This is a genomic window from Streptomyces sp. NPDC006925 (assembly GCF_042869575.1).
Lineage (GTDB): Bacteria > Actinomycetota > Actinomycetes > Streptomycetales > Streptomycetaceae > Streptomyces.
This window is the reverse complement of sequence record NZ_JBIAGB010000009.1, coordinates 98,326-261,490: the sequence shown is the minus strand read 5'-3', so window position 1 is coordinate 261,490 and position 163,165 is coordinate 98,326. Positions and strand designations below refer to the sequence as shown.

Genomic DNA, 163,165 nt, shown 5'->3' with positions numbered 1-163,165 from the left:
AGCAGCAGCGCCGACCTGCGTAGCTTCGCGCTGCGGCCCGACTCCGGGCTAACCCCGCCCCGAAGGACGGGGCCTGCGCCCTTTACCTCCGGTCAGTCCAGGGGAACGACGGTCACTTCGTCACCGGGGGCGACCCGGGAGGTCTGCTCCGGGATGTCGATCAACGCGTTGGCGTGTGCGAGGGCGGCGATCAGGTGGGAGCCGGGGCCTCCGACCGCGCGAACCGTACCCGCCCCGTCCTGATCGGCGGACGGGGTGAGGTCGCCGCGGAGGAACTGCCGCTTCCCCTCCGGTGAGGTCAGCGCGGTGTCCCCGGCCAGCCGGGCGCGCACGGTGCGGCGCCGGACGGGCTTCTGGCCCATCAGGTGACGCAGCGCCGGGCGGACGAACAACTCGAAGGAGACATAGGCGCTCACCGGGTTGCCGGGCAGGGTGAGGATGGGCGTGCGGTCGGGCCCGATCAGACCGAACCCCTGGGGTTTGCCCGGCTGCATCGCCAGCCTGCGGAACTCCACCGTGTCGCGGGGCGGATCGTCCGCGCCGTCCTCCTCGCCGCCGCGGAAGGCGTCCACCTGGGAGAGCGCCTCCTTGACGACGTCGTAGGCGCCGACGCTCACCCCGCCGCTGGTGACGACGAGGTCGGCCCGGATGAGCTGGTCCTCGATGGTGGCGCGCAGCGTCTCGGCGTCGTCGGCCACCGCACCGACCCGGTAGGGGATGGCTCCGGCCGCGCGTGCGGCGGCGGTCAGCACGAAGCTGTTGGCGTCGTGGATCTGCCCGGGACCCAGCGGTTCTCCCGGCGCGACGAGTTCGCTGCCGGTGGAGAGGACGACCACCCGGGGGCGCGGGCGCACCACCACCGAGCCGCGCCCGACGGCCGCCAGCAGACCCACCTGCGCGGGCCCGAGGACGGTGCCGGCCCTGAGTGCGACAGTGCCCGCCTCGACGTCGCTGCCCTTGGCCCGTACATGCTGACGAGCGGCGACCGGACGGTGCACGCGCACCTGGCCCGAGGCGCCCTCCGGCGCGGCGCTGTGCGCGGCCATGGCGTCCGCGGGGCCGCCGCCTGTGCCGCCGTCGGTCCACTCGACCGGGACGACGGCCTCCGCGCCGGGCGGCAGCGGCGCACCGGTCATGATGCGGGCCGCCTCACCGGAGACGACGACGGGCAGTCCGGAGCTCCCGGCGGCGATGTCGCCGACCACACTGAGCACCGCGGGGAACTCCTCGCTGGCGCCCCGCACATCGGCGGTCCGCACGGCGTAGCCGTCCATGGAGCTGTTGTCGAACGGCGGGAGCGCGGCGGGGACGACGACGTCGTCGACCAGGACGCAGCCCTGCGCGTCGAGCAGGTTCAACTCGATGGGGTCCAGCGGGCGGACGCTGCGGAGGATGTCCTCCAGGTGCTCCTCGACCGACCAGGTCTTGCTCACGACTTACATCTCCTCGGTGACGTAACCACGCAGCCACTCCCGGAACTCCGGGCCCAGGTCCTCACGTTCGCACGCAAGCCTGACAATGGCACGCAGGTAGTCCGCCCTGTCCCCGGTGTCGTAGCGGCGCCCGTCGAAGACGACGCCGTGCACCGGGCCGCCCACGGACTCGTCGCTGGAGAGCGTCTGCAGCGCGTCGGTGAGCTGGATCTCGCCGCCTCTGCCGGGCTCGGTCTTGCCGAGCACCTCGAAGACGGCCGGGTCCAGCACATAGCGGCCGATGATGGCCAGGTTGCTGGGCGCCTCCTGCACCGCGGGCTTCTCCACCAGGTCCGAGACCCGCACCACGTCGCGGTCGGAGGTGGCGGCGGCCGCCGCCGCGCCGTACAGGTGGATGCTGCCGGGATCGACCTCCATGAGTGCCACGACGCTGCCGCCGTGCTCCTCCTGCACCTCGATCATCCGCGCGAGCAGGGGGTCGCGCGGGTCGATCAGGTCGTCGCCGAGGAGGACGGCGAAGGGCTGGTCCCCCACGTGCGGCGCTGCGCACAGGATGGCGTGCCCCAGTCCGCGCGGGTCGCCCTGGCGGACGTAGTGCATGGTGGCCAGGTCGCTGGACTCCTGCACCCGGGCGAGTTTCCCGTCGTCGCCCTTGTCCCGCAGGACCTGCTCCAGTTCGTAATTGCGGTCGAAGTGGTCCTCGAGGGGACGCTTGTTGCGTCCGGTGACCATGAGCACGTCCGAGAGACCGGCCGTGACGGCCTCCTCTACCACATACTGGATCGCGGGCTTGTCGACGACCGGGAGCATCTCCTTGGGTGTGGCCTTTGTCGCAGGCAGGAAGCGCGTGCCCAGGCCGGCGGCGGGGATGACTGCCTTGGTGATCCGGGAGCGGGGAGTAGTCATGTCCCGCACCATAACCGGTCACTTGATGGGAAAGATAAGCGTCCACGGCGTTTATCGCGTTTGTTGGGTTTGTTGCGTTTCACGCGCGGAAGGGAAAGGACGCTCCATGGGCGAGCCGGAGACCGTCGGCGACGGTAGTAAGCACGCGTTGCGCCGCGCTGTCCTGCGGGTGAGGAGAACCTTGACCCCCGGTGACCTGGATGCGGCCGCTCATGCGCTGGCCCGGCACGTACTGGAGCTGCCCGGCCTCTCCACTGCCGCGACCGTCGCCGCGTACGCGTCCGTGGGCAGCGAGCCGGGCACCGGTCCGCTGCTGGAGGCCCTGCACGAACGCGGTGTGCGCGTACTGCTGCCGGTGCTGTGCGAGGACAACGACCTCGAGTGGGCGGTCCACGAGGGACCCGGGACGCTCGTTCCGGCCGGGCATGGACTGCGGGAGCCGTCCGGCCCGCGGCTCGGCCCCGAAGCGGTCGCACAGGCCGACGCGGTCCTGCTGCCGGGGCTGGCCGTGGACCGGGGCGGACTGCGGCTGGGACGGGGCGCGGGCTGCTACGACAGGGTGCTCGCCCGGCTGGCGGCCCGCGGCGCGCAGCCGGTGTGTGCGGTACTGCTGTACGACGGAGAGCTGGTCGACCGTATCGACGGTGAGGAGCACGACCGGCGGGTGGCGACAGCCGTGACCCCGAGCGGCGTGCACCACTTCGAGGCCGCGGAAGGCTGACCGGGTCACGCCGCGGTCAGCGACCGGCCCAGGGAATGGGCTGGCCGGACAGATCGAGGGGAAGCCGCACCCCCAGGGACCACGGCGCAGCGACGGCCCTTCGGACCGGACCTGCCGCGCCGACCGCACGACGGTGGCCCGGCACGCGCGGCGCGTGCCGGGCCACCGTCGTGCGCACGTCAGGGCGTGAGCGCCATCTGGTCCTCGGTCGCCTTGTCGACCGCCTTCTCGTTGTAGGGCCACTTGAGGAACTCGCCCTTGGCCCACTTGTCGGTCTGGTCGGTGTAGTGCGCGTTGTAGGCGTGCCCGGAGGCGCCGGTGAGGTTGATCCACCGCGAGTTGTCCAGGTCGCCCATGTCGACGACCATCCGCATCGACGGCACCCAGATCACGTCGTACCCGCCGGCCGCATTCCATCCGGTGGCGTTGACGGCTGCCTCACCGCCGCCCAGGTCCCAGGGGCCGCGGTTGAGGAGCCACTGCATGAATCCGGGGCCGCTGGTGCCGATCGTCTGGTTCTTGAGCATCAGCCGGTGCAGCCTGCCCCAGCTCCAGGTGTCGATGTCCTTGCCGAGCTTGGAGGTGAGCTCCCAGCGCGCGTCCTTCATGGCGTGCGCCAGCAGATCGTCGCGGTTCTTGTCGCCCTTGCGCACCGAGGTGTCGCGGGTCTTCCACCACTCGCTGTCCGGCTGCTTGAGCAGCTTGCGCACGACCTCGAACCAGCGGTCCCCGCCGTCGGGCTGCGCGGAGTCCGCAGAGCGCTGCCCGCACTCGCGCACCAGCCGCTGGTTGCCGTTCAGGTCGTCGACCGGACCGGAGTCGTCGGAGGGCGCGACGTACAGGCAGTCGCCCTTGACGCGCAGCGCCTTGGGGAGCTTGTCGCCGAAGGCCAGCTTGAGGAGGTTGCGCCAGACGGCGTTGAAGTAGGCCGCAGGCGCCGAGTCGGAGTCCTGGGTGTAATCCCAGCCCTCCAGCAGCTTCTGCGCATTCCGTACGTACTTGTCCCGGACCTCGATCTTCAGCAGGTAGGGCACCAGCAGCTTGGCGATCTCGCTGCTGTTGTCCATCTGCATCGTCTCCATGTCGTCCATGGAGATCTTCCCGCCGTCCTTGATCTTCGACTGGATGAGGTCGTCGATCCGCTGGCTGCGCGCCCCGTAGCCCCAGTCGTCGGTGAGCAGGTAGGGGTACTTCTCGCGGTCCACGACGGCCTGGTTGGCGGTCACGATGTAGCCGCGCTCGGGGTTGTACTCCCACGGCAGGGCGCGCTGGGGAATGTATCCCTTCCAGCGGTAGCGGGGGTCCCAGCCGGGCGCGGGGTAGCGTCCGTCGCCCTTGCCGCGCACCGGGATGCTGCCGGGGGCCTGGTACCCGATGTTGCCCTTGGTGTCGGCGTAGATGAGGTTCTGCGAGGGGACGGCGAACTCGCGGGCTGCCGCGCGGAAGTCGGAGAAGTCGGCCGCTCGGTTGAGCTTGAAGACCGCGTCCATGGTCTTGGAGGGCTCCAGCGCGGTCCACCGGAGGGAGATCGCGTAGCCGTCGCCGCGGTCGGGCGCCGCGTTGCCGACGGGGGACGTGTCGCCGACCTTGCGCAGCTCCTTGTTGCGGTCCGAGACGATCGGGCCGTTGTTCGTCTCGCGCACGGTGATGGTCCGGTCCTTGCCGCCGGCGACCTTGATGGTCTCCTCGCGGGTGCGGTACGGGACCTCCTTGCCGTCGTAGAGGTACTTCCCGTCACGGACCTTCTCCAGGTAGAGGTCGGTCACGTCGGCGCCGAGGTTGGTCATGCCCCAGGAGATGTGCTGGTTGTGGCCGATGACGACACCGGGCATGCCGGAGAAGGTGAAGCCGGAGACGTCGTAGGGGCAGGACTTGTCCACAGAGCGGCAGTGCAGGCCCATCTGGTACCAGACGGAGGGCAGTTGCGGCGCCAGGTGCGGGTCGTTGGCCAGCAGCGGCTTGCCGGTGGTCGTGTACTTGCCGGACACCACCCAGGAGTTGGACCCGATGCCGCTGCCGTTCGGCCCGAGCAGCCCGGGGATCTCGTCCAGCTTGTCGGCCACCGCACCCATCTGCGTAGTGGCGCCCTCAGCCGCCTCACCGGCCCCCTGGGCGCCGCCGGAGCCCCCGGAGGCCCCGGGAGTCCCCGTGCCGCCGCCGGCGCCCGCAGCGGGCTGCTCAGTGCCTCCGGTGCCCGCTCCGGAGCCGGTACCCGTGCCGTCGCCGCTGCCCGAACCGGTCTCGCCGCCCTCGGACTTCGGGTCGAACTTCTTGGTGGCGGGGTCGACCGACCCCTGGCCCACGATCGGCTTGTTCCGGTCGACGGGGTACTCCGGGTACAGGTCCTCGATCTGGTCCTTGTCCAGGCGGCTGGTCATCAGCGCCCGGTCGACCTCGTCCGACATGTTGCCCCGCAGGTCCCAGGCCATCGCCTTGAGCCAGGCGACCGAGTCGACCGGGCTCCAGTCGGCGGGCTGGTAATCCTCGCCCGCCAGGTCCAGCGCCGCGTACTCCACGGAGAGCGCAGCGCCCTTGTGGTCCTTGAGGTAGGCGTTGACCCCGGCGGAGTACGCCTTGAGGTAGTCCCTGGTCTCCTCGGGGAGTTGCTTGTACTCCTTCTCCGCCACCCGGCGCCAGCCCAGGGTGCGCAGGAAGGCGTCCGTCTCCACCTGTCCGTCGCCGAACATCTCCGAGAGTCGCCCGGAGGTCATGTGGCGGCGTACGTCCATCTCCCAGAAGCGGTCCTGCGCCTGCACGTAGCCCTGCGCCAGGAAGAGGTCCTTCGCGTTGTCCGCGTAGATCTGCGGGATGCCGCTGCCGTCCCGCTTGACGCTCACCGGTGCGGCCAGGCCCTTGAGTTTGAGGGAACCGGTGGTCTGCGGGAAGGAGTCGCGGACGGTGCTGATGCCCCAGTAGGTGCCGCCGCCGACGCCGGCCACCAGCAGCAGCACGACGACGATCACGATGAGGCGGGCGCGTCGCGAGGTCTTCTTGGCGGGCATCGCTGTCCTTAGCGGGGCAGGGTGGACCGTTACGGGGGACCGGACGGGCCCGGTCCGTACGGAGCAACCATAGGCCGACCGTCGGCGCGCCCGGACAGCGAGTCACCCTCAGCCGATTCTCACCGGGGCATATTCAAGTAATGGTAAATTGTTAGCTACCCAAACGAACTAGCCGCTGCCGGACAACGGTCCGGAAGCAGCGGCCCCGCCATGGTCGAGGCGTTAAGAACACGTCAGGAAAACGTCAGGAGGCCGTCAGAACCATCACGCGCACCCGCTCGCCCGCTCAAGGAACCCCGCCCCGGCGCCGATTCCCCGCGCCCGGAGCACCCGACTCGTGCACTCAAGGAGAGAGCCCCGGCCAGAGAGGACCCGTGCCCTGACCGTCCACAGCCTCAACCAGCTCCTGCTCTTCAGCGCCCTCGTCCTGCTCATCGCCGTCGTGGCGGTCCGGCTCTCCTCCCGCAGCGGGCTGCCCAGCCTGCTGGTCTACCTCGGCATAGGCATCGCCATAGGGCAGGACGGCATCGGCTTCGGCTTCTCCGACGTCGCGCTGACCCAAACCCTGGGATACGCCGCCCTCGTGGTGATCCTCGCCGAGGGCGGGCTCGGTACGAAGTGGCGCGACATCCGTCCCGCCGTGCCCGCAGCCGCCGTGCTCTCGACGTTCGGCGTGGCCGTCAGCGTGACCGTCACCGCCCTGGCCGCGCACTACCTGGTCGGACTCGACTGGCAGGCGTCTCTCCTGATGGGCGCCGTCGTCTCCTCCACAGACGCCGCCGCGGTCTTCTCCGTACTGCGCAGAGTGCCGTTGCCCAAGCGGCTCACCGGCATCCTGGAAGCCGAGTCCGGATTCAACGACGCCCCCGTCGTGCTGCTGGTCGTCACCTTCTCCTCGCTCGGTTCCGGGCACCACACCTGGTACTTCCTGCTGGGGCAGATCTTTCTGGAGCTCGCCATCGGGCTGGTGGTGGGGCTGGTCGTCGGCAAGCTCGGCGAACTCGGCATGCGCCACGTGGCCCTGCCGGCCTCCGGCCTCTACCCCATCGCCGTGCTGGCCCTGTGCTTCCTGGCGTACGCGGGTGGAGCCATGGCCCACGGATCCGGCTTCCTGGCCGTCTACGTGGCCGCGCTGATCCTGGGCAACGGCAAACTGCCGCACCGGCCTGCCGTGCGGGGTTTCGCCGACGGGGTGGCCTGGATGGCGCAGATCGGCCTCTTCGTCCTGCTCGGGCTGCTGGTGACCCCGCACCAGCTGTGGAAGGACTTCTGGCCCGCCGTGCTGATCGGGCTGGCCCTGACCCTGGTCGCCCGGCCGCTGTCCGTCTTCCTGTGCCTGGACCGCTTCCGCCTGCCCTGGCAGGACAAGGCGCTGCTCACCTGGGCGGGGCTGCGAGGGGCCGTGCCCATCGTGCTGGCGACCATCCCGATGGTCGCCGAGGTCAGGGGCAGCCAGCGGATCTTCAACATCGTCTTCGTGCTGGTGGTCGTCTTCACCGTTCTCCAGGGGCCCACCCTGCCCTGGCTGGCGCGGAAGCTGCGGCTGAACGAGCGGGACGAGGCCGCCGACCTCGACATCGAGTCCGCACCCCTGGAGCGGCTGCGCGGGCATCTGCTGTCCGTGGCCATCCCGCCGTCCTCCCGGATGCACGGCGTCGAGGTCACCGAGCTGCGGCTGCCCCCGGGCGCTGCCGTCACCCTGGTGGTGCGGGACGGCGAGAGCTTCGTCCCCCTGCCCTCCACGGTGCTGCAGCACGGCGACGAGCTCCTGGTCGTCACGACCGACCGGGTCCGGGACGCGGCCGAACGGCGGCTGCTCTCGGTCAGCCGCGGCGGCAAGCTCGCCGGCTGGCTGGGCTCCGGCGGGAGCACAGCAGTGCGCCGGTGACGGCCCGGCCGTCCCCCGGGGCCCGAGCCGCTCGCTGCGGGCCGGGCTCGGGGGAGGTGCGGCGGTGTGGGCGCGCCACCGCGGGCTCGGGCTGCCTGCGGGGCCGCGCTGGCCTGTCGTCGCGGCCCCGCAGGCGGGTGCGGGTCTGTCGTCTCCGTACGCGCGGCTGTGTGCGGCGTCCGCCACGTGGGCGGGGGTGGCCTCAGTCATGTGGTCGTGCGCGGGTGCGGACCGTGCCGGATGACGCGGGCGGGGTGCCTCGCGGGCTGGTCGAGAGCGGCCGCGGGCTGTGCCGCCTGTTACGGAATACCGCCGCCGACCGCTATCCTCAGGACGGTAAAGATTCACCCCGACTCTGCCTGATGCAGAGCTGGCGCGACCGCTCGGCGGCCACGGTCCGGAAGCCACCCTTGCACCGGACCGGGTATCTACCCCGGTCCTGCGCGAGAGGACAGCTCTCGGCGCGTCACCCTGAGCGCGCTACCAGGCGGCAGAAAGGCCCGGCCGTGGAATCCCCGGCCACCGAGACCGACACCGCACGGACCGACGAGAACACCGGGAACCGGCGCTCCGAGCGCTCCTCCGGGCGACCCGGATACGGGCAACTGCTGCGGACCGAGGGAGCCTGGTCCTTTCTGCTGCCGGGCTTCCTGGCCCGCCAGCCCTACGCGATGCTGACCATCAGCATCATCCTCCTCGTCCAGCACACCACCGGATCCTTCGGCCGGGCGGGCGCGGTGTCGGCGACCGCCGGCATCGCCATGGCCCTCCTGGCGCCGCAGAGCGGCAGGCTGGCCGACAGGTTCGGACAGGGCGCCGTCCTGGTCCCGCAGGCGTTCCTGCACGTCCTCACCGTCGGGGCGATGATCGCCGCCGCCCTCCTGGACGCGCCCCTGTGGGCACTGTTCGTGGCGGCCGTGCCAGCGGGTGCGACGGCACCGCAGATCAGCCCGATGGTGCGCGCCCGCTGGGCGGCGCGGCTGCAGGGCTCCCCGCTGATGACGACAGCCGCCGCCTTCGAGTCGGTGACGGACGAGTTCACCTTCGTGGTCGGCCCGGTCCTGGCCACGGCGCTGTGCACCGGCGTGCATCCGGCCGCCGGGCTCGCAGCCGAGGCGGCCATCTCGCTGGTGGGCGGACTGGTCTTCGCCGCGCAGCGCCGTACGCAGCCGGTTCCGTCGGCCGCCGGGCGCCCGGCCGGGCGGGGTGCGGACACCGCGCACGGACACGGCGCGGACGGCCGGCCGTCCGCACTGGCGGCGCCGGGGGCTCGGGTGCTCGTCGCGGCGCTGCTGGGCATCGGCACGGTCTTCGGCGGTATGCAGGTCTCGCTCACCGCGTTCACCGAGGCGATCGGCCGGCCGGGCGCCAACGGTCTGATGTACGGCGTCTTCGCCGCGGGCAACATGCTGGCCGCCGTCGCGGTGGGCGCCGTCCGGTGGAAGCGCGGGCCGCAGACCCGGCTGCTGACCGCCTACCCGGCGCTGGTGGCGGCCGCGGCGCTGGTGGCGCTGGCCGCGCAGCTCGCCCCCTGGGCGGTCGCGCTGGGCGCGCTGGGCACGCTGACCGGACTGTGTGTGGCGCCCTGCATGATCACCTGCTTCACCCTGATCGAGTCGCTCGTCCCGGCGGGTGCCCGCACCGAGGCGTTCACCTGGCTGACCGGGGCGGTCGCGCTGGGCCAGGCGACCGGCTCGACAGTGGCGGGCCAGCTCGCGGACCAAGCGGGGGCCGGAGCCGGGTTCCTCACCCCGCTGGTCGGCACCGGGCTCGCGCTGCTGGTGCTGCTGGCCTTCCGCAAGGCGCTGCACCCCGCCCACGGCGGACTGGTCGCGGCACGTGGGCTGGGTCACCGAACGACAGTCGCGGTGGACTGACGCGCGGGAATGCTGCACTATGGAGCGTTGTTAGCACTCAACAAGTGAGAGTGCCAGGAGGAAGAACGTGCCGACCTATCAGTACCAGTGCACCGAGTGCGGCGAGGGCCTCGAGGTGGTGCAGAAGTTCACGGACGACTCGCTGACCGAGTGCCCCGGCTGCCAGGGCCATCTCAAGAAGGTCTACTCGGCGGTCGGCATCGTCTTCAAGGGCTCCGGCTTCTACCGCAACGACAGCCGCAAGTCCTCGTCGAGCAGCAGCCCGGCCGCCAACAGCTCCTCCTCGGACTCGACCGCGAAGAGCGGCGAGACCAAGGGTTCGTCCTCTTCCTCGGACTCCTCGTCGTCCGGCTCCTCCTCGTCCTCCTCGGAGACGAAGTCCTCCGGGAAGAGCGAGAGCAAGAGCGGCAGCAAGGCGTCCACTTCGGCCTGAGCCGCCGCTTCGGGCCGGCCGCCCCCGCGGCCAGGCCCGCGGACTCGCCGTCCACCCCCGGGGCCCGCGCCGGACGGCACGGGCCTCTCGTGGTTTGCACCCCGCCGACGGGCCCGGCCGGGCCCGCTGTCCGTGGGTCCGGCCCCCTGCCCCGCATCCGGCGTGCGCCCTTAGGGTGACCGCATGAGCGAACAGGCAGAGATCGGCATCATCGGCGGTTCCGGCTTCTATTCCTTCCTCGACGAGGTGACCGAGGTCACCGTCGAGACGCCCTACGGGCCGCCGAGCGATTCACTCTTCCTGGGAGAGACCGGCGGCCGCCGGGTGGCCTTCCTCCCGCGCCACGGCCGCGGCCACCATCTGCCCCCGAACCGGATCAACTACCGCGCCAACCTGTGGGCGCTGCGCTCGGTGGGCGTACGCCAGATCATCGCGCCGTGCGCGGTGGGCGGCCTGCAGCCGGAGTTCGGCCCCGGCACCCTCGTGGTCCCGGACCAACTGGTGGACCGCACCAAGTCCCGGCAGCAGACCTTCTTCGACGGTCAGGAACTCCCCGACGGAAGCGTTCCCCGGGTCGTCCACGTCGCCTTCGCGGACCCCTACTGCGAGGCGGGCCGCCAGGCCGGGTTGCGGGCGGCCCGCGTTCGCGGCTGGCAGGCGGTGGACGGGGGCACGCTGTGCGTGGTCGAGGGTCCGCGCTTCTCCACCCGCGCCGAGTCCCGCTGGCATGCGGCCCAGGGCTGGTCGGTCGTGGGCATGACCGGGCACCCCGAGGCGATCCTGGCCCGCGAGCTGGAGCTGTGCTACTCCTCGCTGGCCCTGGTCACGGACCTGGACGCGGGTGCGGAGGCCGGGGACGGCGTCTCGCACGAGGAGGTGCTGCAGGTCTTCGCCGAGAACATCGGCCGGCTGCGCGAGGTGCTCTTCGAGGCGGTGAGCGAACTGCCCGCCGCCGACGAACGCAAGTGCGAGTGCGGCTCGGCGTTGGGCGGGATGGAGCCCGGCATCACGCTCCCCTGACCGCTTCCGTCCCCCTCCTGGGGGACGTAGTTATCCACAACTGCTCGGTCATCCACAGGTTTTCGGGCCCGTCAGCGGGATTCCGGCCCAGCGTCCAGGGTGGTCACCGAAGGCCGTGAACAGGCGGCTCTTCTCCCTGTGCTGGCTGGTGGTGAGCGTCGTGCCCGGATCCCGGAAGCCCTTCCCGGAGGATCTTCCTCTCCGTACGTGTCTGCGCGCTCCCGTGCCCGACTTCCCACCCGTCCGGGCCGGACGCGGCGCTCGCCTGCCGCGCCCCGGCAGGCCGGTGCGGCGCCGGTTCCTCCCGGCCGCGCTGGCCGTCGGCGCGGCGGCTCTCGCCCTCACCGCGACGGGCAGCAGTCCGCCACCGCAGGACGGGAGCCGTTCCGCGGGCTCCGGCCCGGCAGCGGAACGGCGGAGCACCGAGAGGGCGGCCGCAACCGAGAAGGCGCCGGAAGCGCCCGTCTCGGCCCCCGTCCGGATCGCCGACGCGGCAACAGTCCGGCTGCTGAGCCCCGGTGACCGGATCGATGTGCTCGCGAGCACCTCCAAGAGCGCTTCCGCCCGCGTCGTGGCCACACATGTCCGAGTGGCTCAGGTGCCCGACTACCGGGACACTGTCTCGGGCGACGGAGCCGAGGGGGCGCTGATCGTCGTCGTCGTTCCCCGGCGGACAGCGGCGGCGCTCGCGGGCGCCGCGGCGACATCCCGCTTGGCGGTGACGCTGTGCTGAGCCGTCCGCCGTCCCCACTGCTTCGGAGGCGGCTGGTCCGGTCGTGCATGAACCCATGCGCGCGAGGGCAGGCGAGCAGCCGGTCCCGTCCGCGGGCGCTGACGGTTCCGCGCGTCCTCGGTCTCCCGCTCGCAGTCAGCATCGTCATCTGGTTCTGGAAGAGGAAGTCCGTTGAGCAACGACGCACCCGCACCCGAGAAGAAGGGCGTACTGACCGGCTTCAGGGAGTTCCTGATGCGCGGCAACGTGGTCGAACTGGCCGTCGCCGTGGTCATCGGAGCAGCCTTCAGCAAGATCGTCGAAGCCGTCGTCAACGGCTTCATCAACCCTCTGGTCGGCGCCATCGGGACCAAGGACCTGGACAAGTACCGCTCCTGCCTGAAGGGCCCCTGCGAGGTCAGCCCGACGGGCGAGGTGACCGCGGGCATCCCGCTCCACTGGGGCCCGGTGCTCAGCGCAACGCTGACCTTCCTGATCACGGCGGCGGTCGTCTACTTCCTCATGATCCTGCCGATGAACAGGTTCAACGAGCGCCGGGCGGCCAAGGCCGCCCCGGCGGAGACCGCTCCGGCGGAGACGGCCGGGACCGAGGTCGAGCTGCTCACCGAAATCCGCGACGCCCTGCTCGCCCGGCGCGGGGGCGGGAGCGACTCGGCGGAGAGCCCTGCGTCCGCCGGTACGGCCACCGCTGCGGACAGCCCGGTGGGACCGCAGCGCGACGGGGGCGCCGCCACCCGGAAGTAGCGCCGGAGACCGCGAAGGCAGCGCCGCGGGGCCGTATGGCCGGCGGCAACCCCCGTCGTCCACGGAATGGCCACTGTCCGGGACACGACTGCTGCGCGGAGGGCCACAGCTCGCCGACGGTCCACCGCCCCCGGACGCGCGGCCACCGCCCGGCTGGCGACCACCGTCCGGTGGGCGGCGACTTCCCGGCGGCAGGGCACGGCGCCCTGCGCACAGCGGCGACCCGGCCGCGCTCCTGGGGCGTGGCGGAGCGGGCTCAGAGGTGGTGGGGCGGCTTCTCGTCCAGGAAGCGCGCGAGGTCGCCGCTGGTTCCCGCGGATCCGCCGCCCGCGCCCTCGCCCCAGCCCCGGTCGGTGTCGTCGGCTGAGGGGCGGGTCAGCGGGTCGTCGAAGACCAGCGGGGCCGCCGCTTCACGCGGGGTGCCGGGCCGGTCGGAGGAATGCGGGTCGACGCTCATGGCTCAAGCGTACGGCCGCCGCACGTGGCTGCTGGTATTGATGCCCCATGGAGACTCACGGCGGCCAGGAGCCGCGCCCCGCGCAGGAGCAGCCGACCCGCACCCGGGACGCGCTGACCGACGTCCCCGGCTTGCGCGTGGGCCACGCCCAGCGCGACGGGGACGGCTGGCTCACCGGGACGACCGTGGTGCTGGCTCCGCACGACGGCGCCGTCGCGGGAGTCGACTGCCGCGGCGGGGCCCCGGGGACGCGCGAGACGGACGCGCTGGACCCGCGGAACCTGGTGGAGCGCATCCACGCCGTCGTCCTCAGCGGCGGCAGCGCGTTCGGCCTGGACGCCGCCACGGGCGTGATGAGCTGGCTGGAGGAGCAGGGCCGGGGTGTGCGAGTGGGAGACGACCCTTCGCAGGTGGTGCCGGTGGTCCCGGCGGCGGTCATCTTCGACTTGGGGCGCGGGGGTCGCTGGTCCGCCCGGCCGGATGCGGAGCTGGGCCGCGAGGCGGTGGAAGCGGCCGCGGCGACACCGCGGGGCGCACCGGTGGCGGAGGGCAGTGTCGGTGCCGGGACGGGGGCCGTCGTCGGCGGCCTCAAGGGCGGCACCGGCACGGCGAGCACCCGGCTGGCCTCCGGGGCGGTGGTCGGCGCTCTGGTGGTGCTGAACGCGGCGGGGTCGGCGACGGACCCGGCCACGGGCGTGCTCTACGGCGAGCTGGCCGACGGTCTGCCGCACATCCCGTCCGAGGACGAGCATGCCGAGGCCGAGATACTGCGCTCCGAGGCGAAGGAGGAGACCGACCGACGCGTCGCGGGGACACTACGCCCCGCGCTGAACACCACGCTCGTGGTGCTGGGGACGGACACGGCGCTCACCCGCGCGCAGGCGCAGCGGCTGGCCGGAAGTGCCCACGACGGTCTGGCCAGGGCGGTGCGCCCGGTACACCTCATGCACGACGGCGACACGGTCTTCGCCCTGGCCACGGGGGCACGCGAGCTGGCGACGGGCGAGTTCAACGAGGTGCTGGCGGCGGGCGCCGACGTGGTGGTCCGGGCCGTGGTCAAGGCGGTGCGGGCCGCGGGAGGGGTGGATGGGCCGGGCGGTGTCTTTCCGTCCTACAGCGATCTCTACGGTCCCGCGCTCTCCGGAGCGGACGAGGCCGGTTCCTCCGCGGAGCACGAGGAGCGCGACGCCGGACACTGACGGGGCTCCCGCGGCCCCGGCCCGCCGGGACGCGACGCCGATGCCGATGCCGGCCGGCGGTACCGGCCGGTCCGACCCGCCGGGCGGCGGGCCGGGAACCGGTTCCGCGACGGTACGGGCCGGACCGGCCGTCCAACGAGGCGGACGGGCCGCCGGGCGGGCTCCGCTCAGACGCCTGCCGTTGCCCGCGGCTCCGCGCTCTCCTGCGCCGGGCTGCTCCCTACCTCGGTGGGCTGCTTGCGGGCGCCCTTGAGGAGGAGCGTCGCCCCGGCCGTGACCAGGGTTCCGGCCGCGATGGCGACGAGGTAGAGCAGCGGGGAGCCGATCAGCGGCACGACGAAGATGCCGCCGTGCGGCGCCCGCAGCGTGCTCCCGAAGCCCATGGAGAGCGCCCCGGTGACAGCTCCGCCCGCCATGGAGGCGGGGATCACCCGCAGCGGGTCGGCGGCGGCGAACGGGATCGCCCCCTCGCTGATGAAGGAGGCACCGAGCACCCAGGCGGCCTTGCCGTTCTCCCGCTCGGTCCTGGTGAACAGGCTGCCGCGGACGGTCGTGGCGAGGGCCATGCCCAGAGGCGGCACCATTCCGGCCGCCATGGCGGCGGCCATCACCATCAGGCTGCCGTTGCCGGGGTCGGCGCTGGCGATACCGCCGGTGGCGAAGGTGTAGGCGACCTTGTTCACGGGCCCGCCCAGGTCGAAGCACATCATCAGGCCGATGAGCAGCCCGAGCAGGACGGCGTTGGTGCCGGTCAGGCCGCCGAGCCAGTCGGTCATGGCCTGCTGTGCGGTGGCGATGGGCTTGCCGACCACCACGAACATGAGGGCGCCGACGATCGCCGACGAGAGCAGTGGGATGACGACGACCGGCATGATGCCGCGCAGCACGGCCGGAACGCCGACTCGCTGGACGGCCATCACGAGGGCGCCCGCGAGCAGCCCCGCCACCAGGCCGCCCAGGAAGCCCGCCTCGATCTGGACCGCGACGGCACCGCCCACGAAGCCGGGCACGAGGCCGGGCCGGTCGGCCATGCCGTAGGCGATGTACCCGGCAAGAACGGGGACGAGGAACCCGAAGGCGAGCCCGCCGATCTGGTTGAGCAGGGCGGCCCAGCTGTGGACCTCGGTCCACACGAAGTGGTCGGCGACGGACTTGGCCCCGGCGATCTCGTAGCCGCCGAGCGCGAAGGAGAGGGCGATCAGCAGCCCTCCGGCGGCGACGAACGGGACCATGTAGCTGACGCCGGTCATCAGCCAGGTCCGCAGCCGGGTACCGAATCCGTCGCCCTGTGCGGCCCCTGCGTCCATGGGCGCGGAGGCGGTGGGCCGGGGTGCGTGCTCACCCCGTTCGGCCTTGTCGCGGGCCTCTTGGAGCAGTTCGGCGGGGCGGTTGATGGCGGCCTTGACCCCGACGTCGACGGTGGGCTTGCCCGCGAAGCGTTCCCGCTCCCGTACTTCGACATCGTGCGCGAAGATCACGGCGTCCGCGGCGGCGATCACCCCCGGGTCGACCCGCTGGAATCCGGCCGATCCCTGCGTCTCGACGGTGAGCACGGTGCCGGCCGCGTCCTCCTCCGCCGCCCGCTCCAGCGACTCGGCGGCCATGTAGGTGTGGGCGATGCCGGTGGGGCAGGAGGTGACGGCGACGATCCGGAAGGGCCCGGACGACGCGGCGCCGGATCCGCTGGTCCCGGTCGTTCCGGTCGTCCCGGGCTCCGGCGAGTGCTCCGGCGGCTCGGGGCGCTCCGACTCCGGGCCCATGGGCTCGGTGCCCTGCGGCTCCACCTGCTGCGGCGCCTGTCCGAGCGGCGCCGCCGCGCGATCGGCCTCCGACGGCTCCTGGAGCTGCTCGTCCGCCGCGGGCGTGTCCGGTGCGGAGTCGCCGCGTATCAGCGCCGACGCCTGCTCCGGGTCCGCGACGGAGCGGAGGGCGGCGGTGAACTCCGGGTCGGCCAGCCGACGGGCGAGCGAGGACAGGATGGTCAGATGCTCGCTGTCCGCCCCGTCGGGCGCCGCGATCAGGAAGACGAGGTCGGCAGGGCCGTCCGGAGCGCCGAAGTCGATCGGCTCCTGTGGACGGCCGAAGGCGAGCGTGGGCTCGCTGACGTGGGTGCTGCGGCAGTGGGGGATGCCGATGCCCCCGTCCAGACCCGTCGGCATCTGCGCCTCGCGGGCCTCGACATCGGCGAGGAACCCGTCGAGATCGGTGACGCGGCCCAGCGACACCATCCGCTCCGCGAGCGAGCGGGCGGCATCGGACTTGGTTGCGGCGGTCAGGTCGAGATCGACGAGTTCCGCGGTGATCAACTGGCTCATCGGACGGCTCCGTTGACGTCGGGGAGAAGGGGAAGGTCCAAGGGGACGTCGGTGGTCACGGTGACCGCTTCCGGACGGACGTCGTCCGGTCCGGGCATCTGGCTGCCGGGGAGTTGTACGGCGGCAGCGCCGTGCGCCACGGCCGAGACCAGCGCACGGGCCCGTGCGCCGCCGGCTGTCAGGAAGCCCGCCAGCGAGGCGTCGCCCGCGCCCACATCGCTGCGGACGGTGGTAACGGGAGCGGTCCCGAAGTAGGTCCCCGTGTTGTCCACGAGGAGTTGTCCCGTGGCACCGAGGCTGGCCAGGACCGCTCCCGCGCCCGCCGCCCGCACCTCGTCGGCTGCCTTGACGGCGTCCCCGACGGTGGTGAGGGTGCGGCCGACGACCTCGGCGAGTTCCTCGGTATTGGGCTTGACCACGTCGGGGCGGGCGGAGAGGGCCGCCGCCAGCGCGGGTCCTGAGGTGTCGAGCGCGACCTGGACACCGTTCTCACGGGCCCGGCTGACGACGGCCGCGTACCACTCGTGGGAGAGACCGCGGGGAAGGCTGCCGCTGCACACCAGCCAGCGGGCGCGGCTGCGGGCGGCCTCGGCCGCCAACGTGTCCAGGAGTGCCCGGGACTCGGCGGCACCGATGTCGGGCCCGGCGGCGTTGACCTTGGTCAGTGTGCCGTCCGGTTCGGCCAGGGCGACGTTGACCCGGGTGGAGCCGTCCACCGGCACGCCGGCCACGGCGACGCCGAGTCCGCCGAGGAGCTGGGCGAGGAGGGCGCCCTCGGGACCGCCGAGGGGCAGTACGGCGAGGGTGGGGTGTCCTGCCGCGGCCACCGCTCGGGAGACGTTGACGCCCTTGCCGCCCGGATCGACCCGGTCGGACCCGGCACGCAGCACCGCGCCGCGGCCGAGCCCGGGAATCTCGTAGGTGCGGTCCAGGCTGGGGTTGGGAGTGATGGTGAGGACTGTCATGGGGGTCCAGAGGTTGTTGCGGCGTGCCGGTGCGGAAGGGAGGGCTCAGACCCGTTGGACCCGGGCACCCTGGTCTTCGATGGCCCGTGTCTCGTCGGGGCTCAGGCCGGTGTCGGTGATGAGGAGGTCGACCTGGGAGAGGTCGCCGAAGCGGGCGAAGTACTCCTCCCCCGCTTTGGTGGAGTCGGCCAGGAGCACCACGTGCCGGGCGGCCGCCATCATCGTGCGCTTGACGGCTGCTTCGGCCAGATCGGGGGTGGTGAGGCCGCCGTCGACGGAGAACCCGTTGGTGGCGAGGAAGAGCACATCTGCCTTGATCTCGCCGTAGGTCCGCAGGGCCCACGCGTCGACGGCAGCCCGGGTGCGGTGCCGCACCCTCCCGCCGACGATGTGCAGCTCGATCCCCGCGTGGTCGGCCAGGCGGGCCGCGGTCGGCAGGGCGTGGGTGAGGACGGTCAGCGAGACGTCGGCGGGTATGTCCGAGGCGAGCCGGGCCGTGGTGCTGCCGGCGTCGAGCACCACGCTGCCTTCCCGGGGCAGGTGCGCGAGGGCGGCCTGCGCGATGCGCTCCTTCTCCTCGGTGGCTGCCGACTCCCGGGCGGCCAGGTCGGGCTCGAAGTCGATGCGGCCTGCGGGGATGGCCCCGCCGTGGACGCGTCGTAGGAGTCCGGCACGGTCCAGAGCCTTGAGGTCACGGCGCACGGTCTCGGCGGTGACGTCGAACTCGGCGGCCAGGGACAGCACGTCCACCCGCCCCTGCTCTTCGGCGGTACGGAGGATGGCCTGCTGGCGCTCCGGTGCGTACATGTGGGTTCAGGTCCGTTCCATGCCCGATCGTGTGAGTTCTCCGCGAGACTACGACCGGACAACCAGAAAGTAAACACACTCGGGCATGCTTTCGGGCACTAACGGACTCTGGAGTGGTGGAGGCGGCGGGAGGGCGGGGGGAGAGCAGGGGCAGGGAGGCAGGGCGCCTGGGGCAGACAGCAAAGAGCCCCGGCGCTCGGGGGAGGGCACCGGGGCTCGTCTTTGGGGGCGACGACGGGGGCGGGCCGGAGTATCGGCCTGAGGAGTTATGCCGCCTCGTCGAAGCCCGTGTCATGGGCCATCTTCTTCAGTTCCAGGAGGGCATGCTTCTCGATCTGGCGAATCCGCTCCCGCGTCAGGCCGTGCTGCTTACCGACCTCGGTCAGGGTGCGCTCGCGGCCGTCGACCATGCCGTAGCGGGCCTTGATGATGGAGGCCGTACGGTCATCGAGCCTGCCGATCAGGTCGTCGAGTTCCTCCCGGCGCAGCACGGTCAGCACCGACTGCTCGGGGGAGGCGGCCGAGGTGTCCTCCAGCAGGTCGCCGAACTGAGTCTCGCCCTCGTCATCGACGGACATGTTCAGACTGACGGGGTCGCGCGCCCAGTCCAGCACGTCGGTGACGCGCTCGGGCGTCGAGCTGAGTTCAGCGGCCACCTCCGCCGGCTCCGGGTCGCGGCCGTGTTCGCGGTTGAACTCGCGCTGGACCCGGCGGATGCGCCCCAGCTCCTCCACGAGGTGGACGGGGAGCCGGATGGTGCGGGACTGGTCGGCGATGGAGCGAGTGATGGCCTGGCGGATCCACCATGTCGCATAGGTGGAGAACTTGAAGCCCTTGGTGTAGTCGAACTTCTCCACCGCGCGCACGAGTCCGGCGTTCCCCTCCTGGATCAGGTCCAGCAGAGGCAGGCCACTGCGCGGGTAGCGGCGGGCCACAGCCACCACGAGGCGCAGGTTGGAACGGATGAAGACATCCTTGGCCCGCTCGCCCTCGGCGACGATGGCCTCCAGGTCTTCGCGGCTCGAGGTGGCGCTCGCCGAGTCGCTGGAGACCGGCTTCTCGAGTCCGTCCAGAATGCGCTGGGCGTAGACGCCCGCCTCTATCGCGAGGGACAGATCGACTTCCTTGGCGGCGTCCAGCAGCGGGGTGCGAGCGATCTCGTCGAGATACATGCCGACCAGGTCGCGATCCGCGACTTCGCTGCCAGCGGTGCGAACACTGCTTGCCGTGTCGGAGACACCGGTGGTGTTCTCCTGACGACGGGCGACGGCACGGGTTGCCATGCGTGCTCCCTTGCGAGTGATCTGAAACTTTGGCCTGGTGGCTGACTGTCGGACACTTCACGGGTGCCCGCCTTGCGTAGATGTCAACGGCTGGAATCCGGACTAAATTCCCAACCTGCGCAACATTTTTCGGATCATGCAGTAAACTGCGCCGCTACCCGTGCGGACAGCACAGTGACTGAGCGCACTCAGGCGCTGGTCGGAGCGGTATGGAGCTGCTCCAGGCGGGCTCCCGAATCCGGTCCGCGGCTGCCGGAGGGGCATCGTCATCGACGCCCTTCACCCGTGTAGACGGCTGATGTTCCCTGTTGGTTGCGTGCCCCTGCCCGCTCCCGCCCACGGCACACCTGCGGCATCCGGGCGACGGCTCCGCGAGTCGCCCCGCACGGCAACCGGCAGTACGAGGGGCGCGCTCAGGCGCTCGGCGCCGGCCCGGGCAGCCGCGCCGAGCGGCCCCGGCACGAGCGGCGGGAAACACGAGAGCGGCCCCCGTGTCCCATCGGGGACACGGGGGCCGCGGTAGCCCGGTGACCGGCACCGTGCCGGGCGTGGGGCATCCGTCAGTGCATGGCTGCCAGCACCGGCTCCGGCTCGTCGCCGGGGCGGTCGCTGCCTGCCTCGCCGTCGAGTGTCTTTCCGGGGGCGGGGTTGCCGCCGCCCCGGGCGTTCACGAAGACCGTGACGATCGTGGCGGAGACGAGCAGGATGCCCACGGCCCACCAGATCGCCGAGGTGTAGCCGTGCACCATGGCCTCCAGCTTCAGCATCTGCTGGGCGGGCTTGGTGGTGGCCTCGGCGACGTGCGCGGTGACGTACGAGGTGGTGGCGCTCGCCGCAATGGTGTTCAGCAGCGCCGTACCGATGGCGCCGCCCACCTGCTGCGAGGTGTTGACCATCGCGGAGGCGACACCGGCGTCGCTCGGCCGCACACCGTGCGTGGCCAGCGACATCGCGGGCATGAACGCCGTACCGAGCCCGAGGCCCAGCAGCACCTCTGCCGGGAGGATCAGCGCCGGGTAGGAGCTGTCGACCTCCAGCTGGGTCAGCAGGAGCATGCCCACCGCCGCGGTCAGGAAGCCCGGTGCCATCAGCAGGCGGGCCGGTACGCGGGTCATCAGCCGCGCCCCGATCTGCGTGGAGCCGGTGATCATGCCGGCCACCATCGGCAGGAAGGCCACACCGGTGCGCACCGGGGAGTAGTCCTTGACCACCTGCAGGTAGTACGTCAGGAACAGGAAGAGGCCGAACATGGCGATGACCGCCAGGCCGAGCGACAGGTAGACCCCGCCGCGGTTGCGGTCGGTGACCACACGCAGCGGCAGCAGCGGCGCCCGGAGCCGCGATTCGACCACGGCGAACGCGGCCAGCAGGACGACGGCGGCGATGAACATGCCGATGGTGCCGCCCTCGCTCCAGCCGTCCGTCTCCGCACGGGTGAATCCGTACACCAGGGAGACGAGGCCGAGTGTGGAGAGGACCACACCGGGGATGTCGAGTGCGGACCGGTTGCGGGTCCCGGACGGTTCATGGATGACGCTGATCGCACCGAGCGCGGCGATGGCCGCGAACGGGACGTTGACGTAGAAGGTCCAGCGCCAGTCCAGGTACTCGGTCAGTACACCGCCGAGGATGAGCCCGATCGCGCCGCCGCCACCGGCGATGGCGCCGTAGATACCGAACGCCTTGGCGCGCTCCTTGCCGTCGGTGAACATCACCGCGAGCAGGGACAGCGCAGCCGGTGCCAGCAGTGCGCCGAACGCGCCCTGCAGGGCACGCGCCGACAGCATCATGACCTCGCCGTTCGCGGCACCGCCGAGGGCCGACGCGAGCGCGAAGCCGATGAGTCCGGTCACGAAGGCGCGCTTACGGCCCCACATGTCGGCGATCCGGCCGCCGAAGAGCAGAAGTCCGCCGAAGGCGAGGGCGTAGGCGGTGATGACCCACTGCCGGTTCGCGTCGGATATGCCCAGGTCGACCTGGGCGGAAGGGAGCGCGATGTTCACGATGGTCGCGTCGAGGACGACCATGAGCTGCGCGATGGCGATGAAGGCCAGCGCCTTCCATCGCCGGGGGTCGAGCCCGGCCTGCGCGTCGGCCGGAGATGGCGTTTCTGGCATGGATGTGCCTACCTCACGGTGCGGAGTACGAAAAATGGGACGTCGGGGAGACGCTGCTGAGCTGAGCGCTCAGACCGGCTCTCGTCTGGTGCGGGACATGCGCCGCGGGGAGGTACGAGCCCCCCGTGCTCGTACCTCCCCAGGTGTCGGGAGTACGGGGAGTACTGGAGGTGTGGACTCGGGAGAGGAGGAAAAGTGAGCGGTGCGGCAACCACTCGGCGCTGCGGCTGCGGAGTTCAGTGGTCCTGTCGCAGTTCCTCCAGAGTCGCGGCGTGACCGGGTAGTTGGGACTTGGCGGGAGCGCGCAGCCCGTCGAGGAAGAGCTGCACATGGCGTTCGACGAAGCGTTCGATGCGCTGGCAGCCGACGCCCGGCAGCGGCCGGGAGAGCTGGCTGAGCGCGATCATCACGTCGCCGACGTCGATGTCGGTGCGCACCTCGCCCGCCTGCTGGGCCCGCCGGATGAGCTCCTGGGTCAGTCGTTCGACCCGGGTGCGAGCAGCCAGGGACTGCGGCTCCGTGGGGTCGAAGCGGCCCGAGAGCATGGGGCAGAGCGCACCGATGCGCTCTTCCACCGCGGCGAAGACGAAGCGGCGCAGCGCCTCGAAGGAATCCTCTTCCTCGGCGAGCGCCTTGTCCGCCCGTTCCGCGATCCGCTCGGTCACGGCATGCATGACTCCGTGCACGAGCGAGTCCCGGTCGGGGAAGTGCCGATAGAGGGTCGCATTTCCGACCCCGGCAGTGCGAGCGATTTCATCGAGGGAAGCATCCGCCCCGTGGACGACGAACGCCTCACGGGCCGCGGTGAGGATGCGCTCGCGGTTGCGCGCCGCGTCGGCCCGTCCCTTGGGAGCCGCGCAGCCGACAGTGACGCGCTTGGTGGCATCGGTGGCGCTGCCCATCTGTGACTCCTTCGTTCCGTCGGGGGGCTGGTGCTTCTGGCCTCGGTTGCTGCTGGTCGTGGGATCGCGTGCGGATGTGGTTGTCGGTCGGCGTGTTGCTGCCGACGAGTGTGACGTGCGGGCGTGGTGCTGTGCGTCGTACCAGGGTTGGCATGACAGCAGTGCTTTGGTGGCACTGGAGGTGGTGCTGAGGTCCTCCATCCGGGGACCTGGTCCCCGTTTTGTGGAGACGGCTATGTAAACGGGGACGCGATCCCCGGTTATTTCCCTGACTTCTGTGACTCACCTCACTCGCGCAACAGTCACCACAGCAACCCCACCCAGCCGGGTACTCGGCACCGACCCGACCCCCACTCCCCCGGCCCCGAACCCCGGCAGCTCCGGAGGCCGAAACCCGCACGACGGAACGGACAGCGCACCAGGCGCGAGGAGGCAAAAAACCCACATACGAGATGTGACGGAACCTGGCCCGCCCCCAGAGGCACCCGAGAAGACGCCCCCACGAAAGGACGGAGCGGCATGTCCAAGTCCACCCCGGTCAAGGTCGCGGTCATCTACTACTCCGCAACCGGCACCATCGCCTCCCTCGCCAAGGAGATCGCCGACGCGGCGCAGTCGGCGGGCGCGGAGGTCCGGCTGCGACGCGTCCAGGAGCTCGCGCCGCAGTCCGCCGTCGACTCCAACCCCGCCTGGGCCGCCAACGCACGCGACACCGCGGACATCCCCGAGGCCACCCCGGACGACATCGACTGGGCGGACGCGGCGATCCTCGGCACCCCCACCCGCTACGGGAACGTCACCTCGCAGCTCAAGCAGTACCTCGACACCCTGGGCCCGCTGTGGGCCGAGGGACGGCTGGCCGACAAGGTCTACAGCGGCTTCACCTCGTCCTCGACCCTGCACGGCGGGCAGGAGAGCACACTGCTGGCCCTCTACAACTCAGCTCACCACTTCGGCGGCATCATCGTCCCGCCGGGCTACACCGACCCCTCGAAGTTCGAGGACGGCAACCCCTACGGCACCTCGCACGTCGACGCACAGGGCCAGAAACCGGTCGACGGCACCGCGCTGAAGGCGGCCCGCGTGCAGGCCGAGCGGGTGGTCCGGACCACGCGTGCGCTCAAGGCGGGGCGCGCGGAGGAGTAGGCCGGGCGCCGAGGGCACGACCGAGCCGGACGCCACTGGACTGGACCCAAGAAGTCCCGCGCGGCGTCTGGCCCGGGGCGGCGCCGCGCTGGGACGATGCTGCTGCATCCAGCGGTGACCTCCACATGACCACGTGCTCCACCCACACATGCACAGGTGAGGAGCGTTCCGATGCAACAGCCCACCTCTCGCAGACACCTCCTCGCCGCCGCGGCCGGCGCCGCCGCGCTCGGCGCGACGGCGTCGCCCGCGGCGCGCGCAGTCGGCAGCGGCGAGCTCTCCGGCACCGTGTCCGGCCATCGGCACGGCCGTTCGGCGCACGCCTCCTCAGCCGCCGTCCGCGCTCGTGCGGCGGCTCTGCTGCGCCGGATGAGCCTCGACGAGAAGATCGGCCAACTGTTCGTCGTCGAGGTCTACGGCGCGACCGCGGAGGCGGAACACGACAGGAACCGCGCGCTGTACGGCGTACCGACGCCCGCGGACGTGGTGCGGAAGTACCGCCCCGGGGGTGTCATCTACTTCGACGCGCGCCGCGGCCCCGACAACGTCCAGGAGCCGCGTCAGATCGCACGCCTCTCCAACGGACTCCAGAGCGCCGCCAGGCGGGCCGGTGCACGCGTACGCGTACCGCTGCTCATCTCCATCGACCAGGAGGGCGGCAGCGTCGTCTACCGGATGCTGGAGCCCGCCACCCAGCTCCCCGGCAACATGGCGCTGGCCGCGACCCGCTCCGCCCGCGACGCCTACGACAGCGCCGACATCATCGGCACGGAACTGGCCGCCGTCGGCATCAATCAGAACTACGCACCGGTCGCCGACGTCAACATCAACCCCGCGAACCCCGTGATCGGGGTCCGCTCGTTCGGCTCGGACACCGCACTGTGCGCGGAGTTCGTGGCCACGGCCGTACGCGGCTATCACCAAGGCGGCGTCGCCAGTGCGGCGAAACACTTCCCCGGACACGGCGACACCGATGTCGACAGCCACACCGGACTGCCGGAGATCAAACACACCCGGGGCGAACTGGACCGGATCGACCTGCCGCCGTTCCGCGCCGCCATCCGGCGCGGCGTCGACACGATCATGACAGCCCACATCGTCGTCCCATCCCTGGATCCCTCCAGGACGCCCGCGACGATGTCGCACCGGATCGTGACCGGGCTGCTCCGGGAGGAACTCGGCTTCACCGGCCTGATCGCGACGGACGCCCTGGACATGCGCGGCGCCACCGCGGACTTCCCACCCGACATCGCCCCCGTGCGCGCCCTCCAGGCGGGCTGCGACCAGCTCGTGCTGGCACCGAAGCTGGACACCGCGTTCGGAGCCGTACGAGAGGCCGTGCGCTCCGGCGCGGTCCCCCAGGAGCGACTGGACGACTCGGTGCAGCGGATCCTCGAGCACAAACTGCGGCGCAAGCTGTTCCCCGCACCGTACGTGAGCGAACGGCGCGCGGCCCGCACCGTCGGCAGCAGACGGCACCGCTCCCGGGCCCGGCAGATCACCGAGCGGACGATCACGCTGGTACGGAACGAGAACGGTGCCCTGCCGCTTCCCCGCAACCTGGGCACCGTCCTGGTCACCGGGTGGGGCACCGCGCCCCTCGCCGCCCTCGCCCACGCCCTCGACGCCCAGCGCGGCCGGCGGACGACCACCATCGAGACCGGCACCCGACCGGACACCACGAAGATCGCGGAGGTGACCGAGGCGGCCCGCACGCACGACGCCACGGTCGTCCTCGCCAACGCCGCCGCGGCGGGCAGCGAAGAAGGCGTCGCCCAGGCCCGACTGATCGATTCCCTGACCGCCACGGGCCGCCGGGTGATCGTGGCGGGCGTCCGCCTGCCGTACGACATCCGCCGCTTCCCCGACGTCCCCGCCTACCTGGCCACCTACAGCTACGGCACCCCCTCCATGACCGCCCTCGCCCGCACCCTCTCCGGCGAAGTGGCCCCCCGCGGCACACTCCCCGTCCCCATCCCGGCCCTGGACGACCCGAACCGCGACCTGTACCCCTTCGGCCACGGCCTGCACTACTGACAGCACCACCGCAGACCCGATGACGTTGCCGACGCCACTCCCCCATCCGCTAGGCTGGGCGCGCGGATCTCCCGGATCCGCGCGCCTCCGTAGCTCAGGGGATAGAGCACCGCTCTCCTAAAGCGGGTGTCGCAGGTTCGAATCCTGCCGGGGGCACCAGCGAAAAGGCCCCGGACCGATCATGGTCCGGGGCCTTTGACATCCGCATCGGACCTCCGCGGCGATGTTCGATCACGGTCAGAGTCCGTGTCGGGTCACCACGTGCGGAGAGCCGCCACTGATGCTGGTCTGGTAGTGCCCGAGGATCTCCACGATGCAGGGAGCAACGGGGGACGCGGTTCTCCACGTACACGTCTTGCCGGCCAGACCCGACGATCTCGCCTCGCCGCAGGCCATCGGGACAGCCAGGACGAACGCTGCGCGGGGCGGATCTTGCCGGCGACACCCAGGAGGACCAGCGTCTCGTCCAGCGTTCAGGGGCTCCGCCCCCGGGGGTTGGTGACACGGCGGCGGCTCGACCGGACTGGCGACGTTGCGTGTCATCAACTGCTCGTGGGAGGCGGCACAGAGCGCCGAAAGCAGCACGTTGGGCGGCACCTTGGCAGTGGCCGCCGGGTCTTCCAGCCAAGAGCTCGGTCTCCCGTCGGGTGACACGAGACCGAGCTGCGAGCGCTGCTGTTCCTGTCCAGGAGGAGGTCGGTCCTCGTGGTCGGCGGGGTGTGCTCGGGTGTGAGGTCGGCGACGGCGGCGCGGACCGGCGAAAGTTCCAGGTTGTCGGTGTCAGCGACCCGGGGTGGTGGGGTGCCACGCTTCGGGGCGCACGGCTGGGTGCCGGCGGCTGGTGGGCCCGTGGGTTCAGGTGAGGGCGGTGACCAGCAGGGCGAAGGCGGCGATGATGACGGCGACGCGAGCGTAGTGCCAGCGCTCCCAGCGGTTCAGCTGCTGCTTCCAGTCGGCGGGCCGGTTGTCGGGGGTCCAGGTCCGGTTCCGGTTGTTGATCGGAACGAGCAGCAGGATCGACATGGCCACGCTCAGGGCCAGTAGCGCGCCGGCGGTGACGACGAGGCCGGTGCCGTGGTGGTGCCATCCGGCGGCAGCCCAGATGGCGACGAGGACGAGCGAGCCGATGTACCAGACCGGCATCACGGCACCGAGCATCCGGCCCCCGTGGGCGTGGCCGAGCTGACCGCTGTCCTCCGGGAGGGCGTTGAGAATCCGGTTCATGATGAAGGCGACGGAGAACTCCACCCCCACCATCACACCGACGACCACGGTGGTGACGACCTCGAGTGCGTTGAGCATGATGACCCTCTCGACATCTAGTGTTGCTAGCTGGAGAGTCAACGCTAGACCTTCTGTCGCTCGCTTGTCTAGCGGTGCTAGGCTCGAATCATGTCGGTACAGGAACGCAAGGAACGCGAACGGGCAGAACGCGAGCGCCTCATCGTGGCGACGGCCCGCGAACTCGCCGAGCAGCAGGGCTGGGAGGCGGTCACCACCCGCCGGCTCGCCGAGCGCATCGAGTACAGCCAGCCCGTCCTCTACAGCCACTTCCGCGGCAAACGGGAGATCATCGGCGCCGTCGCCCTGCAGGGCTCCACCGAGATGGCCGCGGCGGTGCGAGCCGCGACCGCCACCGCGGACGGCCCGCGCGCCCGGGTCCGCTCCCTCGCCCGCGCCTATCTCGACTTCGCCGAACGCAACCCGGCGGTCTACGACGCCATCTTCCAGCTCGACGGCGGGCTCGCGTACGCGCAGGAGGACACCCCCGAACCCCTCAAGGACGCCTTCGCCGCGCTGCTGGAGTGCCTCGGCGAGGTCGCCGGTGACGGCATCGCGCCAGGTCTGTTCACCGAGGTGTTCTGGGCGTCCCTGCACGGGGTGGCGACCCTGACGCGGTCCGGACGGCTGCCGCCGGAGGGCCCCGAGTCGAGGGTGGAGCTGCTGGTGGACCGGCTCCCGGTGGACTGACGCAGCGTCCCGACGGGCACCCGGCCGGGCCCCTTGGGGCCCCGCCGCCGTCTGCCTGCGGTCCTCTCGGCGCAGCCGCGGAGCACTGGGCCCCGCGCCCCGGGCGCGTACCCGCCCCGAAGGTGTGGCGCACACCGATCACGACCCGATACGCGCCCGGTTCGCATCGGCTGGTTTGTCGGACGCGAAGCGAAACAGCGCTACGGCCCTGGTGCGGTACGGCCGAGGGTCGTGTCTTCACTCGCGTCGACTCGGCCCGGCCTGCCGCCGGGGAGACGCTGGACTTCAGGCCGTCGAGAGCCGGAACAGCACGAGCAGCGGGGCTCCGCTACGGCAGGGAAAGCGCCACCGGCCCGGAAAAGCCGCGCGCTGGATGCACTTGCGGGCACCGGGCGGGCAGGGTGCAGCGCGTCGGCGGCTCGTTCCCCGAGGCGGAGGTCGATCCGGTTGGCGTTGCGGTGCAGCGGGCGCGGGTCAGGGGGGAGTGAGGGTGTCGAGTTGGGCGGCGAGGTCGGGGTGGGCCGCGGTCAGGTGGGGGCGGGTGGCGGCCAAGGGGGCGATGAGTTCGGTGGGGTCGTTGCAGGCGAGGGCCGCATGGAGTTCGTCGAGCGGGTGGCGGGCTGACGTGGGCAGGTCGGTGAGGGCGGTGATCTGGCCGGCGAGGCGGCGCAGGCCGGCTGCGTTGTGGCGGGCCCACGCGGTGGTGGTGCGCTTGGCGGCACGGGCCTGGCGGGTGGCGGTGATGCGCTGTTCACCGGTGGTGCCGACGGGGCCGGGGCGGCCGCGCAGGTAGCGGCGTTCGGCGGCCTGGCGACTGGTGACACCGAGGGGTTGGGCGAGGTCGGCCCAGCTGGCGCCCGCGTCGCGAGCGGTTTCGATCAGGCCGGTCTCCCATTCGGCGAGCTGTTCGCGCACCTGCCGGAGCAGCAGCAGGGAGGCCAGGGCCTGCTCCGGTTCCGGCCCGGCGCCGGGACTGTCAGGCATCTCGTGCTGGGCGGTGTGCAGGGCGTCGTCTATGGCGTTGAGGGCCGCCGCGGCAGCGAGGAACGACGCCGGACTGTGGGCGTCGGTGCTGGTTGCGGGCGGCTGGTCTGCTGCGGTCACGGGCCTCCCTCGACTGGTCATCGTGTCGTTGACATCCTGCTTGTCAACGCCTGGATGACATGTTACAACAATGGCAGTGAGGCGCATTGGCAGTTACTGCCCGACCCTCTGGAGGTGTTTTCACGATGTTGATGCGCACTGACCCCTTCCGCGAGCTGGACCGGCTGGCGCAGCACCTGGTGGGCCCGGGGACCTGGTCCCGGCCGTCCCCGATGCCGATGGACGCCTACCGCGAGGGCGACGAGTACGTCGTGGCCTTCGATGTGCCCGGTGTCAGCGCGGACGCGATCGACATCGACGTCGAACGCAACATGCTGACCGTCAAGGCCGAGCGCCGGCCCGTGGCGAAGCCCGACGACGTGCAGATGGAACTCGCGGAACGGCCGCTGGGCGTCTTCTCCCGGCAGATCACGCTCGCCGACACCCTCGACACCGAGCGCATCCAGGCCGACTACGACGCGGGCGTGCTCACCCTGCGCATCCCGATCGCCGAGCGCGCCAAGCCCCGCAAGATCTCCGTCGGCGTCGGAAGCGGCCGCAAGGAGATCTCCGGCTGACACCGGCCGGACCGGTGCGGAGGGCGGGGCGGCCTCCCCCAGCACCCCCGCCCTCCGCACCCGGTGAGCAGCCCGGCAAGAAGGGGAACGGCGGTCGATGGCTCTTCGGCCGCCGTTCCTCGGCGCTGTGGGAACACGCGGCGCACAACGGGAAGCGGGCTCGCAGCAACGCTCCGGCCGGCGTCAAGCAGCGGGCCGAGCACCATGGCCGCCCCGCCCACCCAGCGTCCTGGGAAGCCCGTTCCCTCCCGCCGCGCCACAGGCAGCACGTCACGCGGTCGGGCACCGATCGTCGCGGCCGAGGCCCCCATGAACCTCGTCGCTCTCATGCTGCTGACGATGCCCTCACCCGCTCCTGCGGCGCGTCGGGCCCAGAGGTGAACTGCGGGATCAGACCTGGGTACGACCGCCGAGTGGTCTGAGCAGGCCTGCGGTCAATCCGCTGGAGGGCCGGCCGGACCGGGCCTCTGCCCGGGGGCGTTCACGTCGGACCACATGCGGCCGGGGAACACCGCGCACAGCCCTGGGACTTGCCGAGCGCCATCTCCCCGCACCGCGTCAATCGTTCAGGGACGAGGCCGCGCTGCGGGCGGCCAGCACGGCTCCTCGGCGGGTGTAGGACGTGTCCCGGCTCGCCGTCTGCGTCACGGCTGCGGCTGTAGACGAGATGCACACGGAGGTTTCCGGCGCGGAAGGTGATCGTGGTGATGTTGATGCTGAGGTACGTCTCACCACCAAGTGTCTTCTCGTCTTGTTCGTACACCTCGATGATGGCCTCGTCTCCGAATTCGCCGGGCTTTCCGAGTTCGGACATCTTCGACCCGTCGAATCCGGTGCCCAGATCGCGCTGCTTGCGCATAGAGGATTCGGCGCTCTCCGTGGTGGCGAACTTGTGTGCCGTGATCATGAGATGGGAGTCCACGATGCCGGACGGTGCGGACGACTCGGTCGTCCAGCCGCACTCCCGCTCGGTGTCGGTCGTCTTGGAGTCGGCCGGGCGCCGGTAGTCCGATGAGGGTGTCCAGGAACGACTTGTCCGACAGGTTCCCGCAGATGTCCGGGATGGAGGTGAATCTGACCGGAGTCGCCGACGGGCTGGGCGTTCCGAACGCGGAGACGCCGTCGAGACCGTTGTCGTCTCGCGTGACGTAGACGGTGCTGACGACGGTGGCGCACGCGAGCAGCACCGCACCGGCCGTCACGGCTGCCGTCCTCCCCGTGATCCTCGGATTCGGCGGGGACTCCGGGAGTCTCTTCGTCCGCGGCGCTGCTCCGGGGAAGTGCTCCCGGAGCTTCCCGGTCTCCGGTTCGACCGGTCCGGACGTGTCCGCGGCCTCCGCGGTCGGCGGCCGGGTCGTGTCCGGTGGTGTGGCAGCGGGTCCGGCCGTCTCCGGGTTCCGCGGCGCTTCGGTCGGCTCGCCCGTCTCCCGGTACGGGGCATCGGCTGTGCGTGCGCGGCGGGTCGCCCTGTCGCGAGTGCGGTAGACGACGACGGCCAGTACGGCGACCCTGGCAGTGGCCGGCACCGGGTTGCCGAAAGCGATGTACGGCGTGACGCCGGCACGGACGCCTGTCACGACCAACGCCGTGTCGAATAGTGCGACGGAAGTGAGCCCCACGAACGCGTGGCCCGTCCCGCGGATCCAGCGTCCCGTTCGGTCGGTGAGAACCGTGGCCAGCGCCAGGAGGCCCGCCAGAGCGCCTGTGGACGCACCACAGAACTCCAGCCAGCCCCCGAACCCGCCGTAGTCACCGATGATGGAGATCGTGACCGATGCGCCGTAGATGACGAACAGGGCTGCCAGCAGGGCGAAGCGGGCGACGGCGCCCTGCCCCAGCTTGGCGTCGAGTCCCTCACCCGGACCAGTTCCATCACCAGGAACGGGGCATTGCCGTTCTCGGGCCCGCTCTCGCCGAGGTCGTGGACGGTCACGATGTGCGGATGCTGCAGACGGGCGGTGATCCGCGCCTCGCGGAGGAACCGGGCACGCGCCTCGCCACCGCGACTTCCCCCGTCGGCGAGCAAGGAGATCACCTTGACGGCGACCGGCCGGTCCAGCGTCTCGTCCCGCGCCTCCCAGACCTCGCCCATGCCGCCCTCACCAAGCCGCCGCACCAAACGGTAGCGGTCCCCCAGGAGTTGATCCCGCACCACAGCCCTCTCCCCCGTCTCGGGCCGACCTGCCCACCCACCGGTGAGGAGATGCTTCGATCAGCCGCCCGTCTCGGAGCGAGCCCGGCAATGCGATGACACTCACCGGAACATGAGCGGCCGACGACGCTCCGTGCACAGGGGGACGACGCGACCGGTCGGCACGGTTTCAAAGTCCGCTCCGCGAGCAGCAGTTCATGCCGCGCGGTGGGAGGCATACCGGGTAGTGAGAACGGCCGGGGGTGTGCACTGTCAGATTTTCCTCACAGTACGACGACTTCTCGGCCCTCGACGACCGGAAGCGTCGTACCGTCGCTGTATGCCCGCAGACGGACACACAGCCCCGCCCACCCTGCGCCAGCGGCGCAGGGCCGCCGCCACTCGGGAGATCCTGGACGCCGCCGAGTCGCACATCGCGGCAGAAGGCCCCGGAGCCCTGTCCCTGCGGGCGGTCGCCCGGAGCCTCGGCATGACCGTGCAGGCGCTCTACCACTACTTCCCCAGCCGGGACGCCCTCGTGACGGCGCTTGTCACCAAGGCGTACGACGACTTGGCCGACGCCGTGCAGGAGGCCGTCGACGCCACGCCGGACGCGCCCGGAGTGCCGCGCATGGTCGTGGCGGCGGAGGGGTATCGGCAGTGGGCCATCCACCACCCCGAGCGCTTCCAACTCCTCTACGGCACCCCGCTCCGCTACTACACAGCGCCCGCCGACGGTCCGACCACCCAGGCGATGCGCAGGATGAGCGACATCTTCCAGCGCGAGATGTTCGGCGGGTTCACGACAGCGCAACTGGCGCAGGCTGACACCGCCGTCCCACCACCGCTCCAGGAGTTCCTGGAGGGCCTGCCGCTCGGCGGTCCGGACGCGCTGCCGCCTGCTGCGGCCGCTCTCCTCTTCAGCGCCTGGGGGCACATGCACGGCCTCGTCGTCCTGGAGGTGTTCGGACACACCTCCTTCATCGGCGACCACCAGGCCGAGCTCTTCCACATGGCGATGCGGAACCTGCTCGCGGACACCCACCGCCGGATTCCCGGCGTTGCCGGACCGTCCTGACCGGAGCCCCCCCGGTCGCCCGGGCGGCCCCGAGACCCGGTTGTCATGCACCGCCGTCACGCACCGCCGTCACGCACCGGAATCGTCGGCCGACGGTGCGACATCCTCGACCATGGCGAATAACTGATCGGTATACAGATGGATATACAGACGGTCTCAGTGTGCATCCCCGAGCCGGGGCCGCCGGTCTCGTTCTGCGGAGCTCTGCGCCGCACATGAGCACAGAGCGTTGAGCACAGGGAGATGCACAGTGCGAGTCGCTATCCGTCGTACGGTCCTGACCGCTTCCGCGGTCTCCTTCGCGCTTCTGGCCACTGCCTGCGGTGGTGGCGAGGGCAGCGACGAGGACAAGAAGGCGAAGGGCGGGGCGGGGTCCGAGAAGCCGGCGGCGAAGGCGCTGTCCGCCGACAAGCTGGAGAAGCTCGTGGTCACCAAGGACGACCTCAAGGACCACGAGGTGAAGAAGCCGGGCAAGGACGAGGCGTTCGAGCCGGGCTCCGTCTCCGTCGAGAAGGCCGAGTGCAAGCCGGTCGCGCAGGCGCTGTCGGCCCTGCCCGCTCGCGCCCCGAAGGCGACCGCGCAGCGGCTCGTCGTCCACAAGTCCAAGGCCGCCGAGAAGGGCATGCCCTCCACGGAGGAGCTCGGCGAGATGACGGAGAAGCAGGCCGAAGAGGCGACGATCGACTCGCTCGACATCACCAAGACCCTGACCTCCCTGTGGTCCTACGACGCCGACGGGGCCGAGCAGGCGCTCGCCACGCTGCGGAAGGCCGGCAAGAAATGCGCCGGGGGCTTCACGATGACCGCCGACGGGGAGAAGCAGCAGGTCACCAAGGTCAGCGAGGAGAAGATCTCCGCCGGGGAGGACGCCGTCGCCTGGACGATCGGCACCAAGCAGGACGGCTCCGCCGCCGACACCAAGGTCGTGGTCTTCCGGCAGGGCACCACGCTCGCCGGGTTCTCGTCCTTCAACATCGCGTCGGTCAGCCGGGGCGAGGACTACAAGCAGCCGACCGCCCTCATCGACGCGCAGGCGGCGAAGCTCGGCTGATCACGCGGCCGCGCCGGAAGCCTGACTCCGCGGCCGCGCCTGTACCGGGGCCATGGTGCAGGCGTCCGGTCCACCGGGTGCAGAACGTCTCTTCGGGGGTCCGGCGACGCGCCGGTCCGGGAGGTCCTGCCGTGCGCACAGGCGGCAGGACGGCAGGACTCTCCGTTGCCACGACACACTTCAGCCCCTCTCCCATGTCGGCGCGGCCTGCGTGGGCGCGGCCTGCTGGGGCGCGGCGGGGCGGGGCCGGGGGCCCAGGTTCTGGGTGATGGTGGCGTGCAGGGCGGCGTGCAGGGCGGCCGTCGGCGTCAGGGAACCGGCCGGGGTGCAGGGAACGGCCCAGTGCGGCCCGGGCGGATGCAGGCGGCTGCTGGGCGGCACCGTCACCCAACTCGCCTCGCCCAGCACCTGCACGGCGGCGAACTCGCAGAAGGACCACCCCTGCGCGCTCTCCGGCTCGACAAGCCAGTACAGCCTGCTGCCGTAGGGGTCGCGGATGACCGCGCCGGAGGCGGAACCGAGCCGGGTCAACACCCCCTCCCCCAGGTAGGCGGGGACGCGCACCGCGTCCCACCACTCCCCGGCGGGTAACAGCACGGCATCCAGACCCTTCGGCAGTGGCCACCACACGGTCACGGCTTCTCCTGTGCGTCTTCAGCGGCTTCGGCCTCTTCCGCGCCACCACGGCGTGGCGCTGGTCGTCCCCGCGCTGTCGGGCGCATCCACTTCCTCATGCTCTTCGCATGTCTCTATGTGTGGGGACGCGGCCCACTCTGCCGACAGCACCGACCGGAAAGTGTCACCAATGTGTGACACTCCCGTCGCACACCGTGGCCATGAACACATCCGCTTTCCGGTCCGTCACAGGCAGAGCCACGCGGCCATGTTGTCCAGCGAATCGGGGGTACGGCGGCGCTGGGCCACCAGGCCGTTGATGGTCTCGCGCGCTCCGGGGTGGTACCGGGTCTGCTCCGGCGCCAGCTTGCGCGCTGTCACCACGGACTCCAGTGCCGCGTCGCAGTGGCCCGTCTCCATCTCGGCACGCGCGCGGTCCACGTAGAAGTGCGCCCTGCGGGACATCGGCCAGCCGTTCGGCAGCCGGACGTCGCGGGACTTCTCCAGTGCCTTCCCGTAACGCCGCAACTCGACCTGTGCGGACACCTCGTGCACAGCCACGTTCGCCGGTCCGAAACTCAGCCAGTGCACCCGCCCGGCCTCTCCGGTGCGTTCGGCGTAGGAGGCCGCCTCGCGCAGATGGTTCTCCACCGCGTCGCCGTCGTGTGCGCGGGCGGAGATGACACTCGCGCCCAGATGCAACTGGCCGCGTACGACGAGGGTGTCGCGAGCCTCCGAGGCGGCACTGCCCGCACCGCCGGCTCCCGAGAGCACTCTGTGCCCCGCCTCGATCAGCCGCAGGCCGATGGTGTGCTCCCCCTCGCGAAAGTAGGAGAGTGCGCGCATGTACTGGCGCACGGCGGCCAGCAGGGGGTCCGATCCGCGTTCGGCGGCCCAGCCCAGCCGGTCGAGCGCGATGGTGGCCAGGTCGTAGAAGCCGAGCTTGGTGGCGATGTCGTGCGCCGTGCGGTACGCGGACCCGAGCGTCTGCCACCGCGCTGTGCTGCGCTCCCGGTGGGCTGCCGCGGTGGCCTCCGCGATGAAGGGCGGCAGGGCGTGCGCCGCCTTGCTCAGCTGCGTGGCGCGCACCATGCGGCACAGGTCGTCGGCCCGTGCGGCGAGTTCGGCCGACGGCAGGACACCGGTCCGTTCACCCTGTCCGCTCGCGTCGCGCAGTCCGTGCGCGTCGGTGAGGTCGTTCACGTCGCTCACGTCGTGCAGGTCGTACAGGTCGTACAGGTCGAGTGCCTCGCGGATCGGGCGGATGAGGGCGGCGAGGCGGTCCTGCTGGAGCTCGGTGACGTAGGGCTGGCCCGTCAGCACCGTCACGTCGATGCGCAGCACCCGCGCCACCGCCGAGATCAGGTCGGGCGAGGCGTTCTTGCGGCCTTCCTCCACCTGCCGTAACAGGCTGTAGGAGTACGGGAGCCGCGCGGCGAGCCCACGCTGCGTCAGCCCGGCCAGCTTGCGCTGGTGGGCGATACGGACGCCCGCGTGTTCTTCCTGCTGCCCGCGCATCCGCGACTCCGTTCCTCGATGGCCCCGGAACCGTACGCACGGTGAGCGGCAGCGGCGGATTTCAGCCGCGAGCACCACTCGATCGGGTGCAGTCGAGTTGCACGAGCGCGCCACGGTGTGAGATTCACGCTGCGGCGCACGGTCGGCGGCGGGTGCCGCCTGTTGCGGCGGCGGTTGCGGGCTGCGCGGCCGCACTGGTTGCTGGGTTCGTGGTGAAATGCGGCATGGCTTCACGCGTCCTGTACCTGCTCGGCTGCGCGGCGCCACCTGTGCTGCGGATCGCCGAAGTCGTCCGCAGCGCCCAACGGGCGGGCTGGGACGTGTGTCTGGGGCTCACTCCCACCGCGGCGCACTGGCTGGCGGAGCAGCTCCCGGAGCTGGAGCAGCAGACGGGACATCCGGTGCGCTCCCGCTACAAGGTGCCCGGTGGGCCCGACGTCTGGCCGCCCCCGACGGCCGCCGTGGTGGCACCCGCGACCTTCAACACCGTCAACCAATGGGCGCTCGGGCTCACGGAGAAGTTCGTCGTCGGGTTCGCCGCCGAGGCGATCGGCAAAGGCATACCTCTGGTGACGATGCCGTGCGTGAACGCGGCCTATGCCCGACACCCACAGTTCGCCCGGTCCCTGGAGTCCCTGAGCCGTGCGGGAGTTCGGGTGCTGTACGGGGCAGAGGGCTTCACCCCGAACGCGCCCGGCGAAGGCCGCCCGGAGGCGTTCCCCTGGGAGTGCGCACTGAGGGCCGCGGCCGAGGCGACGACGGAAGCCGCATCCGGCCCCCGTGAAGCGGCCCCGAAGGAAACGGAAGAGGCCCCTCCGGTGGAAGGCGACGGAGCGGGCCGCCCCTGACCGCGGGGATCACCGCCCGGAAGCAGCCCGTGCGTACCGACTTCCGCACGGCGGCCCGACCCCCGGGGGCGGGTCGGTTCGACTCCGGGGGGCCGGGGCGGCCCGCCGAACGAGCGGCGCAGGGCGCCGGGGCGCCGGACCGGCGGACCGGCGGGCCTGGCCGCACTGCCGGACCGGCCTGCCGAGGGACCGAGGAGCCGAGGAGCCGAGGAGCCGAGGAGCCGAGGAGCCGAGCCGAGACCGGAGGCCTGACGGCCCGACCCGGTCGGCCGGAGACTCGGCCGGGCAGCCCTGAGCGACCGGAGCGGCACGGCGCCCGGCGACTCCCGCAGGCCAGGGACCGGGGGCACAGCCCTCGCAGCCCGACGGTCCGCACCGCACTCCGCCCGCCGCACCCTCCGGCCCGGGCGGGACCGGGCCGGGCTGCTCCGCCCGGCCCAGGCGGCCGGATGGAGGCAGCGCCCACCACAGTCGCTCCGGCTCGCCCCCTCCGGCCGTGGACTCCCCCACCCCCGTCGGTTACCCGGTGCCCGGTTCCCCGTCCGACCGGCCCGGCTACCCACCCCGGTCCGCGAGCCGGTCGGCGAGCCGGTTCCCCGGCAGCCCGCCTCCCCGCGCCTCTCCTCCCGATCGACCCGGCACACCCCTGTCCCCGGACCCCCGCAGCGTTCCGAAGCGGTACGCGCTACTCTTGGTCGTACGCCTTGGTCAATCGCCCAAGCTGATTGCCCAGGGCGCACGCCCGGGAACCGCGCGGGCGCGCCAGGGGCGCCCGCCGCCATGCGCGATCGGCACGAGCAGAGGCCTCCGCCACGGCGGCGGGCCCCGGCCCGTGCGGGCCGCGCGTCGGCGCAGCGGGCCACGGTCCGTGCACACCCACCGTCGAGGGAGGAGCCCCATGCCACCGCCCCCACCGCCCCCACCCACCGCCGCCGACCGGGGCCGAGAAGTGCGGCAACGTCTCCTGCGGGCCGCCGCCGAACTCATCGCCGAGCGCGGCTGGTCGGCAGTCAGCACCCGCGGCGTCGCCGAGCGTGCCGGGGTCGGACAGGGCCTGGTGCACTACCACTTCGCCTCGCTGGACGCGCTGCTGCAGCAGGCGGCTCTCGGCACTGTCGAAGAGTTCGTCCGGGAGTTCACCGCGCTCATGGAGTCGGCCGTCTCGACCGAGGAGGCGCTGGACAGCGCGCTGGGCTCGCTGGACGGCTTCTCCGGTACGGATCCGATCTCGCTGCTGTTCACCGAGACCTATCTGGCGGCGGCCCGGGACGAGGAGCTGATGCGCGCACTGGCGCGGCTGCTCACCCGCGCCCGCGACGGGCTGGCCGACCGGTTGAGCGACAGCGGGGTGCCGCAGCCGCAGGAGACCGCGGCCCTGCTGCTCGCGGCGGTCGACGGGCTGATGCTGCACCGGCCCGCTTCCCCTGCCCTCACATCAGCTGCCGTCGGCCCGGTTCTGCGACGGCTGCTCACCGAAACAACCCCAGGGAGTGAGACACCATGAAGGCCGTCATCTGCGGCGCGGGAATCGCCGGACTCGCACTCGCCCATCGGCTGGCCGCACACGGCTGGCAGGTGGAGATCGTGGAGCACGCGCGCGGACCGCGCGAGCAGGGATACATGATCGACTTCTTCGGCGTCGGCTACGACGCCGCCGAGGAGATGGGGCTGCTGCCGCGGCTGAAGGAGCTCGGCTACCAGATCAGCGAGGCGGCCTTCGTGGACGAGCGGGGCCGTCGGCGGGCGGGCCTGGACTACGCGCAGTTCTCCGAGGTGGCCGGCGGCAAGCTGCTCAGCATCATGCGGCCCGACCTCGAACTGGCGCTGCGGGAGGACCTGCCCGCCGAGGTGGAGCTGCGGTACGGCCTGAGCGTGTCGGACGTGGTGGACGAGGACGACGGCGTACGGGTCACCCTCGACGACGGCACCGTCCGGGAGGCGGACCTGCTGGTGGGCGCGGACGGTATCCACTCCACGGTGCGCGGCCTGATATTCGGCGAGGCGGGCTCCGACGAGCGGTGCCTGCGCTATCCGGGGTTCCACACTGCTGCCTTCGTCTTCGACGACCCGGAGGTGCGCGACCAGGTCGCCGGGCGCTTCTGCCTGACGGACACGGTAAGCCGCCAGATGGGTTTCTACGCGCTGCGCAACGGCAAGGTCGCCTCCTTCGCCGTGCACCGGGTGGACCCTGCCACGCCGCTTCCGGAGGACACGCGCAGCGCGGTGCGCGAGGTGTACGGCTCGCTGGGCTGGGTGGCCCCGCGGGCGCTGGCCGCGTGCCCGCCCAGTGCGGAGATCTACTACGACCACGTGGCGCAGACGGTGCTGCCCCGGTGGAGCCGCGGCAGGACGGTGCTGGTGGGTGACGCCGCCTACGCGGTGTCGCTGCTGGCGGGCCAGGGCGCGTCACTGGGTGTCGCGGGTGCGCATGTGCTCGCCGCGCAGCTGGCCGCCGCCGACGGGGACGTGCGCGCGGGCCTGGAGCGGTACGAGCGGATGTGGCGCCCGGTGGCCGAGGAGAAGCAGCGGGTGGCACTGCAGGGGGTGCGCTGGTTCCTGCCCGGCAACCCGACCTGGCTGCGGTTGCGCAGGGCCGCGATGCGGCTCTCCGGACTGCCCGGGGTCAACCGCATGATCGCCTCGGCGGTGACGGGCAAGCCGGCAGAGCTGGGAGAGCTGACCCGCTGAACGGCCGGACCGGCACGGGACGACAGGCGGACAGGGGGGACGGGGGGCCCTGGGGGGACAGGGGACCGGCCCCGTCGGCGGGGCGTGCGCTGCGGCGACAGGCCGCCCGCAGGAGCAGCACCCGGGGGCGCGCGGGCGGCGGCTTCGGAGGGCTTCCGGCGAGCCTCGGACGGGCTTCCGGAAACCCCGCGAAGAATCTTTCCCGGCTGCGATGAGTTCCGCCGTCGTACGCCGTCCAACCTGTGTAGCGCCTTCCACCCCGCCGCGGGAGGAGGGACGGATCCGAGGGGCGTCGCCGAGTGACGCCTGAACGCGCGGAGCAGCGCAGAGAAGAGGCACACCATGTCCCGGAAGATCTTCGTCAACCTGCCGGTGAAGGATCTGGACCGCAGCGTCGGGTTCTTCACCGCGTGCGGCTTCTCCTTCAACCCGCAGTTCACGGACGAGAACGCCACCTGCATGGTGGTGAGCGACGACATCTTCGTGATGCTGCTGGTGGAGCCGTTCTTCATGTCCTTCTCGCAGCGGGAGATCCCCGACACCGCACGGACCAGTGAGGTACTGGTGTGCCTGTCGGCCGACAGCCGCGCGGACGTCGACACGCTGGTGGACTCCGCTCTGGCGGCCGGGGCGGCGGCGCACGGTGACCCGATGGAGCAGGGCCCGATGTACGGGCGCTCCTTCACCGACCCGGACGGCCACATCTGGGAGGTCATGTGGATGGACCCCGCCGCCCTCCAGGGCTGACCGGCGGCCGGCGGTACCCGTGCGGCACCTGTCCGCACGGGTTCCGCCCGCACGCCCCGCCGCGGCGCGAAACCTCCGCCGCGGCGCGAAATCCGCCTCGTACACCGCCGCCTCCGCCACCGGGCGCAGCGCCACGCGCGCGAGGCGGCGGTGGCGCGTATCAGCGGAAGTCCTCCACGTGGTCGCGGGCCCACTGCGCGAAGCTGCGTCCGGGAGCGCCGGTGAGCTGCTCGACGCCCGGTGACACGTTCGCGGGTACGTCGACCGAGTGCGCGGCGAATCGGAGCAGGACGTCGGCGAACTCGTCCGGCGTACCGGCGGCGACCATGTCCGCGCGTGCCTCCGCGTGCGGAATCTCCTCGAACCGCAGACTCCGTCCGGTCGCCTCCGCGAGGAGTCGGAGCTGATCCTCCTGGGTCAGCGACTCGGGGCCGGTCAGCACCGGGGTGGGGCCGTCGCCCGCCAACTCCCCGGTGAGCGCGAGAGCGGCGACGGCGGCGATGTCGTCCTCGTGGATGGGCGCCGCGTGTGCACCGGCGTAGGCGGCGCGCAGTACGCCGTCCCGCCGCAGGGACTCCGCCCACCCGAGGGTGTTGGTGGCGAACATGCCGGGCCGCAGGTGGGTCCACGCCATACCGGCGGCCGCCGCGGCCTCCTCCACCTCGGCCTCCATCGTCCGGTGGTGCTCGGCGATGGGGTTGTCCCGCTCCAGCGGCATGGCGGACGGCACGACCGAGGACGAGGACAGGGTCACCACTCGCCGCACCCCGCGTTCGGCCGCCAGCCGCAGCAGTTCGCCGATACCGCGCCAGAATGCCGCGGGGTTCAGGAAGAGGGCGCTGACGCCGTCCAGTGCGGCGCCCAGGTCGTCCGCCGCGACCGGTACGGCGCCGTCGGGCAGCCGGGCGCGGTCCGGGGACCTCGTCAGACCGCGGACCTTGTGTCCTTCGGCGATGAGGCGCTCGACGAGCGGTCGGCCGACATTCCCGGTCGCTCCGGTTACCAGAATCATGTTGTTCCCCCTTGCTTCGACGGCTCGTGCGGCACTGCCGACACCTCGGCGGCCGTACGGCGTTGGCTTCCGATACGGGGCACGCTGCGGCAGCTGCCGCAGCGGAGGGCCCCGCTTCGCATCCTTCAACCAACTGGATGAAGAAGTCAACCGAATAGATGAACCAGTCCGGAGCAGCGGCTACGCTGGACCCCGTGAGCGACGAATCCGCCTCCCCGCCCGGCTCCCGCCGCCCGCGCCGCGCGCCACGCGCCACGGAGCGCCGGCTCGACCCTGAGCGCTCCTGCCGACGGCTGCTGGACGCGGCGATGGACGAGTTCGCCGCCAAGGGGTACGCCGGTGCCCGGGTCCAGGACATCGCCGACCGGGCGGGACTCAACAAGCAGTTGATCGCCTACCACTTCGGCGGCAAGGAAGGGCTGTGGAACGCCCTGAACCAGCGCTGGGCCCGGCGCGAGGAGACGTTCAACCGACCGGATGTACCGCTGGACGAGGTGATGGTGCGCTATCTGCACCAGGCCCTCGACGACCCCCGCGGCCCCCGGCTGTCCGCCTGGACCGGACTGACGGGCGCCGAGCCGGAGGCGGAACGCGAGGACCTGTCGGGCATGGAGCGCCGCAAACAGGCGGGCGAGATCGCGGAGGAGCTCGACCCCGGCGCCGTCCTCCTGCTGCTGATGGGCGCCGTCGCCACCCCCGCGGTGACCCCGCAGACGGTCCGCTCGGTGCTCGGCATGGACCCGGAGTCGCCGGAGTTCCGGGAGTTCTACACCGAACAGCTGCGCCGGATCGTCCGTCGGCTGTCCGAGGGTCCGGGCCCGGACGGACACGGGAACGGGAACGGGAACGAGAACGGAAAGGGGCGCAGGCACGCGGACGGAGGCTGAGCCTGCGGTCCTACGACCAAGGTCCGGGGCGGATCCCGGCATTCCGGCACCGGCACCGGAGTTGTACCGGGCAAGGGGCCTGTCTGGCACCGGACGCCGGGCCCAGGCCTATACCCGACCCAGGAGGAGACACGGGATGCCGGTCCAGCTCAACCACACGATCGTGTACGCCAGCGACAAGCAGCGCTCCGCGGAGTTCCTCGCCGGCCTGCTGGGCTTGGAGGTGCGGCCCCAGTTCGGCCCGTTCCTGCCGGTGGTCACCGCGAACGACGTGGCGCTCGACTTCGCCGACGCGGGGGAGAACCCGATCGCGCCGCAGCACTATGCCTTCCTCGTCTCCGAGGAGGAGTTCGACCTCGTCTTCGGCCGGATCGAGGAGGCCGGACTCACCTACTACGCCGACCCCATGCGCACCCGCCCCGGTCAGATCAACCGCAACGACGGGGGCCGCGGCGTCTACTGGCTCGACCCGGACGGACACGTCCTGGAGATCATCACCCGGCACTACGGCGGCGAATGACCGCCCGGGAAGCCCCATCCGCCGGCCGCCCCCGGCGACTGCCCGCACCCCGGTGGCTCCACCGGCCGCCCGCATCGGGAGGCTACCGCCCGAGGAGCAGCCCGCGGACGAGGAACAGTCCGCGAGCCAGGAGCAGTCCGCGGAGCCGCTCAGGCGCTTCCCGAGCGAGCGCCCGGCAGCGTCCTGAAAGTCCCTGCCGGCCGCGCGGAGCCTCGGGCACCTGGGGGCCTCACCCGCCGGAGTCCCCGCCGCCCTCGTCCTCGGGGCACGGTGTACCGCGCGGCAGCTTGTAGGGGGCCGCGATCCGGTAGACCCCCGGGCGCGGCGCGTCCAGCACCGTCCAGGTGTCCAGGACCGGCTTGTCCTTGCCCTCCGGGGGCGGGCCGCCGAACGTGGGCTCGGCCTTGCGCAGGCAGCCGTTGAGGTTCTCGCCGTCGTGGGAGGGCGGCGCCACCCGGTCGCCGTCCGCGTCGACGAGTCCGAGCCACGGGGAGTAGGGCACTCGCACGAGCACGCGCCCGCTCTCCCGCACACGTACGGTCACGCTCTCCGCGTCGGCGCGCTCCACCGATGCGGAGGCGTCGACCAGCGGCACCGGGTCCTTGACCCGGAAGAGCCGCCAGCTGTCGTCGGACCAGATCTCCTTCAGATACGGCTGGCCCTCCCCCACCAGCTTGGCCTCGGCGACGCCCCCGGCGATGTCGGGCGGGTCGGCGGGGAGGACGACGTAGTGCACGGCCCAGCGGCGCAGCCAGGCGTGGTAGCGCTCGGGGCTGAGGTCCTCTTCGTAGAAGAGCGGGTTGCGCTCCAGGTCGGCCTGCCGGTTCCAGCCGCGGGCCAGGTTGACGTACGGCGCGAGGGCCGAAGCCTCCCGATGGCTGTTGACCGGCACGACCTCGACCCGCGCCCGGTCCGCGTCCGCTTTCCTGAGCTGGGTGAGCAACGGTTCCAGCTCGCGGGACCAGTCGGTGTCGGGCGTGGTGTGCAGTACGTCCCAGGTGGGCTTGCCGATCTGCCAGCCGAACGTCACCAGCAGCGCCAGCGCCATGGCCAGTCCGCGGCGGGACCTCCAGGGCTGCCATCCGTGCCCCACCACGATCGGCACGGCCGCCAGCAGCGCCACGCCGCCGAACAGCAGTCCCAGCCGTTCCACGTTGGAGCCGACCTGCGAGGGGATCGCCCAGGTCAGCACGATGCCCAGGGTGTAGATGGCGCCCCCGACCCGCACCGCCGTCCAGGTCCTGGGGACCAGCAGGACGACCGCGACGGCGCCCAGGACGGGGAAGATCAGCGAAACGAAGGGCATCGGCTGCACACCGGTGAACGGGAAGAGCAGCGCCGAGCAGGCCACCACCGCCGGGGGCGGGAGGGCGACCGCGAACATCGCAGCGGGGCGGCGGGCCAGCAGCAGCGAGGCCGCCACCACCTCCAGGAACAGCCCGGCGACCGGGCTGGCCGCCGTCGCCAGCGCGGCCAGCAACACCGCGAGCGCCGCCCGCGTGTACCGTGCGGGCCGGCTCGCACGCCCGCCGCGCCAGCGGGCCGGCCAGGTCCACACGACCGCCACGGCCCCGAGCCCGAACAGCACACCGAGCGCGAAGGTGACCCGTCCGGAGGCGGCATTGCACGCGAAGGCGAAGGCGCCCCACAGCGAGGGCACCAGCGGCCGGGGCACCGTGCGGGCGAGCAGCAGTGACAGCAGGCCCGCCGACAGCACTCCGGAGATCATCAGCGTGGTGCGGACCCCGATGACGGCCATCAGGTAGGGCGAGATGACGCTGTAGGAGAAGGGGTGCAGCCCGCCGTACCAGGCAAGGTTGTAGGCGGAGCCCGGGTGCTCGCCCGCGAACTCGGCCCAGGCGTCCTGCGCGGCCAGGTCGCCGCCACCGCTGGCGAGGAACCACAGCCAGAGCAGATGGAGGAGCACCGCGACGGCCAGCGTGATGCCGACGACGGGGAGCGGCCGGGTGACGGCTTCGCGGTGGCGCTTCCGGCCCCCGCTCGGCGCCGCGGCCTTCGTGCCGTTCTCGGGGCCGCCGTTCTCGGGGCCGTTCTGGGGGCCGCTCTCGGGAGCCTCCGCTCCGGTGCCCGTTCCCGAACCGGCCCCGGACTGCTCGCCGCCGATCCCGGTTCCGGATTCCTTGCCACCGGTCCCGGCTTCGGGCCCGGAGGACCGATCCGTTCCGGTCCCGGAGGGCTCGCCGGTTCCGGGGCCGGAGGACTCCGTTCCCGCTCCCTCGCCGGAGGTCTCGTCCGTCCCGTCGCCGGAGGTCTCGCCCGTCCCGTCGCCGGAGGTCTCGCCCGTCCCGTCGCCGGAGGTCTCCGGGGCGGTTGCTGACCGGTTCGCAACCGCCGCGCTCCCGGCCGCTTCACCCTTCGGCACCGACTGCTTCCGTTCCGGGCGCTGTCCGGGCACGGGTGTGCGAACGGTGCCCGTGGCGTCGTCCACGCCCGGACTCCCGGCTATCTCACCGGCGCCGGGGTCAGGCTCCGACTCCGGCGTCCGCGGTGGGTGCACAGTGGCCACTGCGCTCTCTCCCAGTCCTCCCCGTACGGATGTGCGGCTCAGATCCGCACGACGTTACCGGACGACACCCCCGCGCTCGCCCCTGCCCCACGCGCTGCGGCGCATACGCCGCGAGTCGCGTGGGGGCTCAGGCGAGCCGTGAGCCGGACATGCCGACCGGAACGGGGGACGCAGTGCGGCGCGGAATGGTTCAGCCGACGCGGGCGAGCTTGTCCCCGAACCCGGGCTCCGTCAGGTCGTCCTGCAGCGCGACGGGCACCTTGACCTGACCCGGACCGTCACCGGCGGTGAGGCTGCCGACCTTGGCGCCCGGACCGGCCTCGTGCGGGATCGTCTTCCCGCTGTCGGTCAGTGCGAGCTTCACCTTGAGGCCCGGCCAGCCCACGGCGGTCACGTCCTTGGTGGCCACCACGGGGGTCCGATTGCCCAACTGGTCGTCCACATAGCCGACGACCTGGCCCTTCTCGACCACCTTCCGCGCGGCGAGCGCGTCCTGACCGGCATCGATCAGCTTCTTGCTGGCGGCGAGCACGGTGTCCAGGATCGAGGGCTGGTACTGGCCCAGCACCGCGCCGATGATCAACTGCTTGGTGCCTCCGATCTCCTTCTCCGCCGCGAACAGCAGGTTGCCGCCCGCCTTGGTGGTCGTGCCCGTCTTGATGCCCACGACACCGTCCATCGGAACCAGCCTGTTCCAGTTGGACTGCTTCTTGCCGTTGGTGTCCTGGTAGGAGGGCTGCCGCACCACCTCCCGGAACAGCGGGCTCTCCATCACCTTCTTGCCCAGCTTGACCTGGTCGGCGGCGGTGCTCACCGTCGAGGCGGTCAGCCCGCTGGGATCGGTGTAGTGGGAGTTGGTCATACCCAGATCCTCGGCGGCGGCGTTCATCTTCTTCACGAACGCCTTCTCCGACCCCGCGTCCCAGCGCGCCAGCAGCCGTGCCACGTTGTTCGCGGAGGCGATCATGATGGCGTCCAGCGCCTCGCGCTGGGTGATCTTGTCGCCGGCCTGGACCTTGACGGTCGACTCGTTCTGCGCGCTCAGCCCCGCCTCGTCCTCGGCCTTCTGGTCGACAGGGATCAACTCGCCCTTCGACCCCTTCTTGACCGGGTGGTCGCGAAGTATGACGTAAGCGGTCATCACCTTCGCGACACTCGCGATCGGCACCGGCTTCTGCTTGCCGTGGCTGCCGAACGAGCCGAGACCGTCCACGTCGATCACCGCCTGCCCCTCGGAGGGCCAGGGCATGTCGGGCTCGGAGCCCTCGAACGTGTACGTGTCGGAAGCCGTCATCGACAGCTCCGGATCCGGCAGCGGGCGCACCGCCTGGACAACGACGAAGATCACCGCGAGGAGCAGCACCAGCGGCGTCCAGATCTTCACCCGGCGGGTGAAGGTGCGCATCGGGGTCTCGGGCGGCGGCGGGCTGTTGGTGAGCTGCGCCAGCAGGTCCAGCGGCTGCTGTCGGCCGCCGCTCCCGGCCGCCTCCGGGCTGCCCGGCATCGGCTGCTGCCGAGTGCGCTCCGGCTCGCTCTCCGCGGGGCTCGGCGCCGGCGCCTGCGTGCCCGACGCGCCCGCGGCGGGCGGCGCGGCCGAGGCCGTCGCCCACGGGTTCGCCGTCGTGGCGGCGGGGGACTCCGGAGGCGACGCCGGTCTGCCGGGCGCCGCCACGGCAGCTCCCGCCTCCGGCGGGGCCGGCTGGGCGGCGGTGCGGGGCTCGTCCGTGGACCGGAGCGGGACGAACTGGCTGGTCCGCTCGGCGTCCGACTCCGCGGCGCCGGTCCGGCCCCGGGCGGAACCGTCCCGCCGGGCCTCCCCGCCGTCCTTGCCGGGCTTGCCGTCCCTGTCGTCCTTGTCGTCCCTGTCGTCCTTGTCGGCCCTGCTGTCCTCGGCGTTCTCGCTGCCCCGTGCGCGAGGGTCGGAGGCGCCCGCGGGGGCAGCCGAACCCTTTCCTCCGGACTGCTCGGGCCGACCCGGCTTTCCCTGCTTCCCGGCACCGGCGGAGCCCTCGCCCGGCTTCGTGTCCGGCGCGCGGAAGATCGCGGTCGGCTGGTCGACGGCCTTCGCACGGCCGCCGTTCTCGGTGCTCCCGTCGGTCCCGTCGGTCCTGACGCCGTCCTCGGCGTCCGCCGCTTCTCCGGCGCCCTTGGAGGCTCCGAAGAACGCCGAGGTCAGCCGCTCGGCGCGGTCGGCGGCCGCGGCGTCGTCGCTCTTGTCAGCGGTGTCGCCCCTGCGCCGGACGACGCCGAACATGGCGGTCGGCGCGTCGCCCTGCGGGGCCGGGGCGGCCGCGTCGGCACCCTTGTCCGCTTCAGCTCCGGAGGCGGTGCCTGTGGAGGCGTCCGCGGCGGTCTCATCCTCCGGCTTCGGCCGGTAGGGCAGATCGGTGGCAGAAGCGCCGTCGGGAGCCTTCCCGGCCCTCCCGACAGCGCCGCGGTCCCCGCCGTCCGAGGTGCCGTCCGGGGCATCGCCCGCTCCGTCCGAGGTGCCGTCAGAGGCGCCGTCCGTCCGTTCCGGAACGCTGTCGCCCGACACCCAGGCGGCCACGGCGGACTTCAGCCGCTCGTCCTTGGCATCGCCCTGCGCCGGATCGCCGTCCCGCGGCGAGCCCTCGCCGTCAGCCGCGCCGCGGGGCGCCCCGTCGCCGGTTCCGCCCGGCTCGGTGGCATCACCCGCCGCGACCCCTTCCGAGCCCGCAGACGCGGACGAGTCCGCGGACTCGTCCGCAGGCTCGGACGACTCGCTCGGCTCGTCCGGTCCTGTCGTGCTGTCCGGCTCCCCGGCGGGGGGCGCGGGGGAGGGAATCACCGAGGGTGCGGCGTCCTGGGTCGTCGTACCCGCGCCGTTCTGCCCTGCGGAGCCCGATGACGGCTTCTTTTCAGCCGTCTCGTCGGGTCGCGCAACCGACCCGCCACTCCCCGTCGTCTCCCCCGACGACCTCTCCCGCTCCGACCTGTCGGGGGATTCGCCCGCCACCGATGCCTCCTGATGCTGCTGCTCGCCGCTCGCCATACCAGTTAACAGTGTCCTGTGCACCGAGGGCGCCACCGGCATGGCAGCACTCCCCCGGAGGGCGGCCTCCGAGGCCTCCCCCTGCAGCAGACGAGAACGACATACCTACTGGTTCCCTCCCATAAGGTCCGCGCACTCTCGACAGACCATTGTGAGAGGGGTCACCCTGTCATTCATCCACGCGGGGAGGCATGGATGGGCAGGAGCCGCAGAACAATTCCCGAGGAGTTGCTGCTGCTCGCCCTGGACCCGGCCACGGGTACCACGGCGCAGCCGCAGTCGCTCGACCTCGGCCTGGCCGGAGCGCAGCTAGTGGAGCTGGCTCTGGCCGGACGGATAGCCCCTGATGGGGATCGTATCGCCGTGGTGCTGCCACGGCCGACCGGAGATCCGACGCTGGACTCGGCGCTGGAACTGCTGCGCAGGCGCGGCAGCCCGGTGCGCGCGGTCCACTGGATCGGCGGGCCCCGGTTGGGGCTGCGCCAAACCTATCTCACACATCTGGAACGGTGTGGCATGGTGCACGCCGTTTCCGGCCAGATGTGCGGAGTGCTGCCGACGACGCGCTACCAGGCGACGGAGACAGCCATCAGCCGGGAGATCAGGGCCCGGCTCGACACCGCGATCCGCACCGGGGTCCCACCGGACCCACGGACAGCGGCGCTCGCCGCGCTGGCCCACGCGGTCGGACTCGGCAAGCACCTCTACCCCGGCAACGAGGGACGGTCCTGCCGATCCCGGCTGCGGGACCTCATCAGGCACGACCCGATGGGCGGCCTCGTCGCGCACGCGGTGATGGACGTCCAGAACGGCGCCGGGGCGCAGCCGCGGCGAGCTCAGGCGAGCGCGGCGAGCGGTCCCCCGCCGGGGCGCCCGGCCGCGCGGGCGACGGCGTCCACCGCGGGTCCGGCCCGGCATCTGCCGGAGCAGTCCCGGCACATGGCGGGCGGCATGGTCCGAGCGGGAGCACGCTGACGTTCGCCGCTGTCCGGACCGTCCCGTGCGGGCCGGAGGCACGGCACCAGCCGGAGGCAGGGCACCCTCCGGAGCACGCAGAGCACCACGAGCACGCACGGCACCGCACAGGAGCGGCGGGCGCCGCGCGCCTGCGGGGCACATCCGACGCCCGCGGCAGGCCGCGGGCCGCCGCGCCGGCCGTCGGTACGCCCTCGGAGCGGTGCGGGTACCAGGACGCATGCGCGGGCTCGCGGTCCGGCCGTCTCACGGCGACGACCGGATCCGCGTCCCCGCGCATGCGTTTTCGTCCCCGCATGCGCCTACCGCTGTACTCGAATCCGCACTCTCTGTTGTCATTTTCCAGCGCGAGCGCACATGTTGGTGGCAATCTGCTGGAGTAGTCGTACTTACACGGAGGTGCGGTCCCGTGGCGTCGAACGTCAACCCCACAGTCCGGCGTCGCCGACTCGGCCAGGAACTGCGCCGTCTGCGCGAGCAGCGGGGCATGACGGCCGAGGAGGTCGCGGACCGGCTGCTGGTCTCCCAGTCGAAGATCAGCAGACTGGAGAACGGCCGCCGCAGCATCAGCCAGCGGGACGTGCGCGATCTGTGCGGCGTCTACGAGGTCGAGGACCGGCGCATAGTCGACTCGCTGATGCAGATGGCCAAGGAGTCGCGCCAGCAGGGCTGGTGGCACGCGTTCGGAGACATCCCCTACAGCGTCTACATCGGGCTGGAGACGGACGCCGCCTCGCTGCGCGTCTACGAGCCCCAGGTGGTACCGGGGCTGCTGCAGACGCGGCCGTACGCGGAGGCGGTGGTCGCCGGTGCCCTGCCGGAGGCCGGTGCGGCGGACATCGAGCGCCGGGTGCAGGTCCGGATGCGCCGCCAGGAGCGCATCCGGGAGGACCGTACCCCGCTGCGGCTGTGGGCGGTGCTGGACGAGTCGGTGCTGCGCCGGGAGGTGGGCGGCAGGCACACGATGGCCGAACAGCTCGAGTACCTCAACGAGATGTCGCAGCAGCCCCATGTGACGCTCCAGGTCATGCCGTTCTCGATGGGCGCGCATCCGGGGGTGAACGGGCAGTACGCCATTCTGGAGTTCCCGGAGGCGTCGGACTCGACCGTCATCTACCTGGAGGGCGTCACCAGTGACCTCTACCTGGAGAAGGCGAACGACGTGCAGAACTACAGCGTCATGTACGAGCACCTGCGGGCGCAGGCGCTGAACCCGGACCAGACGCGCGAGTTCATCGAGGACGTGGCCAAGGAGTACGCGCGGGGCTGAGCACCGGGCGCGAGCCCCGCCCACGCGGGGAGGAACCAGGAGCACCGTTTCGCGGAGTGGACGGCCCGGCGGCTGGAGCTGCCGGGCCGTCCGGCATGTGCCGGGAGGAAGTGCAGGAAAAAGCGGGGAGGCTACACCGCAGCGCACCGCGATGTGAAGAGCTGCTTGGAATATGCCATCCGGTTGAGTGAACGACAACGTCGCGCGCCCGAATCGCCGCGTAATGTCGTTCGCACGTCAGGAACAACCCGGAAGAACCGGAGCAGACATGCCGATTCAGCAAGGAACCACCCATGCCTGGACCAAGTCCAGCTACTCCACCGGCAACGGGGCCTGCGTGGAGGTGAAGTCGCCGTCCGTGCGCACGGTGGCGGTACGGGATTCCAAGGAGCCGCAGGGACCCGCGCTCAGCTTCCTGCCGGAGGCGTGGGACGCGTTCGTGGCCCGCGTCGGCTCCGGGGGCTCCGCGACCGGCCGGGCCTGAGCCGGCAGCAGCAGTCCGTACAGCGCCGGCGGCAGGTCCGCCCCGCGCTGGACCGTGCCGTACCCGTGGCACCGGAGCCCTCTCGACTGGCCCGCCGTCCCGGCCGAGGGGGCTCGGCACCGCCGACGCGGCGCCTGCTCAGCGCAGCCGGTGCGCGGGGTGGCCGCCCCCGGGATGGCCAGGACGAGGGGCGCGACCAACTCCGCGCTCCGACGAGGGACGCGACCAACTCCGCTCTCCCCGGCCCCGCGTTCGCGGCGGCTTCGTCCAGATCCGCGAAACATGCCTCCCAGCGTTCGCGCGGGTCCCCCGGAGAACCGGAGCAGGGCCAGCCGGGCACCGAACCCCGCGGGCTGCAGCACATACGGCACCGGCGCCGGGCACCGGTGGGAGTGGCCGGTGGCCGACGTGGCGGTCGTCCTCGCCCCGGCACGGGCCCGCGGGCTCACCGGGCAGGGTCTGCCGGTGAACGCGGCGAACTCATGCGGTGACCCCGCCCGGTGTCTCAGAGCCGACGACCGGGTCCGCCCGCTCGCCCTGGAAGTGCCGCACGAGCTGGGTGGCGACGGCGTGCGCCGCGCGGGAGGGCCGACGGCGCCGGGGGCGGGCGAGGTGGACGGAGATGTGCGGGAGGGAGGGGCCGGGCACCTCGGCGAGGCGGCCGTCGCGCAGCGCCGCGGCGACGTTGGCGCGCGGCAGGACGGTGAGTCCGAGCCCGGCCGCCACACAGGAGCGTGCGGCTTCGATGCTGCCGAACCGGGTCAGCCGCGGCGGGGTGCCGGCGACCGCCTGGAGGCGCGCGGCCAGTTGGTCGCTGTAGGAGCAGCCCTGCTCGTGCAGGAAGAAGCTCTCCCGTGCCAGCTCCTGCCAGGTCGCGGCCCGTTCGCGGTCGGCCAGCGGATGGTCGGGTGCACAGAGCAGGACCAGGGGCTGTTCGGCGACGCGTTCGGTGGTGACGCCGGTCTGGTCCACCACGTCTTCCAGCAGCAGGGCGCAGTCCAGTCTGCCCGCGCGCAGCGCCGCCACGGCGTCCGCGGTCCCGTGCGGCTCCAGGTGCACTTCCACCTGCGGGTGGCGGCGGCGCAGCGCGACGATCACCGCGGGCAGGTGGGCCGAGCACAGCGTCTCGCCGGCGCCGACCACCACGGTGCCGCTGACCGGCCCGTCCTCGGTGGCGGCCGCCAGCAGCCGGGACTCGGCCTCCAGGACCTCTTCGGCGTGGGCGAGCAGCCGCCGCCCCGCGTCGGTGAGCAGTGCTCCCCGTGCGAGCCGGTCGAAGAGCCGGGTGCCCAGCATCTTCTCCAGGGATCTGATCTGCACCGTGACCGTGGACTGGGCGAGCCGCAGTTCGGCGGCGGCACCGGTGAAGCTCTCGGTTCTGGCGAGTGCGGCGAAGGTTTCCAGCAGCCGGGTGTCCATGCCCGGACCCTAGCAATGCCATCGAGAGATTCGATCGCACTCATGCATAACTATCGTTGGTAATAATGCCGCGCGGGTGCAAAAGTTCAGGCATGACTTCCTCGGCAGCTTCCACGTCCTCCTCCACCTCAGAAACCTCCTCGACCCCCGCAGCCACAGCCGCTACGGATGTTCTCCGCTACTCGGCGTTCACCTCCGACCCCGACGGCGGGAACCCGGCCGGGGTCGTCCTCGACGCCGCGCATCTCGACGCACGGCAGATGCTGGCGATCGCCGCCGAGGTCGGGTACTCCGAGACGGCGTTCGTCACCGCCCGCGACGACGGGCAGCGCCGATTCACGCTGCGCTACTTCAGTCCGCTCGCCGAGGTCGCCTTCTGCGGGCACGCCACCGTCGCCGTCTCGGTGGCCCTCGCCGGGCTGCTCGGCCCCGGTGAGCTGGTCTTCGAGACGCCCGCGGGCGAGATCCGGGTGGCGACCGCGGCCGACGACCGCGGTGCCGTGCGGGCGGCCCTCACCAGCGTCCCCACCAGGTCGCGTCCCGCACGGGACGCCGAGGTGGACGCCACGCTCACGGCGCTGGGCTGGGGCCGGGCCGACCTGGATCCGGCGCTGCCCGCGCACGTGGCCTTCGGCGGCAACGAACACCTGGTGCTGGCCGCCGCCTCCCGGGCCCGGCTGGCCGATCTGGACTACGACTTCGACGCGCTCGCCGACATCATGCGGCAGCACGGCTGGACGACGGTGCACCTGGTCTGGCGGGAGAGCGACGAACGCTTCCACGCCCGGGACCCGTTCCCCGTCGGCGGGGTCGTCGAGGACCCGGCGACCGGCGCCGCGGCGGCCGCCTTCGGAGGCTATCTGCGCGCCCTCGGGCTGCTGCCCGCCTCGGGTGAGGTCGCCGTGCGGCAGGGCGAGGACATGGGGCGGCCGAGCGATCTGACCGTCCGCATCGCACCGGACGACGCACGGGTGCGGGTCAGCGGCCATGCGGTGCCGATCGACGGGTGACTCCGGCCGGACCGTGCGCCCGCCCGTGCACCGGAAGCCGGCCCGCCCGGCCGTCCCCGCGGGGCGGCCCGGGCTGCTCGCGGGGAGGGTGCCGGAGCGCGGCCGCGTCCGGCGGGCTGGGCCGACAGGCGTCCGGCGGACTCCGGCCGACTGGGCTACGCGTGGCCGACCGGGCTACGCGCGGCCGACCGGGTCACGCGCGCGGGTAGCGGGCCAGCCACCCCGGGGACGCGGAGCCGGGCTCGTGCAGCGCGGGGCCCTGCGTCATCTCCATGGCGAAGTCGTCGGCCAGCTCCAGGATCGTCGCGCGGCCTTCGATCTCGGCCACCCAGCCGGGCGGAAGTGACGTTTCTCCATGCATGGCGCCCAGCAGGTTCCCGCAGACGGAACCGGTGGAGTCGCTGTCCCCGCCGTGGTTGACGGCCAGCAGCAGACCGTGCCGGACATCCTCGGCGACCAGCGCGCAGTAGACCCCGATGGACAGCGCCTCCTCGGCCGTCCAGCCCTCCCCCAGCGCCGCCACCCGCTCCGGCGAGGGCATGCCCTGGCGAACGGCGCCCAGTGCGCGCTTGAGCGCGTCGGTCGTCTCCTGATGCCCCGGCCGGGCCGCCAGCTGCACCAGAGCGCGCTGGACGGCGGTGTCCAGGTCCTCGCCCCTCGCGAGGGTGTGGACGATCGCGGCGAAGGCCCCGGCGGCCAGGCAACCGGTGGGGTGCCCGTGCGTCTGCGCGGCGCACTCCACCGCGAGTTGGAAGACCAGCCCCGGCTCCCAGCCCACCAGCAGCCCGAACGGCGCCGAGCGCATGACCGTGCCGCAGCCCTTGGACTGCGGGTTCTTCGGCTGCTCCAGGGTGCCCATGCGAGCGTCCGCCAGCCCACTGAGGCAGGCGTTGCCCGGTGCCCTGCGGGCGTAGAGCCACTCCTCGCGGGCGAGCCAGCCGTCGTCCGCGCGGCGTTCGTCCGGGCCCCAGTCGCGCTGGGTGGCGGCCCAGCGGCGGTAGGCGGCGTGCACGTCGGTCGGCGGGTGCCACGCTCCGGTGTCCCGGCGCACATGGGCGCGGATGAGGCCGTCGACGGTGAACAGCGTCATCTGGGTGTCGTCGGTGACCGCTCCTCTGCGCCCGTACGCGGGCACATAGTCGGTGACGCCCTCCTGGCCGCACTTCCCGCGGATGGCGGCCAGCGAGTCGAACTCGACCCCGGCGCCGAGCGCATCGCCCAGCGCTCCGCCCAGCAGGCAGCCGCGCACCCGGCTGCGGAAGTCCTGCTGCTCGGACCGGCCCCATATGGCCGTCACGCCACCGTCCCCGCCGCCCGCGCCTGTCACGATCCGCTGCCCCTCCTCCGTTCGTGGCCCCCGCACTCTAGTCAAGGAACGGGCCGGACGGAGGAGGGCCGCGGGAGCCGTCCGGTGCGGCCCGGGTTTCCGGGACGGGGACCGGACGGCGCGGCGTCACACCAGCGGCAGCAGCTCCGGCAGCCGCCCGTCCGAGGCGTGTGCGGCCGCGACGCGTTCGGCCGGGACCTCGCCGTAGCCGGTGGTGCGCGGACGCGCCGGGCGGCCCGCTGCGTCCGCGATGGCGACCAGGTCCTTGATGGACCGGTAGGAGCCGTAGGAGGAGCCCGCCATCCGGGAGATGGTCTCCTCCATGAGGGTGCCGCCCAGGTCGTTGGCGCCGGAGCGGAGCATCTCGGCGGCGCCCTCGGTGCCGAGTTTGACCCAGCTCGTCTGGATGTTGGGGATCCACGGGTGCAGCAGCAGCCGGGCCATGGCGGTGACGGAGCGGTTCTCCCGGTCCGTGGGGCCGGGGCGGGCGATACCGGCGAGGTAGACGGGCGCGTTGGTGTGGATGAAGGGCAGCGTCACGAACTCGCTGAATCCGGCCAGCCCCTTCTCCCGCGCGGACTGCTGGGTGCGGGCCAGCAGCCGCAGATGGCCCAGCCAGTGCCGGGGCTGGTCCACGTGCCCGTACATCATCGTGGACGTGGAGCCCAGGCCCACCTCGTGCGCCGTGGTGACGACGTCGAGCCAGGTCGCGGTGGGCAGCTTGCCCTTGGTGAGGATCCAGCGGACCTCGTCGTCCAGGATCTCCGCGGCCGTGCCCGGGATGGAGTCCAGTCCGGCCTCCTTGGCGGCCGTCAGCCACTCGCGGACGGACATACCGGTGCGGGAGGCGCCGTTGACCACCTCCATCGGGGAGAAGGCGTGCACGTGGATGCCCGGGACGCGCTCCTTGACCGCGCGGACGATGTCGAAGTAGGCGGTGCCGGGCAGGTCCGGGTGGATGCCGCCCTGCATGCACACCTCGACCGCGCCCACGTCCCACGCCTGCTGGGCGCGGTCGGCGACCTGCTCCAGCGACAGGGTGAAGGCGTCGGCGTCGGTGCGGCGCTGCGCGAACGCGCAGAAGCGGCAGCCCGTGTAGCAGACGTTGGTGAAGTTGATGTTGCGGGTGACCACGTACGTCACGTCGTCGCCGACCGCGTCGCGGCGCACGTCGTCCGCCGTGCGGCAGAGCGCGTCCAGCGCCGGTCCGTCGGCGTGCAGCAGGGCGAGGGCCTGCTCGTCGGTGAGCCGCGTGGGGTCCTCGGCGGCCTGGCCGAGCGCCTCGCGCACATCCGCGTCGACCCGCTCGGGCACCATCCCGGGCGCCGCGCGCTCGCGCAGCTCCTCCCAGTCGCCGTAGACCTCGTCGAAGTCGTCCCGGCGGTCGCCGGTGCGGCCCTCGGTGTCGATGCTGCGGTGCAGATCGGTGCGGCCCATCGGGGTGAAGCCCTCGTCCGGCTCCTGCCAGGGCAGCCCCTGGGGGCGTACCCCGGCGCGTGCCAGCCCCGTCTCCGGGTCGGCCAGCGCCTGTACGTGCGGCAGCACCCGCGGGTCCAGCCACGGCTCGCCGCGCCGGACGAACTCGGGGTAGACGGCCAGCCGCTCGCGCAGCTCGAACCCGGCCGTGCGGCTGTGCTCCGCCAGCTCGTCGATGTGCGGCCAGGGGCGCTCGGGGTTGACGTGGTCGGGGGTGAGCGGGGAGACGCCGCCCCAGTCGTCGATGCCCGCGTCGATCAGCCGCGCGTACTCGGCGTCCACCAGGTTGGGCGGGGCCTGGAGGCAGCCGGAGGGGCCCAGCAGCAGCCGCGCCACGGCGACGGTGGCGACCAGGTCGTCCAGCTCCGCGTCCGGCATGCCGCGCATCGCGGTGTCCGGCTTGGCGCGGAAGTTCTGGATGATCAGCTCCTGGACACCGTGGTAGGCCCGCTGCACCCGGCGCAGCGCGAACAGCGAATCGGCGCGCTCCTCGTACGTCTCGCCGATGCCGATGAGCAGTCCGCTGGTGAAGGGGACGTTCGAGCGGCCGGCGTCCTCCAGCACCCGCAGGCGCACCGCCGGCTCCTTGTCGGGCGAGCCGAAGTGCGGCGCTCCCGGTTCGCTCCACAGCCGTTCGGCGGTGGTCTCCAGCATCATGCCCATGGAGGGCGCGACGGGCTTGAGCCGCTGGAAGTCGGTCCAGGACAGCACCCCGGGGTTGAGGTGCGGCAGCAGGCCGGTCTCCTCCAGGATGCGGATGGAGACCGCACGGACGTAGGCGAGGGTGTCGTCGTACCCCTCGGCCTCCAGCCAGGCCCGGGCCTCGGGCCAGCGGTCCTCGGGCTTGTCCCCGAGGGTGATCAGCGCTTCCTTGCAGCCCAGTTCGGCGCCGCGGCGGGCGATGTCGAGGACCTCGTCCATCGACATGTACATCCCGTGCCCCTCGCGGCGCAGCTTGCCGGGCACGGTGACGAAGGTGCAGTAGTGGCACTTGTCGCGGCACAGCCTGGTGAGGGGCAGGAAGACGCTCTTGGAGTACGTGATGACACCGGGCCGGCCGGCCGCCGCCAGGCCCGCGTCCCGCACCCGGGCCGCCGACGCGGTGAGGTCGGCGAGGTCGTCGCCCCGCGCCTGGAGGAGCACCGCGGCTTCCGTCCCGTCGAGCGCGACCCCGTCCCGCGCCCGCTTCAGGGCCCGCCGCATCGCGTTGGCCGTCGGCGTCTGTCCGTGTGAGGTCATCCTCCGAGCGTAGCCCGCGGCGCGGACGGCCGGGAGCGGGGTGACCTGCGGACTCCGGCGGTGTTCCGACGCGGGGGCACCGGGGCCACGCCCCGCGCGCCCCGGACCGGACGCCGGCCCGCCGCACCGGTCACAGGTACCGCGCGTGGTCGTCCAGGGTGCGCAGCACCTCTGTCTCGGAGCCGGAGGGCAGGTGCGGCAGCACCTCCTCGGCGCCCGGGTCCCGGTAGTGGCGCAGCTTTCCCGGGGAGGGGAGGACGTAGCCGGGCACGACCGCGGGGCCGCCGGTGCGCCCGGCGGCCCGCCAGCCGTCCCGGAGGGCCGGGACGGCCTCCCCCAGCCCGCTGCCGCCGGGCGGCGCCGGCGGACGTGGTGCTGGCGCCGGGTGCCCGGCCGGCCCGGTGGAGTGCGCTAGCGGGTGCCGACGGTCTCCGTGTCGCGGCCGGAGCGCAGGATCCTGCCGGGGACGGCGCCGGTCACCCGGTCGTCGCGGACGGTCTCGACTCCGTTGACCCAGACTCCGACGACTCCGGTGGCCCGGGAGTCCAGCCGCGGACTGTCGCCGGGCAGGTCGTGCACGAGGGTCGCCTGGCCCGCGTCGATCCGCTCCGGGTCGAAGAGCACCAGGTCGGCATGGCAGCCCTCGCGGACCCGGCCGCGGTCGCGCAGTCCGAACAGCCGGGCCGGTTCGTCGGTGAGCATCCGCACGGCGCGCTCCAGCCCGACCAGCTTCCGGCCGCGCAGGCAGTCGCCCAGAAAGCGTGTGGTGTAGGGCGCTCCGCACATGCGGTCCAGGTGGGCGCCCGCGTCCGAGCCGCCGAGCAGGACGTCCGGGTGCTCCCAGGTCCGCCTGCGCAGCTCCCAGCTCGCCGGGTCGTTGTCGGTGGGCATCGGCCACAGCACCGTGCGCAGGTCGTCCTCGGCGCAGATGTCCACCAGGCAGGCGAAGGGGTCCTGGCCCCGCTCGGCGGCGATGTCGCCCACGACGCGGCCGGTCAGCCCTCCGTTCGCGGAGGCGTAGGTGTCGCCGACGATGTACCGGTCGAAGCGGGCCAGGCGGCGGAAGACGCCCGCTTCCTCGCTGTCCGCGTGGCGCAGCAGCTCCGCGCGGACGCCGGGGTCGCGCAGCCGCGTGAGGCGTTCGGGCAGCGGCAGCCCGAGGATGTCGCCCCAGCCGGGGATCAGGTTGAGCGCGCAGAAGCTGCCCAGTGACATGTTCATCGGGGTGAGGATGGGCATGGTGAGCGCGACGACGCGGCCGCCTTCCCGGCGGGCCTGCTCGGCGGCGGCCAGTTGGCGCGGCACCCGGTCCGGGACGGCGGCGTCGATGGTGAGCACGTTCCAGTTCAGTGGCCGTCCGGCGGCGGCCGACATCCGGGTGAACAGGTCGATCTCCGCGTCGGAGAACTGGTCGAGGCAGCCGGTGACGATGGCCTCGATCTGGGTGCCCTCGTGCTCGCCGACGGCGCGGGAGAGCGCCAGCAGCTCCGCCGGTGCGGCGTGCCGGGAGGCCACCGGGTTGCCGTCGCCGTCGGAGTGGGTGTTGGAGCGCGTGGTGGACAGGCCCCAGGCGCCCGCTTCCATCGCCTCGTGCAGGAGCCGCACCATCCTGTCGGTCTGGTCCGCGTCGGGCTGCCCGCCGACGGCTTCCTGCCCCATGACGTACCGGCGGAGTGCGCAGTGGCCCGCCATGAAACCGGCGTTGACCGCGGTCCGCCCTTCCAGCGCGGTCAGGTAGTCGTCGAAGGAGTGCCAGTCCCAGGGCGCTCCCTCCTCCAGCGCGACCAGTGACATGCCTTCCACCTTGGCCATCATCCGCCGGGTGTAGTCGGCGTCCTGGGGGCGTTCGGGGTGGAGCGGGGCCAGGGTGAAGCCGCAGTTGCCGCCGACGACGGTGGTGACGCCGTGGTTCATGGAGGGCGTGGCGTAGGGGTCCCAGAACAGCTGCGCGTCGTAGTGGGTGTGCGGGTCCACGAATCCGGGCGCGAGCACGAGTCCGGTGGCGTCCTGGCTGCTGCGGGCCTCCTCGCGGAGCGTGCCGGGTTCGGCGACGTGGGCGATCCGGCCGTCCCGGAGGGCGACGTCGGCCCGGTGGGCGGGCGCCCCGGTGCCGTCGACGACGGTGGCGCCCGTGATGAGGTGGTCGAGCATGCTGCGGGGTCCTCCTTCGGTCGTCCTGCGCCGGCACCGCCGCACGTGGCGCCGGGCGGTGCCGGGGCGGCGGGCGGTGCCGGGGCGGCGGGCCGGGGCGGCGGTCGGGGTCAGCCGTTGCGGGCCGCGTCGCGGAAGCGGGTGGTGCGGTGCACCGGGTCGGTGTCGATGTGCGGGATGACGTGCTCGCCGATGAGCTTGATGGTGTTCATGGTGTCCTCGTACGGGATGCCGATGGGGAGCCCGAAGGAGAGCTGGTCGGCTCCCGCCTGCTCCCAGCGCTTGCACTGGCGGAGCACCTCTTCGGGGTTGCCGCAGATCATCAGTTCCTCGGCGATGAGCAGGTCGACGACCTCCTCGGTGTATTCCGGGATCAGTTCGGGCCACTGCGGGATGCCCTGGGGGCGGGGGAAGGTGTCGTGGTAGCGGAAGAGCAGCGACTGGAGGTAGTTGAGCCCGCCCTCGACGGCGATCCGCCTTGCCTTCTCGGTGGTCTCCGCGCAGATCGCGGTGGAGGTGACCATGACGTTGTCGTTGACGAAGTCCCCGACGGGCCGCGCGTCCTCGACCGCGCCCTTGTAGGACTCCAGCACCCACTCCATGTCGGAGACCTTCTGGACGCTGAAGCCCAGCACTCCCAGCCCCTTCTTCGCGGCCATCGCATACGACGGCGGCGACCCGGCCGCGTACCACATCGCGGGGTGTGAACCCCCGTACGGCTTGGGGAGGATCTTGCGTGGGGGCAACGACCAGTGCTTCCCCTGAAACCCCTGGTACTCGTCCTGGAGCCACATCCTGGGGAACTCGGCGATCGTCTCCTCCCAGATCTCCTTGGTGTGGTTCATGTCGGTGACGCCCGGCAGGAACCCCAGGATCTCGTGCGAGCCGGCGCCGCGGCCGGAGCCGAACTCGAAGCGCCCGCCGGAGAGGTGGTCGAGCATGGCGACCCGCTCGGCGACCTTCACCGGGTGGTTGACCTGCGGGAGCGGGTTGAAGATGCCCGAGCCCAGGTGGATGCGGTCGGTGGCGTGCGCGAGGTAGCCGAGGAAGACGTCGTTGGCGGACAGGTGGCTGTACTCCTCCAGGAAGTGGTGCTCGGAGGCCCAGGCGTACTTGAAGCCGGAGGCGTCCGCCTGGATGACGTACTCGGTCTCCTCGACCAGTGCCCGGTGCTCGGCCTGCGGCTCGGCCTGGGCCCGCGCGGCGGGCACGTATCCCTGAACAAAGAGCCCGAACTCCACGGTGTCATCTCCTTGGGCGGTGCTGCGGATTTTCTGACGGAGCGTCAGATCTCACTGGGGCCGACTCTGGCACCGGGCCGCGGGGCCGTCAATACGACGGAGGGCCTGCAGCCGGACAGGGAAGGGGCGCCGCGCACGTGAAGAGAAGGTGAAGAGCCGATCACCGACAGCGGGAGGACTTGCGAAGTCTTCCTGGTGGAATTCTGCGCACTGTCGCATTCACCGGCGCTGACGTTCCACACGCGAAGGAGCAAATTTCCACGTCCTGCGTGTCCCGGGTGTCGGCGCCGCGACGCCCGTTCGCGATTCCGCCCGCCGGCCCCGCCGACGCCGCGAGCACACTCGCGGGGCACCGGCGGACAGACGGGCGCACAGGCAAACAGGCACGGGCACGGGCACCCGCGCACACCGGCACACGGGACCGCGCGGACGGGACCTAGCGCTCGCCCAGGAGCGGGGCGACGTCCTGGGCGAAGAGGGCCAGTTGGTCGAGCAGCTCCTCGGCGGACCGGCTGCGGAAGCGCAGCTGGAGCTGGGTGACGCCCATGGCGAGGTAGGGGCGGAGCGCTTCGGCGACGGCGTCGGGCGCACCGTGGTGGGTGCGGCGGCCCACATCCCAGGCGGGGCGGCCGACGTAGAGGGGCTCGGCGAGGGCGCCGACGGTGAAGGGCTCCCCGGCCAGCCCGGCATCCGAGCGGAGCCGGCGGATGCGGTCGATCTTGGGCGGCAGCGCCTCGCGCGGGTCGCCCTGCGGGAGCCAGCCGTCTCCGCGCAGCGCGGCGCGGCGCACGGCGCGGGGCGAGGAGCCTCCCACCCACAGGGGCGGCCGCGGGCGCTGCACGGGGCGCGGCTGCTGGCCCAGGTCGGCGAAGGCGTAGTGGCTGCCCGCGAAGGAGGGGAACTCCTCCTCGCCCAGAGCCGCCTTCAGCGCGTCGACGGACTCGTCCAGCAGCGCACCGCGCGCGGCGAAGTCGACGCCGAGCGCCGCGAACTCCTCGCGCACATGTCCGGCGCCCACGCCGAGGACGAGCCGCCCGGCGGAGAGGCGGTCGACAGTGGCGTACTGCTTGGCGACGGCGAGGGGGTGACGCAGTCCGACGACGGCGACGTGGCTGAGCAGGGCGACGCGTTCGGTGGCGGCGGCCAGGAAGGCGAGGGTGGCCACCGGGTCGTACCAGACGGTGCTCATGGCGCCGGCCAGCCTGCGGGGCACGGCCACGTGGTCGCAGCAGCCGATGTAGGCGTATCCGTGCCGGTCCGCGGCGCGGGCGACGGCCTCCAGTTCGGCGGGGCCGGCGGCGGCCTCCCAGGGCTCGGCGTAGAGGGTGCTCTGCGACTGGACCGGTAGCTGGATGCCGAAGGCCGTCCGCCCGGGAGGGAAAGTCAGCACCGGACCATCGTGTGACTTGACGGTACGTCAGACAAGGGTCTGCGCTACAGGGTCCAGGAATCCACACGACGGACCAGGTGCCTGAGAATCGCTCAGGGGTGCTAGCCTCAGCGCCGCGTGGCGCGTTTGCGCTCGGTAATCAGGAGTACTGATTCCGCATCTGGCTGCGCGCGCTGCGCCACTGAGGGAACATGGCACGACTGCTGTTCACTGATCAGTTCGCGAGCAGTCCGCGAACTGGCCGGCCCGCACGACAATCCAATCGCTCAAGGACGCCGATGACCGAGATACCGGTGGCGCTGACCGTCATCCTGTCCGTGGGAACGGCGGCGGCCGTGGCACTCGCCCTCCTGCTGGCGCGTTCGGCTCGGGAGGCGAAGCGGCTGCGGCAGCGCTCCGCCACCGCCGAGAAGGATCTGCAGGACGCGCTGCGCCAGCAGGCGGCCCTCGCCGGACGGGCGCAGGCGACCGAGGCGGAGGTCCGGCACCTTGCGACCGCCCGCGTCCCGGACCTGACCGCCGCGCTCGCCCACCCCAACGTCCCCGTACGCGGCCTGCTCGACCAAGGCTTCCAGGGCACCGAGCTGGACCGTTCGCTGACCGGGGTCCTGGAGCAGGTCAGCAACGCGGTCACCAAGGAGCGGCTGCGCGTGGACGGCGCGGCGCAGGCCTCCATGCGGGGTGCGACGACGACCATCCAGGCGCTGCTCTACCAGCTGCAGACGCGGCTGCAGACGATGCAGGAGCGCTACGACGATCCGTTCGTGGCCGAGGACCTGCTGGCCGCCGACTTCCTCAACGAGCAGGCGCTGCGCCGCATCCAGTCCACCGCGATCGTCTGCGGGGCCTGGCCCGGGCTGACCCGGCAGAACTCGCACCTGGGCGACATCGTCGTCGGTGCGATGTCGCGGCTCAGCGGCTACGAGCGCGTCCAGGTCACCAACCAGCTGCGGGACCCGGTGGGCGTGGTGGCGCGGGCCGTGGAGCCCGGCGCCGTGGTCCTCACCGAGCTGCTCGCCAACGCGCTCCACTACTCGCACCCCGAGCTCCCCGTTGCAGTGACGATTCAGCAGGGCAACCGCGGGGCCTCGGTGATCATCGATGATGCCGGTGTCGGCATGCACGCCGAGGAGATGGAACGTGCCCAGCGCATGATGTCGGGCCAGGAGACCACGCTCCTGACCGAGCTGGGCGACCCGCCCAAGACCGGTTTCGCCGCGGTGGGGCAGCTCGCCCGGCAGTACGGCTTCACGGCGTCCGTGGAGCCGTCCCCGTACGGCGGTGTACGCGCCATCATCCACATCCCCGGCGATCCGCTGCTGACGCTGCTCGACGAGGAGGAGCAGCCGATGTCCCCCATGGCCCCGGTGCCGCGCAGCAACGCGAGCGCCGCCCCGCCGGTCCCCTCCGCGCTGCCGGGGCACGCGGTGCCGCAGCGTCCGCCCCAGGGCGAACCCACGGCAGGCACCACCGCCTCGGCGTACGCGCAGCCCGGGCCGGACGCCGCTCAGCAGGCCCCGCCGTCCGACGAGGACCTGCCGCGCCGCAGGCGCCGCCGGCCGGTGCCCGACGCCACCCTGGGGGCCGCGCCGGGTGCCTCGGGCCAGGTGCCGGCCGAGGAAGTGCCGCAGTCGACCGGGCGGCACGCGCAGCCGCCGCAGGCCCCGCAGCAGCCGCAGGCGTCGCCGGAGCAGAGTGCGGAGCGCTGGGCGGCCTTCCAGCGCGGCACCAACTCGGGACGCGCGGCGGTCGACGAGGGCACCGAGGCGGGTGGCGCGAACCCGGCGTCCGCAGCACCGTCCCCCCATCACGGCTTCGCGGTCGCCGACGACCACTACGCCGATCCCCGTTCCGCTGAAGGGAATCCGCAGGAATGACAATCCCCGCACGCAGGGCACTCCGGGACGACACCTCATGGGTGCTGGGCCCGTTGCTGGAGCTGCCGCACGTCATCCACGCGGCCGTCATCTCCGGCGACGGCCTCATCGAGGGACGCTCGCCGCACCTGGAGCGGGACGCCGCGGAGGGTGTGGCCGCGATGCTCTCCGCGCTCCAAGGCGCGGCCCGGACGACGACGGCGGCGTTCGCCGGGTCGTTCGAGGCGCGGCTGCGCCAGACCGTGGTGGAGTCCGACCACGGCTGGGTCTTCGCCATCCCCGCGGGTGAGAACACCACGCTGGCCGTCTTCGCCGGCCCCGACGTGAACATGGGCGTGGTCACTCACCAGATGCAGGTACAGGTCGCGTCGCTGGGTGCGAAGACCATGAGCAGCCCGGCGAGGAACGACACGACCCTATGACTCCGCCGCCCCGTGACGGCAGGCGCCTGGTGCCTGCGTATCTGGCGACGACCGGACGAGCCCGGCCCAGCCGCAACACCCTCGACCGCCTCACCGTGCTGCACGGTGCGGCGGATCCCGCGACGGTCTCCGGGCTCCGCCCGGAGGAGATCCGGCTGCTGGAGCTGCTGCGCGGCGGTGCGCTGTCGCTCGCCGAGGCCTCCGCGCATCTGCGGCTCCCGGTCAGTGTGGTCAAGGTCCTGGTGGCCGACCTGGTGGACGCGGGCCGGCTGATGGCCCGCGCTCCGATTCCCGACGCCGAACTGCCGGAGCGGCAGATTCTGGAGAAAGTTCTCAATGGACTCCGCACTCTCAAGTCCTCCTAGTCCGGAGACCCCGTCGGGCTCCGCGTCGCCGGCAGGCTCCATATACCTGGACGACAAGCCGCAGACGCTGGTGAAGCTGCTGGTCGCGGGGCCGTTCGGGGTGGGAAAGACCACCTTCATCCGCTCACTTTCCGAGACGCAGCCGCTGCACACCGAGGAGGTGATGACCCGCACCGGCGCGCTGGTCGACGACCTGGCCGGGGTGCGGGACAAGACCACCACCACGGTCGCCATCGACTTCGGGCGGCTGACCCTGCCCGGTGATCTGGTGCTGTACATGTTCGGCACTCCGGGGCAGCGCCGGTTCCGCCCGCTGTGGCAGGACATCGCCCGCGGCGCGCTGGGTGCCCTGGTGCTCGCCGACACCCGTCGCCTCGCCGACTCCTTCGAGGTGATGGACATGATCGAGGAGGCGGGGCTGCGGTACGCGGTGGCCGTCAACTCCTTCCCCGACTCCCCGCAGCACCAGGCCGAGACCCTGCGGGACCATCTCGACCTGCACCCGGAGACCCCTCTGGTGGTGTGCGACGCGCGCGACCGGAGCCAGTCGGCGGACGCGCTGATCGCGCTCGTCAGCCACGTCCTGGAAGCCCTCGACCAGCAACAGCAGAGCCAGCCGCAGCCGTCCCAGGAGCCTTCTTGAGCACCGTCCCACCGGGGAACCAGCCCTCCGGCCAGATGCCGCCGCCGCTCTCCCGGCCCAACCACGAGGTCACCCCGCTGTACGGGGAGGAGTTCGCGGCGGATCCGTACGCCGTCTACGACCGGCTGCGCAAGTACGGCGCCCTCGCCCCCGTGGAGATCGCCCCCGGGGTGGGCGCCATGCTGGTGATCGACTACCGGGCCGCGCTCGACCTGCTGCACGACCCGGCCACCTGGTCGAAGGACTCCAGCATCTGGCTGAACAGCGTGCCGGAGGACTCGGCCGTGATGCCGATGCTGCGCGGCCGGCCCAACGCGCTGTTCACCGACGGTGAGACGCATGCCCGCTACCGGAAGGTCATCGCCGACAGCTTCGGGCGGCAGGAACCGCACGAGATGCGGAAGAACGTCCAGGAGGTCGCCGACTCCCTGATCGCGAGCTTCGCCGCGGACGGTCAGGCAGACCTGATCGGCCAGTTCGCCCGGGTGCTGCCGCTGCTCTACTTCAACCGGGCCTTCGGTCTGCCCGACGAGGAGAGCGAGCTGCTGATCCAGGGCATCATGGGGATGTTCGACGGCAAGACGCCCGAGGAGGCGGCGGCCGCCGATGCCGCCTACACCCGCTACGTCACCGAACTGACGCAGCTCAAGCAGCGGGAGCCCGGCCAGGATCTGACGTCCTGGTTCATGCAGCACCCCGCCATGCTGAGTGCCGAGGAGATCGTCCACCAGATCGTGCTGACGCTGGGCGCCAGTTACGAGCCGCTCTCCAACCTGATCGGCAACGCGCTCAGCCGGATGCTGGTCGACGACCGCTACTACGGCAACCTCTCCGGTGGTGCGCTCACGGCTCGCGACGCGCTGCACGACGTGCTGCGCAACGAGCCGCCGATGGCCAACTACTCGGCGCACTACCCGCGCCGGGACGTGTACTTCCACGGGGTGTGGCTGCGGGCGGGCCAGCTCGTGCTGGTCTCCTACGCGGCGGCCTCCACGCAGAGCGGACGGTCCGCGCCGGGCGAGAGCACGGGCGCCGCCGGATCCGGCGGCGGCGCGCACCTGGCCTGGGCCGCGGGCCCGCACGCCTGCCCCGCGCAGCAGCCCGCACTCCTCATCGCCACGACGGCCATCGAGCGGCTCACCGCCTGGCTGTCGGACATCGAGCTGACGGTGCCCTACGACCAGCTGGCCTGGCGGCCGGGCCCGTTCCAGCGCGGACTCGTCTCGCTGCCCGCGCGGTTCAGCCCCGTCAGTCCCGACACCGCAGGAGGAAAGCCGTGGAAGCACAGCAGCAGACAGTCCGGATAGATCCGCTGGGGCGGGACATCCACGGTGAGGCCGCACACATACGCGGGCTGGGATCCGCCGCGCTGGTCGAGCTGCCCGCCGGGGTGCACGCCTGGTACATCAGCGAGTTCGAGGTGCTCAAGCAGCTGCTGCGGGATCCTCGGGTCTCCAAGGACCCCCGTCAGCACTGGCCTCCCTGGCAGCGGGGCGAGTTCCGCGACACCTGGCTGCTGACCTGGCTCGACCGGGAGAACATGCTGTGCTCCTACGGGGAGGACCACAAGCGGCTCCGGAAACTGGTCGCGCCCGCGTTCACCGCACGCCGGACGGCTGCCATGCTGCCCCGGGTGGAGCGGATCACCACCGAGCTGCTGGACGCCATGGAAGTCCGGGCGCGGCGGGACGGGCCGGGCGGCGAGCCGCTGGATCTGCGTTCGGCCTACGCGCATCCGCTGCCGATGAACGTCATCTGCGAGCTGTTCGGGGTTCCCGAGGAGCAGCGGCCCGAGATGAAGCGGCTGATGGACCTGATCATGGACACCACACTGTCGGCCGAGCAGGCCGGGCAGACGGCGGTGGACATGCAGGCCGCCTGCACCGCGCTGAGCGAGGCCAAGCGTGCCGAGCCGGGTGAGGACCTGACCAGCGTGCTGGTCTCGGCGCGGGACGAGGAGGGCAGCGCACTCTCCGAGAAGGAACTGCTGGACACCCTGCTGCTGATGATCGGAGCCGGGCACGAGACCACCGTCAACCTGATCGGCAACGCCGTCCACGCACTGCTCACCCATCCCGAGCAACTCCACCTGGTGCGGGAGGCCAAGGCGTCCTGGGACGATGTGATCGAGGAGACCCTGCGCTGGGCGCCCAGTATCGCCAATCTCCCGCTGCGCTTCGCGGTCGAGGAGATCGAGCTGCCGGACGGGACCACCATCCGGCAGGGTGACGCGATCGTGTCCACCATCGCCTCGGCCAATCGTGACCCCGTCAAGTACGGCGGGACCGCTGCTGAGTTCGACGTCCTGCGGTCCGGCGGCGAGCATCTGGCGTTCGGCCACGGAGTGCACTTCTGCCTGGGTGCGCCGCTGGCTCGGATGGAGGCGCGTATCGCGCTGCCCGCGCTCTTCGACCGCTTCCCGGATCTGGCGTTGGCCGTTCCGCCCGAGGACCTGGCCCAGGTGCCCTCGGCCATCGCGCACGGCTTCGCGACCCTGCCGGTGCGGCCGCTGGGCTGAGCCCCGAGGGTGTCCCGAGCAGTCGGTGGCGGGGAGCGGACGGCCCGACCGGGCCGCAGCCGCCTTCCGCCGCGTCCTCGGCGCCGGCCACGCCTCCCGGGGATCCGGGAGCCGGGCCCCCGGGGGGTCCCTCAGCGGTTCGGCGACGCGGGTCCCGCCGTTCCGCCTCAGGGGCCGGGCCACAGCCCGTCGTCCGTCAGACCGAGCAGGTCGATGGCGTTGCCGCGGACGATGCGCTCGACCACGTCCGCGGGCAGGTGCCCCATCTGCTCCTCGCCGACTTCCCTGGAGTGGGGCCAGGTCGAGTCCGAGTGCGGGTAGTCGGTCTCGTAGAGGATGTTGGGCACCCCGATGGACTCCACGTTCCGCAGTCCGAACGCGTCGTCGAAGAAGCAGCCGTGTACATGCTCGGCGAACAGTTCGGAGGGCGGGCGCAGCACCTTGTCGGCCACGCCTCCCCAGCCCCGGTTCTCCTCCCACACCACGTCGGCCCGTTCCAGGATGTAGGGAATCCAGCCGATCTGCCCCTCGGCGTACATGATCCTGAGGTGCGGGAAGCGGTCGAAGACTCCGCTCATCAGCCAGTCGACCATCGACAGGCAGCAGTTGGCGAAGGTGATCGTGGAGCCGACCGCGGGCGGGGCGTCCTCCGAGGTGGAGGGCATCCGGCTGGAGGAGCCGATGTGCATCGCGACGACGGTGCCGGTCTCCTCGCAGGCGCGCAGGAACGGGTCCCAGGCATCGGTGTGCACGGAGGGCAGGCCCAGGCGCGGCGGGATCTCCGAGAAGCAGACCGCGCGTACGCCGCGGGCGGCGTTGCGCCGTACCTCCGCGGCCGCCAGTTCGGCGTCCCACAGCGGCACCAGGGTGAGCGGGATCAACCGGCCCTGCGCCTGCGGGCCGCACCACTCCTCGACCATCCAGTCGTTGTAGGCCCGCACGCCCAAAAGGCCCAGTTCGCGGTCCTTGGCCTCGGTGAAGGTCTGCCCGCAGAACCGGGGGAAGGTGGGGAAGCACAGGGCCGACTGGACGTGGTTGACGTCCATGTCGGCCAGTCGCGCGCCCACGTCGTAGGAGCCGGGCCGCATCTGCTCGTAGGTGATGGCCTCCAGCCGCACCTCGTCCCGGTCGCAGCCGACGGCGGTGTCCAGCCGGGTGAGCGGGCGGCGCAGGTCCTCGTAGACCCACCAGTCGGCGAGCGGGCCCTCGTCGCCGGGGGCGCCCATGGTGGGCGCGAACTTCCCGCCGACGAAGGTCATCTCCTTCAGCGGTGCGCGGACGATGCGCGGGCCCGCTTCCCGGTGGCGGGAGGGGAGCCGGTCGCGCCACACGTGCGGGGGTTCGACCGTGTGGTCGTCCACCGAGATGATCTTCGGAAAGGTCTCCATACCGCCACGGTAACGCTGATCTGACGGTCCGTCAGCTCCGCGTTGCCGACACCTTCCGCGACGGCCCGTTTCCCCTCCGAATTCGAAGGGTTCGTAGAGAGGCCGGCACTCGGCTGACGGAATTGCCGAGAACAAGGCAGACTGACCCGTGCGGGGAACGGAGGAGTGCGGATTCGCAGGGGGCACACCAATGGGCGCCGGGGACCAGGAACAGGTCGGAACGGAGCGTCAGGGGAACCAGCTTCACTTCACTGTGCTCGGTCCAGTCCGCGCCTGGCGCGGGGACCAGCAGCTGACCATGGGCTCACCCCAGCAGAAGGCGCTGCTGGCGGCGCTGCTGCTGCCCGGAGGCCGCACCTCCACCGCCGAGGAGCTCATCGACGCGATCTGGGGCGAGGACCCGCCCGACCGGGCCAAGGCCGCGCTGCGCACCTACGCCTCGCGCATCCGCAAGGCCCTCGGCTCCGCCGCCGGGATCCTGGTCAGCGAATCAGGCGGCTACGCCGTCCGTACCGGCCCCGAGGCCACCCTGGACGCGGAGACGGCGCACGAACTCGCCGTACGCGCCGAGAAGGCGGCCTCGGCAGGCGACCGCGAGGCGGCCCGCGCGCTGTACGGCTCCGCGCTCGCCCAGTGGGCCGGCGAACCGCTCGCCCACGTCCCGGGCCCCTACGCCGAACACCAGCGCGTCCGGCTGGGCGAGTGGCGGCTCGGCCTGCTGGAGCTGCGGCTCGACCTCGACCTCCAGGTCGGCGGCCACGCCGAGGCCGTCAGCGAACTGACCGCGCTCACCGCCGCGCACCCGCTCCGGGAGCGGCTGCGGGAACTGCTGATGCTCGCCCTCTACCGCAGCGGACGGCAGGCCGAGGCACTGGCCGTCTACGCCGACACCCGCAAACTGCTCGCCGACGAACTCGGCGTCGATCCGCGCACCGAGCTGTCCGAACTCCAGCAGCGCATCCTCGAGGCCGACGACGAGCTGGCCTACCAGTCGGCCGAGGACCCGTCCGCACCCGGCACCGAGGCCACCCGGCCGGCCCAGCTCCCGGCGACCGTTGCCGACTTCACCGGGCGGGCCACCTTCGTGTCCGAACTCGGCGACGAGCTGGCGCAGACCGACGGCACGGTGATGGCGGTCTCCGCCGTCGCGGGCATCGGCGGCGTCGGCAAGACGACCCTCGCCATCCACGTGGCGCACGCCGCCGCCGACCGGTTCCCCGACGGCCAGCTCTACGTCGACCTCCAAGGCGCCGGAGCCGCCCCGGTCGACCCCGAGACCGTGCTCGGCTCGTTCCTGCGCGCGCTCGGGGTCGCCGACTCGGCCATCCCCAGCGGCACCGAGGAGCGCTCCGCGCTCTTCCGCTCGCTGCTGGCCGGGCGCCGGGTGCTGACCCTGCTCGACAACGCCCGGGACGCCGCCCAGGTGCGGCCCCTGCTGCCCGGCGCCTCCGGGTGCGCGGCCCTGGTGACCAGCCGGGCGCGGATGGTCGACCTGGCCGGCGCCCACCTGGTGGACCTGGACGTGATGAACCCCGAGGAGGCCCTCGCCCTCTTCACCCGGATCGTCGGCGCGGAGCGGGTGCTCCCCGAACGCGAGGCCGCCATGGACGTGGTGGCGGCCTGCGGTTTCCTGCCGCTGGCCATCCGGATCGCCGCGGCCCGGCTGTCGGCCCGCCGCACCTGGACCGTCTCCGCGCTCGCCGCCAAGCTCGGCGACGAGCGCCGCCGGCTGGACGAGCTCCAGGTCGGCGACCAGGCCGTGAAGGCCACCTTCGAACTCGGCTACGGCCAGCTCGACCGCGAACAGGCCCGCGCCTTCCGGCTGCTGGGGCTCGCCGAGGGGCCGGACATCTCCCTGGACGCCGCGGCGGCCCTCCTGGACCGCGCCCCGGAGGAGAGCGAGGACCTGCTGGAATCTCTGGTGGACACCTCCCTGCTGGAGTCCGCCGCGCCCGGCCGCTACCGCTTCCACGACCTGGTGCGCCTCTTCGCCCGCGCGTGCGCGGAGCGGGACGAGCAGCCCACCGGCGAGTGCGAGTCGGCGCGGGCCCGGCTGCTGGACTTCTACCTCGCCACGGCGAGACACGTGTTCGCCTGGGACCATCCCCGCGACCGGACCGTCGACCATCTGGGCCCGCCGATGGGCGAAGGGCTGGATTTCCCCGGCCAGGAGAGCGCCCTGGAGTGGCTCTTCACCGAAGGGGAGTGCCTGATGGCGGCGATCGGGCAGGCGGCCTCCCGCGGGGCCCTCCGCCCGGCCGCCGATCTGCTCGTGGCCACCAAGGACCTCGCGGACTCCGGCGTCCACTCGCTCCGCTACGAGCGGGCGGCGGCAGTGGTGCGGGAGGCCGCGGAGCGGGCAGGCGAGGCCCTCCCGGGAGCACGCGCGGGCATCATGCTGACCCACGCCCACGCGCTGGCCGGGCGGTTCCCGCAGGCCGAGGCGGAGGCGGTGCGCGCCCTGGAGCTGGGACGCTCCGCCGACGACCCGCTCTCCTGCTCCTACGCACCGAACGACCTCGGCATCCTCGCCACCTACCTCGGCCGGCACGAGGAGGCGGAGAACCACCTGGAGGCGGCCATCCTGGCCTTCCGCGCCGATGAGAACCGGCCCTCGGAGGCGAGCGCGCTGTGCAACCTCTCGCGGGTCCACACCGCGCTGGCGCGGCACGACAGTGCGGTCGAACTGGCCATGCAGGGCGTGGCCGTCTACGAGGAGATGGACAGCACGCTGCGGATGGCCAACGCGCTCTACACGCTGGGCTCCGCGCTCTCGGCCGCCGGGCGGGGGGAGGAGGGGCTGCGGCACCTCACGGAGGCGCGCGAGATCTTCCACGTCAGCCGCCAGTCGCGGTGGGAGGGCGTCACCCACTTCCGGATCGCCGAGGCGCACCTGCTGTCCGGGGACGCGGCCCGGGCCGCCGAGCACGCCGAGCAGGCCATCGCGCTGCGCGTCATCGGCGGTGAGTGGCGGAAGGCGACGGTCCTCGTCGTCCTGGGCAAGGCGCTGGCCCAGCTGGGCCAGTCCCGGCGCGCACGGGCCTGCCTGGAAGAGGCGCTGGCCATCTTCGAGCCGCTCGGCTCGCCCGAAAGTGCCGAGGTCAGAGACCTGCTGACGCGGGTCGCTGAGCACTGAGAGCCCCCTCGCGGCCTCGATTATCGGGCGTTCATCAATCGTTTATCGCTCTCGGCGATGCTCTTACTCAACGATCCGCCGCGTCGGGGGGCAGGCGGGTCAGGGGGGAAGCCGCTGGCCCCGGTACGGTGAGCGGCCGCAACAGACCCGTCCGGCGGTCCTCGGGGGAGCTGCCGGGCGGGTTTCCACCAGGGACTCAACGCCCTAGATCGAGGAGCTAGCCACCATGGCCACTCACGAGCAGACCGTGGACGAGCAGGAAGAGTCCACAACGGGGACCGAGAACAGCCACGGCACCAGCACGCCCAGCACCGAGAACAACCACGGCACCAGCACGCCGATGGTCGCCCAGAACAACCACGGCACCATCCTTCCTGAGGCGTCGCAGGAGCCCGGGACGTCCGAGGACTCCCGGATATCCGGGGAGTCCGAGGAGTCCGGGGAGCCCGAGCAGGCCCGAGTCGGCGCCCGGTAACGAGACCATCACCGCAGGGGGAAGAAGCGCGGGTCGCCATCGACGGCGTAGAGGGGGAGTCGTCGATGGCAACCCGCGCCTTCACCGCCGGGGTGCGGGCCCGGGCCCGCACCCGGCGGCCACGCCCGCCGACGACCGGCCCGCTCAGGACCGGTGCGGACAGGTCGCCGGTTCTCCGGGCAGAACGCCCGGAGTTGGGTACTGAACAGTCAAGGCACAAGCATTCGATCCCGAACCGATCTGGAGTCACCGTGAGTCGTGTAAGAAGCCTTCTTGCCGCAACGGCGCTCGCCTTCGGCCTCGTCGGTCTGCTGGCGGGGTCCTCCCTCGCCGCCACCGCCGATCAGCCGTCCGTGGGGCACCACCTGACCGCCGGTGCCGCCCACACGGAGAACAACCACTCCACCTGAGCGCCGGGGCCGCTCACGCGGCAGAACGACCACCGCACCTGAGCCGGGTGAGTCCCGGCCCGGGTCCGCGCCGGGGCCGCACCGTCCGCCCCGGCGCGGATCCGTTTCCGGCCCGGGCCCGCGCGCACCCGGCGCAGCGCCTTCAGGGCCGCGCACGCAACCGCGCCTTGACCACCTTCCCCGCAGCATTGCGGGGCAGTTCGGCCACGAACGCGACCTCGCGGGGCACCTTGTAGTTGGCCATCTCCCGGCGGGACCAGGCGATCAGCTCGTCCGCGGTCACCGTCGCATCGCGGCGGCGCACGGCGAAGACCTTGGCCACCTCGCCGAGGCGGCGGTCGGGGACGCCGACCACCGCGGCCTCGGCGATGTCGGGGTGGCGGAGCAGGAGTTGCTCGATCTCGGCCGGGTACGCGTTGAAGCCGCCGACGACGAACATGTCCGTGATCCGGTCGGTGATCCGCAGGTTGCCGTCGGCGTCCAGCACTCCCACGTCACCGGTGTGCAGCCAGCCGTCCGGGGTGCGCACCCGGGCCGTCTCCCGGGGTTCCTCGAAGTAGCCGGACATCACGTGGTAGCCGCGCACCAGCACCTCGCCCGGGGTGCCCGGTGGCTGCCGGGCGCCGGAGCCGGCGACGACCTTCACCTCCGTCCCCGGGATGGCACGGCCGGAGGTCGCGCAGACGACTTCGGCCGGGTCGCCGCGGCGGCACATGGTCACCGTCCCGGACGCCTCGGTCAGCCCGTAGGCGGTGAGCACGGTGCCGACCTTCAGCTCCGTGCGCAGCCGCTCGACCAGCTCCAGCGGGACGACGGCCGCGCCGGTCACCACCAGCCGCAGCGCGGAGAGGTCGTGCCGACGGCGGGCGGGGTGGTCGAGCAGTGCCTGGTGCAGCGTGGGCGGGCCGGGCAGCACGCTGATCCGTTCGGCGGCGATACGGGCCAGCGCGGCCTCCGCGTCGAAGACGGACTGCGGGACCATCGTCGCGCCGCGCAGCAGGCAGGCGATGATCCCGGCCTTGTAGCCGAAGCTGTGGAAGAACGGGTTGACGATCAGATAGCGGTCGCCTGCGGTCAGTCCGGCCAGTTCGCTCCAGCACGCGTAGACGCGCAGGGTCTGCTCGTGGGTGAGGACCACGCCCTTGGGGTGACCGGTGGTTCCCGAGGTGAAGGTGATGTCGGACGGTGCCTCGGGGGCGATCCGCGCCGCGCGTGCGCGCACCGCCTCGGCCGGGACGCCGGCGCCGCCCGCCAGGAAGTCCGCCCAGGTGCGGAAGTTCTCCGGCGCGTCGTCGGCGAGCACCACCACCTCGCGCAGGTGCGGCAGGCCGGGCAGCGGTCCCGTGCCCGGCCCCTGGCCCGCGGCGCGGCGCAGCGCCGCGACGTAGGAGGTGCCCAGGAAGGTGCCGGTGACGAACAGCAGCCGGGCGCGGGTCCGGGTCAGCGCATAGCCGGCCTCCGCGCCCTTGAAACGGGTGTTGAGCGGCACCAGGACGCCGCCCACGGTGACGGCGCCGAGCGCGGCGACGATCCAGTCCGCCGTGTTGGGCGCCCAGACGGCCACCCGGTCGCCCGGTCGCACCCCGGTGGCCAGTGCGGCGGCCGCTGCCCGCTCGACGCGCTCTCCCAGTTCGGCGTAGGTGATCCGGGTGCGGCCGTCGGCAACCGCCTCGCGTGGCCCGTACCGCTCGGCCGCGCTGCGCACCAGTTCGGGGATGGTCCGCGGGATGGTTCCGTCCGCGGGCGAAGGGGCCGTACCGCTCACCGTGCGCCTCCCTGGTCGGTCCGGGCCGGACGTGCCGCTGCCGGTGCCGCTGCCGGACGACGTCGCCGCGGCGGCCGGTCCGCCGAGGTCCGACGACCCCGACACGCCTGACACACCGTCAGATTAGCGGTAGCCTCCCGCACTGTCAGCACCGGAGACGCCAGGGGCCGACCCGTGAGGGCGCCCACGCACGGCCGGGAGGACGCCATGAAGGACGCCACGGCGATCGTCGGCATAGGCCGGACGCCGTTCGCCAAGCAGCTCCCCGAATCCGAGAAGACCCTCGCCTGCCGCGCGATCCTGGCGGCACTGGAGGACGCGGGCATCGCCCCTGCCGAGGTGGACGGCTTCGCCTCGTACACGATGGAGGAGACCGACGAGGTCGAGGTCGCCAAGTCGGTCGGCGCGGGCGACGTGACCTTCTTCGCCAAGGCCGGTTACGGCGGCGGCGGTTCCTGCGCCACCGTCGCCCACCTGGCAGCGGCAGTGGCCACCGGCCAGGCCACGGTGGGCGTGGCCTGGCGTTCCCGCAAGCGCGGCTCCGGCGGCCGCCCTTGGCGGAAGACCACCGCGCAGCTCCCCACCCCCGCGCAGTGGACCCGGCCCTTCGGACTGCTGCGCCCGGCGGACGAGATCGGCATGCTCACCCGGCGCTACATGCACGAGTACGGCGCCACCCGCGACCACCTGTTCAACGTGGCGCTGGCGTGCCGCAACCGGGCCAACCAGAACCCCGCGGCGATGATGTACGAACGGCCGCTGACCCGCGAGATGTACATGACCTCCCGCTGGATCAGCGAGCCGCTGTGCCTGTTCGACAACTGCCTGGAGACCGACGGCGCCCTGGCGTGCGTCGTGGTCTCCGCCGACCGCGCCCGCGACTGCCGCAGCAGACCCGTGTACGTGCACTCCGTCGCGCAGGGCCTGCCGGCGCAGCACCACGGGATGGTCAACTACTGGGCCGAGGACCCCCTGCGCGGCCCGGCCTGGACGGCGGCGCAGCAGCTCTGGAAGCACGCGGATCTGTGTCCACAGGATGTGGACGTCGCGCAGATCTACGACGCCTTCACCGCGCTCGTCCCCCTCTCGCTGGAGGGGTACGGGTTCTGCGGGCGCGGCGAGGGCGCCGCCTTCACCGAGGGCGGCGCCCTGGAGATCGGCGGCCGGCTGCCGCTGAACACCTCCGGCGGCGGCCTCAGCGAAGCGTACGTACACGGCTTCAACCTGATCACCGAGGGCGTCCGCCAACTGCGCGGCACCTCCACCGCCCAGGTACCCGACGCCGCCACCTGCCTGGTCACGGCGGGCGAGGGCGTGCCCACCTCCGCACTGCTGCTGAGGAGTTGATCCCGATGACCGCGCGGACACCGCCGCCCGCCGCCTCCCCGGCGGAGACCGGCCTGCTGCTGCCCGTACCCGACGACGACGGAACCCCGTTCTGGTCCTACGCCGCCGCGGGCGAACTGCGCGTCCAGGCGTGCGCCGACTGCGGTGCCCGGCGCTTCCCGCCCCGCCCGTGCTGCCCGCACTGCCAGTCGTTCGACAGCGACTGGCAGCGGACGAACGGCCGCGGACGCGTCTGGTCCTACGTGGTGGCCCATCCGCCGCTGCTGCCCGGATACGCCGAAGCGGCCCCCTACAACGTCCTGGTGATCGAACTCGCCGACGACCCGGCGATCCGGCTGGTGGGCAACCTGGTCGCCGCGCCGGACGCGCCGCTGGGCTCGGCGCCCGGCGACAGGCTGCGCATCGGCGCGCCGGTACGCGCCGTCTTCCGGGAACTGGGCGACGGCGACCGGCGGATGACACTGCCGCGCTGGGTGCTGGAGCGGCCGTGAGCATCCGCGTCGCACGGCAGGACGGCGTCGCCGTGGTCACACTGGACCGTCCCGAGAGACACAACGCGCTCGACCTGGCCGACGCCCGCGCGCTCACCGGCCTCTGGCGCGACCTGCGCACGGACGGCTCGGTGCGGGCCGCGGTGGTGACCGGATCGGGCGGCCGGGCCTTCTGCACCGGCATCGACCGGGCCGCCGCCGAGGCGGAGGACGCGATCCCGCAGCCGCACGCCCCCTTCGCGATCGAGGACCCGCTGCTGTCGATCGGGCCGAAGAGCTGCGACCTGTGGATCCCGGTCGTCGCCGCCGTGGAGGGCATGGCCTGCGGCGGCGCCTTCTACCTGCTGAGCGAGGTGGAGTTCCTCGTCGCCACCGAGGAGTCCGCCTTCTTCGACCCGCACACCAGCTACGGCATGGTCGGCGCCTACGAGGCGATGGGGATGGCGCAGCGGATGCCGTTCGGCGAGGTCGCGCGGATGGCGCTGATGGGCGCCGCGGAGCGGATCTCCGGACGCCGCGCCTACGAGACCGGGCTCGTCTCCGAGCTCGCACCCGTCGGCGGGGCGCTGGCCGCGGCGCTGGAGTGCGCACGGGTGCTGGCCCGGCACCCGGCCGCGGCCGTGCAGGGCACCGTGCGCGCCGTGTGGGCGGCGAAAGAGGCTGCCCGCAACCAGGCGATGGCCCAGGCTCCGCCCCTGATCGCGCTCGGCAACCTGCCGCCGCGGCAGCAGGCCGCGCTGTTCCGGGAGCGCGGCAGGGGCACCTTCCGCACCCGCTAGCGGGTGCGGTCCCGGCCGGTTGCCGAGGTGGCGTCCGGGAGACGGACCGCTGAGGCGACCGGCGGGCGTGCCCCGGGTCCCGGCGGGTGTGCGCCCCTGGCCCGGCGGGTGTGCGCCCCTGGCCCGGCGGAGCGCGGCTGCCCGTGGCGCGCGGCGCGGCCCGGCAAGGTGCGGGCGGCCGAGACTGCCGGGCGCAGCCCCCGACACCGGCGGCCCGCGCCTTCTACCGTTCCGGCATGCAGAAGCGCGACCACGAGCCCGTCTTCATCCGCAGCCGCTGGGGAACCAACCGGTACGTGTACAACCCGAACAACCCGGTCGGCCTCGCGCTGATCGTCATCACGGTGTTCCTCGTCCTGGGCAGCCTGTTCCTGTTGGGGCACTCCACCCCCTGAGCGGCGTCGCCCCGGGGGCCGGTCTCCTGAACCGGCCGGCCCCGGGGTCGGCCGGTTCAGGAGACCGAGGTGACCTCGCACTCGCGGACCTTGCGCAGCTGGTCGGGGTGGTCCATCGGCACCTGGACCGTCTTGCTGCGGCCGGGGCGCACCACGGCGATGGCCGAACCCGTGTCGACGGTCTTGCTGTTGCCGTCACGGAAGGCCACCTCCACGTCGAAGGTGCCGTTGCTCCCGCCGGAGTTGCGGACCCGCACGGTGGCACCGGGCTCGTCCCGGTTCTTCAGGTTCTTCCCCGCGGCCGCGGCGCACTCGGTGACGGTGCCCGAGCCCCTGGCCCGGGAGCTGCTGGAACTGCCGGAGGTGGTGGTGCCGTAGCTGTCGTCGCTGTCGTAGTCGTCGTCGTAGTCGTCGTAGTGCCGGCTGGAGCTGTGGCTGCTGGACTTCTTGCTGCTGCAACCGCCGCCGCCGTGCCCGCTGCGGCTCTTGCTGTGGCTCTTGCTCCCACCGCGGCCGCCCGAGGACCGGGCCGGGCTGAAGCCGCTCAGCGCCACGAGCACGAGCGTGACGGCGGCGATCAGCTTGAGATGACGCATCCGCTTCATTGGGACTCCCCCGAGACATCGTTTTGCGACCGTCGGTGCGCGCCGCGCGCACACGGCGCCCGAGGGCGCGACGGCACCCCCGTCAGACAGTTGTCGCGTGCAGTACAACTCCTATCATCGGCTCAGGACGCGCGCAGTGGCGAGGGGGTTCCCGGCGGCGTAGCGTCGGATGCGGATCACGCACCCGTGCGGCGCCGGGAGCGGCGCCGGAAAGCGAGGCGAGACCATGATCCGGAACCTTCTCGGGTCCCTGCTCGCCCTCACCGGAGCGGCGGCCGCCGTATACAGCCCCTTCCGACCGTGGTACGACGGCCGCCTTGGGCGTGATTTCCGCATCGACGACCTCTTCACGGGGACCGGTGTCACCAGCGCCGGTGCGGCCCTGTTCACCGGGCTGTTCGTGCTGATGCTGGCCGTGGCGGTGATCGCCGTGCTCGGCGTGCTGCTGCGTTCGCGGCTGACCGTGGCGCTGGCGGGCGTGCTGGGCCTGGGTGTCACCATCCTGTGGATGGTGCGGCAGGGGCAGGCCGCCGGAAGCCTCTCCGCCGGCAACACCGGCGGGCTGGCCTCCGGAGCCTGGCTCGCCCTGGGCGGCGGATTCCTGCTGCTGCTCGCCGGGGCCCTGATGTCGGGCCGCCGCGTCGCGGCCCGACGACGGCACGCGGCCGAACCGGCAGCCGCAGCGCCGCCCTTCCACGGGGCACCGGACCGCACCGAGGACACCCTGGAGCAACCGTACGTGGGGCCCCCGCCGCCGGAGCGGCCCTACGCCGATCCCCGGTGGCAGCAGCCGCCGCCGGGACCGGGCGCGGGCGCAGCGCCTCCGCAGGCGTACCCGGGGCCGCCGCCGCCCGAGCCGGGGGCACCACCGCCGCAGCAACCGTACGGCGGGCCCCGGCAGATGCACCCGGAACCGCCCCTGCCCGAGGGCCCCGAACCGTACGAGCCGCAGCCCGGCACCCAGGGGGCTCCGCTGGACGAGCCGTACGAGCGGCGGCCCGAGGACGCCTGGCCGCCCTCCGGGAACCGGCGGTCCGGCAACCCCGGCAGCCCCGGCAGCCCCGGCAGGCCCGGCAGCCCCGGCGACCCCGACGACGAGGACACCTGGCCGCACCGCGGTCGGGACGCGGCCTGAGCGACCCGCCCCACCCCGCTCCCGGCCCCCACCCGGTTGCGCCCGGTGGGGGCGCCCGGGACGCGGACCGGGAGAAGCGAGTTCAGGCGGAGTGCCGGGCCTGGCCGGTGCCCTTCGTGGCGTCCAGCGCGTAGACGCAGCGGTCCTTGCTGCACGCGTACACCACCCCGCCGACGACCACCGGCGAACCGGTGATCTCACCGCCGGTCGCCAGCTTCCAGCGGAGCTGCCCGCCCACCGCGTCGACGGTGTAGAGGCAGTGGTCAGCGGAGCCGAAGTGCACCCGCCCGTCGGCGACGACGGGCGCGCCCACCACATCGGCGCCGGTCGCGAAGCGCCAGCGGGGTGTCCCGCTCACCGCGTCCAGCGTGTACAGGGCGCTGCCGCTGCCGAGGTGCACCAGCCCGTCCGCGGTGACGACCGGCTCGGTCGAGTGCCGCGGCTCGGTGGCGATCCGCCAGCGGTCGTGACCGGTACCGGAGTCCAGCGCGTAGACGGTGCCGAGATAGTCGGCGAGGTAGACGCCCCCGCCCGTCACCCCTGGGCCCGGTACGAACGCGGGCGGGCACAGGAAGGCGGCCGGGGCGTCGAACCGCCACCGCTCGCGGCCGGTCGCGGCGTCCAGCGCGAACACCCGGGAGCCCGCACACACGTACAGGGCACCGTCCGGCGCCGACGTCACCCGCACGGGAACCCCACCGGTGGCGGAGGCGTCCCCCACCGGGTAGGTCCAGCGCTCCGCGCCGGTGCGCGCCTCCAGCACGTACAGCCGTCCGTCGGCCCAGGTGCAGACGGCGCCGTCGGCGATGACCGGCCCCGCCTCCGGGGTCTCGAAGTCGGCCTGCGCGCCCGTCAGCTCCCACAGCTTCTCGCCGCTGGCGGCCTCCCACGCCTGGACCCCGCCGCCGCGGGTACCGGTGACCACGGTGCCGCGGTCGACCTGGAGCGAGTAGACCCAGCCGTCGGTGGCCAGCCGCCACCGCTCGGAGCCGTCGGTGGCGTCCAGCGCGTACAGGCTGGGCCCGTCCGAGGCGTGCACCCGACCCCCGGAGACCGCCATCGACCAGGCGACCTCCCGGGTCTTGAACTGCCTGCGCCCGCTCGCCACGTCCAGCGCGTGCACCTCGAAGGAGGTCACGTACAGCAGCTCGTCGGCGACCACGGGCGACCCCCACACGTCGTTCGACATCCGGAACCGCCACGGACGCCAGCGCTGCGGACCGTCCGGCTGCGGGCCCCCGCCGACCTGCCCCGGCCCCGCGGGCGGCGGCGACTGCGGCACCCCGGAGTGCTGCTGCTGGAGCGGCGGTCCGGTGGGCGGGGGGACAGCGGAGGCCTGCCCCGGACCGTGGTCGGAGTGCCCGGCATGCCGCGGCCCCGGGGCCCCGTAGGGGCGGGCCAGCGGGTGCGGAGCGGACGGCGCCGGTGCTGCCGGTTCGGCGGACGACAGCGACGGCACCGCCGCCGAGGCGGGCCTGTGCGGCTGCTGCGCATACGGCTGGGCGGCGCCCTGCGGGGCGCCGTCCCGGCCGGTGGGCGGACGCACCCAGCCGGAGGTGGCGGCCGCCTCGGCGTCCCGGCCGGTCTCGTCGGGGCGCCGTGGTCCTGGTCCGATCGGCACCTGCGCGCCGGGCAACTGCACGGACCCGGCACCGGGGGTTCCGGGCTGGGCGGCCGGGCGCGAGACGACCGGCCCCGCGTCCACGCCCGGACCCTGGGCCGAGCCGGAGGCCGGGCCCGGCACCCCGTCGGACGCGGACCCGCCCGCGGCGCCGGACGGCCCGGTCGAGCCGACGGCACGCGGCCCGGGCGGGATGCCCTGGTCCCACTCCGCGACGGCGGCGCCGGCTCCCCCCGGTGCGGAGGCCGCCGGGTCCTGTCCGCCGGCCGCGCGTCCGGCGGCCGGCGGCCCGCCGGGTCCCACGGACCCCAGGGCCGAGCCTCCGGCGGCGGCCGCTGCACCCGGTCCGCCGCCGCCTCCGGCCGCGCCGGGCCCGGACCCGGCGGGTGCTCCGTCGGCTGCGGCCGCGTTCTGCCGCCGCATCGTGCGGCCGCCTCTGCGGCGCTCGATCAGCGAGACGGCCGTGGACGGCAGCCATGCCGACACCGTGCCGCTGTCATCGCTCCCGGCGCCGAAGAGGTGCGGGGCGAGTTGCGCCTGCAGATCGGCGGGCGTGGGCCGCTCCTCGGCGGCCATCCGCATACAGGAGTCGATGAGCGGCCGCAGCGCCTCGGGCAGCCCCTCCAGGTCGGGCCCCTCGCGCAGCAGCATGAAGACCGTCTCCACCGGGTTGGCACCGTGGAAGGGCGCGTGGCCGGTGGCGGCGAAGACGAGGGTGGAGGCGAGCGAGAAGATGTCGCTGGCCCCGGTGACGCTGCGGGAGTCCCGCGCCTGCTCGGGGGACATGTAGGCGGGGGTGCCCACGGCGACGTTCGTCATGGTCAGCCGGGTGTTGGAGACACCCGAGGCGATGCCGAAGTCGATGACGCGGGGACCGTCCTCCAGCACGAGCACGTTGGACGGCTTGAGGTCGCGGTGCACCAGGCCCGCGCCGTGGATGGACTGGAGCGCCTCGGCGACCCCCGCCGCCAGCCAGCGCACGGCCTGCACGGGCACCGGTCCGCACTCGGTGACTATTTCCTCCAGGGAGGGCGCGGGCACGTAGGCGGTGGCCAGCCACGGCACGGCAGCGCGCGGGTCGGCGTCCACGACAGCGGCGGTGTAGAAGCCGCTCACGGCCCGGGCCGCCTCGACCTCGCGGGTGAAGCGCACCCGGAAGAGCTGGTCCTCGGCCAGCTCGGTGCGCACCGTCTTGATCGCGACCCGGCGGCCGGACGCCGAGCGGGCGAGGTAGACCAGCCCCATACCGCCGGAACCGAGACGGCCCAGCACCTCGAACGGGCCGATCCGCCGCGGATCGTGCTGTGTGAGCTGCTCCACCACTTGTCCTGCCACCTCCCCGTAGGGGCCGTAAAATCTGCCCGTTCCCACCCCGTGCAGCCTCTCACTGCCGTGCCGGACCTGGCGGTCCGGACGCTGATTCTTCCTGGCGAACGCGCCGGTTGCGAACCCGGGGGCGGCACGTACGTGTCGTCGCATGCGGACAAAGCCCCGAATGGGCCGGAGAATCCGACGTGCCCCCTCGGACGAGTATCACCCCGATTGCCCTCACCCCCGCCGGAGAAGTGAGTGCACCCCGTTTGCCCGCTGACGAATCGCGGGCCGATCACCCCTCGGTAAGCTGACGGCATGACAGGACAAGTGCGAACCGTCGACGGCCGGGTGGCCGGACGCCGCGGTCAGGCGACACGGCAGAAGCTGCTCGACTGCCTCAGCGAGATGCTCAGCTCCTCGCCCTACCGCGACGTCAAGGTCATCGACGTGGCACGGAGAGCAGGCACCTCTCCGGCGACCTTCTACCAGTACTTCCCCGATGTCGAGGGCGCCGTCCTGGAGATCGCGGAAGCCATGGCCAAGGAGGGCGCGGCCCTCACCGACCTGGTTGCCGGGCGCTCCTGGACCGGCAAGGCGGGCCGACAGACGGCCGAGGACCTGGTCGAGGGCTTCCTGGGGTTCTGGCGCAAGAACGACGCGATCCTGCGGGTGGTCGACCTGGGCGCCGCCGAGGGCGACAAGCGGTTCTACAAGATCCGCATGAAGGTCCTCAACTCGGTGAACAACTCACTCGCCGACGCGATCAAGGACCTCCAGTCCCGGGGCAGGGTCGACAAGGAGGTCAACGCCGCCGCGGTGGCGGGCTCCCTGGTCGCCATGCTGGCCTCGGTCGCCGGGCACCAGAAGGGCTTCCAGAGCTGGGGCGTCAAGCAGGCGGAGCTGAAGCCGAGCCTGGCGCTGCTGGTCCACCTCGGGGTGACGGGGAAGAAGCCCGCCAAGTAGCCCCGGCCGCTTCCCCGGCACCCCCCGGTCCCGTCACCGGTTCTCGGGCTCCCTGCCTGCGGGCCCACGGTGTCCGGGCTCATGGTTCACGGACTCATGGTTCGCGGACTCATGGTTCGCGGACTCATGGTTCGCGGACTGATGCCGTCCGCGCTCCGGGCCTTCGGGCGCACGGCTTCCGGCCTCGCGGCTTCCAGGCGCATGGCTTCCGGGCGCATGGCTTCCGGACTCGCGGCCTCCGCCCGCGCGGCGTTCGAGCCGGAAGATGCGGATCCGGCGCTCCGTCCGGGACTGGTACGCGGCGTACGGCGGCCAGAACCGCAGCAGCTCCCGCCACGCCCGCTCCCGTTCGTCCCCCTCCAACTGCCGCGCCCGCACCGGAATGTTCCGCCCCCGGTAGCTGATCCACGCCTCCGGGTTCCTGCGCAGATTGCCGGTCCAGGCAGGATGGCCCGGCCTGCCGAAGTTGCTGCCCGCCAGCAGCCAGCTCCCCCGGTCCTCCTCGGGCAGGCACGCCAGTGGCGTGTGCCGCGGCTGCCCGCTCCTGGCGCCCGTCGACGTCAGTACGACACCGGGCAGCAGCCGGGTGCTGAGCATGGTCCGCCCACCGGACAGGCGGTGCACGGCCCGGTCCAGCGCGGGGATCACATGCGGTGCGATCCGGGCGAAGGCCCTGGTCGACGACATCCTCCGGATCAGCTTCACGGTGCCGGTCCCGGCCATCAGACAGCCGCCCCCGCTCTCGCGCACGCCCTCGCGCGCGGCCCGAACAGCGCCGCGCGGTCCGCGGCGCGCGCCCGCAGCCGGTGCACGGGGCCGAACAGCAACTCATCGCCCGCCGCGCGCTTGAAGTAGCGGTGCGCCACGTGTTCCCAGGTGAACCCGACCCCGCCGTGCAGCTGCACGGCCTCGGCCGCGGCCAGCCGCTGGGCTTCCAGCGCCTGCGCCAGCGCCAGCGCGCTCACCGTCGCCGGGTCGTCGTCCACCGCGCCGCCGGGCGGGCCGCCGGCGTCCCGGGCAGCCCGCGCAAGCCGGTCGGAGCCGCCGGGGCCGCTGAGCCGGTCAGGGCTGTCGGGCCGGTCGGCCTGCGCGGCCGTCCATGCCGCGTAGTACGCGGCCGAGCGCGCCGCCTGGACCTGCACGTACACGTCAGCCAGCCGGTGCCGCACCGCCTGGAACGAGCCGATGGGTCGCCCGAACTGCTCCCGGAGCTTGACGTACTCGACGGTATGGGTGAGCGCGCCGTCCGCGGCGCCCACGGCCTCGGCGGCCAGCACCGCTGCGGCTCGCGGACCGGCCGCCAGAAGCGCGGAGCACATGTCGCGGTCGACGCCGCCGCGGGCGCCACTGCTGTCGCCGCCGTCCACGACGGTTGTGTCACCGACCATGCCGCTGGCGGTGCCGTCCACGGCTCCGGTGCGACCGCCGCCGGGCCCGAGCAGAGCCGCCTCGACGTCGCGGAGTCGGACGCGGGCCGCCGGGCGGGTCTCGTCCAGCACGGTGTGCCGGGTGCGGACCAGACCGTGCGCGTCACCGCGGACCAGGAACAGCGGCGTACGGCTGCGGGTGAAGCCTCCGGTGTGCGCGGCGACGAGCAGCAGTCCGGCGCTGTGCCCGCCGAGCACCTGCGCCACCTCCCCGTACAGCCGCCACCCCGCGTCCGTGCGCCGGGCCTGGACACCGCCCGCGCGGCCGCCGCCCGCCCACGCGTGCCCGGAGCCGGCGAGTCCGAGGGCCGCGGTGAGTGCGTGGCCCGGGACGGCGAGGGCGGCGGTCAGTTCGCCGGAGGCGAGCCGCGGCAGCAGCCGGTCGCGCTGGTCGGCGCAGCCGTACCCGGCCACGAGCGGGGCGGCGAGGACGGCGGTGGGCAGCAGCGGGGAGGGCAGCAGGGCGCGGCCTGCCTCCTCGAAGGCGAGCGCGAGTTCCAGGGCGCCGCAGCCGGCACCCCCGTGCTCCTCGGGCAGCGCCAGACCCGGCAGGCCGAGCTGCCCGGCGAGGGTGCGCCACAGCGAGGTGTCGTACCCCTCGGGGGCCTGCACGGCGGCCTTGACCTCCTCGGGTCCGCAGCGCCGTGCGAGCAGGTCCCGCACCGTGTGCCGGACGGCTTCCTGCTCCTCGGTGAACGCGGTGTCCATGGGCAGCGCCCCCTGCGGATCGACGACTGGCGGACTCGGACGACGTAACTGACGGGGCGTCATATTAAAGACCTGCGGACGGAATGCCCAGGGCCCGCGCATCCGGACCCCCACGACCCCGGGGCCCGCACCCGGTACGGACCCTGCCGCCCGACACCGGACCTGATGTACCGTCAGATTCATGCCGGTCGCCACCAGCCCGCAGCACACCGCCGCACGCCGCGTCGCGGTCGCCGGGGTCGCGCTCTGCGACCCGGAAGCACCCGAGGGAGCCGCGACGCCTTACGCACTGCACGCGCAGGCCGCCCGCCGCGCCCTGGCCGACGCCGGAATCGACCGCTCCCGGGTGGACGGGCTCGCCTCGGCAGGGCTGGGCACCCTGGCCCCGGTGGACGTCGCCGAATACCTGGGGCTGCGGCCCACCTGGGTGGACTCCACCTCGGTCGGCGGGGCCACCTGGGAGGTGATGGCCGCGCACGCGGCGGACGCCATAGCCCAGCGGCGGGCCGACGCCGTGCTGCTCGTCTACGGCGCGACGCCGCGCACCGACCTCAAGGCCGGGCGCCGCACCGCCGACCTCTCCTTCGGCGCCCGCGGCCCCCTCCAGTTCGAGGCGCCCTACGGGCACACGCTCGTCGCCAAGTACGCGATGGCCGCCCGGCGGCACATGCACGAGTACGGCACCACCCTCGAACAGCTCGCCGAGGTCGCCGTGCAGGCCCGGGCCAACGCCGCGGCCAATCCCGAGGCGCTGCACCGCGAGCCGGTCACCGTGGCGGACGTGCTCTCCGGGCCGGTGATCGCCGACCCCTTCACCAAGCTGCACTGCTGCGTCCGCACCGACGGCGGGTGCGCCGTACTGCTCGTCGCCGAGGACCTGGTGCCCGACCTGGCCGCGGAGCCCGTGTGGGTCCTCGGCTCGGGCACGGCGGTCTCGCACACGACGATGTCCGGATGGGCGGACTTCACCGTCTCCCCCGCCGCCGTCTCCGGACCCGCCGCCTTCGCGCGGGCCGGAGTGACCCCGCAGGACATCGATGTGGCGCAGATCTACGACGCCTTCACCTACATGACCCTCGTGACGCTGGAGGACCTGGGCTTCTGCGCCAAGGGCGAGGGCGGCGCGTTCGTCGAGGGGGGCCGGCTGCTGCGGGAGGGCGCGCTGCCGGTGAACACCGACGGCGGCGGGCTGTCCGCCTGCCACCCGGGAATGCGGGGGCTGTTCCTGCTCGTCGAGGCCGTCCGGCAGCTCCGCGGCGAGGCCGGCGCCGGCCGGCAGGTCCGCCGACGCGACGGGACGCTGCCCCAACTGGCCGTCGCCTCGGGGACGGGCGGCTGGTTCTGCTCGTCCGCAACGGTGGTGCTGGGGCGCGGCTGAGCCGGTGCGGTCCCGGCCGGAACCGCGGGGACCGGCCGCGCCCCGGACCGGACCGGAACCGCTCGTACCTGCCAGAACCGCCAGAACCGCCAGAGCCGCTAGAACCGCTAGAACCGCTAGAACCGCTAGAACCGCTAGAACCGCTAGAACCGCTAGAACCGCTAGAACCGCTAGAACCGCTAGAACCGCTGGTACATGATGTGCAGCCCCACATAGCCGTGCCGAGGGTGCAGGAACCCTTCCTCCAGGGTGGCGACGATCGCGAAGCCGAGCGACTTCCACAGCGCCACGGCGGCGGTGTTGGTCTCCACCACGGCGTTGAACTGCATCGCCCGGTAGCCCTCCCGCCTGGCCCACTCCAGGGCGTGCTCCCCCAGCGCCCGGCCGACGCCCTTCCCCGCGTGGTCGGGGTCGACCATGAAGCTCGCTCCGGCGATGTGCGCGGCGCCGCCCATGTGGTTGGGGTTCATCTTGGCGGACCCGAGCACCGTTCCGTCGTCGTCCACGGCCACGACGGTGCGGCCGGGCGGCGGGAGCATCCAGGTGCTGCGGGCCGCGTCCTCGTCCATGTCGCGGGGGTAGGTGTAGGTCTCCCCCGCGGCGACGATGCGCAGGAGGAAAGGACGGATGGCCGGCCAGTCGGCCTCGGTGGCGGTTCGGATCTGCACCCGGCCAGCATGCGTCAGGCGCGGCCCTTCGCACCAGCGATTACCCTCCGGATCGGCTACTCCCCGGCGGGCCGGAAGACCGGCACGAGCCGCGGCCGGACGGCCTCGCCGCCGCTCGCGTCCCCGGCACCCTCGCCGCCCCCGCCGCCCGGCGCGGTCGTGGCGATCCGAGGGACGCTCCGAGCGGCTCTCCCGCCGACCGCGGCTCCCCCGTCGTCCCCGGCGATCGCGGCTGCCTCAACCGGCCGGAAGGCGACCCGCAGCGCCATCCCCGTCCGCAGCGCTTCCGGCGGGCAGTGCGTGACCTCCGTCATCATCCGCGGCCCCTCCGCGAGCTCGACCACGGCCGCCACGTACGGGACCCGGGCCCCGAAGGGCGGCAGGTCGTTGCGGTGGACGACGGACCAGGTGTAGAGCGTGGCCCGGCCGTCGGCCTCCTCCCAGTCGACGTGCTCGCTCCAGCAGTGCGGACAGAACTCGCGCGGGTAGTGGTGCGCCGCGCCGCAGCCCTCCGCGCGGCAGCGCCGCACCAGGAGCCGCCCCTCGGCGGCGGCCTGCCAGTACGGCGCGGTGAAGGCGTCGATGTCCGGCAGGTCGAACCGCTGCTGTGCCGCTGGTCCGCTCACGGAGCCCCCTCGCGCCGACGTCGTGCCGCCGCACCCGGGGCGCGGTACGGAACCGGTCACCCCCGAAAACTGACGACACGTCAGTTCTACGGCTTCCGGGTGCTCGCCCGCAAGTGCCGGCGGGCCACCCTAGGATTGTGGTCATGCCCATGTCCGAAAACGGCACACCCGTCCATATTCTCGGGGCCGGCCCCGGCGGCCTGGCCACCGCCGCGGCCCTGCGGGAGCGCGGCATCAGCTCCGTCGTACTGGAACGGAGCCACGCCGTCGGCTCCTCCTGGCGCGGCCACTACGACCGGCTCCGCCTGCACACCACCCGGACTCGGTCCGCACTCCCCGGGCTGCCCCTGCCCCGCGCGTACGGGCGCTGGGTCGCCCGCGACGACGTGGTGCGCTACCTGGAGAAATACGCCGCGCACCACCGGATCGAACTGGCCACCGGCGTCGAGGTGCACAGGCTGGAGCGGGCCGACGAAACGGAAGGCGCACCGGCTCCCGCGGACGGCACGCGGTGGATCCTGCACGCCAACGGCGGACGGCGGCTGACCGCACCCGCCGTCGTCGTCGCGACCGGCTACAACCACACCCCCTACCTACCCCCCTGGCCCGGTCGTGACGACTTCACCGGGGAGCTGCTGCACGCCTCCCGCTACCGCTCCCCCGCGCCCTACGCCGGTCGCGACGTACTGGTGGTGGGCGCGGGGAACACCGGCGCCGAGATAGCCGCCGACCTGGCCGAGGGCGGCGCCGGACGCGTCCGGCTGGCCGTGCGCACCCCTCCGCACATCCTCCGCCGCTCCACCCTCGGCTGGCCCTCGCAGCTCAGCGCGATCATGGGCCGGAGGCTGCCGGTGCGGCTCGGCGACGGGCTGGCCGCGCAGGTCGTCAGATTGTCCGGCCCTGACCTGACCCGGCACGGGCTGCCCCGCCCCGAGACGGGCCTGTACACCCGGGCCCGCCAAGGCACCACCCCGGTACTGGACGTGGGGCTCGTGGCCGCGGTGCGGCGCGGCAAGGTCGAGCCGGTGGCCGCCGTCGAGTCCTTCGACGGCGGAAAGGTGACGCTCGCGGACGGCGGGACGCTCTCCCCGGAGGTGGTCGTCGCCGCCACCGGGTACCGGCGCGGCCTGGAGGACCTCGTCGGCCATCTGGGAGTACTCGACTCCCGCGGGCTGCCCCGCGCACACGGCCGCCGCACCCACGCGACCGCGCCGGCCCTCTATTTCACGGGCTTCTCGAACCCGCTCAGCGGCACCCTGCGCGAACTCTCGCTGGACGCCCGCAGGATCGCCAGGGCCGTGGCGCGCGCCGCGCGCTGAGCGGAGAGCGCTGAGCGGGGAGCGCTGAGCGGAGAGCGGGAAGCGCCGAGCGGGGAGCGGAGAGCGGAGAGCGGGGAGCGGAGAGCGGAGAGCGGCGAGCGGAGAGCGGCGAGCGGAGAGCGGAGAGCGGAGAGCGGAGAGCGGAGAGCGGCGAGCGGAGAGCGGCGAGCGGGGAGCGGCGAGCGGCAGGCTGCCGCCGAGCGGGTGGTGGCGGGGGGCGGCTCCGGGACGCAGCGGGCCGGTGCGGCAAGAGGCCGGGGGCTCGGCGACGCGCGTCCCGGGGACAGCGAGCCGTCACGACGGGGGGCGGGTCACAGCGGAGAGGGACCGGCGACGACGGCAGCGGTGGCTGCGGTGTCGTCGCCACTCCGGGCCGACCGCGCCCCGGGGCCGGTCGTGCGGGTTGACTGCGCGGGGGTTCCTGACGCCGCGTCAGTTCAGTAATCTGACATAGCGTCAGTTCCGCGGAGGCGTCAGTCCCCGGCAGGCCACCACACGGGAGTGGGCGAGAGAACATGCTCGGATCGACTCACGGGACCCTCACCACGACCCCCCGCTCGGCCCGGGTACTGGCCTGCGGCGAGCGCGCACCCGGCGGCGCCGTGCACGGCCGGGCCAGGGACGCCGCCGACCCCGCAGACCCCTCATACGCGGCGCTCGACGTCAGCGGACGCCCACTGCACGCACCGGTACCGGACCTGGAGCGGTTCTTCCGTCCGGAGGCCGTGGCCGTCGTCGGCGCCTCGGACGCCGAGGGGCGGCCGCACGCCGGGATCACCCGCCTACTGGTCGGCTGGGCCGAGCGGGTCGGCGCCCGCCTGCACCCGGTGCACCCCAACCGGCGCACGGTCTTCGGGCTGCCCTGCGCCCCCAGCGTCGCCGCACTGCCCGAACCGGTGGACACGGCCGTGCTGCTCGTCGCCGACCCGCTGCCCGTCCTCGCCCAACTGGAGGGCACCAAGACCCGGTTCGCCGTCGTCTTCGCCTCCGGGTTCGCCGAGACCGGCGAGGCGGGTGCGGCCGCGCAGGCCCGGCTCGCACAGGCCGCCGCACGCTCGGGGGTGCGGCTGCTGGGCCCGAACACCAACCTCAACGCCTTCGAGCACTTCCGCGAGGACCTCGAAGGGCCGGCCATCGCCCTGATCACGCAGTCCGGCCATCAGGGGCGCCCCGTCTTCGCCCTCCAGGAGCTGGGCATCCGGGTCTCGCACTGGGCGCCGACCGGCAACGAGGCGGATCTGGAGACGGCGGACTTCCTCTCCTACTTCGCCACCCTGCCCGAGGTCGGGGCCGTCGCCGCATATCTGGAGGGGCTCAAGGACGGCCGCTCCTTCCTGCTGGCGGCCGACCGCGCCGCGCGCCGCGGCGTCCCGGTCGTCGCGGTGAAGGTGGGCCGCACCGAGACCGGCGCGCGGACAGCCGCGTCGCACACCGGGAAGCTCACCGGAGCGGACGCGACCGCGGACGCGGCGATGCGGCAGTTCGGCGTCACCCGGGTGAGCGGACTGGACGAGTTGCAGGACACCGCCGCGCTGCTGGCGCGCGCCCGGCCACCGCGGGCGGAGGGCGTGGCCGTGCACGCGATATCGGGCGGCACGGGGGCGCACTTCGCCGACCTGGCCACCGCCGAGGGGCTGAGCCTGCCCGCCCTCTCCCCGCAGAAGCAGGCGGAGCTGCACCAGTGGATCCCCGACGACCTCCCGGTCGCCAACCCCGTCGACAACGGCGGGCACCCGGTGGGCGACGGACGCGGCCGCAGGATCATCGACGCGCTGCTGGCGGACCCGCATGTCGGCGTGCTGGTCTGCCCCATCACCGGCCCCTTCCCGCCGATGAGCGACAGGCTGGCCCAGGACCTGGTGGACGCCGCCGAGGAGACGGACAAGCTGGTCTGCGTCGTATGGGGCTCTCCGGTGGGCACCGAGGACGCCTACCGGCACACCCTGCTGGGCTCCTCACGAGTGGCGACCTTCCGCACGTTCGGCAACTGCGTGCGGGCCCTCCGCGCTTACTTCGACCACCACCGCTTCACCCGGAACTACCGCTCCCCCTTCGACGGGGTGCCGCGCACCCCCTCCCCCTCGTTCCGCAAGGCCCAGGGGCTGCTGCGCCCGGGGCACTCCTTGAGCGAGCACGCGGGCAAGCAACTGCTGCGCGCCTACGGCATCCGCGTCCCCCGCGAGCAGCTGTGCACCAGCGCGGCGGGTGCGGTCCGCGCGGCCGCGCAGGTCGGCTACCCGGTCGTGATGAAGGCGTCGGCGCCGCAGCTCGCGCACAAGAGCGAGTACGGCCTCGTCCGGCTCGGGCTCACCTCCGCCAGCCAGGTGCGGGACACCTACCGCGAACTGACCGAGGGCGCCCTGGCCGAGGGCGTCGAGCCGGAGGGCGTGCTGGTGTGCCAGTTGGTCGATCCGGGCATCGAGATGGCCGTGGGCATCACCCAGGACGCACTGTTCGGGCCGACCGTGACGGTGGGGCTGGGCGGCGTGCTGATCGAGGTCCTGCGGGACACGGCGGTGCGGGTCCCGCCCTTCGGGGAGGACGAGGCCCGCGCGATGCTGGGCGAACTGCGCGGCGCCGCACTGCTGCACGGGGTGCGCGGCAGGCCGCCCGCCGACACCGACGCGCTCGTGGAGGTCGTCCTGCGCGTGCAGCGCATGGCCCTGGAGCTGAGTCCGGGCGCCCGCCGAAGCAGCGGCGCGGACGACGGAAGCGGCGGCGACGGTGGAAGCGGCGGGCTGGCGGAGCTGGACATCAACCCGCTGGTGGTACTGGAGCGCGGGCAGGGCGCGGTCGCGCTCGACGCGCTGGCCGTCTGCCGTTGAGCCCCCGTCCGACGATCGGTGCCCCGGCCGCGCCCCCGGCCGGGCCTGCGAGAGGAGGCTGCACAGTGACGTCCTCGCCCCGCAACACGTCCCGCGCGGAGCCCGGGCCCGTACCTGCGCCCGAGCCCACGGAAGGCTCCGCCCGCGCCACCGGCGTACGCGCTGCGCACGTGGAGGAGCCGCTGGGGCACGCTGTCGCCCAGGCCACCCGCAACGCCGTCTCGTGGATCACCCTCGACCGCCCGCACACGCTGAACGCGCTCACCTGGGAACAGCGGGAGCGGCTCATCGCACTGTTGGCCGACGCCTCGGCGGATCCCGGTGTCCGGGCCGTCGTGCTCACCGGGCGGGGCCGGGGCTTCTGCTCCGGTGCCGACCTCAGAAGCGACTCCGGCAGCGCCTCCGGGGGTGGCTCCGGGAGCGCCTCCGGCGTTCGGTCGGGGAGCGGGGAGCGGGTCGCCGGGGACGTGGCCCGCACGCTCGAGAGGGGGGCGCAGCGGCTGATCGCGGCCGTACTGGACTGCGAGAAGCCGGTGCTGGCCGCGGTGAACGGCATCGCCGCGGGGCTCGGCTGTCATCTCGCCCTGGCCTGCGACTTGGTGCTGGCCGCCGAGGAGGCGTCGTTCGTGGAGGTCTTCGTACGCCGCGGGCTGGTGCCCGACGGGGGCGGGGCCCATCTGCTGACCGGGCTGGTGGGGCCGCGGCGGGCGAAGGAGCTGATGTTCTTCGGGGACGCGCTGCCCGCCGCGGAGGCCGAGCGGCTCGGGCTGGTCAACCGGGTCGTGCCCGCCGGGGCCCTGAAGCGGACCGCGCGGGAGTGGGCGGAGCGGCTGGCCGCCGGGCCGACCCGCGCGCTGGCCCTCACCAAACGGCTGGTCGACTCCGCGCAACACATGGACCGCTCGGCCGCGTTCTCCGCCGAGGCGTGGGCGCAGGAGATCAACATGACCACCAGGGACGCACGGGAGGGCCTGGCCGCCTTCGTCGAGCGGCGCGATCCGGCGTTCGAGGGCCGTTGACCGGCCCGCGCCCTCGTCGGCCGCCCCAGGCGCGCTTCCCCCGGTGCCGTGGACCCGGCTTCGAGGCGGGGTGGAGCACCGTGGTTACTCTGGAGTTGCCGTGCGCGTCGGCACGACGGCGAGGAACTGTCCGCAATTTCCGATCTGACGAAGCATCAGGTGCGATGAATCCATGATGGGACACGCTGGAATGGCAGCCACCGCGGTGCGCTATCTGCGCGCCGCGGGTGCACCGGCCGCCCGCGGCACCCGCGGTGCGCGCAACACCCGGCCCGGCACCGGACGGCCCGGCACGGACCGACCCGGCACGGAGCGGGCGGGCGCCGGACCGGACGCGGAGTCCGGCGCGCTCCCCAAGGCCGACCTGCGCGCCGTGCGCGAGGACGAACGCGCACCCGTCGACCCGGCCCACTTCCGGCGCGTGCTCGGCGGCTTCGCCTCGGGTGTCACCGTGGTGACCGCACCCGCTGCGGAGCACCCCGCGGAACGCACCCCGGCACGTGGATCCTCCGCGGCGGAGTCCGGCGGGGCGCCGGGGCCGGCGGGGTTCGCCTGCCAGTCCTTCGCCTCCCTGTCGCTGGAGCCGCCCCTGGTGTCGTTCATGGTGGGCCGCACCTCCACCAGCTGGCCCCGCATCGCACGGGCCGGCGTCTTCTGCGTCAACGTCCTGGCCGCCGATCAGGGCGAGCTGTGCCGTGCCTTCGCGGTGAGCGGCGCCGACAAGTTCGCCGGGGTCTCGCACCGCCCCGCGCCGGTCACGGGCTCGCCGCTGCTGGCGGGCGTGGCGGCGTGGATCGACTGCGAGATCCACACCGTGCACACCGGCGGCGACCACCTCATCGTGGTGGGCCGGGTGCGCGCGCTGGACGCGGCCGAGGACACCGGGGACCCGCTGGTCTTCCACCGCGGCCGCCTGGGCACCTTCGCACCGGCCGACGGCCGGGACTGAGCACGGCGGCCACGGCGGTCCTGACCCGCCGCCGGCCACCCGTTTCCGCCGCCGGCTCCCCGGTCACCTGGAGTGCACCGCCAGCCCGGTCCGGCCGGGGGCGAGTTCCGGGCGCAGCACGAGATCGGCGTCGTAGTCGCCGCCCGCCTCGTACCGGAAGGGCAGCGGGGCGAGCGAGTCCAGGGTGCGCAGCCGCTCTCGGAGCTCCTCCCGGCGCTCCTTGACGTCCGCCGCGGTCGCCCGGTCGGCCCCGTAGACCACGAACGGCGGGAGCGCCGACATGCCCGTGTACCAGAACGTGCCATGGTGCAGCGGGAAGAGCACGTCGTCGACGTACCCGTGGACACCGCGCGGGCCGAAACCGGAAGCACGCGCCCCGACCGACGTGACGACCATGGCGCGCTTGCCCGCCAGTCCCCCGTCCCCGTACCGGCGGATGGCGCCCTGCGCGTCCCGTACGCCGAACGCGAAGCCCTGCACCAGCACCCGGTCGAACCAGCCCTTGAGGATGGCGGGCGGCCCGAACCACCACAGCGGGAAGTGGAAGACCACGGTGTCGGCCCACGCGATCTTCTCCTGCTCGGCCCGGATGTCCGCGCTGAGCCCGCCCGTGACGTACCCGTGCTCCTGCGCCTCCCCCACCACCAGCCGTTCCCCGGCCGGTGCCCTGCCGGGGAAGTCCGCACCGTCGACGACCGGATTCCAGCCCATCGCGTACAGGTCGGACTCCCGCACCTGGTGTCCCTGTTCCCGCAGTGCGGCGACGCCGGTGTCCCGCAGCGCGGCGTTCAGGGAGCGCGCCTCGGGGTGGGCGAAGATCCACAGCGTCTTCTTCGGCGTCTTCTTCGGCGCCTTCTTCGATTTCGGCGTCGTCTTCGTCGTCTGCATGCCACCGATCCTGCGTCTCGCCGTGGGCCGGATCGAGTGGCCGGATGGACGATGAGTGCAAGATTCCGGCCACACCCGGCCCCCTCGGCAGGCACCGGCGAACAGACCTGCCGGACGCCGGACGCCCCGGCGACCCGGCAGGCCGGGCAGGCCGGGCAGGCAGGGCAGGCAGGGCAGGCAGGGCAGGCAGGGCAGGCAGGGCAGGCAGGGCAGGCCGGGTGCACGGGGAGCCGGGCGGCTCAGGTGGCCGGAGGGGCACTGTGTGCGAGGATCAGGCCATGGCCGCCTTTACCCGCCCCGGACTGCACCGGGTGGCCGTGCTGGTCAGACACGGGGTGCTGCCGATGGAGCTCGGGCTGGTGCACCAGGTGTTCGGCCGCGCCGCCACCGCCGGGGGCGAACCGCTGTACGAGGTCGTCACCTGCGCCGTCACTCCGGGAACCGTCCGTACGGACGCCGACTTCCCCATCCACGTGTCGCACGGCCCCGAAGCGCTGGCGGAGGCCGACACGGTCGTCGTCCCCGCCACCCACGAGCCGGACGAGACGGAGACCGAGGGCACCCTGCCCACACCGCTCCGCGAGGCGTTCGCGCGGGTCCGCCCCGGCACCCGGGTGGCATCCATCTGCACGGGCGCCTTCGTCCTGGCCGCCGCCGGACTGCTGGACGGCAGGCGGGCGACGACCCACTGGATGTCGACCGACAGCTTCCGCGCCCTGTATCCGGCCGTGCGGCTCGACCCGGACGTGCTCTACGTGGACGAGGGCGCCGTGCTGACCTCCGCGGGTGAGGCGGCCGGGATCGATCTGTGCCTGCACATCGTGCGGGAGGACCACGGGGCGGCCGTCGCCAACACGGTGGCGCGGCGCACCGTCGTACCACCGCACCGCGACGGCGGACAGGCCCAGTTCATCCGCCGCCCCGTCCCCGAACCCCGCCGCTCCTCCACCGGAACGGCCCGCGCCTGGGCCCTGGACCACCTGGACCGCCCGCTGACCCTCCGCGAACTCGCCGCGCGCGAATCCATGAGCGTCCGCACCTTCACCCGCCGCTTCCGCGAGGAGGTCGGCGTCACGCCGCTGCGCTGGCTGACCCAGCAGCGCATCGAACGCGCCCGCCAACTGCTGGAGGAGACGGACCTGCCCGTCGAACGGGTCGCCGAGCGCGCCGGCTTCGGCACGGCCGCCTCCCTCCGCCAGCACTTCCACGCGGCGCTGGGTGTCTCCCCGCGCGCCTACCGCCGCACGTTCCGGACGGAGACCGGTGCGGGAGCGGGCGCGGAGGGCGCTGCGGCATAGCGGACCGCGCTGCGGTATGGCGGACCGCGCGGCGGTGCGCCGAGCCCGGCGGTGGTGCAGTGTGCGGCCGTCGCGCCCGAGGGCGGGCCCCGGCCCGGCAGGCGCGCGGCTAGAACGTGAGGACCGCGCGGGCCACCCTGCCGTGGTGGGCGTCGTCGGCGGCTGCCTCGAACTCCTCGACCGGGTACGTGCGGGTGACCAGCTCGTCGAGCAGCAGCCGCCCCTGCCGGTACAGGTCCGCGTAGAGCGCGATGTCCCGGGAGGGACGGGAGGAGCCGTAGCGGCAGCCGAGGATGGACTTGTCCAGGAACAGCGCGGCCGGCAGGAAGACCGCCTCGGCACCGGTCGGGGGCATGCCCAGCAGCACGGCCTGGCCGCGGCGGCCGAGGAGGTCGACGGCCTGTCGTACGAGCGCGGTGCTGCCGACGCACTCGAAGGTGTGCTCGGCCCCCTCCGGCAGGATCTCCCTGACGGCGGCGACCGTGTCCGCGCCGCTGCCGCCCCGTGCGGCGGTCACGAAGTGGGTGGCGCCGAACTGCCGCCCCAGAGCCTCCCTGCCGGGGTCGGCGTCCACCGCGACGACGGGGGCCGCACCCGCGATCCGGGCGCCCTGCAGCACGTTGAGCCCGACACCCCCGGCGCCGAGCACCACCACGGACTCGCCCTGGCCGACCCGCGCCCGGTTGAGCACGGCGCCGACCCCGGTCAGGACGGCGCACCCGATGAGCGCCGCCGAGGTGAGCGGGACGCTGCGCGGCACCGGCGTGGCCTGGACCGCCTTGACCAGGGTGCGCTCGGCGAAGGCGGAGTTCGCGGCGAAGTTGAACAGCGGTTGGCCGCGCCGGGTGAAGGGCTGCTCGGGTCGGCCGAGGGACCGGGGGCACATGGTGGGGCGGCCCCGCGCGCACTGGGGGCAGGCGCCGCAGTTGGCGATGGTCGACAATGCCACGTGGTCACCGGGCGCCACATGTGCCACCCCGTCGCCGACCGCCTCGACCACTCCGGCGCCCTCATGTCCGAGGACGACGGGCCGGGGGAAGGGGATCGTCCCGTCGATGACGGACAGATCGCTGTGACACAGCCCGGCCGCCCGGATGCCGACCAGCACCTCGCCGGGTGCGGGCGGCCGGATCTCCAGATCGTCCACGAACCGGGCCCGCGCGCCCTCCAGGACCACGCCTCTCATGCCGCTTCCGCCTCCCTCACGACGGCCAGACGATCGACTGGAGCTCGCTGTAGGCGTGCAGCCCGAACGAGCCGCCGTCCCGCCCCACTCCGGAATCCTTGCAGCCGCCGAACGGCGTCTCGGGGTGGCGCTGGGCGGTGTTGATGCCGACGTTGCCGGAACGCAGCCGCCCCGCCAGCCGCCAGGCCCGGCCCGTGTCGCCGCTGAAGACGTAGTCGTAGAGGCCGTACGGGGTGCTGTTGGCGATCCGCACGGCCTCGTCGTCGTCCGCGAACGGGAGGACGACGACCACGGGACCGAACAGCTCCTCGCGGGCCACGGTCATCTCCGGGGTGACGCCGGTGATCAGCGTCGGCGCGACGTAGAACCCGGTGCCGGGATCCGCGGGCCGCTCGCCCCCCACCAGCACCGTGGCGCCCTGCGCGCGGGCCCCCGCGACGTACGCCTCGATCCGGTCGCGCTGGGCCGCCGAGATGACCGGGCCCAGCAGGGTTCGCTCGTCCGTGGGATCGCCGGGCGTGAGTGCGGAGGCGTACCGTGAAAGGGCAGTCACGAACTCGTCGTGGAGCGAGTCGTGTACGAGCACACGCGTCGGTGCCGTACAGATCTGGCCGCTGTGAAAGGCCCAGGTCGAGGCGACCGAGCCCAGTGCTGCTTCGCGGGCCCTGCCCACCGCGTCGTCCAGCACCAACGCCGCACCCTTTCCACCCAGTTCCATGAGGGTGCGCTTCATGCCTTGTCCCGCGGCCCCCGCGATCTGCTTTCCCACGGAGGTGGAGCCGGTAAAACTGATCATGTCGACGTCCGGGTGTGCGACCAGTGCCTCCCCCGGCCCCGGGCCCGACCCCGTGACCACGTTGAAGAGCCCGTCCGGCAGCCCCGCCTCCCGCAGCAGCGGCCCCAGCTCCAGGCAGCTGAGCGGATCCTGCGGCGCCGGCTTGCAGACCACGGCGTTGCCCACGGCCAACGCGGGCGCGACCTTGCCCGCGAGGTTGACCACAGGAAAGTTGTAGGAGGTGATGCAGCCGACCACACCGACGGGGCGGCGTACCGCCGCGGCACCGATCAGCCCTCCAGGGGCCAGCGCGCTGGCCCCCACGGGCTGCGGCGCCAGCGGAAGGACGTCCGGCTCCAACGCACCCCGCGCATAGCGTTGGAAGCGGTCGGCCGCGGTGGGCAGTTGCATTCCGCGGGCGACCTTGACGGTGGCACCGGTCTCGGCCTGGAGCAGGGGCAGCAGCGCGGACCCGTGCGCGCTGAGGACCTCGGCGATCCGCTCCAGCACCCGGGCCCGCTCCCGGGGGTCCGTGTCGGCCCACGCCTCCTGGGCGGTACGGGCTGCACGGACGGCCGCGTCGATGTCCGCGGCGCTCCCCTCGGGCGCGTGGCCGAGCAGCGCTTCGGTGGCCGGATCGGTGATCGGGTAGTGGCCCAGCGCGGGCTGGTGCCAGCCGCCGTCGATCCAGTGCCGGTACGTCCTGGGGGCCGGTCGCCGGGCTGTTGGATCTGTGCCGTCCGCGGAGGGGAAGGCGGCGGGTGCGGGGCTCGGTTCCGTGGTCACCTGTGTGCCTCCCCGGGCAGGCCCAGCACGTGCCGGGCAAGGATGTCGCGCTGGATCTCGTCCGAGCCGCCGTAGAGGGTGTCGGCACGGGTGAAGAGGAACAACCGCTGGAGGGAGTCGATTTCATAGGGCCGGTGCGGCGCCCAGTCATGCGGGCCGAGAGCAGCGGCGGCTTGACGGACCTGCATCGCCAGCTCTCCGAGGCGCTGATGCCAGCTCCCCCACAGCAACTTGGCGACGCTGGGGGCGCCCGGGATCGTGCCCGCACCGGCCGCAGGGTCCGGCCCCGCGCCCGCACCGTTTCCCGAACCCGAACCCGAACCCGGACCCGAGCGCGAGCGCAAACCCGAACCCGAACCCGAGCGCGAACCCGAACCCGAACCCGAACCCGAACCCGAACCCGAGCCCGAGCCCGAGCCCGAGCCCGAGTCGCCCAGGGTGCGCAGGGCGTTCCAGCGCATGGTCCGCAGCTCCGCCCATGCCCGCACGAGCCGGTCGCGCACCACGGGGTCGGTGTCTGCGCCGGTCTGCAGGGCGAGGCGCAGCACGCGGTCGAGCTCGGCGGCGAAGCCGATCTGCTGGGCGAGGGTGGACACTCCGCGTTCCAGGGCGAGCAGGGAGGTGGCGATGCGCCAGCCGTCGCCCTCGGCGCCCACCCGGTGCCCGGGCGCGACGCGTGCGCCGTCGAAGAAGACCTCGTTGAACTCGTCCGTGCCCGACATCTGCCGGATCGGCCGGACCTGGACGCGGCCCGGCTGGTCCATGGGCACCAGCAGGAAGGAGAGCCCCTGGCGTCCCCGCGTGCCCTGGCCGGTGCGCGCGAGGACGAAGCACCAGTCGGCCTCGCGGGCCAGCGAGGTCCAGAGCTTCTGACCGGTGACCCGGTAGCCCGCGGCGCCGCCGTCGGCGGCGGAGTCGCGTACGGCGGTGGTGCGCACGGCCGCCAGGTCGGACCCGGCGCCTGGCTCGCTGTACCCCTGGCACCACAGCTCCTCACCGCGGGCGACGGGAGGCAGGAAGCGGGCGCACTGCTCCTCGGTGCCGTGGGCCAGGAGGGTGGGCGCGAGCAGGTTCTCGCCGATGTGGCCGACCCGACCGGGTGCCCCCGCACGCGCGTACTCCTCGGCCCAGACGACCTGCTGGGTGAGAGTGGCGGCGCGGTTGCCGTGGCTGCCGCGGCTGCGGTCCCAGCCGATGCCGATCCAGCCCGCGCGGCCCAGTTCGCGCTCCCAGCGGCGGCGGACGCCGGCGGCCTCGTGGGCGCTGCCGGGCCCGCCCTGTCCGGCAGCGGCGGCGTAGTCGCCGGACAGGTGGTCGTGCAGCCATGCGCGGGACCGTGCTCGGAAGTCCTCGTCCTCGGGCGTGAAGCCGAAGTCCATGCGTCCCCCTCTCCGGGGCGGGCCGGTCCCCGGTGTGCGGGGCCGGACGTCCTCGGTCCTGGTCATGCCGGACGTCCTCAGGTCCGGGTCACGCCTGGGGCCGGTCCTTGCGGGCGGCGGCCTCGGACATCTCTTCGAGCCGCTCCAGCAGCGGCATCGGGTCCTGGCCGACGGTGCCGGGCAGCCGGTCGGCCAGTTGCCGGGGCGTCCAGGAGCCGTCGGCGTAGGCGGACCGCAGTTCGCGCGGCTGCGCCCATACCGCGATCTTGGGGCCGGCGACTGTGTAGACCTGTCCGGTGACCCCCTGCCGCCGGGCGGACTCGCTGAGGAGGTAGACGACGAGGGGGGCCACGTCCTCGGGTGCGCCGATCTCCGCCAGCTCCATGGGGACGTTGGCGGACATCCTGGTGCGGGCCACGGGCGCCACGGCGTTGGCTGTCACGCCGTACTTGTGCAGGCCGAGGGCCGCGCTGCGGACGAGCGAGATGATGCCGCCCTTGGCCGCAGCGTAGTTCGCCTGCGCGACGGAGCCCTGGTGGTTGCCGCTGGTGAAGCCGATGAGTGTGCCGCCGCGCTGGGCGCGCATGACGGCGGCGGCGGCGCGGAAGACGGTGAAGGTGCCCTTGAGGTGGGTGGCGAGCACCGTGTCCCACTCCTCCTCGCTCATGTTGAACAGCATTCGCTCGCGCAGGATTCCGGCCGCGCAGACCACTCCGTCCAGGCGGCCGTAGTGGGCGAGGGCGGTGTCCACGACGCGCTGCCCGCCGTCCATCGTGGAGATGTCGTCGGCGACAGCCACCACGCGGCCGCCCGCCTCCGTGATCTCCTGCACGACGCTCTCGGCTATCTCGCTGCGCGGTTCGGCGCCGTCGACGGAGACGCCGTGGTCGTTGACGACGACCTCGGCTCCCTCGTCCGCACACGCCTTCGCCACGGCGCGGCCGATACCGCGCCCGGCGCCGGTGACGGCGACGACCCTCCCGGTCAGGAAATCACCCACGTCCGCCCCCTCCCAATTATCTGACGACCCGTTAGATTCTTGAGCAGGCTCCGGCCGAACACAAGCCCCCGGCCCCGGGAGGACGGATGACCGCTCCGGCACACTTCCCCGCCTTCACCGAGATCGCCCGACGCGTCAACAACTGGGGGCGGTGGGGCGCCGAGGACGAGATCGGCACACTCAATCTGGTGACGGACGCGGTGGTGCGGGAGGCGGCGGCCTGCGTACGCACCGGCCGCCGCGTCCCGCTCGCCCTGCCACTCCAGCAGGACGGGGTGCAGACGGGGACGATCCCGGGCCGGGTGAACCCGCTGCACACGATGGTCGCGCTGAACCTGGAACTGTTCGGCGCCGGCGCGGTCGCCACCAGCGACGACGCGGTCACCATGGGACTCCAGGCCGGGACCCACTGGGACGGCCTCCCGCACGTCTCGCACGGCGGGCGGATCTACAACGGCCGCCCCGCCACCACGGTCACCGCGCACGGCGGCGCCGCGTTCAGCGGCATCGAGAAGTGCCGCCCCCTCGTCTCCCGCGGTGTGCTGCTCGACGTGGCGCGGGCCCGCGGCGAGGATCTCGCGGCGGGCGGGCACGCGGTGACACCCGAGGACCTGGCGGCAGCCGAGGAGTTCGGGGGCAGCCGGGTGCGGGCGGGCGACATCGTGCTCGTACGGACCGGGCAGATCCGCCGCTGCCTGGCGGGCGACCGGGAGGGCTACGCCCACCCCTCCCCCGGGCTGTCGCTGCGCACACCGGCCTGGTTCCATGAGCGCGACGTCGCCGCCGTGGCCAACGACACCCTCACGTTCGAGATCCTCCCGCCCGAGGTCGAGGGCCTCTGGCTGCCGGTCCACGCCCTGCACCTGGTGGAGATGGGCATGCTGCAGGGCCAGAACTGGAACCTGGAGGAGCTCTCCGAGGCATGCGCCGACGAGGGGCGCTACGCCTTCCTGCTGGCGGCGCAGCCCGAGCCGTTCACGGGCGGCACCGGCGCCCCGGTGGCGCCGGTAGCCGTGCTGTGACGGCGGTCGGCCGCGGGGCGCCGGGGCGGTTGCCGGGCCCGGCACAGTCGGGTGGCGGCGCTCCGGTGCGCGCCCCGAGCACGGCACGGCATGCCGCCACCCGACTCCGGCGCTCGGGGACCCGTCCTCGGACGGAGGTCGGCGCCGGAACGCGACCCGCACTCGCCGAGGAACCTCTGGTACCTCGTCGTCCCCTCACGACGAATCGCTCCACCCAAGGGTGATCAAACCGGTACGAGACGTCAACACCTGGTCTGGACTTTGGGAGTTATGCCCGTATTGCCCGGCGCGCGCTCAGCCGAACGCGCCAGCGCCCGCCCCGGCCACATTGACGCGCGCACCCACATTCACCCCGGCACGCGGCTCACCGTTCGCCCGGGCCTCCCGACGGGTGCCCGACTCCCGGCTGTTGGCCTGCACGGGGTCCACCGCCCCCAGCGGCGCGGTGTCCAGCTCGCACCAGACCCGCTTGCCGCCCGGCTCGTGCTCCCAGCCCCAGCGGTCGGCGAGACCCGAGACGAGTTCGAGGCCGCGACCGCCGGTGTCCTCCCCCTCGGCGAGGCGGCGGCGCGGCGCGCGGCTGCTCGCGTCCGCCACCTCGACCCGGACCGAGCCGGCCACCTCGTGCGCGGCCCCGGCCGGGCAGCGCCGCGGCAGCAGCATGCACAGGACGGCCGGACAGCCGGTGTGCACCACCGCGTTGGTGACGAGTTCCGAGATCAGCAGAATCAGCGTCTCGGCCAGCGGCTCATCGGCGTCCACCCCCGATCCCGCCAGCCGGGCCCGGGCCCACCTCCGGGCACGGGCCACCTCCGTCGGATCGGATCCGATCTCCAACTGCTCCAGAAGCACCTGCACCGCTCACACCATCCGAACTGGCGGACACATCGCCTCGCGTCTCCATGTAGTCACGGATTGTGACTCCAGCGAGAACAGCATGGTTGACTCGCAGTGAAGCCAACAAGCGCTTCAGGCATATTCCGGCGCAAAGGAGTAGACGCACGGCATACTGTGCGACGCCGAGCACAGGGACTCGAACGACCGCGCCCGTATCTCGTGGACACCCTTACACCCCTTGGCCGTCGGGGCCGACACCGCTCGGCGGCGCGGCCCGCGCCTTCCGCCGGCGGCCCGCGGCCGCCGTACTCGCACCCAGGGAGCGTATCCGAGTGGAATACGATCTTCCGCTCACGGTGGCCAAGAGTCACACACAAGACAGTCATAACCCTGCGTAACCACGCGCAGCGCATCTCCCGGCCGAACAGGGCATTCACCGACCCGCAGGACGCAGCAGCGCCGCGGCCAACCGCTCCTCGGAGTCCCCGGCTGCGCACCACTGCTCCGCACGCAACCAGGCGCGTTTCAGGTGCAGATGGACATCGGCCTCCCAGGTGAAGCCCGTTCCGCCGTACACCTGGAGGCAGTCGCGGGCATTGCCGACGGCGGCGGTGTCGGCGAGCAGCTTCGCCGCGCGGATCTCCTCCTCGTCCGCCGTCACGGCCGCCGCGTAGACCACACTTCTGGCCGTCTCCGAACGGACCAGCATCCCCGCGCACAAGTGCTGCACCGCCTGGAAGCTGCCGACCGGACGGCCGAACTGCTCGCGCTCCCGCGCGTACCCGACCGCCAGCTCCAGCGTGCGCCGGGCGCTGCCGAGTTGCTGCGCCGCGGCGAGCAGAGCCCCCTCCAGGAGCAGCACTCCCCCGTCGGGCGCCCCGCCCCCGGCCCGGCCCTGATCCGGCAGCGGCACCCGCACGCGGTGCAGCGGCGTCAGCGGGTCGGCCGAGCGCATCGGAACCGCGGCCAGCGCCACGGGATCCAGTACCCGGGCGGGGCGGCCCTCCTCCAGCAGCAGCACGGCGCCCGCCGACGCCAGGTGCTCGACCAGGGCGCAGTCCCCGGCACAGGCCCCGGCCAGCGCCGTCACCGGCACCGCGCCCTCCGCGGCTCCCGACACCAGGCCGGTGCTGCCCGCCAACTCCGCTGCGACCAGCGGGCCCGGCAGCAGCGCCCGGCCCGCCTCCTCGAACACCAGCACCGCCTCCGGCAGACCCGACCCGACACCTCCGGCCCGCTCCGGCACCCGGAGGCCGAACAGCCCCGCCGCGCCCAGCTCGCGCCACAGCCGGCCGCCCGGCACGAGCCGCCCCCCGGCGCGGTCAGCCCCCTCCACCCGGTCGGCCCTCTCTGTCCCGTCAGCCCCGTCCATTGCGTCAGCCCTGTCCGCTGCGTCTACTGCGGCACGCAGCGCCCCGCGCCCCAACCTCGCCGCCAGCAGGTCGCGCATGCCGCGCCGCAGCGCCTCCTGGTCCCGCGTGAGCCGGAAGTCCATCCCTGCCGTCACCGTCCTCTCGGCAGGCCGAGCACCCGCTCGGCGAGGATGTTGTGCTGGATCTGCGAGGTGCCGGCCGCGATCGTGTACGAGAGGGAGGAGAGCCGCTCCCGCGTCCACTCCTCGGCCAGATCCAGCGAAGCGGGGCCCAGCACCTCGGCCGCGGCCTCGTACAGCTCCTGCCGCGCGTGCGAGTAGCGCAGCTTGAAGACCGAACCGCCGGCTCCGGGCACTCCGCTCCCGCCCTGGCGCAGCGCGTGGGCGGCTTCGCTGACGTTCCACTGGACGAGCCGCCACAGCGCGGTGAACTCCGCGTTCAGCCTGCCCAGTCGACGCCGCAGGACCGGGTCCTCCCAACGGCCGTCGCGCCGCGCATGCCGCGCGAGCAGCCGCAGGGTGCGGCGGCAGGCGACGACCTCGCCGGCGAACGCCGTGCCCCGCTCGAAGGAGAGGGTCACCATGGTGACCCGCCAGCCGTCGTTCTCGGCGCCGACCCGGTTGCCGACCGGCACCCGCACCTCGTCCAGGAAGACCTCGGCGAACTCCTGCGACCCGGCCAGGGTGCGCAGCGGGCGTACGGTGACCCCGGGTGCGTCCATCGGCAGCGCGAGCCAGCTCAGGCCGCGGTGCCGGGGCGCCTTGGGGTCGGTGCGCACGAGCAGTTCGCACCAGTCGGCGACCTCGGCGTGCGAGGTCCAGATCTTGGCTCCGGTCACCACGTAGCTGTCGCCGCTGCGCACCGCACGGGTGCGCAACGAGGCCAGGTCGGAGCCGGCCTCCGGCTCGGAGAACCCCTGGCACCACACCTCCTCGCCGCGCAGGATCGGCGGCAGCCAGCGGGCGCGCTGCGCCGGGCCGCCCTCGGCGGCGATCGTCGGCCCGGCGTGCAGCAGGCCGACGAATCCGGCACCGACGTAGGGGGCTCCGGCCGCCTCCGTCTCCTCCAGGAAGATCAGGTGCTGGACGGGGGTGGCGCCCCGGCCGCCGGCCTCCCGCGGCCAGTGCAGTCCCGCGTATCCCGCGTCGTACAGCCTGCGCTGCCAGCCCATGTCGTAGGCCCGCCGCGCCGGCCAGTCCAGTGGGTCGGGGCGCGGCGGCAGGGTGGGCAGGACGGCGGCCAGCCAGGAGCGCAGCCGGGCCCGGAACTCCTCGTCGCCCCGCGTGTACGCCAGCTCCATCGGGTCCTCCTCGCCACGTCCGGCTTCCTCGCCACGTCCGGCTTCCTCGCCACGTCCGGCTTCCTCGGCACTCCGCGCTCTCGGCTCTCCGCGCCCCGCGCCCCGCGCCCCGCGCAGGCTCACTCCCGGGCAGCCCGCGCTCCCGGCCCGCGCTCCGGTTCGTGCGCGCCGTCCCTGCTCCCACCCGAGCGCCCGGTCCCTGCACCCGGGTCGGGCGCGCTCCGCGGCTCATTCCAGGTCGAGTTCCAGCATTCGGATGGCGTTGCCCCGCATCAGCTTGTGGACGGTCTCCTCGTCGAGGCCGTCCACGTGCTCCAGGGCGACCTGCCGGGTGTGCGGGAAGGTGGAGTCGACGTGCGGGTAGTCGGTCTCGAAGGTCGCGTTGTCCCGGCCGACCGCGTCCAGCGCGGTGACGCCGTGCTTGTCGCGGAAGAAGCAGCAGAAGATCTGTCGGTAGTAGTAGCTGGAAGGTGGTTCGGGGACGAGGTCGCGGACGCCGCCCCAGGCGCGGTGCTCTTCCCACACGTCGTCGGCGCGCTCCAGCGCGTAGGGGATCCAGCCCATCTGGCCCTCGCTGTAGGCGAGCTTCAGCCGCGGGTGCCGCACGAGTACGCCGCTGAAGAGGAAGTCCATCATCGAGGCCATGGCGTTGTTGAAGGAGAGCGACGCCTGGACGGCCGGGGGCGCGTCGGGGGAGGCGGCGGGCATCTGGGAGGAGGAGCCGATGTGCATGTTGACGACGGTTCCGGTCTCTTCGCAGACGGCGAAGAAGGGGTCCCAGTAGCCGCTGTGGATGCTGGGCAGTCCCAGGTGGGTGGGGATCTCGCTGAAGGTGACGGCGCGGACGCCGCGCTCCGCGTTGCGTCGTACCTCGGCGACGGCCAGCTCGATGTCCCACAGCGGGATCAGGCACAGCGGCACCAGCCGCCCGCCGGAGTCGCCGCACCACTCCTCGACCATCCAGTCGTTGTAGGCGCGCACGCAGGCCAGCGCCACCTCCTTGTCGTGCGCCTCGGCGAAGGTCTGACCGCAGAAGCGGGGAAAGGTGGGGAAGCACAGCGACGCCTCGACGTGGTTGAGGTCCATGTCCCTGAGGCGCTCGGCCGGGTCCCAGCAGCCGCGCCGCATCTGGTCGCGGGTGATGCCCTCCAGGGTCATCTCGTCCCGGTCGAAGCCCACGGCGGCGATGTTGCGCTTGTACGGGAACTTCAGGTCCTCGTAGACCCACCAGTCGGTGGCCGGCCCGTCGGGGTCCATCGTGATCCGGTACTTTCCGCCCACGTACTCCAGCTCACCGATGCCGGCGGTCAAGGGCTGGGGCCCCTTGTCCCGGTACTTGGCCGGCAGCCAGGTCGCGAAGAGGTGCGCGGGCTCGATCACATGGTCGTCGACGCTGACGATGCGCGGTAGTTCGGTCACGGACGTGGCCCCCTCGCCATACCGAGATCTGATGACACGTCAGAAACAGGCTGAGGACGAGGCTAGCCCCGCGCCTCTGGACCGACAAGGCGCCGCCCCTTACGCTTCCCGCACGATCTGACGGAGCGTCAGTACGATGGGGATGGGGGGCGGCATGACCGCCGGACACCAGCAATCCGAGCGGCGCGGCGGCGGCACCACGGCCCGGGGCCCCGACGACGCCGCCGTCGCCCGCACCCTCGGCAGCTCGCGCACCCTGTGGGAACTGGTCGTGCGCCGCGCCGACCTGACCCCCGGAGCACGCGCGCTGATCCAGGCGGCGGACGATCCGGCCGACGACGAGTCCCTCACCTTCGACGAACTGCGCGACCGCGCCGAACGCACCGCGGCGGGGCTCTGCGCGCGGGGCGTGCGCCCCGAGCACACCGTCGCCTGGCAGCTCCCCACCCGCATCGGGACCGTCGTGCTCTCCCTGGCCCTGGCCCGGCTCGGCGCGCGGCAGACGCCGCTCCTCCCCGGCCACGGGGAGCGCGAGGTGGGGCTCGCACTGCGCGCGACCGGCGCCGCCTGGTACATCCACCCCGGCCGCAGGCACGGCACCGACCACACCGCACCGGCCGACCGGCTCCGCGAACGGCACGGGGTCTCCCCACGCACCCTCACAGCCGCGGAGGCCCTTGCCGAGCCCGCACCCACCGCGGCGCCCCCGCCACCGCCACCGCCCGCGGACGGCACGCAGGTGCGCTGGATCTACTGGACCTCCGGCACCACCTCCGCACCGTGCGGCGTACGGCACACCGACCGGAGCCTGCTCGCCGGAGGTTCCTGCCTGGCCCACGCGCTCCGGCTGCGCCCCGACGACGTGGGCTCGATCGCCTTCCCCTACGCCCACATCGGCGGCCCGGACTACCTGGTGGTGCTGCTGCTGTACGGGATTCCCGCGGTGCTGTTCGAGAAGTTCGCGCTGCCCGGCGCGCTGGCGGGGTACCGGCGGCACGGGGTGACGACGGCGGGCGGCTCGACCGCGTTCTACTCGATGTTCCTGGCCCAGCAGCGCGCCCGGCCCGGCGAGCGGCTGCTCCCGAGCCTGCGGCTGCTCGCGGGCGGCGGCGCCCCCAAACCGGCGGAGCTCTACCACGAGGTGGTCGCGGAGCTCGGCTGCCGACTCGCGCACGGCTACGGCATGACCGAGGCGCCCATGATCACAATGGGCTGCCCCGACGACACACCGGAACAGCTCGCCACCACCGAGGGCCGCCCGCCCCCCGGGATGGAGATCCGCGTCACCGCCCCGGACGGCACCCCGCTGCCGCCGGGGAGCGAGGGGGAGGTGCGGCTGCGCGGCGAGGCGGTGTGCCGCGGCTATCTGGACCCGGAGCGGACGGCCGAAGCCTTCGACGCGGACGGCTTCCTGATCACCGGCGACCTGGGCCGCGTACTGGACAGCGGGCACCTGGTGCTCACCGGGCGCACGAAGGACATCATCATCCGCAAGGGCGAGAACATCTCGGCCAAGGAGATCGAGCACCTCCTCTACCGGCACCCCGCGGTCGCCGACGCGGCCGTGATCGGACTGCCCGACCCGGAGCGGGGGGAGCGGGTGTGCGCGGTGGTGGAGCAGCCCGCGGGAGCGGCACGGATCACGGTTTCGGAGGTGGCCGCGTATCTGCGCGAGGCGGGGCTGGCCACCTACAAGCTGCCCGAGCAGGTGGAGGTGGTGGAGGCGCTGCCGCGCAACGGGGCGCTGCGCAAAGTGCTCAAGTACCGGCTGCGGGAGCGGTTCTCGGGAGCCGCCGAGGCGGCCGGGAGCGAGGAGGAGGGATGAGGACGAGGCGCGCGGGAACGGCCTCCCGCGCACGCGGTGCCGTCACACCGCGCGACGAGGGTGTCACGCCGTGAGCGGGCCGGTGGTCGTGTGCGCTGCGGTGGCCGCGGCCAGGTCCGGGTAGCAGTCGAAGAGCCGCCGTACACCGAGCGCGGAGAGCACCCGGTTGACGTGGGAGCCGTCCTCGGCGCCACGCGCGGGCAGGATCAGCCGGAGCCGCCCCGCACAGGAGCGCATCAGCCGACGGGAGGCGATCAGGACGCCCACTCCGCTGGAATCGCAGAAAAGGACGTCGGACAGGTCGAGCACGAGGCTCCTGCGCCCTTCCGCGACGGCGTCGTGCACATGCTGCCGCACCGCGGGTGAGGTGACCAGGTCCAGTTCACCGGAGACCCGGAGCACGGCCCACCCGTCCCGCTCCTCCTCCAGCACCTTCAACGACACGCCCCGCAACCCCTTCGTCGATCGCCTACAGCAGTCGGCTGCCCTGGCCCACCCCTCCAAAACTGGTCCCGGGAAACCGACCCTATGCGTTCCCCTGTCCTTACCCGCGGGAACCTGCGGGAACTTGTGGTCACGCCCCCATAACGCCGGACCGCAGCCACCCCTCCAATCTCTCACCTTCCGCCCGAACCACGCACAGCGTGACGCAATATGCACCCTCGGCGACAGCATCGGGGCGCGCGTTGCGTCAAAAGGGGCGTGCGTTGTCGGCGGCTCGCACTACATTCGAGGGGTTGACGGGCATCACAGGAGCGGAAGGGAAACCGCCGGACGCGCCCGCTCCGGATCCGGAACGGACCCGGAGCGGAAGCGGACGGCGGGACCGGAGGACTGGGGGCCACCTTGGCGAACGACACATCACCGCGCTGGGACCGGAAGATGCAGCAACGGCTCGCGCGCGGTGAGGCCGCAGCGCTCGGCGAGCTCTACGACCGCTTCGCCTCCCTGGTGCACGGCCTCGCCCACCGCGTACTGGACGACGAAGCCGCGGCCGACAGGACGACGCGGGAGGTCTTCGCCTACATCTGGGAGCACCCGCGCGCCTTCGATCCACGCGAAGGGCCCATGCGGGCCTGGGTGGCGGCGCTGACCCAGCGGACGGCGACCGCGGCACTCCGCCGGCAGCAGCGGCGGGACGCGGACCCGGACTCCCCCGAGCAGGCCGAGCGGTTCGAGGAGCAGGTCCGGGCGGCCGCGGCCGCGGCCCGGGCCGACTACATCGTCACCTCCATGCCCTCCCCGCTGCGTGCCGCACTCGAACTGGCCTATTTCGAGCGGCACGACTACCGGCAGGCCGCGCGCACCCTCGGTGTGACCGAGGACGAGGCCCGGCGCCGGCTGCGGCTGGGCCTCCAACTCCTCTCCTCCGCCATGCCCCGGCCCGCCGTGGCGCCGCCCGGCACGGGGCACCGGCCGTGAGCCGGCCACCGGCCCGACCGGGCCCGGAACAGCCTGCCGGGCCGGAGCCGAGCGGGCGAGCGCCCGCGGGCACCGCCGACACCCCGCCCGGCCCGCAGGAGCACCGGGTGCTCACCTCGCTGCTCGGGGCCTGGGCGCTGGCGGCCTGCTCAGCGGCGGAGACGGCCGCCGTCGAAGCGCATCTGACCGACTGCGCGCCTTGCGCCGAGGAGGCGTTGCGGCTGCGGGACGCGGTCGGCCTGCTGCACTCCGAGGACAGCCTCGATCTGGATCCGATGCTGCGCTCCCGTGTCCTGGAGGGCTGCCTCGACCGCCGCCCGGCCCGTATACCGACGCCCGCCTGGGCGGCTCCGTACGACGCCGAGACGGCCCGGCTGGACGCGCTGCTGCGCGACATGGCCGAGGCGGAGTGGCGTGCTCCGGTGCGGCTGCGCTGGTTCGACGGTGAGCGGCAGGCCGCACGGGAGACGACCGTGGCCGGTGTCCTGGGCCATCTGCTCGCGGTGGACGGGCTGGTCGCGACCGGCATCGGGCTGCCCGACCCGCTGCCCTCCGGTGCCCTGCCCATCGGTCCGGGCGCCGGACCGCAGACCCGCACGGAGGTCTACTGGGCGCTTGACGATGCCGGACACCGCGCCCAGGCGGCCCGCGAGCGCTGGCGCGAGCAGAGCCACGCGCTGATCCGCGACGTGTCCTTCCTCGCCGCCGAGGACGCCGGCTCCAACGGCGAACATCCCGCCGCACCGGACCGGCGCGTGGACTACGGCGGCTTCTCGCTCCCGCTCCGGGACGCCTTCCTGGACCGGGCCTTCGAGTGCTGGCTGCACGCCGGGGACGTCGCACAGGCCGTCGACTACCCGTACGACCCGCCCGGCCCCGCGCATCTGAACCAGCTCGTCGACCTCGCGGCGCGGCAGTTGCCCGGCGCCATCGCGGCCCGTCGGCGCAGCGGCCTCGCGCCACCGGTGCGCGGTCTGGCCGCCGCCGGAGCACCGGGGCGCACGCTGCATCTGGAGGTCGAGGGCAGCGGGGGCGGCGACTGGTACATCCCGCTGGACTCCCCCGGCACCCGCGCCTCGCCCGAACGCACCGTCGCCCACATCGCGCTGGACGACCTGGAGTTCTGCCAGCTTGCCGCGGGCCACGTCCCGCCACTGGACGCCGCCGCGGGCCAGGACGGCGACCCGCAGGCCATCCAGGACGTCCTCTACGCCACCGCCTCGCTCTCCCGCCTCTGAGCGGCCCCGGACCCGGACCCGGGCAGCCGCCGGACGCGGTCCCGGGTCAGGCCGTCGGGGCGTCGGATCGCCAAGATCGCCAGGTCGTCAGGTCGTCAGGTGAAGACGACGGTGCGGTGGCCGTTCAGCAGCACGCGGTGCTCGCTGTGCCACTTCACCGCGCGGGCCAGCGCCTGGCACTCCACGTCCCGCCCCACGGCGACCAGCTGCTCGGGGGTGACGTCGTGGCTGACCCGCTCGACCTCCTGCTCGATGATCGGGCCCTCGTCGAGGTCCGCGGTCACGTAGTGCGCGGTGGCGCCGATGAGTTTGACGCCGCGGGCGTGCGCCTGGTGGTAGGGCTTGGCGCCCTTGAAGCTCGGCAGGAACGAGTGGTGGATGTTGATGATCCGTCCGGACAGCCGCTTGCACAGGTTGTCGGAGAGGACCTGCATGTAGCGCGCGAGGACGACGAGCTCGACCCGCTCCTCCTCGACGAGTTCCAGCAGCCGCTCCTCGGCCGCCTCCTTGGTGTCCTTCGTCACGGGAATGTGGTGGAAGGGAATGTCGTAGGAGGCGACGAGCTCGGCGAAGTCGGTGTGGTTGGAGACCACCGCGGCGATCTCGACCGGGAGCGCGCCGATCCGCGAGCGGAAGAGCAGGTCGTTGAGGCAGTGCCCGAACCTGCTCACCATCAGGACGACCCGCATCCGTTCCTCGGCCCGGTGGATCTGCCAGTCCATCCGGAAGGAGTCGCCGACGGCGGAGAAGCTGGCGCGCAGTTTCTCCACGGTGGTGTTGCCGGTGAAGTGGACGCGCATGAAGAAGAGCCCGGTGTCGCGGTCCCCGAACTGCTGGCTGTCCTCGATGTTGCAGCCGGTCATGAACAGGTAGCTGGAGACGGCGTGCACGATGCCCTGGTTGTCCGGGCACGAGAGGGTGAGGAGGAACTGGCCCGGCTGCCCGCCCTCGGCGGCTGCGGTGCCTCCGGCGGCTGCGGCGGAACGGTCGGGAGCGGGGTGCGACTGGCTCATGGCCCCAAGATTGGCACATCGCAGACGTGCCCCCGCACCCGGTGCGTGCGGCCGGTGCGTCCGGTCACACCCGTCCCGTGGATCCGGTCACACCCGCCCGGTACCTCCGTCACACCGCCCTGAGCATGATCGCCAGAACCTCCAGCGAGCGGGGCGGCTCGTCGGGGTCGTCGCCGTCGTTCCCGGCCAGCAGCATGTGTGCCTCCCGCGCGGCCCGGACGGCATCCGGCCATTCCGGATGCTCCAGGTACGAGGCGACCGGTGCATCGGCGCCGACCTGGTGCATGATGCGCAGCACCCGCAGCACCGCCGCGTCCACCGACTGCGCCTCCTGCGCGTCGCGGAAGATCGTCCCGACGTACTTCTCCGCGGACCAGTTGTCCAGCCAGGTGTCCTCGACCAGGCGGTAGACGGCGTCCGTGACATCGCCGTATCCGGGGCGTCCGGCCAGCCAGCACTCGTGCTGGAAGGTCTGGTCGGAGAGCATGTGCAGCGCGGAGCGCACGTTGCTGCGCCAGCGCCACCAGGGCACGTCATCGACAGGCATGCCGTCCATGGTGGTGGAACGACGCCCACGTCGGGAAGACTTCACCGAACCTGCTTGCTGCATGGTCACCGACCCTACGTTCCGCCTGCCGGACGCCCGGGCGCGGGCCCTCGTTCCCCACCGGCACCCGTCCCGGAGGCCCCACTCCCGGCCGCGCCGTCCCGGCCGCACCGTCCCGACTGCGCCTGGCCGGTCCCGGCGGGAAACCGGTCGCGGCGCCGCGACTGCCGCCTGCCGACCGCCCGGCACCCGCCCGCCACCGCTCGGCGCGGGTCCGGCCCGGCCCGGCGCCCGTGCGGGGTGCTCACAGCGAACCGAAGGGGCGCTCCTTGAGGCCGTACTTCTTCGCCGTCGGATTCCACAGTCCCGCGGCCTTCTTCTTGGCGGTGGTCGCGGAGCCGCTGGCGCGGTTGGCCGCCGCCAGCTGCCGGGTCGTCTTGGCCTTGCCCTTGTGGCAGCCCTTCTTGCCCGCCGCCTGGTCCGCCCAGGCCGCGTAGTGGTTGTCGGCGGAGGCCGAGGAGCGCCAGGCGCTCTTGAGCGCGGAGTTCAGCTCCGTGCTGTCGGGGAGCTTGTCCGTCTTCAGTTCGCCGAGCCGCCGCACCAGACCGTTCCGCTGCTTGGCAGCCGACCGCAGATCGGTGGCCGCTTTGTCCAGTGCGGTGCAGTTCTTGATGTTCTGCACGGAACGGATGACCTGGGAGCGGCTGTTGTTGCTGTCGGCCAGCAGTGCGTCCAGTTTCTTGGCCTGCGCCTCGGCGGGGTCGGCGGGCGCGCTCGACTCCTCCCCCGCGGGAGCCGTGGACGCCTTCGGCTTGTCGCCGCCCGAGCTGTCACCGCCGTCCGCGAGGAGCAGGCCGACGACCAGCCCCACCACGGCCACCCCCGCCAGGCCGCCGCCGATCAGCAGCCACGGAGGCGTGCGACGCCGGCCGCGGCCGGCGTCGCGCCGCGCCGCCCGGCCGCCCGGCTGCGGCTCGTACTGCTGGGAACCCGGTTGCGGATAGCCGTAGCCGCCGCCCTGCGAGCCCGGCTGCGGATAGCCGTAGCCGCCGCCCTGCGAGCCCGGCTGCGGATAGCCGTAGCCGCCGCCCGGTCCCTGCGGCCCCGCCGTCTGGTCGAAGACCGGCAGGTTCTGCGTGGAGCCCGGCTCGTCGCGGCCTCCGGGTGGCTGCCCCGGTCCGCCGGACCGAGGGGAGTCGGAGCGGAAGAGATTCTCGAACTCGGGGAGAGGTTTGCGCGCCTCGGACTCCTCCTGGCCCTGGCTCCCGCCGCCGGGCGGACCCGCGTCGGCGGACATCGGCGGCAGCATCTGGGTGGCCTCGGAGTCGGCGCCCGCAACGGGCGCCATGTACTGGGTGGCCTCGCTGTCCGGGCCGCCGACCACCGGCCCGGCCGGCTGCGGCGGCAGCATCTGTGTGCCGTCGTCGGGCCCGACGGCGCCACCGTGGGCGGCGGGTCCGCCGGGAGCGGCACCACCGGAGGACGGCAGGTCCGCCGGGAAGGGCGGGAGCATCTGGGTGGCGTCGCCGTCTGCGGCCCCGGCCTGCGGCGGGCCGGGCGGTGCCGTGGGGGGCGCGGGCGCGGCGTGCCAACCGGAGCCGTCCGCCGAGCCGGGCGACGACGGGTACGTCGGGGGCTGCTGCGGTAGCGCGGGGGCGCCGCCCTGCGCGGGCGCCCCGTACGGATCAGCCGTCCCGGCGCCCGGTTGCGGATATCCCGTGCCGTCCGGCGACGGCGCCCGGCCGTAGGAGTCCGGGCCGGGCCGGTCGTACCCCTGGGCTCCCTCGGGCGGCAGCGCGCCGGGTCCGCCCGCACTCTGCCCTTCTCCCGGGCCGAAGTCCCCGGGCCCGGGCAGCGGCCCGGCGCCCTCGGGCGGCAGCGAAGGGGGGTGCGGCGGGCGGGCGGGGGCGCCCTCCGGCGGCAGTGCGCCGGGGCGGTCGCCGCCCTGCGGCGCGCCCCAGTAGCCGGGGCTGTGCTGCGCACCGGGCGCGGCTCCGGTCTCCGGGGCCCCGCCCCCGGCCGCTTCGGAGCCGGGCCCCCAGGGCCGGCCCCACGGCTGCCCGGCCGGCGGCTGCACGCGGTCGCGCTCGGACTGGACCTGGCGCTGCTGCTGAGGAGTCCACGGGTCGCCGTTGGACGGCAGCACGACCCCCTCGTAGGGGGTCGTGGAGGCGGGCAGGGCGTCACCGGGAGAGCCGGAAGTCCCGTCCTGTCCGCGTCCGTTGTGCGTTGTCACCAAGACTCCTCGTTCGCATGGCTAGCGGAAGCGTCGGGTCACGCTACCGGGTCACCCCAACGGGCGACCACGCACCCAGATGTGCGGACACCCTTCCTTCACCTGATGTCAGCATGAAGCACGCAGAAGGGGATGTATGCGGCATTTCTTCGAGGGGTCTCGCGCCTCGGGTACTCACGTCGACTCACGAGTCGGCACACGCGCCGGCTCACGTGTCGCGTCACGTTCGGCTCACATGCCAGAGCCCGCTCCTCACGCTGCGGAAGTGGGCTCCAGGCGCTCGTTGAACTCCCGCACCACGGGCTCCGCCCCGTACGGTTCCAGACGCAGCCGGAAGTCCTCCAGATACTCCGCTCCCCGGTCCGAGCGCAGCCCGGCCAGCAGCCCCGCGGCCTCGCCGGCCGTGTGGCAGCCGCGCTCCACCTCGCGCTGCTGGACCTGCGCGTCCGCCAGCAGGAACAGCCCGATCGCGCGTCGCCGCGCCCGCCCCTCCGGGTGACCGGTGACGGCCTCCTCCGCACGGGCCGCGGCGCGCTCGGCCTGCCCCAGGTCACGGTGGCAGTGGGCGAGTTCGTCCGCGAGGTAGGCGCGGTCGAAGTGCGTGATCCAGGACGGGTCGTCGCCGGACCCGGCTGCCGACTCGGCGCCGTCCATCGCCGCCAGCGCACGGGACGCGGAGCCCTGGCAGGCCCGCTCGTCCCCCATCAGCGCATGCCCCCGGGCCTCCGCGGCGTGGAACATCGCCTCGGCCCGCGGTGTCACCCGCCCCCGCGCCCCCTCCTGCGCCGCGCGCGCCAACTGCGCGATCTCCCGCGGGTTGCCGAGCGACGCGGCGAGGTGGCTCATCCCCGCGGCGAGCACATAGCCGCCGTAGGCCCGGTCCCCGGCCGCCTGGGCCAGCCGCAGGGACTGGATGTAGTAGCGCTGCGCCAGCCCGTGCTGCCCGGTGTCCACGGCCATGTAGCCGGCCAGTTCGGTCAGCCGGGCGACGGCGGCGAACAGCGACCTGCCGACCGCCTCCTTGTAGGAGCCGGCCAGCAGCCCGGAGACCACGCTGTTGAGGTAGTGCACCACCACGGGGCGGATATGGCCGGCGCCGTAGCGGTGGTCCAGGTCGGAGAGCGCCTCGGTCATCGCCTGCACGGCTGCCACGTCCGGCTCGCCCACCCGGGCCCCCGAGGAGCGGGAGACCTGGTGGTCGGGCTGGGTGATCAGCCAGTCCCGGCTCGGCTCGACGAGCGCGGACGCCGCGACGGTCGAGCCCGTCAGGAAGTCCCGGCGGCCCACGTCGCTGCGCCACAGCTCGCAGACCTGCTCGACGGCGCCGACGACCGTGGGAGCGAACCGCAGCCCCACTCCGGAGGCGAGGTTCTTGCCGTTGGCCATGCCGATCTCGTCGATCGTCACGGTCCGGCCCAGCTTGCGGCCGAGCGCCTCGGCGATGATGCCGGGTGCCCGGCCGCGCGGCTGCTGCCCGCGCAGCCAGCGGGCCACGGAGGTCTTGTCGTAGCGCAGATCCAGGCCGTGCTCGGATCCGCACATGTTGACGCGGCGGGCCAGGCCCGCGTTCGAGCACCCGGCTTCCTGGATGAGCGCCTGCAGGCGTTCGTTGGGCTGCCTCGCGACGAGCGGCCTGGCGGCCATGAGATCCCCCTCCGTGGTTTCCGTGCTGACCCGGCCCGATCACTGCTGCGTGCGCGGCGCATATGCCCGTGATTCCCTCGAACCCCGCCCTTCACAGCGCAATGCACCGCAGGGGGACTACCCACCCGGGACCGCCCTTCTGTGTACGCGCCCCTACACATGCCCCTATGCGCCGTTCCGAGCGCGGGCTGCCCCCTGGGCTGCGGAAACAGCGACGGCTCGACCGGCGTATGCGCCGTCGTGCCCCGAGCCGCCCCGCTCCGCGCCCGTAACCCCTGCGGGGGACGAAAGTTGTGATGGTCGTGGAAGAGACCATCACACTTACCTCGGATACCTCTGATGCCTCTGGAGCGACGACGCGCACGCGTATCCCGGGGCAGCGCACGGCGCCGCAAGCCGCTCCGCTGGAACACGCGGTGCGTTACGCCCAGGAACGGGCCTGGGACGTCTTCCCCGGCACCTGGCTGGAGACGGTGGACGGCGTACCGCGCTGCTCCTGCGGGGAGCGCACCTGCCCCGCGCCCGGCGCACATCCCGCGCGCGCCCGCTGGGCGGACGAGACGACGGGGAGCGCGACGACCGTGCGCCAGTTGTGGGCGACCGAACCGCGCGCCGCCGTACTGCTGCCGACCGGACGCGCCTTCGACACACTGGAGGTCTCCGAGACGGCCGGCTGTCTGGCGCTCACCCGGCTGGAGCGGATGGCGCAGCCGCTGGGGCCGGTCACCTGCACCCCGGACGGCAGGATGCTCTTCTTCGTACTGCCCGGCGTCGCGGCCAAGGTGCCCGCCACCCTGCGCCGCCTGGGCTGGTCGCCCACCGCGCTCGACCTGTGCGCCAAGGGCGCCGGGGACTGGGTGGCGGCGCCGCCCACCCGGCTGGGCACCCGCGGGGCCGTCCAGTGGGCCCGCGAGCCGAACGCCGCCAACCGCTGGCTGCCGGACGTCGACGAACTGCTCCCCACGCTCGCCTACGCCTGCGGCCGGGAGGCGACCGGCCGCGCGCACCGCACCACACCGGAGAGCGCGGTCCACTCGGCGGCGGACGGTCCGGGCCGCACGGCGGCGGGGCCGGCCGGGACGGCGGACCGCACGACGACCGGCTCACCGGCTGCCACCAGCCCCGCCGCGGCGGCACCCGGCGGTCCGCCATCGGGCCCGAGGACGGGAGCGGCCCCCCGCGCGCACACGGCCCGGAGCGGCCCGGCCGGAGCCCCGTACCGGGTGACCGGAACCGCCGCGGCGGCGGCCCCGCGGCCTCCGCGGCGGTGACGGCGCCGTGAAGCCGTGAAGCCGATGAGGCGGCGACGCCGACCTGGGCGCGCGGGCAGCGGGCAGGTGCACCGCCGAACGACCACCCCGACGCATCAACGACCGTGCTGCGTACCAGCCGCGGCCCGAGTACCAGCCGCGCGCGCCGCGGAACCAGCAGACGGACCCCGCGTCAGACCACCGTCACGGAGCGACGGCGCATGGGCGGGCCCGCGGTTCCGGGGCCCCGGCAACACGTCGCCGCCCGCAGACGGCAGACCGCAGACCGCAGACCGCAGACCGCAGACCGCAGACCGCAGACCGCAGACGGCCGAAGGACCGCAGACCGCCGAAGGACCGCACACGGGACCCGGAGAAGGCCCCGGGGTCCCGGATCTCGGCTGCCCCGCGCGGGACGCGGGGCAGGCGGCCGGGCGGACCGGTCAGGCGCCCGCGGGAAGGGCCGCCTGGAGGAAGGGTTCCACGACGCGGCGCCAGTCGTCGGGCTGGTCGTAGTGGATGAGGTGCCCGGCCTCCGTGACCTCCGCGTAGATGCCGCGCGGCAGCACCCGGACCATCTCCTGGGCCTCGGCCCGGCCCAGTTCGCCGTCGAGACCGCGGACGACGAGGGTGGGGCAGCGGACCTGGGCGAGTTCGTCCCAGTGCGCGTCATGCACCCATGCCTCGCGCACCCGCATCATCACTTCGGGGGAGAACACGGGCCGCCAACCGTCCTCGCGTTCGGCCATCACCTCGGCGAAGAACTCACCGCGCGAGGCCCGGGAACGCTCCAGCGAGGGGTCGTCCTCACCGAACCATCTGCGGACGTCGGCGAGGGTCGCGAAGGGCACCGGCCACGAGGTGAACCACTCCTCCCACTCACGCTGCGACTGCTCGCCGAGCGCCGAGGCGCGCATGTCGCTGATCACCAGGGCCTGGACGAGGTCGGGCCGCTTGGCGGCGAGCTGCCAGGCGGTCAGCGCGCCCATGGCGTGACCGACGAGCGCGACGGGGGCCAGATCGAGCTGTTCGAGCGCGGCCTCCGCGTCCGCGACGTACGCCTCCCGGTCGTAGCGGGCCTCGTCCAGCTTGTCGCTCCGGCCGTGACCGCGCTGGTCCAGGGCGACCGCGCGGTAGCGGTCGGTGAGCCAGCGGGCGGTGCTCGCCCAGTGCGACGCACGGCCCATGAGTCCGTGCAGTAACAGCACTCCGGGAGGTTTGCGGCGCTGTGCCCCGCCCCGGCCGCTGTCGGACGCGCGGGAGGCCGCACCGGGCTCGGGGGCGGCCCCTGCCACGGCCTCGGGACCGGCCTTGGGCGGGTCGGCGAACTCCCAGGCCGCCAGGTGGATTCCGTCCACACCCGTCACATCGATCCGTCGCACCATGCGTCGTGACACCCCCACTCCCGTGACCGCCGCGTCAGACTATCGAACCCTTATTCGAACAGTCGGGGCTCACGGCGAATACCCCACCTTCGAGTGACATCGTCGCGAGGTTGCCCGCCCTCCCCCGGGGGAGACAGGAACCGGGAGGGCGGCAGACCCTGAGAGCTCGGGGCTCCGGGTCGCCGCGGGGGGACATGGGGAGGCGGGGCTCCGGAAGCCGAAGGCACCGGAGTCCCGCCTGCTCGGCCCGCCCGAACGGGGCGCCGCAGAGCCCGCGGAACACTGCATCGATGGCTCCCCTCCCGGCAGCGACAGCGTCGCACGGTACCCATGCGACCGCTCATGTCCAGGCAACTCTGGTACGACGGGGAGATTTTGGGAAGACGCCCACCCCCGCGGGCGGCGCCCGGCACTCAGCGCCCGGCAGGGCGCACTGGTCAGCGCCGGGGCGCGACGAACCGGAACCGGAGCATTCGCGGCCGGATGCGCCCCCGCGGAGGCCCGGCGCACCGGGCCGCTGTCCCGCCACGAGTACGCCCCGGGTGCCGCGCTCCGGCCGCTGCCGCTCGTGCCGCCGGGCTCCGGGCTCCGGGCCGGAGCACCTCAGCACACCCGCACCCTCGCGCACCCGCACACCCGCCGCAGCACAGCCGATCGGCACGGGCGGTCGCTCGCTACCCGCAGTCGCCCGGCGCGGGCAGTCCGTACCGCCGAGCGAGCGGCACGACCTGCGCGGCAGCCCTGGCCGATGGGCAATGTCCGCACAGCAGACCACGGCGCCACGGGGCCGAAAAGCCGGCCCCGGCGCACCACCCGAACGCGCAACGGCCTCGGCTGTCGGCTGTCGGCCGACAGCCGACGCTCAGCGCTTGGCCACGAACACGTGCGCGGCGATGTCCGTGCCGAGCTCCGCCGCCTCACCGCTGCTGCCCACCTGGACGCCGCCCGCGGAGCCCGCGTTCACACTGACGACCGCGCCGGGCTGCACACCGGCCCGCCGCAGCGTGTACATCAGCTGCGCGTCCATCTGGATCGGCTCGCCGATCCGGCGGACCACGACGGTCTTGCCGTCGCCGTCCGTCTCCACGTCGTTGAGGCTGACCAGGCCCTCGTTGAGGAACGGGTCGGCCTCGGCCGGCTCGCCCAGTTCCTCCAGGCCCGGGATCGGGTTGCCGTACGGCGACTCGGTGGGGTGCCGCAGCAGGTCCAGCACCCGGCGCTCGACCGCCTCGCTCATCACGTGCTCCCAGCGGCACGCCTCCGCGTGCACCTGCTCCCACTCCAGCCCGATGACGTCGACCAGCAGGCACTCCGCCAGCCGGTGCTTGCGCATCACACGCTTGGCGAGCTGCCGCCCCTCGTCCGTCAGCTCCAGATGGCGGTCCCCGGCGACCGTGACGAGCCCGTCCCGCTCCATCCGCGCGACGGTCTGGCTGACCGTGGGACCGCTCTGGTCCAGGCGCTCGGCGATGCGGGCACGCATCGGGACCACACCTTCCTCCTCAAGCTCCAGGATGGTGCGGAGATACATCTCCGTGGTGTCGATGAGTCCTGACATTGCGTAGCCCCTAGTCAGCTCGTGCGGTGGCCCTCAGGCAATTCTGACGCATCGCACCGACAACCGCGCCGTCCCGCCCGCGAGCCGGACCGGCGGGCGAGCACCCGGCGGTTGACAGAAGCGGTTGACAGAAGAAAGGTCCAGACCTCAACGTGAGCGCCGTACGGACCGCACCGTGAGCGGCGTACTACACAACGGAACCGGGCCGCGGGCAGCACGGACGAGTGCCGCGCGGACCACGGACGCGAAAGGCGCGCGATGGGCGAGCAGGCCGAGCTGCCGGAGCAGGCGCACAGGACCCTGGCCGAGGACTTCTTCGACGCGGCCGTCGCGCTGCTCCAAGAGGTCAGGGACGGGGAGGCGGCCGGGATCGAGGCCGCGGGCGAGCTGCTCGCGCAGACGGTCGCCGACGGCGGCCGGATCTTCGCCTTCGGCGCGGGCCACTCCTCGCTGCCCGCGCAGGACACCGTCTACCGGGCGGGCGGCCTCGCGGTGATGAACCTGCTCAACGTCCCCGGCGCGGTCGGCGTGGACGTGCGCCCCGCCACCCTCGGCAGCGCCCTGGAGCGGGTCTCCGGGCTGGCGGCCGCAGCCCTGGACTCCAGCCCGGCCCGCGCCGGCGACGTACTGATCATCATCTCCCTCTCGGGCCGCAACCCACTCCCCGTGGAGCTGGCCCTCAACGCGCGGGCGCTCGGCCTCAAGGTCGTCGGCGTCACCTCGGTCGCGTACGCGGCGCAGACCAGGTCCCGGCACACCACCGGCACCTTCCTCAAGGACCACTGCGACCTCGTCGTCGACAGCCGCATCCCGCTCGGCGACGCCGAACTGACCGCCGAGGGCGTCGACGCGCCGTTCGCGCCCGCCTCCACGGTGGTGACCAGCGCGGTGATGCAGGCCATCGTCGCCACCGCCACCGGGGCGCTGGCCCGCCGCGGCGTGGAGCCGCCCATGCTGCGCTCCGGGAACGTGGACGGCGGACACGACTGGAACGCCCGCGTCATGGCCGAGTACGCGGACCGGATCTTCTACCGCTGACTTCCACCGCCGGCCTCTAGCGCCGACCGTTCTCCAGCACGCCCGCCAGATCGGCCGCGGCCGCCACGTGCGCGGCGATCTGCTCCGCGTAGTCGGCGTCCTCCCGGTCGAAGGGGCGGCGGCCCGCGTCCCGCAGGAAGGTGACCACGCCGAGCGACCGGCCGCGGCAGCGCAGCACCGTGCACAGTCCGTGCACGCTGCCCCGCGGCCACTTGCGCGACCGGGCCCACTCCACCGCATCCGGCCCGCGGTGTTCGCCGCTGCTGGCCCGCACCGAGGTGCAGCGCTGGTACGCCTGGAGCGCCGGATGCCCTTCCGGGTAGGCGACGGGGATGCCGCTGGCGGTGCCCGGTTCGATGAACGGCGGCCGACCGCGTTCGACCGCGGGGGTGAGCGCGGCCCGCACCAGCCGCGGGTCGCTCGGCGGCAGCGCGTCCAGCGAGGCGTCCCGGGTGCGCGAGGGTTCGGGTCCGGGGTCGGCGGCCAGGTCGAGCAGCGCGTGGTCGGCGAAACCGGCCAGTGCGAACTCCAGATGCAGGCAGGCCGCCTCGGTGGGGTCGGCGCACTCGGCCGCCGCCCGCGCCGCGCGGTGCAGCTGGCTGTCCCGGAAGCGGAGCTGGGCGGCCTCCCGCTCCGCCCGCTTCTGCGCGGTGACGTCCTGGAAGAGCCAGGCGACACCCAGCGGCACGGGCTCCTCGGCCAGCGGGGACGCCAGCCGCAGGAAGCCGCTGCGCCAGCAGCGGCGCCGGGCCGACTCCGTGGGCACGGCGCCCGCGTCGTCCCCTTCGGTCCCCGCGCGCCCGGAGCTGCCGCCGCGGCCGGGGCCGCCGGAGTCGTCCTGGGTGGCGGCGGCGTCCTCCCGGTCGGTGTCCGCCGCGTCGGCACCGCCTGTGCCCGCGCGGTCGGGGGGCGGGCGCAGCGTCACCCAGATCTCGGCGGGACCGGGCGGCGCACCTTCGCCCAGCACGTGCTGGAGCGCGCCCTCCAGCTCCTCCATGCCCTGCTCCAGCAGCTCACCCAGCGGGCGGCCGAGCATGGCGGCGCGGGCCGGCACCCGGAAGGCGCGGGCCGCGGACGCGTTGGCGACGGTGGGCCGCAGGTCGGCGTCGACCAGGACGACACCCCACGAGGCGTCCTCCAGCAGCGCCTCGCTCAGCGCGATGCAGCGCTCCAGGTCGATCTGCGCGTGCACCTCGCTGAACGCGCAGTAGACCCCCTTGGGCCGCCCGTCGGCCCCGGTGACGCCGGAGGACTGGATGCGCACCAGCACCCGCCCGCCGTCCTTGGTCAGCAGCGCGAACTCGTGCACCTGGCGGCCGGGCGAGTTCATCGCACCGAGCAGCCGGCCCTCGACCTCCGGTGCGTCGGCCGGGCGCACCGCCCAGCCGGCCAGCCCCTTGCGGCCGACGGCCTCCTCCTGCGTCCAGCCCAGCATCCGCTCGGCCTCGCGGTTCCAGTGGGTGACCACGCCGTCGGCGTCGAAGGCACACAGTGCCGCGTCCATGCCGTCCAGCAGCGCGGCGAGCAGGAGTTCGTCGTCGGGCCCGCCCTCGTCGTCCGAGGACGACGCGGAGTGAGTCTCGGGTCGAGCGGCCACCTCGGCACCCCCTTGTCGCTGTGGCTGTCCGTCGGTTGTGCGTCCGCCCGTAGGTCGCGGCGCGGCGCCCGTCGCGGAGCGCCACGACACATGTACGGATCATTCAACTTGAACGTGACGCACGGCACAGCGAGTTCCCGGAAATCGTTGCCGCCCCGAAATTCGATTGCCGCCCCTCGGGGCGGTGCCTACGGTGGGGAGTACACAGGAAAGGAGGTGATCCGGCTGATGATCAATCACCGGACGTGTGAGGTGGCTGCGGCCTGAGGCCGACGCCACTAGCGTGACGCCGGTTCGCCGGCCAATCCACAGCAGTCACCCGGCCCGTGGGCTCGTCGGACTCGTCCGACCGACGCCGTCCGCTTGGCGCGTCTCGCGCAGGCGGAGGGAGTCGCCCACGGGCCGTCTGCTGTTCTCCTGCCGCCCTCGCGGGCTGCCCCGGCCGCCTCGCGGAGGTCCGGCAGAGGTCCCACAGCGGCCCGGGCCCGGCAGGGCCCGGGGGTCGCCACGAAGCCCGCGGGGACGGGCACGAGCAGGGCCGCCCGCTACGGGCAGAGCCGCTCGATCTCCCAGCCGCCGCCGTCCGACCGGCTGTAGCGCAGCCTGTCGTGCAGCCGGTTCTCCCGGCCCTGCCAGAACTCGACCGACTCCGGCCGCACCCGGTAGCCGCCCCACTGTGCCGGGGCCGGAACGTCCTCGCCCTCCGGGTAGCGCTCGGCCAGCTCCGCGTACATCCGGTCCAGCTCCTGGCGGGAGGCCACCCGCGAGGACTGCTCGCTCGCCCAGGCGCCGAGCTGCGAGCCGTGCGGGCGGGTACGGAAGTAGGCAGCCGTCTCGTCCCGCCCGGTGCGCTCCGCCGTACCGGAGACGATCACCTGGCGGGCGATGCCGTGCCAGGGGAAGAGCAGCGAGACGTACGGGTTCGCCTCGATCTCCCGGCCCTTGCGGGAGCCGTAGTTGGTGAAGAAGACGAAGCCCCGCTCGTCGTGGCGCTTGAGGAGGACCGTGCGGGTGCTGGGGCGGCCGCGCTCGTCGGCGGTGGCGCAGATCATGGCGTTGGGCTCGTGCAGCCCGCTTGCGGACGCCTGCGCGAACCAGAGCGTGAACTGCGCGAAGGGGTCGGGCGCCAGCTCGCTCTCGCTGAGCCCTTCGTACCGGTAGTGGGCGCGCATCGCGGCGGGATCGAGGGTGGTCGGATCCGTCGGATCCGAGGTGGCGGTTGCGTCGGCGGGGTCGGCGGCAGCGTCGTCAACGTCATCAGCGTGAGGCACGCCGCCATCTTGCAGCATCCGTCCCGGCCGCGGTCGGACAGTCTGCCCGGTGGACGCCGGCCGCACACCTGAACGCCCGGAATCGGCCGCTGTGCCTCATCTCACCCTCCCGCGCAGCCGCCGGAACCACCAGAATCCTGCCCCGAGAGCTGTGGCAGTCGTACACCAAGGGCTATCGTTGCCGCTCCGCCCAGCAGCGTGCTCCAGGCCACAGGCAGGGGAGCGTGAGCAGCCATCGGGGCGGGCATGACCGAGGTGACGGCCCGGTCCGTGAGCCGCGAGGTCGGCAGCGGAACCGTTCAGCCGCACCCGCACCGCAGACCACGCTGCCCCGCGCAGCCCACGCCGAGTCGCTGCCTCAGCGCAGCCACGCCAGACCGCTGCCCTGTGCAGCCACGCCAGAGGTCGTCCGCCGTCAGCCCGCACTGACAGCGCTTTACGAGGGAGCCGCCAGATGTCCGACTTCGTACCCGGACTCGAGGGAGTCGTCGCGTTCGAGACGGAGATCGCCGAACCCGACAAGGAAGGCGGCTCGCTCCGCTACCGCGGGGTCGACATCGAGGACCTGGTCGGCCACGTGTCGTTCGGCAGCGTCTGGGGCCTGCTCGTCGACGGCGGCTTCACCCCCGGACTGCCCCCCGCCGAGCCGTTCCCCATCCCGGTGCACTCGGGCGACATCCGGGTGGACGTCCAGTCGGCGCTCGCCATGCTCGCGCCGGTCTGGGGCCTCAAACCACTGCTCGACATCGACGAGCGCACCGCCCGCGACAATCTGGCGCGGGCCGCCGTCATGGCCCTGTCCTACGTCGCGCAGTCCGCGCGCGGCCAGGGCCTGCCGATGGTGCCGCAGAAGGAAATCGACCAAGCCGACTCGGTCGTCGAGCGCTTCATGCGCCGCTGGCGCGGCGAGCCCGACCCCAAGCACGTGGCCGCCGTCGACGCCTACTGGACCTCCGCCGCCGAGCACGGCATGAACGCCTCCACCTTCACCGCCCGCGTCATCGCCTCCACCGGCGCCGACGTGGCCGCCGCACTCTCCGGCGCGGTCGGCGCCATGTCCGGCCCGCTGCACGGCGGCGCCCCCTCCCGGGTACTCGGCATGATCGAGGAGATCGAGCGCACCGGCGACGCGGACGCCTTCGTCAAGCGACAGCTCGACCAGGGCGAGCGGCTGATGGGCTTCGGCCACCGCGTCTACCGCGCCGAGGACCCCCGCGCCCGCGTGCTGCGGCGCACCGCCAAGGAACTGGGAGCCCCCCGCTTCGAGGTCGCCGAGGCCCTCGAGAAGGCCGCCCTCGCCGAGCTGCGCGCCCGCCGCCCCGACCGGGTGCTGGAGACCAACGTCGAGTTCTGGGCCGCCATCGTCCTCGACTTCGCCGAGGTCCCGGCCCACATGTTCACCTCGATGTTCACCTGCGCCCGCACCGCCGGCTGGTCGGCGCACATCCTGGAGCAGAAGCGCACCGGCCGCCTCGTCCGCCCCTCCGCCCGCTATGTCGGCCCCGGCCCCCGGGACCCCCGCGAGGTGGCCGGCTTCTCCGCCTGACGCCCGGCCCGGCCCCCGCCGTCCCCGCCCCGCGCTTTCGCGGTGGCGGGGACGGCCGCGTCTGTCCCGGTAGTGCTCAGTCCCGGTAGTACGGGGTGACCGAGACGGTGCCGTCCGAGTTCACCATGCAGGCGTAGCCCTCGATCCAGCCCGCGTTCTGCAGTTCGTCGCCGACCGCCTGGCAGTCCTGGATGCTGGTGCCGGGAACGACGATGTCCTCACCCTGGTGGACCGCCGGAGCGGCCTGGGCCGCGCCGACGGCGATGCCCGAGAAGGCCAGGAGACCGGCACCGACAACTGCTGCACGCTTGAACTTGCGCATGCTCTCCCTCTCTGCCTGCACGCCCGAATGACCGACGTGCGAATGATCATCTTGCAGGGAGTTCGATGCCGGCCCACGCGGGAAAGTTCACGCCACCCCGCGCTTCTTCGGGCCGCTACCTCGCCAACTGGGCGACGAAGGCCGCCCACTGGGTGGACGGGACGGAGAGGACGGGGCCGCGCCGCTCCTTGGAGTCACGGACGTACACGACAGCGGGGGCCTGCGCGACCTCCAGGCAGTCACCTCCCTCGGGGCCGCTGTAGCTGCTCTTGAACCACGACAGCTCCCGGAGAGGGGCTGCCTGCTGCTGACTTCTCATCATTCCCTCGCCAAATGCCGGATGAAGGCGACTGATTCATCGACGTTCAGGGCCTGCGAACGCAGCTTCCCATACCTCAGTGCGAAGTCGCTCACATGCCTTGGGTCACTGACCACATGGCCGATCCCCTGCGATTCGAAGTAGCCGTACTGCTGGTGTTCCGCAGTCTCCACCAGCACCATCGTGCCGTGAAGACCGGGATGGAAGCCGACGCCGAACGGCATGACCTGGATCGCGACGTTGCGCAGGCGGCCCTGCTCAAGAAGGTGCAGATACTGCTCCTTCATCACGTCCGGCCCACCCAGCTCCTGCCGCAGCGCCGCCTCTCCGACGACGAAGGAGAAGTCCACCAGCGGACTCTTGGTGAGGATCTTCTGCCTGCTCAGGCGCGCATCGACGCTGTCCTCGATGGTCTCGTCGTCGAGCATCGGAACGTGGCCTTCGAACAGGGCTCGTGCGTAGGACTCGGTCTGGAGGAGACCTGGCACCAGCAAAGGCTCGTACGCGAACCGGCTGACCGCCTCCATCTCCAGCAGCACGAAGTCACGGAAGAAGGGCGGCAGTTTGGCGAAGTCAACATCCTCCTGGAGGGTCGAGAGGACGTCGCCCGCGTCCAGCACCCGCTCGGCCGCCAGGGTGAGCGGCGCCTTCGCGGGGCGGCGGCCCTGCTCGACGGAGGCGAGCTGTTCGGTCGAGTAGCCCAGGAGCGGGGCCAGGGCTTCTTGCGAGTACCCGGCGGCCAGCCGGAACTTGCGCAGCAGTTTGCCGTAGCCGACCCAGATGCCGGGGCGGTCGTCCTCGCGTTTGCGCTGCTGCGGGGTGGCGGCCGTGCGGGGTGCGGGGACGGCGCGGCCGTCCTTCTTCCGGTCCGGCTCCGGGGAGGGGGTGTGCTGGTTCGGGTCGGTCATCGCTCTCACGTCCTCGTGCGCCCTCTTACGGGTCTCCGCGTCAACGCCGTCATGCCGTGGGTCGGTCACGGCGGACGGCCCGTACATCCCCGCGCAAGAGCGCGCGCGTGGCCGTACCGGCGGCCGGCGGACGCGCTCCTGACCTGGGCCACGCTAGCCGGGTGACGAGACCGTCACGCTATGAATCCGCGAACGCAGGAAATTCGCCAGTCCGGGCCACCCCAGGCGGGGGCCGGATCGGAGGTGCCGTCGGCCACGTGCTGCGTGCAGCTCAGCTCGACTCGGCGCGGAGCGCGGCTCGCGCGGCTGCTCGCGACGCAGTGGCTGGACGAGCGCGCGATCCCGTACCGCAGCACGGGCTCGCACCATGCGGCGCTGGTCGTGGCGGAGTTGGCGGCGAACGCCGTACGGCACTGCGGCAGCATCGGCCGGGACTTCCGGCTGCGTCTGACGTTGACCGGGACGGCGTCCGCCGGGCGGCGGCTGCGGGTGGAGGTCACCGACGCACGCGCGGACAAACCGCTCCCGCCCCGGGTATCGGAACCACCGTCCCCCGAGGAGGAGTCCGGGCGCGGGCTGCTGCTGGTGGACGCCCTGGCGGACCGCTGGGGCGACAGGACGGACGACCGGATCACCAAGACCCTCTGGGCGGAGTTGGCGCTGCCGGGTGAGCGGCCGAGTGCTCTTCCTGGTTCCGACAAGGCAGCTTCATGAGGTCTACGAGGCCGGGAGAGCTACCGGTTCACCGAGTGGTCGAATGCTCCAGTGTGGGCAAAGCTCCACCCGCGGTTCCGGCCACCCGCCGCGACTCGAGACGTCCTCCGCCCGAAGCGCTTCGGGCGGATCGGCGGCGCAGGCCCCGAAGGCGCGGGAGGACCCAAGCGGCGAGCCGAGCCGGCAGACGGCGCCCCTGACCAGGACTGATGCCGTCACAGTCCGCGCGCCGACGGCGGAACGCGGCCTTGCGTCCGCACCGCCCGAACTCACGCCGGCCGAACGGGAACATCGCCGGGCGGAACAGAATCGCGAGCTGGAGCGCACGATGCGTCGCATGAGGGGGCGCCATGAGCGGAACAAGTCCTGACCAAATTCCCCCACCCGCAGCCTGCACATGCTGCACGATGCCAGTGGGCAGCCGCTGGAGCTGCTCCCACAACCCGTCCAGTCAGTACCAGCCGTTCGACGGCCCTCTTCGGTGGTGAGCCATGACGTGGGATGAGGACGAATACCTCGACTGTCTGCGGTCGGAGCGGCGAGCGTATGCATGGGTGTTGCAGCACCATGGAGGGCTCACACCGGCGGAGGCCGAGGATGCAGCCCTGGAGCAGTACCCGTACGAGCCGCCTGACGCCCCGTTCCGGGGGCTCGTCTTCCATGACGAGGCATGGCACTGGGCGATGCTGGCGATTCACGGTGATCGCTATGTCGTGGAACACCCCGAACTGACCGACCCGCCACATGAGTACCGGGCACTTCCGTAACCGCAGGGCGCCGGGCGGAGGCAGGTCGACTCAGGTCGACGTCCGGCTGGTGCGGACCGGGCGGCGGTCGCGGAGGCGTTGCAGTGCCGTGAAGTCGTCGAACCAGGCCGTGGTGTGTCCGGTTGCGCCGTCCTCGCGGGCGCGGACGGTGCGGGTGGCGTACACGCTGTTGAGGAGCCAGGGCTGCTTGTCGGGGCCGATGTCGCGGACCATGGCGTCGGCCTGGGCGACTCCGTAGGTGGCCACGGCGAGTTTTCCGGTGTCGCGGAACCGCTGGACCTGGTCCCGCAGGTAGTGCCGGTTCTTGTGGAACCAGGGGCTGAGCGACAGGAAGGCGTCCCATTTCTCCTGGGGGAACGGGGTTTCCACCGCGGTCTTCAGGAGCTGCCAGACCCGGGTGTCCGGAGCGACGTCGTAGCGGCGGGCGAAGCGGGGCGGGATGCGGTCCCGCAGGTGGGTGCGCCAGTGGCGGACGAGGGAGAACTCGGTCGCGAGGAACTTCTGGTCGGAGCGCAGGCGGGGGACGACGTAGTCCAGGTAATGCTGGGCGGCGTCAAGCGACGTCACGTGCGGGTGGATGTCGACGCCTTCGATCTCCGGAGCGCCGTGGACGAAGTCGAGCCAGCGGCGGGTGGCCGGGGTCCGCTCCGCGGGGTTGTCGAGGTGGTTGAGGGCGCCCATGTACAAGCAGGTGCGGCAGCCTTCGGGAAAGTGCTTCCTGCGGTAGGCGACGACGTGCTCGGCCACGTGCTCGTAGAAGGTGTTGAGGGCCGGGCCTTCGCGGTCGGCGCGTCGGCTCTCCAGGAACGGCTCGTTGCCGATCACCAGGATGTCGATCTTTCCCAGCACCGCGCGGGCCGCCTTCTCCACCCGGACCAGCTCGGCCTCCATCGCCCGGCTGCCCGGAGCGGGGAGCGCCCGCTGCCGGTAGGGGAACTTCAGCGACAGCACGGTGCCGTAGTGCTGCTCGTACGCGGCCAGCAGGGCGGCCACCGCGCGCTGTTCGCGAACCGGGCCCCGGTCGGCCTGCGGCATCGGCAGGAAGCCCCGCACCCAGCTCGCGGAGACGCCCCGCAGCCGGGCGAAGCTGACCTCGCCGGGGTCCTCGTTGAAGTTGGCGCCCAGGACACCGCTGGGCGCCGCTGCCGGGCGCTGCGCGGAACCGCCGTCCTCGTGTCCACCGTCCCCGTCGCCCTCAGTGCTGCACCCGGCCGCCAGCAGCGCGGCGGCGGACGCGCCGAGCAGCAGGCGGCGCGGCATTCCTCGGCCCTCCGTGCGCGGCGTACGCGGGTCCGGCGGGGGCAGGCGGTGCATCGGGGCCTCCTTCGCGGGTGACGGGTTCTCCTGCCCGTCCACAACGCGAGGACACCGCCAGGCGTTCACCACCGGCCCGTGCCGGCCCTTCCCGTCTTCCGCGGCTCAGTACCGCAGGCTGTCCTCCAGCAGGCGGGCCCATTGGGCCACGACGCGCTCGCGGCGGGCGCTGTCGTCGGTGAGCAGGTTGGCGAGGCCGAGGCCGCGGGCCATGTCGAGGAGGCCCTGGACGGTCTCGCGGACGCCGGGGCGGCGCTCGTCCACGCCGAGCAGGTCGACCGCCATCCGGTGGGTCTCCCGTCCCATCCGGGCCTCCAGGTCCGCCACCCGGGGGCCGAGCTGGGGCTCGTTGGAGGCGGCGACCCACAGGTGCAGCGCGGCGCGGAAGAGCGGCCCGGTGTAGAGGGCGACCAGCGCCTCGACGACGGCACGCGCGCCGGCCGGGGCGGGCAGCTCCCGCAGGGCGCGGGAGCGCTCCTCGGCGACGTACTCGACGGCGGCCGTGAAGAGGTCCTCGCGGGTGGGGAAGTGGTGCTGGGCCGCGCCACGGGAGACGCCCGCGTGCTCGGCGACGACGCTGACCGTGCTGCCCGACCAGCCGTGTTCGGCCAGGCAGGTCACGGCGGACTCCAGCAGGCGTTGCCGGGTGGCGCGGCTGCGGTCCTGCTTGGGCGCCGCGCCCCGGGCGGTACGGTCCTGCCGCGGCGGCGCCGCACCCCGGGTCCGGCCCTGCTCAGGTCCGGTCCGGCCCTGCTCAGGTGGCGCCGCGCTCCCGTCGGCGCCCGCGATCCCGGCGGCGCCGCGCGCACCGCCCGCGCCGCCGGAGCCGCCGGTCATCGTCCGTTCGCGCCCGGCCCGGGTGTTCACCGCACGGGCGCCTGCCGCACTGCCCATTCGGGCTCCCGTCGTTCGAGAAAGGCCGTCATGCCCTCGCGGGCCTCGTCGGACGCGAACAGCCGCGCCGACAGTTCAGCGAGCGTACCGGTGTCCCGGTCGAAGGCGGCCAGCACCTCCCGGGTGACCAGCCGCTTCGACTCCGCGAGGCCCTGCGGGGAGCCCTGCCGCAGCCCGTCCAGGACGGGCGCCAGTGCCTCGTCGGGGTCGTCGGCGGCCAGCGTGATCAGGCCGATCCGGGCGGCCTCGGCCGGGCCGAACCGTTCGCCGGTGAGGTAGTAGCGGGACATCGCGCGCGGGTCGGTGCGCGGCAGCACCGGCATGGAGATCACCGCGGGGGCCACCCCGATCCGGGCCTCCGTGAAGGCGAACGTCGCGCCGGGACCGGCGACGGAGATGTCGCAGGCCGCCAGCAGCCCGGTGCCGCCCGCGCGGACGTGGCCGCTGACCCGGGCGACGACCGGCTTGGGGAAGGCCACCACGGTGCGCAGCAGGCGGGCCAGCTCCAGCGGCGCGTCCGTCGGGCCGTCGTGCGCGCGCGCCTCGCTCAGGTCGGCACCGGCGCAGAAGGTGTTGCCGGTGTGGGTGAGCAGCACGGCGCGGACGCCGGGGTCGGCCTCGGCGCGCTCCAGTTCCGCGTACAGCTCGGCCACCAGGCGGGTGGAGAGCGCGTTGCGGTTGTGCGGGGAGTCGAGGGTGAGGGTGCGGACGCCGTCTGCGGTGCCGGTCCCCAGCGTGCTGTCGGGCGCGGCCATCAGTAGGACTTCGGCAGGCCGAGGGTCTGGTGGGAGACGTAGTTGAGGATCATCTCCCTGCTGACCGGGGCGATCCGCGCCACCCGGGACGCGGCGATCATCGCGGCGAGCCCGTACTCGCGGGTGAGCCCGTTGCCGCCGAGGGTGTGCACCGCCTGGTCCACGGCCCGCACACATGCCTCTCCCGCGGCGTATTTGGCCATGTTCGCGGCCTCGCCCGCGCCGGTGTCGTCGCCCGCGTCGTAGAGCCGGGCCGCCTTCTGCATCATCAGCCGTGCGCACTCCACTTCGATGTGCGCCTGGGCCAGCGGGTGGGCGATGGCCTGGTGGGCGCCGATCGGCTCCTTCCACACCTGCCGGGTGCGGGCGTACTCCAGTGCCCGCTCGATCGACCAGCGGGCCATGCCCAGGGCGAAGGCGGCCGTCATGATGCGTTCGGGGTTGAGTCCGGCGAAGAGCTGGAGCAGTCCGGCGTCCTCGTCGCCGACCAGCGCGTCGGCCGGGAGGCGCACGTCGTCCAGCACCAGTTCGAACTGCTTCTCCGGCGCGTCGACCGCCATGTCGATCATGTTGTAGGTGAAGCCGGGGGTGTCGCGGGGGACGACGAACAGGCAGGGCTTGAGCTTCCCCGTCCTGGCGTCCTCGGTGCGGCCGACGATCAGTGTGGCGTCGGCGATGTCGACGCCGGAGATGAAGACCTTCCGGCCGGTCAGCAGCCAGTCCCCGGTGCCCGGGTCGCGGCGGGCCGTGGTCGTGATGCGGTGCGAGTTGGAGCCGGCGTCCGGCTCGGTGATGCCGAAGGCCATCTTCCGGGTGCCGTCGGCCAGTCCGGGCAGCCAGGCGCGCTGCTGCTCCTGGGTGCCGAAGCGGGCTATCACCGTGCCGCAGATGGCCGGGGAGACGACCAGCATCAGCAGCGGGCAGCCCGCGGCGCCGAGTTCCTCCAGCACGATGGACAGCTCCTGGATGCCGCTGCCGCCGCCTCCGTACTCCTCGGGGAGGTTGACCCCCAGATAGCCGAGCTTGGCGGCCTCCGCCCACAGCTCGTCGGTGTGCTTGCCGTCCGCGACGACCTGCGCGAAGTAGTCGCGGCCGTAGCGCTTGCCGAGTGCGGCGACGGATGCGCGCAGTGCGGTGTGCTCCTCGGTTTCGATCAGGCCGGTCATGTGCGACTCCCTGAGGGTTGCTGGCACGGTTGCGGTTCCGCCCCGGCCGCGCGGGCCGTGGGCCGGAGCCCTGTCCTGGGGTGACGACGGCTCGTGGAGCGGCGGCTCATGGGGTGGCGGCTCATGGGGTGGCGGCGGCTGGTGGGGTGGCCGCGGCTGGTGGGGTGACGACGGCGAGCACGGCGCCCACCTCGACCTGCCGACCCACGGCGACCCGCAGTTCGGTGACCGTCCCGTCGGCGGGGGCCACCACGCGGTGCTCCATCTTCATGGCCTCCAGCCACAGCAGCGGCTGGCCGGCGGCGACCTCGGCGCCCTCGGCGATCCCGTCGGCCACCCGGACGACGGTTCCGGGCAGTTGGGCGAGCAGCGAGCCGGGCGCGGTGTCGGCGGCGGGCTCGGCGAGCCGCGGCTGGGCGGTGAAGGCGTGGCGTCCGGCGAAGACGCGATCGCCGTGTACCGCGACGTCGAACCCGCGCCGCACCCCGTCCGCCTCCAGGACGACGTGGTCCGGCCGGACGGCGACGGCCCGCACCCCGGGGTGTGCCGCGGGCTCCGGTGCAACGCCGCCGCGGCCCCACACGTACCGCACCTCGTGTTCGGTGCCGTCGCCGTCGAGGTAGCGGCGGCTCGCCGGGGCGGAGGGCAGATTGCGCCAGCCGCCGACCCGGGCGGCGAGCCGCGGCCTGCCGGGTGCGTCCCGTACGGCCTCGGCCAGCGCGGCGGCCAGTACCGCGTGCCCGGCGCCGTGCGGGGCTTCCGCGGGTTCGGGCGCGGTGAGTTCGGCGAGGTGGCGGTCGTAGAAGCCGGTGTCCAGGCGGCCCGCGGCGACGTCGGCGAAGTCGGGGTGGCGCAGCGACCGCACCAGCAGGTCCCGGTTGGTGACCGGTCCGTGCACGGCCGCCTGCTCCAGGGCGCGGGCGAGTTTCCGTACGGCGGCCTCGCGGGTCGGCGCCCAGGCGACGACCTTGGCGAGCATCGGGTCGTAGTGGATGCCGATCAGATCCCCGTCCTCGACGCCGGAGTCGACGCGCACCTGTCCGGCGCCGGTCCCCGGTATCGCCAGCCGCCACAGCCGTCCGGTCTGCGGCTGCCAGTCGCGGGCCGGGTCCTCCGCGTACAGCCGGGCCTCGACCGCGTGGCCGTGCGCGGCGGGCGGGCCGTCGGCGGGGAGGGCCGCGCCTTCGGCGATCCGGATCTGCTGGGCGACCAGGTCGAGGCCGAAGACGGCCTCGGTCACCGGGTGCTCGACCTGGAGGCGGGTGTTCATCTCCAGGAAGGAGGGCTCGCCGCGGTCGGAGACGAGGAACTCGACGGTGCCCGCACCCGTGTAGTCGACAGTGCGGGCGACGGCGACGGCCGCCTCCTCCAGGGCGCGGCGCAGCGCGTCGTCCAGTCCGGGCGCGGGCGCCTCCTCGACGACCTTCTGGTGGCGCCGCTGGAGCGAGCAGTCCCGGGTGCCCAACGCCCACACTGTGCCGTGGCCGTCGGCGAGGACCTGCACCTCGACGTGCCGGCCGCGCTCCAGGTAGGGCTCGACGAAGACGTCGCCGTCCCCGAAGGCGGCGGCCGCCTCGGCGCGGGCGGCGGCGAGTTCGTCCTCCAGTGCGGCGCGGTCGCGCACCACGCGCATGCCGCGGCCGCCGCCGCCCGCCGCGGCCTTGACCAGCACCGGCAGGTCGGCCTCCCGGACCCGGTCCGGCTCCAGCGACGGCGGCAGCGGCACCCCGGTGCCGGCCAGCAGTTTCTTGGCGGCGGTCTTGGAGGCCATGGCCTCGATCGCGGCGGGCGGCGGCCCGATCCACACCAGTCCGGCGTCCTGGACGGCGCGGGCGAAGCCGGCGTTCTCGGAGAGGAAGCCGTAGCCGGGATGGACGGCGTCGGCGCCCGCGGCGAGGGCGGCCCGCACCACGAGGTCGCCGCGCAGATAGGTGTCGCCGGGCGCGCTGCCGGGCAGCGGCACGGCGGCGTCGGCCTCGCGGACGTGCGGGGCCTCGGCGTCCGCGTCGGAGTGCACGGCGACGGTGGCGATGCCCAGTTCGCGGCAGGTGCGGAAGACGCGCCGGGCGATCTCGCCGCGGTTGGCGACGAGGACGGAGTGGATCATTCGCTGCTCCCTCTGCGACGGTGCGCGGCTCACATCCGGAAGATGCCGAAGCCGCCGCGGGCCCCGGCCACCGGCGCGGTGTGGATGGCGGACAGGCAGACGCCGAGGACGGTGCGGGTGTCGCGCGGGTCGATGACGCCGTCGTCGTAGAGGCGGCCCGAGAGGAACATCGGCAGCGACTCGCTCTCGATCTGCTGCTCGACCATGGCCCGCAGTCCGGCGTCGGCCTCCTCGTCGAACTCCTTGCCCTTGGCCGCGGCCGACTCGCGCATCACGATCGAGAGCACGCCCGCGAGCTGCTGCGGGCCCATGACCGCGGACTTGGCGCTGGGCCAGGCGAACAGGAAGCGCGGGTCGTAGGCGCGGCCGCACATCCCGTAGTGGCCGGCGCCGTAGCTGGCGCCCAGCAGCACCGACAGGTGCGGCACCTTCGAGTTGGAGACGGCGTTGATCATCATCGAGCCGTGTTTGACGATGCCGCCCTGCTCGTACTCCGTGCCGACCATGTAGCCGGTGGTGTTGTGCAGGAACAGCAGCGGGATGTCGCGCTGGTTGGCCAACTGGATGAACTGGGTGGCCTTCTGCGACTCCTCGCTGAAGAGCACGCCCTGCGCGTTGGCGAGGATGCCGACCGGGTAGCCGTGCAGCCGGGCCCAGCCGGTCACCAGGCTCGTCCCGTACAGCGGTTTGAACGCGTCGAACTCCGAGCCGTCCACGATCCGGGCGATCACCTCGCGCGGGTCGAACGGCACCTTCAGCTCGCCGGGCACCACCCCCAGCAGTTCCTCGGGGTCGTACAGCGGCTCGCGCACAGTGGCCGGGTCCGGGTCGGGGTGTGCCTTGCGCCAGTTGAGCCGGGCGACGACGCGGCGGGCGCGGCGCAGCGCGTCGGGTTCGTCGAGCGCGTAGTGGTCGGCCAGCCCGGAGGTGCGGGCGTGCATGTCGGCGCCGCCCAGCTCCTCGTCGTCGGCCTCCTCGCCGGTGGCCATCTTCACCAGCGGCGGCCCGCCGAGGAAGACCTTGGCACGCTCCTTGACCATGATGACGTGGTCCGACATGCCCGGTATGTAGGCGCCGCCCGCCGTCGAGTTGCCGAACACCACGGCGATGGTGGGGATGCCCGCCTCCGAGAGCCGGGTGAGGTCGCGGAAGAGCGCGCCCCCCGGGATGAAGATCTCCTTCTGGCTGGGCAGGTCGGCGCCGCCGCTCTCCACCAGGCTGATGCAGGGCAGCCGGTTGGCGTAGGCGATCTCGTTGGCCCGCAGCGCCTTCTTCATCGTCCACGGGTTGCTGGCGCCGCCGCGGACGGTGGGGTCGTTCGCGGTGATCAGGCACTCGACGCCCTCGACGACGCCGATCCCGGCCACCAGCGAGGCGCCGGTGGTGTAGTCGCTGCCCCACGCGGCGAGCGGCGACAGCTCCAGGAACGGGGTGTCCGGGTCGAGGAGCAGTTCGATCCGCTCGCGCGCCGGGAGTTTGCCGCGTTCGCGGTGCCGGGTCAGGTACTTCTCGCCGCCGCCCGCGAGCGCCGCGGCCTGCTCGGTGTCGAGCTCGGCCAGTTTGCCGAGCATCGCGGCGCGGTTGTCGGCGTACTCCGGTGACGCGGTGTCCAGGGCGCTGCGGAGGGCGGCCGGGCCGGGCGGTCCCGCGGGGCCGGTGCCGGTGCCGGGCCCGGGTGCGGTGCCGGGTGCGGTGCCGGGTGCGGTGCCGGGTGCGGTGCCGGTGCCGGTGCCGGTGCCGGAAGTGGACGCGGGGCCGGGCCCGGACGCAGGGCCGGTGCGGGTGCCGACCGGGCCGGGGCTCGTCGCTGGGCTCATGGGAGGAACACCTCCGGTATGTCGAGGTGGCGGGCGCGCAGCCATTCGCCGAGCGCCTTGGCCTGCGGGTCGAACCGGTGCTGGGAGGCCACGCCCTCGCCGAGGATGCCGTCGATCACGAAGTTGAGCGCCGCGAGGTTGCGGAACTCATGCCGGGTGACGGACAGCTCCCGCACCTCGGGCAGGAGCACGCGCAGCCGGTCGGTGGTCAGGGTCTCCCGCAGCCACGCGTAGAGGTCCGGGTCCGCGCCGTACGCCCACACGCCGATGTTGGCGCTCCCGCCCTTGTCGCCGCTGCGGGCCCCGGCGACCAGGCCCAGCGGGGCCCGGCGGGTGGACGGGGCGCCGGTCGTGGGCGCTTCGGCCGGGGGCTCTTCGGTCGAGGGCGCGGGCCGCGGCCCCTCGTCCGGCGACCCGGCCGGCTGCCGCCGGGGGGCGGCGGGGAAGGAGACGTCCAGCCGCGTGCCGTCCGGCAGCACGGCCACGTGCCGTACCGACCCCGCGTCCGCGTACGCCGCCTCGAACACGCCGTACGGCGCCCCGCGCGCGGGCGGGGCCGTCACATGGAAGCCGGGGTAGCTCGCGAGCGCCAGCTCGATCGCGGGGCCGGAGACGGCGCGGCCGACCGCGCTCTCCTCCGGGTCCCGCACCACCAGCCGCAGCAGCGCGCTGGCCTCCTCCTCGACCGCGGCGTCCGCCCGGTCGGTGCGGGCGAGGCTCCACTCCACCTGGGCCGGGCGCCGCGTCCCGGGGCGGGAGAGGGCGGTCTCCATCTGCTCGCGCACCAGGTCCGCCTTGGCGGGCACGTCGAGCCCGGTCAGCACGAAGGTGACCTCGTTGCGGTAGCCGCCGAGCCGGGTGAGGCCGACCTTGAGGCGGTCCGGGCGGGGTTCGCCGCGGACGCCCTCGATCCGCACCCGGTCGGTGCCCGCCTGGCTGAGCCGCACGGAGTCCAGGCGGGCGGTCACGTCGGGGCCCGGATAGCGCGGCCCCGCGGTCTCGTAGAGCAGTTGCGCCGTGACGGTACCGACGGTGACCGCGCCGCCGGTCCCGGGGTGCTTGGTGAGCACCGCGGAGCCGTCCTCCGCGAGTTCCGCGAGCGGGAAACCGGGGTGGCGCGCGTCGATCCCGTCCCGGGCGAAGAAGGCGTAGTTGCCGCCGGTCGCCTGCGTCCCGCACTCCAGCACGTGCCCGGCGACGACGGCCCCGGCGAGCCGGTCCCAGTCGTCGTCGGCCCAGCCGAAGTGCGCCGTGGCGCAGCCGCTGACCAGCGAGGCGTCAGCCACCCGCCCGGTGACGACGACATCGGCACCGGCCCGCAGGCAGGCGCTGATCCCGGCGCCGCCCAGGTAGGCGTTGGCCGTCAGCACGCCCTCGCCCCAGTCGCGGTCGGCGAGCAGGTCGTCGCCCTCCACGTGGGCGACCCGCGCGGGCACGCCGATGCGTTCACTCAACTCCCGTACCGCGTCGGCGAGGGCCGCCGGGTTGAGGCCGCCCGCGTTGGTGACGAGGGTGACGCCGCGGTCCCGCGCCAGGCCCAGTCCCGTCTCCAACTGCCGCAGGAACGTCCTGGCGTAGCCGCGCGCGGGGTCCTTGAGCCTGTCGCGGCCCAGGATCAGCATGGTCAGCTCGGCGAGGTAGTCGCCGGTGAGGACGTCCAGCGGGCCGCCGGTCAGCATCTCGGTGAGCGCGTCGGCGCGGTCGCCGTAGAAGCCGGAGGCGTTCCCGATCCGCAGCGGCTCGCGCGGGGCGGGCTCCGGTGCGGCGGAGCCCGGCCCGGCGGCATGCGGCCCCCTCATGCCCCTCCCTCCGGCACCCGCGGCCCCTGGGGGCCCTCCGGTTTCCGGGAATCCGTCCGTCCGACCGGTGCCCGGCCGGTGCCGGGCGGCCCCGCGAACGCCTGCGCGATGCCCAGCCAGCGTTCGGCCTCGGCGCCCTCGGCCCGCAGACCGGTGTCGTCGCGGTGCACCCGCTGGGTGGCCAGCAGGCAGAAGTCCAGGGCGCTGCCGGTCACCCGCTGCGCCGCGTCCTCCGGGCCGTGGGCCCACACCTCGCCGCCGGGTCCGGTCACCTCGACCCGGAACGGCTCGGCGGGCGGCCGGAGGCCGTGCGCGGCGTAGCCGAAGTCGCGGGCGCGCACCCCGATGCGGACGATGTGCCGCAGCCGGGCGGTCGGCTCGCGGGCGGCGCCGAGCGCGTCGGCGACGTCGGTGCCGTGCGCCCAGGTCTCCATGAGCCGCGCGGTCGCCATGCTCGCCGCGCTCATCGACGTCCCGAACCAGGGCAGCCGCGCCCGGGGCGGCTGTGTGGCCGGCACCGCGGCCAGCGCTTCGGCCAGCGCGGTGCGTCCGGTCCGCCAGCGGGCCAGGAGTTCGGCGGGCGGCCGCCGGGCGCCCTCGGCCGCGGAGTCGTCGATGAAGGTGGCCGCCGCGTCGGGACGTGCCGCCATCTCCTCGACCCGGCGGCGGAAGCCCGCGGGGTCGGTGGCGGCGAGCAGCGCCTGCTCGTCCGTCCAGGCCAGGTGGGCGATCTGGTGGGCGACCGTCCAGCCGGCGGCCGGTGTCGCCGCCGTCCAGCGTTCCGGGGGCAGGTCCGCGACCAGCCGGTCCGCCTCCGCGCTCTCGGCGCGCAGGTCCGCCAGTACTTCGCCGAGCACGTCCGCCGCTGAGGCCACAGCCCCGCCCTCCCTCCGATGCGCGGGCCCGGCAGGGCCGAGCGCACCCTGCGGACGCGCCCAACCGCCTTCCGTCGCACCGACAGTGACAGCAAGACCAAAAACAAGCAAGCGTGCTTGCATGACTTTTTCCGGGTGACCAGCCGATCCCCTCGGGTAGCCCTCGGGCGGACATCCGCGGCAGACGACCGCACAGCCCAGCGCCGCGCCGAGACATGAGGCAGACCGGAAGAGAGGGCGGACCGTGGTGGCCACCGACAGCTCCCGACGCGCGCACCGCACCATGCCGCTGCACCGCCTGGACGTCCCTGCTCCGCGCCGACTCCCCTTCGCCATCGGCACGTTCGACTCGATCGGCCCGCTCTCCCGCGCCGCCTACCCGCACCGGCACACCTTCCACGAGATCGCCTACGTCACCGGCGGCAGCGGCACCCACGTCATCGACCTGCGGCGGTGGACACTGCGTCCACCGCACCTGTGCTTCATCACGCCAGGCCAGTCGCACCACTGGCAGCAGCACGAGCAGGTGCAGGGCTGCGTGGTCCTGTTCGACGAGGCGTTCCTGCTCGCCCACCCCGGCGACCGCACCCTGTTACGCCGACTCAGCGCGCACCCCTCCCTGCCGCTGTCCCCGCCGGCGGCGGCCCGCGTGGAGGAACTGCTGGCCGGGATGCGCACCGAGTACGGCCAGGCGCAGCCCGGCATGCGCACCGTCCTCCAGGCGTACCTGCACATCCTGCTGGTCCAGGCCGACCGCCTACCGGCCCAGGAGCACCCCGGAGGCGCACCGGACGGCGAGGCCGCCTGCTCCCGGCCCGCAGCCGTTGCCGGGCAGTTCGTCCGACTGCTGGAGCGCCCGGAGGCCGCCGCGGCCCGCACGGTCACGGCCTGCGCCGCGGAACTGGGCGTCTCCGTGGGCTATCTGAACACCGCCGTCCGCGCGGGCACCGGCCGGACGCCGGGGGAGCTCATCCGGCACGCCCACGTACTGGAGGCCAAGCGGCTGCTGGCCGGGACGGCCATGACGGTGCGCCAGGTGGCGCACGAGGTGGGCTTCGCCGACCCCGCCTATTTCTGCCGCTTCTTCCGCCGCGAGACCGGCGCCAGTCCGGGCGAGTTCCGGCGCGAGAACCACGGGACGCCCGGCGGCGACGAAATCACCACGCTCCGGTAGCTCCGTCCATCGACCCCCGCGCACGCCGCCCGTAGCGTCGTCCCCACTCGGCCGAACCCGGCCGGACGCGTCCGTCCCCCGCACTTCCCCCCCCATCCAGGAGAGCGAGGAACCGACCATGTCCCACTCGGACGACGACCAGCCCGAACCGGCCCGCCGCCGCGGAGTGAGCCGCAAGAGCGTGCTGCGGGCCGCGATGGCGGCCGGGCCCGCGGCGATGCTCGTGGGCGGCGCCGCAGGCGGCACCCCGGCACTCGCGCGCGACCAGCGCGGGTCAGGGGAGCGGCTGGCGCCGACCCCCTCCTGCGACGACGGCGACGACCCGACGCCCCCGCAGACCGAGGGCCCGTACTTCAAGCCCTACTCCCCCGAGCGGGACTCGATCGTGCCGCCGGGCACCCCGGGAACGCCGCTGGTGGTCAGCGGCTATGTCTTCGGACGGGACTGCGCCCCGCTGGCGCACGTGCTGCTCGACTGGTGGCAGGCGAACCCGAACGGCGCCTACGACAACGCGGGGTACCGGTTCCGGGGCCACCAGTACACCGACGCACAGGGCGCCTTCCGGCTGACCACCCTGCGGCCCGGCCTGTACCCGGGGCGCACCCGGCATCTGCACGTCAAGGTGCAGGCGCCCTACCGTCCGGTGCTCACCACCCAGCTCTACTTCCCCGGTGAGCCGCGCAACGGCACGGACGCGATCTTCGATCCCCGGCTGCTGATGGACGTCCGGACCGAAGACGGCGGCCTGGCGGGCTCGTTCGACTTCGTGGTGAACGCCTAGCCCGCGGGCTGCGCGGACCGGCGGGTCCGGGGCCGCCACCCCCGGACCCGCCGGTACGTCACTCCCCGGCGACCGGATCCGCGGACTGGTCGGCCGCGGGACCCGCCGTCAGGCCCTCGGCCAGCACCTCCGCCAGGTGCCGGCTGCGGAAGCCGCCCAGCTGGTCCATCTGGGTGCGGCAGGAGTAGCCGTCGGCGAGGATCTCGGTGCCCGGCTCGGCGGCGCGCAGGGCCGGCAGGAGCTGGTCCTCGGCGCAGGCCGCGGACACCTCGTAGTGGCCCTTCTCGAAGCCGAAGTTGCCGGCCAGGCCGCAGCAGCCGCCGCTGAGGTCGCCTGCCAGACCTGCCCGGTCCCGCAGCCGCCGCTCGGCGGCGTCGCCGATGACGGCGTGCTGGTGGCAGTGGGTCTGCCCGGCGACCGGCCGGTCGATCCGGGGCGGTTCCCAGTCGGGTGCCTGCTCCTCCAGGGTCTGCGCGAACGTGCGGACGGCTTCCGCCAGCCGCTTCGCGCGGGGGTCGTCGCCCAGCAGCTCGGGGACGTCCGTCTGCAGCGCCGCCGCGCACGGCGGCTCCAGGACGGCCACCGGCAGGCCCGCGTCCAGGGCCGGTTCCATGACGTCCAGGGTGCGCCGCATCACCGCGCGGGCCCGGTCGAGCTGGCCCGTGGAGACGTAGGTGAGGCCGCAGCACACCTGCTTGGGCGGCACCACCGGGCGCAGCCCGGCGTCCTGGAAGACCTGCACGGCGGCCGAGCCCGCCTCGGGCGAGAGGTAGTTGGTGAAGGTGTCCGGCCACAGCACGACCGGCTTGCCACCGTCGGCGTCGCGGCCGGGCTGCTTGCGCCACCAGTGGGTGAAGGGCGTGCGGGGCAGCGCCGGGATGTCCCGCTCCGGCGCCAGCCCGCCCACCCGCTTGGCGAGGGCGGCCAGCGGCGGCACCTTGGCGCCCGCGTTCAGCAGCGGCACGGTGCGGGTGGCGGCGGCCAGCCGCAGCCAGCGCGGCAGCCAGCCCATCGAGTAGTGCGCCATCGGCCGGCGCTTGCCCGGAGTGCCGGACGCGGCGTCGCCCTCGTAGTAGTGGTGCATGAACTCGGCCTTGTAGGTGGCCATGTCGACGCCCACCGGGCAGTCGCTGCGGCAGCCCTTGCACGACAGGCACAGGTCGAGCGCGTCGTGCACCTCCTCGGACTGCCAGCCGTCGGTGACGACCTCCCCGGCGAGCATCTCGTGCAGCAGCCGGGCCCGTCCGCGGGTGGAGTGCTTCTCCTCGCCGGTGGCGCGGAAGGACGGGCACATCACGCTCGCCCCGGCCGACTCGTTCCGGCACTTGGCGACGCCCACGCAGCGGCGGACGGCGGCGGAGAAGTCACCGCCGTCGTGCGGATAGCCGAACTCGACGTCGACGGGCTTGCGCGGGAGCGGCGCGAACCGCAGGTTGGCGTCCAGCGGGTCGGGCCGGACGAGCACGCCCGGGTTGAGGCCGTCCGCGGGGTCCCACAGGTCCTTGAACCGGCCGAAGAGCCCGACCATCTCCTGGCCGTACATCCGGGTCAGCAGCTCGGCGCGGGCCAGGCCGTCGCCGTGCTCACCGGAGAGCGAGCCGCCGTGCGCCACGACGACGTCGGCGAGCGCGGTGGAGAAGTCCCGGAACTTCGCGATACCCGCCTCGCCCAGCAGGTCGAAGTCGATCCGCACATGGATGCAGCCGTCCCCGAAGTGCCCGTAGGGCAGTCCGCGCAGCCCGTACTCGCCCAGCAGCTTGCGGAAGTCCCGCAGATACGCGCCGAGCCGGGGCGGGGGGACGGCGCAGTCCTCCCAGCCGGGCCACGCCTCCGCGCCGTCCGGCATCCGGGTCGCGGTGCCGGAGGCGTCCTCACGTACCCGCCACAGCGCGCGCTGCCCGGCCGGTTCGGTGACCAGCGTGTGGTCGGTGGTGCCCTCGCGGGCCGCGCGGCACAGCTGTTCGGCGTTGGCCCGGGCCTGTGCCGCGTCGTCGCCGCCGACCTCCACGAACAGCCAGGCGCCACCCCTGGGCAGCGAGGCCCGCGCCGCGTCGCCCACCAGGTCGTTGGCCATCCCCTCGACGGTCAGCGGACCGTAGGGCAGCAGCCCGGCGGCGGCCTCGGCGGCCGCGGACTCGTCCGCGTAGCCGAGCACCGCCAGCACCCGCGCACCGGGAGTCGGCACCAGCTTGACGGTGGCCCGGGTGAGCACGCCCAGGGTGCCCTCGCTGCCGGTGAAGGCGCGCGCCCAGTCCTCGCCCTTCTCGGGCAGCAGCTCGTCTAGCGCGTAGCCGGAGATCCGGCGCGGGAGTTCGGGGAACCCGGTGCGCAGCCGGGCCAGTTCGCCCTGGACCAGCGAAGACGCTCCGGCGCGCAGCCGCTCGGGAACCCCGGAGCCGCCCCGCGCCAGCCGGGCCCGCTCGCCTCCGTAGGTGAGGACCTCCAGCTCGTGCACGTTGTCGGCGGTGGTGCCCCAGGCGACCGAGTGGGAGCCGCACGAGTTGTTGCCGATCATCCCGCCGAGTGTGCAGCGCGCGTGCGTCGAGGGGTCGGGGCCGAAGGTGAGCCCGTGTGCTCCGGCGGCCCCACGCAGGTCGTCCAGGATGACGCCGGGGCGCACGACGGCGGTGCGGGCCTCCGGATCGAGGTGCTCGATGGTGCGTTGGTGCCGGGTGAAGTCCAGCACGACGCCGAGTCCGGTCGCCTGCCCGGCGATGGAGGTGCCCGCGCCGCGCGCCACCACGGGCACACCCTGCTCGCGGCAGACGGCCAGCACGGCCGCCACGTCGTCGTCGTCCTTCGGCGCCACCACGCCCAGCGGCACCCGCCGGTAGTTGGAGGCGTCCATCGTCATGAGTGCTCTGTCCTGGGCGCCGAACTCCACCTCGCCGCCGCGCACCGCGGCGCGCAGCGCCCGCTCCAGCTCCTGTGCGTCTGCCCTACGTGCGTCTCCCATGGGCACAGCGTGCACGCTGGAGCCCGCCCCGCGCTGCCCTTGCGGGATCTTTCGTGTCTGTGGTCCGCGTCACGCTGCCGCTTCCCCGTCGAAACGGGTCCCACCTGCGGAAAGACCGGTTTTTGTCAGCCCGCCGATCTGGCCGAGAGGCGGCTGCGAAGCTGTCCACCCCGGCCATTGAAGAGCGGCCGGGGAGGGGCGGCCGGCGCGCCGCGGAACGGGCACGCCGAGCTCCCGGACGGGGCTCGCCGAGCGGGCCCACCCCTACGGCGCGACGTAGGCCCTCCCCCGTACGAGTCGGGGCTCATCCCTCGTACGGGTCGGGTGCGGTGAACGTCTCCAGCAACCGGGGCGGCGCCGCCTGCCGCCAGGAGTCGACGACGATGTCCCGCAGCTCCGCCATGTCCTCCAGGGCCGCCAGCCGGGCCCGCACCCAGTTCGAGCCCGCCTCGTGCGGCGGCACCCAGAACTTCTCCGGCTCGGCCGCGATCAGCTCGCCGCGCTCCAGCTTCGGGCAGCGCACCGCGAAGGAGGACTCGTCGTCGGGCATGGTCAGGAACATCTTCCCCGCCACCCGGAAGGTCGGCATGGACCACGCCTCGACCTCCTTGCTCTCGGGCAGCGCGAGCGCGAGGCGGCGCACATCGTCGGGACCGGGTCTGTGACCTGCTGTCATACGCCCAGCTTATGGTCCGGAGCCCGGTCCGCACCGGCCCTGGGCCGATCCGCCGCCCGTCTCAGGCGCTGGACGGCTGCCGATGCGGTCTGGACGGCGGCACTAGGCTGTCCCTCGTGGCTGATCTCCAGATTCCCGCTGACCTCAAGCCCGCCGACGGCCGTTTCGGCTCGGGCCCCAGCAAGGTGCGTCCGGAGGCGCTCAGCGCCCTGGCTGCGACCGGTACCTCGCTCATGGGCACCTCACACCGGCAGGCGCCCGTCAAAAACCTGGTCGGACAGGTCCGTGACGGCGTACGGAACCTCTTCTCGCTGCCGGACGGGTACGAGGTCGTACTCGGCAACGGCGGCTCCACCGCCTTCTGGGACGTGGCGACCCACGGTCTGATCGAGAGCCGGTCCCAGCACCTGTCGTTCGGCGAGTTCTCCTCCAAGTTCGCGAAGGCCGCCGAGCAGGCGCCCTGGCTGGGCGAGCCCAGCGTCATCCAGAGCGACCCGGGCACCCATCCGGAGGCCCGCGGCGAGCAGGGCGTGGACTCCTACGCGCTGACCCACAACGAGACCTCCACGGGCGTGGCCATGCCGCTGCGCCGGGTGCCGGGCGCCGACGACGGCGCGCTGGTGCTGGTGGACGCCACCTCCGGCGCCGGCGGCCTGCCGGTCGACATCACCGAGACGGACGTCTACTACTTCGCGCCGCAGAAGTCCTTCGCGGCCGACGGAGGACTGTGGATCGCGGTCTTCTCACCCGCCGCCATCGCGCGCGCGGAGCGGATCGCGGCCTCGGACCGGCACATCCCGGCCTTCTTCGACCTGCAGACGGCGATCGACAACTCGCGCAAGAACCAGACGTACAACACCCCGGCGCTGGCCACGCTCTTCCTGCTCGGCGAGCAGCTGGACTGGCTCAACGGGCAGGGCGGCCTGGAGTGGGCCGTCTCCCGCACCGCCGACTCCTCCGCGCGGCTCTACAACTGGGCGGAGAAGGCGTCCTACGCGACGCCCTTCGTCACCGACCCGGACCAGCGCTCCCAGGTCGTGGGCACCATCGACTTCGCGGACAGCGTGGACGCCGCCGAGGTGGCCAAGGTGCTGCGGGCCAACGGCACCGTGGACACCGAGCCCTACCGGAAGCTGGGGCGCAACCAGCTGCGCGTCGCCATGTTCCCGGCAGTGGAGCCGGCGGACGTGGAAGCGCTGACCGCATGCGTCGACTGGGTGATCGAGCGCCTCTGACGGCCTCGGAGCACCGGAGCGCCGGACGGGCTACGCGGTAGCCCGTCCGGCGTTCGCGTGCGGCCGCGGGGCATCCCGGCGCCCACGATCGGGTACGGGATGCCGCATGAGCACTCCCAGCACCGGTTTTCAGCTCTTCGCCCGGGAACGGCGGGTACGGCTGACGACCTACGAGAGGGAAGGCACGCCCTTCGGGCACGGCGCGCAGATCGCCGTCGAGGGGGACCGCGCGTATGTGCGCACGCACGCCCGTGCCCGGCAGCGGGAGCACATCGAGCGCTACCCGGAGGTCGAGCTGGCCGCCGCCACCCTGACCGGCACGCCCGCCGGGGCACCGATGAAGGCCCGGGTGCGGGAGCTGCGGGACAGCGAGGCCCGGCACGCCGCGGCCCAGCTCGCCCGCAGACACCCGCTCACCCAGGGCTTCCTGGTGCCGCTCGGCTACCGGCTGATGTTCGACAGGCCGGTCCACTACGAACTGCGGCTGGTCGGCGAGTAGCCGCCCGGCTGCCAGGCGTCGGCCCCCACCGGGGCGGACCGTTCGTCCGCCGGGGTCCGCCTTACCGGAGGTCGTCCGCCGGGGCCCGTCCGTCAGCCGGCAGGGTCCGCCGTTCACCTGCCGAGGTGCTGGAACCTGCGGACGGCCAGCGGCAGGAAGACGGCCGTCAGCGCCGCCGGCCCCCGGACCGGGGCGGACAGGGCCGGGATGCCGGCCGCCTGCCGTGCATCGGCCCGGCGGCGGGCCGCGCCGGAGGCGGTCAGTCGCGGCGGCGGGTGAAGAGGCGGCGCAGGCCGAACCAGACGATCAGGGCCGCGACGAAGGTCCCGGCACCCAGCGCCAGGTTGCGGTCGTCGTCCGCCGAGGAGTCCTCGCCGCCGCCCTTACCGTCGGACGCGGAATCCGCTGAGTCGTCCTCGCGGGCGGCGGGCGGCACCGCCTCGCCCTCCAGGCGTGCGGGCTCGACACCGCTGTTCGTGCCCTCGGAGCCGTACATCAGCGTCCGTCCGTCGTCCGCGAAGGTGACCGACTCGCCCTGGCGCTGCAACGGCACCGGAACGGAACCGATCTTCTCCGGCTTGCCGTTCCGCCAGGTGTAGCCGTAGGCGCTGAAGTAGCCGCGCAGTACCAGCCGGGTGCCGTCCGGGGAGAAGGCGCCGTCCGTCGCCTCGAAGTCGATTTTCGCCACCCGCGAGAAGGTGTTCACGCCGTTCGGGTCCAGCTTCTCGGGTCCGGCGTAGACGCCGCCCTTGCCCTTCGCGCTCTTGCTCGCGATGTAGACGCGCCCCGACTTGGGATGCACCATCAGCGACTCCGCGTTCCGCGGGCCGCCGTCGTAGCGGACGGTGTAGCGGGTGGGGGTGACCGTCACCTCGCCGCGCAGTTCCTTTGGTTCGGGGAAGCGGTAGATCCACACCTCGGGCCAGGTGCCGTCCAGGTTGTCGCCGATGTCGCCGACGTAGAGGTCGCCGTCCGGGCCGAGGGAGATCGCCTCGACGTCGCGGGGCTCGATGCCGCTGAGCGTCACGCGGCAGACGGTCTTGCCGGTGGAGCTGTCGACCGCGTACACGTACGGGCCGTCGTCGGAGTCGTTGTGCGTCCAGTAGACGCCCTTGTGGGCGCGGCTGGCCGCGAGGCCGCTGGACTCGGTGATGCGGGAGTCGCGGATGGTGAAACCCTCCGGGCCGTCCGCGGCGGCGGCGACGTCCGGGGACGCCGTCATCGCGCCCAACACCACGGCGACCGCCGCCCCGACCCGGACCCCACGCATACGCACAGACATGGCACCCAGTGTCCAGCATCACGGTGCGGGGCGAGTCGGCATCCCGGAGGATATGCGGATGCGCGTTCTCTTCGTCGGCGACTCCATGACGATCGGCGCGCCCGGCGCCCACACCTGGCGCTACCGGATGTGGCAGCACCTCACCCGTACCGTGCCCGACGGCGGCTGGTCGATCGTCGGCCCCCGTACGGCACTGCACGGCGGCGGCGACGCCTACGCCGATCCGCGCTTCCCGCCGCACGCACGGGCCCATCTCGCGGACTGGGGTGCGGGGTGGGTGCACATGGCGCCGGTCGTGGAGGAGGTGGTCGCGGCCCACGGCGCGGACACCCTGCTGGTCTCGCTCGGGCTGATAGACCTCGGGTTCTACACGGATCCGGCGCAGACGCTGGAGAACGTCGAGGTGTTCCTGACCCGGGCGCGGGCCGCCGACCCCGCGCTGCGCGCGGTGCTGCTGCCGGTCCTGCCCAACATCCGTGCGGTGACCGACGCCGGATTCGCCGCCTCCTGCGCGCACTTCAACACACTGCTGGCCAAAGTGGTGGCGGAGCGGTCGGAGCCGCGGTCGCCGCTGCTGCTGGCCTCGGCCCCGGAGGACTGGTCCCCGCGGCGGGACACCTACGACGGCACCCACCCCTCGGCCGCGGGCGAGCACCGGATGGCCGCCGCCTTCGCCGAGGCGCTGCACCAGGCGTGGGGTGTGGGAGGCCGCTACCGCGCCGGGGCGCCGTGAGGCGCGACCGGGCCGGACGCAGCGGACGGTTCCGAGGCCGGGGCCGGGGCCGGGGCTGAAGGGAGCGCACGGCACCGGACCGCCCGGTGCGAGCGCACCGCGCGCGAGGGGGCGGCAGCATCGGTACGCATACGTCAAGATCCGTCAAGTACGGTCAAGTGCGGCAATATCCAGCCAAGAGCCGCATCTTTCACGTCGGAACCTGCCACGGGCCGACGCGCAGGGCACCATCAGGGGGACCGCTGGGCCAGACTGGCTCCTTGTGTGCCGCGAACACCCCGAGTGCGATGGTTTGGGCCATTACACGGGGTGCTCGCGGCATCCCCCGACTAATGCACGCGAGCGCGCACTAAGTGTGTGGAACAGTAATCGGAATCCCAGCCTCGACGCAACGCGGAGCCATGACTCCTCCAGAACCGCAGGAATCCGACCGGCCGCCGGAGCAGCCGCGGCCGCACGGCGCCACCCGCCCCGGCGGACGCACAGCACGCACCCGGGCAGCCGTACTCGCCGCGGCCTGGGACGAGCTGGGCACCCAGGACCTCGCCTCGCTCACCATCGAGCGGATCGCCCAGCGCTCAGGAGTGCACGCCGCCACGATCCGGCGCCGCTGGCGAACCGTCGAGGGCGTCATCAGTGACCTGCTGAGCCGGAGCGGCGGAACGATCCCGGTGCCCGACACCGGCAGCCTGCGCCAGGACCTGCACGCCCTGGCACGCTCCCTCGCCGACTTCTACACGCAGCAGCGCAACCAGCGGCTGATCGAGGCCATCGTGACGGCCGCGACCCGCGACCCCGGCGCCGCCGAGGTGCTGCAGACCGTCCTCGGGGGCCGCGTCCGGCACGTCGCCTCCCTGGTGGACCGCGCCGCCGAGCGCGGCGAGGTCGCGTCCGACACGGACGGCTTCGAGGTCATCGCCGCGCTCGGTGCGCCGTTCTACTACCGGCTGCTGATGCTCCGCCGCCCCGTCGACGCGAACCTGGCCCGCACCAGCGCCGAGACCGCCTACCTCGCGGCGGTCCAGGGCGTCTTCCGTACCGGCGACGGAGCGGAAGAGGAGTCCGAACGCGGCTAGTCCGCCGTGTACGCCTTGCTTCGAGTGCGCTCCAAGTGCCTAGCGTGTCGGCATGGAGTACACGCAGCTCGGACGCACCGGCCTGAAGGTCGGCAGGCTCGTTCTCGGCACCATGAACTTCGGACCGCAGACGAACGAGCCCGACAGCCACGCGATCATGGACGCCGCCCTGGCGGCGGGCGTCAACCTTTTCGACACCGCGAACGTCTACGGCTGGGGCGAGAACAAGGGCCGCACCGAGGAGATCGTCGGGAGCTGGTTCGCCAAGGGCGGCGGCCGCCGCGACAGGACCGTGCTGGCCACCAAGGGCTACGCCAACATGGCGCCCGACGGCGCGGCGCCCTGGCCCAACCACGACAAGCTCTCCGCACTGAACATCCGCCGCTCGGTGGAGGCCAGCCTGCGCCGCCTGGGCACCGACCACATCGACCTGTACCAGTTCCACCACGTCGACCGGGCGACGCCGTGGGACGAGATCTGGCAGGCCATGGACGTCCTGGTGCAGCAGGGCAAGGTGCTCTACGTGGGCTCCAGCAACCACGCGGGCTGGCACCTCGCCCAGGCCAACGAGACCGCGGCCCGGCGCGGCTCCCTCGGGTTGGTCAGCGAGCAGTGCCTCTACAACCTCGCCGAGCGGCGCGCCGAGATGGAGGTCATCCCGGCCGCTGAGGACTACGGGCTCGGCGTCATCCCCTGGTCCCCGCTGCACGGCGGGCTGCTGGGCGGCGCGCTGCGCAAGGAGCGGGAGGGCGGCGGCAGCGGTCGCACCGGCTCCGGGCGCGCGGCCACCACGCTCGCCGACCCGGCGGTCCGCGCGCAGCTGGAGGCGTACGAGAACCTCGTCGCCGAGCACGGACTGGAACCCGGCGAGGTCGCGCTCGCCTGGCTGCTGTCCCGGCCGGGCGTCACCGGACCCATCGTCGGGCCCCGCACGGCCGCGCAGCTCGACTCCGCGCTCCGCGCCGTCGAGCTGCGGCTGGGCGACGAGCTGCTCGAGGCGCTGGACGAGATCTTCCCCGGGCCGGGCCCCTCCCCGGAGGCCTTCGCCTGGTAGCCCTGCCCGCGGCCGGGGTCAGCGACCGCCCAGGGCCGAGGCCAGGACGACGACGAGGAAGAGCACCACCAGCACCCCCGTCACGATGCGCATTCTGGTCTTAGCGTTCACGGCGACAACGGTAACCGGGGCCGGCGGCGGGGCGGAAAGCGGCTCCGTCACCGCCCCGGACCCTCGCCCAGCGGCCACCGGGCCAGCGGCTCGTAGTACGGCTGCTCACCGGGGACCCCGCTCGTCGGGGGCACGCTGCGGATCAGCAGCAGCTCCCCGGCCCGCCAGCCGGAGCCGCGGAACGGCTCCAGCCCGGCCACGAAGGGGCGCAGGTCGACGCCCAGCGCGCGGCCCCTGGCGCGGGCCAGGGTGAGGTGCGGGCGGAAGGAGGGCGGCGCGTCGGCGGGCAGCAGTCCCGCGCGGCGGCCCGCTGCGGTGGTGGCCGCGGCCAGCTTCCGGAGCGCGTCGCGCTCCGGTGCCTCCTGCCGGATCCCGGTCCACAGGGTGTGGTCGCCGAAGCGGCCACCGCCGGCCAGCCGCATCGGGACGGGGCCGCTCGCCCGGTGCGCCGCCCGGCCCAGCCGGGCGGTGAGGTCGGCCCGCGCCCGCTCGTCCGCCTCCCCGTAGAAGCTCAGCGTGACGTGCCGGTTCGCGGGCCGCGTCCAGCGCAGTGCCGCCGCGTCGGGGAGCTCCTGGAGGGCGGCCACCTCCCGGTCCAGCTCTTCCACGGCCGTCGGTGGGGGCCACAGTGCGGCGAACAGTCTCATGGGCGAGCAGCCTGCCACGGCCGCGCCCCGGTCACGCCGGCTCGGTGACCGCTTCGCGGGTCTCACGGGTCTCGGGGTTCTCGCGGGTCTCGTCGGGCTCGCGGGTTCCGTCGGACTCGCGGGCCCCGGGGTTCTCGCGGGGGACGAAGCGGACGTAGCGGCGGCCCTTGCGGAGGCTGACGGCCGGGCGCAGTCCGGCGAGGCGGCCCAGGACGAGGGCGATCGCGACCGCCGCCGCGGCCGAGACGAGGCCGCCCGCGAGGAAGCCGGTGCGGGCACCCCAGGTGTCGGTGATCCAGCCCATGATCGGGCCGCCGATGGGGGTGCCGCCCACGAACACCATCATGAACAGGCTCATCACCCGGCCGCGCATCGCCGGGTCGGAGGCGAGCTGGACGCTGGAGTTCGCGGTGACGTTGAAGGTCAGCCCGGCGAGCCCGATCGGTGCCATGAGCGCGGCGAACAGCCAGTACGAGGGCGACAGCGCGGCGGCGAGTTCCAGCACGCCGAAGGCCAGCGCGGCACCGGCCATCAGCCGCATCCGCGACTGCCCGCGCCGGGCGGCCAGCAGCGCTCCGGCCACCGAGCCGACCGCCATCAGGAAGTTGAGGGTGCCGTAGGTGCCGGCCCCCGCGTCGAACACATCGCTGGTGAAGGCGGTGAGCCAGATGGGGAAGTTGAATCCGAAGGTCCCGATGAAGCCGACGAGCACGATCGGCCACAGCAGTTCCGGATGGCCGCCCACGTAGCGCAGGCCCTCGCGCAACTGGCCCTTGCCGCGCTGCACCCGCTTGCCGGTGTGGAGTTCGGCGCCGCGCATCAGCAGCAGCCCGAGCAGCGGGGCGCCGAAGGACAGGCCGTTGATCAGGAACGCCCAGCCGCCGCCGACCGCGGAGATCAGCACTCCCGCGACGGCCGGGCCGACGAGCCGGGCGCTCTGGAAGTTCGCGGAGTTGAGCGAGACGGCGTTGCGTATCTGGGTGGGGCCGACCATCTCCGAGACGAAGGTCTGCCGGGTGGGGTTGTCCACGACGGTGACCAGACCGAGCGCGAAGGCGAGCACGTAGACGTGCATGACCTGCACGTTTCCGCTGAGTGTGAGCGCTGCCAGCACCAGGCCGATGACGCCCATCGTGGCCTGGGTGACGAACAGCAGCCGGCGCTTGGAGCAGCGGTCGGCGATGACGCCGCCGTAGAGCCCGAACAGCAGCATGGGCAGGAACTGCAGGGCCGTGGTGATGCCGACGGCGGTGGAGGAGCCGGTGAGGCTGTGCACCAGCCAGTCCTGGGCGATGCGCTGCATCCAGGTGCCGGTGTTGGAGACGACCTGGCCCATCGCGAAGAGGCGGTAGTTGCGGATCCGCAGCGAGCTGAACATCGAGGGCTTCACGGGGGCGCCGGGCGCGGGCACGCCGGGCGCCGCGGTGGAGGCCGGAACGCCGGGCGAGGGCGCTGCGCCGGGCGAGGCGGCGGCGGGCGCGGTGCCCCGGCCGCGCGCGGTGTCCTGGTCGAGCGCGTCACGGGCGTCACGGGCGTCATGTACATCGCGGGCGTCACGGGCGTCATGTACATCGCGGGCGTCGCGGGGCTGCTGCGGGGTGGTGTGGTCGGCTGCGGACGGTGCGGGTGCGGAGTCTGCTCCGTGGCCCGTACTCAAAGCGGCGTCGCCTCCTGTTCTGGGTCGTGCTCCTTACAGATGTGCCAGCTTCTCCAGCACCGGCGCGGCGGCGCGCAGCGTCGCCCGGTCCTCCTCGTCCAGCTCCTGGACGAGCTCGGTCAGCCAGGCGTTCCGCTTGGCGCGGGCGGCGGCGAGCATGGATTCGGCCTGCTCGGTCTGGGTGACCACCTTCTGCCGCCGGTCCTCGGGGTGCGCGTCCAGCCGGACCAGGCCCTTGGCCTCCAGCATCGCGACGATGCGGGTCATCGACGGCGGCTGCACATGCTCCTTGCGGGCCAGCTCGCTGGGGGTGGCGGAGCCGCAGCGGGCGAGGGTGCCGAGCACGGACATCTCCGTGGGGCTCAGCGACTCGTCCACGCGCTGGTGCTTGAGCCGCCGGGAGAGCCGCATCACCGCGGCGCGGAGTGCGTTGACGGCTTCCTTGTCGAGCTCGGCGAGGTCCTGTTCGCCCTCGTCGCGCGGCAGGGGCCGGTCCGGCCCGGCGAGCTGGTCGACCGCGCCCGGTGGGGGCCCGTCCGCGTAGCGCGGCGCGGGGAGCTGTTCCGACATGGTCCTTAGCTTAACTCATTACCCGCCCTAAAGACCAAGGGGTTTACCCAGCAGTGGCTCACACGTACGAGTGAGTCCACAGACGTTCGCCGGACAGCGGGCCGGGTCGGTTCGCGACCGTTGTCCTATGAGCAGCCTGACTCCGCCATGCGACAGCGACCATCACGAGCAGCCCGATTCCCAGGTTCTCAGCCTGCGGATAGAGGCCGCACTCTTCGAGCGGCTGAACGATCATGCAGCGAAACGCGGGATGAGCGTCCAGGACTACGTGGTGCGCACGCTCGTCCGCGACGACTTCGACGAGCGCTTCAAGGCGTCCGTCGAACGGACCGAGCAGTTCTACGGCCCCTCGCCGCAGGGCAGCAGGGGCCTCGCCTGAGACCCCTGCCGACGGCGACCACCCTGCCCGGACACCCGGACACCCGGACACCCGGCCGGGACGGCCGACCCGCACTTTCCGGCCCGCGGACACCCGGCTCCCGCGGACACCCGGCCCGCGGGCGTACCGCCCCGGGGGCACGCGCCCGGTCCTACGCGATGCCGAGAAGCTGCTCGATCGGATTCAGCAGGAAGTAGACCAGGAAGCACAGCCCCACCACGTTCAGCAGCCACGGCGTCTCCCGCGCGCGCCCGGCGGCGGCCCGCAGCACGATGAAGGCGATCACGCCCATGCCGATGCCGTTGGTGATGCTGTAGGTGAACGGCATCGAGACGATGGTGAGGAAGGCCGGGATGGCGACGGTGGAGTCGGCCCACTCGATCTCCCGCACATTGGACGCCATGATCAGGAAGCCCACGACCAGCAACGCGGGGGTCGCCGCCTGGGAGGGCACCACCTTCGCGAGCGGGGTGAAGATCAGGGCCAGCAGGAAGAGCCCGCCCGTCAGCACGTTGGCCAGGCCGGTGCGCGCGCCCTCGCCGACCCCGGCGGTGGACTCCACGAAGCAGGTGTTGGCCGAGCAGGAGCCGACCCCGCCGGCGGCCACCCCGACACCGTCCATGAACAGGATGCGTCCCATTCGCGGAAGCTGTCCGTGCGCGCGGTCGTCGGCCAGTCCGCTCTCCTCGCCGACGCCGATGATGGTGCCCATCGCGTCGAAGAAGCCCGACAGCAGCACCGTGAAGACGAAGAGGCAGCCGGTCAGCCACCCCACTTCCTGGAAGCCGCCGAACAGGCTGATCTCGCCGATCAGCCCGAAGTCCGGGCTGCCCACCACCGAGTCCGGCAGCTTCGGCACCGACAGGCCCCAGGCGGCGTCCGGGATGTCGGCCACGGCGTTGATCGCGATGGCGACGACGGCCATGGTCACGATGCCGATGAGGATGGCGCCCCGCGTCTTGCGCACCAGCAGCACGTACATGAGCACCAGGCCCAGCACGAACACCAGCACGGGCCAGCCCTGGAGCTGGCCGCCCGTCCCGAGGCCGAGCGGAACGGTGGTGTCCGCCTCGTCCGGGTTGCGGGAGACGAAGCCGGAGTCGACCAGGCCGATCAGCGAGATGAACAGGCCGATCCCGATGGCGATGGCGCGACGCAGCCCGTTCGGGATGGCATCCATCACCCGCTGCCGGAGACCGGAGGCCACCAGGATCATCAGCACGACCCCGGCGAGCACCACCATGCCCATGGCGTCGGGCCAGCTCATCTTGGGGGCGAGCTGGAGCGCCACGACGGCGTTGATGCCCAGGCCGGCGGCGAGCGCGATGGGCACATTGCCGATGACGCCCATGAGGAGGGTGGTGAGCCCGGCCATCAGCGCGGTGGCCGTCACGAGCTGGCCGTTGTCGAGGTGCTGGTGGAACTTGTCCTCACCGGCCCCGAGGATGATCGGGTTCAGCACGATGATGTAGGCCATCGCGAAGAAGGTGGCAAGTCCGCCCCGGAGCTCGCGGCTGACGGTCGAGCCGCGCTGCGAGATCTGGAAGAAGCGGTCCAGTGCGGACTGGGCGGCGGGCGGGGTTCCCTGCGGGGAGCCCCCGGAATCGACCGGGCTGGCCGAAGCGGACATGCGTGACCTCGGATACGTGCTGGTGCGTGCGGGCGGGCAGGCGGGCGGACTGCAGCCTTTGAATCAGATTGGATAATCCGACGAAAAAATCCGGCCACAAGCAGCCCGGTTCAGTATGAACAACCGAACGGGATGATCGCCAACTCCGGCTGCGGCCTCCCCCCGCCCCCTCGCTAGGCTGGAGCCGGGGAACAGGCGAGAGACGAGGGAGCCAGGGCGATGAGCCTCATGGACAGGTGGACCAACGGCGAGCGCGAGGCGCCCGAGCCGCTCGAGGGCAACGTCACCGCCACCGTCGTCACCGGCACGCTGCTGTGGCTCGCCCTGTTCCTGGTGCAGCTCCCCTTCTACGGCTGGTTCGCCGACCACGACCACACCTGGTGGCTGTGGACCTGCGCCGCCGGTGCCGCCCTGGGCTGTGTGGGGATCTGGTACGTCCGGGCCCGCGAGAAGGCCATCCGCCAAGCAGCGTCCCGGGAGACCCAGGACGGCTGACCCGCTGTGTCCGTCCCCCGCTCGGCAAGGCCGGGTGCCTAGCCTCGGCCACGGGCCCGTGCGCGGACCGGTCACCGCGAGTGGACCGGTCCCCGGCAGCGGGCCGAGGCGTGCCACCGCGACGGACAGGAGGCGGGATGGGTGATCCGGGTGTCGAGGTGCGCCCCGCCGGGCCGGCGGCCGGGTGAGCGCCCGGGTCCGTGGGCAGGGGCTCACCGGCGCCGAGGTGGCGGAACGGATCGCACGCGGGGAGGTCAACGACGTCCCGCCGCGCCACAGCAGGTCGGCCGCCGACATCGTGCGCGCCAACGTCTTCACCCGGTTCAACGCGATCATCGGCGTGCTCTTCCTGATCGTCCTGGCCGTGGGACCGATCCAGGACAGCCTCTTCGGCTTCGTGATCATCGCCAACACCGGCATCGGCATCGTCCAGGAGCTGCGGGCCAAGCGGACCCTGGAGAGTCTCGCCGTCCTCGGTGAGACCCGGCCCCGCGTGCGGCGCGACGGCCGCAGCACCGAGGTCCCCACCGAGCGGATCGTCCTCGGCGACCTGGTGGAGCTGCGGACCGGCGACAAGTGCGTGGTCGACGGCGAACTGGCGGAGGCCGACGGCCTGGAGGTGGACGAGTCGCTGCTCACCGGGGAGGCCGACCCGGTGCTCAAACACCCCGGCGACCAGGTGATGTCCGGCAGCTTCGTGGTCGCGGGCAGCGGCGCGTTCACCGCGACCGAGGTGGGAGGCGCGGCGTACGCGGCCCGGCTCGCCGAGGAGGCCAGCCGCTTCACCCTGGTCCGCTCCGAACTGCGCGGCGGCATCAGCACCCTGCTGAAGTACATCACCTGGATGATGGTCCCGGCCGCGATCGGACTGATCCTCAGTCAGCTCGTGGTCGAGCACAGCGACCCCGAGGAGGCCATCCGCCGCATGGTGGCCGGCATCGTGCCGATGGTGCCCGAGGGGCTGGTGCTGCTGACCTCCGTGGCCTTCGCCATCGGCGTCGTCCGGCTGGGCCGCAAGCACTGCCTGATCCAGGAGCTGCCCGCCATCGAGGGCCTGGCGCGGGTGAGCGTCGTCTGCCTGGACAAGACCGGCACCCTCACCGAGGGCGGCATGGACGTCGCGGAGGTGCGGCCGCTGGACGGGACCGACTCCGCACGGATCGCCCAGGTGCTGCGGGCCCTCGGCGGCGCCGAACCGCACCCGAACGCCAGCCTCCGGGCGATCGTCGAGGCGTATCCACCGCTGCCGGACGGCGCCGGAAGCTGGCGAACCACCGCCACCCTGCCCTTCTCCTCGGCACGCAAGTACAGCGGCGCCGCCTTCGCCGAACCCGGTGGAGAGCACAGCACCTGGCTGCTGGGGGCACCCGACGTACTGCTCGCGGACGGCGACCGGGCGCTCGCCGAAGCGGCCCGACTGGACCGGCAGGGCCTGCGGGTGCTGCTGCTGGCCCGGACACCCGGCGGGCCGGAGGGAGCGGCGGGACCGGACGGGCCGGACGGACCGGACGGGCCGGACGGGCCGGACGGGCCGGACGGGCCGGACGGGCCGGACGGGCCGGACGGGCCGGACGGGCCGAAGGGAGCGGCGGGACCCGGCGGGCTGGAGGCGGCGGACGGCGGCCCGCCCGAAGTCCGGCCCGCCGCGCTCGTCGTCCTCGAACAGCGGCTGCGCCCGGACGCCGCCGCGACACTCGGCTACTTCGCCGAGCAGCACGTGGCCACCAAGGTGATCTCCGGCGACAACGCGGTCTCGGTGGGCGCCGTCGCCGCGAAGCTGGGCCTGCCCCGGGCCGAACTCCCCCTCGACGCCCGCGCGCTGCCCGCGGACCGGCCCGAGCGGGCCCGGCAGGTGGCCGACGGCACCGTCTTCGGCCGGGTCAGCCCGCAGCAGAAGCAGGAGATGGTCGGCGACCTCCAGGCGGCCGGGCACACCGTGGCGATGACCGGGGACGGCGTCAACGACGTACTCGCGCTCAAGGACGCCGACATCGGCGTGTGCATGGGCTCGGGCTCGGAGGCGACCAAGGCCGTCGCCCAGATCGTGCTGCTGGACGACAGCTTCGCCACCCTGCCGTCGGTGGTCGCCGAGGGCCGCCGCGTCATCGGCAACATCGAGCGGGTCGCCACCCTGTTCCTCACCAAGACCGTCTACTCGGTCCTGCTGGCGCTGCTGGTCGTCTGCTGGCAGGTCCCCTACCCGTTCCTGCCCCGCCATCTGACCCTGCTGTCCTCGCTCACCATCGGCATCCCCGCCTTCTTCCTGGCCCTGGCGCCCAACCGGGAGCGCGCCAGGCCGCACTTCGTGCGGCGCGTGCTGCACTACGCGCTGCCGTCCGGACTCATCGCGAGCGCGGCCACCTTCGGCACCTATCTGCTGGCGCGGCACCACTACAGCGGGCCGGGCTCGCTGACCGCCGAGACCAGCGCGGCGACGCTGACGCTGTTCCTGGTCGCCATGTGGGTGCTGGCCATCGTGGCGCGGCCCTGGACCTGGTGGCGGGTGGTGCTGGTGCTGACGATGGGGGCGGCCTTCCTGGCCGTCCTGGCCGCACCGCCGCTGCAGCGCTTCTTCGCACTGCACCTGGTCGGTGCGGCGGTGCCCTGGACGGCGGTGGCGGTGGCCGCGCTGGCCGGTGTCCTGCTGGAGGTGGCGTGGCGCCGGGTGGCCGCGGCACTCCCCGGGTGAGGCGCCCCGCAGCTCTCCGGCCGGGACGCCCCGCGGTGCCCGCGGCCCTCCGGCCTCGGCCCGGGCCCGGGCCGCCCGGGTCAGCGCCGCGCCCGCGGGGTTCAGGACGGGCGGGCGCGGCACGCCGCCGGGCTCACGGCGCGCTGTCGGCCAGCCGGGTGCGCCCCTGCGCACGGGCGCAGTGCGCACAGCAGTAGTAGTGCCCCTCCGACTCCATGCCGTGCCCCAGGATGCGGCAGCCGCAGTTCTCGCACACGGGCGCCATCTTGTGCGCCGCGCACTCCAGGCAGTCGAAGACGTGCACCTGCCCCGCCGCACGGACTTCGAACGTGTGCGGGTAGTCGTTGTCGCAGACCTCGCAGACGGGCATGGGCTCTCCTTGGATCGGGTGCGGAAGCGAGCACATCGTTACCCCGCGAACCGCACCCCGGACCCCGTCTCAGTCGGCCGGGCGCACCCGTTGGAGGGGCGCACCGCACCACGACCACGGCTGCCGGAGGCCGCGGGCCGTCCGGCAGTCGGCGCGGTGCTCAGTCGAACCAGCGCGCCGCCGCGAGTTCCGCCGCCCGCTCGGGGTCCTCCAGCAGGGCGGTGACCTCGAACCGGCGGGGCCAGGCCCCGGCCGCCCAGGCCAGCGCGGAGGCCAGCCCCTCCAGAGTGGCCGCGTGCAGGGTGCCGTCGGGGGTGCGGCGCCAGTCCAGTTCGACGCCCGCGATCCGCAGCTCCTCGTGCTCGCGGTAGTGCTCCGGGGCGCCGGGCAGCAGCTCCCGTACGGCGGCGGGCACCTCGCGCTCGGTCCCCGCCTCCTCAGGTACCAGCCCGGCGGCCGCCTCCCCCGCCGACCGCACCTCCAGGAGCGCGGCCAGCTCCGCGGCGTACTGCGGCGCCACCGGCAGCAGCGGCCGCTCCCCCACCAGGGGGAGGGCGTCGGGCGCGTCCGCGACCAGCGCCTCGGCCGCGTCCACGACGACGGTGCCGCCCGCGCGCACCGCGCGCAGCTCCTCGGGCAGCGTGACCTCGGCGGGGTCCAGGCCCGCGGCGGCCAGCAGGGTGTGCAGCCCGTGGAGTTGGGCCGGGTCGACGGGACAGGCCGGGTCGGCCAACGCGCGCAGCAGCTCCGCCGGGCCGCCCGGCTCCGCGAGCAGGGCCGCGGCCGTCGTGCGGACGCCGAGCGCGCGCAGCACCCGCTCGTCGGTGACCTCCCCCGGGTCGGCCTCCTCGTACAGGCCGCGCAGCAGCGGATCGCCCCCGGCAGCGCGCAGCCCGGCCGGGCGGCGGCCGTCCAGGACCGGGTGGCCGCGCAGCCACCAGGCGGTGTACGGGCGGACGTCGGTGACCGTGCCGTCGCCCAGCCGCACCCGCACCGGGGCCGTCAGCGCGTCCCGCAGCGGCGGCCGGGCCAGCATCGCCAGGGCCTCGGGCCAGTGCGCGTCGTCCACCAGGTCCAGGTCGCGCACCGCGAGGAACTCGACCGCGACCGGCGGCACCGCCGGCGCGGCGTCACCGCCGTCCGCCGCCACCTGGTCCAGTACGTCCTCGCACCACACGTCCACGGCGTCCAGCAGCCCGGGGTCGTCCGGCTCCGGGTAGTCGCCCTCGCGGGGTTCGAAGCCGTCCGGGTCGAGCACCACGTCCTCGGCCCGCACCAGCGCGAAGTCCGCCTGGACCCCGACCGCCGTCAGCGGCTGCTCGCCCCAGCGCTCGGCGAGCTGTGCGTCGCACGCGGCCAGTTCGCCCTCGCGCAGCACCCGTGCGAACGCGGACCCGGGGTAGACCAGTTCGGCGGCGGGCGCGGGCTCGCCGTCCTCGTCGGGCAGGGCGAGCGCGCCCAGCCACGGCTCGTCGCCGGGCGCGAGGTGCGCGTCGCGGACGAGGCCGAGGACGGTCTCGGCGAGTTCCCCGGGATCCGGACCGGTGGCTTCCGCTCCGTCGTCCCACGCCTCCTCCGCCTCCAGCGAGCCGGCGACGGCGGCCCGCACCTGCGGGGTCGTCAGCACGGCCCGCGGGGTGGCGGGCGTGGCGCCCAGCTTCTCCAGCAGCGGGTGCACGGCGTCCGGGTGGGCGGCCTTCAACCCGAGCCGGGCCAGCCTCTCGGGAGGCACGGCGCCGTCCGGCTGCGGCAGCAGCAC

The 163,165-nt window shown here is 73.1% G+C and carries 132 protein-coding genes, 1 tRNA gene and 4 pseudogenes (1 of these 137 cut by a window edge); 65 read left to right on the top strand and 72 right to left on the bottom strand.

The window, feature by feature from the left end:
- Positions 1 to 92 precede the first annotated feature (92 nt).
- Complete coding sequence (gene glp, locus ACFYNS_RS15705) at positions 93 to 1,433, bottom strand: gephyrin-like molybdotransferase Glp (protein ID WP_360303622.1); 1,341 nt, start codon at positions 1,431 to 1,433, stop codon at positions 93 to 95.
- Between the two features lie 3 nt (positions 1,434 to 1,436).
- Positions 1,437 to 2,339 (bottom strand): UTP--glucose-1-phosphate uridylyltransferase GalU, encoded by a 903-nt coding sequence (gene galU, locus ACFYNS_RS15700; protein WP_360303621.1) that lies wholly within the window; start codon positions 2,337 to 2,339, stop codon positions 1,437 to 1,439.
- A 106-nt stretch (positions 2,340 to 2,445) separates the two neighbouring features.
- Here galU and ACFYNS_RS15695 point away from each other — a divergent pair, with 106 nt between their 5' ends.
- Positions 2,446 to 3,060, top strand: a complete 615-nt coding sequence (locus tag ACFYNS_RS15695; RefSeq protein WP_388603257.1) for a 5-formyltetrahydrofolate cyclo-ligase — start codon at positions 2,446 to 2,448, stop codon at positions 3,058 to 3,060.
- 179 nt (positions 3,061 to 3,239) lie between these two features.
- Here ACFYNS_RS15695 and ACFYNS_RS15690 read toward each other — a convergent pair whose 3' ends face one another.
- On the bottom strand, positions 3,240 to 6,062 hold the full coding sequence (locus ACFYNS_RS15690) for a penicillin acylase family protein (protein WP_388603254.1): 2,823 nt from the start codon (positions 6,060 to 6,062) through the stop codon (positions 3,240 to 3,242).
- A 337-nt stretch (positions 6,063 to 6,399) separates the two neighbouring features.
- Here ACFYNS_RS15690 and ACFYNS_RS15685 point away from each other — a divergent pair, with 337 nt between their 5' ends.
- The 6 genes from ACFYNS_RS15685 to mscL all read left to right on the top strand — a co-directional run bounded on the left by ACFYNS_RS15685 (position 6,400) and on the right by mscL (position 12,757).
- Positions 6,400 to 7,950 (top strand): potassium/proton antiporter, encoded by a 1,551-nt coding sequence (locus tag ACFYNS_RS15685; RefSeq protein WP_388603251.1) that lies wholly within the window; start codon positions 6,400 to 6,402, stop codon positions 7,948 to 7,950.
- 506 nt (positions 7,951 to 8,456) lie between these two features.
- Entirely contained in the window at positions 8,457 to 9,827 is a 1,371-nt protein-coding gene (locus tag ACFYNS_RS15680) for an MFS transporter (protein WP_388603249.1), read from the top strand.
- A gap of 67 nt (positions 9,828 to 9,894) precedes the next feature.
- Positions 9,895 to 10,260 (top strand): FmdB family zinc ribbon protein, encoded by a 366-nt coding sequence (locus ACFYNS_RS15675; protein WP_360302250.1) that lies wholly within the window; start codon positions 9,895 to 9,897, stop codon positions 10,258 to 10,260.
- Positions 10,261 to 10,443: 183 nt separating this feature from the next.
- Positions 10,444 to 11,280 (top strand): S-methyl-5'-thioadenosine phosphorylase, encoded by an 837-nt coding sequence (locus ACFYNS_RS15670; RefSeq protein ID WP_388603247.1) that lies wholly within the window; start codon positions 10,444 to 10,446, stop codon positions 11,278 to 11,280.
- A gap of 115 nt (positions 11,281 to 11,395) precedes the next feature.
- Positions 11,396 to 12,013, top strand: a complete 618-nt coding sequence (locus tag ACFYNS_RS15665) for a hypothetical protein (protein WP_388603244.1) — start codon at positions 11,396 to 11,398, stop codon at positions 12,011 to 12,013.
- A 171-nt stretch (positions 12,014 to 12,184) separates the two neighbouring features.
- Positions 12,185 to 12,757: a large conductance mechanosensitive channel protein MscL gene (gene mscL, locus ACFYNS_RS15660; RefSeq protein ID WP_388603242.1), complete on the top strand. Its 573-nt coding sequence runs from the start codon at positions 12,185 to 12,187 to the stop codon at positions 12,755 to 12,757.
- 256 nt (positions 12,758 to 13,013) lie between these two features.
- Here mscL and ACFYNS_RS15655 read toward each other — a convergent pair whose 3' ends face one another.
- A complete protein-coding gene (locus tag ACFYNS_RS15655; protein ID WP_388603240.1) occupies positions 13,014 to 13,214 on the bottom strand; it encodes a hypothetical protein in 201 nt (66 codons plus the stop codon).
- A gap of 47 nt (positions 13,215 to 13,261) precedes the next feature.
- Between ACFYNS_RS15655 and ACFYNS_RS15650 the strand changes: the two genes are divergently transcribed.
- Positions 13,262 to 14,413, top strand: coding sequence for a P1 family peptidase (locus ACFYNS_RS15650; protein WP_360299505.1), 1,152 nt, complete (start codon positions 13,262 to 13,264; stop codon positions 14,411 to 14,413).
- Positions 14,414 to 14,580: 167 nt separating this feature from the next.
- Here the strand turns inward: ACFYNS_RS15650 and ACFYNS_RS15645 are convergent, their stop codons facing one another.
- The 6 genes from ACFYNS_RS15645 to ACFYNS_RS15620 all read right to left on the bottom strand — a co-directional run bounded on the left by ACFYNS_RS15645 (position 14,581) and on the right by ACFYNS_RS15620 (position 22,802).
- On the bottom strand, positions 14,581 to 16,728 hold the full coding sequence (locus ACFYNS_RS15645) for a fructose-specific PTS transporter subunit EIIC (RefSeq protein ID WP_388603237.1): 2,148 nt from the start codon (positions 16,726 to 16,728) through the stop codon (positions 14,581 to 14,583).
- Positions 16,725 to 17,693 carry a 1-phosphofructokinase gene (gene pfkB, locus ACFYNS_RS15640; protein ID WP_388603235.1) on the bottom strand — a complete coding sequence of 323 codons (969 nt, stop codon included), beginning with the start codon at positions 17,691 to 17,693 and terminating at the stop codon, positions 16,725 to 16,727. The genes ACFYNS_RS15645 and pfkB overlap by 4 nt, the downstream gene beginning before the upstream one ends.
- Before the next feature lie 45 nt (positions 17,694 to 17,738).
- A complete protein-coding gene (locus ACFYNS_RS15635) occupies positions 17,739 to 18,500 on the bottom strand; it encodes a DeoR/GlpR family DNA-binding transcription regulator (protein WP_360299498.1) in 762 nt (253 codons plus the stop codon).
- 266 nt (positions 18,501 to 18,766) lie between these two features.
- Positions 18,767 to 19,783, bottom strand: coding sequence for a sigma-70 family RNA polymerase sigma factor (locus ACFYNS_RS15630; protein ID WP_360299495.1), 1,017 nt, complete (start codon positions 19,781 to 19,783; stop codon positions 18,767 to 18,769).
- Positions 19,784 to 20,343: 560 nt separating this feature from the next.
- A complete protein-coding gene (locus ACFYNS_RS15625; RefSeq protein ID WP_360299493.1) occupies positions 20,344 to 21,900 on the bottom strand; it encodes an MFS transporter in 1,557 nt (518 codons plus the stop codon).
- Between the two features lie 236 nt (positions 21,901 to 22,136).
- A complete protein-coding gene (locus tag ACFYNS_RS15620) occupies positions 22,137 to 22,802 on the bottom strand; it encodes a TetR/AcrR family transcriptional regulator (protein ID WP_388603231.1) in 666 nt (221 codons plus the stop codon).
- 519 nt (positions 22,803 to 23,321) lie between these two features.
- On the opposite strand from ACFYNS_RS15620, the gene wrbA reads away from it, so the two are divergent.
- From wrbA to ACFYNS_RS15605, 3 genes are all read left to right on the top strand, one after another.
- Positions 23,322 to 23,948 (top strand): NAD(P)H:quinone oxidoreductase, encoded by a 627-nt coding sequence (wrbA, locus tag ACFYNS_RS15615; protein ID WP_360299487.1) that lies wholly within the window; start codon positions 23,322 to 23,324, stop codon positions 23,946 to 23,948.
- Positions 23,949 to 24,119: 171 nt separating this feature from the next.
- The gene (locus ACFYNS_RS15610; protein WP_360299485.1) at positions 24,120 to 25,985 is read left to right on the top strand and encodes a glycoside hydrolase family 3 protein; all 1,866 of its coding nucleotides are present in this window, start codon (positions 24,120 to 24,122) and stop codon (positions 25,983 to 25,985) included.
- Between the two features lie 83 nt (positions 25,986 to 26,068).
- A tRNA-Arg gene (locus ACFYNS_RS15605) sits at positions 26,069 to 26,144 on the top strand.
- A gap of 696 nt (positions 26,145 to 26,840) precedes the next feature.
- Here the strand turns inward: ACFYNS_RS15605 and ACFYNS_RS15600 are convergent.
- Entirely contained in the window at positions 26,841 to 27,287 is a 447-nt protein-coding gene (locus tag ACFYNS_RS15600) for a DUF1772 domain-containing protein (protein WP_360294660.1), read from the bottom strand.
- Between the two features lie 90 nt (positions 27,288 to 27,377).
- Here ACFYNS_RS15600 and ACFYNS_RS15595 point away from each other — a divergent pair, with 90 nt between their 5' ends.
- Positions 27,378 to 27,956, top strand: a complete 579-nt coding sequence (locus tag ACFYNS_RS15595) for a TetR/AcrR family transcriptional regulator (RefSeq protein ID WP_388603227.1) — start codon at positions 27,378 to 27,380, stop codon at positions 27,954 to 27,956.
- A gap of 474 nt (positions 27,957 to 28,430) precedes the next feature.
- Here the strand turns inward: ACFYNS_RS15595 and ACFYNS_RS15590 are convergent, their stop codons facing one another.
- Positions 28,431 to 29,060: a type III effector protein gene (locus ACFYNS_RS15590; RefSeq protein ID WP_360294654.1), complete on the bottom strand. Its 630-nt coding sequence runs from the start codon at positions 29,058 to 29,060 to the stop codon at positions 28,431 to 28,433.
- A 125-nt stretch (positions 29,061 to 29,185) separates the two neighbouring features.
- Between ACFYNS_RS15590 and ACFYNS_RS15585 the strand changes: the two genes are divergently transcribed.
- Positions 29,186 to 29,617, top strand: a complete 432-nt coding sequence (locus ACFYNS_RS15585; RefSeq protein WP_360294651.1) for an Hsp20/alpha crystallin family protein — start codon at positions 29,186 to 29,188, stop codon at positions 29,615 to 29,617.
- Between the two features lie 481 nt (positions 29,618 to 30,098).
- Here the strand turns inward: ACFYNS_RS15585 and ACFYNS_RS15580 are convergent, their stop codons facing one another.
- The gene (locus ACFYNS_RS15580; protein ID WP_388603224.1) at positions 30,099 to 30,539 is read right to left on the bottom strand and encodes a hypothetical protein; all 441 of its coding nucleotides are present in this window, start codon (positions 30,537 to 30,539) and stop codon (positions 30,099 to 30,101) included.
- A gap of 651 nt (positions 30,540 to 31,190) precedes the next feature.
- A complete protein-coding gene (locus ACFYNS_RS15575) occupies positions 31,191 to 31,709 on the bottom strand; it encodes a hypothetical protein (RefSeq protein WP_388603280.1) in 519 nt (172 codons plus the stop codon).
- Positions 31,710 to 32,088: 379 nt separating this feature from the next.
- Here ACFYNS_RS15575 and ACFYNS_RS15570 point away from each other — a divergent pair, with 379 nt between their 5' ends.
- Positions 32,089 to 32,826, top strand: a complete 738-nt coding sequence (locus ACFYNS_RS15570) for a TetR/AcrR family transcriptional regulator (RefSeq protein WP_388603222.1) — start codon at positions 32,089 to 32,091, stop codon at positions 32,824 to 32,826.
- Between the two features lie 250 nt (positions 32,827 to 33,076).
- Positions 33,077 to 33,877 carry a hypothetical protein gene (locus ACFYNS_RS15565; protein WP_388603221.1) on the top strand — a complete coding sequence of 267 codons (801 nt, stop codon included), beginning with the start codon at positions 33,077 to 33,079 and terminating at the stop codon, positions 33,875 to 33,877.
- A gap of 180 nt (positions 33,878 to 34,057) precedes the next feature.
- Here the strand turns inward: ACFYNS_RS15565 and ACFYNS_RS15560 are convergent, their stop codons facing one another.
- Complete coding sequence (locus ACFYNS_RS15560) at positions 34,058 to 34,513, bottom strand: hypothetical protein (protein ID WP_360294639.1); 456 nt, start codon at positions 34,511 to 34,513, stop codon at positions 34,058 to 34,060.
- A gap of 225 nt (positions 34,514 to 34,738) precedes the next feature.
- Entirely contained in the window at positions 34,739 to 36,010 is a 1,272-nt protein-coding gene (locus tag ACFYNS_RS15555) for a helix-turn-helix domain-containing protein (protein ID WP_388603219.1), read from the bottom strand.
- 224 nt (positions 36,011 to 36,234) lie between these two features.
- Here ACFYNS_RS15555 and ACFYNS_RS15550 point away from each other — a divergent pair, with 224 nt between their 5' ends.
- The 4 genes from ACFYNS_RS15550 (at position 36,235) to ACFYNS_RS15535 (ending at position 40,293) form a co-directional block, all read left to right on the top strand.
- Positions 36,235 to 36,858, top strand: coding sequence for a flavoprotein (locus ACFYNS_RS15550; protein WP_388603218.1), 624 nt, complete (start codon positions 36,235 to 36,237; stop codon positions 36,856 to 36,858).
- Positions 36,859 to 37,756: 898 nt separating this feature from the next.
- Positions 37,757 to 38,362 (top strand): TetR/AcrR family transcriptional regulator, encoded by a 606-nt coding sequence (locus tag ACFYNS_RS15545; protein WP_388603216.1) that lies wholly within the window; start codon positions 37,757 to 37,759, stop codon positions 38,360 to 38,362.
- Complete coding sequence (locus ACFYNS_RS15540) at positions 38,359 to 39,546, top strand: FAD-dependent monooxygenase (RefSeq protein ID WP_360294472.1); 1,188 nt, start codon at positions 38,359 to 38,361, stop codon at positions 39,544 to 39,546. The genes ACFYNS_RS15545 and ACFYNS_RS15540 overlap by 4 nt, the downstream gene beginning before the upstream one ends.
- Positions 39,547 to 39,888: 342 nt before the next feature.
- A complete protein-coding gene (locus tag ACFYNS_RS15535) occupies positions 39,889 to 40,293 on the top strand; it encodes a VOC family protein (RefSeq protein WP_360294475.1) in 405 nt (134 codons plus the stop codon).
- A 160-nt stretch (positions 40,294 to 40,453) separates the two neighbouring features.
- On the opposite strand, the gene ACFYNS_RS15530 is transcribed toward ACFYNS_RS15535, so the two are convergent.
- Positions 40,454 to 41,305 carry an NAD(P)H-binding protein gene (locus tag ACFYNS_RS15530; protein ID WP_360294478.1) on the bottom strand — a complete coding sequence of 284 codons (852 nt, stop codon included), beginning with the start codon at positions 41,303 to 41,305 and terminating at the stop codon, positions 40,454 to 40,456.
- A 194-nt stretch (positions 41,306 to 41,499) separates the two neighbouring features.
- Between ACFYNS_RS15530 and ACFYNS_RS15525 the strand changes: the two genes are divergently transcribed.
- Positions 41,500 to 42,192, top strand: coding sequence for a TetR family transcriptional regulator (locus ACFYNS_RS15525; protein ID WP_360294481.1), 693 nt, complete (start codon positions 41,500 to 41,502; stop codon positions 42,190 to 42,192).
- Between the two features lie 136 nt (positions 42,193 to 42,328).
- Positions 42,329 to 42,712, top strand: a complete 384-nt coding sequence (locus ACFYNS_RS15520) for a VOC family protein (RefSeq protein WP_360294484.1) — start codon at positions 42,329 to 42,331, stop codon at positions 42,710 to 42,712.
- Positions 42,713 to 42,941: 229 nt separating this feature from the next.
- On the opposite strand, the gene ACFYNS_RS15515 is transcribed toward ACFYNS_RS15520, so the two are convergent.
- Positions 42,942 to 45,095 (bottom strand): MFS transporter, encoded by a 2,154-nt coding sequence (locus ACFYNS_RS15515; protein ID WP_388603211.1) that lies wholly within the window; start codon positions 45,093 to 45,095, stop codon positions 42,942 to 42,944.
- 334 nt (positions 45,096 to 45,429) lie between these two features.
- Entirely contained in the window at positions 45,430 to 48,294 is a 2,865-nt protein-coding gene (locus ACFYNS_RS15510) for a serine hydrolase (RefSeq protein ID WP_388603208.1), read from the bottom strand.
- A gap of 153 nt (positions 48,295 to 48,447) precedes the next feature.
- On the opposite strand from ACFYNS_RS15510, the gene ACFYNS_RS15505 reads away from it, so the two are divergent.
- The 3 genes from ACFYNS_RS15505 to ACFYNS_RS15495 all read left to right on the top strand — a co-directional run bounded on the left by ACFYNS_RS15505 (position 48,448) and on the right by ACFYNS_RS15495 (position 50,981).
- Positions 48,448 to 49,227 carry a GPP34 family phosphoprotein gene (locus tag ACFYNS_RS15505; RefSeq protein ID WP_360294492.1) on the top strand — a complete coding sequence of 260 codons (780 nt, stop codon included), beginning with the start codon at positions 48,448 to 48,450 and terminating at the stop codon, positions 49,225 to 49,227.
- 409 nt (positions 49,228 to 49,636) lie between these two features.
- Positions 49,637 to 50,497, top strand: a complete 861-nt coding sequence (locus tag ACFYNS_RS15500; RefSeq protein ID WP_360294494.1) for a helix-turn-helix transcriptional regulator — start codon at positions 49,637 to 49,639, stop codon at positions 50,495 to 50,497.
- A gap of 268 nt (positions 50,498 to 50,765) precedes the next feature.
- Positions 50,766 to 50,981, top strand: a complete 216-nt coding sequence (locus tag ACFYNS_RS15495) for a DUF397 domain-containing protein (RefSeq protein WP_360294497.1) — start codon at positions 50,766 to 50,768, stop codon at positions 50,979 to 50,981.
- A 480-nt stretch (positions 50,982 to 51,461) separates the two neighbouring features.
- On the opposite strand, the gene ACFYNS_RS15490 is transcribed toward ACFYNS_RS15495, so the two are convergent.
- A complete protein-coding gene (locus tag ACFYNS_RS15490) occupies positions 51,462 to 52,400 on the bottom strand; it encodes a LysR family transcriptional regulator (RefSeq protein ID WP_360294499.1) in 939 nt (312 codons plus the stop codon).
- A 92-nt stretch (positions 52,401 to 52,492) separates the two neighbouring features.
- On the opposite strand from ACFYNS_RS15490, the gene ACFYNS_RS15485 reads away from it, so the two are divergent.
- Positions 52,493 to 53,410: a PhzF family phenazine biosynthesis isomerase gene (locus tag ACFYNS_RS15485; protein ID WP_360294502.1), complete on the top strand. Its 918-nt coding sequence runs from the start codon at positions 52,493 to 52,495 to the stop codon at positions 53,408 to 53,410.
- A gap of 193 nt (positions 53,411 to 53,603) precedes the next feature.
- On the opposite strand, the gene ACFYNS_RS15480 is transcribed toward ACFYNS_RS15485, so the two are convergent.
- The 6 genes from ACFYNS_RS15480 to ACFYNS_RS15455 form a co-directional block, all read right to left on the bottom strand.
- Positions 53,604 to 54,737, bottom strand: a complete 1,134-nt coding sequence (locus tag ACFYNS_RS15480) for an ADP-ribosylglycohydrolase family protein (protein ID WP_360294505.1) — start codon at positions 54,735 to 54,737, stop codon at positions 53,604 to 53,606.
- A 126-nt stretch (positions 54,738 to 54,863) separates the two neighbouring features.
- On the bottom strand, positions 54,864 to 57,452 hold the full coding sequence (locus ACFYNS_RS15475) for a bifunctional FO biosynthesis protein CofGH (protein ID WP_388603203.1): 2,589 nt from the start codon (positions 57,450 to 57,452) through the stop codon (positions 54,864 to 54,866).
- A gap of 130 nt (positions 57,453 to 57,582) precedes the next feature.
- A complete protein-coding gene (locus ACFYNS_RS15470; protein ID WP_388603200.1) occupies positions 57,583 to 57,723 on the bottom strand; it encodes a hypothetical protein in 141 nt (46 codons plus the stop codon).
- Positions 57,724 to 57,863: 140 nt separating this feature from the next.
- Positions 57,864 to 59,603 (bottom strand): amidohydrolase family protein, encoded by a 1,740-nt coding sequence (locus ACFYNS_RS15465; RefSeq protein WP_360294514.1) that lies wholly within the window; start codon positions 59,601 to 59,603, stop codon positions 57,864 to 57,866.
- Between the two features lie 110 nt (positions 59,604 to 59,713).
- Positions 59,714 to 60,844 (bottom strand): LLM class flavin-dependent oxidoreductase, encoded by a 1,131-nt coding sequence (locus tag ACFYNS_RS15460; protein ID WP_360294517.1) that lies wholly within the window; start codon positions 60,842 to 60,844, stop codon positions 59,714 to 59,716.
- Positions 60,845 to 61,280: 436 nt separating this feature from the next.
- Complete coding sequence (locus tag ACFYNS_RS15455) at positions 61,281 to 62,234, bottom strand: TIGR03619 family F420-dependent LLM class oxidoreductase (protein ID WP_360294520.1); 954 nt, start codon at positions 62,232 to 62,234, stop codon at positions 61,281 to 61,283.
- A 278-nt stretch (positions 62,235 to 62,512) separates the two neighbouring features.
- On the opposite strand from ACFYNS_RS15455, the gene ACFYNS_RS15450 reads away from it, so the two are divergent.
- From ACFYNS_RS15450 to ACFYNS_RS15425, 6 genes are read left to right on the top strand one after another with little or no spacing between them, the layout of a single operon-like run.
- Positions 62,513 to 64,111 carry an ATP-binding protein gene (locus tag ACFYNS_RS15450; RefSeq protein ID WP_360294523.1) on the top strand — a complete coding sequence of 533 codons (1,599 nt, stop codon included), beginning with the start codon at positions 62,513 to 62,515 and terminating at the stop codon, positions 64,109 to 64,111.
- Entirely contained in the window at positions 64,108 to 64,533 is a 426-nt protein-coding gene (locus ACFYNS_RS15445) for a roadblock/LC7 domain-containing protein (RefSeq protein ID WP_360294526.1), read from the top strand. Before ACFYNS_RS15450 ends, ACFYNS_RS15445 begins: the two co-directional genes overlap by 4 nt.
- Complete coding sequence (locus ACFYNS_RS15440; RefSeq protein ID WP_360294528.1) at positions 64,530 to 64,898, top strand: DUF742 domain-containing protein; 369 nt, start codon at positions 64,530 to 64,532, stop codon at positions 64,896 to 64,898. Before ACFYNS_RS15445 ends, ACFYNS_RS15440 begins: the two co-directional genes overlap by 4 nt.
- The gene (locus tag ACFYNS_RS15435; RefSeq protein ID WP_388603196.1) at positions 64,870 to 65,541 is read left to right on the top strand and encodes an ATP/GTP-binding protein; all 672 of its coding nucleotides are present in this window, start codon (positions 64,870 to 64,872) and stop codon (positions 65,539 to 65,541) included. Before ACFYNS_RS15440 ends, ACFYNS_RS15435 begins: the two co-directional genes overlap by 29 nt.
- Entirely contained in the window at positions 65,538 to 66,848 is a 1,311-nt protein-coding gene (locus ACFYNS_RS15430) for a cytochrome P450 (protein WP_360294531.1), read from the top strand. Before ACFYNS_RS15435 ends, ACFYNS_RS15430 begins: the two co-directional genes overlap by 4 nt.
- Entirely contained in the window at positions 66,818 to 68,059 is a 1,242-nt protein-coding gene (locus ACFYNS_RS15425; RefSeq protein WP_388603194.1) for a cytochrome P450, read from the top strand. Before ACFYNS_RS15430 ends, ACFYNS_RS15425 begins: the two co-directional genes overlap by 31 nt.
- Positions 68,060 to 68,226: 167 nt before the next feature.
- Here ACFYNS_RS15425 and ACFYNS_RS15420 read toward each other — a convergent pair whose 3' ends face one another.
- Positions 68,227 to 69,447, bottom strand: coding sequence for an amidohydrolase family protein (locus ACFYNS_RS15420; RefSeq protein WP_388603192.1), 1,221 nt, complete (start codon positions 69,445 to 69,447; stop codon positions 68,227 to 68,229).
- A gap of 190 nt (positions 69,448 to 69,637) precedes the next feature.
- On the opposite strand from ACFYNS_RS15420, the gene ACFYNS_RS15415 reads away from it, so the two are divergent.
- From ACFYNS_RS15415 to ACFYNS_RS15405, 3 genes are all read left to right on the top strand, one after another.
- Complete coding sequence (locus ACFYNS_RS15415) at positions 69,638 to 72,583, top strand: BTAD domain-containing putative transcriptional regulator (RefSeq protein WP_388603190.1); 2,946 nt, start codon at positions 69,638 to 69,640, stop codon at positions 72,581 to 72,583.
- Between the two features lie 226 nt (positions 72,584 to 72,809).
- A complete protein-coding gene (locus ACFYNS_RS15410) occupies positions 72,810 to 73,058 on the top strand; it encodes a hypothetical protein (protein WP_360302740.1) in 249 nt (82 codons plus the stop codon).
- A 251-nt stretch (positions 73,059 to 73,309) separates the two neighbouring features.
- Positions 73,310 to 73,468 (top strand): hypothetical protein, encoded by a 159-nt coding sequence (locus tag ACFYNS_RS15405; protein WP_360302738.1) that lies wholly within the window; start codon positions 73,310 to 73,312, stop codon positions 73,466 to 73,468.
- A 142-nt stretch (positions 73,469 to 73,610) separates the two neighbouring features.
- On the opposite strand, the gene ACFYNS_RS15400 is transcribed toward ACFYNS_RS15405, so the two are convergent.
- Positions 73,611 to 75,233: a FadD3 family acyl-CoA ligase gene (locus ACFYNS_RS15400; RefSeq protein WP_388603188.1), complete on the bottom strand. Its 1,623-nt coding sequence runs from the start codon at positions 75,231 to 75,233 to the stop codon at positions 73,611 to 73,613.
- Between the two features lie 207 nt (positions 75,234 to 75,440).
- On the opposite strand from ACFYNS_RS15400, the gene ACFYNS_RS15395 reads away from it, so the two are divergent.
- The 4 genes from ACFYNS_RS15395 (at position 75,441) to ACFYNS_RS15380 (ending at position 78,245) form a co-directional block, all read left to right on the top strand.
- Positions 75,441 to 76,580, top strand: a complete 1,140-nt coding sequence (locus ACFYNS_RS15395) for a lipid-transfer protein (protein ID WP_360302745.1) — start codon at positions 75,441 to 75,443, stop codon at positions 76,578 to 76,580.
- Positions 76,581 to 76,585: 5 nt separating this feature from the next.
- A complete protein-coding gene (locus ACFYNS_RS15390) occupies positions 76,586 to 77,071 on the top strand; it encodes a Zn-ribbon domain-containing OB-fold protein (protein ID WP_388603185.1) in 486 nt (161 codons plus the stop codon).
- Complete coding sequence (locus ACFYNS_RS15385; RefSeq protein WP_388603183.1) at positions 77,068 to 77,850, top strand: enoyl-CoA hydratase/isomerase family protein; 783 nt, start codon at positions 77,068 to 77,070, stop codon at positions 77,848 to 77,850. Before ACFYNS_RS15390 ends, ACFYNS_RS15385 begins: the two co-directional genes overlap by 4 nt.
- Before the next feature lie 236 nt (positions 77,851 to 78,086).
- The gene (locus ACFYNS_RS15380) at positions 78,087 to 78,245 is read left to right on the top strand and encodes a hypothetical protein (RefSeq protein WP_360303529.1); all 159 of its coding nucleotides are present in this window, start codon (positions 78,087 to 78,089) and stop codon (positions 78,243 to 78,245) included.
- A 56-nt stretch (positions 78,246 to 78,301) separates the two neighbouring features.
- Here ACFYNS_RS15380 and ACFYNS_RS15375 read toward each other — a convergent pair whose 3' ends face one another.
- The gene (locus ACFYNS_RS15375; protein WP_388603180.1) at positions 78,302 to 78,850 is read right to left on the bottom strand and encodes a hypothetical protein; all 549 of its coding nucleotides are present in this window, start codon (positions 78,848 to 78,850) and stop codon (positions 78,302 to 78,304) included.
- A 226-nt stretch (positions 78,851 to 79,076) separates the two neighbouring features.
- On the opposite strand from ACFYNS_RS15375, the gene ACFYNS_RS15370 reads away from it, so the two are divergent.
- Complete coding sequence (locus tag ACFYNS_RS15370; RefSeq protein ID WP_388603178.1) at positions 79,077 to 79,985, top strand: hypothetical protein; 909 nt, start codon at positions 79,077 to 79,079, stop codon at positions 79,983 to 79,985.
- An 82-nt stretch (positions 79,986 to 80,067) separates the two neighbouring features.
- Here the strand turns inward: ACFYNS_RS15370 and ACFYNS_RS15365 are convergent, their stop codons facing one another.
- Complete coding sequence (locus tag ACFYNS_RS15365) at positions 80,068 to 82,929, bottom strand: PQQ-binding-like beta-propeller repeat protein (protein WP_388603278.1); 2,862 nt, start codon at positions 82,927 to 82,929, stop codon at positions 80,068 to 80,070.
- Positions 82,930 to 83,235: 306 nt separating this feature from the next.
- Here ACFYNS_RS15365 and ACFYNS_RS15360 point away from each other — a divergent pair, with 306 nt between their 5' ends.
- Positions 83,236 to 83,883: a TetR family transcriptional regulator gene (locus tag ACFYNS_RS15360; RefSeq protein WP_075002673.1), complete on the top strand. Its 648-nt coding sequence runs from the start codon at positions 83,236 to 83,238 to the stop codon at positions 83,881 to 83,883.
- A gap of 246 nt (positions 83,884 to 84,129) precedes the next feature.
- Here the strand turns inward: ACFYNS_RS15360 and ACFYNS_RS15355 are convergent.
- Positions 84,130 to 84,606, bottom strand: a pseudogene (locus tag ACFYNS_RS15355) (nitroreductase/quinone reductase family protein); the annotation flags it as partial.
- Positions 84,606 to 86,018, bottom strand: coding sequence for an acyl-CoA dehydrogenase family protein (locus tag ACFYNS_RS15350; RefSeq protein WP_388603174.1), 1,413 nt, complete (start codon positions 86,016 to 86,018; stop codon positions 84,606 to 84,608). The gene ACFYNS_RS15350 and the pseudogene ACFYNS_RS15355, both read right to left, overlap by 1 nt.
- Positions 86,019 to 86,199: 181 nt before the next feature.
- Between ACFYNS_RS15350 and ACFYNS_RS15345 the strand changes: the two genes are divergently transcribed.
- Positions 86,200 to 87,396 carry an acetyl-CoA acetyltransferase gene (locus ACFYNS_RS15345; protein WP_388603172.1) on the top strand — a complete coding sequence of 399 codons (1,197 nt, stop codon included), beginning with the start codon at positions 86,200 to 86,202 and terminating at the stop codon, positions 87,394 to 87,396.
- A 179-nt stretch (positions 87,397 to 87,575) separates the two neighbouring features.
- Here the strand turns inward: ACFYNS_RS15345 and ACFYNS_RS15340 are convergent, their stop codons facing one another.
- Positions 87,576 to 88,064 (bottom strand): GNAT family N-acetyltransferase, encoded by a 489-nt coding sequence (locus tag ACFYNS_RS15340; protein ID WP_360294149.1) that lies wholly within the window; start codon positions 88,062 to 88,064, stop codon positions 87,576 to 87,578.
- Positions 88,065 to 88,261: 197 nt separating this feature from the next.
- Positions 88,262 to 88,690, bottom strand: a pseudogene (locus ACFYNS_RS15335) (Zn-ribbon domain-containing OB-fold protein); the annotation flags it as partial.
- A 149-nt stretch (positions 88,691 to 88,839) separates the two neighbouring features.
- Between ACFYNS_RS15335 and ACFYNS_RS15330 the strand changes: the two are divergent.
- The 4 genes from ACFYNS_RS15330 to ACFYNS_RS15315 all read left to right on the top strand — a co-directional run bounded on the left by ACFYNS_RS15330 (position 88,840) and on the right by ACFYNS_RS15315 (position 94,802).
- The gene (locus tag ACFYNS_RS15330) at positions 88,840 to 90,009 is read left to right on the top strand and encodes an NAD(P)/FAD-dependent oxidoreductase (protein ID WP_360294160.1); all 1,170 of its coding nucleotides are present in this window, start codon (positions 88,840 to 88,842) and stop codon (positions 90,007 to 90,009) included.
- Positions 90,010 to 90,524: 515 nt separating this feature from the next.
- Positions 90,525 to 92,834 carry an acetate--CoA ligase family protein gene (locus ACFYNS_RS15325; RefSeq protein WP_388603170.1) on the top strand — a complete coding sequence of 770 codons (2,310 nt, stop codon included), beginning with the start codon at positions 90,525 to 90,527 and terminating at the stop codon, positions 92,832 to 92,834.
- A gap of 170 nt (positions 92,835 to 93,004) precedes the next feature.
- Positions 93,005 to 93,853: an enoyl-CoA hydratase-related protein gene (locus tag ACFYNS_RS15320; protein WP_360294157.1), complete on the top strand. Its 849-nt coding sequence runs from the start codon at positions 93,005 to 93,007 to the stop codon at positions 93,851 to 93,853.
- 190 nt (positions 93,854 to 94,043) lie between these two features.
- Positions 94,044 to 94,802: a flavin reductase family protein gene (locus ACFYNS_RS15315; protein WP_360294141.1), complete on the top strand. Its 759-nt coding sequence runs from the start codon at positions 94,044 to 94,046 to the stop codon at positions 94,800 to 94,802.
- Between the two features lie 63 nt (positions 94,803 to 94,865).
- On the opposite strand, the gene ACFYNS_RS15310 is transcribed toward ACFYNS_RS15315, so the two are convergent.
- Entirely contained in the window at positions 94,866 to 95,690 is an 825-nt protein-coding gene (locus tag ACFYNS_RS15310) for an NAD(P)H-dependent oxidoreductase (RefSeq protein ID WP_388603166.1), read from the bottom strand.
- 278 nt (positions 95,691 to 95,968) lie between these two features.
- Between ACFYNS_RS15310 and ACFYNS_RS15305 the strand changes: the two genes are divergently transcribed.
- The gene (locus ACFYNS_RS15305; protein WP_360294137.1) at positions 95,969 to 96,988 is read left to right on the top strand and encodes a helix-turn-helix domain-containing protein; all 1,020 of its coding nucleotides are present in this window, start codon (positions 95,969 to 95,971) and stop codon (positions 96,986 to 96,988) included.
- A 109-nt stretch (positions 96,989 to 97,097) separates the two neighbouring features.
- Here the strand turns inward: ACFYNS_RS15305 and ACFYNS_RS15300 are convergent, their stop codons facing one another.
- From ACFYNS_RS15300 to ACFYNS_RS15285, 4 genes are all read right to left on the bottom strand, one after another.
- On the bottom strand, positions 97,098 to 98,174 hold the full coding sequence (locus ACFYNS_RS15300; protein ID WP_388603163.1) for an alcohol dehydrogenase catalytic domain-containing protein: 1,077 nt from the start codon (positions 98,172 to 98,174) through the stop codon (positions 97,098 to 97,100).
- 16 nt (positions 98,175 to 98,190) lie between these two features.
- Positions 98,191 to 99,735: an aldehyde dehydrogenase family protein gene (locus ACFYNS_RS15295; RefSeq protein ID WP_388603161.1), complete on the bottom strand. Its 1,545-nt coding sequence runs from the start codon at positions 99,733 to 99,735 to the stop codon at positions 98,191 to 98,193.
- Positions 99,732 to 101,114 (bottom strand): acyl-CoA dehydrogenase family protein, encoded by a 1,383-nt coding sequence (locus tag ACFYNS_RS15290; RefSeq protein ID WP_388603274.1) that lies wholly within the window; start codon positions 101,112 to 101,114, stop codon positions 99,732 to 99,734. Before ACFYNS_RS15290 ends, ACFYNS_RS15295 begins: the two co-directional genes overlap by 4 nt.
- Positions 101,115 to 101,202: 88 nt before the next feature.
- Positions 101,203 to 102,114: an SDR family oxidoreductase gene (locus tag ACFYNS_RS15285; protein WP_388603158.1), complete on the bottom strand. Its 912-nt coding sequence runs from the start codon at positions 102,112 to 102,114 to the stop codon at positions 101,203 to 101,205.
- 86 nt (positions 102,115 to 102,200) lie between these two features.
- On the opposite strand from ACFYNS_RS15285, the gene ACFYNS_RS15280 reads away from it, so the two are divergent.
- A complete protein-coding gene (locus ACFYNS_RS15280) occupies positions 102,201 to 103,136 on the top strand; it encodes a cyclase family protein (RefSeq protein WP_388603156.1) in 936 nt (311 codons plus the stop codon).
- Positions 103,137 to 103,430: 294 nt separating this feature from the next.
- Here ACFYNS_RS15280 and ACFYNS_RS15275 read toward each other — a convergent pair whose 3' ends face one another.
- The 4 genes from ACFYNS_RS15275 to ACFYNS_RS15260 all read right to left on the bottom strand — a co-directional run bounded on the left by ACFYNS_RS15275 (position 103,431) and on the right by ACFYNS_RS15260 (position 108,065).
- Complete coding sequence (locus ACFYNS_RS15275) at positions 103,431 to 103,994, bottom strand: ATP-binding protein (protein WP_360294122.1); 564 nt, start codon at positions 103,992 to 103,994, stop codon at positions 103,431 to 103,433.
- 412 nt (positions 103,995 to 104,406) lie between these two features.
- On the bottom strand, positions 104,407 to 105,468 hold the full coding sequence (locus ACFYNS_RS15270) for an acyl-CoA dehydrogenase (protein WP_360294119.1): 1,062 nt from the start codon (positions 105,466 to 105,468) through the stop codon (positions 104,407 to 104,409).
- Between the two features lie 8 nt (positions 105,469 to 105,476).
- The gene (locus ACFYNS_RS15265; protein ID WP_360294116.1) at positions 105,477 to 106,646 is read right to left on the bottom strand and encodes an acyl-CoA dehydrogenase family protein; all 1,170 of its coding nucleotides are present in this window, start codon (positions 106,644 to 106,646) and stop codon (positions 105,477 to 105,479) included.
- Between the two features lie 228 nt (positions 106,647 to 106,874).
- Positions 106,875 to 108,065, bottom strand: a complete 1,191-nt coding sequence (locus tag ACFYNS_RS15260; RefSeq protein WP_360294114.1) for an amidohydrolase family protein — start codon at positions 108,063 to 108,065, stop codon at positions 106,875 to 106,877.
- 154 nt (positions 108,066 to 108,219) lie between these two features.
- Here ACFYNS_RS15260 and ACFYNS_RS15255 point away from each other — a divergent pair, with 154 nt between their 5' ends.
- Positions 108,220 to 109,890, top strand: coding sequence for a class I adenylate-forming enzyme family protein (locus ACFYNS_RS15255; RefSeq protein WP_388603153.1), 1,671 nt, complete (start codon positions 108,220 to 108,222; stop codon positions 109,888 to 109,890).
- 63 nt (positions 109,891 to 109,953) lie between these two features.
- Here the strand turns inward: ACFYNS_RS15255 and ACFYNS_RS15250 are convergent, their stop codons facing one another.
- On the bottom strand, positions 109,954 to 110,334 hold the full coding sequence (locus ACFYNS_RS15250; protein WP_360294108.1) for an STAS domain-containing protein: 381 nt from the start codon (positions 110,332 to 110,334) through the stop codon (positions 109,954 to 109,956).
- A gap of 402 nt (positions 110,335 to 110,736) precedes the next feature.
- On the opposite strand from ACFYNS_RS15250, the gene ACFYNS_RS15245 reads away from it, so the two are divergent.
- Together ACFYNS_RS15245 and ACFYNS_RS15240 are read left to right on the top strand one after the other, a co-directional pair.
- Positions 110,737 to 111,312 carry a sigma-70 family RNA polymerase sigma factor gene (locus tag ACFYNS_RS15245; RefSeq protein WP_360294105.1) on the top strand — a complete coding sequence of 192 codons (576 nt, stop codon included), beginning with the start codon at positions 110,737 to 110,739 and terminating at the stop codon, positions 111,310 to 111,312.
- A 107-nt stretch (positions 111,313 to 111,419) separates the two neighbouring features.
- Positions 111,420 to 112,550, top strand: coding sequence for a zf-HC2 domain-containing protein (locus ACFYNS_RS15240; RefSeq protein ID WP_388603150.1), 1,131 nt, complete (start codon positions 111,420 to 111,422; stop codon positions 112,548 to 112,550).
- Between the two features lie 95 nt (positions 112,551 to 112,645).
- Here ACFYNS_RS15240 and purU read toward each other — a convergent pair whose 3' ends face one another.
- The 4 genes from purU to ACFYNS_RS15220 all read right to left on the bottom strand — a co-directional run bounded on the left by purU (position 112,646) and on the right by ACFYNS_RS15220 (position 117,990).
- Positions 112,646 to 113,563, bottom strand: coding sequence for a formyltetrahydrofolate deformylase (gene purU, locus ACFYNS_RS15235; protein ID WP_360294101.1), 918 nt, complete (start codon positions 113,561 to 113,563; stop codon positions 112,646 to 112,648).
- 109 nt (positions 113,564 to 113,672) lie between these two features.
- Complete coding sequence (locus ACFYNS_RS15230; RefSeq protein ID WP_388603148.1) at positions 113,673 to 114,173, bottom strand: hypothetical protein; 501 nt, start codon at positions 114,171 to 114,173, stop codon at positions 113,673 to 113,675.
- Positions 114,174 to 114,414: 241 nt separating this feature from the next.
- Positions 114,415 to 116,346 carry a hypothetical protein gene (locus tag ACFYNS_RS15225; RefSeq protein ID WP_388603147.1) on the bottom strand — a complete coding sequence of 644 codons (1,932 nt, stop codon included), beginning with the start codon at positions 116,344 to 116,346 and terminating at the stop codon, positions 114,415 to 114,417.
- 252 nt (positions 116,347 to 116,598) lie between these two features.
- Positions 116,599 to 117,990: a transcriptional regulator gene (locus ACFYNS_RS15220; RefSeq protein WP_360291846.1), complete on the bottom strand. Its 1,392-nt coding sequence runs from the start codon at positions 117,988 to 117,990 to the stop codon at positions 116,599 to 116,601.
- Between the two features lie 296 nt (positions 117,991 to 118,286).
- Between ACFYNS_RS15220 and ACFYNS_RS15215 the strand changes: the two are divergent.
- A pseudogene (locus ACFYNS_RS15215) lies at positions 118,287 to 118,988 on the top strand (bifunctional DNA primase/polymerase); the annotation flags it as partial.
- A gap of 695 nt (positions 118,989 to 119,683) precedes the next feature.
- Here ACFYNS_RS15215 and ACFYNS_RS15210 read toward each other — a convergent pair.
- Complete coding sequence (locus ACFYNS_RS15210) at positions 119,684 to 120,625, bottom strand: alpha/beta hydrolase (RefSeq protein WP_360291843.1); 942 nt, start codon at positions 120,623 to 120,625, stop codon at positions 119,684 to 119,686.
- Between the two features lie 862 nt (positions 120,626 to 121,487).
- Positions 121,488 to 122,183: a metal-dependent transcriptional regulator gene (locus ACFYNS_RS15205; RefSeq protein ID WP_019359501.1), complete on the bottom strand. Its 696-nt coding sequence runs from the start codon at positions 122,181 to 122,183 to the stop codon at positions 121,488 to 121,490.
- A gap of 258 nt (positions 122,184 to 122,441) precedes the next feature.
- Here ACFYNS_RS15205 and ACFYNS_RS15200 point away from each other — a divergent pair, with 258 nt between their 5' ends.
- Entirely contained in the window at positions 122,442 to 123,221 is a 780-nt protein-coding gene (locus ACFYNS_RS15200) for an SIS domain-containing protein (protein WP_388603143.1), read from the top strand.
- Positions 123,222 to 123,237: 16 nt separating this feature from the next.
- On the opposite strand, the gene ACFYNS_RS15195 is transcribed toward ACFYNS_RS15200, so the two are convergent.
- Both ACFYNS_RS15195 and pdxH read right to left on the bottom strand, forming a co-directional pair.
- Entirely contained in the window at positions 123,238 to 124,818 is a 1,581-nt protein-coding gene (locus ACFYNS_RS15195) for a PAS domain-containing protein (protein WP_388603142.1), read from the bottom strand.
- A 545-nt stretch (positions 124,819 to 125,363) separates the two neighbouring features.
- Complete coding sequence (pdxH, locus tag ACFYNS_RS15190; protein WP_388603273.1) at positions 125,364 to 125,990, bottom strand: pyridoxamine 5'-phosphate oxidase; 627 nt, start codon at positions 125,988 to 125,990, stop codon at positions 125,364 to 125,366.
- A gap of 553 nt (positions 125,991 to 126,543) precedes the next feature.
- Between pdxH and ACFYNS_RS15185 the strand changes: the two genes are divergently transcribed.
- The gene (locus ACFYNS_RS15185) at positions 126,544 to 127,635 is read left to right on the top strand and encodes a citrate synthase 2 (protein ID WP_276475935.1); all 1,092 of its coding nucleotides are present in this window, start codon (positions 126,544 to 126,546) and stop codon (positions 127,633 to 127,635) included.
- A 76-nt stretch (positions 127,636 to 127,711) separates the two neighbouring features.
- On the opposite strand, the gene ACFYNS_RS15180 is transcribed toward ACFYNS_RS15185, so the two are convergent.
- The 3 genes from ACFYNS_RS15180 to ACFYNS_RS15170 all read right to left on the bottom strand — a co-directional run bounded on the left by ACFYNS_RS15180 (position 127,712) and on the right by ACFYNS_RS15170 (position 129,184).
- The gene (locus ACFYNS_RS15180) at positions 127,712 to 127,957 is read right to left on the bottom strand and encodes a hypothetical protein (protein WP_276475941.1); all 246 of its coding nucleotides are present in this window, start codon (positions 127,955 to 127,957) and stop codon (positions 127,712 to 127,714) included.
- 115 nt (positions 127,958 to 128,072) lie between these two features.
- On the bottom strand, positions 128,073 to 128,276 hold the full coding sequence (locus ACFYNS_RS15175; protein WP_388603140.1) for a DUF397 domain-containing protein: 204 nt from the start codon (positions 128,274 to 128,276) through the stop codon (positions 128,073 to 128,075).
- A complete protein-coding gene (locus ACFYNS_RS15170; RefSeq protein ID WP_388603137.1) occupies positions 128,276 to 129,184 on the bottom strand; it encodes a helix-turn-helix transcriptional regulator in 909 nt (302 codons plus the stop codon). The genes ACFYNS_RS15175 and ACFYNS_RS15170 overlap by 1 nt, the downstream gene beginning before the upstream one ends.
- A gap of 180 nt (positions 129,185 to 129,364) precedes the next feature.
- Between ACFYNS_RS15170 and ACFYNS_RS15165 the strand changes: the two genes are divergently transcribed.
- Both ACFYNS_RS15165 and ACFYNS_RS15160 read left to right on the top strand, forming a co-directional pair.
- Entirely contained in the window at positions 129,365 to 129,898 is a 534-nt protein-coding gene (locus ACFYNS_RS15165) for an ATP-binding protein (RefSeq protein ID WP_388603135.1), read from the top strand.
- A gap of 491 nt (positions 129,899 to 130,389) precedes the next feature.
- Complete coding sequence (locus ACFYNS_RS15160) at positions 130,390 to 130,665, top strand: hypothetical protein (protein ID WP_388603132.1); 276 nt, start codon at positions 130,390 to 130,392, stop codon at positions 130,663 to 130,665.
- 30 nt (positions 130,666 to 130,695) lie between these two features.
- Here the strand turns inward: ACFYNS_RS15160 and ACFYNS_RS15155 are convergent, their stop codons facing one another.
- From ACFYNS_RS15155 to ACFYNS_RS15120, 8 genes are all read right to left on the bottom strand, one after another.
- Positions 130,696 to 131,979, bottom strand: a complete 1,284-nt coding sequence (locus ACFYNS_RS15155) for a hypothetical protein (RefSeq protein WP_388603130.1) — start codon at positions 131,977 to 131,979, stop codon at positions 130,696 to 130,698.
- A gap of 105 nt (positions 131,980 to 132,084) precedes the next feature.
- Entirely contained in the window at positions 132,085 to 132,615 is a 531-nt protein-coding gene (locus tag ACFYNS_RS15150) for a TetR/AcrR family transcriptional regulator (protein WP_360291852.1), read from the bottom strand.
- 227 nt (positions 132,616 to 132,842) lie between these two features.
- Positions 132,843 to 133,628 (bottom strand): enoyl-CoA hydratase family protein, encoded by a 786-nt coding sequence (locus tag ACFYNS_RS15145; RefSeq protein ID WP_037785647.1) that lies wholly within the window; start codon positions 133,626 to 133,628, stop codon positions 132,843 to 132,845.
- Entirely contained in the window at positions 133,628 to 134,794 is a 1,167-nt protein-coding gene (locus ACFYNS_RS15140; RefSeq protein ID WP_388603127.1) for an acyl-CoA dehydrogenase family protein, read from the bottom strand. Before ACFYNS_RS15140 ends, ACFYNS_RS15145 begins: the two co-directional genes overlap by 1 nt.
- Before the next feature lie 121 nt (positions 134,795 to 134,915).
- Positions 134,916 to 136,901 carry a biotin carboxylase N-terminal domain-containing protein gene (locus tag ACFYNS_RS15135; RefSeq protein WP_388603125.1) on the bottom strand — a complete coding sequence of 662 codons (1,986 nt, stop codon included), beginning with the start codon at positions 136,899 to 136,901 and terminating at the stop codon, positions 134,916 to 134,918.
- 29 nt (positions 136,902 to 136,930) lie between these two features.
- Positions 136,931 to 138,718, bottom strand: a complete 1,788-nt coding sequence (locus tag ACFYNS_RS15130) for an acyl-CoA carboxylase subunit beta (protein WP_388603123.1) — start codon at positions 138,716 to 138,718, stop codon at positions 136,931 to 136,933.
- Positions 138,715 to 140,517, bottom strand: coding sequence for an acyclic terpene utilization AtuA family protein (locus tag ACFYNS_RS15125; RefSeq protein ID WP_388603121.1), 1,803 nt, complete (start codon positions 140,515 to 140,517; stop codon positions 138,715 to 138,717). Before ACFYNS_RS15125 ends, ACFYNS_RS15130 begins: the two co-directional genes overlap by 4 nt.
- Positions 140,514 to 141,392 (bottom strand): TIGR03084 family metal-binding protein, encoded by an 879-nt coding sequence (locus ACFYNS_RS15120; protein ID WP_388603119.1) that lies wholly within the window; start codon positions 141,390 to 141,392, stop codon positions 140,514 to 140,516. The genes ACFYNS_RS15125 and ACFYNS_RS15120 overlap by 4 nt, the downstream gene beginning before the upstream one ends.
- A 247-nt stretch (positions 141,393 to 141,639) precedes the next feature.
- Here ACFYNS_RS15120 and ACFYNS_RS15115 point away from each other — a divergent pair, with 247 nt between their 5' ends.
- Both ACFYNS_RS15115 and ACFYNS_RS15110 read left to right on the top strand, forming a co-directional pair.
- Positions 141,640 to 142,566, top strand: coding sequence for a helix-turn-helix domain-containing protein (locus ACFYNS_RS15115; protein WP_388550314.1), 927 nt, complete (start codon positions 141,640 to 141,642; stop codon positions 142,564 to 142,566).
- A 118-nt stretch (positions 142,567 to 142,684) separates the two neighbouring features.
- Positions 142,685 to 143,341: pseudogene (locus tag ACFYNS_RS15110) on the top strand (dioxygenase); the annotation flags it as partial.
- Positions 143,342 to 143,405: 64 nt separating this feature from the next.
- On the opposite strand, the gene ACFYNS_RS15105 reads toward ACFYNS_RS15110, so the two are convergent.
- Positions 143,406 to 146,303, bottom strand: a complete 2,898-nt coding sequence (locus ACFYNS_RS15105) for an FAD-binding and (Fe-S)-binding domain-containing protein (protein WP_388603116.1) — start codon at positions 146,301 to 146,303, stop codon at positions 143,406 to 143,408.
- 304 nt (positions 146,304 to 146,607) lie between these two features.
- Complete coding sequence (locus tag ACFYNS_RS15100; RefSeq protein ID WP_037706769.1) at positions 146,608 to 146,979, bottom strand: MmcQ/YjbR family DNA-binding protein; 372 nt, start codon at positions 146,977 to 146,979, stop codon at positions 146,608 to 146,610.
- 116 nt (positions 146,980 to 147,095) lie between these two features.
- Between ACFYNS_RS15100 and serC the strand changes: the two genes are divergently transcribed.
- Both serC and ACFYNS_RS15090 read left to right on the top strand, forming a co-directional pair.
- Entirely contained in the window at positions 147,096 to 148,214 is a 1,119-nt protein-coding gene (gene serC, locus ACFYNS_RS15095; RefSeq protein ID WP_388603113.1) for a phosphoserine transaminase, read from the top strand.
- Between the two features lie 106 nt (positions 148,215 to 148,320).
- On the top strand, positions 148,321 to 148,713 hold the full coding sequence (locus tag ACFYNS_RS15090; RefSeq protein WP_019357453.1) for a hypothetical protein: 393 nt from the start codon (positions 148,321 to 148,323) through the stop codon (positions 148,711 to 148,713).
- Between the two features lie 259 nt (positions 148,714 to 148,972).
- Here ACFYNS_RS15090 and ACFYNS_RS15085 read toward each other — a convergent pair whose 3' ends face one another.
- Complete coding sequence (locus tag ACFYNS_RS15085) at positions 148,973 to 149,935, bottom strand: hypothetical protein (protein ID WP_388603271.1); 963 nt, start codon at positions 149,933 to 149,935, stop codon at positions 148,973 to 148,975.
- Positions 149,936 to 150,053: 118 nt separating this feature from the next.
- Here ACFYNS_RS15085 and ACFYNS_RS15080 point away from each other — a divergent pair, with 118 nt between their 5' ends.
- The 3 genes from ACFYNS_RS15080 (at position 150,054) to ACFYNS_RS15070 (ending at position 152,858) form a co-directional block, all read left to right on the top strand.
- Positions 150,054 to 150,728 carry a GDSL-type esterase/lipase family protein gene (locus ACFYNS_RS15080; RefSeq protein ID WP_360291796.1) on the top strand — a complete coding sequence of 225 codons (675 nt, stop codon included), beginning with the start codon at positions 150,054 to 150,056 and terminating at the stop codon, positions 150,726 to 150,728.
- A 401-nt stretch (positions 150,729 to 151,129) separates the two neighbouring features.
- On the top strand, positions 151,130 to 151,804 hold the full coding sequence (locus ACFYNS_RS15075) for a TetR-like C-terminal domain-containing protein (protein WP_360291793.1): 675 nt from the start codon (positions 151,130 to 151,132) through the stop codon (positions 151,802 to 151,804).
- Between the two features lie 52 nt (positions 151,805 to 151,856).
- Positions 151,857 to 152,858 carry an aldo/keto reductase gene (locus ACFYNS_RS15070; RefSeq protein WP_360291790.1) on the top strand — a complete coding sequence of 334 codons (1,002 nt, stop codon included), beginning with the start codon at positions 151,857 to 151,859 and terminating at the stop codon, positions 152,856 to 152,858.
- A 158-nt stretch (positions 152,859 to 153,016) separates the two neighbouring features.
- On the opposite strand, the gene thpR is transcribed toward ACFYNS_RS15070, so the two are convergent.
- The 3 genes from thpR to ACFYNS_RS15055 are packed head-to-tail and all read right to left on the bottom strand — an operon-like array spanning position 153,017 to position 155,684.
- Positions 153,017 to 153,616: an RNA 2',3'-cyclic phosphodiesterase gene (thpR, locus tag ACFYNS_RS15065; RefSeq protein ID WP_388603111.1), complete on the bottom strand. Its 600-nt coding sequence runs from the start codon at positions 153,614 to 153,616 to the stop codon at positions 153,017 to 153,019.
- A 31-nt stretch (positions 153,617 to 153,647) separates the two neighbouring features.
- Positions 153,648 to 155,273 (bottom strand): MFS transporter, encoded by a 1,626-nt coding sequence (locus tag ACFYNS_RS15060; protein ID WP_360291784.1) that lies wholly within the window; start codon positions 155,271 to 155,273, stop codon positions 153,648 to 153,650.
- 33 nt (positions 155,274 to 155,306) lie between these two features.
- Entirely contained in the window at positions 155,307 to 155,684 is a 378-nt protein-coding gene (locus tag ACFYNS_RS15055) for a MarR family winged helix-turn-helix transcriptional regulator (RefSeq protein ID WP_051019546.1), read from the bottom strand.
- 286 nt (positions 155,685 to 155,970) lie between these two features.
- On the opposite strand from ACFYNS_RS15055, the gene ACFYNS_RS15050 reads away from it, so the two are divergent.
- A complete protein-coding gene (locus ACFYNS_RS15050) occupies positions 155,971 to 156,222 on the top strand; it encodes a hypothetical protein (RefSeq protein WP_360291781.1) in 252 nt (83 codons plus the stop codon).
- Between the two features lie 151 nt (positions 156,223 to 156,373).
- On the opposite strand, the gene ACFYNS_RS15045 is transcribed toward ACFYNS_RS15050, so the two are convergent.
- The gene (locus tag ACFYNS_RS15045) at positions 156,374 to 157,852 is read right to left on the bottom strand and encodes an NCS2 family permease (RefSeq protein ID WP_360291778.1); all 1,479 of its coding nucleotides are present in this window, start codon (positions 157,850 to 157,852) and stop codon (positions 156,374 to 156,376) included.
- A 219-nt stretch (positions 157,853 to 158,071) separates the two neighbouring features.
- Between ACFYNS_RS15045 and ACFYNS_RS15040 the strand changes: the two genes are divergently transcribed.
- Both ACFYNS_RS15040 and ACFYNS_RS15035 read left to right on the top strand, forming a co-directional pair.
- Positions 158,072 to 158,347, top strand: coding sequence for a DUF2530 domain-containing protein (locus ACFYNS_RS15040; protein ID WP_360291775.1), 276 nt, complete (start codon positions 158,072 to 158,074; stop codon positions 158,345 to 158,347).
- A gap of 184 nt (positions 158,348 to 158,531) precedes the next feature.
- Entirely contained in the window at positions 158,532 to 161,036 is a 2,505-nt protein-coding gene (locus tag ACFYNS_RS15035; protein WP_388603105.1) for an HAD-IC family P-type ATPase, read from the top strand.
- Positions 161,037 to 161,169: 133 nt separating this feature from the next.
- Here ACFYNS_RS15035 and ACFYNS_RS15030 read toward each other — a convergent pair whose 3' ends face one another.
- Both ACFYNS_RS15030 and ACFYNS_RS15025 read right to left on the bottom strand, forming a co-directional pair.
- Positions 161,170 to 161,406 (bottom strand): hypothetical protein, encoded by a 237-nt coding sequence (locus ACFYNS_RS15030; protein WP_360301118.1) that lies wholly within the window; start codon positions 161,404 to 161,406, stop codon positions 161,170 to 161,172.
- 160 nt (positions 161,407 to 161,566) lie between these two features.
- Positions 161,567 to 163,165: the 3' portion of a sacsin N-terminal ATP-binding-like domain-containing protein gene (locus ACFYNS_RS15025; protein ID WP_388603102.1), read on the bottom strand. The gene runs 1,590 nt beyond the window's last position; only the last 1,599 of its 3,189 coding nucleotides appear in the window; its start codon lies beyond the right edge, outside the window — the gene reads right to left on this strand; the stop codon is at positions 161,567 to 161,569.

Coding starts and splice junctions, on each gene's coding strand:
- ACFYNS_RS15645 (WP_388603237.1), bottom strand. CDS start 16,728: ATGAGCCAGTTGATCACCGCGGAACTCGTCGATCTCGACCTGACCGCC.
- ACFYNS_RS15345 (WP_388603172.1), top strand. CDS start 86,200: ATGCCGGTCGCCACCAGCCCGCAGCACACCGCCGCACGCCGCGTCGCG.
- ACFYNS_RS15045 (WP_360291778.1), bottom strand. CDS start 157,852: ATGTCCGCTTCGGCCAGCCCGGTCGATTCCGGGGGCTCCCCGCAGGGA.
- ACFYNS_RS15395 (WP_360302745.1), top strand. CDS start 75,441: ATGAAGGACGCCACGGCGATCGTCGGCATAGGCCGGACGCCGTTCGCC.
- ACFYNS_RS15050 (WP_360291781.1), top strand. CDS start 155,971: ATGAGCAGCCTGACTCCGCCATGCGACAGCGACCATCACGAGCAGCCC.
- ACFYNS_RS15375 (WP_388603180.1), bottom strand. CDS start 78,850: ATGAAGCGGATGCGTCATCTCAAGCTGATCGCCGCCGTCACGCTCGTG.
- ACFYNS_RS15280 (WP_388603156.1), top strand. CDS start 102,201: ATGACCGCTCCGGCACACTTCCCCGCCTTCACCGAGATCGCCCGACGC.
- ACFYNS_RS15690 (WP_388603254.1), bottom strand. CDS start 6,062: ATGCCCGCCAAGAAGACCTCGCGACGCGCCCGCCTCATCGTGATCGTC.
- ACFYNS_RS15100 (WP_037706769.1), bottom strand. CDS start 146,979: ATGACAGCAGGTCACAGACCCGGTCCCGACGATGTGCGCCGCCTCGCG.
- ACFYNS_RS15410 (WP_360302740.1), top strand. CDS start 72,810: ATGGCCACTCACGAGCAGACCGTGGACGAGCAGGAAGAGTCCACAACG.
- ACFYNS_RS15540 (WP_360294472.1), top strand. CDS start 38,359: ATGAAGGCCGTCATCTGCGGCGCGGGAATCGCCGGACTCGCACTCGCC.
- ACFYNS_RS15595 (WP_388603227.1), top strand. CDS start 27,378: ATGTCGGTACAGGAACGCAAGGAACGCGAACGGGCAGAACGCGAGCGC.
- ACFYNS_RS15180 (WP_276475941.1), bottom strand. CDS start 127,957: ATGCGCAAGTTCAAGCGTGCAGCAGTTGTCGGTGCCGGTCTCCTGGCC.
- ACFYNS_RS15670 (WP_388603247.1), top strand. CDS start 10,444: ATGAGCGAACAGGCAGAGATCGGCATCATCGGCGGTTCCGGCTTCTAT.
- ACFYNS_RS15220 (WP_360291846.1), bottom strand. CDS start 117,990: ATGGCCGCCAGGCCGCTCGTCGCGAGGCAGCCCAACGAACGCCTGCAG.
- ACFYNS_RS15695 (WP_388603257.1), top strand. CDS start 2,446: ATGGGCGAGCCGGAGACCGTCGGCGACGGTAGTAAGCACGCGTTGCGC.
- ACFYNS_RS15465 (WP_360294514.1), bottom strand. CDS start 59,603: ATGCTCGACCACCTCATCACGGGCGCCACCGTCGTCGACGGCACCGGG.
- ACFYNS_RS15165 (WP_388603135.1), top strand. CDS start 129,365: ATGAATCCGCGAACGCAGGAAATTCGCCAGTCCGGGCCACCCCAGGCG.
- ACFYNS_RS15585 (WP_360294651.1), top strand. CDS start 29,186: ATGTTGATGCGCACTGACCCCTTCCGCGAGCTGGACCGGCTGGCGCAG.
- ACFYNS_RS15075 (WP_360291793.1), top strand. CDS start 151,130: ATGACTCCTCCAGAACCGCAGGAATCCGACCGGCCGCCGGAGCAGCCG.
- ACFYNS_RS15155 (WP_388603130.1), bottom strand. CDS start 131,979: ATGCACCGCCTGCCCCCGCCGGACCCGCGTACGCCGCGCACGGAGGGC.
- pfkB (WP_388603235.1), bottom strand. CDS start 17,693: ATGACAGTCCTCACCATCACTCCCAACCCCAGCCTGGACCGCACCTAC.
- ACFYNS_RS15090 (WP_019357453.1), top strand. CDS start 148,321: ATGAGCACTCCCAGCACCGGTTTTCAGCTCTTCGCCCGGGAACGGCGG.
- ACFYNS_RS15070 (WP_360291790.1), top strand. CDS start 151,857: ATGGAGTACACGCAGCTCGGACGCACCGGCCTGAAGGTCGGCAGGCTC.
- ACFYNS_RS15265 (WP_360294116.1), bottom strand. CDS start 106,646: ATGGAGCTGGCGTACACGCGGGGCGACGAGGAGTTCCGGGCCCGGCTG.
- ACFYNS_RS15040 (WP_360291775.1), top strand. CDS start 158,072: ATGAGCCTCATGGACAGGTGGACCAACGGCGAGCGCGAGGCGCCCGAG.
- ACFYNS_RS15520 (WP_360294484.1), top strand. CDS start 42,329: ATGCCGGTCCAGCTCAACCACACGATCGTGTACGCCAGCGACAAGCAG.
- galU (WP_360303621.1), bottom strand. CDS start 2,339: ATGACTACTCCCCGCTCCCGGATCACCAAGGCAGTCATCCCCGCCGCC.
- ACFYNS_RS15370 (WP_388603178.1), top strand. CDS start 79,077: ATGATCCGGAACCTTCTCGGGTCCCTGCTCGCCCTCACCGGAGCGGCG.
- ACFYNS_RS15310 (WP_388603166.1), bottom strand. CDS start 95,690: ATGCAGACGACGAAGACGACGCCGAAATCGAAGAAGGCGCCGAAGAAG.
- ACFYNS_RS15570 (WP_388603222.1), top strand. CDS start 32,089: ATGCCCGCAGACGGACACACAGCCCCGCCCACCCTGCGCCAGCGGCGC.
- ACFYNS_RS15305 (WP_360294137.1), top strand. CDS start 95,969: ATGGCCGCCTTTACCCGCCCCGGACTGCACCGGGTGGCCGTGCTGGTC.
- ACFYNS_RS15290 (WP_388603274.1), bottom strand. CDS start 101,114: ATGGACTTCGGCTTCACGCCCGAGGACGAGGACTTCCGAGCACGGTCC.
- ACFYNS_RS15535 (WP_360294475.1), top strand. CDS start 39,889: ATGTCCCGGAAGATCTTCGTCAACCTGCCGGTGAAGGATCTGGACCGC.
- wrbA (WP_360299487.1), top strand. CDS start 23,322: ATGTCCAAGTCCACCCCGGTCAAGGTCGCGGTCATCTACTACTCCGCA.
- ACFYNS_RS15495 (WP_360294497.1), top strand. CDS start 50,766: ATGCCGATTCAGCAAGGAACCACCCATGCCTGGACCAAGTCCAGCTAC.
- ACFYNS_RS15485 (WP_360294502.1), top strand. CDS start 52,493: ATGACTTCCTCGGCAGCTTCCACGTCCTCCTCCACCTCAGAAACCTCC.
- ACFYNS_RS15450 (WP_360294523.1), top strand. CDS start 62,513: ATGACCGAGATACCGGTGGCGCTGACCGTCATCCTGTCCGTGGGAACG.
- ACFYNS_RS15610 (WP_360299485.1), top strand. CDS start 24,120: ATGCAACAGCCCACCTCTCGCAGACACCTCCTCGCCGCCGCGGCCGGC.
- ACFYNS_RS15390 (WP_388603185.1), top strand. CDS start 76,586: ATGACCGCGCGGACACCGCCGCCCGCCGCCTCCCCGGCGGAGACCGGC.
- ACFYNS_RS15620 (WP_388603231.1), bottom strand. CDS start 22,802: ATGGGCAGCGCCACCGATGCCACCAAGCGCGTCACTGTCGGCTGCGCG.
- ACFYNS_RS15555 (WP_388603219.1), bottom strand. CDS start 36,010: ATGCGCGGGCAGCAGGAAGAACACGCGGGCGTCCGTATCGCCCACCAG.
- ACFYNS_RS15200 (WP_388603143.1), top strand. CDS start 122,442: ATGGGCGAGCAGGCCGAGCTGCCGGAGCAGGCGCACAGGACCCTGGCC.
- ACFYNS_RS15255 (WP_388603153.1), top strand. CDS start 108,220: ATGACCGCCGGACACCAGCAATCCGAGCGGCGCGGCGGCGGCACCACG.
- ACFYNS_RS15380 (WP_360303529.1), top strand. CDS start 78,087: ATGCAGAAGCGCGACCACGAGCCCGTCTTCATCCGCAGCCGCTGGGGA.
- ACFYNS_RS15655 (WP_388603240.1), bottom strand. CDS start 13,214: ATGAGCGTCGACCCGCATTCCTCCGACCGGCCCGGCACCCCGCGTGAA.
- ACFYNS_RS15145 (WP_037785647.1), bottom strand. CDS start 133,628: ATGGCCGCGCCCGACAGCACGCTGGGGACCGGCACCGCAGACGGCGTC.
- purU (WP_360294101.1), bottom strand. CDS start 113,563: ATGAGCCAGTCGCACCCCGCTCCCGACCGTTCCGCCGCAGCCGCCGGA.
- ACFYNS_RS15445 (WP_360294526.1), top strand. CDS start 64,108: ATGACAATCCCCGCACGCAGGGCACTCCGGGACGACACCTCATGGGTG.
- ACFYNS_RS15420 (WP_388603192.1), bottom strand. CDS start 69,447: ATGGAGACCTTTCCGAAGATCATCTCGGTGGACGACCACACGGTCGAA.
- ACFYNS_RS15530 (WP_360294478.1), bottom strand. CDS start 41,305: ATGATTCTGGTAACCGGAGCGACCGGGAATGTCGGCCGACCGCTCGTC.
- ACFYNS_RS15325 (WP_388603170.1), top strand. CDS start 90,525: ATGCTCGGATCGACTCACGGGACCCTCACCACGACCCCCCGCTCGGCC.
- ACFYNS_RS15210 (WP_360291843.1), bottom strand. CDS start 120,625: ATGGTGCGACGGATCGATGTGACGGGTGTGGACGGAATCCACCTGGCG.
- ACFYNS_RS15625 (WP_360299493.1), bottom strand. CDS start 21,900: ATGCCAGAAACGCCATCTCCGGCCGACGCGCAGGCCGGGCTCGACCCC.
- ACFYNS_RS15130 (WP_388603123.1), bottom strand. CDS start 138,718: ATGAGCCCAGCGACGAGCCCCGGCCCGGTCGGCACCCGCACCGGCCCT.
- ACFYNS_RS15185 (WP_276475935.1), top strand. CDS start 126,544: ATGTCCGACTTCGTACCCGGACTCGAGGGAGTCGTCGCGTTCGAGACG.
- ACFYNS_RS15490 (WP_360294499.1), bottom strand. CDS start 52,400: ATGGACACCCGGCTGCTGGAAACCTTCGCCGCACTCGCCAGAACCGAG.
- ACFYNS_RS15105 (WP_388603116.1), bottom strand. CDS start 146,303: ATGGGAGACGCACGTAGGGCAGACGCACAGGAGCTGGAGCGGGCGCTG.
- ACFYNS_RS15415 (WP_388603190.1), top strand. CDS start 69,638: ATGGGCGCCGGGGACCAGGAACAGGTCGGAACGGAGCGTCAGGGGAAC.
- thpR (WP_388603111.1), bottom strand. CDS start 153,616: ATGAGACTGTTCGCCGCACTGTGGCCCCCACCGACGGCCGTGGAAGAG.
- ACFYNS_RS15270 (WP_360294119.1), bottom strand. CDS start 105,468: ATGGACTTCCGGCTCACGCGGGACCAGGAGGCGCTGCGGCGCGGCATG.
- ACFYNS_RS15140 (WP_388603127.1), bottom strand. CDS start 134,794: ATGACCGGCCTGATCGAAACCGAGGAGCACACCGCACTGCGCGCATCC.
- ACFYNS_RS15330 (WP_360294160.1), top strand. CDS start 88,840: ATGTCCGAAAACGGCACACCCGTCCATATTCTCGGGGCCGGCCCCGGC.
- ACFYNS_RS15510 (WP_388603208.1), bottom strand. CDS start 48,294: ATGCCGGTGGCGCCCTCGGTGCACAGGACACTGTTAACTGGTATGGCG.
- ACFYNS_RS15350 (WP_388603174.1), bottom strand. CDS start 86,018: ATGGACACCGCGTTCACCGAGGAGCAGGAAGCCGTCCGGCACACGGTG.
- ACFYNS_RS15230 (WP_388603148.1), bottom strand. CDS start 114,173: ATGCAGCAAGCAGGTTCGGTGAAGTCTTCCCGACGTGGGCGTCGTTCC.
- ACFYNS_RS15600 (WP_360294660.1), bottom strand. CDS start 27,287: ATGCTCAACGCACTCGAGGTCGTCACCACCGTGGTCGTCGGTGTGATG.
- ACFYNS_RS15545 (WP_388603216.1), top strand. CDS start 37,757: ATGCCACCGCCCCCACCGCCCCCACCCACCGCCGCCGACCGGGGCCGA.
- ACFYNS_RS15575 (WP_388603280.1), bottom strand. CDS start 31,709: ATGGGCGAGGTCTGGGAGGCGCGGGACGAGACGCTGGACCGGCCGGTC.
- ACFYNS_RS15630 (WP_360299495.1), bottom strand. CDS start 19,783: ATGGCAACCCGTGCCGTCGCCCGTCGTCAGGAGAACACCACCGGTGTC.
- ACFYNS_RS15435 (WP_388603196.1), top strand. CDS start 64,870: ATGGACTCCGCACTCTCAAGTCCTCCTAGTCCGGAGACCCCGTCGGGC.
- ACFYNS_RS15170 (WP_388603137.1), bottom strand. CDS start 129,184: ATGACCGACCCGAACCAGCACACCCCCTCCCCGGAGCCGGACCGGAAG.
- ACFYNS_RS15125 (WP_388603121.1), bottom strand. CDS start 140,517: ATGAGGGGGCCGCATGCCGCCGGGCCGGGCTCCGCCGCACCGGAGCCC.
- ACFYNS_RS15080 (WP_360291796.1), top strand. CDS start 150,054: ATGCGCGTTCTCTTCGTCGGCGACTCCATGACGATCGGCGCGCCCGGC.
- ACFYNS_RS15300 (WP_388603163.1), bottom strand. CDS start 98,174: ATGAGAGGCGTGGTCCTGGAGGGCGCGCGGGCCCGGTTCGTGGACGAT.
- ACFYNS_RS15650 (WP_360299505.1), top strand. CDS start 13,262: ATGGAGACTCACGGCGGCCAGGAGCCGCGCCCCGCGCAGGAGCAGCCG.
- ACFYNS_RS15360 (WP_075002673.1), top strand. CDS start 83,236: ATGACAGGACAAGTGCGAACCGTCGACGGCCGGGTGGCCGGACGCCGC.
- ACFYNS_RS15085 (WP_388603271.1), bottom strand. CDS start 149,935: ATGACGGCGTCCCCGGACGTCGCCGCCGCCGCGGACGGCCCGGAGGGT.
- ACFYNS_RS15475 (WP_388603203.1), bottom strand. CDS start 57,452: ATGACCTCACACGGACAGACGCCGACGGCCAACGCGATGCGGCGGGCC.
- ACFYNS_RS15175 (WP_388603140.1), bottom strand. CDS start 128,276: ATGAGAAGTCAGCAGCAGGCAGCCCCTCTCCGGGAGCTGTCGTGGTTC.
- ACFYNS_RS15315 (WP_360294141.1), top strand. CDS start 94,044: ATGGCAGCCACCGCGGTGCGCTATCTGCGCGCCGCGGGTGCACCGGCC.
- pdxH (WP_388603273.1), bottom strand. CDS start 125,990: ATGCGCGCCCACTACCGGTACGAAGGGCTCAGCGAGAGCGAGCTGGCG.
- ACFYNS_RS15550 (WP_388603218.1), top strand. CDS start 36,235: ATGGCTTCACGCGTCCTGTACCTGCTCGGCTGCGCGGCGCCACCTGTG.
- ACFYNS_RS15160 (WP_388603132.1), top strand. CDS start 130,390: ATGACGTGGGATGAGGACGAATACCTCGACTGTCTGCGGTCGGAGCGG.
- ACFYNS_RS15505 (WP_360294492.1), top strand. CDS start 48,448: ATGGGCAGGAGCCGCAGAACAATTCCCGAGGAGTTGCTGCTGCTCGCC.
- ACFYNS_RS15055 (WP_051019546.1), bottom strand. CDS start 155,684: ATGCGGCTCTCCCGGCGGCTCAAGCACCAGCGCGTGGACGAGTCGCTG.
- ACFYNS_RS15030 (WP_360301118.1), bottom strand. CDS start 161,406: ATGCCCGTCTGCGAGGTCTGCGACAACGACTACCCGCACACGTTCGAA.
- ACFYNS_RS15440 (WP_360294528.1), top strand. CDS start 64,530: ATGACTCCGCCGCCCCGTGACGGCAGGCGCCTGGTGCCTGCGTATCTG.
- ACFYNS_RS15205 (WP_019359501.1), bottom strand. CDS start 122,183: ATGTCAGGACTCATCGACACCACGGAGATGTATCTCCGCACCATCCTG.
- ACFYNS_RS15635 (WP_360299498.1), bottom strand. CDS start 18,500: ATGTACGCACCGGAGCGCCAGCAGGCCATCCTCCGTACCGCCGAAGAG.
- ACFYNS_RS15135 (WP_388603125.1), bottom strand. CDS start 136,901: ATGATCCACTCCGTCCTCGTCGCCAACCGCGGCGAGATCGCCCGGCGC.